Here is a 230,686-nt window from a genome sequence, read left to right on the forward strand (position 1 = left end):
CGACCTGGAAAAAGAGACGGTAGATTTCGTCGATAACTACGACGGCACCGAAAGAATTCCAGATGTTATGCCGACTAAGATCCCGAACCTGTTAGTTAACGGTTCGTCCGGCATCGCGGTGGGTATGGCGACTAACATTCCGCCGCACAACCTGACCGAAGTGATCAACGGCTGTCTGGCCTACGTTGACAACGAAGACATCAGCATTGAAGGGCTGATGGAACACATTCCTGGTCCGGACTTCCCGACCGCTGCGATCATCAACGGTCGTCGTGGCATTGAAGAAGCCTACCGCACCGGTCGCGGCAAAGTGTACATTCGCGCCCGCGCGGAAGTGGAAGCTGACGCGAAAACCGGTCGTGAAACGATTATCGTGCACGAAATTCCGTATCAGGTGAACAAAGCGCGCCTGATTGAGAAAATCGCCGAGCTGGTAAAAGACAAACGCGTTGAAGGCATTAGCGCGCTGCGCGACGAGTCTGATAAAGACGGGATGCGCATCGTGATTGAAGTGAAACGCGACGCGGTGGGTGAAGTGGTTCTCAACAACCTCTACTCCCAGACCCAGCTGCAGGTCTCCTTCGGTATTAACATGGTTGCTTTGCACCATGGTCAGCCGAAGATCATGAACCTGAAAGAAATCATTGCCGCATTTGTGCGCCACCGTCGTGAAGTGGTGACGCGTCGTACTATTTTCGAACTGCGTAAAGCTCGTGACCGCGCGCATATCCTCGAAGCGCTGGCGATTGCCCTGGCTAACATTGACCCGATTATTGAACTGATTCGCCGTGCGCCGACTCCGGCTGAAGCGAAAGCTGGCTTAATCGCGCGTTCATGGGATCTGGGCAACGTTTCCGCGATGCTGGAACGTGCCGGTGATGACGCCGCGCGTCCGGAATGGCTGGAACCAGAATTTGGCGTGCGTGATGGTCAGTATTATCTGACCGAACAGCAGGCCCAGGCGATTCTGGATCTGCGTTTGCAGAAACTGACCGGTCTTGAGCACGAAAAACTGCTCGACGAGTACAAAGAGCTGCTGGAACAGATCGCTGAACTGCTGCACATTCTGGGCAGCGCCGATCGCCTGATGGAAGTCATCCGCGAAGAGCTGGAGCTGGTTCGTGAACAGTTTGGCGATGCGCGCCGTACTGAAATCACTGCCAATAGCGCCGATATCAACATCGAAGACCTGATCAACCAGGAAGATGTTGTGGTGACTCTGTCCCATCAGGGCTACGTGAAGTATCAGCCGTTAACCGATTACGAAGCTCAGCGTCGTGGCGGTAAAGGTAAATCTGCGGCACGTATTAAAGAAGAAGACTTTATCGACCGCCTGCTGGTGGCCAACACCCATGATACGATCCTGTGCTTCTCCAGCCGTGGTCGTCTGTACTGGATGAAGGTTTATCAGCTGCCGGAAGCGAGCCGTGGCGCGCGTGGCCGTCCGATCGTCAACCTGCTGCCGCTGGAAGCCAACGAACGTATCACCGCTATTCTGCCGGTGCGCGAGTACGAAGAGGGCGTGAACGTCTTTATGGCCACCGCCAGCGGTACCGTGAAGAAAACGGCGCTGACCGAGTTCAGCCGTCCGCGTTCGGCCGGTATTATTGCGGTTAACCTCAACGAAGGCGATGAGCTGATTGGCGTCGATCTGACTTCAGGTCAGGATGAAGTCATGTTGTTCTCTGCTGCCGGTAAAGTTGTGCGCTTTAAAGAAGATGCTGTTCGTGCGATGGGTCGTACCGCGACCGGCGTGCGCGGTATCAAGCTCGCAGGTGAGGACAAAGTCGTTTCTCTGATTATTCCGCGTGGCGAAGGGGCTATCCTGACCGTGACGCAGAATGGCTATGGTAAACGTACTGCGGCTGAAGAGTATCCGACCAAATCTCGTGCGACGCAGGGCGTTATCTCGATCAAAGTGACCGAGCGTAACGGTTCCGTGGTGGGAGCGGTGCAGGTAACTGATACCGACCAGATCATGATGATCACCGATGCGGGCACGCTGGTGCGCACCCGCGTATCGGAAGTCAGCGTGGTAGGGCGTAACACCCAGGGCGTTATCCTCATCCGCACCGCGGAAGATGAAAACGTGGTGGGTCTGCAACGTGTTGCTGAGCCGGTTGATGATGAAGAACTGGATGCCATCGACGGCAGCGTAGCGGAAGGCGATGAGGATATCGCGCCAGAAGCGGACACTGACACTGACGATGATATCGCCGAAGATGAAGAGTAATTCTCTGCGGTAATTGTTCTGAAAGGGTCGGGATTATCCCCGGCCCTTTTTGTTTCCCCGTTGCGGGACTGTTATTTTATCGTTACCTTAACCCCATTCTGTTGAGTCCCTGACGGCCGAGCATCGCCACATTGAAATATCTAGCTTCTTTCCATACGACGTTAAAGGTTTCACGCTACCTGTTCAGAGCGCTGGCGGTACTGCTGTGGATGCTGATCGCTTTTGTCTCGGTGTTTTACATTGTTAATGCCCTGCATGACCGGGAATCGGAAATTCGTCAGGAATTTAATCTGAATGCCGATCAGGCGCAGCGTTATATTCAGCGCACGGCAGACGTTATCAAAGAGCTGAAATACGTCGCGGGTAATCGTCCAATGGACGGCAGTGAAGGCGGTGATGCGCCAGTGCAGAGTGGCAATATTGCGATCCCTAATTTTGAACCGCTATATCCTGATTCCGATTGCTCGCTGATGAGCACCACCTGGCGTAACTCTCTGCAGTCGCTGTCGTGGTTTATGCGCTACTGGCGTGACAACTTCTCTGCGGCCTATGATCTCAACCGTATCTTTTTGATTGGCAGCGATAACCTCTGTATGGCCAACTTCGGCCTGCGGGATGTGCCGCTGGAGCGAGATCAGGCGCTAAAAGTTTTACATCAACGTATCGAGCAATATCGTGATGCCCCGCAAAACGAACGTGGCAACAACCTGTTTTGGATAAGCCAGGGCGTGCGCCCGGGTGTCGGGTATTTTTACGCGCTGACGCCGATATATATGGCTAACCGGCTACAGGCTATGCTCGGCGTGGAACAAAATATCCGTATGGAAAGTTTCTTTACTCCGGGTAGTCTGCCGATGAACGTCACTATTCTTGACGATAACGGCCAGTCGCTCATTTCGCTCGCCGGGTCAGACAGCAATATTAAACCTGACGCGAAGTGGATGCAGGAGCGGTTGTGGTTTGGCTATACCTCGGGCTTTCGCGAACTGGCGATGAAAAAAAGTCTGCCACCGTCATCTTTGAGCATCGTCTATTCTGTGTCGGTGGAACAGGTGTTAGAACGCATTCGGATGCTGATCCTTAACGCCATTGTGCTCAATATCCTGACCGGGGTTATCCTCTTTGCGCTGGCCCGGATGTATGAGCGGCGGATTTTTATTCCGGCGGAAAATGACGCCCAACGTCTGGAAGAGCATGAGCAGTTCAACCGAAAAATTGTGGCTTCCGCGCCGGTAGGGATCTGTATTTTACGTACCCTCGACGGCACTAATATCTTGAGTAACGAGCTGGCGCATAACTATCTCAACATGTTGACGCATGAGGACCGGCAGCGGTTAACGCAGATCATCTGCGGTCAACAGGTGAACTTTGTTGACGTGCTGACCAGTAATAATACCAATCTGCAAATCAGCTTCGTTCACTCGCGCTATCGTAATGAAAACGTGGCGATTTGCGTGCTGGTGGACGTTTCGGCGCGCGTCAAAATGGAGGAGTCGCTGCAGGAGATGGCCCAGGCCGCAGAACAGGCCAGCCAGTCGAAATCGATGTTCCTTGCCACCGTCAGTCACGAACTGCGTACGCCGTTGTACGGGATTATCGGCAATCTCGATTTGCTGCAGACGAAAGAGCTGCCGAAGGGCGTTGATCGCCTGGTGACGGCGATGAATAACTCCTCCAGCCTGCTGCTGAAAATTATCAGCGATATCCTGGATTTCTCGAAAATTGAGTCCGAGCAGCTCAAAATTGAACCACGGGAGTTTTCGCCCCGTGAAGTAATGAACCACATTTCCGCTAACTACCTGCCGTTGGTGGTGCGTAAACAGCTTGGGCTGTACTGCTTTATTGAACCCGACGTGCCGCAGTTGATGTCCGGCGATCCGATGCGCTTGCAGCAGGTTATTTCAAACCTGCTGAGTAACGCGATTAAGTTTACTGATACCGGCTGCATTATCCTGCATGTCGAGCGGGCGGGCGACTACCTACAAATTAGCGTGCGCGACACCGGAGAAGGGATCCCGGCAAAAGAAGTCGTGCGTCTGTTCGACCCGTTCTTCCAGGTCGGTACCGGCGTGCAGCGTAACTTCCAGGGAACCGGTCTCGGTCTGGCGATTTGTGAAAAGCTTATCAGCATGATGGATGGCGATATCGCCGTCGAAACGGAACCGGGCATGGGTAGCCGGTTCACAATTCGAATTCCACTGTATGGCGTACAAAATACGCCGCCGCTGATTGTTGATAGCCTGTCTGACAAATGCTGTTGGCTGGCGATTGATAACACCTCTTTGGCGCTGTTTGTCGAGTCGTTGCTGAAATGCCGCGGTATTCCTGCCCGTCGTTTTGAAGGGCAAGCGCCGGGAGCGGATGATATTTTGCTGACCGATAGCGAGACCAATGCGGCATGGCCAGGAAGCGCCGTGATTATCTTCTGCCGTCGGCATATCGGTATTCCGCTAGAGCGAGCGCCGGGTGAGTGGTTGCATAGCGTCACGACGCCGCATGAACTGCTGCCGCTGCTCGGACGCATCTTCCATATCGCCGTCGATAGCGCGGAAAACGGCCCCGTGCTATCCGCGCCAGAAACGCAAACTGCCGACAATGATGACATGATGATTTTGGTGGTGGATGATCATCCAATCAACCGGCGTCTTTTGGCCGATCAACTGGGATCTCTGGGCTATCAGTGCGTCACCGCAAACGATGGGGTCGATGCGCTTAACGTACTGAGTAAACAGCATATTGATATTGTGCTCAGTGACGTCAACATGCCGAATATGGATGGTTATCGACTGACTCAGCGCATTCGTCAACTGGGATTGACGTTGCCGGTAATTGGCGTGACCGCTAATGCGCTGGCTGAAGAGAAGCAGCGCTGTCTGGAGTCCGGTATGGATAGCTGTTTATCCAAGCCGGTAACCCTCGATATTATCAAACAAACATTGACGGTCTATGCTACACGGGTGCGCAAGGGAAGGGCGTAAGGGATTTTCCCGGATAGCGCGGCGCTATCCGGGAAGAGAGAGGTTAGTCTTTGTCTGTAGAACTCAGAGAAACGGAAGAGAGGTAGTTCAGCAGGGCGATATCGTTTTCCACGCCGAGTTTCATCATCGCCGATTTTTTCTGGCTACTGATGGTTTTGATACTGCGGTTCAGCTTTTTGGCGATCTCGGTAACCAGGAAGCCTTCGGCGAACAGGCGCAATACTTCACTCTCTTTTGGCGACAGGCGTTTGTCACCGTAACCACCGGCGCTGATTTTTTCCAGCAGACGCGAAACGCTTTCCGGGGTGAATTTCTTGCCTTTCTGCAGTGCGGCCAGCGCTTTCGGCAGATCGGTCGGTGCGCCCTGTTTCAGTACGATCCCTTCGATATCCAGATCCAGTACCGCGCTCAGGATCGCCGGGTTGTTATTCATCGTGAGAACAATGATCGACAGATCCGGGAAATGGCGCTTGATGTATTTGATAAGCGTAATCCCATCACCGTACTTGTCGCCGGGCATGGATAGGTCGCTAATCAGGACGTGAGCGTCCAGCTTAGGAAGATTGTTGATTAATGCCGTGGAGTCTTCAAACTCGCCAACAACGTTCACCCACTCGATTTGCTCAAGTGACTTACGAATACCGAACAGTACGATCGGATGGTCATCGGCAATAATTACGTTCATATTGTTCATGTATTAGGCTACCTTGCTACAGCAAGCTCTTGACGTAGACGTCAATGTCGCTGATATATTTTTCTATGCCTTGAGTATCTTTTTCACGAATCAGATGCTCAAGCGTTTCACATAATTGCTTGCCGGGTACCAGATTAAGCATAGCAAACGCCCCTTTGAGGCGGTGAGCGGTTTGCGCCAGCGCGGCTAAATCGCTCGTTGCCAGTTCATTATACAGCCTCTTAACATCATCTGGTACCGTGTCGGCAAACAACGCGTAATAGCCGCTGGCATGCAGTTCGGCGTTACTCACGCTTTCAGGGGGAGAGGGCTGCCCCTCTTCATCAGCCAGTTGCTGCTCTATCAGCTGTAGAATAGCTTCCTGCATCGCCGTGCTGATATTAAAATTGACGCGGAGCTGACCTGGACTAATCTTATGAATCCCGACTTCATCATCGCTTAAAAGCAAGCCTGAAGCAGTAAGATTAGACGGATTATCCGTTAAAAAGAGATCATATTGTTGACTTGTTAGTCTATCATCCGGCGAGATGCAGGTCGCGCCCCAGCTTTCGAGCTGGCGCGTAACGATACGGCGCACCTCATTAGAGGTAACATCAAGCAATACCACAACATCATCCAGTAGATGTTCCCCTGAATCACTCTCTTCTTCACTGGCCGCCATTTTAAGATGCAGGGAATAGCGGGTACCCAGCGACTCGCGGGCCTTGATATTCAACTGACCACCGAGCTTGCGGGTCAGGCGATCGCAGAGCCAGAAGGTAAGGGCGTTAGCTTTACCATAGAGGTCTGATTGCGTCTCGTTGAGGAACGGGAAGTGCATATTATCGATTTCGTCACCGGAAACCCCATTACCGGTATCAAGAATACGGAAGGTCAGGCGATCGTCTGCCGACTCATCTTTACTCACTTCCAGAGTGATTTTGCCAATCTGTGTAGTGGTAACCGAGTACTGAATTAACAGTAAAAGCGTGCGGCGCAACGCATCACGATCGCCGTAACGTTGCTCATTTGCCGGTAGCGCATTGTTAATCAGTAGCTGCAGCCCTTTGCGTTTGATGATCGGTAAGACTTCAGGTACCACTTCATCAATGAGTTCCTGAATGGAGAACAGGCCCTGGGCGCTTTTCCAGCTATCGCTCTCAAGGAGGTTTGCCAGTTGAATCTCATCCACCAGATGTACCAGTTCATCTGCATGCTGGGCCAGCTTATGGCTTTCAGCAATACCGAGCTCCGCCGCTTCTTCTGCCAGCGTTTGCGCAGGTTGTTTTAGCGCAGCGCCGATATGCTGCATAAAGGCAGCGCGGCCTTGCTGGTTTTTCTCGTACAGACGTTGAGCCTGTTTGAGTTTCCTGGTGACCAGAACTTCACGATCCTGATCGCGAATGATGAATATTTGCGTACGCGGTGAGACCTGACTGCGGAACTGGCGGATTTCATACAATTCATTATTCACCGTGGCCTGAATGACGCCCTGGTGTTGGTCGGCCATGTTGATAATGTTCTGCAGGTTCAAATGCGGCAGCAGATGATCGGCGATAGGATTGCTGATTATCGTACGATTAGCCTCCTGGTCATGAACCAATAGCCCTAACGGTAGCAGCGAGACTATCTCTTCGTGGATTGCGCGCTGGGTGCGTAATTCGCTATTGGCAGCCGAAGAGACCGCTGTACCGACCTCGTTTTTACGTCCGCTATAGTGACGAAAAGTCGTGAAACCGAACAGCGTCAGCGCCAGCAGGCCGATATTCAACAGCAGCGGCAGCAAAATATTCTGTAAGGATTCCAGAATCAGCTCGCTGAAGGGCACCATCCAAACCAGCCGCATACCGGTGGTGTTAATGGTGGTGGTAATTTCAATCCGTGGGCCATTAAAGTTGATGCTGACGATATCGGTGGCTTCTTTGTCCGGATTGTTGCTGATGCTTTGCGACGGATCGGGTTCAAGACGGAAGCTCTCCAGCGACATGCTGGGAGGAATGAGATCGTTAATGGGGAGATCGAAAGCCACAACGGTCGCCAGGTGGCCCGGCTGGTTAAAAGTGGTGCGTAAAGTAAAGTAGTAGCCGTTCTGCCATGCGAGATGACGCAATGACGAAAATGTTTCGCGTTCATCTAATGTATTTGCCTGGAGCAACATTTCGGCCCGTCGGGACTCCACGACGCTGCTGATGGTTGACTCTTTAAAGCTGGAGGAGAGATCTTTTAACGGCAGCGTTGAAACTAAAATAAGGCTGTTATCGAGTCCGTTAAGGTAATACATCGACCAGGGAATGGTCTCCGCGCCCCACAGAATATCGAGATAACTGGAGATTTTTTGCGTCATTTCCAGCGTTGAGCTGTCATGAGAGCCAAAAATCAGCGCTTCTGTTTTACGCCTGGGTTTCTCCAGGTAGTAAACATCCTGCTTCAAACGCGTTTCTTGTAAACCGCTCTCTCCCGTTGCGCCGGGCGAAGTTGCCGCGATGTTGTCATATATTTGCCAGGTGGCGTAGCGCCAGGTATCAATACGCTTATGCAAGTCATAGCTGACATCGACGACCTGATAACTTTTGTCTTTCAGCCATGCGTTGACGGCGCTTTGAATCATGACCCCCATCGTCGCCAGCAGGACGATGACCATTAAAATGAAGAAACGGGTAATGTTGCCGGGGATCAGGGAAAATTTTTTCGGGGTCATCGTGTGAGAGTATGACTCATCAGTGTTTGTAAACGGAATGTTGCGCCCGGGTAACTGGGAGCAGGACGGATGCTATAGCCAGTATAAAGGCTAATGCCGTAAATCCATACAACTGAATATCATACATTGTTTTATTTGCCTTGAGATTCATCTTAGATCCGCGGCGGCAGACAAACATGAACAGTGCGATTGTTTTTGTACAATTACTTACCGATTTTTCAAATTAAATAGCACTAATTAACAAGAAATTGTGCGAATAACCTTAATTCTGCGCGTAAGTTGTTTGATTAATAACCGTTATTTTTTGTTGTGCCAGGATGGGAATAATTAAAGATGTGTAAAGAAGGGTAAAAAAAACCGGATGCGAGGCATCCGGTAGAAATAGGGGTAAACAGACATTCAGAACTGAATGACGGTAATAAATAAAGTTAATGATGATAGCGGGATTAATTTTAGTCTCAGTTGAGATTTTTGTTTTACCATTCAGTGCTATAGAAATGGGTGATGCCTCTAATTAGTTGAATCTGATGTATAATGCGGGCTTTTGAGGTTCTTTCATGGCCAGCGTTAACATTCATTGTCCTCGTTGTCAGTCTGCACAGGTCTACCGCCATGGTCAGAACCCTAAAGGCCATGACAGATTTCGCTGCCGTGACTGCCACCGCGTTTTTCAGCTCACTTACACTTATGAGGCCCGTAAGCCGGGCATTAAAGAGCTGATCACTGAAATGGCCTTCAATGGCGCCGGGGTTCGCGATACCGCCAGAACACTGAAAATTGGCATTAACACCGTCATCCGGACTTTAAAAAACTCACGCCAAAGCGAATAACGTCTTCGCCCGTTGCTCATGCTGATGTGGCGCTTATCTGCGAACTTGATGAGCAATGGAGTTTCGTTGGCAGTAAAGCCCGGCAACACTGGCTCTGGTACGCGTATAACACCAAAACAGGGGGTGTACTGGCCTACACTTTTGGTCCCCGTACCGATGAAACCTGCCGGGAACTACTGACACTGCTTACGCCATTCAACATCGGCATGATCACCAGCGACGACTGGGGCAGCTATGGCCGGGAGGTGCCGAAGGATAAGCATCTGACCGGAAAAATATTCACCCAACGGATTGAGCGCAATAACCTGACGCTGCGCACCCGCATTAAGCGCTTGGCTCGTAAAACAATCTGCTTCTCGCGTTCAGTAGAGATCCACGAAAAAGTCATCGGGACGTTTATTGAAAAACACATGTTCTACTAATTGGAAGCATCACCTAGAAATGTAACTTCGTAACGTGCTGATATTGATTGATAATTTTAATTTTTTGATTATTAGTGCTTATTTACATGGTATGTATGGAGATAAAAAAAGTTCCCTTCAATTTACAAATTGAAACATCTTGTGCGCATTTGGAAACATTTTAGAAGTTTTAGTATCATATTCTTGTTGGATTATTCTGTATTTTGCAGCACAATGAAATAGCCGACTGATTAGAAGGGTAATCAGTAAGCAGTGGCAATAATAAAAGGCATATAACAAACAGAGGGTTAATAACATGAAAGTTAAAGTACTGTCCCTCCTGGTACCGGCTCTGCTGGTAGCGGGCGCAGCAAATGCGGCTGAAGTCTATAACAAAGATGGCAACAAATTAGACCTGTACGGTAAAATCGACGGTCTGCACTATTTCTCTGACGACAAATCTTCCGATGGCGACCAGACCTACATGCGTCTGGGCATCAAAGGCGAAACTCAGATCAACGACCAGCTGACCGGTTACGGCCAGTGGGAATACAACGTTCAGGCGAACAACACTGAAAGCTCCAGCGATCAGGCATGGACTCGTCTGGCATTTGCAGGTCTGAAATTCGGCGACGCGGGTTCTTTCGACTATGGTCGTAACTACGGCGTTGTCTACGACGTGACTTCCTGGACTGACGTTCTGCCGGAATTCGGCGGCGACACCTACGGTTCTGACAACTTCCTGCAGTCTCGTGCTAACGGCGTTGCAACCTACCGTAACTCTGACTTCTTCGGTCTGGTTGACGGCCTGAACTTTGCTCTGCAGTACCAGGGTAAAAACGGCAGCGTGAGCGGTGAAGGTACTTCTCCGACCAACAACGGCCGTGGTGCTCTGAAACAGAACGGCGACGGTTACGGTGCTTCTGTAACTTATGATATCTGGGAAGGCATCAGCGCAGGTTTCGCGTACTCCAACTCCAAACGTAATGGCGATCAGAACAGCCAGTTGGCTAAAGGTCGTGGCGATAATGCTGAAACCTATACCGGTGGCCTGAAATATGATGCTAACAACATCTACCTGGCGACTCAGTATACCCAGACTTACAATGCCACCCGTTTCAGCGGTAGCGGTGCATCTGATTCCATCAGCGGTTTTGCTAACAAAGCGCAGAACTTTGAAGTGGTTGCACAGTACCAGTTCGACTTCGGTCTGCGTCCGTCCGTTGCTTACCTGCAGTCTAAAGGTAAGGACATCGAAGGTTTCGGCGATCAGGATCTGCTGAAATATGTTGATGTAGGCGCGACCTACTACTTCAACAAAAACATGTCCACCTACGTTGATTACAAAATCAACCTGCTGGATGACAACGAATTCACCCGTCGTGCCGGTGTTTCTACCGACGACATCGTTGCTCTGGGCCTGGTTTACCAGTTCTAAGCACGCTGAAGTTTTGAAAAAGGCGCCGATGGCGCCTTTTTTTATGCCCCGTTTACTCTTGCTGGTGTACTCTTTGGGCCTTAGCAAGAGGAAGCCAATTTTTATGGATATCACTTTTTTCCGCACCGCCCTGTTCGGGATTTGCGTACTACTCTCGGGCTGTGACTCAGCCACCACTCCAGAGTCACCAAAATCTGCTGCGACCGTGCTGGATGGTAAAACCATGGGCACGTTCTGGCGAGTCAGCGTGATCAATGTTGATGAAGCAAAGGCCCAGGAGCTGCGCCAGAAGGTGCAGGCTCAGCTGGATGCCGACGATCGTCTGCTCTCAACATGGAAAAACGATTCGGCGCTGATGCGTTTTAACCATTCACCGAGCACTACCCCCTGGCCGGTCAGCGAGGCGATGGCGGATATCGTCACCCTATCGCTGCGCATTGGAGCTAAAACCCATGGCGCGATGGATATTACCGTCGGGCCATTGGTCAATTTATGGGGCTTTGGCCCGGATAAACAGCCGGTAAAAACGCCGGATGCGCAGCAAATTGCCGCGGCAAAAGCGCGCAGTGGGTTACAGCACCTGACGGTCATTAACCAGGCCGACAAGCAGTTTTTGCAAAAAGATATTCCGGATCTGTTTGTTGATCTCTCCACCGTAGGTGAAGGATACGCAGCCGATCACTTAGCGCGCCTGATGGAACAAGAAGGGATCTCGCGTTACCTGGTTTCCGTAGGTGGCGCGCTGGTGAGTCGTGGAATGAATGCCGAAGGGCAGCCGTGGCGGGTGGCGATCCAGAAGCCGACCGACCGCGAAAACGCCGTTCAGGCGATCGTTGATATTAACGGTCATGGTATCAGCACCTCCGGCAGCTATCGCAACTACTATGAGCTGGACGGTAAGCGCATCTCGCACGTTATCGATCCACAAACCGGGCGACCCATCGATCATAAGCTAGTTTCGGTGACGGTTATCGCCCCAACGGCGCTGGAAGCCGACGGCTGGGATACCGGACTGATGGTGTTAGGGCCGAAGAGGGCGCAGGACGTGGTGCGTGAACAGGGACTGGCAGTGTATATGATTGTCAAAGAAGGTGAAGGGTTTAAAACCTGGATGTCGCCGCAGTTCCGCGCGTTCCTCGTCGGCGAGAAAAATTAAACCGCAAGATTTCGGGTTTTTGCTAACGGACTTCGGCCCAGACTGAAGATACACTTACTGCAGGAGTCCGTTATGAAACCGATGATGATCAATACCGATGAGCGTCGCTGGCAGGCTGTATGCGAGCGCGACGTTCGTGCCGATGGCCAGTTCGTTTTTGCCGTGCTGACCACCGGCATTTGCTGTCGTCCGTCCTGCCGTTCACGGCGGGCGCTGCGGGAGAATGTGCGTTTTTATGCCAACGTTGAAGCCGCGCTGGCCGCAGGGTTTCGCCCGTGTAAACGCTGCCAGCCGGATAAAACCGATCCACAGCAGCAGAAAGTGGAAAAAGTGGCCGCCGCCTGTCGTCTGCTGGAGCAAGAAACGCCGATAACCCTCGACGCGCTGTCCCGTGAACTTGCGGTTAGCCCCTTTCATTTTCACCGTCTCTTTAAATCCGTTACCGGAATGACGCCCAAAGCCTGGCAACAGGCCTGGCGCGCGCGCCGTTTACGCGAGGCGTTGGGTCAGGGGAGGACGGTGACGGATGCTGCTTTGGCCGCCGGTTTTCCGGATACCAGTAGCTACTATCAGCAGGCTGATGCCGCGCTGGGAATGACCGCCAGCCAGTTTCGCCGCGGCGGCGATGATACCGATATTACCTGGGTATGTGACGATGGCCCGCTGGGACGCTGTCTGGTGGCTGAAAGTGAACGGGGTATATGCGCCGTGCTGCCGGGTGATGACGATGCGTCGCTACATGAGGAATTAGGCAAAATATTTCCCAATGCACGTCTGCAGCCTGGCGATGACGTTTTTCATCAGCGAGTCGCTCAAGTATTTGCGCATCTTAACGACCATCGCCAGCTAATCTCTTTGCCGCTAGATCTTCGCGGCACCGCTTTCCAGCTTCAGGTCTGGCAGGCTCTGCGCCAGATCCCGGGGGGAGAAACCCGTAGCTATCGCCAGGTTGCGCAAAGTATTGACCGTCCCCGCGCGGTCAGGGCGGTGGCAAGCGCCTGTGCCGCCAACAAGCTGGCAATGGTTATCCCGTGCCATCGGGTGGTTCGCGAGGGCGGGGCTCTCTCCGGCTATCGTTGGGGAATCGCGCGTAAAGCATTACTGCTAGCGCGCGAAGCGCAAACTGAGGAGAACTGATGCTCGATCTTTTTGCCGATACGCCGCCCTGGCAAGAGCCGCTGGCACCGGGGGCGGTAATTTTACGCCGCTATGCTCGCGAACGCGCCCCGGCCTTGTTGCTGGCTATTACTGATATTGCCAGCCGTTCGCCTTTTCGTCAGATGGTGACGCCCGGCGGCTATACGATGTCGGTGGCGATGACCAACTGCGGTGAACTGGGCTGGACTACCAATCAGCACGGCTATCTTTACTCTCCCGAGGATCCGCTGACGGGCAAACGCTGGCCGCCGATGCCGCGGATTTTCCGCGAGCTGGCCGCAGAGGCCGCTTCTGCGTGCGGTTATGAGAGATTTGCGCCTGATGCTTGTCTTATTAACCGCTATCAACCGGGGGCGAAGCTGTCGCTGCATCAGGATAAAGACGAGCACGATCTGCGCGCTCCTATTGTCTCTGTCTCACTGGGGCTCCCGGCAGTGTTTCAGTTTGGCGGCAAACAGCGTAGCGATCCGCTCCGGCGGGTGCTGCTGGAGCACGGCGATGTGGTGGTCTGGGGCGGTGAATCACGGCTGTTTTACCATGGTATTCAGCCGCTGAAAGAGGGGACTCATCCCGACACCGGTAGCTGCCGCTATAATCTCACTTTTCGTCTGGCAGGCAATAAAGAATAAAAATAAGAATTATTCTTGCTGTCATCGGCGAGCAGTTTAAACTGCTGGCTGTTTTTGCTTGCCCGGGTTGTCTTATGGAACTTCTTCTTCTTGTCTGGCGTCAATATCGCTGGCCGTTTATCTCCGTTATTGCTTTAAGTCTGCTCAGTGCGGCGCTGGGGATCGGGCTCATCGCCTTTATAAACCTGCGCCTGATGACCATTGCCGATACCTCGCTGACGGTGTTGCCGGAATTTTTGGGCCTACTGTTGCTGCTGATGGCGGTCACGCTTGGCTCACAACTGGCGTTGACCACGCTTGGGCACCACTTCGTCTATCGTCTGCGCGGCGAATTTATTAAGCGTATTCTTGATACCCAAATCGAAAAGATTGAGAAAATCGGCAGCGCGTCGCTGCTGGCCGGTTTAACCAGCGATATTCGCAATATCACTATTGCTTTTGTGCGCCTGCCAGAACTGGTGCAGGGGATTATTCTGACCTTCGGTTCCGCCGCTTACCTGGCCTGGCTGTCGGGAAAAATGATGCTGATCACTGCGCTGTGGATGGCGTTAACCATCTGGGGCGGCTTTATGCTGGTGTCGCGGGTCTATAAACATATGGCCTCGCTGCGTGAAACCGAAGACAAGCTGTATCACGATTACCAGACGGTTCTCGAGGGGCGTAAAGAGCTGACCCTTAATCGTGAACGCGCTGAATATGTGTTTAACCAACTGTATCTTCCGGATGCTCGTGAATATCGCCACCATATTGTTCGCGCTGACACCTTCCACCTGAGCGCGGTGAACTGGTCGAATATTATGATGCTGGGCGCAATTGGCCTGGTCTTCTGGATGGCTAATAGCCTCGGTTGGGCCGATACCGCCGTGGCGGCAACCTACTCTCTGACGCTGTTATTTCTGCGCACGCCGCTGCTTTCCGCGGTTGGCGCGCTGCCAACGCTGCTCAGCGCTCAGGTGGCGTTCAATAAGCTGCATAAGTTTTCCCTTGCGCCGTATCGCGCTGAATTCCCGCAGCCCCAGGCGCATCCCCACTGGCAGACTCTGGAATTGCGCGATGTCGCGTTTCATTATCCTGATAACAGCTTTGCCGTGGGGCCGATTAATATGACCCTCAAGCGCGGTGAGCTAGTGTTCCTGATTGGCGGTAACGGCAGTGGCAAATCGACGTTAGCCATGTTGCTGACCGGTTTATATCAGCCAGTTTCCGGGCAGATCCTGCTCGACGGTCAGCCGATGGCGGCAGATAAACCGGAAGATTACCGTAAGCTGTTTTCGGCGGTATTTACCGATGTCTGGCTGTTCGACAGGCTGCTGGGTCCGGAAGGGAAAGCGGCGGATTCAGCGTTGGTAGACAAGTGGCTGGATTATCTGAAAATGAGTCACAAGCTTGAGCTGGATAACGGTAAAATTCTCGACCTGAAGCTATCAAAAGGGCAGAAAAAGCGCGTAGCGCTGCTGCTGGCGCTGGCGGAAGAGCGAGATATCATCATGCTGGATGAGTGGGCGGCGGATCAGGACCCGCATTTCCGTCGTGAATTCTACCAGGTGTTGCTGCCGCTCATGCAGCAAATGGGAAAAACCGTTTTTGCCATCAGCCACGATGACCACTATTTCCAGCACGCCGACAGGTTGCTGGAAATGCGCAACGGCCAGCTATCGGAGCTGACGGGAGAAGAGCGCGTGCTGGCAACCCGCGATGCGGTCGCTCGTACCGCCTGATTGAGATCTATCCCGGAGGCGCTCGCCGACCTCCGGGAATCCCACCAACTGCTGTTTTTTCCATCGACTGAATTCACAGCGGTTATTATTTCCGCCTCCTCGCGCTATGCTTAAGGCTTCCGGCCTGCTGGTCGGCCAAATATCGTTACAAGGATTGACTGACCGATGTCCGTTTTGCATAAAAAAAGCGCCAGATTGCGCGACGAAGAGCGCGCCCGCCTCATTTGGCTGCTGAGCACCGATAAAGCCGTCACTTCCTCATTGCTGGGGAAATTAACCCTGGCTGAACGCTACGATGAAGGCACGTTGGCCGACGATCTGGCCGAAGTGGAAGTGCTGGTTTCTCACCTTCCGCCGCCGGACCTTGCCGATGCGCTCGAAGCGTTGCCTTACGACGCACGTAATGCGCTCTGGCGACTGGTGGCCGATGATAAACGTGGCGAGGTGCTGCTCGAAGCATCGGAAAGCGTCTGGGGCGATCTCATCGAAGAGATGAGCGACCATGACCTGCTGTTTGCGCTGCAAAATCTCGATATTGATGAACAGGTCTACCTGCTGCAACACTTACCGCGTGATCTGACCGGACGCCTGCTGGCGACGCTGCCTGCGGATAAGCGTGCACGTATTCGCCAGATGATGCGCTACGCCGATAATACCGTCGGCGCGATCATGGAATTCGAGGTCATCACCGTTCGCCCGGAAGCGACGCTTGCGGCGGTACAACGCTACCTGCGGCGGCTAGGCAAAATGCCGGAAAACACCGATAAGCTGTTTGTGACCACCCGCAATAAGCTGCTGCTGGGCGAACTGGAATTACAAACTATCCTGCTTAACAATGCGCAGAAGCGGGTAGGGGAAGTGATGGAAGGCGATCCGGTCACCTTTCAGCCGCATGAAGATGCAGAAAAAGTGGCGCGAACGTTTGAACGTGATGACTTACTTAGCGCCGCCGTTATTGATGCTGACGGCAAGTTAATGGGGCGTTTGACCATCGATGAGATCGTCGATGTGGTCTACGAAGAGACCGACAACGATTTACGCCGAATGGGTGGCTTGAGTAACGATGATGACGTGTTTGCCCCGGTGAGCAAAGCGGTGAAAACCCGCTGGGCCTGGCTGGCGGTGAATTTGTGCACCGCGTTTATCGCCTCCCGCGTTATTGATGGTTTTGAACATACTATTTCGCAATTGGTCGCGCTGGCCTCGCTGATGCCGATTGTCGCCGGGATCGGCGGCAACACCGGTAATCAGACAATCACCATGATCGTCCGTGCGATGGCGTTGCAGCACATTCAGCCGGGAAGTTTCACCTTTCTGATTCTGCGTGAAATGGGCGTTGCGCTGATCAACGGGATCGTCTGGGGTGGGATCATGGGCGCCATAACCTGGTGGCTGTACGACGATCCGCAGCTTGGTGGCGTGATGACGCTGGCAATGATGCTGAACCTGCTGATGGCGGCGATGATGGGCGTGATTATCCCGATGGTGATGGTCAAGCTGGGGCGCGATCCGGCGGTCGGCTCCAGCGTGATGATTACCGCTATCACCGACACCGGTGGATTCTTTATTTTTCTTGGGTTGGCGACGATTTTTCTGATGTAGCCTGCGGTTTATTGCGCAGGCGGCGGGGGATCAAGGCCATTGAGACCAGACCCGCCAGGACGCCAATCGCCAGATTGCTGGTGCCGACGGTCGCGCCGACGGTCACCAGCATCACCAGCGTTTCCGGCCACGGATTATGCGCCAGCTCAGTCGGGCGAATACTGTGCCAGCTAAAGGTTTTCACCGCCACAATCACCATCACCCCGGCGAGAACGGCCATCGGAATTTTTGCCATCACTTCGCTTAATGCGGTCACTAACAGTAATAGCACCAGGGCAGCAGCAATCGTGGAGACGCGGCTGCGGGCTTTGCCCATTTCGACGTTAACAATGGTCTGGCCGATCATCGCGCATCCGGCAATGCCGCCATAAAACCCGGCAAGAATATTGGCAATCCCCAGACCAGCGCTCTCACGCGATTTACTGGAAGGGGTATGGGTCAGGTCATCGACTAATTTAGCCGTCAGCAGCGACTCCATCAGGCCGACAAAGGCGATACTGAGCGCGCAGGGCCAGATAATTTGCAGCGTTGTTAAGTCCAGCGGCACTATCAGGCTGGTCAATCCGGGTAACCCGCCGCCCATCGGGCCCTCATCGCCAACGGTAGGCAGCAACTGGCCGCTGAAAACGGTAAACAGAGTCAGCAGAACGATAGCAATCAGCGGCGAGGGGATGGCCTTGATGTAGCGCGGTGCCCACAACACAATCAACAGCGTTAAAACAAACAAGCCGATAATCAGCGGCTGCTTGCTCCAGAAATGCGGTACCTGGGCGAAAAAAATCAGGATCCCTAGCGCATTGACGAAACCGGTCATCACCGCCTGCGGAATAAAGCGCATCAGGCGCGCCATACCGCATACACCAAACAGAATTTGAATCATCCCCGCAAGAATCACCGCAGGCAGAATATAGCCAACGCCATGTTGGTGCACCATTGGCCCGATGACCAGCGCGACTGAACCGGCAGCGGCAGTGACCATGGCCGGTCTACCGCCCAGTATCGACATCGCCAGACACAGCACCACAGAAGCGACCAGGCTAACCTTTGGGTCAACGCCAGCAATAACGGAAAAGGAGATAACCTCGGGGATCAGGGCTAGTGCGGTCAGCACGCCTGCCAGGGTTTCGCGCGTCAGTAGCGCGGGCGAACGCAGTATCTGGCTTAATGTGCCAGCGTTGCCGATGGTAGCGGAATCAGAAACAGGGGGCATAAAAAAAGTTCGCAGATTATAAAAAAACGGATGTGGTATCAGCCGATACTTTCGTGCGGTCTGTCACAAAACCGGGGATGATAGCGCGGAAACAGACTTCACACCAGTACAAAATGTGATTTGTGATACACATTTATTAAACATTTTTATAACAGATCTCAAAACTAAACTTAAAATTTAAACAATATTTAAATTTTTTTTCTTCAGTGTTACCTTTGAAGCCGAGAATCGTTTCACCTGCGCTATATAACAAAAGCGAGTAAAAGTAAGGCTCAAATTCGATGAAGAAAAAGATGGCCGTACCCAGCTCACAGGCGGTTGGTTCCAATAACACTCGGACCAACACCCGCCATGAGCAAGAGACGGATGTATTGTTGATCGGCGGCGGCATCATGAGCGCCACGTTGGGAACCTGGCTCCAGGAACTGGAACCAGATTGGTCTATTACCATGGTCGAGCAGATGTCCAGCGTCGCGGAAGAAAGCTCGAACGGCTGGAACAACGCGGGTACCGGACATGCCGCGCTGATGGAGCTGAACTATACGCCGCAAACTACTAACGGAATTAATATCGATAAAGCGGTTGATATCAACGAATCCTTCCAGATTTCTCGTCAGTTTTGGGCCCACCAGGTGACGCGCGGCATTCTCAATAAGCCGAAATCCTTTATTAATAGCGTGCCGCACATGAGCTTTGTGTGGGGAGAGGATAACGTCAACTTCCTGCGCGCTCGCTACGCGGCTTTGCAGCAAAGCGAACTGTTCCGCGGCATTCGCTACTCTGAAGATCATCAACAAATTAAACAGTGGGCTCCGCTGGTGATGGAAGGGCGCGATCCGCAGCAGAAAGTGGCCGCCACCCGCACGGAAATGGGCACCGACGTCAACTACGGTGAAATTACCCGTCAGCTGATTGCCGGGCTGAAAACTCATGAAAATTTCTCTCTTCAACTGGGAACGGTGGTGCGCCGCTTTAAGCGCAATGCCGACAAGAGCTGGACCGTGACGCTGGCGGATGCCAACAATCGTCATCAGAAACGCGTCATCAAAGCCAAATTTATCTTTATCGGTGCTGGTGGTGCAGCCCTGACCCTGTTGCAGGAAACCGGTATTGCGCAGGCCAAAGAGTATGCGGGCTTCCCGGTCGGCGGGCAGTTCCTGGTGTGCGAGAACCCGGAAGTGGTCGAGCATCACCTGGCGAAAGTCTATGGTCAGGCAGAGGTGGGCGCGCCACCAATGTCGGTTCCGCATATTGACACCCGTATTATCGACGGTAAACGCGTGGTGTTGTTTGGGCCGTTTGCCACCTTCTCAACGCGTTTCCTGAAAAACGGCTCGCTGTGGGATCTGCTGGCCTCTACTAATACCTCGAACATCATGCCGATGCTCAACGTGGGCCTGGATAACTTCGATCTGGTGAAATACCTGATTAGCCAGGTGCTGCAAAAAGACAAAGATCGCCATGCGGCGCTGTGCGAGTACTATCCTGAGGCGCGTAAAGAAGACTGGCGCTTATGGCAGGCAGGTCAGCGCGTGCAGATTATCAAACGCGATAAGAAGATAGGCGGCGTTCTGCGTCTCGGAACCGAAGTGGTCAGCGATGATGAAGGGACCGTGGCCGCGCTGCTGGGCGCATCGCCAGGGGCTTCTACCGCCGCGCCGATTATGCTGCAGCTGATGGAAAAAGTGTTTAAGGACAAGGTCAATTCAGCAGCCTGGCAGGCGAAGCTGAAAGAGATAGTGCCGAGCTACGGTACGCGTCTGGATGGTAATGCGGCAGAAATCGAAAAGGCGCTGGCGTGGACCAGTGAAGTGCTGGAGCTACACTATGAGCCGATTACCGTGGCTGATGATGTTCCGCAGGCGGAGCTGAAACCGCTGCCGGAAGGTAAACCTATTGCTGATATTGCGCTTTAACCCATTGTCCGGCGGCTCAGGCCGCCGGATTCTATCCTCAGGCATTAACGTTCAACGGCATTGCCGATGGTCTCGTCCGCTCTCCAGATACGATATTTCACTTCAATGTTAGCCGGGGTATACACCACGATAGGCAGTTTGCTGTTGTAGCGCAGCATTCCTGCATCACCCAGCCCTGCGGTCACAAATTGCTGCTCTTTTTTACCGTCAGGGCAGGCCATCATTGTTGAGACCGGCGAGGTCACTTTATCAAATACGTAGTAGTCGTAGCCCCAGCCTTCAAGGGTTTTGCTTTCTAGTTGACCGCCCAGGCGGTGACGATTGCAGTCGACTTCCAGCGTTTGGCCAATCATCAGCTCAACTTTCAACACCGATTCATCCTGCTGTTGCGGGAGCTGAATCACCTGACGCTTCATCCCTTTTTCAGCCTGCGGGTAGGGGGCGATTTTTTCTAGCGGCTGTTCTGCGGCCAGGGCGCTGGTGGAAATGCAGGCAACGGCCAGCAGGGAAACGGCGAACGTAGTGATTTTTTTCACGTGAGTAATCCTTTGTTATCAATCCTCAACAGGATAAGAGTAGCATCACTGTGCTGAATGGTAAGTGTTATTTACCAAAATTTTCATAATTACTAGTTATAAATTCTGCTTTTGGTTTCATGGGCGTACCACACTATTTTTAGCACTCTGGACTCCATGCGTTGAAGCTATTATTGATGAGTGGGATTTTTACGTTGATTGCAGTCAAAAAATGAATTAATTAACCTATGAAATTATTTCATTCGATATTTTCCTCGGCAATAAACTAAAATGATTCATAAAGGGAATTAATAAAAACGGAATTGTTATTTATGTGACTAATTGATATGAGTGATGGTAGATGAAAGTGAATAAAGTTTTACTGGTTGTCGTGCTGGGTGTCTCTTCGGTTTTGATGGGGTGTACCTCCGAGTCTCAGAGGTTGGCAAACTGCGAAGCCAAAGGTATTTCCAAAGACAGCTGCTATTTAGCGGAACAAAACCGTCAGGCTACTATGAATGCGGCCTATGAAAAGCAGGCGTTAGAAAACGCCGCCGCTGCGGTGCAGCATGGCCAAAGCGCGAAGGCGAAAACGAAGCATTTTGCCGGTATGGAGATCAAAGGCACCAGTACCGACTTGAGCATTGATGGTAAACCGGCGGCAGTTATCGAGAAGAATAAAGACGCAACCGTTTATCAGCAGGGGCTTTATAACTTTATCGTTTACGCTAATGGTAAGATTGCTGTGACTCAGGATGGCGTGTTTAAGGGCTATGCCAAGTAATCAGTTAAGCCATGGCGTCAAACAGGGGGAAATTTCCCCCTGTTTGTTGAGGGGCGTTCGCTACTCCTCGCGGTTTTTTCCCTCTTCCAAAAAATCCTCATCGATCTCATCGATATTCCCGGCGTGATCGCGCCCGGAGAGAAGGTTCCAGCAAGCGATAAACAGCGCGGCAATCAGCGGGCCGATAACAAAGCCATTGATACCATAGATTTCCATCCCACCAAGGGTAGATATCAGGATCAGATAGTCCGGCATTTTGGTATCTTTGCCCACCAGCAGAGGGCGGAGGATGTTATCCACCAGACCTATCACTATCACGAAGAAGCCAACGATAAAGGCACCTTGCCATATCTGTCCGGTGGCAAAAAGATAGACAGCCGCCGGGACCCAGATAATCGCGGAGCCCACCGCCGGGATAAGCGACAGAAATGCCATCAGCGCGCCCCACAAGATGCTGCCATCAATACCGACAATCCAGAATGCCAGTCCGCCAAGCGCGCCCTGGGCAATCGCCACCGCGACGGTTCCTTTTACCGTTGCCCGCGCGACGGCGGCAAATTTGGCGAACAGGTGCTGTTTAACGTGATTTGACAGTGGCAAAGACTCAAGAATTTGCCTCACCAACTGGGGACCATCTTTCAGCAGGAAAAACAGTAAATAGAGCATGATGCCGAAGCTGACGGTAAAACCGAAGGTACCTTTGCCAATCAGGAATGCGCTCCCGGCAAGATACTGACCCCCTTTTAGGGCAACGTCAGAAAGCTGCTGCTGAATTTGGTCGGCGCTATCCAGGTTATGCTCAGAGAGGAAGCTGCGGGCCCATTCCGGCAGGTGGGCAAATAGGCTGGCGACTACCGTCGGAAACTGAGTGTCGTTGTGCTGTAGCTTGGTGTAAACCACATTCAATTCAAAGGCCAGCGACGAGAGAATAATCGCCAGAGGGGTGAAGACGATCAGACAAATAATGACGACGGTAAGCAGTGACGCAAGCCCGTTGCGCTCATTCAGGCGGCTACGCAGTTTGTTCTTAACGGGGTTGAAGATGACCGCCAGAATCGCCGCCCATAAAATAGCTGAATAATAAGGGGAAAGAACGTCGAAAAACGCGAGGGTGACGATCAGCAGAATCAGGATGAAAAATCCTTTTGTAAGTCCATTAACTCTCATGTAAATCCTTCAGGGAAATGACGTGTACCCGTCATACTTCAAGTTGCTTATGTGTTGGCTACGCTCGCTCACCCCAGTCACATAGTTATCTATGCTCCTGGGGACTCACTCCCTTGCCGCCTTTAAGCAACTCGAATTATTTAGGGTGTATACCATAAAATAATAGAAGTTTTTCCTCGATTTACAATCGGAGTGGTGGCGGTTTCTTGATAAAAACAGATGGGATCATTGAGCATTAAAAAACCCGCAAACTCAAAGAGAATGCGGGTTCTTAAGGGGTTACCGGTCGTTGAAACAACTTACCGATGAATGATTTGGTCGGCACGGAGAGATTCGAACTCTCGACCCTCGCCACCCCATGACGATGCGCTACCAGGCTGCGCTACGTGCCGATTTGTGGGGAACAATATTACCCGTTCCCCAACTGAATGCAAGCCGGGAAATGACTGATTGATTCATAAATAATCAATCAGTTAGCGATGAAGCGTTTTTCATCGGTCAGCACCTGCAGCAGTAAGCTGAGCTGCGGTTTTTGAGCCTTAACCTTCTCACCTTCGCTGTTCCAGGTATTGTAAGTCCCGTTGTGATTGAGCACGACGGTGACTCTTGGCGTAGTAATTGCCAGCGTATCACTGTTGGCTGCGGTTACCCAGGCGCGACGACGGGCGGCGCTAAACAGGTCTTCACCCTGGGAATACTCGTTTGCCGGAGTGGAAACGTGCAGCAGACGTTGCATCAACGTCGTCATTACGTCTTTGTTATCCGTCAGCGTAGTAATTTCCTGTGCCGGTGTGCCGGGCCAGTGAATCACTAATGGAACCTGCAGTTGTTCTCGAGACCAGCCAAACTGCTCATGCTGAGGATTCAGCGGCATACCATGACCTGCCGTCACGATAACCACCGTGTTGTCCAGTTTGCCTGATTCGCGCAGCGCGTTCAGTACCCGGCCAATTTGCGTGTCGACATCGCCAGCAGCGCGGCTGTAGCGGCGAACAAAGTTTTGCTGTTGACCGTTATCGAAGGTGGTGCCGTTGAGCGAAACCCATGAGAACCAGCGGTTTTCATCCAGGGCGTAGCGATCCAGCCAGTTAATCCACTGGCTTGCTGTTTGCTCATCGCTTTGTGTTTTCGCGACCGGCAGCGAGAAGTCTGAGAGCAGCGCCTGACGATAAAGCGGGCTGCTAAAACCGTCTGATGAGAACAGCCCCAACTGATAGCCCTGCTGATTCAGCGAGGTAATCAGCGCCGCAGGGATACGGGCCGACAATACGCCATCCATATAGCCTGGAGAAATTCCGTAGAACAGGCCAAAGAAGCCGCTGTCGGCGGTGTTACCAGAGCTCATATGCTGGGTGAAGTTGACGCTCTCTTTCGCGAAACCGGCCAGCACTGGCATGTTTTTCTCAAAGCGGGAGTAGTTAAGGTTATCAACGGTGATAAGCAACACGTTATAACCGGCGCCGAGATCGCGATAATGCAGATCGCTCAGCGGATACTGTACCGAGACCGCTTCCGGTGCGCCTTGCTCTACCAGACGGCGCTGATAGTCCTGTGCGTCAAGTAAACCGTGTTTTTCCAGGAAGCGGCGGGCCGTCATCGGATAGGAAAGCGGCAGATTCGCCCGCTGCATGGTTATCGGGCGATAGAAATTCGCATCCGCCCAGATATAGACCAGATGGCTGCTAATAAAAGAGATAAAGAAGAACCAGGCAACCGGACGGGCGTAGTGGCGGCGGCGCGTCAGGCTGCGTAGCTTCTGCCAGCTCCAGGTTGCAAAGAGCATTTCCAGCAGGAAGATAACGGGCACGCTGATAAACATCAGCTGCCAGTCACGGGCCATCTCGTTCTGATCGGGGTTAATCACCAGTTCCCAGACAAAGGGGTTGAGATGCAGGTGGAAGCGGGTGAAAACTTCGCTATCGATCAGCAGCAGCGTCATGCCTGCGGTCGCCAGAATGACCGAGATAAAACGCATTAAACGCTGTGAGATGACGATAAAAGTCAGCGGGAAAAGGATCAGCACATAGCTGGTAAAAACCAGAAAGCTGAAGTGACCGACGAGGCTGACGTACGAGAAAATACGTCCAGCAAGGGTCGTTGGCCAGTCGGCGACAAAAAGATAGCGACTGCCGAGCGCCATTGCCAACAACATGTTGAACAGGGCGAACCAATGTCCCCAACTGACCATCTGGGAGACTTTTTCTCGGTAGGGCTGACGTAGAGTCACCATATACTGTTGTTCGTTATCCTTAGTGCGCCGGATCGTCGTTGATAGATGACTGCAACGCCTGGGCAAAAGAACGGGCGATGGCCTGACGCTGCGCCGGCGCGACGCTACTATTGATCAGGTTGGTCACCATATTGCCCAGCACCATCAGTGAAAGGTCAACGGGGGCTTTGTGTGTTTCCAGAACGCTCGTCAGCTCGCTGAGCAGCTGTTCGACTTGTTCATCGCTATAGCGGGATATTTGCGGCATAAACTCAAAATCTGTCTGTTCGTGAAAGGGCAACATATTACCGTAGCGGCAGCTTTTTTTCCGCATTTTTTCGCCACGGCGCAAAAGCGTGCGGCCTTGCTCGTAAAGAGCGACGTGCTGGTTGCGTCGTCGTCCCTGCAGTGGTTGAATACTTCCCAGTCTAAAAGGAGAGTTTAACATGAGTCTGGATATCGACCAGATTGCCCTGCATCAGTTAATCAAACGTGATGAACAAAATCTGGAACTGGTGCTGCGCGAGTCATTGCTGGAACCGACTGCGACGGTTGTGGAGATGATGGCCGAACTGCATCGTGTCTACAGCGCAAAAAATAAAGCCTACGGTTTGTTCACCGAAGAGAGCGAGTTGGCTCAGTCCCTGCGTCAGCAGCGCCAGGGTGAAGAGGAGTTTCTGCCATTTAGTCGAGCGGCGACCGGTCGCCTGCGTGACGAATTAGCGAAATATCCTTTTGCTGAAGGCGGTATTGTCCTGTTTTGTCAGTATCGTTATCTGGCGGTCGAATATCTGCTGGTAGCCGTGCTGAACAACTTAAGCAGCATGCGAGTTAATGAAGAGCTGGATATCAGTTCCACCCACTATCTGGATATCAATCACGCCGATATCGTTGCGCGTATTGATTTAACCGAATGGGAAACTAATCCGGAGTCCACCCGTTATCTGACCTTCTTAAAAGGCCGGGTAGGGCGTAAAGTTGCCGACTTCTTTATGGATTTCCTCGGCGCCAGCGAAGGGTTGAACGCAAAAGCGCAGAACCGTGGCCTGCTGCAGGCGCTGGATGATTTCGCCGCCGATGCGCAGCTGGATAAATCTGAGCGCCAGAACGTGCGTCAGCAGGTTTACAGCTACTGCAACGAACAGCTGCAAGCCGGTGAGGAAATCGAGCTGGAATCTCTGTCCAAAGAGCTGGCGGGCGTCAGCGAGAAGACCTTCCAGGAGTTTACCGCCGAACAAGGCTATGAACTGGAAGAGAGCTTCCCGGCAGACCGCAGCACTTTACGTCAGTTAACTAAGTTTGCTGGTAGCGGTGGCGGGTTATCCATCAACTTTGATGCCATGTTGCTGGGTGAGCGTGTGTTCTGGGATCCGGCAACGGATACCTTAACCATTAAAGGTACCCCGCCGAACTTACGCGATCAGCTGCAGCGCCGAACCTCCGGCGGAAAGTAAATGACAAAAATCCCGGCGATGAGTCGGGATTTTTACTTCTGGACTCTGGCCTGAAAGCGGTGAACTAGAAGGTGTAAAGGGGTTCTACCCCATCAATGGCTAATTGCTGGCGTAGTACATCATCTAACGGCGTATCCACAATCAGTGTGCTAGCGAGGCTCAATTCGCCGATGGTAAAGGCCGAAGCGGAGTTGAGTTTTTCTTGTGATGCCATCACCACCGTTTCGGCTGCTCGTGCCGCGAGCGCGCGCTTAATCCCCGCTTCTTCATAATCACCCGTGGTTAATCCGGCTCGATGATGTACGCCTGTGACGCCCATAAAAAACAGGTCGGCATTGATGCGGGAAATACTTTCCAGCGCGTTTGCGCCCACGCTGACCACCGAATGTTTGAATAGCCGACCGCCAATCAAAATCACTTCTATCAGCGGTTTTTCCACCAGTTCGACGGCGATCCCCGGGCTATGAGTCACCACTGTACACGCCAGGTCATTCGGCAGCAGGCGCGCCATCTCTCCGGTCGTGGTTCCGCCGTCGATAATCACCACCTGACCGGGTTGAATAAGTTCCACTGCGCGTTGAGCGATTGCCTGCTTTGAAGGAATTTGCACGTTTTTTCTTGTTTCAATCGGCGCGATTGCCGCGGAAACCGGCAGCGCACCGCCGTGTACCCGCTGCAATTTACCTTCCGCAGCCAGTTCTCGCAGATCCCGGCGAATGGAGTCCTCTGAAACGCTAAAACGCTGACTGAGATCGCCTGACATCACTTGTTTTTCCTCGGCGAGGATATGCAAAATCTGCTGTTTTCTCTGGCTGGCAAGCATCGAAAATACCTTCATGAGTGATCTTGTTTGTGCACGATTATGCATGTTATGGTGCTCGCTGTCACCTAAAAGGGGAAAAACATGCACGCTGATGCGCCGCGCGTTCGCCATATCCGCGAAACGCTGTTATCGGACAACTGGTATACGCTGAAAACCTACACGTTTGAGTTATTGCGTCGGGATGGGCGCTGGCAGGAGCAGAGTCGGGAAGCCTACGATCGCGGTAATGGCGCGGTGATTTTGCTCTACAACCGGGAAAAGCAAACGGTGGTGCTGGTTCGTCAGTTTCGCTTTCCGGTGTGGATTAACGGTCATGACGGTTTTTTGATCGAGGCTGCCGCCGGGCTACTGGATAATGTCTCGCCAGAGGAGCGGATCATCGCCGAGGCTGAAGAGGAGACCGGTTTTCGCGTCACGCGTATTGAACCGGTATTTACGGCCTATATGAGCCCCGGGTCGGTGACGGAAAAGCTCTACTTTTTCATTGCGGAATACTCCTCGGACGACAGGCGTAGCAATGGTGGGGGACTGGCTGCTGAAGGGGAGGATATTGAGGTACTGGAATGGCCGCTTGAGCAGGCCCTGGAGGCTATCCGCAACGGAGAGATCGTCGATGCGAAAACGATTATGCTGTTGCAGCACCTGGCGCTGAATGCGTCAACACTGTTAGCCCCATAACAAAACGCCCCGGACCTTGCGGGCCGGGGCGTTTGCCATACAACGTTCAGTCGGCGATTAAGCGCGAACGAAGTCGATGTGAGACAGTTTTGGCTTGAACGGGTGACGCTGAACAGCCTGAGCTTTAACTTTCTCTTCTTTGCCATCAACAACGATGGTCAGGACTTCGCTGTAGAACTCAGCATTGGTCTGCATGTTCCACACTTTGTCTTGTTCCAGTTCAATTGCAACTGGCGCAGCTTCGCCGCCATAGATGATGGCCGGGAATTTGTTAGCTGCACGCAGGCGGCGGCTCGCACCCTTACCCTGCTCTTTACGTACTTCTGCGTTGATAGTAAACATTGACGTCTCTCTATATATAAATCCTGCAACAGGCGACCCAGCAGCAGGCAGATTATCTGCTTTTGCGAATACAAAAGCGGGCGGCATTATAGCCGCCAAACGTTTATACGGCAATGAAAACCTCAGCCATTGGGGCGATTAGCGCAGCTCGTTGGCCCGGCGAAAGCGCCCTTGATAATCGAATACTTTTTCCCGTACCTGCCAGTATTGCCCCTTCATACGCGCCACAACAAAATCCGGATGGCGCAGAAGTGCTTGCTGAGTGAGGATATCAGCAGGCGTTATCCAGCGCAGCGGCACGCCAGGCGTGCGGGTGTGTGGGCGGATAAATAGCTGTTCAAAGGCCATGCGCTGGGCGGGTGTATGCAGACGGAAGCGCTCACTTACGTCCGCGCCATCCTCGTCATGATAGGTGATTTTCAACCACGCGCCTTTGTCATCCGCTCCGTGCTGAAGGTCCATACCGCTACAGCGCAATACCAGCGCATCCTTCAGCTTCAGCGCCGCTTTGAGCATGTCATCCGGGTCGACCAGGATAGTGTCGCATTCGCGGCAGCGGCGGGCGGCGATATCGTTTTCTGCATTACACTGCGGACAGTTTTTAAAACGGAAGCGAAAGTCGCACTGCTCGCGATGGCCTTCGTCATCCTCAAACCAGCCCTGGCAGCGGCGGCCAAAGTGCTCAATCAGCGTGCCATCGGCGGTGGTTTTTCCCCAGAAGGTATTAGCGAAACCACAGGCCGGGCAGAAAACTTGCACCGGCACGTTATCGCTTTTCCCTTTAGGCGCGCCCACTTCCGGTGCGTACAGGTCATGCGGGTTACCAGCGTAGTCGAGAATCAGACAGTCGGTTTTGCCCGGCGACAGGCGCAGGCCGCGACCGACGATTTGTTGGTAAAGACTCACCGACTCGGTAGGACGCAGAATGGCGATCAGATCGACATGCGGCGCATCAAAGCCGGTGGTCAGGACCGCGACGTTGACCAGATAGCGATACTGCTGGGCCTTAAACGCTTCAATAATTCGGTCACGCTCCGGTCCCGGCGTTTCGCCGGTGATCAATGCTGCTTCACCGCTCGGGAGCAAGCCAGTCACTTCGCTTGCATGTTCGACGGTGGCGGCGAAAATCATCACCCCTTTGCGCATTTGGGCAAATTCAACGATCTGGCTGACGATATGCGGCGTGACGCGCTGCTGTTTTTTCAGCTCAACGTTCAGGTCGGCCTCGCTAAACAGGCCGTTACTTTGTGCCTGGAGACGGCTGAAGTCATACTGCACCACCGGCATATCCAGCCGCTCTGGTGGCGTCAGGTAGCCGTTCTTAATCATATAGCGCAGCGGCAGCTCGTAGATGCAGTCGCGAAACAGCGCTTTTTCATCGCCACGTACCATGCCGTGATAATGAAATTGGTAAATCCAGCCTTTACCAAGGCGAAAAGGGGTGGCGGTAAGCCCAAGCAGACGCAGATGCGGATTGACCTGCTGAAGGTGGCTGATGATCTGCTGATACTGGCTGTCATCGTCGTCGCTGATGCGGTGGCACTCATCGACGATCAGCAGCGAAAACTCGCCCTGGAACTGGTCAAGGTTGCGGGCCACCGATTGCACGCTGCCAAACACCACTTTGCCATGACTCTCTTTACGCTTCAGGCCCGCGGCGAAGATATCCGCCTCCAGGCCGAGTGCGCGATACTTTGCGTGGTTCTGCGCCACCAGCTCTTTGACGTGAGCGAGCACCAGCACGCGACCGCGCGCCAGCCGCGCCAGTTCGGCGATGACCAGGCTTTTACCTGCGCCGGTCGGTAAGACGATGGCGGCTGGTTCATGGTGGCGGCGAAACCAGGCGAGCGTGGCGTCGACCGCCTCTTTTTGGTAGGGGCGTAATGTAAAAGTCATGAATTTATGGCGGTTAATTAACTCGCGAATAGTATGCCACGAATCTTTTCCCTTGAGTGGTGTTAAGAGCTCGTTATACTAACCCGTGATATTCTTCTTTTTCGGGCGCGTTGCCCGCTCCAGCACTCTTTACAGGCTAAAAAAATCTCATGCGACTTGATAAGTTTATCGCTCAGCAACTTGGCGTTAGTCGGGCTATTGCCGGGCGTGAAATCCGCGGCAGCCGCGTTACCGTGGACGGCGAAATTGTAAAAGACTCTTCTTTCAAGCTTCTACCGGAGCATGATGTCGAGTATGACGGCAATACGCTGACTCAACAAAATGGCCCGCGCTACTTTATGCTCAACAAGCCGCAGGGGTACGTTTGTTCTACCGACGATCCGGATCATCCGACGGTACTCTATTTCCTCGATGAGCCGGTGGCCCACAAGCTGCACGCTGCAGGACGTCTGGATATCGACACCACCGGCCTGGTGCTGATGACCGATGATGGTCAGTGGTCCCACCGCATTACTTCCCCGCGCCATCATTGTGAAAAAACCTATCTGGTGGAGCTGGAAAACCCGGTTGATGAAACCACCGCCGAGCACTTTGCTAAAGGCGTTCAACTGCACAATGAGAAAGAGCTGACCAAACCAGCGGTGCTGGAAGTGGTAACGCCGACCGAAGTCCGCCTGACCATTAGCGAAGGGCGTTACCATCAGGTTAAGCGGATGTTTGCCGCTGTCGGTAACCACGTAGTGGAGTTACACCGCGAACGTATTGGCGACATTGCCCTTGATGAATCGCTGGCCCCTGGTGAATATCGTCCGCTGACGGAAGCTGAAATAGCCAGCGTCGGCGGCCAACATGCGCGGAGTAAAACGTGACGGCAAAGAAGAATTCGTCATTAGGAATTGTGTTTATTCTTGGCCTGCTGGCCATGTTGATGCCGCTGTCGATTGATATGTATCTCCCGGCGCTGCCGGTGATTTCGGCGCAATTTAATGTGCCTGATGGCAGCGCGCAGATGACGCTCAGCACCTATATTTTGGGTTTTGCTGTGGGTCAGCTTTTATATGGCCCGATGGCTGACAGTATCGGGCGTAAACCGGTTATTCTCGGCGGAACGCTGGTTTTCGCGGCGGCGGCGGTGGCCTGCGCGCTGTCGCAGACTATCGATATGTTGATTACGATGCGCTTCTTCCACGGCCTGGCGGCTGCGGCGGCAAGCGTGGTGATTAACGCCCTGATGCGCGATATCTATCCAAAAGAAGAGTTCTCGCGGATGATGTCGTTCGTCATGCTGGTGACCACCGTCGCGCCGCTGGTGGCGCCGATGGTTGGCGGGGCGGTGCTGGTATGGTTCAGCTGGCATGCAATTTTCTGGATCCTGGCGGTGGCGGCGCTGTTAGCGTCGGTGATGATCGCTTTCTTCATTAGCGAAACCCTGCCGCCAGAGCGGCGACAGAAGTTTCATATCCGCACTACGCTTGGCAATTTTGCTACCCTGTTCCGCCACAAACGAGTGCTGAGCTATATGCTGGCGAGCGGTTTTAGCTTTGCCGGGATGTTCTCGTTTTTGAGCGCGGGTCCGTTTGTCTATATCAATATCAACCACGTTTCACCGCAGCACTTTGGCTACTATTTTGCGCTGAACGTTGTCTTCATTTTCGTCATGACCATGATCAACAGCCGGTTTGTACGGCGGGTTGGGGCGGTAAATATGTTCCGCGCCGGGCTGTGGATCCAGTTCGCGATGGCCGTGTGGATGGTGGTCTGCGCGCTGTTTGATGTTGGTTTTTGGGCGTTAGTGTTTGGTGTTGCCGCGTTTATCGGCTGCGTTTCCATGGTTTCTTCAAACGCGATGGCGGTTATTCTTGATGAATTTCCGCATATGGCAGGGACGGCCTCTTCGCTGGCGGGAACCTTCCGCTTCGGGATTGGGGCGATTGTCGGTGCACTCCTCTCAATGGCGACCTTTACCACCGCCTGGCCGATGCTGATTTCTATCGCCGTCTGTGCCAGCAGCTCCATTCTCTTTTATCTCTATGCCAGCCGACGGCGAAAAGCCGCACGTTGAGCTACATCAAGGGGGCGATTTCGCCCCTTTTTTGATGCATATCAACCGAAACCCGCTTCTTGGTTTGGTGATTTGTTTGTTTTATGTAAAATCAGATCGCTTAAAAAGTCGCATTGTTGCGATAAAAAAGTTGTTTTAGATCACAAAAACGGGTACATATAGCCCGAAGATGTTCAATCTGCACGATTTTAAACTTTTAAGTTACAACCCAATAACACAGATATTATACCGGTGTAAGCGTTTTCCGTGCGGAATCAGGACTATTTGTCAATAATGTGTTAGCATTGATGTGAAATTATTGTGAAGTATTTTGCTTCCGGGGAAAACACGTGAATACACTGCAACTCTCTATCGTACACCGTCTGCCGCAGAACTATCGCTGGCTGGCCGGTTTTGCAGGTTCAAGAGTTGAACCGATTCCGCAAAACGGCGCGCAGAGCGAAAACAGCCTTGTTGCTTTAAAATTGCTGAGTCCGGATGGCCAAAATGCATGGTCGGTCATGCATAAGCTTAGCCAGGCGCTCAGCGACATCGAAGTAGATAGCTCTATCGTTGAATGCGAAGGGGAACCATGCCTGTTTGTTAATCGCCAGGACGAGTTTGCTGCAACCTGTCGCCTGAAAAATTTCGGCGTGGCGATTGCTGAACCTTTCTCTGGTAATAATCCATTCTGACCGTCAGCTTAGCGCCAGCAGCTGGCGGGTATATTCCTGCTGCGGAGCGGTAAAAACGCGCTCGCACTCCCCCTGCTCGATAACCTCTCCCTGCCGCAGCACCATGACTTGATGACACAGTGCCCGCACTACGCGTAAGTCGTGGCTGATAAAAATATAGGCCAACTGATGCTTTTGCTGTAACGCCTTCAGCAAGGCCAGAATTTGCGCCTGTACGGTCTTATCCAGCGACGAGGTCGGCTCATCCAGCACGATGAGCTGAGGCTTAACCACTAATGCCCTGGCGATAGCGATGCGCTGACGCTGACCACCGGAAAAGGCGGCTGGATAGCGATGACGAGATTGCGGGTCCAGTCCTACCTCCTGCATCGCCTGTATCACCGCCTGCTCCCTCTCGGCAGGGGTGAGCGTCGGTTGATGCACGCGCAACCCTTCTTCAATGATTTGCAGGACATTGAGCCGTGGATTCAGAGATGAGTTAGGGTCCTGAAAAACAACCTGCATACGACGGCGTAGCGGCAGCATCTGACGACGATTGCGCCCCTGAAGTGCCTCACCATCAAAATTAATCGTTCCCTCAGAGTGAATCAGGCGCAGAAGTGCCAGCCCAGTGGTGCTTTTGCCAGAGCCAGATTCGCCGACCAGACCAAGGGTTTCTCCGGCGCGTAAATGAAAGCTAAGGGCGTTAACCACCCGATTATGATCGACGACCCGGCGCAGGAGCCCCTTGCGTATAGGAAAAGCAATGCTCAAATTTTCCGCCCGCAGCAGCTCCGGCGCGTTTGGATCCAGCGGCACCGGATCGCCCGATGGCTCGCTATCCAGCAGGCGGCGAGTATAAGGATGCTCAGGCGCAGAGAATAGCGCCTGACAGCTATTTTGCTCGACGCAGCGGCCGTTTTGCATCACCGCCACGCGATCGGCGAGCTGGCGTACGATGCTCAGGTTATGGGTGATAAATAGCAGCCCCATGTTGAGCTCTTGCTTAAGTTCGCGCAGCAGCGCGAGGATTTGCGCCTGGACCGACACATCCAGCGCGGTAGTGGGTTCATCGGCAATAAGCAACTCCGGGCGCGTCAGCAGCGCCATGGCTATCATCACCCGCTGGCGCTCGCCGCCGGAAAGCTGATGCGGATAATCGCCTAGTCGCCGCGGCGCATTGCGGATCCCCACGCGATCAAGACAGTCGAGGATCTCCCCGCGCGCCGCCTCTTTACGCATACCACGGTGCAAAGAGAGCACTTCGTACAGCTGCTTTTCGAGGTTATGTAACGGGTTTAGCGAAACCATCGGCTCCTGAAAGATCATCGCGATGCGGTTACCGCGCACGCCGCGCAAGGTGTGTTCATCAGCGTGCAGCAGCGATTGACCGTGAAAACGGATATCGCCGCTAGGATAGCTGACCGGCGGTGAGGGCAGCAGGCGTAGCACCGACAGCGCCGAAACGCTTTTGCCGGAACCGGATTCGCCCACCAGCGCCAGGGTTTCGCCCGCCGCGATTTGCAGCGACAGCTCGCTGACGACGGTGGTGGTTTCACCCTGCTGGCGGAAGGCGATGGAGAGGTTATCGATATCTAACAGAGGTTGCGTCATGCTACACCGCCTTGCTTGGGTCGAAGGCGTCGCGAACCGCTTCACCGATAAAAATCAACAACGTCAGCAGCACTGCCACCGACAGAAAAGCGGCGATGCCGAGCCACGGAGCCTGAAGGTTGTTTTTCCCCTGTAACAGCAGCTCGCCCAAAGACGGGGAGCCCAGCGGCAGACCGAAGCCGAGAAAGTCCAGCGAGGTCAGGGTGGTTATCGAACTACACAAAATAAACGGCAGGAAGGTGAGGGTGGCAACCATGGCATTAGGGAGCATATGGCGCAGAATAATCGCCCGATCGCTAACGCCGAGCGCCTGCGCGGCGCGAATATAGTCATAGTTGCGGGTGCGCAGGAATTCAGCGCGGACGACGCCCACCAGCGTCATCCAGCCGAACAGTACGGTAATCGCCAGCAGCCACCAGAAATTGGCCTGGACCACGCTTGAGAGCAGGATAATCAGAAATAGAGTTGGCATCCCTGACCACACCTCGATAAACCGTTGCCCCCAGAGATCAATTTTTCCGCCGTAATATCCCTGGATTGCGCCAGCCATTACCCCCAGCACGCTGGAGAAGAAGGTCAGCAACAGACCGAAGAGAATAGAAATTCGTGTCCCATAGAGGATTCGCGCCAGCACATCACCGCCGTCGGCATCGGTGCCCAGCCAGTTCAGCTTTGACGGCGGAGACGGAAAGGGACTGTCGCTGGCGAAGTTAATGGTCGTCGCACCAAAACGTACCGGCGCCCACAGGGCCCAGCCGTTATCGTCCAGCTGCTTTTGCAGCCACGGATCCTGATAGTTGGCGGCGGTAGCAAAGCTGCCGCCGAAGGTGGTCTCGCTGTAGTTTTTTAATAGCGGAACGTAGAGGCTGCCGCGGTACTGCACCAGCAGAGGTTTATCGTTGGCGATAAGCTCGGCGCACAGGCTACAGGTGAAAAGCACCAAAAAGATCCACAGAGACCAGTAGCCGCGACGGTTGTGGCGAAAGCGCGCCCAGCGGGCTTGATTGACGGGACTAAAAAATGACATTAGCGGCCCTCAAAATCGATACGCGGATCGACCAGCGTATAGCTGATATCGCTGATGATATTCAGCAGCAGGCCAATCAGGGTAAAAATATACAGCGTGCCGAACATCACCGGATAATCGCGGGAAACGGTGGCTTCATAGCCCAACAGCCCCAGCCCATTTAGCGAGAACATCACCTCAATGAGCAGCGAGCCGGTAAAGAACATGCTGATAAAGGTGGCCGGAAAGCCAGCAATCACCAGCAGCATGGCGTTGCGAAAAATATGACCCCAGAGGATCTGCTTTTCACTCACGCCTTTGGCACGGGCAGTGACCACGTACTGCTTGCGGATCTCATCAAGAAAGCTGTTTTTGGTCAGCATGGTGAGTGCCGCGAAACCGCCGATCACCGTCGCCAGCACGGGTAGCGTAATGTGCCAGAGATAGTCGAGGATTTTTTGATACCACGGCAGGCTATCGAAGTTGGCGGAAACCAGCCCGCGTAGCGGGAAGAGATCGAAATAACTCCCCCCGGCAAAGATAACGATCAGTAAAATCGCGAACAAGAATGCGGGGATCGCATAGCCGATAATAATCAGCGTGCTGCTCCAGACGTCAAAATGGCTGCCGTTGCTGACCGCTTTGCGGATCCCCAATGGAATCGACACCAGATAAATAATCAACGTGCTCCATAAACCAAGGGTGATGGAGACCGGCAGGCTGTCTTTAATCAGCTGTAGTACCGACGAGCTGCGGAACAGGCTATCGCCAAAATCAAAGCGCAGATAATCGCCGAGCATTTTAAAATAGCGCTCGTGCAGCGGTTTATCAAAGCCGTAGCGGTGGGTTATTTCGGCTATGACCTCCGGGTCGAGCCCGCGCCCGCCGCGATAGTGTCCGTCGCTAATGTTACTGACGCCGGTACGCGCATGGCTGGCGCTCATTCCGCTTTCTCCGGCCCCAGGCAAACTGCCGCGATCGCCAAACTCAATGGCTGCAATCGCCTGATCGACCGGGCCGCCGGGCGCAATTTGCACAATAAAAAAGTTAATGGTGATGATCGCCCATAGCGTTGGGATGATCAGCAGTAGTCGGCGGAGCAGATATGCACCCATCTTAATTCCTTAACGTCTGTCCGCGGGGAGCCTGGCGGCTTTGCTTGCGTCGTACCACCAGTTTTCAAAACCAGAAGAGTAGACCGCGCGGGTCTGCGGGAAAGAGAATTTATCCCAGTATGCGGTTCGGTCCTGCGCCATATACCACATCGGCAGCATGTAATAGTTCCACGTCAGCACGCGGTCGAGAGCCCGGCCCAGCGGCAGCAGCTTCTCCTTATTGCCCTGCCAGCGAATGATTTGGGCAATCAGCTGGTCGACGGCCGGGCTTTGTACACCGGAAGCGTTGTAGCTGGAGTCAATATATTCAGAGTCCCAGGAGATTTGCAGGTCAGTACCGGGCCAGGGCGTGGCGCGCCAGACGTTGGGCATCATGTCGTAATCGCGGCTGCGCTTGCGGTTGCTGTACTGGGAGTTGTCGACCTGGCGAATATCCATCGCAATCCCGAGCCGCTGAAGATTGTGCTGAAAGGGCAGAACCCAGCGATCGCTGCTCCCGGAAGGAAGTAGCAGCTCAAAGCGTAACGGTTTACCGCTTTTCGCGTTAACCCGCCGCTGGTTTTTCACCACCCATCCCGCCTGGTTAAGGATGGCATCTGCTTTGAGCAGGTTTACGCGTTCGAAACCGTCGCCGCTGGAGACCGGGGGCAGGTAGATCTGCGTGAAAACTTCGGCTGGGATCTCTTTTTTCAGCGGCGTCAGCAGAGCAAGCTCTTCGGCATCTGGATAATCACGCGCCGCGTATTCGGTATTCTGAAAGAAGCTATTGGCGCGGCTGTAAGAGTTATAAAACAGCGCCTTATTCATCCATTCAAAATCAAACGCGAGAGTTATGGCTTCGCGTACCCGCCGGTCGGTAAATACCGGGCGCTGGATGTTAAAAGCCAGCCACTGGGTATTCTGTGCTGAGGTGTTGGTATATTCATCTTTGACGATGTAGCCATGGGTAAAATTGCGCCCCACATAGCGGGTGGCCCAGTTCTTGGCGATATTCTCTTCGCGTCGGTCAACGGCTCCGGCTTTGAAGGCTTCAAAGGCGACGTTGTCATCCAGATAGTAATCGTAGCGCAAGGTGTCGAAATTCCAGCGCCCACGATTAACCGGTAAATCAGCGGCCCAGTAGTCTTTTACTCGCGAGTAGGTGATGTACTGACCCATACGCCAGGCGGTCACGCGGTACGGACCGCTAGCTAACGGCGGTGAAGAGAGCGGGTCGCTGAGCTTATGGTTACGCCAGAATTTTTCCGGCATCACTGGCAGGGAGAACAGGCTGAGCATATTCTCTTTACCCGGTTTTGCCAGCTCAATGCGAACGGTTAGCGGGGCGATCGCTTTAACGGTGGTGCCTTTATAATAGAGGCGAAATTGCGGCACTCCTTCGGTCATAAACTTTTGAAAAGTAAACGCGACATCGCTGGCGGTTATTGGGCTGCCGTCATGGTAGCGGGCGTGTGGATTGAGGGTTATCTCCATCCACGAAAATGCTTCGTCATAGCGAGCGCTTTCGGCAATCAGCGGATAGTAGCTACCGGGTTCGTCATCAGAGGTGGTAAACAAGGAGTCATACAGCGTTTCGGTACGTATGCCCGGGTTGCCGCGCAGCGCGTAGCGATTGAAGTTATCAAAGGTGCCAATGGCCGCAAGGGTAATCGCACCGCCTTTCGGCGCGGCGGGGTTGGCATAATCGTAGTGGTCAAAGCCAGCGACGTATTTAGGCTCGCCGATAATGGCGAACGTATTGCTCTCTTTAATCGCTTGCGCCTGGCTCTGCAGGCTAAATAAGGTCAGCAGTATCAGGCTGATGCGTACAAACATAACCAGGATATCGTCCTCCAATGACAGGCCTGAAGTGGCCTGACCTCTGATAGCGAATGATAAAGGAGACTCAGCGGGTTGTGAAATATTTCGCGGGTTCATTGTGGGCGGCGACCAGCGCTTCCAGGGTCAGCGGTCGGCTTAACCAGTAACCCTGCAGATAGTTCACTCCGTGCTGGCATAGCCATTCGGCCTGTTCCTGCGTTTCCACACCTTCGGCGACCGTGGTGAGCTTCAGACGGCGGCTCAGCGAGATCACGGCATCCAGAACCGGTGATGTCACGGTTTCGGTGCCGATAGCTTGCACGAAGCCGCGGTCAATCTTCAGATAGTCGAAGTTATAGCGCTCCAGATAGATAAGCGCACTATGTCCGGTGCCAAAATCATCGATCGCAATTTCAAAGCCTTGCTCATGTAGCCAGTCGAAATTCTCCAACGATCGGTTTTTATCGATCATCGCGCGCTCGGTAATCTCCAGCACCACGCTAAAATGGCCAGAAGGCATAGTTGTCGCGAAATGTTGAATATCCTGCTGAAAACTGTCGGCATGCAGGTGGGCGGGTGAAATATTTATCCCAAGCTTGCTACCGGCGGGCAGAAGGCTTTGCAGGGTCACGGCATCATGAGCTATCAGTTTTAACAGATGGCGGGTGAGAGGGATAATCATCTGCTGGGCTTCAGCCAGGGTGATAAACACGTCGGGAGGGATCTCCCCGGCGGTCGGGTGCCGCCAGCGCATCAGTACCTCAATACCGCTAATTTGCAGCGTGTCGGATTTCACTACCGGTTGGTAAACCACGTAAAACTGATCGTTTTTGATCGCCAACAGCAGTTCTTTGCGCGGGTCAGATTTGATAGTCAGGACGTAATAGCTCAAAAACCCTGCCAGCAGGCCGCATACCACGCCAAGCAGCAGGGCGAATTGGGTATTTTCTGCCAGCCAACTGTTGGCGTAGAGATAAACTTTGAGCGGCAAACCGTCAATCTGCACCTGGCGGATTGGTGGTGAGAGTAGTGTTTGCGGGTCGATAAGTTTATTGCTGAAGGTGGAGATGGCAGTGTGGTTAATGGCCAGGGCAAGGCCGCTGAAATCGTTCTGCCGGGCAGAGTAGAGAATATAGGGTGTCAGGTTGGCATTAATCGAGACAAAAACACCGTCTTCTCCACCGTGCGGACTGCGGACCCACATCGCCAGCGCGGCGCTTTGTGGCATCATGGGCGTCCCGGGCAGAATGGCCATATCGACCGCTTTAGAGATATCGAGCTGGGGGATGAGCTGGGTTAAAGGCGTATTCATTGCCCCGGTGGCGGAGGAACAAAACGCGAAACCATTTTTAACCAGCAGGAGCGCACGCACGTTTGGGCTGAATGCAGCATGGGCGGTTAATCCAGAATCGACATTTTCGCAGGGCTGATCGACTAGCGGTTGCAGGCCATCAATGGTCTGATTTAAATCGCGGAAGTAGATCTTAAGGTACGCATGAACATTATCAATGATGACATCGAAACGCTCTGCCCGATTGTGATAAATCACCATAAACTGAATGCTACCGGCCAGCAGGGCGACGGCGATTCCGATACATAGGCTGGTTAGCCAGATTTTACGCCGAGGAGAGAAGTGACGGGTAGGCATAGGCTATATCAGTCCGTGTTATTGATTTGCGCCAGGGGGGTCATAGAAAGTCGCTTTTTCCATCCCCACTTAAAGACATAGCTTATATTGCCAGGTTTATTCGCTGACGAGCAAAAAAAAACACTGCCTCGGCAGTGTTTTCCTTTTTCTGGCATTGGCCAAGGGATAACCAATATCAGAAGAGTTTACGAGCGGCTCAGAACTCGTCGCGCTTCGTTATAGCGCTTTTTCCAGTACGGCTCATCCATGCTTGAAATCGTCACACCGCTGCTGGTGGATGCATGAACAAACTGGTTGTTGCCGATATAGATGCCAACATGTCGACCCGTAGAACCAGCACGGAAAAGAACTAAATCACCAGTACGCAGTTGAGAACGCGTAATGGATTTACCTGAATCCTGCTGCTCAGAAGTTGAGCGCGGCAGTTCCAGACCAAACTGTTCACGGAAAGTACGTTGCACAAAGGCAGAACAATCGATGCCTTTACGAGTGCTGCCGCCGAGGCGGTAACGCACGCCCTTCCAGCTGGCATATTGATCCATCAAACGGGACTTAACGTCCAGATTGCGAACCATTGTTTCAAATTCATCCTGAGAGGCTTGCAGTGATGATAAATCGCCACTACCCACAGCAAGCGTCTCAGAATGCATATTTCTGGCGGTACTATTTGAACTACACGCGGAAAGCAGAACCGCAACTGCAATCGCGGGGGCGACCCGCAAGATATATCTCAAAATCGGCTGAGATTTGACCATGCTGTGTGTTATCCCTTGTTGTCCTTAACGACAATGTCGTTATAAAAAATGCCAAACGTGTTAGAGCCTAATTACCTGGTCGCAATGAGACAATTCCGTAAGCATAAAATTGTGGCCTAACGCACAAATTTATTCATTCTCTGAATTGATGTCGCTGGAAAGGCAAAACGAGATCGAGATTACCCGATCAAACAAGGGATGGCGAGCGGTTTTGCGCAATTTCTTATAAGTATTTTTGCGACAAAAAGTGAATCATCGGGAAAGGGTAAAATAGCGTCAATTGTGGGTAAAAAATATGCAATTCACTCATTTCTATAATGATTAATGTGACGGGAAGATGATGGGGGGATGAGAAAAAATGAGCTGAGAGAAAAGGGACCCAGAACGATCCCTTATGAATGATATTAATCATTTGTAAAACTGAGTTTAATTTTTTGTTTTTCCGCCGGGAAGATAACGTTCAAATAAAGATATCACTTTATCGCTCAGTGGAGTCATCAACACCCAGGGCGCGCCAATCAATACGGCAGTTAATGAGCCGACGGCAATATCGGTAAACCAGTGAGCGCCAATCATTACGCGCGGGAACGCGAAGACCACAAATATGACCAGCGCAATAGCCAACGCACGATGACCAAAATAGCGCCACATAAATGCGGCAAAAATCAGCAGCATCATGCCGTGATCGCCCGGGAAGCTATCCTTAGAGGCATCTTTAGTGGGAAATGAGATCACATCACTCACTTTAGTAATGTCGGTGAAAGAGAGCGAGGGGCTGGCGCGTTTGACCGGCATCAGATGCTGAGCCAACTGATTGATGACGACGGCGGCGAGCAGCATTACCAGGCCGATGATAATCACCCGGCGGCGTCCGGCGCTCTGTTCTTTAAACCAGAAGCTCAGCATCAGGCTGCCCATTGCCAGCAGCGAGCAGGCGTCGAATGCGCGGTTGTTGATAATTGCCAGCAGCCAGGTGTAAGCAGGGCTCACTCCAACTAGGTGGTTAAAGAAATAGAAGATAGCGGAATCCAGCGGATTCCAGAAACCATGGTTAACAGGAAAGTACCACGAGCAAAATAGCGCTATACCCGCCGCGTTCAGCAGCAGGATAAGGGGAATTCGATTTTTAATCATAACTATCGCGTGTTGTGTAAAACGACGGCAACCATAGCCGCCTTAACTTAAACGAAGCTTCAACAAGGAGGCCTGTAGCGCGTTCCAGTCGGTATCGGAATCAGCGATCAGCTCAATGCGGCTATCCGGCGGCGCAACGTTCTGCGTCTCAATATGCAGGTCAAGCTGCTGGCGATTGATACGCACCAGTCCTTCGGCAATACGCATCACGCCTTTAACGCGCCCGACCGGCGCCAGTCGCGCCCATTCGAGCAGGCCAACGGTGTCAAAAATGGTCTCGGCGTCAAAAATCCAGCCACAGGACTGATAGCCCTGACCGCTATTAAGACTGCGGCGCCAGCGTTGGTGGGTAGGGAGATTAAGCGCCGCCAGACCTGGTTTTTTCCCGTGGCTATGCGCGTGTTCAGCGCTTTCAGGTAGCGGCGTGACGTTGCGGCGCGGCAAATCAAGCCATACCGGGTCAATATTGCCCTGGGTGGCGCTGACGTGCTGACGCTCTCCGGCATAAGTTTGCCACCATGTTGCAAAGGCCAGTTGGCTTTCGCTGGTCGCGCGGTCCGCTTTATTGGTGATGACAATATCGGCGGCGGCTAACTGGTCGCGAAAGTTTTCGTTGGTCACCACCTTTTCGTCGAGCAACTGACGCGGGTCCAGCACGCATAGCGTCGCGCGCAGGTCGATCCACGGCTCGTATACCGCGGCGGTCAGAATATCGAGGATCTGTTTGGGATGGCCAAGACCGGTTGGCTCTATTAACAAGCGGTCTGGTTTCCCCTGGCGCAGCAGCGTATTGAGCCCAACCTGCATTGGCAGGCCGTTGACGCAGCACATGCAGCCGCCGGGGATTTCTTTAAGCAGGGCTCCACTCTCGGCCAGCAGTGCGCCGTCGATGCCCACTTCGCCAAACTCGTTGACCAGCACGGCCCATTTTTCATCCGCGGGCTTACGGGCCAGCAGATGCAAAATTGAGGTCGTTTTGCCACTGCCGAGAAACCCCGTGATCAAGTTTGTTTTGGTCACCTTTTCTCCAGGATAAATGTAATGTTGTAACAGTTAAGACTATCCTGACGAAAAAAAAGTGAAAAGAGAAGCCTTACCGCGGGCAGAAAGGTTCTCTGTCCGCTTAAAGGCAGAAATTGTTAAGAATTCAGTGCGGCGCTAATCGCCTGGCGAGTGCCAGCGGTCACGAGCTGATGCCACGCGGCGGTGATGTTGGCGACGAACTGCGGGTTTTGCGAAAGGTCGCAGCCAAAAATTTCTTCCAGGGAGAGTAGGGCGCTAACGCGCTGTTGTTCATTGCTGGCGGATACAATTTTTCCAATTTTATCCGCCAGCGGGTCGCGGATATCAATCTTATTTCCAGCGTCGTCAATGCCGCTGACATAGCGCATCCAGCCCGCCACGCCCAGCGCCAGCAGTGGCCACTGGCTGCCGCGAGTAAGGTGGATACGGATACCGTCAAGCATACGCTGCGGCAGCTTCTGGCTACCGTCCATAGCAATTTGCCAGGTGCGATGCTTCAGCGAGGGGTTGCTGAAACGCTCGATCAGGCTGTCAGCATAGGCCGTCAGGTCGACACCAGTGATTGAGAGTGTTGGTGCCTGTTCATCAAGCATCAAACGGTAAGCGGCGCTGCGGAAAACCGGGTCCTGCATACAGTCGCTGACATGTTCGTGGCCCGCCAGATAGCCCAGCCAGGCGAGAAACGAATGGCTGCCGTTGAGCATCCGCAGCTTCATCTGTTCCCACGGCAGTACATCATCCGTCATCTGTACGCCAGCCGCTTCCCAGTCCGGGCGGCCGGCAACAAAGTTATCTTCGACAACCCATTGAATAAACGGCTCGCAGCTGATCGCGCAGGGGTCTTCCACTCCCAGCACGGCGCTAATCTCCGCCAGCGACTCATCGGTGGCGGCCGGCACAATGCGGTCCACCATCGTGCCGGGAAAGCTGACGTGTTCAGCAATCCACTGCGCCAGCTCCGAATCGCGTTTTTCAGCCATTCCCAGCACGGCGTTTTTCACCACATGCCCATTGTTGGGAATATTATCGCAGGAGAGAACGGTAAACGGCGCCAGTCCACGTTGGCGGCGGCGCGCCAGCGTTTCGACCAGAATACCGGGCACCGATTGCGGCTGCGCAGGGTTTTCCAGGTCATGAATAATGCGTGGCTGCGTCATGTCCAGCAGGCCGCTGGCAGGGTCAATGCAGTAGCCTTTCTCGGTAATGGTTAGAGAAACAATGGCGACCTGCGGTTCGCAAAATTTCTCAATAATGGCAGCCAGCGAATCAAGTTTGGCGTTCAGACATTCATGCACTGCGCCGACAACGATCGGCTGATTACCCTCGGCCCCTTTCTCCAGCACGGTAAACAGATGATCTTGTTGGCGAAGCTCGCTCATAAGCCGCTCGCCGCTGAACAGGCTAATCTCGCAAATCCCCCAGTCCCCACCGCTGGCGTTGAGCACCCTGTCGGTGAGTAGGGCCTGGTGCGCGCGATGAAACGCGCCGAAACCGAAATGCACAATACGCGAACGCAGTTGGTTGCGATCGTACTGAGGGAGCTGCACGCTTTCCGGCAGCGTAGCTGTAGCAATGGTAGTCATTATTCATACACCTGATTAACTGACGATTAACATTCATCAGTGTAAAGTTATATGACAACAAATTAAATTGGTGAGCCGAATTTATCCACTTTGTGTGAACTTGATCAATCAGCCCAGCGGCATATCTCATCAGGCTTGAGACAAATGGGCAGAGGACAGTGGTAAGTAATCTGTTATTGGTATAATAACTTTTACGGGCAGGACGACGCTTGCAATCTGGCGTTGTCCTTTGATTTGATGACAAGCCTGCTTTAGCTATTTTACTGGCATTTTTTGCCGGGTGGCGGCGAGTCGCCTTATCCGGCCTACAAATTGGGCAACATCATCATGTTACGCATTCCCTGTAGGCCCGCGCAAGCGAAGCGCCGCCGGGCAATTCCGGAAGAATGCACTTTGTCAGCAATTAAAAAGAAAGGACAGCATGGCGCTGTCCTCTGTGTTTCGTTTTGGCAGAAAAAGCAGGACTTAGTCCGCGCGGCCCATATAGCGGCTCTCTTCGATATGGATACGAATGCGCTCGCCTGCGCTCAGGTATTCAGGAACCTGAACCACCAGGCCGGTGCTCAGGGTCGCCGGTTTGTTACGGGCGCTTGCGGATGCACCTTTGATGCCTGGCGCCGTTTCGACGATTTCCAGGTCAACGGTCTGCGGTAGTTCAAGGGCCAGCAGCTGACCGTCCCAGGTCAGAACCTGCATGTCCGGCATCCCGCCTTCAGGAATAAACAGCAGTTCTTCTTCAATCTGCTCTTTAGTAAAGATATACGGGGTGTAGTCTTCTTTATCCATAAAGACGTATTCGTTGCCATCAATATAGGAGAAGTCAACGAAACGACGGGTCAGGGTCACGGTATCGACGATATCATCGCCTTTAAAGCGCTCTTCCACTTTCATGCCGGTACGTACGTCAGAGAAACGCATTTTGTACAGCGTTGCGGCACCACGGGCGCTGGGTGACTGAATATCAATGTTTTTAACAATCAGCAGTTTGCCGTTGTAATTCAGCACCATACCTTTTTTAATTTCATTCGCTCTTGGCATTGCGGTAATCCTGTCACATAAAGGGTCAAAAATATCGCGTAAAACTACTCGCGCCGGGCCTTTCAGGCAAGTGGAATTCGTGTGTTTTGCTATCTTCAGGTAAAACGTTTAGTCTGGGCCGCCAAAAGCGTTATCAGAAGAGTCGATTATGGAATGCCGCCCCGACTGCGGAGCTTGCTGTATCGCTCCTTCTATCTCCAGCCCCATCCCGGGAATGCCGCACGGTAAACCGGCAAACACCCGCTGTATACAGCTCTCGGAAAACAACCTGTGCAACATTTTTGGTTCACCGCTAAGGCCTAAAGTGTGCGGCAGCCTGAAGCCTGAAGTGGAGATGTGCGCGACGAATCGCGATGACGCGATGACCTGGCTTCTTCATCTTGAACAGAGCACGTCTTGAAGCCACGAACTGCTTTTCGGGATCTCAATATAATAAATCAGCAAAATTATTATCCGGATCCATCTCCCGCGCGAGGGCGATCAGTTTCTTCTTATTACCAAGCGCGTAGCCGGATTTCTGTTTAACCAGCAGGCCTTCCTGGCAGAATTGTGCGATCACATATAATAAATGACGATACGACACGCCCATATATTCCGCCGCCGGGGTATGTTTTTCGTGATAAATATCACAATGCTGAGTTAATAAAATAAATGCTGCCAGACGATTCACCAGTGGAAAAGATTGATTTTGGGTGAGCGACACGATGTTGCGATAGTTTTTTTGGCTTAACGCGATACAGAGATTACGCAGGAAAATGACGTCGTTCAGCAACAAAGGGCGGAATGAAGCAATGGGCAGCGCCAGGCACCAGCACTCTTCGATGGCCTGAACGCCACGCGGATCGTGATGTTTATCAATGAGTTCTATCTCACCGATAAAGCAGGGTGCACCAAAGAAGTCGATCAGCGAGACCCGACCATTAGCTGATGTGGTGTAAAGCTTAGCCCGGCCGCGTGCGAGGTAAAAAAGGTGCGCGGGTTGAGCCCCCTCTTTGACAATATAATCCCCTGCCACAACGTGGAACAATCGTGTATCCCGCACAACATCGACGGAAAATTTTCCCAGGTACCCCGAGTCGCTTATCAATTGCTGCTTGAGATTTTCATTTTGGATTTCTTTCACGGTCGCTTCCCGGTATGAGATTTCTCATATTCAGTATCAGTTTTCGCCTGGTATGCTGCAAACGTTAATCCGATACCTGTTTAATCCTGCTGTAATAACATAAAAATGGCGTAAAAGCGAAAAGAGGAAATAAAAATGGAAAAAAGAAAAATTATACTCGACTGCGATCCAGGTCACGATGATGCTATTGCGATAATGATGGCGGCCAGACATCCGGCAATTGATTTATTAGGGATAGCGATTGTTGCGGGTAACCAAACGCTGGATAAAACGTTAGTCAATGGATTAAATGTTTGCCAGCATCTAGATATCAATGTGCCGATTTATGCCGGGATGCCACAGCCAATTATGCGCCAGCAAATTGTCGCTGATAATATTCATGGTGAAACCGGACTCGATGGGCCGGTATTTTCACCGTTAACTCGTCAGGCAGAAGAAACGCATGCGGTTAAATATATTATTGACACGCTCATGGCCAGTGAGGGTGACATCACGCTGGTCCCCGTTGGCCCACTGACCAATATTGCCGTCGCCATGCGAATGCAGCCGGAAATTCTGCCGAAAATTCGCGAGATTGTATTAATGGGCGGTGCTTATGGTACCGGAAACTTTACGCCATCGGCAGAGTTTAATATTTATGCCGACCCTGAAGCCGCTCGCGTGGTATTCAGCTCGGGTGTCCCTCTGGTCATGATGGGCCTGGATTTGACTAATCAGACGGTCTGCACCGCTGACGTTATTGCACGCATGGAAAAAGCCGGCGGTCCGGCGGGACAGTTGTTTAGCGATATCATGAATTTCACCCTCAAAACGCAGTTTGAAAACTACGGCTTAGCGGGTGGCCCGGTGCATGATGCCACCTGCATCGGCTATCTGATTAATCATCAGGGCATCAAAACACAGGACATGTACGTTGAGGTGGATGTTAACAGCGGCCCCTGCTATGGCCGTACGGTCTGCGACGAACTGGGCGTGCTCGGTAAAGCGCCGAATACCAAAGTCGGCATCACCATTGATACCGATTGGTTTTGGGGTTTAGTCGAAGAGTGCGTGCGGATGTACCGCTAATCACTTTGCGTCAGGTAGATGGGATATTCCTCACGACATGATACAACCGTCGGGCAGTAAGCGGTCGCCCGCAATAATATCAGACATACCAGAACCTGGCGTAATGCCGGGTTTGCTGGCATCAAGAGATAATCATTATGGATATAATGAGAAGTGTTTTGGGTATGGTGGTATTACTGGCAATCGCTTTTCTGCTGTCAGTAAATAAAAAAAGAATTAGTCTGCGCACGGTTGGCGCGGCGCTGGTACTGCAAATTGCCATTGGTGGCGTTATGCTCTATTTTCCGCCAGGAAAATGGTTGGCGGAGCAGGCGGCTTTCGGCGTACATAAAGTGATGACCTACAGCGATGCCGGTAGCGCATTTATTTTCGGTTCGCTGGTCGGACCGAAAATGGAACTCTTATTCGATGGTTCTGGTTTTATTTTCGCTTTTCGGGTATTACCTGCCATTATTTTTATCACCGCATTGGTCAGCCTGCTTTATTATATTGGCGTAATGGGAATACTGATCCGAATTCTTGGCGGAATTTTCCAGAAAGCGCTGAATATTAGCAAAATTGAGTCATTTGTTGCCGTGACCACCATTTTCCTTGGGCAAAATGAGATCCCGGCGATCGTTAAGCCCTTTATTAACAAGCTAAATCGTAATGAGCTATTTACCGCGATTTGCAGCGGGATGGCTTCTATCGCCGGGTCGACGATGATTGGCTATGCCGGGCTAGGCGTGCCGATTGATTATCTGCTGGCGGCATCGTTGATGGCAATTCCCGGCGGTATTCTGTTTGCCCGTCTTCTTAGCCCGGCGACTGAAGCATCGCAGGTGACTTTCGAAAACCTCTCCTTCACCGAAATGCCGCCGAAAAGTTTTATTGAAGCCGCGGCTAGCGGCGCGATGGCTGGGGTGAAAATTGCCGTGGGCGTGGCGACGGTAGTGATGGCGTTTGTGGCGATTATCGCTCTGATCAACGGCGTGATTAGCGGTATCGGTGGCTGGTTCGGTTTTGGTCACGCGACCCTGGAGGGGATTTTCGGTTATGCCCTGGCACCGCTGGCATGGTTAATGGGCGTTGACTGGAGTGATGCGACGCTGGCGGGCAGCCTGATTGGCCAGAAGCTGGCGATTAACGAGTTCGTGGCCTACCTCAACTTCTCGCCGTTCCTGCAAACACCGGGATCGCTGGATGTGAAAACTATCGCCATTATTTCGTTTGCGCTATGCGGTTTCGCCAACTTTGGTTCCATTGGCGTGGTGGTTGGCGCATTCTCGGCAATTGCACCCCAGCGTGCGTCTGAAATTGCCCAACTGGGGATGAGGGCGCTGGCTGCGGCAACGCTGTCAAACTTAATGAGCGCAACAATTGCCGGGTTTTTTATTGGCCTGGCGTAATACTCTGGTGTGCCGCTGATGCGGCACACCGCTGCTTTACACGTCTTTAATACGCCACAGGCAGGCCTGGGTAGCTACGCCCATGACTAGCGCAATCCAGAATACGGCGTGATAGCTCCAGACTTCTGCAACAATACCCGCCAGCGAACCGGCAATAATCCAGCCGACGCGAATGGTATTGGTATAGAGGGTCGTGGCCGCCCCGGCCTGGCCTGGCATCAGGTCCTGAAAATAGAGCATACCGATACCGGCCAGAATGCCGATAAAAATAGCATTCAGTCCCTGCAGGGCCAGCAGCAGCACGGGGGTGTGTACGGTTAGCATGCCGACATAAAACAGCACTCCGGCAACCGCAGAGATCTGCATCAGGAAACGCTTGCCGAAACGTTTGGCGTAGTAGCCTGCAATCAGCATGGTCGGGATTTCCAGCCCGGCGGCGGTCCCCATCATTAATCCAGCCAGTTTCTCGGGTAAATGCAGCTCATTAATAATGAACAGCGGCATATTAATGATGTACAGGCTGTTGATTCCCCACATTAGCGTACAGATGATAAACAGCAGCAGCGCATCGCGACGGTTGGTTCGCGGTGCTTGAAGATGGCCTGTAGCCGCTTTTGGCTCTTTACGCATGCTGGGAAGGAAAAACCAGACCATCGCGCCGCAGACCACGAAGGCAATCGCCGCGCTGAGATACATCACCGTAAAGCCAAATCCCATCGCTAACGCATAAGCCAACGGTGGCCCGATAACCCACGCCAGCGAAACCTGTGCGCGCAGAATCGAGCTAAACATGACCGCCTCGCGGCCCGTTTTGTCCGCATGTTCGCGGGCGAGGGCGAACATTTGCGGGTTCGCAGTGGAACCAAAGCTGCTTAGAAACACGCCAACAAACAGCAAAATAAAGTAGTTACGGTTCCAGGCGAATAGCACGCAGGCCAGCACGCCCATCAGACAGCAAAAGACGATCAGCTGTTTGCGGTCGCCTTTGCGATCCGAACGTCCGGCAAGAAACTGGCTCACCAGAATGCCGATCACCGCGCTACCGGTAAAAAAGAAGCCGACCATCGCCGGTCGCACATGCACTTCGTTAGTTAAAAACAGGCTCAGGGTAGGCGTTTGTAGCGCCCCGGCAATGCCCGTCAGGAAGGCGACGATCAGAAAGGCGGAGGAGGTTAAATCAAACCCGCGTCGTGGGAAGGCGGCGCTACTGTTTTGCATGTCGGTGTTCTGTGGTTTCAGGAGTCGCGGAGTTTACTCTGCCAGTCATAAAATGAACAGTAGCATGGCACGAATAAATCAAAATGACGTTTCAAATTTTCAACTTCAGCAAAAAGCTGAACCAGAAAGGTATTCGTCACCTGCGCTTCAGCAAAAATGTGCAGTATCTCTAACTTCTGTTATCAGGTTGCTAAGTTTTCTTGCGCGATGACTAATAAAGGTACAGACTCCTTGAAACGTTTCAGCGTCATCGGGAGATTCTCCAGCAGGTAGATGACGCATTTTTTCTCAAAGTAGCTGAAACGATTCAATTCAGCAGGAGAGGAGAACCATGTTCCAGTTATCTGTGCAGGATATTCATCCCGGTCAGCAGGCCGGTAATAAAGAAGAGGCAATTCGTCAGGTTGCTTCCGCGCTGGTCAGTGCGGGCAACGTGGCGGATGGCTACATTAACGGGATGCTGGCTCGCGAGCAGCAAACCTCCACTTTCCTGGGTAATGGCATTGCCATTCCGCACGGCACTACCGACACCCGCGACCAGGTGCTGAAAACCGGCGTTCAGGTTTATCAGTTCCCGCAGGGCGTGACCTGGGGCGAAGGGCAGACCGCTTACGTCGCCATCGGTATCGCCGCCAGCTCGGATGAACATCTGGGACTGCTGCGTCAGCTGACCCATGTACTGAGCGATGATTCCGTTGCTGAACAGCTTAAATCCGCGACCACTGCTGAAGAACTGCGTGCTCTGCTGATGGGTGAAAAGCAGAGTGAAGTGCTGAAACTGGACAACGACACGCTGAGCCTGGACGTTGTCGCCAGCGATCTGCTGACTCTGCAGGCGCTGAACGCCGCGCGATTGAAAGAAGCTGGTGCCGTTGATGCTTCCTTTGTCAGCAAAACGATTAATGAACAACCGCTGAACCTCGGTCAGGGCATCTGGCTGAACGACAGCACTGAAGGTAATCTGCGCAGCGCCGTTGCGGTCAGTCGTGCAGCAACTGCTTTTATCCGCGATGAGCAGCCGGTTTCCCTGCTGATTACCGTAGCGATGGCTGATGACCAGCCGACAGCGGTACTTAATCGCCTGACCAATTTACTGCTCGACAAAAAAGCTGACCGTTTGCTGAAAGCTGATGGCGCTACGCTGCTGGCGTTGCTGACCAGCGATGATGCCATCGCTGAAGACGTGCTGAGCGCTGAATATGTGATCCGCAATGAGCACGGGCTGCACGCGCGTCCAGGCACTATGCTGGTTAATACCATTAAACAATTCTCCAGCGACATTACCGTCACCAACCTTGATGGTTCGGGTAAACCGGCCAATGGCCGCAGCCTGATGAAAGTCGTGGCGCTGGGTGTGAAGAAAGGTCACCGTCTGCGCTTTACCGCGCAAGGTGAGGATGCGCAACAGGCGCTGGACGCGATTGGCGAAGCTATCGCCGCAGGCCTTGGGGAGGGCGCATAAATGAGCAGACGTGTCGCAACGATTACTTTAAACCCGGCCTATGACCTGGTGGGGTTTACCCCGGAAATTGAACGCGGTGAGGTTAACCTCGTGCGTACCACCGGCTTACATGCTGCCGGGAAAGGGATCAACGTAGCAAAAGTGCTGAAAGATCTTGGCATCGACGTCACCGTGGGTGGTTTCCTCGGTAAAGACAACCAGGATGGATTTCAGCAGCTGTTCAGTGAACTGGGCATCGCGAACCGTTTTCAGGTTGTGCAGGGTCGTACGCGTATCAACGTCAAGCTGACGGAAAAAGACAGTGAAGTGACCGATTTCAACTTCTCTGGCTTTGAAGTGACGCCTGGCGACTGGGAACGTTTTGTTAATGATTCCCTGAGCTGGTTAGGTCAGTTCGATATGGTTTGCGTGAGCGGTAGCTTGCCGTCCGGCGTGAGCCCGGAAGCGTTCACCGACTGGATGACCCGTCTGCGCAGTCAGTGCCCGTGCATCATTTTTGACAGCAGCCGCGAAGCACTGGTTGCTGGCCTGAAAGCGGCTCCATGGTTGGTGAAACCTAACCGTCGCGAGCTGGAAATCTGGGCGGGTCGTAAGCTGCCTGAAATGAAAGATGTGATTGAAGCCGCCCACGCGCTGCGTGAACAGGGGATTGCCCACGTGGTTATCTCCCTTGGCGAAGAAGGCGCTCTGTGGGTTAACGCATCCGGAGAGTGGATTGCTAAGCCGCCTTCAGTAGAAGTGATTAGCACCGTTGGTGCGGGGGACTCTATGGTTGGCGGCCTGATTTACGGTCTGCTAATGCGCGAGTCCAGCGAGCATACGCTGCGTCTGGCGACGGCGGTTGCCGCGCTGGCGGTGAGTCAAAGCAATGTCGGTATTACCGATCGTACCCAGTTGGCCGCAATGATGGCGCGCGTCGACTTACAACCCTTTAATTAACAGCAGGAGAGGCATAATGAAAACGCTGCTGATTATTGATGCCGGGCTTGGACAGGCTCGCGCCTATATGGCGAAGACCCTGTTGAGTACTGCGGCGCAAAAAGCGCAACTCGAACTGATTGATAACCCGAACGACGCTGAACTGGCGATCGTGCTGGGCGCGACGCTGCCTGCTGATAGCGCGCTGAACGGCAAGAAGGTTTATCTCGGCGACATTAACCGCGCCGTGGCTCACCCGGAACTGTTCCTCAGTGAAGCCAAAAGCCACGCGACGCCTTACACCGCTCCGGCGGCGGTTGCTTTACCGGCTGCGACCAACGGCCCGAAACGCATTGTGGCGGTAACCGCTTGTCCGACGGGCGTAGCGCATACGTTTATGGCGGCGGAAGCGATTGAAACTGAAGCCAAAAAACGCGGCTGGTGGGTGAAAGTTGAAACTCGTGGCTCCGTGGGCGCGGGCAACGCGATCACCCCGGAAGAGGTGGAACAAGCGGATCTGGTGGTGGTTGCTGCTGATATCGAAGTCGATCTGGCGAAATTTGCTGGTAAGCCGATGTATCGCACCACCACCGGCCTGGCGCTGAAGAAAACCGCTCAGGAGCTGGATAAAGCTGTCGTTGAGGCGAAACCGTACCAGCCTTCAGGTAAATCCCAGGCGGCAACGGAGGGGAAAAAAGAGTCTGCGGGGGCATACCGTCACCTGCTGACCGGCGTTTCATACATGCTGCCAATGGTTGTTGCGGGCGGCCTGTGTATTGCGCTCTCCTTTGCCTTTGGTATTAAAGCTTTTGAAGTCCCGGATACTCTGGCTGCGGCGCTGATGCAAATCGGCGGTGGCTCAGCCTTTGCGCTGATGGTTCCGGTGCTGGCGGGCTTCATTGCCTTCTCTATTGCTGACCGTCCGGGCCTGACCCCAGGTCTTATCGGCGGTATGCTGGCAGTGAGCACCGGGTCTGGGTTTATCGGCGGTATTATCGCTGGTTTCCTTGCGGGTTATGTGGCGAAAGCGATTAGTACGAAGCTGAAATTGCCGCAAAGTATGGAAGCGCTGAAACCGATTCTGATCATTCCGCTGGTTTCCAGCCTGATCGTCGGTCTGGCGATGATTTACCTGATTGGTAAACCTGTTGCCGGGATCCTCGAAGGTCTGACCCACTGGCTGCAAACCATGGGTACGGCGAATGCGGTTCTGCTCGGCGCGATCCTCGGCGGTATGATGTGTACCGATATGGGCGGTCCGGTGAATAAAGCAGCCTATGCGTTTGGTGTTGGCCTGCTGAGTACCCAAACCTATGCGCCGATGGCGGCGATTATGGCGGCGGGTATGGTTCCACCGCTGGCGCTGGGTCTGGCAACGCTGATTGCGCGCAAAAAGTTCGACAAAGCGCAGCAAGAAGGTGGCAAAGCCGCGCTGGTCCTCGGTCTGTGCTTTATCACTGAAGGGGCGATTCCATTCGCTGCTCGTGACCCGATGCGCGTCCTGCCTTGCTGTATCGTTGGTGGTGCGGTGACCGGCGCGATGTCCATGTGGGTTGGCGCCAAATTGATGGCACCGCACGGCGGTCTGTTTGTTCTGCTGATTCCTGGTGCGATTACGCCGGTTCTCGGCTACCTGATGGCGATTGTGGTCGGTACGCTGGTTGCAGGTCTCTCCTACGCGGTGCTGAAACGTCCTGAAGTTCAGGTGGAAGAAAAAGCAGCCTGATAGACCTTGTAATACCTTCATTAAGGGCAGAGTTTTCTTTGCCCTTTTTTATTGTTTCTGACGCTAGTGGTTTTCCCTGCCTGAATTGTTATTATTCTTTTTCCTTGTCTAGTTTGGGCCAGCCATACTATGTTTCCATTTACGCTTCGTGAAATGACTCACGCTGATATTCCCGCAGTTCAGTCGTTCCTTGTTCAGCACCTCAATCTGTTCTTCAACGCTGGTAGATCAATACCTTCTGCCGATGAGGATATTTTTAATCTCGAACAGCAGTATATTTCGCAGGAAAGGAATTTGCTGCTTTGTGCATGGGATGAAAAACAGGAGTTAATCGCTACACTGGCAGTATGTCAATATGATGACAGGCTCGCTGAGTTGCGCGGGCGTTATAATTTGTCTGAAACCGCAGAAATTTGCCGCTGTTATGTGGATAAGCGCTATCGCAGACAGGGCATTGGTAGTCAGTTGATCGCTTTTGCTGAGGAATTCTGTCGGCAGCAACAATATAAAACCTTATATCTTCACACGCATCATTTTTTGCCTGGAGGCTATCATTTCTGGTTGCGTAATCATTTTAGCGTTGTGATGGATATGCAGGATAAATGGCAGTTGGTTCATATGGAGAGATCACATTAATAAATGAACCCAACGCTAATTGGACGCATTGTTGATAGCGATCAATATATTTAATTTGAGGTAAGCAAACCGATTATATAGTTTGATCAGTGTCAATTAATTCTCATTTAGCTTTTTATGATTATTTTCAAGCATAACTTTCTGGTAAGTGATTTTGTTGTAACTGGTTATATTTTATTGCTATTTTTCTATTGGTATGACGTTTTAATCGTTTTGTCATACGGTTGACCTTGTTTACAATTGCCGCTAGAGTCGCTTTCGACAGCATTTCATTACATTTTTGTATTTGAATAGGAATATGGTGCGAATTGTTAAATTCAATGCCATAACTGCCCCCGCAACTGTAGGCGGATGCAGAATATCCTTGTGCGGTTAATTAACCGCTGGTCACTGTAAAGTTTGTCTTTATGGGAAGGCTGATATTCTGGTTACCGTGAGTCAGGAGACCTGCTGTCAACAATGTTGTATACCATTGAGTGGACGGGATGGTCCATGGGATGAATTATTTGACGCAGGCAGTAGTGTATTTATGAATAAAATTTTGGCTAAGTAAGGCTTATTTGCATTTTTTGCATATCTTTATTCTTAAATTTCACGATTCAATGTCATCTATCTTCATGTCTCCTCCCGATATATGGAACGAAATGAGCCATGACCAGACCTTCAGATCTGGCATCAACGGGACGATGATAATGCACGCTAATTTTACTTCTTTCACTTCTAAAAAAACGCTTCTGATTATTGCAGGCGCAACTCTACTACTCAACTCCAGTGTCGCCAGTGCGGCAAAAACTGAATATCCCTTAACGATTAAAAACTGCGGCCGCGACATCACCTTCAATCAGGCCCCTAAACGTGTGGCGACGGTGGGTCAGAACAGCACTGAAATTCTCTATTCGCTCGGGCTTGCCGATCGCGTTGTGGGTACTTCGTTGTGGTTTGGCCCTGTACCTGATGCGTATAAAGCGGCAAACGAGAAAGTAGACGTCATTGCGCAAAATATTCCCAGCTTCGAAGGGATTATTGCTAAAAAACCGGAGCTGGTTGCCAGCCAGTTTGAGTGGCAAATCGGTCCTGCGGGTACGGTTGCCTCTTACGAGCAGTTTAGTGAACTGAACGTTCCGGTCTACACCGCGCCTGCCGACTGCGCGAAAGATAACGAAGATGGCGGTGATGGCGTCCGTAAAGGTATGTTTGATATTGCCATGGTGTATCAGGAAGTCGCTGATCTGGCAAAAATCTTCGACGTTCAGGATAAAGGCGATGCGCTGATTGCCAGTCTTAAAGCGCGTGAAGCAGCAGCGATAAATAAAATTTCCGGCATGGATAAAAATGTCTCAGCAGTATTCTGGTTCTCCAGCGCCGACCTGCAGCTTGATCCATACGTGGCAGGGAAGTTTGGTCCAGCCGCATGGATTGCTCAGAAGCTAGGCGTGAAAAACGTTATTGATTCAGCCGAAGAGTGGCCAACGGTAGGTTGGGAGACCATTGCCAAAGCCAATCCTTCGGTCATTGTACTCGGTGAGATGAGTCGTCGCCGCTTCCCGGCCGATGACTGGCAGGTCAAGATGGATTACCTCAAGTCCGACCCAGTCGCCAAACTACTTCCTGCGGTGAAGGAAAATCATCTGCCTGTCATTGACGTACAAACAATGAACGCCGGCATCAGAACTATTGATGGGCTAGAAAAACTGGCTGATGCCTTGGTTGAATATGGCTTAGCGCATCCGCAGGCCTCTCATTAATCTACGTTTTGCGCTATGTCCTTGCCCGGCATAGCGCATCTCCGTTACTCAGGAACGCAGATATAATCATGAGTGATTCTCGCAGGATGCGTCGCGCTGTTGGTCAGCTTGCGGTAAGAGTTGGTGGACATGCCATTTGGGTTAGTGTGCTGATGTGCTGCGTACTGCTGGCGGGGATCTCCATTGGCGAAACGCTTATCCCCTGGCAGCATGTACTCAGTACGCTGGCAAATCGTCTGCTTGATACTAACTATCCAGTCGATGCGCTGGATGCCGGGATCATCTGGAACTATCGCCTGACGCGAGCCCTGGTTTCTGCCTGCTGCGGCGCGTGCCTCGCGGTGTCCGGGGTAGTGCTACAGTCGATACTGCGTAATGCGCTTGCTGAGCCCTATCTGCTGGGCATTTCCGCCGGGGCTTCTACCGGTGCAGTACTGGTTGCGCTCACCGGTCTGGGGGCCGGGATCATCAGTATGTCATTTGGCGCTTTCATTGGTGCGCTGGCGGCATTTCTGTTCGTCGCTCTGCTGGCGATGGCTGCAGGCGGCAGGCAAGGTGGTGGCATCACAACCCAAATCATTCTTGCTGGGATCGCCAGTTCGCAGCTATTCAACGCTATTACTTCACTGATCATCACCCGCTCAGCAAACGCCGAACAGGCGCGCGGTATTATGTTCTGGCTGTTGGGTAACCTGAGCGGCGTGCGCTGGCCCGATGTTGTATTAGCCATTCCTACTGCCCTGGTCGGTGTCGCGCTGTGCTTCTGTTATGCCCGCCATCTCGATGCTTTTTCCTTTGGCGCTGAGTCTGCGGCATCGTTAGGAATTCCTGTCAAACGCACCCGTGCGGTACTTATTGCCGCTGTCACCGGTATGACGGCGATTATGGTCTCCATCGTCGGTGCCATTGGCTTTGTTGGTCTGGTTATCCCCCACGCTGCCCGTATGTTGGTTGGTAACCAACACCATCGCCTGTTGCCAGTTAGCGCACTGATTGGGGCGATTTTTCTCATCATTGCCGATGTTATCTCCCGCACATTACTGCCCGGACAGGTATTACCTATAGGAGTGATCACGGCTCTGGTCGGCGCGCCCGCGTTTTCAATCATCCTGATCAGAGGAAATAAGGCCAAATGACCGTCAATCCTGTACTGCCTCCTTTAGCCTCGGCTGAAGTCGTTATCGAGGCGTGTAACCTGCGCTGGAAGGTAAAAGGCAAAGCGATCGTTGATGATGTCTCGCTCAGGGTGGCTCCCGGCGAGTTTGTCGGAATTATTGGCCCCAACGGGTCGGGTAAAACATCACTCATTTCGTTGTTAGCAGGTTTGTTGAAACCCACGTCTGGACGCATCACGCTACAGCACAAAGCACTCCACCATTACTCACGTCGCCATCTTGCACAGCAGGTGGCGCTGGTCGAACAACAGGCTGAGACAGGTGAACGTATTACCGCTTTGCAGGCCGTTTCGCTGGGACGGACCCCCTGGCTTAGCCTGCTCTCGCCCTGGTCCGCTAAAGATGACGATATCGTGCAAACGATGCTGAGGAAGGTCGATCTCCGCGAATTACAGCACCGTTGCTGGCATACCTTTTCTGGGGGAGAGAAACAGCGCCTGCATATCGCCCGGGCGCTGGCACAGCAGCCTCAGTTGTTGCTAATGGATGAACCTACCAACCACCTCGACATTCAACATCAGATTGGCCTGCTTAGCCTGGTTAAACGTGAAAAGCTCACGGTAATTGCCGCCCTGCACGATCTGAATCATGCCGCGATGTTTTGCGATCGCATCATCGTGATGAAGTCTGGACGCATGGTGACGCAGGGCGCTCCGGGCACCATTTTTACCCGGGAACACCTCAGCACCTGGTTTGGCATTGACGCCATTGTTGAACGCGAACCAGGCGGTACAAGCTGCTTTATTCGTTATCAGAGACCTGATGAATTCTAAGGAAGAACCGATGAAATACCTCAAACAGAGTCTTAAAGTTTTATGTTTACTGGCCTTCACTTCTTCAGTCTTCGCGCAAACTCATGAAGTGTTAATGAAAAATCGTGGGACGGCAGGGCCAATGATCTATGAGCCGGATTACCTGGAGATCCAACCTGGTGATACGGTGAAGTTTATCCGTAAGCATAAAAGCCATAACGCGGCCTCCATCCCGGAACTGTCTCCGGCGGATTATCCGGGGTTTATGGGCAAAATCGATGAAGAGATCGAAGTGAAATATGACAATGCCGGATTTTACGGCGTCAAATGCACGCCACACTACGCGCAGGGCATGGTGATGTTGATTAAGGTTGGTGATGTCACTCTGCCGGACAGCTATCGCGCGTTTAAAGCACCGGGAATTGCCGATAAACGCTTCCAGGATATCTACTCACGTATCGACAAGCAGTAGCTCGCGACACTCAGGGAGAATTGTGCTGTGGCGGATAACAAACATACCGGTGATGAAATTCAGGAGCAGCGCCGCGACTGCTTGTGCAGGCTGACAAAATTCGTTGGCGCTGCAGGCGTTGCCGCTGCCGTCTGGCCGCTGGTATCCGCTCTGGGCCCGGATGAAAAGACGGCCGGAGAAAATGAACCGATCGATGTCTCCCTTGCTGGTGTGGCTGTCGGTCAAACCGTTAGGCGTGTCTGGCAAGGCAAGCTCATTCTTATTCACCATCGGACTGCAGATGAGATAGCTGCTGCCCGGGATGTCGAAAGCCATAAACTCATTGACCCACAGGCAGACAACGAAAGGGTTAATGCCGATTATCCCCAATGGCTTGTTGTTCAGGGATATTGCCCTCATGCCGGGTGCGTGCCAAATGCCAGAGCTAGCGGACAGGGCTGGGTTTGTCCGTGCCACGGGTCTGAATTCGATGCCTCCGGACGCGTTACCCGCGGACCGGCGACCGCGAATCTGGCCGTTCCCGACTTTACTTTTCATCCCGATGGTCTGACCGTGCGCATCGGCGCTAAGGAAGTCTGAGATGACGACTGCGCGTGCTTATTCGCTCCGTTGGCACATCCCTTTTCCCCGATCGGTTGCTGGACTCTGGGTATTTGCTATCGGCGCTATTCTGCTGGTCATGCTCGGCGTACAGATCCTTACCGGTATCGTACTGGCGATGTTTTACGTGCCGACGGCTGAGCTGGCATTTGATTCCATCATGCATATTATGCGCACGGTAAGCCACGGAGAACTGCTGCGTAATCTGCACGCCACTGGCGCATCGCTTTTTTTCTTCGCCTGCTATCTACATATTTTTCGCGGCATGTACTACAACGTATATCGCAAGCCGTGGGTTGCAATGTGGATGATTAGCGTAACGCTATACGTCTTGCTTATGATTACCGCACTTCTTGGCTATAGCCTCATCTGGGGGCAAAAAAGCTACTGGGCGGCAACCGTCATTACTCGTTTTGCACAGGCCATCCCGCTGGTGGGCGATACGTTGTATGCGTTTCTGGTCGGCGGCTATACGCCAGGTACCCCGATGCTTGGCCGTTTTTTTGTTCTGCACTTTATGCTTCCCTTCGCAATTGTTGTCGCGACGATCTTCCACGTTCGTAGCGTCCAGTCTGCTTTTGCGCAGGCGATGAAGAAGACCTTTAGTGAGAAAGAGTCCAGAAAGCTTTTGTTTGATTATAAAATCACCGATCTTGACGCCATCAAAATCACTCTGTTTTTGATGCTCTTCGCCTGGTTTTTATTCTTCGCGCCGCACTACATGAGCAGCGCAGATAACTTTATCCCAGCAGATCCAACGGTTACGCCAGCGATTGTGGCACCTGAATGGTACTTTCTTCCTTTCTTCTCGATGCTTCGATGTTTTCCGAATGAATTCGCCGGGTTAGTCGCGATGTGCGGCTCGGTATTGATTTTCTATTTCTTGCCCTGGCTTGATTCCTCTCGGGCCCGTTTTCGCCACTACAGCAAGCTGGTTAAGTGCGGCTTTTGGCTGTGGGTTATCAATGCCTGCTTTTTAGGCTGGCTGGGAACAAAAGCGCTGGTGGGACCTGACCTTATTGACGGTTTCCGCAATCAAGAGGGCTGGATCCGCGCGGCGTCGCAGCTTTCAACGCTGATTTGGTTTGCCTGGTTTTTAATCGTGCTGCCCTGCCGCCGTTTTCTGGAAAAACAGGACTGAAGATGACGCGATTATTGAAATTCAGCGTTTTGTGTCTGTCACTTTTAGAGCTGGGTTCTACTTGGGCGAAAGAGCCCACGCCTGTGCGGCAGGACTGGAGCTTTAGCGGCATCACGGGCCAGTATGATAAAGATCAGCTTCGGCGCGGCATGCAGGTTTATGAAGAGAAGTGTCGCGCCTGTCACGGTATGAAATACCTCACTTTTCGCACCCTGACCAGACCCGGCGGCCCGGAACTCACGCTCGAAGAAGCAAAAAGTATCGCCAGCGGCTATCAGTTCCCTGACATACAGGATGACGGCCAGGTTGGCGAGCGGGACGGTACGCTAAATGACAGTTTTATATCGCCATATCTTAACGTTCAGGAAGCGCGATACCTTAACAATGGTACTGAACCCGTTGACCTGAGCTATATCGTCCGGGCCCGATCATATGATCGCGGATTCCCACAATTCCTGTTTGATGCCTTTTTACCCTACACGGATCAGGGGGCGGATTATGTCTTCGCACTATTAACCGGTTACCGGCCTGACGATCCTGAAATGAAGGCTAATCGCTACTTTCCTGGTGGCGTGATTAATATGCCAAAGCCGCTTACGGATGGCGAAATTCATTGGCAAACGGCGTCGCAGATAGCCGAAACAGAAGAGCAGTATGCTCAGGATGTCACCGCCTTTCTCGCATGGGCTGCGGACCCGGATCTCTGGGCGCGAAAAAAGCAGGGAATTTACGTCATGGGCTACCTCTCCGTGATGCTGGGATTGCTATGGGTTTTACGGCTAATGAAGAGACGTTCGCCGAAATAAGCGAGAGGGTGTGGGTAATATGCTTGAAGCCAGAAAGCTCCGCTGCGAGCGAGATGAACGAATCTTGTTTAGCGATTTATCATTCCAGGTGAAAGCGGGGGAGTGGATACAAATTACCGGGGGCAACGGCGTAGGGAAAACGACTTTGCTACGGTTGCTCAGTGGACTGGCTCGCCCTGACGTCGGGGGAGTGTACTGGCAGGCGCAGCCGTTGCATCGTGTGCGCGACAGCTATCAACAAAACCTGCTGTGGATTGGCCATCAGCCAGGGATTAAAACCCGGCTTTCGGCGCTAGAGAACCTGCGTTTTTTCCATCATGACGGTAACGCAGCTCAATGTATGAACGCGCTGGCTCAGGCGGGTCTTGCCGGATACGAAGATATTCCCGTTAATCAACTCTCCGCCGGGCAGCAGCGCCGGGTTGCCCTGGCGCGACTCTGGCTGACGCGCGCTACGCTCTGGATCCTCGACGAACCTTTTACCGCCATTGATGTGAACGGCGTGGAGCGCCTGACGCAACGAATGGCGCAGCACACCGAGCAGGGCGGCATTGTCATTCTCACCACCCATCAGCCCATAAACGTGGCGACCGATAAGATTCGCCGCATTGCGCTGAGCGGCGAGGAGGCTGGGTGATGATGTGGCGGATTTTTCGTCTTGAGCTACGGGTGGCGTTTCGCCATCGTGCGGAAATCGCCAATCCGCTGTGGTTTTTCCTGATTGTTATTACGTTGTTCCCACTGAGTGTTGGCTCTGAGTCGCAGCTTTTGGCACGCATTGCCCCCGGGATTATCTGGGTCGCCGCGCTGCTTTCCTCGCTGCTGGCGCTGGAGCGCCTGTTTCGCGACGACTTACAGGACGGGAGCCTCGAACAACTGATGCTGCTGCCGCTGCCGTTATCAGCGGTGGTGCTGGCGAAGGTAATGGCCCACTGGGTGGTGACCGGCCTGCCGCTGCTTATTCTCTCACCACTGGTGGCGCTGCTGTTAGGAATGGACGTTTACGGCTGGCAAATCATGGCACTGACTCTGCTGCTGGGAACGCCGACGCTGAGCTTTCTCGGCGCGCCGGGCGTTGGGTTGACCATCGGGCTAAAGCGCGGAGGCGTGCTACTGAGCGTGCTGGTGCTGCCGCTGACCATTCCGTTACTGATTTTTGCGACCGCCGCGATGGAGGCGGCTGCTATGCATCTGCCTGTTAAGGATTACATGGCGATTCTGGGCGCGTTGCTGGCGGGCAGCGCAACGTTGAGCCCCTTTGCGACGGCGGCTGCGCTACGTATCAGCTTGCAGGCCGGATAAGGCGTTTGCACCGCCATCCGGCAAAGGTTTTATCAACACACTCATTATTATCTGCTCTGGTGACTCAATTATGTGGAAAACACTCTATCAGCTAGCGAACCCCCCGCAGCTTTATCTGCTCTGCGGCAGGCTGGTCCCGTGGCTGGGCATTGCCAGTGCGCTGTTGCTGACTGTGGGCTGGGTCTGGGGATTCGGCTTTGCGCCTGCGGATTACCAGCAGGGAGACAGCTACCGCATTATCTATCTGCACGTACCGGCAGCGATGTGGTCGATGGGGATTTATGCCCTGATGGCAATTGCGGCGTTTATAGGCCTGGTCTGGCAGATGAAAATGGCCAACCTGGCACTGGTGGCGATGGCACCGGTTGGCGCGGTTTTTACCTTTATTGCGCTGGCGACCGGTTCCGCGTGGGGGAAACCGATGTGGGGTACCTGGTGGGTGTGGGACGCCAGGCTGACTTCCGAACTGGTGCTGCTGTTTCTTTACGTCGGCGTGATTGCCCTGTGGCACGGCTTTAACGATCGGTGTCTGGCCGGGCGTGCGGTGGGCATTCTGGTGCTGATAGGTGTGGTTAACCTGCCGATTATTCACTACTCGGTGGAGTGGTGGAACACTCTGCATCAGGGATCAACCAACATGCAGCAAAGCATTGACCCGGCGATGCGTACGCCGCTGCGCCTGGCGATTATTGGCTACCTGCTGCTGTTTATTTCGCTGGCGCTGATGCGCATGCGCAACCTGATTTTGCTAATGGAAAAACGTCGCCCGTGGGTGGGTGAGCTGATTGTAAAAAGAGGTCGCCGATGAGCAATGCATTTGCAACCTGGGGTGATTTCTTCGCCATGGGCGGTTATGCCTTTTACATCTGGCTGGCGGTAGTGATGACGGTTATCCCGCTGGCGGTGCTGGTTCTGCACACGGCGAGACAACATCGTTCGATTTTACGTAGCGTGGCGCAACAGCAAGCCCGCGAAGCCCGCATGCGCGCGGCGCGGGAGGCAGTATGAATATTCGGCTTAACAACCGTCTGTGGGTGGCCCTCGCGATACTGGCGGGGTTAACGCTGACCATCACGCTGGTGCTCTACGCGCTGCGCTCTAACATCGACCTGTTTTATACGCCAGGTGAAATCCTTTATGGCAAGCGTGAAACACAGCAACGGCCGGTGGTGGGCCAGCGCCTGCGCGTTGGTGGAATGGTGATGCCCGGCAGCGTCAGACGCGACCCAAATTCACTGAAGGTTAATTTCAGCATCTACGACGCTGAAGGCTCGGTGGACGTCAGTTATGAAGGCATTCTGCCGGATCTGTTCCGTGAAGGGCAGGGCGTGGTGGTGCAGGGGGAACTGGGCGAGAAAAATCATCTGCTGGCGAAAGAAGTACTCGCTAAGCATGATGAAAACTACACCCCGCCGGAAGTGAAAAAAGCGATTCAGGAGCACCATCGTCGCCCGGAGAGCAAGTCATCATGATGCCTGAAATCGGTAACGGACTGCTGTGCATGGCGCTCGGCATCGCACTATTGCTCTCCATCTACCCGCTGTGGGGCGTTGTGCGTGGCGATAGGCGAATGATGGCATCTTCCCGGCTCTTCTCCTGGCTGTTGTTTTTCCTCGTAATGGGCGCTTTTATGGTGCTGATCAACGCCTTCGTGGTGAACGACTTTACGCTGAATTACGTTACCAGCAATTCTCACACCCAGTTACCGGTGTGGTATCGCGTGGCGGCAACCTGGGGCGCGCATGAAGGGTCGTTACTGCTGTGGATGCTGTTGATGAGCGGCTGGACGTTCGCCGTGGCGCTGTTCAGTCAGCGCATGCCGCTCGATATCGTCGCCCGCGTGCTGGCGATAATGGGGATGATAAGCGTCGGCTTCCTGCTGTTTATCCTGTTTACCTCCAACCCGTTTACCCGCACGCTGCCGGAGTTCCCGATTGAAGGACGCGACCTGAATCCGCTGTTGCAAGATCCGGGGCTAATTTTCCATCCGCCGCTGCTGTATATGGGCTATGTCGGCTTCTCGGTGGCTTTTGCCTTTGCGATTGCCGCCCTGCTGAGCGGGCGGCTGGACAGCACCTTTGTGCGTTTTTCCCGTCCCTGGACGCTGGCGGCATGGGCCTTTCTGACGCTGGGCATTGTGTTGGGCTCGGTTTGGGCCTATTACGAGCTGGGCTGGGGCGGCTGGTGGTTCTGGGATCCCGTGGAAAACGCCTCGTTGATGCCATGGCTGGTTGGTACCGCGCTGGTGCATTCGTTGGCTGTAACGGAGCAGCGTGCCAGTTTTAAAGCGTGGACGCTATTGCTCGCCATCTGTGCATTTTCTCTGTGCCTGCTGGGCACCTTCCTCGTGCGTTCCGGCGTTCTGGTTTCGGTTCACGCTTTTGCTTCTGACCCGTCGCGCGGGATGTTTATTCTTGCGTTTATGGTGTTAGTTATCGGTGGCTCGCTGCTGCTGTTCGCTATCCGTGGGCACAGGGTGCGATCGCGAGTGAATAACGCTCTCTGGTCGCGGGAGTCGCTGCTACTCGGTAACAACGTCCTGTTGGTTACCGCCATGCTGGTGGTGCTGCTCGGTACGCTGCTGCCGCTGGTGCATAAACAGTTGGGGATGGGCAGCATTTCCATTGGTGAGCCGTTCTTTAATACCATGTTCAGCTGGCTGATGGCACCGTTTGCGCTACTGCTGGGCATCGGCCCGTTGGTACGCTGGGGACGCGATCGTCCACGTAAGCTGCAGCGTCTACTGATTATCGCCCTGGGGAGCACCCTGGCGCTGTCTCTGCTCCTGCCGTGGCTATTTGAAAGCAAGATTGTCGCCATGACGGTGGTCGGGCTGGCGATGGCCTGCTGGGTCTTTGTACTGGCGATGGCGGAAGTCGCTTTGCGTATTTCACGCGGCGCAAAGATGACCCTCAGCTACTGGGGGATGGTCGCCGGTCATGTCGGTGTGGCAGTGACGGTTGTCGGTATTGCTTTCAGCCAGAACTACAGCGTGGAGCGCGATGTGCGAATGAAGGCTGGCGATAGTATCGAAATTCATAATTATCGCTTCATCTTCCGTGAAGTCAAAGAGGTGACCGGGCCGAACTATCGCGGCGGCGTGGCCATGATTGGCGTCACGCGAAATGGCAAAGCGGAAGCGGTACTGCATGCAGAAAAACGTTTTTATAACAGTACCCGCTCAGTGATGACCGAAGCGGCGGTTGACGGTGGATTCACTCGTGATCTGTATGCTGCCCTTGGCGAAGAGCTGGACAACGGCGCGTGGGCTGTGCGGCTGTATTACAAACCGTTTATTCGCTGGATTTGGGCGGGTGGTTTATTAATGGCGCTGGGCGGGCTGCTGTGTCTGTGCGATCCACGCTATCGCCAGCCCGTGCCGGAGGCCGCATGAAGCGCTGTTTACTGTTGATCCCGTTGATGATCTTTGTGGTCATCGCCGCGCTGATGCTGTGGCAGCTGGCGCGCAATGCTGAAGGGGATGACCCGATCATCCTGGAGTCGGCGTTGATCGGTAAACCGGTGCCGACCTTTCGTCTTGAGTCGCTGGAGAATCCCGGGCAGTACTATCAGGCAGATGCGCTAATCCAAGGCAAACCGCTGCTGCTCAATGTCTGGGCGACCTGGTGCCCGACCTGCCGCGCCGAGCATCAGTATCTGAATCAGCTCGCGGTGCAGGGGATCCGCGTGGTGGGGATGAACTACAAAGACGAGCGGCAGAAAGCGATGACCTGGCTGAAAGTATTGGGAAATCCTTACGCGTTGAGCCTGTTTGATGGCGATGGGAGGATGGGACTGGATCTGGGGGTTTCCGGCGCACCGGAAACCTTCCTGATCGATGGAAAAGGATTTATTCGTTATCGCCATGCGGGCGATCTCAACGAGCGGGTGTGGGAGTGTGAATTCAGGTCACTTTGGGAGCAATACAGCAGGGAGGCTGCGCAATGAGGGTGTTACTGGGCGTGCTGATGCTGATCGTTTCCGGGTCGGCGCTGGCCGCCATCGACGTCATGCCGTTTAAGGATGAAGCTCAGGAGCAGCGGTTTCGCCAGCTTACTGAGCAGCTGCGCTGCCCAAAATGCCAGAACAACAGTATCGCTGATTCCAGCTCGATGATTGCCACTGACCTGCGGCAGAAGGTTTATGAGCTGTTGCAGGAGGGGAAAAGTAAGCAGGAGATCATCGATTATATGGTGGCGCGCTACGGCAACTTCGTCACCTACGATCCGCCATTAACCCCGCTGACTATTCTGCTGTGGGTGCTACCGATTGCCGCTGTCGCCACTGGTTGCTGGATTATTTTTGCCCGTTCGCACCGCCGTGTGCGGCTGAAGCAGGGAGCATTTCCTGACGACATTCACACGGAGGGTAAACAGGGTGGATTTGCCATTTATATTCCGGGGATCGCTATTGCGCTGGTCGTCGCGACCCTCAGCTATTACCAGACCGGTAGCTACAAGCAAGTAAAAATCTGGCAGCAGGCGACGGCGCAGCTGCCAACTCTATTGAAACGAGTCCTGTATCCGAAAGAAAAACCGCTCAATCAAGAGGAGATGGCGCGCCTGGCGCTGGGTTTACGTACGCGTTTGCATAGCGATCCTGGTAGTGTAGAAGGCTGGGTTATGCTTGGTCGACTCGGCATGGCATCAGGAAATGTCGATATGGCGACTCAGTCATATGCCAACGCCTGGCGGCTGGATCCAAATAATAGCGATGCGGCGCAGGGCTATAAGCAAGCGATTACTCGCTCATCAGGAACGAATGACAACCTTTGGAGTGCAGAATAATTAAGCCCAGGTCCTTTCTCATCAGAAAATCCCCTCATAGCGTGAACGGTTAGCGTTCCTGTATACAGCCGGGACCTTGCGTCAATCTCGTCATATGTGCTCTCCTTCGCATTTTTAAACTGTTTAAAAACCATACTGGCCGAAATCTGTGATTGGGTTCATGTTCATATGAAAATCCTATTTACATCCCCTTTACTTTGAAAGTTCATTGCTTATTATAAACACATGTTCATAACCAAACATGTGTTTTGTTGGGTTGTTCTGAATAGAGGAAGTCCTATTTCTTTGTATTAAATAATTCTATTTTTACAGCATCCTGTGCTGGAGGTATTTATATGCCTGAAAATGATTATGTCGTGATTATTGGTTCGGCAAATATGGATGTTGCTGGTTATTCTAATATGTCGCTGAACTATGCTGATTCAAATCCTGGAAAAATAAAGTATACGCCCGGTGGGGTAGGTAGGAACATAGCGCAAAATATTGCCTTATTGAATAAATCTTCATGGTTATTATCTGTCGTTGGCGATGATTTTTATGGCCATTCTTTGCTGGCTCAGACTGCACAATCAGGGGTACATGTCGATAAATGTCAGGTCATCAAAGGCGAGGGTACATCCAGCTATTTATCGTTGCTTGATAATACCGGTGAAATGCTGGTGGCGATAAATGATATGAGCATTACTGAGCATATTACGGCGGAATTTCTAAGCCAACATCAGGCCTTTATCTGTGAAGCCACGGTGATTGTTGTTGATTGTAATATCAGCGAAGCCGCGCTGGCCTGGTTGATGGAAAATACTGGTTCAACGCCCATTTTCGTTGACCCGGTTTCCGCCTGGAAATGCGTGAAAATTCGCCAACATCTGGGGCGGATCCATACCCTGAAACCGAACCGCATCGAGGCGGAAACCCTCAGCGGAATCTCGCTGTCCGGCACCGATGATGTGGCTCGCGTTGCCGACTGGTTTCACCAGCATGGCCTGAAGCGCCTGGTATTGAGCATGGGTGGAGATGGGGTTTACTACAGCGAAAAGGATGGCGAACACGGCTGGTCGGCACCGCTAAAAACCCAGGTTGTGAATGTAACTGGTGCGGGTGATGCCATGATGGCCGGTCTTGCATCCTGTTGGCTGGACGGTTGTTCATTTTCTCAAGCGGTGCAGTTCGCTCAAGGGTGCTCTTCCCTCGCGCTCTCATCGGAATTTACCAATAATCCTGAATTATCTTACGCAAACGTAAAAAAGTTAGTGGAGAAAGATTATGTCTGAATTAAATATTTCCTCTGAATTATTACAGGTCTCTGCGGAAGTACAGCAAGCATTGAAAAATAACCAGCCAATCGTGGCGCTTGAATCAACTATTATTTCTCACGGTATGCCATTCCCTGAAAATGCGCAAACGGCGCTGGAAGTGGAAGAAACTATTCGTCGGCAGGGGGCCGTTCCGGCAACCATTGCGATTATCCATGGGGTAATGAAGGTCGGTTTAAGTCGAGAGGAAATAGAACTGCTTGGCCGTGAAGGGCATAACGTCACTAAAGTTAGCCGTCGGGACTTACCGTTTGTGGTTGCTGCGGGATTAAATGGCGCGACCACCGTAGCGTCCACCATGATCATCGCGGCGATGGCCGGAATTAAAGTCTTTGCCACCGGTGGTATTGGCGGTGTGCATCGTGGAGCGGAGCAAACATTTGATATTTCCGCCGATCTTCAGGAACTGGCGAATACTAATGTCACCGTGGTTTGTGCCGGTGCGAAATCTATTCTCGACCTGGGCCTGACGACCGAATATTTAGAAACTTTCGGTGTTCCGCTTATTGGTTATCAAACCTCGGCGCTCCCGGCATTCTTCTGCCGTACCAGCCCGTTTGACGTCAGCATTCGGCTTAACAGCGCCAAAGAAATCGCCAAAGCGATGGCGGTGAAATGGCAGTCGAGCCTGAAGGGCGGCATGGTGGTAGCGAATCCTATCCCGGAACAGTTTGCGATGCCGGAAGCGAAAATCAACGCCGCCATTGATCAGGCGGTGAGAGAAGCTGAAGAACAGGGCGTGGTGGGCAAAGAGAGTACGCCGTTCCTGTTGGCCCGCGTCGCGGAACTGACCGGTGGAGACAGCCTGAAATCCAATATTCAGCTGGTCTTTAACAACGCCATCCTGGCCTGCGAGATTGCCAAAGAGTATCAGCAGATCGCGTAACGATAACTGCGGGCTGTTTGCGGTTGCCCGCCCCGATATCAAATGTACCGAAAACCTGGCCTGAGGCCGGGTTTTCCACCAGGTAAGGATATCATTATGGACATCATGCGAAGTCTTTTGGGGATGGTGGTGTTACTGGCCATTGCCTTTGTGCTGTCAGTGAATAAAAAACGCATCAGTATCAGAACCGTAGGCGCAGCGCTGTTGCTGCAAATTGTGATTGGCGGGGTAATGCTCTATTTTCCTCCGGGCAAATGGCTGGTCGAACAGGCGGCGCTTGGGGTGCATAAAGTTATGTCCTATAGCGATGCCGGGAGCGCGTTTATTTTTGGCTCGCTGGTTGGCCCGAAGATGGATGTGCTGTTTGACGGTGCAGGGTTTGTGTTTGCCTTTCGTGTTCTGCCCGCCATTATTTTCGTTACCGCGCTGATAAGCCTCCTTTACTATCTCGGCGTGATGGGACTGCTGATCCGCATTTTGGGGGGTATCTTCCAGAAAGCGCTGAATATCAGCAAAATTGAATCGTTTGTTGCTGTGACCACCATTTTCCTCGGGCAAAACGAAATTCCGGCGATCGTCAAACCGTTTATCGACAAGTTAAACCGCAACGAGCTGTTCACCGCAATTTGTAGCGGGATGGCCTCAATCGCCGGGTCGATGATGATTGGTTATGCCGGTATGGGCGTACCGATCGACTACCTGTTGGCTGCGTCGCTGATGGCGATTCCCGGCGGGATCTTGTTTGCTCGTATGCTCAGTCCGGCAACCGAAGCGTCGCAGGTGACTTTTGATAACCTCTCTTTCACCGAAACGCCGCCGAAAAGCATTATCGAAGCGGCGGCATCCGGGGCGATGACCGGGCTGAAAATTGCCGCTGGGGTAGCAACGGTAGTCATGGCGTTTGTGGCGATTATCGCCTTGTTGAACGGCATTATCGGTGGGATTGGCGGTTGGTTTGGTTTTGGTCACGCCACTCTGGAGGGGATCTTCGGTTATATCCTTGCGCCTCTGGCGTGGATTATGGGCGTTGACTGGAGCGATGCGACCCTGGCAGGCAGTCTGATTGGGCAGAAACTGGCGATCAACGAATTTGTTGCCTATCTCAACTTCTCACCCTACCTGCAAACCGGCGGCACGCTGGATGTGAAAACCATCGCCATTATCTCGTTTGCGCTGTGCGGTTTTGCGAACTTTGGTTCAATTGGCGTGGTTGTCGGGGCGTTCTCCGCCATTTCCCCGCAGCGCGCGCCAGAAATTGCTCAGCTCGGAATGCGCGCCCTGGCGGCGGCAACGCTCTCTAACCTGATGAGCGCGACCATCGCCGGGTTCTTTATTGGACTCGCGTAGCGTTAACCGTGCATCGCCTCTGCGGTGCACGGTGTTATACGCCTGAAAGTAAATTGAGTGCGTTATCAACGGATAAAGAAGGGTTGTTGATACTGTCGCTGGCGCGGGTGAGGGCGGTGCAAGCCATGGCAAAAGCGGCGCTCTCTTTAAAATCGCTACCATCAAGATAGCTGTACAGCAGCCCGGCCATTAACCCATCATCGGCCCCAAAACTGTCGACCATCGTATGGCTCGGTAGACCCATCTGGAAGCGTTCACCTCCGATCTCACTACAGAAAATAGAGTCGTCTTCCGCGCAGAGCACCACGCGCTGGGTACCCTGTTCGTGCAGCCATGACAGCGCACGATCGCGATCCGCATCGCTGGCGATCGTCTGTCCCCAGAGGATCTGTAATTCGCGTAACGTTGGCTTCAGAGTGTGGATCTTCGCCAACCACGGGCGAATACGGTGCGCTTTAAACTCCGACACCGTATCAACAAATACCGGGATAGCGTTGGCCAGAGTAAATACCCACTCCAGCGCCTGTTCCGTTAAATTACAGTCCACCAGAACCACGCCTGAATGGGTCAGCAGATCCCGGTACTGATTGAGTAACTGTGGGGTAAGCGACTGTAAAATATGGGTATCGTTTATCGCCAGAACCGTCTCTTCCTGCGGATTGGCGATGGATAAATAGGTGGCGGTATTATGACCGTGAAGGCGGATGCAACTCTGCACGTTAACCCCGGCCTGGCGGGTTTGTTCCAGCAACGTTTCACCGTAAAAATCGCTGCCAACGGCGGAAATTAAATGCACATCGCGGCCCAGCAGCGCCAGATTATGTGCGATATTGCGCGCTACGCCGCCAGCGGAACACTGGATATTACCCGGGTTTGAAACCGGCTGCGGATAATGAATATCGGCAATCCCGCGAATATCCATATTGACCGCACCCAGAGAGACGCAATACTCCTGCTCGGTCAGGATGTAGCCTTTTCCCTTAATAGCCCCTTTGCGGGTGAGATCCATGATGTGTGCAGCTACGCGGGAACGACTAATCTGCAGAATGTCGGCAATCTCGTGCTGCTGAATGAGCGGGTTACGCCGCAACATTTTAAGGATCTGCTTTTCCCTATCGTTCATATCAGACCACGGCCTCTTCTGTTTGCTGGGCCCGCAGCCAGGCGATTTCTTCTGCCCAGATATCCGGGTTAACGGTTTCCAGAATTAGCGGGATGCCATCAAAACGGGGGTCCTGCATTATCCAGCGGAAAGCATCGTGGCCGATATTACCTTCGCCCAGGCTGTGGTGACGGTCAACGCGGCTGCCGAAGGTGCTTTTCGCATCGTTCAGGTGCATACCGCGCAGATACTGAAAACCGACAATGCGTTCGAAATCAGCGAAGGTTTTCTTACACTCTTCGGCGCTACGCAGGTCGTAACCAGCGGCAAAAGCGTGGCAGGTATCAATGCACACGCCCACGCGGGATTTATCTTCCACGCCGTCGATGATGGCGGCCAGATGCTCAAACTTAAAGCCCAGATTGCTGCCCTGACCGGCGGTATTTTCAATCACGGCCGTCACGCCTTCGGTTTTTGCCAACGCGATATTGATGGATTCAGCGATGCGCGCCAGGCACTGGTCTTCGGGGATCTGCTGTAAATGACTACCCGGATGGAAATTGAGCAACGTCAAGCCCAACTGCTGACAGCGGGAGAGTTCATCAATAAAGGCATCGCGGGATTTTTCCAGCGCGTCCTCAACCGGGTGGCCGAGGTTTATCAGATAGCTGTCGTGGGGCAGAATTTGTCCGGGGCCGAAATGATACTTTTCGCAGGCGGCTTTAAATTCAGCAATGGTCTCGTCGCTCAGCGGAGCGGCGCGCCACTGGCGCTGGTTTTTGGTAAAGAGGGCGAAGGCGGTCGCGCCGATTTCGGCTGCGCGAATGGCGGCATTGGCCACTCCGCCGGAGGCGCTGACGTGCGCTCCAATATATTTCATAAAAAAACTCCAGTTAAGCCGCTGGTTGGAGGGTAATGATAGCGGCTTAGCCGGAGAGTTACATCATCCTTAATAAAGCTTCGGCATTGAGTGGGAGTCAGGCCAGCAGGCTGTGAATGGCCAGGTTAATCGCTCCGCCGCCGACAATCAGCCAGACGAAGAGCATTAGCGCCATCAGCAGCGGTTTGGCACCGGCTTTTTTCAGCGCGCTGACGTGAGTGGTCAGGCCCAGGGCAGCCATCGCCATTGCCAGCAGCACGGTATCCAGAGTCACCAGCATATCGACAACCGCTTTCGGCAGCAGGTGGAAAGAGTTAAACACCGCCACCACAATAAACAGGATCGCAAACCACGGAATGGTGATTTTGCTTTTTTCACCGCTTCCCGCCGGGGTTAACTGCTTAACGCGAGCGGCCAGGAACAGCAGGAACGGAGCCAACATCATGACGCGCAGCATTTTGGCGATGACCGCTGCGTTTTCCGCATCCGGGCTGACGGCATGACCGGCTGCCACAACCTGGGCAACTTCATGCATGGTGGAACCCATATAGATGCCGTAGGCTTCCGGGGTAAACCAGTGCGCCAGGAAAGGGTAGATTGCCGGGTAGAGGAAGATAGCTATGGTCCCGAAAATCACCACTGTCGCGACGGCTACCGTGACTTTACTGGCTTCCGCTTTCACCACCGGTTCGGTGGCCAGTACCGCTGCTGCGCCGCAGATACTGCTGCCGGCACCAATCAGCCAACTGGTATGCTTATCCAGGCCGAAAACCTTTTGCCCTAAAAAACAGGCGATAAAAAAGGTGCTGGAAAGTGTCAGAACGTCAATGACGATACCGCTCACGCCAACATCGGCAATCTGGGCGAACGTCAGGCGAAAGCCGTATAAAATAATGCCCAGACGCAGCAGATGCTGTTTGGCAAAGATTACGCCGCCGTCACAGGACTGCCATATTTTGGGGTAAATCGTATTACCGATCACCATGCCGAACAGAATAGCCAGCGTGAGTGCGCTGAAGCCTGCACCTGCGATGGCCGGAAAACTACCGGCCCACAGTGCAGCGCCAGTTAATACGGCAGTTAGCGCCAGTCCAGGTGCAAAGTGCCACAATGGGCGATGTTTAGTCGGTAAAGTGAGTGCTGTCATAACCTTCTCCTTTGTCTGGGAAAAGCATACGACTCGCTGGTTTAAATATAAAATTGATTATATATTTATAATTAATCGAAATAAGTGGTATACGAGCTGTTTCGCGGTTTTGGGCACTGTTCTACAACCATCGAGCTGTCGGAGAGCCACGCTGTATATAAATGAAGGCAGGAAAGGCTATGCATATCACGCTACGACAGCTGGAAGTTTTTGCTGAAGTTTTAAAGAGCGGCTCTACAACACAGGCATCGCAAATGCTGGCGCTTTCGCAATCGGCGGTCAGCGCGGCGTTGACCGATCTGGAAGGCCAGTTGGGCGTGCAGTTGTTTGATCGCGTCGGCAAGCGACTGGTAGTTAATGAACATGGCAGGCTGCTTTATCCGCGAGCGCTGGCGCTGCTGGAGCGCGCGCTGGAGATAGAACAGCTGTTTCGCGGCGACAACGGTGCGATTCGCGTCTACGCCAGCAGCACCATCGGCAACTATATTCTACCGGAAATCATTGCGCGCTATCGACGCGATCTCCCGGATTTACCGCTGGAACTAAGCGTGGGGAATAGCCAGGACGTCATTAATGCGGTGGCTGATCTGCGAGTGGATATCGGGCTGATTGAAGGCCCTTGTCACGCAGCAGATATCATTGCCGAGCCGTGGCTGGAAGATGAACTGGTGGTCTTCGCACCGCCAGATTCGCCGCTCCTTGAGGGGGAGGTGACGCTGCAACGGCTGGCGGAAGCGCCGTGGATCTTGCGCGAACACGGATCCGGAACCCGAGAAATTGTCGACTACTTATTATTGTCGCATTTGCCGGCGTTTCATCTGGGGATGGAGTTGGGCAACTCTGAAGCCATTAAGCATGCGGTGCGTCATGGTTTAGGGATTAGCTGCCTGTCACGAAGAGTGGTGGCGGAACAGCTTGAGGTGGGATCGCTGGTGGAACTGTCTATCCCATTACCGCGCCTGACCCGAACGTTGTGGCGTATTCATCACCGGCAGAAGCATATTTCTAAGGCATTACAACGTTTTCTGCATTATTGCGAAGTGTAGAACCAGGGCTGGCATTTCCGGGATTTCATGCTTTACTAATAATCCATGCTCGATCATGAAGCTCTCTTATAACTTTGCAATTGTATCGGATGGATCACAGACACTCTGCTACAATCTCGCCTCGTTTTTTGGATGGATAGCATTTTCACATGGTTTCGGATACTAAAACCACAGAAGCGCCCGGTTTACGCCGTGAACTGAAGGCGCGCCACTTGACCATGATCGCTATTGGCGGTTCCATCGGTACAGGTCTTTTTGTTGCCTCTGGCGCAACCATATCTCAGGCGGGCCCAGGCGGCGCGCTGCTTTCTTATATTCTTATTGGTCTGATGGTCTACTTCCTGATGACCAGCCTCGGCGAGCTGGCGGCGTTTATGCCGGTATCCGGCTCTTTTGCCACCTATGGGCAAAATTATGTCGAGGAAGGCTTCGGCTTCGCGCTGGGCTGGAACTACTGGTACAACTGGGCGGTAACCATCGCCGTTGACCTCGTCGCCTCACAGTTGGTGATGACCTACTGGTTCCCTGATGCGCCCGGCTGGATCTGGAGCGCGCTGTTCCTCGGCATTATGTTCCTGCTGAACTGGATCTCGGTAAAAGGTTTTGGCGAAGCGGAATACTGGTTCTCCCTGATTAAAGTCGGCACCGTCATTATCTTTATTATCGTCGGCGTGATGATGATCCTCGGTATCTTTAAAGGGGCACAGCCCGCAGGCTGGAGCAACTGGGGTATTGATGATGCGCCATTCGCCGGTGGTTTCTCGGCGATGATTGGCGTGGCGATGATTGTCGGCTTCTCGTTCCAGGGAACCGAGCTTATCGGTATTGCGGCGGGCGAGTCCGAAAACCCGGAGAAGAATATTCCACGCGCCGTGCGTCAGGTATTCTGGCGTATCTTGCTGTTCTATGTGTTTGCGATTCTGATTATCAGCCTGATCATTCCGTATACCGATCCGAGCCTGCTGCGTAACGACGTGAAAGATATTTCCGTGAGTCCGTTTACGCTGGTGTTCCAGCATGCGGGTCTGCTGTCGGCGGCGGCGATTATGAACGCGGTTATTTTGACGGCGGTGCTGTCAGCGGGTAACTCCGGGATGTATGCTTCTACGCGTATGCTCTACACCCTGGCCTGTGATGGTAAAGCGCCGCGCATTTTCTCTAAGCTGTCAAAAGGCGGCGTGCCGCGTAATGCGTTATACGCCACGACCGTGATTGCGGCACTGTGTTTCCTTAGTTCGATGTTCGGTAACCAGACCGTTTACCTGTGGTTGCTGAACACCTCCGGGATGACCGGTTTTATTGCCTGGCTGGGGATTGCCATTAGCCACTACCGTTTCCGTCGCGGCTACGTGATGCAAGGGCACGATCTGAATAATCTACCGTATCGTTCAGGTTTCTTCCCGCTGGGACCGATCTTCGCCTTTGTTCTGTGCCTGATTATTACGTTGGGTCAGAACTATGAAGCGTTCCTGAAAGACACCATCGACTGGGGCGGCGTCGCGGCAACCTATATTGGTATTCCCCTGTTCCTGGTTATCTGGTTTGGTTACAAGCTGGCGAAGGGGACGCGTTTTGTCCGCTACAGCGAAATGAAGTTCCCGGAGCGTTTTAAGGGCTAAGGCGAGCGACCATAATAGTTAAAACCCTCTAATCTGGAGGGTTTTTTTTATGTCCGCAGCACTTACAAATTGATACATTTCTCCATAATTGTATTGATAATTGGAATCATTATCCTTATCATTTACACCAAATTCAGGATGAAGCCAATCCCCATATCTTGCAGACGGTCAGACTGACAAGGGGCGACCAGCCACATCTACTGTAAAAAAACAGCGCGCATATCGCCGATAGAGCGATAGGCCGACAGTACCTGTGAGCAGCACCCTTTTGTTTGTTTTGTAGTACACCTCATGGAGATATGGAATGTTCAGGTTAAACCCTTTTGTCCGGGCCGGATTATGCGCGTCCGTCGTATCACTGGCGTTTCCGGCGCTTGCCGCCGTTAACGAAGAAACGCTGGTCGTCACCGCTGCGGCAACTGAACAGAGCGTAAAAGATGCTCCCGCCAGTATTAGCGTTATCACCCAACAGGATTTGCAGCGTAAACCGGTTCAGAATCTGAAGGATGTTCTGCGGGACGTGCCCGGCGTGCAACTCACTAACGAAGGGGATAACCGCAAAGGCGTAAGTATCCGCGGTCTTAATAGCAGCTATACGCTGATCCTCATTGATGGCAAACGCGTTAACTCGCGCAACGCCGTGTTCCGCCACAACGATTTCGACCTCAACTGGATCCCGGTTGATGCGATTGAACGCATCGAAGTTGTGCGCGGGCCGATGTCCTCACTCTACGGTTCTGATGCCCTTGGCGGCGTGGTGAACATTATCACCAAAAAAGTCGGCCAACAGTGGACCGGTACCCTGAGCGCTGACACCACCATTCAGGAACATCGCGATCGCGGTGATACTTATAACGGTCAGTTCTTCACCAGCGGCCCGCTGATTGACGGCGTGCTGGGTATGAAAGCTTACGGCAGCCTGGCGAAACGCGCCAAAGACGATCAGCAGGCTTCCAGCAATGCTGCAGGCGAAACGCCGCGCATTGAAGGCTTCACCAGCCGCGACGGTAACGTCGAATTTGCCTGGACCCCAACGGACAATCAGGATATTACCGCGGGCTACGGTTTCGATCGCCAGGATCGTGACTCTGACTCTCTTGACCGTAACCGCCTTGAGCGTCAGAACTACTCCCTAAGCCACAATGGCCGCTGGGATGTTGGCAACAGCGAGCTGAAATTCTACGGTGAGAAAGTCGATAATAAAAACCCAGGCCAGGCCGGGACGATCACTTCTGAAAGCAACTCCGTAGATGGTAAATACGTCCTGCCGCTAGGAATGATTAACCAGCTACTGACCTTCGGTGGTGAATGGCGTCATGACAAGCTCAAAGATCCGGTTAACCTGAGCAGCGGCGGTAAATCTACCTCCGCCAGCCAGTACGCACTGTTCCTTGAAGATGAATGGCGAATCATCGAGCCGCTGGCGTTAACCACCGGTATTCGTTTGGACGATCACCAGACTTATGGCGATCACTGGAGCCCGCGTGCTTACCTGGTCTATACCGCCACCGACACCGTGACCGTGAAGGGCGGCTGGGCGACGGCATTCAAAGCGCCATCCTTGCTGCAGTTGAATCCAGACTGGACCACCAACTCCTGCCGTGGTTCATGCAATATTATCGGTAACCCGGATCTGAAACCGGAAACCAGCGAAAGCTTCGAGCTCGGTCTTTATTACCGTGGCGAAGAGGGCTTGCTGGAAGGTGTGGAAGGGAGCGTCACGACTTTCCAGAACAACGTTGATGATATGATTGATATCCTGCGTACCTCCAGCGCTAGCGAAGCGCCGGGCTACCCGAACTTTGTCGGCTGGAAAACGGTCAACGGCAAGCGAGTGCCGGTCTTCCGCTACTTCAACGTCAATAAGGCGCGTATCAAAGGGGTTGAAACCGAAGTGAAAGTGCCGTTCGGTGACGAATGGAAGCTGACGGTGAACTACACCTATAACGATGGTCGCGACCTGAGTAACGGCGGCGATAAACCGCTGCAAACGCTGCCGTTCCATACTGCCAACGGCACCCTCGACTGGAAACCGCTGGACGACTGGTCCTTCTACGTGACCGCCAACTATACCGGCGAGCAGCGTGCGGTCAGCTCTACGGGCAAAACACCGGGTGGCTACACTATGTTTGATATCGGCGCGGCGTGGAACGTGACTAAAAACGTCAAACTGCGTTCCGGCGTGCTTAACGTCGGCGATAAAGATCTGAACAGAGACGATTACAGTTACACCGAAGAAGGCCGCCGTTACTTTATGGCCGTCGATTACCGTTTCTGATTAGGCCAATGAAAGAGGGCTGGCAGGTTTCCCTGCCAGCCCTCGCTAAAGGCGCTTGTGGCGAAGCCGGACAGCCTCATGCCTGAAAAGCGGTGGGAAATCCCATCGCTCCAGGTTGCTACTTACCGGGGCGAATAATGGCACGAATACTGCCGCAAGTATTTCTAATATACCCTAAATAATTCGAGTTGCAGGAAGGCGGCGACGCAGGGAGTCCCCAGGAGCTTACTTAAGTAAGTGACTGGGGTGAGCGAGGAAAGCCAACGCACATGCAACTTGAAGAATGACGGGTATACACACGATTAGCAGACACCAGATCAGGGCGTTATGCGGAACCTTCATGGTTTGTTCTCCTTGCCTTACGGCGAGTAAGAGACTAACCTGATGTTGTCTAAGCATGCAGATAGCCTCGTGGTGTACTGACCCCAAAAAGTTGGACAGATTAACCGAGGCATCAGAGAAAGAGTCCATTTAATACATGGGCTCTTTTTTGTTCCCTATAAAGCTAAATAATCAATTTCGCAGCCGTATTATCCATTCCACAGCATTCCTACTGCACGTGCATTCTTGTCTAGCCAATAACTCGTTCACCATCTTCTCTCATGCAGTATGTCTATTGAACTAACCGCATGCGCACCATTTAATTATTGCTCATAAAGTTGCGAACATAAGGTCCTTTCGCATTACTGAGGAAGTCTGAGGAACAATGTCCGCGGCTGAGTTTGTGATGGTTTGAAACCATGGTGAATGTAGAAATTTTTAGCTTTTTCTGTGAGCGCATGAACCATGATTGCACGTACACCAATATTCTCGGCAACCCGATAGCAACGAAGCACTGCATCATGAAGTAAATCAGCGCCAAGCCCTTTTCCGCGCAATGAGAGATCGACAGCAAGGCGGGCAAGTATAATGACAGGGATGGGATCTGGCATGTTACGCCGAAGATTCCCTGTCGCTTCAGTATGATTGACGCTCCCGGTGGCCAGAGAGTAATAGCCGGCTATTTGCTTCGTATCTTTCTTACATACCACCAACGTTCTGGCCGCACCGAGAGCCTGGTTTTTAAGGCCTTTCTGCTTTAACCAGTCATCGAGCACAGTTTCACCGCTAACGAACTCAGCCACCTGATGAAAAGCGGACAGAGGTTCTGGTGCTGTTACATGTCCCACTGAGGTTTCCTTGCCAGCAGTTTTTCGATAATGGGATCATCTGCGACCGGTGCATCAAGCATGTCGATGAACTCCGCATATTGCTCATCGTTAAAGTTAAATACCCGGCGATCGAGGATCACATTCTCGGCAGCCTGACAGGCCATTTCAAGAATGAAATCTGTACGTGACTTGTGGAGAATTTCCGCAGCCGCATCTATGAGCGCCCGCTGCGATTCCTTAGCTCTAAGGTTAAGTTGAACATCTGATTTCATAAGACACCCCTGTATAGCGTTTGCTTTACAAGAATAGCACAACGACCGTGTATAGCAAATGCTATACAGTAAGTTATCTTTTTTTAATAGTTTTGAATACTGATGTCTGCTGTGTGCCAGGAGCGGACGAAGAAGAAGCATCATTATCACTCCATCTCTCTATCGTCGTACAGTTGCCGTGCAACGCCGATTTTATCTTTGTTACTATCAACCCAGACAACAAGCCCCATCACGGGAGTAAGAAGTGTTGCCGATAGTTTCGTAAGTTCGTATTCCACGCGGGGCGGGATCGTTGGGTACATGGTTCTGGTCACCAATCCGTTCCGTTCAAGCCCACGAAGCGTCAGTGTTAGCATGCGCTGCGAAATACCCTCAACATCTCTTCTTAGCTGGTTAAAGCGCCGCGGTCCGTTACGTAGCATGATGATAATGTAAAGACTCCATTTATCAGCTATCAGATCAAGAATCTCGCGAGTCGTCTGACAGTTGCTTTCGCTGGGGTCAGGAATCCCGGTAAAATCAATGTTATTTAGTACCATTTATGTGCCTTCTTGCGGAGAAAAGTAACCTTCATTAGCATGGTGGTGTCTGTTTAATACTGACGCTAACTAAGTTCCCTAGTTACTTATTTATACCATTGAGGTTACCATGACAGTAAGAAAAACGATTGCTATTTTTGGTGCGGGAACAGGGCTTGGCTCTTCTCTCGCACATAAATTTGGTAGAGAAGGTTATCAGGTGGCTCTTGTCGCTCGTAGAGTGAACGCTCTCGAAGAACTGGTTTTCAGTCTTGCCTCATCAGGTATCACTGCTGAAGCATTTTCTTATGATTTAACAGACCTCAGTGGTATTCCCAATCTCGTCAGGAGCATTGAGGATAAGCTCGGGAAAATTGATGTCGCAGTCTACGCGCCTGTATCTCCAGGGCCGAATCTTGCGCTTGCCTCTGCTATTGATTCTTCAAAGCTGCAATCCGCCGCTGGTTTGTTTTTGTACTCTCCTGTTGAATTATCACATACCTTATTGCCACGCATGTTAGAACGCAGAGACGGGGCTATCGTTCTGGTCGGAGGCCTTTCTGCTGTTATCCCAATGCCTGGACTTAGCCCTCTCGGGCAAATCATGGCAGCTACACGTAACTATGCTCTCACGTTAAATGCTGAGGTTCTGCAACAGGGGGTGTACGTGGGGTCAGTGAGTATCGGTGCGTTAATTGATCGGTCTGCGGGTAAAAATGCTCTGGAGGCCAGTGGAATAGAGCTCAATGTACCAATTATTGACCCGGATGATATTGCCGAAGAAATATGGACGGTAGTGTCCCGGCGCGATCGTGCCGAGGTGATTCTCCCACCGCTGACAACAATCTAATCAGTAGACTTTTCTGACGTGGTTAAGGGAACCTCGTCAGAGGTCTTTGTTCGCCTCAATATGGTTTGAATCAATGAAAACCAAAGGGTTAATAGCTGGAATATGAGACCGACTTCCGCTTCTCGCTCATAGCAGACATGAGCGTCATCGTGTCCTATGGCGCTTCGGCATCTGGATCTGCATCTAGATGGCGCTTTAAAATCACTAGCCAGAAACATAAGAATCCAGAGCATGCAAATGGCTCTTATTTAAACGTTTCCCAGACAACACCCTCGATAAAATCATTGGTTTAAATTCGTAGTGGGTAGGTCTGTAGGCGATACTCAAGCGGGCTGAGGCCGTTGAATTTAAGGCTAATGCGGCGGGTGTTGTAGTAACGAATGTAATCCTCGAGGGCAACCTTCAGTTCGTCAACATCATTGAATTTACGGGTGTAAAAGCATTCCGATTTTAACGTTCCGAAAAAGCATTCTGCACAGGCATTGTCCAGACAGTTTCCTTTTCGGGACATACTTTGCAAAACCCCAAACTCGCGCAACTGATACTGATACCATCTGTGTCGGTATTGCCAGCCCTGATCAGAATGAAGAACAGGATTGCTGTCAGCATCCATTCGGGCAAATGCCTTAATCAGCATGTCATCAATCATCGGCATGGTTGGTCGTTCGGAAATACTGTAGGAAATCACTTCGTTATTGAAGAGATCTATGATGGGAGAAAAATAGAGTTTCCGGCCGTTTACAGCGAATTCGGTGACGTCTGTTACCCATTTTTCATTAGGTCCGTTAGCCTTAAAGTTTCGTTGAAGGAGATTGTCGACGGTTTCACCACGTTGTCCGCGCCATGAACTGTAACGTTTAACTCTGATCGCAGCCTTAAGAGTCATAACATTCATAAGACGTTGAATAACTTTATGATTGACTACACAGGCTTCTCGTTTTAAAGCCATAGTTATCCTGCGATAGCCATAACGCCCGTAGTTATCATCATAAATCTCCCTGATTCTGCATTTTAACTCAGCATATTTTTCAGGGGATTTAAGTGCTTTAAGGTGATAGTAAAAGGTACTGCGGGGAATGTCCGCAATTTGAAGAAGTTCATCAAATGGGTAGTGCTGCCTCAGTTCATCAATAACTTTGACTTTATCCCTCACCGAACCAAGGCTTTCAGCTTTTTTAGATATAAAACTCTCAATTCCAGATACTTGACTTTCTTTTCCAGTTCCTTGATACGCTGGACTTTTGAACGTTCAATTGCAGCCTCAACCGCTTCAGGGGTTTCTATCATATGAAGTTCCCTTCTTTTCCCAACGCGAAGAGATCGGAGGCCGTCATATCCATTCTTATCGAAAACTTTCAACCACTTAGCTATAACACCAGGGCCAGCGATCTTATATTTGATTGCTACCTGATTATAGGACATCTTCCCTTCCAGCACGTCCTTTATGGCGGCTACCCGGATTTCAGGATCTACTAACACGCCTTTATATTTGGGTCTTAGCCCCTCTTCGCCATAGGCATCATAGGCAGCCACCCACATCCTCACCTGTGTTCTGGGGATGTTAAAACGTGCAGATGTTAAACGGTAACCTTCATCAGTAGTGGAATAGTGCATAACCACTGCCAGGCGCACTTCGAAAGGATATTTACGTTTTGACATAGGACTCTCCAGTAAGAGAGTCCAACAAAATGGGTGCAGTTCATAGGTGATTACATTACCTTCGGGGCTTTCTTCTTTCTGCCTCAGCACAACGATAAAACTCAATATTGCCCTGAGGCGAAAGCCTCAAGCGCCGTCAAAAATCATACGCCTCGACGCCATAAAATACACTATCTCTCTGTATATATTAGTTTTTATGACTGTTTGATGGCGAGGGATTTTGCATATGAATGCGCCGCGAACGTTCTTCACGGCGCATTGAAACGATTATTTAAAGAGATGCTGCGCGTGGAAGTGCAGGTGGTCCTCAATAAATGAGGCAATAAAATAGTAGCTGTGATCGTAACCGGGCTGAATACGCAGGGTTAACGGCCAGCTTTTCTGGCGCGCGGTTTCTGCCAGCACCGCCGGCTGCAACTGCTCAGCGAGGAATGAATCGCTATCGCCCTGGTCAATCAGTGTTGGGATAGCATTCTCTTCCTGGCTGGTTCGCATTAAGGCGCAGCTATCCCATGCCTGCCACGTTGCTTCATCGGTTCCCAGATAAGCGGTAAACGCTTTTTTACCCCATGGAACCTGAGTCGGGTTAACGATTGGCGCGAAAGCCGACACGCTGGTGAAACGACCCGGATTTTTCAACGCCATAACCAGCGCGCCGTGACCACCCATCGAATGCCCGCTGATAGCGCAGCGCTCGCTGACTTTGAACTCGCTGGCGATAAGTTGTGGCAGCTCGTCGCGAAGATAATCGTACATGCGAAAATGTGCGGACCACGGCGCCTGGGTGGCATTGAGATAAAAGCCTGCGCCTTTTCCCAGATCGTAGGCGCTATCGTCAGCAACGCTTTCGCCACGCGGGCTGGTATCCGGCATCACCAGCGCAATGCCCAGTTCGGCGGCGACCCGCTGTGCGCCCGCTTTGGTGGTAAAGTTTTCATCGTTACAGGTCAGCCCGGAAAGCCAGTAGAGAACCGGCGGCGGCGTATCTGTGCGAGATGGGGGGAGAAAGATGCTGAACGTCATGGCGCAGTTCAGCGTCGTGGAGTCGTGTCGCCAGCGTTGCTGCCGACCTTCATAACAGCGGTGCTCTTCGAGCAGTTCCATGCAGGGCTCCTTATGGGTTATGCGCGTAATTTTCCATAATACAGATATTTCATTCGCCCGTGAGTAACTTTCACTTTCTCCTTTTCGGAACGTATTGCATCATTAATGCAACTTTTAACCAACATACTGAAGTTGCCATCGCGTCAGGAATTGCGCTATGTGCCTGGTATTGTGTTGGTTGCGGCAATGGGAGTCAGGCGTTGCGTGACGCATCGGAATACGCCGGTCTGGCGGCGTGGAACGAGAGGTGACGCCAATTTCAACAATTATCGATGCGGCTACTGGATTCTGTGCGTCACCTCACGCACAATGAATACAAACTTTGCCCTCAGAAGAGCAAAGAGCGCCACACCTGCAGGAGAACAAAAATGTCATCACTGAGTAAAGAAGCCGTACTCGTTCATGAAGCGCTGGTCGCTCGTGGGTTGGAGACGCCGCTGCGTCCGCCAGTGCAAGAAATTGATAATGAAACTCGTAAACGTCTGATCGCCGGACACATGACCGAGATTATGCAGCTGTTAAACCTTGATCTAAGTGATGACAGCCTGATGGAGACGCCGCATCGCATCGCAAAAATGTACGTTGATGAGATCTTCTCCGGCCTGGATTACGCCCGCTTTCCCAAAATCACCGTCATCGAAAATAAGATGCAGGTTGATGAAATGGTGACCGTGCGTGATATCACCCTGACCAGTACCTGTGAACACCATTTTGTGACGATTGACGGTAAAGCGACGGTGGCCTATATTCCGAAAGATTCGGTGATTGGCCTGTCGAAAATCAACCGTATTGTGCAGTTTTTCTCCCAGCGCCCGCAGGTGCAGGAGCGACTGACGCAGCAGATCCTCACCGCGCTGCAAACGCTGCTGGGCACCAGCAACGTCGCGGTCTCGATCGATGCGGTTCACTACTGTGTAAAAGCGCGTGGTATCCGCGACGCGACCAGCGCCACCACCACCACTTCGTTGGGCGGCCTGTTTAAATCCAGCCAGAATACCCGCCAGGAGTTCCTGCGCGCCGTACGCCACCACAACTAAAACGGAGCAGGGTACATGGAGAGAAATGTCACGCTGGACTTTGTCCGCGGCGTCGCCATCCTCGGTATCCTGCTACTGAATATCAGCGCCTTCGGTTTGCCGAAGGCCGCTTACCTCAACCCGGCATGGTCCGGGAGCATTTCTGCTAGCGACGCCTGGACCTGGGCAATTCTCGATCTGTTTGCGCAGGTCAAATTCCTGACGCTGTTTGCGCTGCTATTTGGCGCAGGGCTTCAGCTTCTCCTGCCGCGCGGCAAGCGCTGGATCCAATCGCGCCTGACGCTGCTGGCGCTGCTCGGCTTCATCCATGGTCTGTTTTTCTGGGACGGCGATATTCTGCTGGCCTACGCTCTGGTGGGACTGGTGAGCTGGCGGATGGTGCGCGACGCCCATGATGTTAAATCCCTCTTTAATACCGGCGTGGTGCTGTACGTCATCGGCATTGCGGTGCTTCTGCTGCTGGGACTGATTTCCGGCAATACGCCCAATCGTTCGTGGATGCCCGATGCCGCGAATTTGCAGTATGAGCAGTTCTGGAAGCTGAAGGGCGGTTTTGAGGCGGTGAGCAACCGTGCGGATATGCTGTCGGACAACCTGCTGGCGCTGGGTGCGCAGTACGGCTGGCAGCTGGCGGGCATGATGCTGATGGGGGCGGCGCTGATGCGCAGTGGCTGGCTCAAAGGGCAGTTCAGCCTTCGTCACTACCGTCGTACTGGCGCGTTGTTGATTGTTGCCGGAATGGCGGTCAATTTGCCCTCTATTCTTGCCCAGTGGCATCTTGGCTGGGATTACCGCTGGTGTGCATTCTTGTTACAGGCGCCTCGCGAGCTGAGCGCGCCGCTGCAAACCATTGGCTACGCGGCGCTGGCCTGGGGCTTTTGGCCGCAGCTGTGTAAACTGCGGCTGGTGGGGGCAATAGCCTGCGTTGGGCGCATGGCGCTCACCAATTACCTTTTGCAAACGCTGATTTGCACTACGCTGTTTTACCGCTTTGGCCTGTTTATGAAGTTTGACCGCTTACAGCTGTTAGCCTTCGTGCCGCCGGTATGGGCGGTTAATCTTATCTTTTCGTGGTTTTGGCTGCGTCATTTCCGTCAGGGCCCCGTTGAGTGGCTATGGCGTCAATTAACCCTGCGTGCGTCAGGGACATCATTAAAAGATACATCAAGATAACGATCTAGATCACAATCATTAACAAAATGGATGTAACCGTTTCCATCCTTGTGACATCACTCACGTAGCGTGCAGCGCGTCGCTGCCAGAATAGCCACCTTGCTGAACACAGGAGGTGAGTGTGACGTACTGCAATTCTCTAAAGGTCGGTGAGTATGATCACCATTCGTGATGTCGCCCGTCAGGCGGGTGTTTCCGTCGCGACGGTTTCGCGCGTGCTCAATAACAGCGCGCTAGTGAGCCCGGATACGCGAGAAGCGGTAATGAAAGCGGTCACGCAGTTGGGTTATCGGCCCAATGCCAACGCTCAGGCGCTGGCGACGCAGGTCAGCGATACCATCGGCGTGGTGGTAATGGACGTATCGGATGCCTTTTTTGGCGCACTGGTCAAAGCCGTGGATACCGTCGCCCAGCAGCATCAGAAATATGTGTTGATCGGCAATAGCTACCATGAAGCGGAAAAAGAGCGCAACGCTATTGAGGTGCTGATTCGCCAGCGCTGCTCGGCGCTGATTGTCCACTCCAAAGCGCTGAGCGACGCGGAGCTAGGTGACTTTATGGAACATATGCCGGGAATGGTGCTGATTAACCGCATTGTGCCGGGATATGCCCATCGCTGCGTCGGGCTGGATAACGTTAGCGGCGCGTTGATGGCAACCCGAATGCTGCTCAATCATGGTCACCAGCGCATTGGCTACCTCTCTTCCAATCACGGTATTGAAGATGATGATATGCGTCGGGAAGGGTGGCTCAGGGCGTTACATGAACAGGGCATTACCGCTCCCGATAGCTGGGTCGGTTCGGGGTCGCCGGATATGCAGGGCGGAGAGGCCGCAATGGTTGAACTACTGGGGCGTAATCTTGGTTTGACCGCCGTCTTTGCCTACAACGACAGCATGGCGGCTGGTGCATTGACTACCCTGAAAGACAATGGCATTGCTGTGCCGCAGCATCTCTCGCTGATCGGTTTTGATGATATCCCGATTTCCCGTTACACCGACCCGCAGCTGACGACGGTGCGCTACCCCATTATGTCGATGGCGAAACTGGCGACCGAGCTGGCGCTCCAGGGAGCGGCTGGAAAGCTTGATCGTGAGGCTAGCCACTGCTTTATGCCGACGTTGGTGCGTCGACATTCGGTGGCGCAGAGGCAAATTGTGGGTTCGATCACTAACTAATTATCTGCCTGATGTAACCGCTTTCAATCTGTGAGTGATTTCACAGTTTGTTAACATTAAGCTGACTATGATTGCTGCGTTTACGAGTCTGAACATACTATGTCACGGTGATTAATCACTTTTACAGTAGTCATCGGCAGTTAAACGATAGATAAAGCCGTTTTTCAGGAGCGTTACCCTACACGGAAGACCGAATTACAGTAGTGAATGTCGCTGTGCGGTAACATCAATGTAACACTCCCGCCAGCCATTTTCACACCAAAGACCCTGCATAATAAAACCGGAGATTCCATGAATAAGAAGGTGTTAACCCTGTCTGCTGTAATGGCTAGCATGTTATTTGGCGCCGCGGCACACGCAGCAGATACCCGTATCGGCGTGACGATTTATAAATATGACGACAACTTTATGTCGGTGGTGCGTAAGGCAATCGAAAAAGACGGCAAATCAGCGCCAGACGTCCAGCTACTGATGAATGACTCGCAAAACGACCAGTCCAAACAGAACGATCAGATTGATGTCCTGCTGGCAAAAGGCGTGAAAGCGCTGGCAATTAACCTGGTTGACCCGGCAGCGGCGGGCACGGTTATTGATAAAGCCCGTGGCCAGAACGTGCCGGTGGTATTCTTTAACAAAGAACCTTCCCGTAAGGCTCTGGATAGCTACGATAAAGCGTATTACGTCGGTACCGACTCAAAAGAGTCCGGCGTGATTCAGGGCGACCTGATTGCTAAACACTGGAAAGCAAATTCGAATTGGGATCTGAATAAAGACGGTCAGATTCAGTTTGTACTGCTGAAAGGCGAGCCGGGCCACCCGGATGCTGAAGCGCGTACCACCTACGTGATTAAAGAGCTGAACGACAAGGGCTTTAAAACTCAGCAACTGGCGTTAGATACCGCAATGTGGGACACCGCTCAGGCCAAAGATAAGATGGATGCCTGGCTGTCTGGCCCGAATGCTAACAAAATTGAAGTCGTTATCGCCAACAACGATGCGATGGCGATGGGCGCGGTAGAAGCTCTGAAAGCCCACAATAAGAGCAGCATTCCGGTATTCGGCGTCGATGCGCTGCCTGAAGCGCTGGCGCTGGTTAAATCTGGCGCGATGGCCGGTACCGTGCTGAACGATGCTAACAACCAGGCGAAAGCGACCTTCGATCTGGCGAAAAACCTGGCGGACGGTAAAGAACCGGCTGCTGGTACTAACTGGAAAATTGAGAATAAGATTGTCCGCGTACCGTACGTCGGTGTTGATAAAGATAATCTGAGCGAATTCACCAGCAAATAGTAGATTAATAAATTGCGGGCGTACGTGCTGTACGCCCGATTATTCCTGATACAGAACTCGTCCCTTCGCGTCGTTAATTCGTCGGCTGGGGTATGCACGCACGCAGCCAGGTATAACTATGGTCAGCAATAATAGCGAACGGTCAGGCGAATATTTGTTGGAAATGAGCGACATCAACAAATCGTTTCCTGGAGTCAAGGCTCTCGATAATGTGAACCTCAAGGTTCGTCCCCACTCTATTCATGCATTAATGGGGGAGAACGGCGCGGGCAAATCCACATTATTAAAATGCCTTTTTGGGATCTATCAAAAAGATTCCGGTAGTATTCTTTTTCAGGGAAAAGAGATCGATTTCCATTCGGCGAAAGAAGCCCTGGAAAATGGGATTTCAATGGTTCACCAGGAATTAAACCTGGTATTGCAACGTTCGGTGATGGATAACATGTGGTTGGGACGCTATCCCACCAAAGGTATGTTTGTCGATCAGGACAAAATGTATCGCGATACCAAGGCTATCTTCGATGAACTGGATATTGATATCGACCCGCGTGCGCGCGTGGGGACATTATCAGTATCACAAATGCAGATGATTGAAATTGCGAAGGCGTTTTCCTATAACGCTAAAATCGTGATTATGGATGAGCCGACATCGTCGCTGACCGAAAAAGAGGTCAATCATCTGTTTAAAATTATCCGTAAGCTGAAAGATCGCGGCTGCGGTATTGTTTATATTTCCCACAAGATGGAAGAAATTTTTCAGCTGTGCGATGAAATTACCATTCTGCGCGATGGTCAGTGGATCGCCACCCAGCCGCTGGAAGGGCTGGATATGGATAAGATCATCGCCATGATGGTTGGTCGCTCCCTGAACCAGCGATTCCCGAGCCGTGAGAATACGCCGGGTGAGGTGATTCTCGAGGTGCGCAATTTGACCTCGCTACGCCAGCCGTCAATCCGTGATATCTCTTTCGACCTACATAAAGGCGAAATTCTGGGTATCGCCGGGCTGGTCGGCGCTAAGCGTACCGATATCGTTGAGACTTTATTTGGTATTCGCGAGAAAGCCAGCGGCACCATTAAACTGCATGGCAAGAAAATTAATAACCATAGCGCCAATGAAGCGATTAACCATGGTTTTGCGTTGGTTACCGAAGAACGGCGTTCAACGGGAATTTACGCCTATTTGGATATCGGTTTTAACTCGCTGATCTCCAATATTAAAAAATATAAAAATAAGGTCGGACTATTGGATAACTCACGCATGAAAAGCGATACCCAGTGGGTTATTGACTCGATGCGCGTGAAAACCCCAGGGCAGCATACGCAAATTGGTTCGTTGTCCGGTGGTAACCAACAAAAGGTGATTATCGGTCGCTGGCTATTAACTCAGCCGGAAATTCTGATGCTCGATGAGCCGACGCGCGGAATTGATGTCGGGGCGAAGTTTGAGATTTATCAGCTGATCGCTGAGCTGGCCAAAAAAGAAAAAGGGATCATTATTATTTCCTCCGAGATGCCGGAGCTGCTGGGTATTACTGACCGTATTCTGGTAATGAGCAATGGTCTTGTTGCCGGAATTGTTGAGACTAAAACCACTACGCAAAACGAAATTCTCCGTCTTGCGTCGTTGCATCTTTAAGATCAGGGGCTTCCCATGAGTGCGTTAAATAAAAAGAGTTTTCTCACCTATCTGAAAGATGGCGGGATTTATGTGGTTCTTTTGGTGTTACTGGCCATTATTATTTTCCAGGATCCGACTTTCTTAAGTTTGCTGAACTTAAGTAATATTCTGACCCAGTCTTCGGTGCGTATTATTATTGCCCTCGGCGTTGCCGGGCTTATTGTGACCCAGGGGACAGACCTTTCCGCAGGGCGTCAGGTCGGCCTGGCGGCGGTTATCGCCGCCACGATGCTGCAGGCGGTGGACAATGCTAATAAAGTGTTCCCGGAAATGGCCACCATGCCGATTCCGCTGGTTATCCTGCTGGTCTGCGCGATTGGCGCAGTGATTGGCCTTATCAACGGCATTATTATTGCGTATCTGAACGTAACGCCGTTTATCACGACCCTCGGCACGATGATCATCGTTTACGGTATCAACTCGCTGTATTACGACTTCGTTGGCGCGTCGCCGATTTCTGGTTTCGATAGCCACTTCTCACAGTTTGCCCAAGGGTTTGTCGCGTTAGGGACCTTCCGCCTGTCGTATATCACCTTCTATGCGCTGATTGCCGTTTTCTTCGTGTGGATCCTGTGGAACAAAACCCGCTTTGGTAAAAACATCTTTGCTATCGGCGGCAATCCAGAAGCGGCGAAGGTTTCCGGCGTTAACGTCGCCCTGAACCTGCTGATGATTTATGCGCTGTCCGGTGTGTTCTACGCATTCGGCGGATTACTGGAGGCAGGACGCATCGGCTCGGCAACCAACAACCTCGGCTTTATGTACGAACTGGACGCGATTGCGGCCTGCGTGGTGGGCGGTGTTTCGTTCAGCGGCGGTGTCGGCACCGTATTCGGCGTGGTGACCGGGGTCATCATCTTCACCGTCATCAACTACGGTCTGACCTACATCGGCGTCAACCCGTACTGGCAGTACATTATTAAAGGGGCGATTATTATCTTCGCCGTGGCGCTGGATTCACTGAAGTACGCGCGGAAGAAATAAGCGTTGTTGGGTTAAGGCAGACGTCAGTCAAGACGTCTGCCTTTTGCATTATGCGCCGGAATGTAGTGACGGGTACGGCAGGTCGTTGCTTGGATCAAGGCACCCAATCGCGTAATCAGAAAAGTATTCAGGGCTAGTGAGACGTCAGTCCTCACGCTCATTTTGGGGAAAAACGACTTGGCAATTACGTAACTTATATCACTCATTAATGAGCTTTCATTGATTTAATGATAGTTATATCACTCATCAATTTCGACATCACTTCTCTTTTTTCTGCAATTCCAGTAGCTGCTGCGGCGTGACAGCCGGATAAGACTGCGCATCTTCCGGGACTTCTTGCTGGGCGGGGATAGGGATCAGCGGGCCTAAAAAGCGCGGTTCGCGTTTAAAAATATAGAGGTCCGCCAGCGCGCCGAAGCGAGCGCCGAACTCGCGCAGTCGCACGCTCCACATATCTTTCGGTGATGGCACCGCATAGCACTGCGCCTGAATCCCCATATGCAGGGCGATAAACAGCGCCCGCTCGCAGTGGAAACGCTGGGTAATAATAATAAAGTCGTTAGTGTCGAAGACCTTACGGGTGCGCACAATCGAATCGAGCGTGCGGAAACCGGCGTAATCCAGCACGATATCCGCCGGATCGACGCCTGCTTTAATCAAATCGCGGCGCATGGTCATCGGCTCATTATAGCTCTGCAACGCGTTATCGCCGCTCAGCAGCAGATAGTTCACCTTGCCGCTGTTATAGGCGTTCAGCGCGCCCTGAATCCGGTAACGATAATATTGATTGATGACGCCGGTGCGGTAGTACTTGGCGGTGCCCAGCACCACGCCGACCTGGCGATAGGGCAGGTCCTGTAGCTCATCGTAGATATAGGGAGAGGTTTTCCAGCTCATCCAGCGGTCGAGGCCCAGCACAGTTAACAGCAGCAAGCCGAACAGGACTAACAGGCTGTATAACACACGCTTTAACATGGACTTGGCTCAATAGTGAACGAGGGAGCCTTCAGGCTACTTTACCCGCCGGGCAAGCGCAAGAAACCGTCGTTTAATTGCGGGGATTTTCAACAATGCGGGCCGTTTGGCCCGCAGTCTGTGATTAGCCTAACAGTACGCGATCGATATTATGGCAACCCAGCGCTTTCAGCGTCGCTACGGTCGCATCCCATTGAATCAGTGTCGCATCGGCCTTCTCGGCGAGAATAGCGCGCTGGATATCCGGGTAATCGTAGCCGTTGAGGCTCAGCAGATTGAGCGCGCCCTGTAGCGGCGGCAAAGTCGGGTTAAAGGCGGCGTTTTCGGCATAGCTGCCGGTAAAAATAGTCCCGTCTTTCAACTCCAGCGCCACGCCGGACGGGGCCTTGCTGTAAGGCATATGGCAGCGGTTAGCCGCCTGAATCGCCGCCTGAGTCAGCGCGTCGCCGCTGAGCGGGAAGCCGTGATCTTGCTCATCCATCAGCAGGGTTTTGATTTCCAGATCTTTCGGTCCGAAAGCGTCTGGCAGATAGTGCTGGAGCGAATGCGCCTCGCGACCCGGCAAATGAATACGCAGCGCCAGCCCGCTGTTCAGTTCGTTCATAAACTGACGGCAGTGTCCGCAAGGGGTGTAGTTGACGGTAATCGCCTGCAGAGACTTTTCGCCGCGCAGCCAGGCATGGCTAATGGCGCTCTGCTCTGCGTGCACGGTCTGCTGCATGGTGGCACCGAGAAACTCCATATTGCCGCCGAAATACCAGGTTCCGCTGATGCCGCGAGCCACCGCGCCAACGTTAAAGTGAGAAAGGTCAGCGCGGGCACAGGCCGCCGCTAGCGGCAGCAGAGCAAAGGCCAGCGCGTCTTCATCCAGACCCGTTGCGCTTTGCAGCGCTGCAACTTGCCCGGCATTGAGCATCGCCGGAAAATGCGGGTCGGCCAGCATCGGGGCGATAGCCGCTTGCAGATCCGCCGCCAGTTGGGGAAGAACAGCTTGAAAACGTGGGTGCATAGCGTTGCCTCATAACAATGTAATGGAAATCTAGTGTACGGGTGGTTGTAACCTGTATATGTGATAAACATCTCATTGTCTGTGCAACTCATTAATGTTGCATTGAATAATGTGATTTAAATCACATTTAACCGACTATCGCCAAAATTACCGGAAACAAAAACGGTGCAATCAGCGAGGTGATAATCCCGCAAAGTACCAGCGCCAGCGAGCTGAACGCCCCTTCCTGATAGTCGAGCTCTGCACAGCGAGCGGTCCCTAATGCGTGGGATGCGGTACCCATCGACAGACCGCGAGAGGCTTTGGTGCGGATACGCATCAGGTTCAGTAGGGTATGACCGAACACCGCCCCGAGAATACCGACGAAAATAACGCACACGGCGCTGATCGCCGGAATACCGCCAATGCTGCTGCTCACCGCCATGGCAATCGGCGTGGTGACCGATTTAGGCAAAATAGAAGCGGCAATCTGTGGAGTCGCACCCATCAGCAATGCAACGGTGGTGCCGGTGACCATCGCCACCACGCTACCAATAAAGCAGATGGTAATGATGGACTTCCAGCGGGCGCGGATCTGGTGCAGTTGTTCATACAAAGGAAAGGCTAGAGCAACTACCGCCGGCTGCAGCAGGTCGTTAAGAATTTTACTGCCGAGGAAATAGCGCTCGTATGAGATACCGGTAATCAGCAGAAAAGGAATCAGCACTACCATCGCTACCAGCAGCGGGTTGAGCAGTGGAAATTTAAACCGCGCCGCCAGCTTGCGGGCGAGGAAAAAGACGGCCAGGGTTAGCGGCAGCGACCACCAGATTTCATGGATCATTTGTCACGTCCTTTTTGTCCGACCACTTTGCGCTCCCCGTGAACCAGGTGCGAGCTCCAACTGACCACCAAAAATACCACCAGCGTGCTTATCGCACAGGAGACCACGACCGGGCCGAACTGCGCGCGTAGTAAATCCCAATATTGCATAACGCCTACGCCGATGGGCACAAACAGCAACGCCATATAGCGGATCAGAACATTGCAGCCGGGGTTAACCCACTGCGCGGGCATGATTTGCAACGCCAGCAAAAAGAACAAAATCAACATGCCAATAATGCTGCCAGGGATCGTTATCGGCAGCAGGGAGGAGATAAAAATACCGGCATATAAACAAGCATATATCAGCACGAAAGCGCGCAGATACTGCCAGACAATAATCAGTGATTGACTCATGGTAATAACCCTTGATGAACCACATTCATCATACAATTAAACCCAAAAATGTGCTACCGATCACATCATGAATTCTACGCATACCTGAGATAGAGATCTGGAACACTTGACCATACTGATTTCAGGGCGACGGCTGCAGGGATAGATAATGAAGAAAGCGGTTAAGTGCAAGTGACGGCGCTTCACTTTTTCGCCAGAACACGCCAACGCTACCTTTTTGTTCAATGCGCGGCAAATTAAGAATCACCAGCTGGCGCTGCGCGGCGTAGCGCTGGGCCAGGCGCAATGAAAGAATCGATACCATATCGCTGCTTTGTAGCAGGTTGGTGGTGACGTTCATCGATGCCGATTCGATGGTGTTTTCCGGCAGCATTACGCCATTATCCACCAGCGCATTATCAATACTCAGGCGAATCGGGGTGCCGGTCGGCCAGACAATCCAGCGCCAGTGGGCGAGGTCGGCCCAACTTAACCGCGTTTTTTCCGCCAGCGGGTGGTCGGGACGGGCGACGAAGCACACCGGCTCGGTGTAGAGCACCCGGTAGCTCAGAGGCAGCTCGAGCGCTCGCCCGCCGACCCGGCCCACCACCACATCAACCACTCCAGCGAGCAGATCGTTGAGCAGCGGCGTCATCACTTTCTCTTCGATATTCAGGTGCAGAGTTGGCATCTCTTTAAGCAGCTCAAGAATAGCCTGCGAGACGCAGTCGGTCGCCACTGGCGAACAGCCGATCATCAGACTGCCTACCTGGCCGCCCTGCTTGAAACGCTCGATTTCATACTGCGATCGCGACATATCGTTAATCAGCCGCTGGGCATGCTGTATCAGCAGTTTTCCGCCTTCTGAGGGACGCAGGCCTTTGCTGTGGCGTTCGAACAAGGGCATACCGACTTCGTCTTCAAATTGGCTGAGCCATTTGGAAAGCGCAGGTTGCGTAATATTCATCATTTTCGCCACTTGCGTGAGATTGCCTTGCTCTCCCAGCGCCACCAGCATCTGCAGATGATGCAGCTTCAGTTTCTGCGTCCAGTTTGCCATTAGCGATAACCTCCAGGTTATGTCTATGCCCGAAATACCATTGTACATATCATTGCATGAGCTACAAAATCGCAACATAAGAAAAACAAATACAACATCTACCCCTACCTGCAATGAGGCATAACCATGACTCAACGACGTGAATTGCAAAAGCTGCTCGATACCGCACCAGTCGGTGCCCGTCAGTGGCGCGTGATTATCTGCTGCTTTCTGGTCGTCATGCTCGACGGCTTCGATACCGCCGCCATTGGTTTTATCGCACCGGATATCCGTAGCCACTGGCAATTAACCGCGGGTGATCTTGCGCCGTTATTTGGTGCCGGATTGCTGGGCTTAACCGCCGGGGCGCTGCTCTGCGGTCCGCTCTCCGACCGCTTTGGTCGCAAACGGGTGATTGAATTTTGCGTCGCGCTGTTTGGCTTGTTTAGCCTGCTTTCGGCGTTTGCGCCTGACCTGCAAATGTTGGTTATTCTGCGCTTTCTGACCGGCCTCGGTCTCGGCGGTGCGATGCCCAATACCATTACCATGACGTCGGAATATCTGCCGGCTCGGCGACGCGGCGCGCTGGTGACCCTGATGTTTTGCGGATTTACCCTCGGTTCGGCCATGGGGGGCGTAGTGAGCGCCCAGTTGGTTCCACTGATTGGCTGGCCCGGCATTTTGGTTCTCGGCGGCGTTTTACCATTGATGCTGGCGGTGGCGCTGGTGCCGCTGCTTCCTGAATCCCCACGCTGGCAGATCCGTCGCCAGTTACCGCAGGCAACTATTGCTAAAACCGTCGGTGCAATTACTGGCGAGCGCTATGACGACACCCATTTCTGGCTCGATGAACCCGCAGCAGGCGCGAAGGGCAGCATCAGTCAACTGTTTACGGGCCGCCAGTTGCCCATCACGTTGATGTTATGGGTGGTGTTCTTTATGAGCCTGCTGATTATCTATCTGCTCTCGAGCTGGATGCCGACGCTGCTGAACCATCGCGGTATTGATTTACAGCATGCGTCGTGGGTCACCGCCGCTTTCCAGATTGGCGGCACCTTTGGCGCGCTACTGCTCGGTGCGCTGATGGATCGCTTTAACCCTTATCGGGTGCTGGCGCTGAGCTACGGCATGGGCGCGGTCTGTATCGTGATGATAGGTCTGAGCGAGAACGGTCTGTGGCTGATGGCGCTGGCGATTTTCGGTACTGGCATCGGTATCAGCGGTTCGCAGGTCGGGCTGAATGCGCTGACCGCAACGCTCTATCCCACCCAAAGCCGCGCCACCGGCGTGAGCTGGTCAAATGCCGTGGGCCGCTGCGGCGCCATCGTTGGCTCGCTCTCCGGCGGTGTGATGATGGCGATGAATTTCTCTTTCGACACCCTGTTTTTTGTTATCGCTGTACCGGCCGTTGTTAGCGCCGTGATGCTTATTCTGCTGACGCTCGCCGTCCGCAACCCGACATCTGTACCTGCCGAGCTGCCTTCTGCAGGCATCGTGAATAAATAAGGAGAAGAATAATGTCTCAATCCACTACGCAAACACACAATGGTCGTCAGCAGTTTTACCAGCATATTTCCAGTCAAAATCTGACGCCGCTTTGGGAATCGCTGCACCATCTGGTCCCGAAAACGCCGAATGCCACCTGCGCGCCGGCTTACTGGAATTACCAGGAAATCCGTCCGCTGCTGATGGAAAGCGGCAAGCTGATTGGCGCGAAAGAAGCAATACGCCGCGTGCTGGTGCTGGAGAATCCGGCGCTGCGCGGACAGTCGTCGATAACATCGTCTCTGTACGCTGGTTTACAGCTGATTATGCCCGGCGAAGTCGCGCCGAGCCATCGCCATAACCAGTCGGCGTTACGTTTTATCGTTGAAGGAGAAGGGGCGTTTACCGCCGTTGATGGCGAGCGCACGCCGATGCACGCAGGCGATTTTATCCTGACTCCGCAATGGCGTTGGCATGACCACGGCAACCCCGGTAATGAGCCGGTTGTCTGGCTGGATGGGCTTGACTTGCCGCTGGTGAACTATCTGGGCTGCGCTTTTGCTGAGGATTATCCTGAAGATCAGCAGCCGGTAACCCGTAAAGAAGGGGACTACCTGCCCCGCTACGCCGCCAATATGCTGCCGCTGCGCCATCAGGTCGGTAACTCTTCCCCCATCTTCAATTATCGCTATGACCGCAGCCGCGAGGCGCTGCACGACCTGACGCGCTTAGGCGAGGCCGACGAGTGGGATGGCTACAAAATGCGCTACGTCAACCCGGTGACCGGGGGGTATCCGATGCCGTCAATGGGCGCATTCCTGCAACTGTTGCCGAAAGGATTTACCTCGCGCGCGGCGAAGACCACCGACAGCACTATCTATCACGTAGTGGAAGGTAGCGGTCAGGTCACTATCGGCGAGCAGACTTTCTCTTTCCAGGCAAAAGATATCTTCGTGGTGCCGACCTGGCACGCCGTCTCATTTATTTCCGCCGAAGATACCGTGTTATTCAGCTTTTCGGATCGTCCCGTGCAGGAAGCTCTCGGCCTGTTCCGCGAAGCGCGTTATTAAAAATAAGGAAACGAATCATGACTCAATACGTTTTTGCACCCCAGGCCCCGATTAGCGTGCCGGTTGTTGGCAGCGATGAGCAGTTCCCGGTGCGCCGCGTTTACTGCGTGGGGCGTAACTATGCCGCACACGCCCGCGAAATGGGTTTTGACCCGGATCGCGAACCGCCGTTCTTTTTCTGCAAACCCGCAGATGCGGTGGTGCCGGTTGCCGCAGGGGAAACGCTGAACCTGCCGTACCCGTCGCAAACCGATAACTACCACTACGAAATTGAGCTGGTGGTGGCGATTGGTAAGAAGGGCAGCGATATTCCGCTGGAGCAGGCCCATGAGTATATCTGGGGCTACGCCACCGGCCTGGATATGACCCGCCGCGACCGCCAAATGGAGATGCGCCAGATGGGCCGTCCGTGGGAAATCGGCAAAGCCTTCGATCTCTCCGCGCCGATTGCGCCGCTGCATAAAGCCGATACCGCAGATGTGAATCAGTCCGGGATCTGGTTACAGGTTAACGGCGAAGATCACCAGCGCAGCGATATCCGCCATCTGATCTGGTCGGTCAATGAAACCATCAGCTACCTGTCTGGTTTCTTCGAACTTCAGCCCGGCGACTTGATTTTCACCGGTACACCGGAAGGCGTGGGCGCGGTGGTGAAAGGTGATGTGATCACCGGCAACGTAGAGGGTCTGACGCCAATCGCGGTTCGCGTGGTGTGAGGTGAATGATGAAGCTGTACAGTTTTTTTAATAGCTCGGCGTCATATCGCGTGCGGATTGCGCTGGCGCTGAAGGGCATTGACTACCAGAGCGTGGGCGTCAACATCCGCATTGGCCAGCAGAATGCGCTGGAGTACCGGCGGTTGAACCCGGTTGGCCTGGTGCCGACGCTTACCACCGACGAGGGCGAGTCTCTCGGGCAGTCGCTGGCGATTGCGGACTGGCTTGACCGTCACTATCCGCAGCCGTTGCTTCTGCCGCAGGAAGATAGCGCGCGGATGCGGGTGCTGGAGATTGTTTACGCCATCGCCTGCGACATTCATCCAATAAATAACATGCGCGTTTTGCGCTACCTTGGCGACGAGCTGAAGGTGAGTGAAGAAGATAAAAAACGCTGGTATGCGCACTGGATCCAGCAGGGATTTAGCGCCGTGGAGCAACTGTTGCGCCACGCTAAATCCAGTAGTTTCTGCGTGGGTGATGCGCCAACTCTGGCGGACTGCTGCCTGGTGCCGCAGTGGGCTAACGCTTTGCGGATGGGTTGTGACCTGAGCCACTATCCGCGCTGCCAGGCGGTCTATGACGCCTGCACCCGGCTCCCGGCGTTTATCGCCGCCGCGCCGGAAAACCAACAAGATAAGATCCCGGCTTAGGAGGCAACATGGCAAAAGTGATGCGAGCAATTATTGTCGGCGGCGGCATCGGCGGGGCGGCAACGGCGCTCTCTCTGGCGCGCCAGGGCATCAAGGTGATGCTATTAGAAAAGGCCCATGAAATTGGCGAAATCGGCGCGGGGATCCAGCTTGGCCCAAACGCGTTCTCGGCGTTGGACAGCCTGGGTGTTGGCGAAATCGCCCGTCAACGTGCGGTATTTACCGATCACATCACCATGATGGACGCAGTAAACGGTGAAGAGGTGGTGTGCATTGAGACCGGGCAGGCCTTCCGCGACCACTTTGGCGGCCCCTATGCGGTGATCCATCGGGTGGACATCCACGCCACCGTCTGGGAAGCGGTGCTGACCCATCCTGGCGTGGAATATCGCACCTCAACGCAGGTGGTGGATATTCGTCAAACCGCCAATGACGTGACGGTTTTCGATGATAAAGGCAACAGCTGGACGGCCGATGTGCTGATCGGCTGCGACGGCGGAAAGTCGGTGGTGCGCCAGAGCCTGCTCGGCGATGCGCCAAGAGTGACCGGCCACGTGGTGTATCGCGCGGTGGTTGACGCTGCCGATATGCCGGAAGATTTACGTATTAACGCCCCGGTGCTGTGGGCCGGGCCGCACTGCCACCTTGTGCATTACCCGTTACGCGGCGGCAAGCAGTACAACCTGGTGGTGACCTTCCACAGCCGCGAAAAAGAAGAGTGGGGCGTGCGCGACGGCAGCAAGGAAGAGGTGCTTTCTTATTTCAAAGGTATCCATCCGCGCCCCCGGCAGATGCTGGATAAGCCAACCTCCTGGCGACGCTGGTCCACTGCCGACCGTGAGCCGGTAGAGAAATGGGGCAACGATCGCATTACGCTGGTTGGTGATGCTGCCCATCCGGTGGCGCAGTATATGGCCCAGGGCGCCTGCATGGCGCTGGAAGATGCGGTGACGCTGGGCAAAGCGCTGGCGCAGTGCGACGGCGATGCGGCCCGCGCGTTTGCGCTGTATGAGTCGGTACGCATCCCACGCACCGCGCGTATTGTCTGGTCAACCCGTGAGATGGGGCGGGTTTATCATGCTGCCGGGGTCGAGCGCCAGGTACGCAACCTGCTATGGAAAGGCAAAACCCAGAGTGAGTTTTATCGCGGTATCGAGTGGTTATACGGCTGGAAAGAGGATAACTGCCTGGAAGCACGTTAACCTGCAGAGCATTTCCCGGGTCGCAGACAGCTGTGACATTGTAGCCCGGCTAAGCGCAGCGCAAGCCGGGAAGCAGCAGCGCCTGCGGGAAAACGTACTGGCCCCCTTTCAACCCGCCCCGGGAGGCGCTACCATAGCGCCTCTTTTTTTCCGGGCAATGATAAACAATATGCGTGTATTACTGGCGCCGATGGAAGGTGTGCTCGATTCGCTGGTACGCGAGTTGCTGACCGAAGTGAATGATTACGATCTCTGCATCACCGAATTTTTGCGCGTGGTGGATCAGCTCCTGCCGGTAAAATCGTTCTATAAGTTGTGTCCGGAATTGCACAACAATAGCCTGACGCCGTCCGGTACTCGCGTGCGCATTCAGTTGCTCGGGCAATATCCGCAATGGCTGGCGGAAAACGCCGCCCGCGCGGTCGAGCTTGGCTCCTGGGGCGTTGACCTCAACTGTGGCTGTCCGTCAAAGCTGGTCAACGGCAGCGGCGGCGGGGCGACGTTGCTCAAAGACCCTGAACTTATCTATCGCGGCGCGAAGGCGATGCGCGAGGCTGTGCCGGATCATCTACCGGTAACGGTCAAAGTACGTCTGGGCTGGGATAGCGGCGAGCGGCAATTTGAAATCGCCGATGCGGTTCAGCAGGCGGGGGCCAGCGAGCTGGTGGTTCACGGGCGCACCAAAGAGGACGGTTATAAAGCGGAGCGCATCAACTGGCAGGCGATCGGCGAAATTCGTCAGCGCCTGACCATCCCGGTGGTCGCCAACGGCGAAATCTGGGACTGGCAAAGCGCCCAGGGTTGTCTGGCGGTAACCGGCTGCGACTCGGTGATGATTGGCCGCGGCGCGCTGAACGTGCCGAACTTAAGCCGGGTGATCAAATATAACGAACCGCGCATGCCCTGGCCTGAGGTGGTCGGGCTACTGAAAAAATACGCTCACCTGGAAAAACAGGGCGACACCGGTCTTTATCACGTTGCGCGTATCAAACAGTGGTTGGGTTATTTACGTAAAGAATACCTTGAAGCCTCTGAGCTTTTTAGCGCGGTACGCGCCCTGCAGGATTCAAAGAGCATCGCGCGCACAATTAACGACTGGCGTAGTTAAACTATCTGACCTGCATCACATTTTTCTGTTTGTCCCATTGAGATTACCCTGCGGACAGTGAAATACTCAGCCCTGATTGTTACTGCTCCGGCAGGCAAAACCTGATTTCCTGGCATCCGTCGGGGTCAGGTTTTTTTGTTTTTGGGGTTCATATGCAAATCGCCAAAGTACTTAATAATAATGTAGTGGTGGTTGTAGATGAGCAGCAGCGCGAACAGGTGGTCATGGGCCGAGGACTTGCCTTTCAAAAACGCGTTGGTGACTCTCTTGATGAAAGTAAAATTGAAAAGGTCTTCGCGCTGCAGAGCGATGAACTGGTTGGCCGTTTAGGCGAATTACTCAGTCAGATACCGTTAGAAGTGATGACCACCTGCGATCGGATTATCGATCTGGCGCGCGGTCGTCTCGGTAAGTTACAGGACAGTTTGTACATTACCCTGACCGATCACTGCCACTTTGCGATTGAGCGGCAAAAGAACGGCATGGCGATTCGTAACGTCCTGCTGTGGGAAATTAAGCGGCTGTATCCGAAGGAGTTTGAGTTAGGACAGGAAGCGCGGGCGATTATTGCCAAACGGCTCGGGGTTGAGCTTGCCGAAGATGAAGCCGGGTTTATCGCCCTGCATCTGGTCACGGCGCAGCTTAACAGCGAAATGCCGGAGGTGATGCACGTTACCCGCGTCATGCAGGAGATCCTGCAACTGGTGAAGTATCAGCTGACGCTCAACTACGACGAAGAGTCGTTGAGCTATCAGCGCTTTGTCACCCATCTTAAGTTTTTCGCCCAGCGGATGCTGACGCGAACGGTGGTGGAAGATGACGATGTGACGCTGCACAGCGCGGTAAAGGATAACTACCCGAAAGCGTGGAAATGTGCAGAAACCGTTGCCCGGCATCTGCAAAAGAGCTATCAGCGGTCGCTGACGACGGAAGAAATTATGTTTCTCGCCATTCATATTGAAAGGGTGAGAAAAGAGGGTCGCTAAGCGCTTATCGGGCCTGGCTCTTAGCTCCTTCATTAAAACTGGATTGTTACTGCATTACGCAGGCAAAACCTGAGCGCAACGCCAAAACCGGCGTTGTTCTCGGGTTTTTTTATTTTTTAATACTCAGTTAACGATGCCTGCGGGCAGCGGAAGTAAGGAAAAACAGCATGGAATATAAAGCACTCGCGCAGGATATTCTCAGCCGGGTAGGCGGCAAAGAGAATATTGTGAGTCTGGTTCACTGCGCTACACGACTGCGTTTTAAGCTCAAAGATAGCAAAAAGGCGGATGCTGAAGGGCTGAAGGCGAATCCTGGCGTTATTATGGTCGTAGAAAGCGGCGGCCAGTTTCAGGTGGTCATTGGTAACCATGTGCATGATGTCTGGCAAGCGGTGCGTAGCGAAGCGGGCCTGACGGACGAGAGTCAGCCGGTCGCGGAAAAGGGCGAGAAAACGTCTTTGCTTGGCCAGCTTATCGATATCGTTTCCGGTATTTTCACCCCGTTTATCGGCGTACTGGCGGCCACCGGTTTGCTTAAAGGTTTTCTGGCGCTGGCGGTAGTTTGCGGCTGGCTCAATACTGGCGATGCGACCTATAAAATCTGGTTTGCCGCCAGCGATGCGCTGTTCTTCTTCTTCCCGCTTTTCCTCGGCTATACCGCCGGGGTGAAATTCGGTGGTAATCCGTTTATCACTATGGCGATTGGCGGCGCGCTAACGCATCCGCTGATGATTCAGGCCTTTGAGGCCGCTCAGGCGCCGGGCGCACCGGTCGAGCATTTTATAGGCATCCCGGTGACGTTTATTAATTACAGCTCGTCGGTGATCCCGATTATTCTCGCCTCCTGGGTGAGCTGCTGGCTGGAGCGCAGAAGCAATGCGCTGTTGCCATCGGCCATGAAAAACTTCTTCACGCCGGCGATTTGCCTGGGCGTGGTTGTTCCCCTGACCTTCCTGGCGATCGGCCCGGTAGCCACCTGGCTAAGCCAACTGCTGGCGCAGGGTTACCAGATAATCTACGCCGTCGCTCCGTGGCTGGCGGGTGCCGCGCTGGGCGCGCTGTGGCAGGTGTGCGTGATTTTTGGCCTGCACTGGGGGCTGGTACCGCTGATGATTAACAATCTGGCTGTACTGGGCCACGATACCATGGGGCCGATGGTGCTGCCTGCGGTGATGGGGCAGGTCGGCGCAGTGTTGGGTATCTTCTTGCGTACTCGCGATACCCGCCAGAAAGTGCTGGCCGGTTCTGCTTTTTCCGCCGGGATTTTTGGTATCACCGAACCAGCAATTTATGGTCTGACGCTGCCGCTGCGCCGTCCGTTTATCTTTGGCTGCGTGGCCGGGGCGATTGGTGGCGCGATTACCGCATTCTTTAATACCAGCATCTACTCTTTCGGCTTCCCTAATATCTTTTTACCTGCGCTGATGATCCCGCCAGGCGGCGTCGACGCCAGCGTCTGGGGCGGTGTGGTCGGTATGGTGGTGGCGCTGGTTATCGCCTGCGTACTGACCTTTATCGCCGGGTTGCCGCGCAGCACCGCTGAGCAGACTGCTGTTGCCGTCGCACCTGCCTCAGAAAACGATATTTTGGCACCGATGACCGGTAGCGTACTGGCGCTGGATCAGGTACCTGACAGCACCTTCGCCAGCGGTTTGCTCGGCCAGGGCGTCGCGATTATTCCGTCCGTGGGCAAGGTTATCGCCCCGTTCTCAGGTGAAGTTGCCTCAATTTTTCAAACCAAACATGCCATCGGCCTGCTAAGCGATAGCGGTATCGAACTGCTTATCCACGTCGGCATCGATACCGTGAAGCTCGATGGCGCACCGTTTACTGCTCATGTTAAAGAGGGCGACAAAGTGAAAGCGGGCGATCTGCTGCTGGAGTTTGACCGCCAGGCGATTCTGGATGCCGGTTATGACCTGGCAACGCCCATTATTATCAGCAACAGCGACGATTATCGTGCTCTGGATATCGTATCCGCCAGCGCGGTGGATGCCGGTCAGCCGCTGTTGTCCGTAAGCCATTAATCACAGGAGAGAGATCAATGAAGACATTCCCACAGGCGTTTTTATGGGGCGGTGCGACCGCGGCAAATCAGGTCGAAGGCGCTTATCTGGAGGACGGAAAAGGACTGTCGACTTCTGATATCCAGCCAAACGGCGGCATTTTTAGCGAGGTTGTGGAACGCGTACCGGGCGATAGCAGCATTAAAGATGTCGCCATCGATTTCTACCATCGTTACCCGGAAGATATCAGCCTGTTTGCTGAAATGGGCTTTAACTGCCTGCGTGTGTCGATTGCCTGGACGCGTATTTTCCCTAACGGTGATGATGCGCAGCCAAACGAAGCGGGACTGGCCTATTACGATAAGCTGTTTGATGAAATGGCGAAGCACAACATCACGCCGCTGGTGACCCTGTCGCACTACGAGATGCCGTGGGCGCTGGTGAAAAACTACGGCGGTTGGGGCAACCGCAAGGTCATTGGTTTCTTCGATCGTTATGCTCGCACTGTGTTTGCGCGCTATCAGGCTAAGGTCAAACTGTGGCTGACCTTCAACGAAATCAATATGTCCCTGCACGCGCCGATGACTGGCGTCGGCTTGCCCGCTGACAGCAGCAAAGCCGAAGTTTATCAGGCGATTCACCATCAGCTGGTGGCGAGCGCGCTGGCGACGAAGGCCTGCCATGAGATCGTCCCGGAAGGCAAAATCGGCAACATGCTGCTCGGCGGCCTGATGTACCCGCTCAGCTGCAAACCGGACGATATTTTTGAAACCCTGCAGCAGAACCGCAGCTGGCAGTTCTTCGGCGATGTACAGTGCCGCGGCACTTATCCGGGCTATATGCTGCGCTATTTCCGCGATAACGGCATTAATATTGAGATCACCGATGCCGATCGCGAAGCTCTGAAAGAGACGGTTGATTTCATCTCCTTTAGCTACTATATGACCGGCTGCGTCACCGCCGATGAAGAGCTGAACAAAAAAGCGCGCGGCAATATTCTCAGCATGGTGCCGAACCCGCACCTGGCAAGCTCGGAATGGGGCTGGCAGATTGACCCGCTGGGCCTGCGTACGCTGCTGAACGTGCTGTGGGATCGCTATCAGAAACCGCTGTTTATCGTTGAAAACGGCCTTGGCGCGAAGGATAAAGTCGAAGCTGATGGCAGCATCAACGATGACTATCGCATCAGCTACCTCAACGATCACCTGGTGCAGGCGCGCGAGGCGATTGAAGATGGCGTTGAGTTAATGGGCTACACCAGTTGGGGGCCAATCGACCTGGTGAGTGCGTCGAAGGCGGAGATGTCCAAGCGCTACGGCTTTATCTACGTCGATCGCGATGACCAGGGCAACGGCACCCTGGCGCGCAGCCGCAAGAAAAGCTTCAACTGGTATAAAGAAGTGATTGCCACTAACGGCGGCAGCTTAAAAGAGTAATAGCCTGGGGGTGCGTAGGTCAGGTAAGGCGTTAGCCGCCACCTGACAAAAATGCGTGCACGATAGCTTACATTATCTTCATGGCCCGGATAACCTCCGGGCCATTTTGCTTATTATCCCGGTTTGCGCGCGCGCAACAGAAAAATCATCGGTCGCTCTTTTTCTTCATCCAGCGCGGGCTGGGCGGCAATTTGCTCCGCCGTTGGCCCCCATTCATCCAGATGCTCAATAACAAAACCGGCGGCGACCAGCAGGTTTATCCAACTGGAAAGCTTGCGGTGCTGCTTTTTGACGCCATCGGCAAACCAGTTGCTGATACGCTCGCCTTCCTGCTGATAGTGGCTCACCGGCCAGCTCTTCTGTCCGTTCTCATCTTCCTGCCAGCCCTGATGCGGCGGGGCGGTGTAAATAGGATGTTCGGCGGAAAACAGCAGCGTACCGCCGGGGGTCAATGCCTGGTAAACGGTGGTGAACAGCGGCGCGACGTCGGGCAGATAGTGTAGCGCCAGCGAGCTATAAACCAGCTCGCAGCTATTGGCGGGCAGGGTGAGGGTCTGTAGATCTTCGCAGCGATAGCGAATCCCTTCACCATCGGTCGTCTCGCGGGCGCGATCGAGCATCCGGCTGGAGATATCCAGTCCTTCTACCTGTGTTGCACCCTGCTCACGGGCCCAGCGGCAAAACCAGCCGTAGCCGCAGCCGAGGTCAACAACGCGTAATCCCGATAATGGCGGAAGCATTTGCTGAATGGTTGGCCACTCAGGTGCGCCTTCCAGCCCTTTTACCGAGCGATCGAGGGTGGCGTATCCGGCAAAAAAAGCGGGATCGTCATAGATGTTCTGACTCATTTTCACTCCATGAATATACCCGTCATACTTCAAGTTGTATGTGCGTTGTCTTTGTTACTCGGCTCATCCATGAGCCTCGCCCTTACGGGCCGCCGGGATACGGCGTTCAAATCTGTTCCAGACAGATTTGTCGCTCACCCCAGTTGCGTACTGAAGTACGCTCCCGGGAATTCACTGCGTCGCCGCCTTCATACAACTCGAATTATTTAGGGTATAGTTTATTTTTAGCCTGCTAATAGTTTCGGCACACGCTTTACTAAACGGTACTTATGCAATTAGCTTATTATATCCAACCTTATTTAGTCATCAGACCGATTTCATGAACCTGAACTTGAGCAAACGCGTCCTGGCCAGCCTGCCATTGGCTATCGCGCTGGCTGGCTGTGCGCCATCGCACGATATTAGCAACCCGGTGCAGCAGCAAACCCCGGTATCCCACGTCTCAATGGAACTGCCCGCAGCCGTAAAAAACGGCTGGCCGCAGAGCAACTGGTGGCAGGATTACCACGACCCGCAGCTCAATAGCCTGATTCAGCGCGCGTTAGCCAACGCACCGGATATGCAGATTGCTGAACAGCGAATCAGGCTGGCGGAAGCGCAGGCGCGGATGTCGCAGTCTAACCTGGGGCCGAGTCTGGATTTTTCCGCCGATGTTGAACGGCAAAAAATGTCCTCCGAAGGCCTGATGGGGCCGTTTGCTACCGATACTGATGGCAACACCGGGCCGTGGTATACCAACGGAACCTTTGGCCTGACGGCGGGTTGGGATCTGGATCTATGGGGTAAAAATCGCGCCCTGCTGAAGGCGCGTATTGGTGAAGTTAAAGCGCAGGTTGCTGAAGAGGCGCAGACTCGCGAACTGCTGGCCAGCAGCGTCGCCCGCCTTTACTGGCAGTGGCAGACTGAAGCCGCCATCAAAAATGTACTGATTCAGGTGAAGAGTGAGCAGAATAATATCGTGACCGTGGATACGGCGCTGTATCAGCGTGGGATCACCAACTCGGCCGAAGGGGCGGAGAGCGATATTAACGTCAGCAAAACCGATCAGCAGCTCGCCGATGTTGCGGGCAACATGAAAGAGATTGAGGCCCGGCTGATGGCGCTGACCAACAACCAGAGTCAGGCGCTAAACCTGCATCCGACCGAACTGCCTGCTGTTAGCGCGCAGATGCCAACGGAGCTAGGCTACGAGCTGCTGGCGCGGCGTCCGGATTTACAGGTTGCGCACTGGTATATCGAAGCTTCTCTGAGCGAAATCGATGCCGCCAAAGCGGCGTTTTATCCGGATATCAACCTGATGGCTTTCCTGCAACAGGATGCGCTGCACCTCAGCGATCTGTTCCGCCACTCCGCACAGCAGATGGGCGTGACCGCCGGTCTGACGCTGCCTATTTTTGATAGCGGTCGCCTGAACGCGAATCTGGATATCGCCAGCGCGCAGAATAGCCTGTCGGTGGCGAAGTACAATAAAGCGGTAGTTGATGCGGTTAATCAGGTAGCGAAAACGGCCAGCCAGGTTGAGACGCTGATGGCAAAAAATCAGCAGCAACAGCAGGTAGAGAAAGATACTCAGCGGATAGTCGCTCTGGCGCAAGCGCGGATGAATGCCGGGATACTCTCCGGTTCACGCGTCAGCCTGGCGAAGCTGCCCGCATTGCAGGAGCGAGTCACCGCACTACGACTGCACGGTCAATGGCTTGATGCCAGTATCCAACTGACTTCCGCGCTGGGTGGCGGGTACCATCAGGCGGCGAAGTAACTCTGTTTCCCCGGTGGCGTTGGTGGTTATCGGGGAGACGTATCTCTGCGGTCCAGGAGTCAACAAAGGCTCTGGGGCTAATCTGAGAATCTCGAAAGACGTAACCACGACGGAGTCACCAGGTAGGGATCATTTTGCATTCTTATCGGCACAGATTATCTATTTTTTCTTGTAGAACCAGTAACTGATGCAGGTGGAATCCCCAATATTTTTAAAGGTATGCAAGGTATTTTTCTTAATATAGATGGTATCGCCAGCGTTAATAACAAACTCTTGATCTAACATTTCAATGCATAGACTCCCCTGAGTAATGATCGCTATTTCATCATAATCATGACCCCAGGAAGTGCGTTCATAGGTAATCCCTTTTTCCACGGTGATACAGATGGCTTCGATGTCATTTTCCCCAGGACTGAGCATTTCGTATTTTACTTTTCCTTTCTCAGCAAAAAAGACGTCTCTTTCATCTGCCCGAACCACAGGGCTCACAGGGGTATCATGCACGGTTAGCACATCGGTGATGTTTACGTTTAAGGCAAAACATACCTTTTGCAACTGATAGATTGTCGGGCTGATCACGTTTCTCTCTAAGTTACTCAAATAACCGCTAGATAAGCCGCTCTCAGCTGATAACTGTTGTAATGTCTTACTTTGTTGTTTTCTGATTTCTTTTATTCTTTGTCCGACATTACAATTCGAAAAATCTTCATTCATTGGCTCGTTACACCTTGCTGTAATTCACTGATCTGATAGAGGTTATCTCGAAAACTAACCGCGCCCAGGGAGTATAATACAAGCGATACGGTGTTGAATAAATCACATTTTGAATCAACACGTTTGTCAGTAAACCTGCCCTCAAATCTGGTGTAGGTTTTACGGGCCCCAGCGGAGATGATGATGGGATTCATAGAGTGTCACTCATGGGCGATCTCATCGCTTACGCTCACTTCTAACAATGTACAAAACACTCCTGTGATCTTCGAATGGATTGATTGAATGGGCTAATTTGTTATTGTTTTCAATATCTTAATTTTATATTTCAACCCGATGGAACTCTGATCTCTCTTCCTTCCTTAGTACTGATTCGTACTCTTAAAAATCAGATCGAATTCACAATTGTGAATTTAAAATCATAATTATGGAAAAACAACGTGATGAGGGAGGATGTTCATGATAGCTTGTTTTCATGATTATGAAAAAATAATTATATTTTTTAATAATGGTGATGTTCATGGGGTTTAAGGATTTTCAAATCTGATCGAGGAGGATGTGTGAATAAACTATTTTTAAGCCAGGTCTATATTTTCGTTGCCTCTAGCCTGGGCTATCTAATCGGCGGCGGTTTTATGAGCGGCCAGGAAACCATTCAGTTTTTTGTCCCATTCGGCCATCACGCTGTTGGCGTCGGGATTGTGTTCAGTCTGGTGATTATTTTTGTCAATATAGGATTCATTTACGCAGGTAAATATGGCGGTTGTAGTAAAGGAACTGAGGTATTTACATTCTTCTGTGGGCCGATTATTGGTAAAGTGATCGAATGGTTTTCGCTGCTATTCTGTTTTACCATGTTTATTGCAGAGATCGCCGCCGGTGGCTCAATATTATTTGAGCAATATGGTTTACCTCTAATCATCGGTGCAATTATTACTGCGGTTATCACCGCCGGGACTGTTACTATCGGTTTAAATTCTATCCTTAAATCTCTGGGTATAATTATGCCGTTCTTAACTGCCTTTGTGGTTATTGTGAGTATCGCAACACTGGTTATGAACGGGAGCAACATTGATGTAAATGCGGTTCGTATCGAGGCGAATGAATTTGAACTATTAAAGGTCGCACCAAACTGGTTCCTTTCTGGTATATCTTTAGTTGGTTTAATGGTGCTGTTTCTGGCCGCATTCTCTGCAGATTTAGCCACGAAGTTTGATTTTAAACCATTGGTGATTGGTCAAAGTATTGGGTTGATTATCTATGCACTGCTTGATGTGGTTGCTTCTTACGCCATCACCTCTAATATTGAACAAGTAGCAAATAAACAAATTATCAATTTCTTCCTTGCGAAAGAAATTTGGGCCCCGCTTGGTATTGCATTTGGCGCATTAATATTTTTTGCTATCTATACCATTTCAACGCCATTGCTTCATATTATTGCGATTAAATTCTCTGAGGAAGGCACGAAGAAACATAAAGCTATCGTTTGGGGTGTTTCTCTCATTGCACTACTTGGTGCCATTGCAATGCCATTTGATGTCATTATCAATGCAGTTTATATCATGAGTGGATATGTTGGTTCGCTGATTGTTGTCCTGATGGTCGTAAAATTTATCCGTATCTATTTAGCAAAAAACCGTAATAATGAGGCTGTATGATGGTTCATAGTATTTTCAATGATGTGTTGGGGCCGATTATGTGCGGCCCTTCCAGCTCACATTCAGCGGGTTGTGCAAGGATAGGTTTAGAATCTCGTTTATTGTTTGGACGAGAGATAAATAAAGCAAATATTATTTTTGATGAAAGCGGTTCTTATCCTGAAACTTATATTGGGCAAGGTTCAAACTTCGGATTTACCGGCGGATTGCTTGGTTTTAAAACAGACAATGCGCAAGTCAAAGATGCGGTAGAAATTGCTAAAAGTATGGGCAAGAACATATGGTTCTCTAAGCAAAAACTCTCATCACGACATCCGAATGAGGCATTGATTAATGTCTATAATGAAAATGATGAAATCGAACTTTCCGTTTTAACATTTTCAACCGGCGGCGGGATGTTTGAGATTGTAGAGTTAAATGGTTTTCCTGTTTTTATCGATGGTACTCAGGAACAGATTTTTATTTGTTGTTCCCTGGCTAATGCCACCCATTTGGTTGACGTACTTAATAAATTAGATGTTTCAATAAAGAAATCGATGAAAAATGACAGCGTGTTGTATGCGGTGTCGGGTTTCGATAGGGAAACAAAAGAAAAAATACTGGCGTTTGATAAGCAACCTGATGTGCTATGGGTGAAATATGCCCCTGCAATTATGCCGGTTGAAATGAAAAAAAAGCCGACGGTACTTTTTTCTAATGCTGAAGGGGCATTATCCTATGCGAAAGCAACAGGGAAATCGATGTGGGAGATTGCCCTGGACTATGAGGTTTCGATTGGTAAAACAACCGAAGAAGAGATATGGCAGCTGGCGGAACATACCTATGATGTGATGAAACAGTCAACGATTGCGCCAGATCCGGCCTCAACGCCTGTGTATGGTTTTTTACCCTACAAAGCTCAGGAAATGAAACAGGCTATTAAAAGCACGAATTCAATACCATCAGGGGTATTAAATGATACTGCTTTGGCTGCGATTTCAGTCATGGAAAATAGCTGTGCGCATAATATCGTCGTGGCCGCGCCAACGGCAGGGTCCAGTGGCGTCATTCCTGCTAGTATCATCATTATTGGTGAAAGCCTGAATTTACCAAGAGAAGATATCATCAAAGGGTTACTGGTCAGTGGCTTAATTGGATCGTTTATTTCAAACAACGCTTCTTTTGGTGCCGAAGTTGCTGCTTGCCAGGCTGAGAATGGGTCAGCAAGCGCAATGGCGGCTGGCGGTATTGTTCAACTATTAGGCGGTAACATCGAACAAGCTTTTCAGGCTGCATCGATGGCGATGCAAAATATGCTCGGCCTTATTTGCGATCCGGTAGGAGGCTTGACTGAAATTCCTTGCATAAGTCGTAACGTCAGCTCGGTCAGTAATGCAGCACTATCTGCGAATATGGTGATGTGGGGATTTAACCCAATAATTCCACTGGATGAAACTATTCATTCAATGTATGACATCGGACAGAAAATGCCAGCAACACTGCGTTGCACCTGTCAGGGGGGACTATGCATCACCAAAACGGGGCAACGCATTACGCAAGATTTATTGATAAAACGTGAAAAGTTATAACACTGACTTTCTACATTAATAGACTGACCCAAAATCAACTCCTGAAAGTGTATCAGGGGTTGATTTTGAGACTTTAGGTTGGTCTTCACTCTTTCCTTTTCGCCTCGCGGCGCTTGAGCCACCAGTGCGCCGCAACCACCAGAACGACCACCAGAACCAGCCAGATAAAGTGTTTCAGATGCGCATCCAGATGATGCAACCACGGGCCAATCGCTTCACCGCCGAGATATCCGAGGGTGGTAAAAATTAACGCCCAGATAATCGCGCCGAGAATATTCAGCGGCAGAAACAGCTTTGGCGGCAGACGGCTGGCGCCAATCAGTAGCGGCCCGATGACCCGAAAGCCGTACATAAAACGGGTGCCAATCACAAACAGATAAGGGCGTCGTTGGATCATGCGCTGTGCTTTCTGAATCCGCTTTTTCTGGCTCGAAAATCGCCGCAGAATGCGCCCGCCAAAGCGTCTGCCAAGTAAGTAAAGCAGTTGGTCGCCGATCATTCCTCCGAGGGCGACCGAAATAACCACCAGCCAGAACTTCAATAATCCCTGATGTGCCGCCACGCCGCCGAGCAGAGTGATGGTTTCGCCTTCCGCCATGCTGCCAATGACCAGCGCCGCGTAGCCGTACTGGGAAATCAGGTTATTGATATCCATATAAAGATAAACTCCTTAACACGTCAGTCCCTTAGAGCCTATCTCATTAGGGCTATTTTGCTTGCCATTTTGAACCTGGGCAGTGCTCAGAATCCTCACGTACTACGTGTACGCTCCGGTTCTTCCGCGCTGGCCGTGTTCAAACTGTCTGTGCCAATAACGCCTACTGGGATAGGCTCTTAATCATACACCCTGATGATAAAAGTGCGGGGAAGAGCATTTTTATCGTTGTACACAAAATAATCTACAAGGTGAATTATACTTGGATCAGTGCTGTACCACGCCGTGACAAGGGGGACGCTATGAACCATGTCTGGGGACTCTTCTCTCATCCTAATCAAGAGATGAGCGTTATCAAAAGCGAAAACGAGACCATTTCGCATCACTATACGCACCACGTGCTGGTCATGGCGGCGGTTCCGGTTATCTGCGCCTTTATCGGCACGACGCAGCTGGGCTGGAACTTCGGCGATGGCACAGTGGTAAAACTGTCACTGATGACCGGGCTGGCGCTGGCGGTGCTGTTTTATGCCGTTATGCTCGCCGGGGTGGCGGTGATGGGGCGGGTTATCTGGTGGATGGCAAGAAGCTATCCGCAGCGACCTTCGCTGAAACGCTGTATGGTGTTTGCCGGTTATGTCGCCACGCCGATCTTCCTGAGCGGGATTGTGGCGCTCTATCCGCTGGTATGGCTGTGCGCGCTCGTGGGGACCGTCGCGCTGCTGTATACCGGTTATCTGCTGTACCTCGGCATTCCAACCTTCTTGAGTATCAATAAAGAAGAGGGGCTGAGCTTCGCCAGCTCCACTCTGGCGATTGGGGTGCTGGTGCTGGAAGTGCTGCTCGCCATCACCGTGATTCTCTGGGGTTACGGATATCGACTCTTCTGATTAACTCATTGTCGACATAAATAGGTTTTTATGTCGGCAATGCAGCATTTGTTCACGATTCTTATTAGCCAGCCAGCGTTCTGCCGGGGTATGATGATTTTTGCCAGCGGCGTTACCACCCCAGCGTCGCGGCGTACGTTCATAACGTGCAAAAATACTTTTCAGAATGCTCACGATGACCAAATTTCGAGTTTCTTTGCTCAGCCTGACTTTGCTGCTGGCTGTGCCTTTTGCGCCCCAGGCGATAGCTAAAACCCCTGCGGCGGTTACCGCTTCACAGCCGGATATCGCTTCCGGTAGCGCAATGATCGTCGATCTTGCCAGTAAAAAAATCATTTATGCCAGCCAGCCGGATCTGGTTCGCCCGATGGCGTCAATCACCAAGGTGATGACCGCGATGGTGGTGCTGGATGCCCATCTGCCGCTCGATGAGATGCTGAGCGTCGATATCAGCCATACGCCTGAAATGAAGGGTATTTATTCACGCGTGCGCCTGAACAGCGAAATCAGCCGCCGCAATATGCTGCTGCTGGCGCTGATGTCGTCAGAAAACCGCGCTGCCGCCAGCCTGGCGCACCATTATCCGGGTGGCTACGATGCGTTTATTCGTGCGATGAATGCCAAAGCGCAGGCGCTGGGGATGACCCGTACCCGTTACGTTGAGCCAACTGGCCTGTCGATTCATAACGTCTCCACCGCACGCGATCTGAGCAAGCTGCTGATCGCCAGCGAACAGTATCCGCTGATTGGTCAACTGAGCACCACCAAAGAGGATATGGCGACCTTCGCTCATCCTGCCTACACGCTGCCGTTCCGTAATACCAACCATCTGGTGTACCGCGATAACTGGAATATTCAGCTGACCAAAACCGGTTTTACCAACGCGGCGGGCCACTGCCTGATTATGCGTACGGTGATCAAAGGGCGTCCGGTGGCGCTGGTGGTCATGGATGCGTTCGGAAAATATACCCACTTTGCCGATGCCAGTCGTTTGCGGACGTGGATTGAAACCGGGAAGGTGATGCCGGTTCCGGCTTCCGCGCTCAGCTATAAGAAGCAGCGTGAAGCGCAAATGGCCGACGCGATGCTGAAAGGCGGCGCGCAGACTGCGCAGAACGATTAACCTGCGGCGTGCAGATCGCTGGAAACTTGTAGCCCGGCTAAGCGCAGCGCGAGCCGGGGGATTTTCCCGGAGGCGGCGCTAGCGCGCCTGTCCGGGCTACCTCTTACCCGCGACACCGAGGAGTTACTCCGGCAGCGTCCAGTCGCCATCGCCGAGAGGGCGCTGCATAATCAACGTATCCCGCCAGTCGCCCATCTTGTAGCCGACGCTGCGCAGCTGACCCGCTACGCTAAAACCGAACTTCTTATGAATAGCGATAGACCCGGCGTTGCTGTGTCCGTCGCCAATAATCGCCAGCATTTGTCGCCACGAACCCTGTTCACACTTCTCAATCAGGCGAGAGAGCAGGGCGCTACCGATGCCGCGTCCGCCCATGCCAGCTTCGACGTAAATCGACTCTTCAAGCGTGTAGCGATAGGCCGGGCGGGGGCGATAAAAGGTGGCGTAGCAGTAGCCGACAATGGTTCCGCGCCACAGAGCAACCAGCCAGGGCAGCCCGTTATCACGCACGTTTTTGATGCGTTTGCGCATCTCATCGACGGTTGGGGGGATCTCTTCAAAGGATGCGCGTCCGTTCAGTACGTGCCAGACGTACAGAGCGGCGATGGCGTGGGCATCATCGGGCAGCGCTTCGCGGATCTCTAAGTCAGCGTCATGTAACTTATCCACTGCGGACATGTTGGGTTCCTTTAGCGGGGTTGCCGGAGAGGGGATTTCTCCGGCGTGCAGCGTAATACAGAAGCCCCGCGGCTGAACAGTCCCTCTTGCGGATTATTGCGGTTCGGTCGTGCTCGCGGCGTTATCCGGCGTTTCGCCCCAGTATTTTTGCTTACTGGTTTTACCGATCCCCGGATTCATACTGTTGGTGGGATCGTTTTCGCGATAGAAGCGTTTTAAGCTTTCCGGCGCTTCATAAAGATGACCGACGTTATGCTCGGCCGGATACTGAGCGCCGCGCTCTTTGAGCAGAACCAGCATTTTCTCTTTCAGCTCGTGGGCATCGACGCCTTTTTTCACGATGTAATCCTGATGGAAAACGTGGCACATAAAGTGACCGTAATAAAGCTTATAAACCAGCTGACCGTCGATCTCGGCGGGAAGATGCTCGAACCATTCAGTATCGTTACGCCGCAAGGCGATATCCAGCGCCAGAATATCTTCCACTTCATCGGCATGAACCGCCTGATAGCGGATTGCCGCGCCCGCTGCGGCGAAGCGGTGCAGGAAAGCCTTGCTGCCTTCTTCCGCGGTACAGGCAAAGAAATCGCCCTCGGCGTTTTTGAAATATTCGCCAAGCCAGGTCTGAGCCTCTTCGATACCATCGCCTGCCATCTTCAGCAGCAGATGGTGTTCGTATTTATCGCGCCAGGTTTTCATCCGCTCCGGCAGGTGTGCCGGGAAAACGTGTCCCAGCTTTTGCATAAAGCGGTCGGTGAAGTGCGGCTTAAACAGCGAAACTTTCTCCAGCATCGCATCGGTACGGCCCTTCATGGTGAAGAAGAACGGCATTTTATCGGTGCCGAGCTTGTCGATCATCAGGAAGGTATCTTTGCCGTACTGCTCGGCGATATCGTAAATATCGCGGTGCATATACTCGCCCGCTACCGGCAGGTTATTAAACTCCGCCAGAATATGGCGGCGAATTTCGGTCAGCACGTCCGGCTGATTAGTGCCGATATAAAACACCTGCTGGCGTTTCTCTGCCGGGAAGGTGTCCAGGCGTACGGCGAATACCGCCAGCTTTCCGGCGCAGCCTGAAGATTCAAACAGGCGATCCGGGTCGGCGTTGTAGCGCGCCGGGGTATCGGCATTCACGTCGCGTACGCGGGTGACGTAATCATGATCGTGAGCATGACGGCCGTCGTGGCGCACGTTCTCATCTTTAACCCGTTCGTCATCAAGGCAACTGAGGATCTGCTCCGGCGTGGTGCCCAGATCGATACCCAGATGGTTGACCAGGCTGAGCTTGCCGTTTTCATCGATCTGGGCAAACAGCGACATCTCGGTATAGGCCGGGCCGCGCTGCACCAGCGATCCGCCGGAGTTGTTACAGATCCCGCCAACCACCGACGCGCCGATGCATGACGAGCCAATCACTGAATGCGGCTCGCGACCAAACGGCTTCAGCGCTTTTTCCAGCGAATACAGGGTCGTGCCGGGGTAAGCCAGCACCTGCTCGCCTTTATCCAGCAGATGCAGTTTATCCAGACGCAGAGTGCTGATAATAACGATTTCGCGGTCATAATCATTGCCGCTGGGGGTTGAGCCTTCGGTCAGCCCGGTATTGGCGGCCTGCATCAAAATGATTTTGTCGGCGGTGACGCAAGCGCTCAGCACGCGCCACAGTTCGAGCAGCGTGCCGGGGAAGACCACCGCCAGCGCCTCGCCCTGGCCGGAGCGGAACCCCTTGCGATAGCGCTGCGTTTTAGCCGGGTCGGTCAGCAGATGCGAAGAACCAACCAGGCGGGTGAGTTCTGCCAGAAAGGCGTTGTTATTTGTTGTTGCAGATGACATGTTCCACTCCTTGTGGTGGTACAAAATTATCAAAAATAAGAATAGCCCTTTGTATGACAATTTGATGCATCAATGTTTCGAAAAATCAGAGAATAACGCGCGCTTTCTCCAGGCGTCTCGTTTATGTTTATGGCAAACTTCGGTTTTTGCTATCTTTTCGCCGATATATCCGACTGGAACAATGAGGGATAAAAATGAAATGGCTCTGTACTGTAGGCGTCGCTGTGAGTCTGGCGCTGCAACCCGCGCTGGCGGATGAATTGTTCGGCAATCATCCCTTAACGCCGCAGGCGCGGGATGCGTTTGTGACGGATCTGCTGACTAAAATGACGGTGGATGAAAAAATCGGTCAGCTGCGCTTGATTAGCGTCGGACCGGATAACCCGAAAGAAGCTATCCGTGACATGATTAAAGAGAGTCAGGTGGGGGCGATATTTAACACCGTCACCCGCCATGATATTCGCACCATGCAGGATCAGGTGATGGAACTCAGCCGCCTGAAAATCCCGCTGTTCTTCGCCTATGACGTGCTGCACGGTCAGCGCACCGTCTTCCCGATTAGCCTTGGCCTGGCCTCCTCTTTTAACCTCGATGCAGTCAACACCGTCGGGCGAGTTTCCGCTTATGAAGCCGCTGACGATGGCCTGAATATGACCTGGGCGCCGATGGTCGATGTCTCCCGCGACCCGCGCTGGGGCCGTGCTTCAGAAGGCTTCGGGGAAGATACCTACCTGACCACCGTGATGGGCCGGGCGATGGTTGAGTCGATGCAGGGGAAAAGCCCGGCGGACAGGTATTCAGTGATGACCAGCGTCAAGCACTTTGCCGCCTACGGCGCGGTTGAGGGCGGCAAAGAGTACAACACTGTCGATATGAGCCCGCAGCGCCTGTTTAATGACTATATGCCGCCGTACAAAGCGGGGCTGGATGCGGGAAGCGGGGCGGTAATGGTGGCGCTGAACTCGCTCAATGGCACCCCGGCGACCTCCGATGCCTGGCTGTTGAAGGACGTGCTGCGCGACCAGTGGGGCTTTAAGGGCATCACCGTGTCTGACCATGGGGCCATCAAGGAGCTTATCAAACACGGCGTGGCGTCCGACCCGGAAGACGCGGTGCGCGTGGCGCTGAAGTCCGGCATCAACATGAGCATGAGCGACGAATACTACAGCAAGTACCTGCCAGAGCTGGTGAAATCAGGCAAGGTAACAATGGCGGAGCTGGATGACGCCACCCGCCACGTGTTGAACGTTAAATATGATATGGGCCTGTTTAACGACCCGTACAGCCATCTGGGGCCGAAAGAGTCTGATCCAGAGGACACCAATGCTGAAAGCCGTCTGCATCGCAAAGAAGCCCGTGAAGTGGCGCGCGAAAGCCTGGTGCTGCTGAAAAACCGTCTCGACACGCTGCCGCTGAAAAAATCGGGCACTATCGCGGTGATTGGCACTCTGGCCGACAGCAAACGCGACATGATGGGCAGCTGGTCTGCGGCGGGCGTTGCCGACCAGTCGGTAACCGTGCTGACCGGCATCCAGAACGCGCTGGGCGATAAAGGCAAGGTTATCTATGCCAAAGGCGCTAACGTCACCAACGATAAAGGCATCGTCGACTTCCTCAATCTGTATGAGAAAGCGGTGCAGGTCGACTCGCGTTCGCCTCAGGAGATGATTGATGAAGCGGTAGCAGTGGCGAAGCAGTCCGACGTAGTGGTTGCCGTGGTGGGTGAAGCGCAGGGCATGGCCCATGAAGCCTCCAGCCGCACCGACATCACGCTGCCGCAGAGCCAACGTGACCTGATTAGCGCGCTGAAAGCCACTGGCAAACCGCTGGTACTGGTGCTGATGAATGGTCGTCCGCTGGCGCTGGTGAAAGAGGATCAGCAGGCTGATGCCCTGCTGGAAACCTGGTTTGCCGGTACCGAAGGCGGAAATGCGATCGCCGATGTGCTGTTCGGCGACTATAACCCGTCGGGCAAGCTGCCGATGTCCTTTCCGCGCTCGGTCGGACAGATCCCAACCTACTACAGCCATCTCAACACCGGTCGTCCTTATAATGCCGATAAGCCGAACAAGTACACCTCGCGCTATTTTGACGAGGCTAACGGCCCGCTCTATCCGTTTGGCTACGGCCTGAGCTATACCACATTTAGCGTTTCCGACGTGAAAATGTCAGCACCGACCATGCAACGTGACGGCAGCGTGACCGCCAGCGTGCAGGTGACCAACACCGGCAAGCGCGAAGGGGCTACGGTAATTCAGCTTTATCTGCAGGATGTCACTGCTTCCATGAGTCGTCCGGTGAAAATGCTGCGCGGCTTTAAGAAGGTGACGCTCAAGCCGGGTGAGACGCAAACCGTCAGCTTCCCGATTGAGCTTGATGCGCTGAAGTTCTGGAATCAGCAGATGAAGTACGATGCCGAACCGGGCAAATTCAACGTCTTTATTGGTGTCGATTCCGCCCGCGTTAAGCAGAGCGAATTTGAGCTGCTGTAACTGCGATTTGTAGCCCGGGTAAGGCGCTAGCCGCAACCCGGGAACATGCTTTCCGTTATCCTAAAGGCCGATTAATCGGCCTTTTCTTTTTTCCTCGACGCCCCAAATGAACTAAGCTTTTCTCTTAAGCTCCTGTAAATGGAGCGCAAATTAATGAGGGATGCGGGATGATAAAGGCAAGCAAATGGTCAGGTGCGCTGGCGCTGACGGCCCTGATAAGCCTGCCGTTGCAGGCGGCAGAGCCGGTGAAGGTTGGCTCGAAAATCGACACCGAAGGGGCGCTGCTCGGCAATATTATTTTGCAGGTGCTGGAAAACCACGGGGTAAAGACCGTCAACAAAGTCCAGCTCGGCACCACGCCGGTGGTGCGCGGGGCAATCACTGCCGGTGAGCTGGATATCTATCCGGAATATACCGGCAACGGCGCATTCTTCTTCAAACAAGAGAACGACCCAGCGTGGAAAAATGCGCAACAGGGCTATGAGAAAGTCAAAAAGCTGGATGCGGAAAAGAACAAACTCATCTGGTTGACCCCGGCTCCGGCCAACAACACCTGGACTATCGCCGTGCGCCAGGACCTGGCGGAGAAAAATCACCTCACCTCATTAAGCGACCTTGCCAGCTACCTGCAAAAGGGCGGCGAGTTTAAGCTGGCCGCCTCGGCAGAATTTATCGAACGCCCGGACGCGCTGCCGGCGTTTGAAAAAGCCTACGACTTTAACCTCAAGCAAAACCAACTGCTGTCGCTGGCGGGTGGCGATACGGCGGTCACCATCAAGGCGGCGGCACAGCAAACTTCCGGTGTAAATGCGGCGATGGCCTACGGTACCGATGGCCCGGTTGCCGCGCTGGGGCTGCAAACTCTGAGCGACCCGAAGGGCGTGCAGCCGATTTATGCTCCAGCTCCCGTCGTGCGTGAAGCGGTGTTAAAGGAATATCCGCAGATAGCCGAATGGTTACAGCCGGTATTCGCCAGCCTTGATGAAAAAACGCTACAGCAGCTGAATGCAAGTATTGCGGTGGAGGGCCTGGATGCGAAGAAAGTCGCTGCCGACTATCTGCAACAAAAAGGGCTGCTGAAGTAGAACTCGCGTGACGATTCGTTGTTATAACCGCGTTGCGTTGCTGCTGTCGTTTTTACTGCTGCTGCTGGTGATGGCGCTGCCGTTTATCAATTATGCCCCTAACCGGCTATTATCCGGCGAGGGGCGCTGGCTATGGCAGGTCTGGCCGTCACTGGCGGGTGTGCAAGTGGCGGCGGCGCTGTTGATTTCTTTCCTGTGCTGGCGCCCTGGACGTCTCCCTCTACTGTTTATCTTTCTGCTGGCGGATCTGCTGCTGCCGCTTTTGCTATGGGGCGCAGGTCAGGCGGCGGTTGAACTGGCGCGTAGCGGTTCACCGTTAGCCCGAACTTCACCCGGAAGCGGTCTGTGGCTGGCGCTGGCGCTCTGTCTGCTGATCGCTAGTGACGCCGTTCGCCGCCTGACGCCGCGCACGCTTTGGCGCTGGCTGCTGAATGCGCAAATCTGGCTGCTGCCCGGACTGCTGCTGTGGCTGGGCGCACTGGACGGCCTGTCGCTACTTAAAGAGTACTTCAACCGCCAGGATGTTTTTGACGATGCGCTGTATCAGCATCTCACGCTGCTGTTTGGCACCCTGCTGCCAGGGCTGCTGATTGGGTTGCCCATTGGCATTTGGGTCTGGCGGCATCCCCGCTGGCAATCCCCGGTTTTTGCCGTTCTCAACGTGATTCAAACCGTTCCCTCGGTGGCGCTGTTCGGCCTGCTGATCGCGCCGCTTGCCGGATTAGCCAGCCAGTTCCCGTGGATGGCGCAGCTTGGTGTTTCAGGCACCGGCATGACGCCTGCTTTGATTGCGCTGGTGCTGTATGCGCTCTTGCCGCTGGTGCGCGGAGTAGTGACCGGATTGCAACAGGTGCCGCGCGAAGCGCTGGAAAGCGCCGTGGCGATGGGGATGAACAGCGGTCAGCGTTTCCGCCTGGTGCAGTTGCCGCTGGCGTTGCCCGTATTATTGCGCAGCCTGCGGGTGGTGAGTGTGCAAACCGTCGGCATGGCGGTGGTGGCGGCGTTAATTGGCGCGGGCGGCTTTGGCGCGCTGGTCTTCCAGGGATTGCTGAGCAGCGCGCTGGACCTGGTACTGTTGGGGGTGATCCCGACCATCGCGCTGGCGGTGGTGGTGGATGCGCTATTCGCGCTGTGGGGCGCATTACTGAAAGGAGAGGCCCGTGATTGAGTTCGACGGCGTCAACAAAGCCTTTGCCGGACAGCCTGCGGTTAAAAACCTTAATCTGCATCTGCGTGAAGGGGCATTTTCGGTGCTGATTGGCACCTCCGGCTCGGGTAAATCGACCACGCTCAAGATGATCAATCGGCTGGTGGAGCATGATAGCGGCACGATCCGTTTCGCCGGGCAGGATATTCGCCAGCAGCCGGTTCTGGCGCTGCGCCGCAGGATGGGCTACGCCATCCAGTCTATTGGTTTGTTTCCTCACTGGACGGTGGCGCAGAACATCGCCACCGTTCCGCAGTTGCAAAAGTGGTCTCGGCAGAAAACACAGGCGCGGGTTGATGAGCTGATGGCGCTGCTGGGGCTGGAGCCTGGTCTGCGCGAGCGCTATCCACACCAGCTTTCCGGCGGTCAGCAGCAGCGCGTCGGCGTGGCGCGCGCCCTGGCGGCCAATCCGGAAGTTTTACTGATGGATGAACCTTTTGGTGCGCTCGACCCGGTGACGCGCGAAGCGCTACAGCAGGAGATGATCCGCATTCACCGCCTGCTGGGGCGAACGATTGTGCTGGTGACCCACGATATCGACGAAGCCCTGCGGTTGGCGGATCATCTGGTGCTGATGGACGGCGGCGAAGTAGTGCAGCAGGGCGAACCGTTGCAGATGCTGCTCGAGCCGAAAAATGCCTTTGTGCAGACCTTCTTTGGCCGCAGCGAACTGGGCGTGCGCCTGTTGTCGCTGCGCGGCGTCGGTGATTATCTGCGCCGGGATGAGCGCCTGGCGGGCGATGCGCTAAATGTTGCGATGACCCTGCGCGAGGCGCTGTCGCAGTTTGTTGCCCATCGCCGCGAAGTGCTGCCGGTGGTTGATGAGCAGGGGCAGGCTTGCGGGACGCTGCATTTTGCCGACCTGCTGCGCGAGGAGGCTCGGCGTGAAAGTTCTGCGTGATCCGCTGCTGTGGCTAACGGGAATGTTTATCGCGCTGTTGCTGGTGCTGCCCTACAGCGCGCCGCTGTTCAGCACGCTGTTTCCCGAGCTGCCGCGTCCGGTCTATCAGCAGGAGAGTTTTGTTTCACTGACCCTGGCGCACTTTTGGCTGGTGGCGCTCTCCAGCCTGGCAGCGACGGTTATTGGCGTCGGGGCCGGGATTGCGGTGACGCGTCCGGCGGGCCAGGAGTTTCGCCCGCTGGTGGAGACGATTGCTGCGATGGGGCAAACATTTCCGCCGGTGGCGGTGCTGGCGATTGCGGTGCCGGTGATGGGATTTGGCTGGCAGCCCGCGCTGATTGCGCTGGCGCTATACGGCATATTGCCGGTTTTGCAGGGGACGCTGGCCGGGCTTGGGGCGGTGCCATCTGGGGTAGTAACGATCGCCCAGGGGATGGGGATGAGCGGCTGGCAGAGGTTGATAAAAGTGGAGCTGCCGCTGGCGGCGCCGGTGATGTTGGCCGGTATCCGCACGTCGACCATCGTCAATATTGGTACGGCAACCATCGCCTCAACGGTGGGAGCGAACACGCTCGGCACGCCGATTGTTATCGGTCTGAGCGGGTTTAATACCGCTTATGTCATTCAGGGGGCGCTGCTGGTGGCGCTGGCGGCGATTATCGTCGACCGCTGTTTTGAACGGCTGAACCGACGAATCAGCCGACACCGCCGCGAACAATAAACGAGTAACCGGCCAGCATCACGCCGCCGATCCCACTGATCGCCATAAATAAGAATAGGGTAATAACCGCAATTTTCGCTGGCTTCATAATAGGCTCCTGATGTTAACGCGGAGATTATACGGTGAAGCGCAGGTGTTAATGAAACATTAATTGCTTTTTAGCTACGACAATAACCCGGCTCGCGCTGCGCTTAGCCAGGCTACAATTTCGTGCGGCCTGGATTGGGTAGCCCGGACAAGGCGCGTCGAGCGCCGCCTCCGGGATTTCCGCTGCTCTCAATCCTCTGCGATTATCCCTCCCGGTGGCGCTGCTGTATGACCGGGCTACGGGTCCGTGCTCAATCGGAAGCGCGCTACTGCATGCGGTCTGGGTTTAGTAGCCCGGACAAGGCGCGTCAAGCGCCGCCTCCGGGAAAATATGCGCCTATGATGCTGCAGAGTTATTGAGCCAGATAACCTGGCCCTGCTGCTCCCAAAGACGCATTTGCTCTTGCTGAGCGCTGGCGGGAACATTACCACACCAGACCATCAACGTGCTGTCGGGGAAAAGCTCCGGGCGAATCTGGGTCAACGAATGAGCGAGGATATCAACCTGCCAGCCCTGCTCGCAGGCTATCCAGCCTTCCAGCCAAAGCCGGGTAAGATCGTTAATATTCCAGCCAATCACCAGCGCATGGCTACCCGGCTGTTTGGCAGCAGATGACAGGCTTCGGGCGACATGATTGATAAGAATGCCGTCAAGAATACCTCGTAGCGCCAGCAGCGTTGGTTGCGGGCTCAACAGGCGCTGGCGTAGGGGATTAATCAGGTGCTTGATCAGGATGTGTGCAGATTCGCTGCGGCTGCGCTCTTTAAGCCACAGGCGCAAACGGTGATAGCTACCATTTTGTAGAAACCCTAGCAGGATCTCCTGCTGCTCGCGCCAACCATCGGCGATCTCCTGCTCGTTATCCATCAACAGCGTTTTGACTTTCCCCACCTGCACGCCAGAATCAATCCAGCGCTTAATCTCACGAATGCGGTCTATCTCGAACTCATTAAATAATCGGTGCCCGCCGTCGGTACGCTGGGGTTTGAGTAATCCGTAGCGCCGTTGCCAGGCGCGTAAAGTCACGGGATTGATGTCACAAAGCTGCGCGACCTCACCAATTGTATAAAGCGCCATTCTCTCCTCCCGCCGTGTTCTCCTCTATTAACTGTAGAAGCAGTTTGCTGAAGGGGAAAATATTGCTCTTTTTTTATACAGGCTCTGCCGAGCGTAACGGCAAGAAGTGTGATCTCGCCCGTGAATTATCATTTTCTTGTATTGCTTCAAAGAAAGTTATAAGCAGGCAGTGTATGTTACGCGCTTTCAAGTGAAGTGTGGTCTGCGGGTATGTACGAGTTTGATCTGGTGTTGCTGCTGCTTCAGCAGATGTGCGTGTTTCTGGTCATTGCCTGGTTGATGAGCAAAACGCGACTGTTCATCCCCTTAATGCAGGTCACCGTCCGCCTGCCGCACAAACTGTTGTGCTACGTTACCTTCTCCATTTTCTGCATTCTGGGCACCTATTTCGGCCTGCATATCGAAGACTCGATCGCCAATACGCGCGCCATCGGTGCGGTGATGGGCGGCCTGCTCGGAGGCCCGGTTGTCGGCGGGCTGGTCGGGCTGACCGGTGGGCTGCATCGCTACTCGATGGGCGGCATGACGGCATTAAGCTGTATGGTGTCCACCATTGTTGAAGGGCTACTTGGCGGCCTGGTACACAGCATTCTGGTGAAACGCGGGCGGCCGGATAAAGTCTTCAGCCCGCTGACCGCTGGTGCTATCACCTTCGTTGCCGAAATGGTGCAGATGCTGATTATCCTGCTGATCGCCCGTCCGTTTCAGGATGCCCTGCATCTGGTGCAGAGCATTGCCGCGCCGATGATGGTCACCAATACCGTCGGCGCGGCGCTGTTTATGCGCATTTTGCTGGATAAGCGGGCGATGTTTGAGAAATACACCTCGGCGTTCTCGGCTACGGCGCTGAAGGTTGCCGCCTCAACGGAAGGGATACTGCGCCAGGGGTTTAACGAAGAGAACAGCATGAAGGTGGCGCAGGTGCTTATTCAGGAGCTGGATATCGGCGCGGTGGCCATCACCGATCGCGACAAGCTGCTGGCGTTTACCGGGATCGGCGACGATCACCATCTGCCCGGCAAACCGATCTCTTCCCTGTATACCCAGAAGGCGATTGATACCGGCGAAGTGGTCTATGCCGATGGCAATGAAGTGCCTTATCGCTGCTCGATTCATCCCAACTGTAAGCTGGGATCCACACTGGTTATTCCACTGCGCGGTGAGAATCAGCGGATCATCGGCACCATTAAGCTGTATGAAGCGAAAAACCGGCTGTTTAGCTCTATCAACCGCACGCTGGGGGAGGGGATTGCGCAGCTGCTGTCAGCGCAGATTCTGGCCGGTCAGTATGAGCGGCAAAAGGCGCTGCTGACCCAATCGGAGATTAAGCTGCTGCACGCTCAGGTGAACCCGCACTTCCTGTTTAACGCGCTGAATACGCTAAAGGCGGTGATTCGCCGCGACAGCGACCAGGCCGGACAACTGGTGCAATATCTGTCGACCTTTTTTCGCAAAAACCTGAAACGGCCAGCGGAAATCGTCACCCTGGCGGATGAAATCGAACATGTGAACGCCTATTTGCAGATTGAGAAAGCCCGCTTTCAGGCCAATTTACAGATTCAAATGCTGGTGCCCGAGGCGCTGGCGCAGCATCATCTTCCGGCTTTTACCCTGCAACCGATAGTCGAAAATGCGATTAAACACGGCACTTCGCAGCACCTTGGCGTCGGCGAAATCACCATTCGCGCGAGCCAATATGAGCGCTGGCTGCAGCTGGATATTGAAGATAACGCCGGGCTTTACCAGGATAAACCCAGCGCCAGCGGGCTGGGAATGAACCTGGTTGACCGACGACTGCGGGCGCGCTTCGGTTCCGATTGCGGAATAACCGTCACCTGCGAACCGGAGTGTTTTACCCGCGTTACGCTGCGACTGCCTCTGGAGGGGAACGCATGTTAAAAGTTTTAATTGTCGACGACGAGCCGCTGGCGCGTGAAAATCTGCGTATCTTGCTGGAGACCCAGCCTGATATTGAGATCGTCGGCGAGTGCGGGAATGCCGTAGAGGCAATTGGCGCGGTACATAAACTGCGCCCGGACGTGCTGTTTTTGGATATTCAGATGCCGCGGATCAGCGGCCTCGAAATGGTCGGCATGCTCGACCCGGAACATCGGCCTTATATCGTCTTCCTTACTGCTTTTGATGAGTACGCGGTGAAAGCGTTCGAAGAGCATGCGTTTGATTATTTGCTCAAGCCGATTGAGTCCACGAGGCTTGAGAAAACGCTGGCCCGCCTGCGCCATGAGCGCAGCCTGCAGGATATGACCGTCCTCGACGATACCCAGCAGGCGCTAAAATATATCCCCTGCACCGGCCACAGCCGGATCTGGTTATTACAAATGGAAGACGTGGCGTTTGTCAGCAGCCGAATGAGCGGTATTTACGTCACCGATAGCGAAGGTAAAGAGGGATTTACCGAGTTGACTCTGCGCACGCTGGAGAACCGAACGCCGCTGCTGCGCTGTCATCGTCAGTATCTGGTCAATATGGCCCACCTTAAGGAGATCCGCCTGGAGGAGAACGGGCAGGCGGAACTGCTGATGCGCGCCGGGCAAACGGTGCCGGTCAGCCGCCGCTATCTGAAAAGCCTGAAAGAGGCGATTGGGCTGTAATACACTAATTAAAAAGGATTTTTATGGGTGACTCACAAAGCAATTCGGACACGGCATTATCCGGCGAAACGGATAAAGGGGTACTAAAAGGTGTGGCGATGTTCTGCTATAGCCTGTTGGGTGCCGTATGCGCAGCTGGAATGCTATTTCTTTGGTGTTTGATAAATAAAGAGCTTTGGGTGCTGGTCATCTTGATGCTTCATAGCATCTGGATATTCCCAATAAGCATCATATGTGGCGTATCAATCCCCTGGTCTCCCTTGCGCACCAACGGTGGATGGGTTTTTTTGACGGCGCTGGCTGCGGCATTGTTCGCTTATATTATCGTTTTCTGGCTAGGGTTATAATTTGCCGGAACGTGATAGACTTTGCCTTCGCCATCTGAGAAAACCGAAGGTATTATGGTAAGCAACGATATTCTACGTAGCCTGCGCTACATCCTGAAAACCAACAATAACGGCCTGGTGCGCATTTTTACTCTGGCAGATGCGCCGGTGAGTGCAGAGCAACTGGTACCGTGGCTGAAAAAAGAAGACGAAGAAGGGTTTGCGCGCTGCCCGGACATCGTGCTGGCGAACTTCCTCAACGGCCTGATTTACGACAAACGCGGTAAAGATGAATCAGCGCCGCCGCTGGCGGTTGAGCGTCGGGTGAATAACAACATCGTGCTGAAAAAATTGCGTATCGCCTTCTCCCTGAAGACCGATGATATTCTCGCTATTCTCACCCAGCAGAAATTCCGCGTTTCAATGCCGGAGATCACCGCCATGATGCGCGCGCCGGACCATAAAAACTACCGCGAATGCGGTGACCAGTTCCTGCGCTACTTCCTGCGCGGCCTCACCGAACGCGCGCACGCGAAATCCTGATATGCTTCCCCGGCTTGCGGCGTAAACGCCTTAGCCGGGCTACCGGCCCGCAGACAACTGTAAACCTGTAGCCCGGCTCAGCGCAGCGCAAGCCGGGAATTGACGTTATTTCACCTCTTTAAATCCCTGCGACGTCAGCATTTTTTCCGACTCGCTAAGCGAAATAAACTTTTGCTCGCAATCGGTAAAACTAGCACCCGGCAGTTTGCACAGGTCGCTGATTTTGACCTGATTAAAGTCGATGGAGAGATGCTCCTGTGCGTAGCTCTCCTTATAGTCCACCTTGTGCGTGACGCCTTTAATGCTGCCGTAAGCCGCGCCGATGGGGTCGATAATCTTGCGCGCCTGCTCTTCGTTAGTCACTCCGAGTGATTTATAAGGAATGGTGTTGTCCGCATCCTGACGCGTCACGATGTCCCCTTTGTAGTGATAGGTGAACGTCAGCTCAACGCCGTTCATGGTGTTGCTAAAGGCTTTAACCTCGTCTTTTTTGTTATCGCAGCCGACCAGCGCCGCCAGCAACACGGTTGCGCTCAGGATAGTGACGATCTTACGGTTGAATTGCATAACGATTCCCTTTGTTTAATATTGTGCCATTTGCAGCTGTAGATAGAGTAAAGATAACGTATTCAATGTGTTGTCTGGTGTGGCTGATTTATTCTCATGCAGCTGGCGCAGCAAACGAGCCAGCTGGTTAAAGCCTTGCTCCGTCAGTTCATCGGCCAGCGTACTCGCTTCGCGAAAAAGGTTCTGTTGTTGGTAGCGTAGACCATTATGCAGGACCTGGATTAACACCTCCTGGCAACGCTGTAAAAGCAATCCCGTCTGAGATACCGCCGGGGATAAATCGGCGGCGGGCAACGGCCCTGCGGGGTGTGGTTCGGCATCCAGCGCCCATGCCCGCGAGCGGGTCATCATCACCAGCGGTTCCAGGGTGAGCTGTCCATGACTAAACGTGACCATCCCGGAAACCATCACCACCGGATCGTCTTCTTGCCCCAGCAGCACCGCCATTCGCTCTACGGCATAAGGCGCGCTGGCGGAAGCGGGGAGCGACAGATGCAGAAGATTATCTTGCCCCTCGCCGCTGATAACCTGCGCATCCAGCGTTTGCCGCGCCGCATCCCAGCCCACGGCAAGGCACGCCTCAATCGGCAAAATAAATAAATTATCCACCTGGTTGAGCGGACGTACGCAGGCCGGGGCGCGCTGGTGCAGATATTCGCGCAGCGCCGCCACGCCCGGCTGGCGCAGTGGCGCATTGAGCATAAGCCAGGCATCCGGGCTGAGAGGAACGTTGCTGCTCAGGCGGTGGCGCGTGCCCAGCAGCAGTTCGCCGTTGGCGTTACGGCGCGCCGATTGGGAAATGATTTGCCCGCCCGCCAGCGCCCCGGCCTGAAAAGTAAACAGGCGACGCAGCCATGCCGGGCTTTGCACCCGTTCAGCCAGCGGCCAACTGCGCGATAAATGCAGGATGCTGCCGGTGTCAGGATCGCTAAACCAGATGCGTAAACCATACTGGCGATTATCCTGCCAGCTGCGCATGCCTAAAGAGATAAGCCGCACGTGGTCGAGCTGAGCCTCACCGGCAACGCCCAGACCGACGATGGTGCGCCACGGCAGAGGCGGAACGGCAAGTTGCGCCATGTGCCCGGCGCTCTCAAGGCGGGCGTTAAGACCGGCGAGCTGAGCGAGTAGCTGCGCGGGGTGATAATAGCTGGCACGCTGCTGGAACGCATCGACGCTCTGGCGAACCTCGTCAAGCGCTCCGACGACCCAGCGCCAGTTGGCCGCTTGCGCCGCACGCTGTGCGCGGGTAAACGCGGCGTCAAGATTGATCGGCGGCTGGCTGATACCGCCTTGCCACAGAAGGTGGCTTAGCTGCTGGAGGCTATGCCGACAGGCTTCGCCCTCCGGGGTATCAAACGGACCCCCGCTGGCGGCCACCTTGTGGCTGCGGGTTTGCCAGACCAGATGAGTAAAGCCGGGCTGCTGGGCTTCGGCGTCGGTAAACGCCTGTACCGCCAGCGCCACATGTTCGCATAGCGACCCTTCCACACAATCGCAGCGGGCAAAGCGGATGCTGCTGCGGGAGTAAAAACGCACATCGCTCATCGGCAGCTTTGCCGAAGGCATTTCGCCAGGTAAACAGAACAGTTCCACAGCTAACCCTTTATCCGCTAACTGCTGCGCCCGCTTACGGACGGCGTCGGGTAGGGTCGCCAGCTCTTCCTGCCACAATCCAGGATGCCAGCGCTCGGTATTTTCCGCCGCCTCTTCGGGTACGTCGTCGCTGACATTGGCGCGCTGATAGCTCAGCACCAGCATCACGCGATGGCGGCACATGCCGCTGGCACCGCAGGTACAACTGGACTCTTTCAGCGCCTGGTCCTTTGCCAGCCGGGTGCGGACTCCATCGTTAAACAGAGCGGTGAGCGTACCAGCATCATCCTGCTCCAGCTCGGGGATATTACCGCTATCCAGCTCTTTGATACTGCGTTTAACGAACCCGGCATTGCTCAGCGCCATCAGCGCCTGCTGCGTAAGCTCGAGTAATTCAGGGCGTAAAGGGATCATGATTGCAAATTCTCCGCCAGCCAGGCAGCCAGTTCACCGGGGGTCATCGCGGCGATTTGCGCCCCAACATTCACCAGAGACTGAGCCATCTCGTGGTCATAACAGGGCGATGCCGTATTGTCTAGGGCTGCCAGCCCGAGGACTTTGATACCGCTTTGCACGCTTTGCTTCACCTGGCGAATCAACAGGGATGTCGCACCGCCTTCAAAAAAATCGCTCACCAGCACGATGACGCTTTTTTGCGGCTGTTCAATGAGCTGCCGGGCATACTCCACCGCCTGGGCGATATTGGTGCCGCCGCCAAGCTGAACTTTCATCAGCAGCTCCACCGGGTCGGCGACGTCGGCGGTGAGATCGACCACGCTGGTATCAAATGCCACCAGGTGAGTGCGGATACCCGGCAGTTGCCATAAACAGGCCGCCATAACGGCGGAATGGATAACGGAATCCACCATCGAACCGCTCTGATCGACCAGCAAAACCAGCTGCCATTTCTCGCTATGGCGCTTAATGCGGCTGATAAACTTCGGTGATTCAATGTACAACTTGCCGCGCTGCGGGTCCCAGTGCTTCAGGTTAGCGCGCAGAGTGTTTTTGAAGTCGAAATTGCGCGCCAGCGGGATGCGCGAGGGACGCTGACGGTCGCGCGCGCCGGAAAAGGCCTGGCGAACCTCTTTTGCCAGCCGGGCCATGATTTGCTCGACCACCTGGCGCACCAGCTTGCGGGCGGCGTTCAGTACATCCGGGTTCATCAAATGTTTGGTATGCAACACCGCACGCAGCAGGCTTTCGGAAGGCTCGATGCGTTCCAGCACCTCCAGATTAGTTACCACTTCATCAATGCCATAGCGCAGCACCGCATCACTCTCGAGTCGTTCGATGACCGGCTGCGGAAAAAGCGTATGGATGGCGTTGATCCACTCAGGTGTTGTCAGGTTCGAGTCCTGCAGCCCGCCCTGGCGTTCGCCGCGCTGTAGGCGTTCAGGATCGCGGCCATATAGCCACTCCAGCGCCTGGTCCATTTGGCAGGCGCGTTCATCAAGCCCGCCAAGGCTGTTCTCGGCGGCTTCGCCTAAAATCAGCCGCCAGCGCTGGAGTTCACGGGTGGTCAGAAGATCGGATAGTGTATGCATTAGCGAATTCCCCAGTGCTGTAGCGCTGCCAGCGCCTGCTGTTCTAACTGCTGATGGCGAGTAAAGCGTTCCGGCGAACAGGGGATCGGTGCCTGAAGCACATGCGTCGGCAGCATGGTCATGTGATAGTGATCGAGTACCTGACGCGCCAGCGCGCCGCGTTCGCGCGGTGGCAGCCATGCCATCGCTGCGCGTAAATCCGGCAGGGCGAGAATAAATTCATCATCCGCCAACTGGGCAAGCAACCCGCTAAACCCGGCGATAAACGCGGGCTGGCTGGCCAACTGATGGCGGGCCAGCGCCAGCATACCGTGCACAGCTTCCCCCAGCCGCTGCGACGGCAACTGCGCCAATAACGTCAGGGCCGCTTCAGCAGTCGCTGCGGGATGCTCAAGGCGAAGCAGTGCGCCGAGCGCCGCGCCGCGGTCGAGCGGGGCGGCATCGAACGCTCTCATACGCCGTTCAAATAAGGCCAGGGCGGCACTGAGCGACACCCCGGGTAAAACGCTGCCGTTTTGCATATCGCGCAGAATATGGCACAGCGTCTGCCAGCTATGCAGATGGGCATGAAACTGCGCCTCTTCGGCAACGCCGCTGGACTCGCAGAGCCATAGCGTCCTGTCAAGCGCCGCGCAGAGCGTGGTTTGCAGCACCACGGCATCCTGCATACCGCTGATATCGTCCAGACGCCACAGGGCGTAAAGCACCTCCAGCGCCGGGCCCATTTCGGCGAACTGGCTCTCCCCGGCAATAAGCTGCGCCAGCTGATCCAGCATCTGCTGGCTGAAGGTGGACAGCCCCGCCAGCGCCGCCTGGCTCAGGCAGGCGGCCAGGCCACGGATGCCGCTGGAGTCCAGCATATCCACTTCAAGCCGCTGGCGAGCGGCCTCCGCCAGGGAGGCACCGTAGCGGGCGGCTTCAATCAGCGCGGCATGCTGTTCCAGCGGACGAAACAGCGACCAGCACTCTTCGCCGTCGCCGGAAAGCGTCATTGCGCTGCCCTGTCGACGTTGGATCCCCGGAATATCAAGAATGGCCAGCCGGTGCAGTACCTGACTTTTCGCAAGCTCGCCGGGTTCAAAGCGGTTGAGGGTCAGGCTACCGGACAGGGTAATACCGACCCGGGCCAGCTCGCGCTCCACATCCAGCGGCAGCGGCGGCTGCGGTGTTCCCGACGCCAGCTTGCCGAAGCCAGAACCTGCCAGCGCATCGACCATGGTCAGCAGGATCGGGTCGGTATCCGGATGAATCACGCCGCGATAGCTCCACGGCAGCCGGGCGTTCAGCGCCTCTTTAATGAGCGACCCCGCCAGGGCATCAAGCCAGTCGCAACGCAGCGGCAGGGCGTGACCGCGAAGCTGCGCCAGCGCCATGGCGCGCAGGTGGGCGGCGGCGAGATCCGCCGTGGAGGCGGGCAGGCGACGCTGGCGTAAACGGGTGAGAAGGGTTTTTAGCAGCTGTTCACCGGCCTGCTGCTGACCGACCTGCCAGCACCATTTCTGCCACACCGGCGCGGGCATTCCGGAAAGATAGCCAGCCAGTACGTCCAGCCGTTTTTCGCTGTAGGGTGTCAGATAGCAGCCGGTGATGGCATCGGGCGTCGGCGAAGGCGGGCATTCAGGCTCCTGCGTTTGCGCCGGGCAATTTCGCCATTGCGTGGCAAGCGTCGGGGCATGCCAGCCGCCGCACACCACCACTACCGGGCCGTCATTTTGCCCCATCGCCCACGCCAGCCAGCGGGCCATAAAGGCTTCGCGCTGGTGATTGTTTCCACCACCGCTTTCGTCGCCGCGTAGACGAATAAAGTAAGTCTCCAGCGCCTGCTTCAGGTCAGCGCGCTGGGTTTCGTCTTCAAACAGGTGATCCCACAGGGTATCGGTATTCTCCATCCCGCTGGCCTGAAGCAGGCGCTGCTGGTCATCGGCGCGGCGAGCGTCAGGGACTTCTTCATCGTCCTCACTCTGCGCCCACACCGGCAGGTCGATAAATCGGACGTGCGCCCCGGTTGCGCGTGCGGCCAGCAGCGCCTGCCATTCCGGAGAAAATTCAGCGAACGGCGTCCAGGCACCGCGCCCAGCCGTGCCGCCGTCCTGATGCTGGCAGTAGCTGTAGATGGCGATGGGCAACTGATGAGGTAAAAACAGCTCATCCAGCCGATGATTAAAATCCGCTGGGCCTTCAATCAATACGTAGCGCGGACGCGTTTGTTCAATCTGTTCCTTCACCAGCCTGGCGCAGGCCGGGCTGTGATGACGAACGCCGATAATTAACGGCTGCTCAGGCATGCGTGTTCCCTCACGGCAGGCGGTGACGGGCCTGATAATAGGCCTGCCAGTGGGCTTCTTTATGCGTGCCGACGCGTTGTTCAAAATAGCGACGCAGGCGGGCGCGGTCATCTTCATTATCTTTAATGATGGTCCCGGCGATGCAGTCCACCAGATCGGCAGGCTCCCCGGCGCGGCTGGCTAAAAACCACGCCCGCACCCCGACGGCGTGGGCGACGTTAACCGCTTCGGCGGTGGACATAATGGCGTTGAGAGTATCCATTGATGTTTTTTTGCCGCCGTCGGCGCGCAGATCGCGGAAGGTATGCACCAGTAGCTCCAGCACGGCGTCGGGCACTTTATGCGGGATGCCGCTATGCTCCAGCAGCCGGGCCGAGGCGCTGGCCACCAGCTCCAGCTCCTGTTGAAAATCCATAATCGGAAAGACGGTTTCGAAGTCGAAGCGGCGTTTCAGCGCCGCGCTCATTTCGTTAACTCCGCGATCGCGGGTGTTGGCGGTGGCGATAATATTAAATCCGGCGCGGGCGTACAGCTGGCTGTCATCGCCGGTCAGTTCAGGTATCGCCATTACGCGATCGGAAAGCATCCCCAGCAGGCAGTCCTGAACTTCCAGCGGGGTGCGGGTGATCTCTTCAAAGCGAACGATTTTACCGTCGCGCATTCCCTGATACAGCGGGGCGGGCACCAGCGCCTGTGTCGACGGCCCCTGGTTTATCAGTAATGCATAGTTCCACGCGTATTTGATTTGATCTTCCGTAATGGCCGCGCCGCCCTGGATAGTGAGCCCGGCGTCGCCGCAAACAGCGGTGGCCAGCAGCTCGGAGAGCAGTGATTTCGCCGTTCCCGGCTCGCCCACCAGCATCAGGCCGCGCCCGGTCGCCAGCGTCACCAGCATCCGTTCGATGGCGGCGGGACTGATAACCACCTTGCGGCTAATATTGCGAGCGCTATCGCCAAGGATGAAAGCCCGCGCCGCCGGCAGGCTCAACTGCCAGCCGGGCGGGCAAGGGCGACGGTCATCCTGTTTAAGCCGTGAAAGTTCGTCGGCATACAGCACGGCAGCTGGTGGGCGCTGAAGGTGTGTTTCCTGTTGTGACATATTTCTTCCTTAAAATGACAGCGATGACGAGGTACGATTTTACTCTATGCGCACCCGGAGGTATCAGGGGCGTTTGCACGAGTCAGGGTGAATAACTTATATGATTGCAGGCAATGTATAACGCGCACTGCGTCCTCCCGCATCACTTGCCGTTAAGAAACCAAGTTCTGTAAGCTGTGCTAAATGGCGGGTAGCGGTTGCCCGACTGACTCCGGCGACCGCTTTGTATTGGTGATTATTAATCCCCTGACTGAAATCGCCGTCCAGCATGCGATTAAGTACTTTCACCTGGTCCGCATTAAGCTGCGCCGGGTCAGCACGTCGCCAATATTTTGTTTTAAATACGGTTCGTGCAATCAAGGCGAGCGTCCTTTCAAGAGATATCTGGAGCATTTCAATAAACCAGCGTAACCATGCGGTTATGTCCATATTTCCACATTGCGTCTTTTCAATTATTGAGTAGTAGTCTTTACGATGTTCACGAATGGTCTGCGACATAGCATAAAGCCGCACGGTGTTATGCTCGGCCTGGGCGAGAGCCAGGTCCATGATAAGTCGACCTATTCGGCCATTACCATCTTCAAAAGGATGTATTGTCAAAAACCACAGATGCGCGATACCCGCGCGTAATATGGGATCCTGGATCGCATCATGGCGACTGTTATTAAACCATTGAATGAAAGCTGCCATTTCCGTGTCGATGGCAGTAGCGTCCGGCCCTTCAAAATGAATAACGGGTCTATCGATACGACCCGATACCACCTGAACCGGCCCCGTTCGAAACTGACCGCCGACGATGGTATAAATCAATCCCGTATCAACGGGAAATAGTGACGCATGCCAGTGTAATAACCGCTCAGGGGTAAGGGGGGTATCCAGATTGTTAATGGCGTCCAGCGCTGATTCCACCAGCCCTTCAGTTTTCTTATCTATAGGGTACGTTATCTTTTCATCGATACCTAAGTGAGTCGCCAGCGATGAGCGAACCGAGCGTACATCAAGCCGCTCGCCCTCAATGTCGCTAGAATAAAGGATGTTTGCCAGAAGAGTATCAAGCGTTGTGCTGGCGTTAGCGAGTATCTGGCTGCTGCCATATAGCTTACCTTGCAGAAAGTTTATATGACGCAGTAGTGGTGAAAGCTGCTCCTGATCGCAACTGAAGGCGGGCCAGTTATCTTGCTGCCAAATCCACATTGCAATCTCCTGAGTCGATTATCTGCCTTATTCTACTCATTTTGTGAGTAGAATAGCACGGCAATTAATGCCCGGCATCGTTGCTGGCGTAAAAAATAGACTGCAATTTTGCGCTGAAACACGTCACGATGCTTTCGACGGTTGCTCCGGATAAATCACGGTCATCAATAAATTCATCTTTTATATAGAGCAGTGCATCATCCATTATTCCGATGGGCACACCCTCAGCATCTTGCGGAAAAGTGGTGGGTAATCTGTAGCGCTCCAGGCGAAAAACGGTACCAGTATAAATCTCGCCGCACTGATGAACTTCCAGACGAAAGTGGAAAGGTTCGGACTTTTCCCGTACATCATAGTCATAGGTGGCGACCAGTTGACGCTGTATTATCATGGAATTCGTTCCATCAAATTAATTCATCTGGCTTAATATCAGGGTGTATTTTGTACAGAGGATTCATTACGTCAAGCAGCATGCTGGCCATGATTTTTCCGGCAGCTTGCTGATAGCAGCGTAATTCCTCTTTACCGCAATGGGTTTGCACCAGGGCCACTGAGCTATCTATTTCCTTACCGAATCTCAACATCAGTTGGCTGATGGTTGTAGCGATCTCTTTGTTTTCAATCATGATTATTTCTGTTCCAGAATAAGGCTCTGGTTATAGGGTAAATATTCGACTCATGCGGTGAGTCGAATCGTGTGGCCAATCGACTCACCGCATTTTTGTTCTAGCGGAAAATAATATCCACCGTGCTTAGCGCCTCGCTAAGATCCTGAGAATCAAGCTGCGAGAAGGCGGCGGGGCGTTCGTCGCGATAGAGCGTAATGGTGCCGAACTGCTGGCTTGCTTTGGCGTCGATGTTGTAGTGAACAAACCCCGGCGAAACCTCCAGTATCAGCCGATGCTGCGGGAGGTCGTAGTAGAAACAATTTTCGTTAGCCTGCCACCAGCCACGGCCGCGGATCCCTAACAGCTGCCCGCAGGTGGTTGATTTGCCCTGCCAGCGCGTCAGTTTGCTGCTGGCCGCTTCTGCTGGCGTCAGCAGCACCGTACGGCGCGCCAGTTGGCGGAAGGGCTGCAACAGCAGGTAGTCGTTGAGGATTTGTTCGAACGCCGCGCACGTTTTATCACCCATTTCCAGCGGATGAGCGATGCCGAACACGGCATCCTCCGGCAGGGCGATAGTTTCATCCAGGCTATCGCAGAATTCGCCCTCCGCTGCGACGCGAAAGGCGTTGAGCAGACGTCGTGGTTCATTCGGTGCGTAAACTCCCCACACTAAGCGCCGGGTCAGATGGCTGGTCAGCGGATGGTCGACAAACAGCGCCTGAAACTCAGCTCGATTCCAGCTCCGCGCCAGCCGCAGCGCGTTTTCCAGGTGCGGAAGCAGGCGTTTTGCTACCTGAGTGGCGTCTTTTTTCAAACCTTTCAGCCGGGCCAGTGCTTCCGCTGCTTTCACCTGATCGTCATCGGCGCGCAGGCGCGGAATGGTTTTCTGCCGCGCCCCCTGCTGGTCGTATATCACCGGCAGCAGGTTTTCATCAAAGCGCACGCTGAAGCTGCGGGTGCCAAAATCAAAGGTCAGCGCCTGTGCATCATCCAGGCCCAGCGTCGGCGTCAGTCGGTCTTGTAGCTGCTCTTCGCTCAGACCGCGCGCGTCGGCAACCTCTTCAAGATACTGCTCCGCGCTGTCGCGCAGCGGGCGGGATTTAGCGCGTTGGGAAATATGGTGCAGTTGCAGCAGCGCCATATCGCTGCCGATGCGGGTGAGGATATTGAGCCCGCTGGCGGCACGGGCGGATTTCCCCTCCTGCGGCCAGGCAAGGATCAGTTGAGTTAAATCACGCACCGTACTCTCATCGCCGAACAGCCCCAGTATCTGAAACGCCCAGTTCTCTTTGGCGGGAGCCCCGGCGTTTTGCCAGGCGTTAAACAGATCCCAGGCAAAAGCGGCTAACGACTGGGGCTGGCAGGTGGCTTTGACGATATCCAGCCCGCAGTAATGATGGCCGCCCTGGGCGAAACGCAGCATCTCTCCGAGGATCTCCAGCGCATCGTCCGTCAGAGGCTGGTCGTTACTGATAAGCCGCGGCCTGCGCCAGAGCGCGGGCTGCCAAAAATCCGACGCTTTCGATGTGCGAGCCGGGTAGTTGTCCAGCGGATCCTGAGTTAACAATAGTTCCAGTGCCGCCCACAGCTGCGGTTCGTTCCAGCGTAGGGCGACCGTTTGCAGTAGCGCTTCGTGACCTTGCTGGTACAGCAGGCGCAGGGCGTTAATCGCCGCTTCGCGGTTATCGCCAGCTTTGTCGAACGCCTGCGGGATTAGCGCGGTGGCGGCGTGTTCCGGCCATTGCAGTAGCCACTGGCGAGCGAGATTGCTCTGTGCCTGGAAACGCCGCCAGAGGCGGGCGACCGGTAGCGCCAGTTCCGTCGCACCGATATGAATCAGCAGCGGAAAGATCTCTTTTGGCCGATGCTGAAGCGCCAGCTGTAGTCCGGGCAGGGCATCCGTCCCGAGGATGCTCAGCAGATATTCAGCCCCGACAAATTTGAAATTCTCTTCATTGATGCGCTGCCAGAGCGTGACAGCCTGCTCGCGCGGCAACTGCATCAGTAGATAAAGATTCCAGTGTTCGTTGGGGTTATAGCCTCCTTCAAGATAGTCTCGCCAGGCCTGCAGCAGCACCTCGCTTTCGCCGCTGTGCAGCGCCTTGACGGCCGCTTTATACCATCTCTTCTCATTTCCGTATGCGCTATATCCAGACCACAAATGCCCTGACTGCCCGTTAAGCGTATATTGATGGAACAGATAATCCATATCCTCAAAGCCCAGCTCCCGTAATACAACCTCTCCTTTGCGGGTAAGGCGTTCAGACAGCGGCAGGTCGTTAAAGAAGCAGGCCGGTTTGCTGGTGGCCAGTGCCTCTCTTTCCCCCGGTTGCCAGTATTCCTGCGGAGCAACCTGGAGTACGGGAAGCTCAAAGCGTGGGCTTGCAGCTTTTTTCTTTTTGCCGCGCCACGGCGGTGAGAGCAGGATTTCCGGCAGGCTGGCGTTATCGGTAGTGAGGAGAGGGGCTGAGGTCTGCTCCTCTGAGCGGAGCTGTAACAGTGCAGCGGCTTGTGGCGTCAGCCATGGCAGTATTTGCTCAACCATTGATGGTTGCGCTGTGAGTAATACCTGCAACAGGGATTGCCAAATCGCCTCCAACTTGGGCTGACGGCTCTCACGTTCTTGTAGATCTGGTTCGTCTCCCCATTTATTTAACCAGCCTAAGTGTCCTGCCACGTTTTTTTGCGCCAACAGTTCCGCCAGCGCAGCCAGCGTTGCCTGTGGAAAGAGTTTGGCGCATTTGTTCACGCGCGCCATGCTGCGTTGATTTTTATCCGCTACGTGTAGCAATAAGGTCACGGCTTGCGGATGGTCGATCTGCGCCAGCAGTCCGGCGCAATCGTCACCATGAGCATAAGGAGCCAGGCGTGATACTGCCGTCAACCCCTGTTCGCGCAGCAGCGCGGCACAGGCAGCGTAACCATAATGGTTTTCGTACCAGGCATCGCTAGTTTCGTGGTTATTAAACACGTCCATTTTGCGCAGCTTTACCAGCGTTCCGGGAACGACGGTTATCACCGTTTTCAGCCACTCTGTCGATGAAGACGGCTGTGTCGCCATCTTAGTGGCTATATCTGCTCTTTCAGGCAGTAGTATCGCCATTAACGGGCGGCGATCTGGCGGAATATCAGGAAGCGCGGCAATAAGTTTGTTGGTACAGTGCTGCCACAGCTCCTCTTCTGCCAACGAAAAATGCTTGCGCAGACGGATATCGAATTCATGATAGGTACAGGATCGCCACACATATTGCCTGGCGAAGGGAGAAAAAGTGACGGTGTTTGTCGATCGCCAGACATTGGAAGTATCGTATTGAATACCTATCTTCTGCCGTTCAATGACCACCTCAGTGGCGTACTCCAACCCTTCCTGTTGAACGATCGCATCCAAATATTCAGCATGGTGACTGTCACTGAGCTCTACTAGTACCGCTATTACACGGGCAGGCATAGCTGGTTTAGGCGCGTTAATGTAGCTAATCGCCTGCTCTATAGCCTGCTGCCACTGCTCGTCACATTCGCCATAATGAAATGTTGTCGGTTGCGTGTTCCCGAAGCGTTGCTGCAAATCATTCGCCAGCGCCTGAATGCGCCCCTCTTCAACCCGCGGCACTGGTTCGCCCGGCCAGCGGCGATGGCTTAACGGCTCTTTGCCCTTTTTAAAGGTCAATTCCAGCTGCGCGTCATCCGCCAGCCATGGTGGTGTTACTGCGTTGTGCATAAACATTCCTTGTTCTATTCAAATAGCGCGTCAATGTCGTTAATCAGTTCGCTGGCGCTGACGCTATCCAGGACGGAGAACGTCGCGTCCTGCGGACCGTTGCTGCCCCAGCCGTACTGGTGCGCATGTTCGGCGCATAGCCAGATTTTACTTAACAGCTGCTCGGCGCTAAGCCCATCCGGCGACATGCCCACGGCGAAGCCTTCGTCGATTTCCATCACCAGCGTCCACTGTCCCAGCGGTTTCAGCATCCAGCCGATCCAGCCCGCATCCTGTGGATCGCCGCGCAGCCAGCCTTTATTCGCCAGCCCCATCACCCGGCCGCTCGGGCACTTGCGCCCGGCCCAGCGGGTCAGCTCGGTGGCAGCCAGTTCGGCAGGGGTCAGGGTATAGCAGTTGCGATCGAGCTGACGGAACGGTGGCAGCAGTTCGTAATCGGCGAACAGTTGACCGAAGGCGGCGGCGTCTCCCGCAGGCATTTCCAGCACGTGCGGAATACCGATGCAGATCTCTCCGTCCGGCAGGGTAAAGAGATCGTCATCGGCGGTGCTGTAACTGTTGTCTTCGGCAACGCGGAAGCAGGCCAGCAGTTTGTTGTCCGCACTATAGACGCCCCATACCAGGCGACGGGTAAGGTGGCGTACCAGCGGATGACTCACCAGAAACTGGTGGAAATTCTCCGGCGTCCAGCGTCGGCGCTGGCACATGGCGGATTCCATCCGCGCGATTTGCTGGGCGGCAATTGTGCGGGCGTCTTTTTTCAGCGCTTTGTAGCGATTAACCGACTCTGTTGCCAGCGCGTCATCATCACTCTTATTGGGTTTTGGCAGGTCTTTCAGACGACTGCCGCTTTCATCGCGCACGAACGGCTTGAGCGCCTCATCAAAGCTAACGATAAAGCGCCGCGGGCCAAAATCGAGGGTTAACGTTCCATCATCGTTCAATCCGAGATCCGGAGCGAGGCGGTCTTCCAGCTCGGCAACGGTCAGTTCGCGACTCTCGGCGATATCGCCGATTTTTTCCCGTGCGCGCTCCTGTAAGGCTTTGAACTTCAGCTTCTGGGCGATGCCGTTAAGCTGCATCAGGGCGATATCCGTGCCGATCGCGGCGAGAATATCTAACCCAACGGTGGCGCGTTTATGCTGGGATTCACCCGGCCAGATGCGGATCAGCGGCGTTAGCGCTCGTGCGGTGTCGTCGTTGCCGAGAATTCCCAGCGCGCTAAAGGCCCAGCCCTCTTTGGATGGCGCTCCGGCGGTTTGCCAGGCGCTGAACAGGTCCCAGGCGAAGGCGGCGAGTGACTCGGCAGTGCAGAGATCTTTCACCTGCTGTAAGCCGGGGTAAATGCCTTCTTCTGCCGGGAAGCGCAGCATTTCGCCAAGCGATTTTAATGCTGCGTCCGGCAGAGCCTGACCATTTTCCCGCAGTTGCGGGCGCGTCCAGAATGCGGGCTGGTAAAACGCAGGCAGGGCCGGAATTTTGGTCGGATGGTTATCCAGCGGATCGAGTGAGAGCAGGGCGTTAATGGCGTCCATCACCTCCGGCTGGTTATAGCGCTGTGCGATCTGTTCAAGCAGCGGCTGATGGCCGTTATCTATCAGCAGATGTAGCGCCAGACGTGCACTGTCCTGCGCTTCGCCTGCTTTACCAAAGGCTGCGGGCAGCAGGCCGGTAATGGCATGTTCCGGATAGGCCAGCAGCCACTCGCGGGCAGCATCGCGCACCGTTTTAAGTTTGTTAAAGGCGCGGGCGACCATCGGAGCCAGTTCGCTGGCGGCAAACCAGATAGCGACGGGTAAGTTCTCCTGCGGGTAGCGAGAAAGTGCGTTAATAAAGCCCGGCAGTCCGGCAAGGCGCAGGTACGTCATCACATATTCCGTGCCCGTGTGCGGCTCTTTGCTCAGGGCGTTCCAGGCCTGGATTGCCTGCGCGGCGGGCAGCGCGGTGAGCATATAGAGCGCCCATTCGTACGAGGAAGAACCGTGGATGGCCTTAACCTCCGCAATCAGCGCGGGATAATCCTGCCGTTGCCAGGCGCTCAGTACGGCGTCGGGGGCGTCGTCATAACTATTGCCATTCCAGCGCTGAAAACCGCCTAATTGCGTCAGGTAGTTTTTGTCGTCCTTTCCTTTGCCTTGTTCCACCCGGTGGGCATACCAACTACGCTGTTCGAGAAGTTGCTTGCCCGCCTCTTCCGTCAGCATGCAGATCGGGTCTAAGGCCAGCGGTGATAAATCCAGTTGGGGAATAGGGGACTTTTTCTTTTTCGTCGCCCATGGTGGGGATACCAGCACCGGCGGCAGCATATCGTCACTGGCGCAGTCGGTCTGCTGATTTAATTGCTGCTGGCAGGTTTCCAGCAGCGCCGCGGCCTGCGAGGAGATCCATTGCGCGACCTGTGCGACCAGTTCCGGTCGGGCGCTCAACTGGGTCATCAGCATAATGCGCCAGCGTTTCTCTTCTTTTTGTGTCAGCAGTTCAGCCAATGCCGCCAGCGCCGCATGTGGGAAACGGGTGCAGGCTTGTGTCATCCGTTCGTGGCAGCGTTTTCCTTGTTCGCTCACGCGGATCAGCTGCGTCAGGGCCTGCGGATGATTAAGATAACTTACCAGCTCGCCGCACAGATCATCGTGAACGTAGGGCGCAAAGCGGGAGATTCCGGCGACTCCCTGTTCGCGCATCACCGTCGCGTTCCAGACGCTGCCGTGGTAATAGTCGTTAAACAGGTTTTCCGCCAGGTAAGGATCCAGCGCTTTGACGACCTGCGGGTCACTGGCAACCAGCTTCAGCCATTCTGCCGTTTTGACATTTTTATGCGCCAGCGCCCGGCGGGCGATGTCGTGGGCGATATCCGGGCGCTCTGGCAGCAATAACGCGACCAGCGGCTGCTGGCCGATAGGCATATCCGGCAACGCGGCAACGAGTTTATCCACGCAGCGCTGCCACAGCGGCTCATCGGCAAGGGACAGATGGGCACGCAGGCGAACGTCGAACATATCCGCTCCACGAGCCGAGATTGGTTCTGCGAGAAAGGTGACCTGAACGGTTTGATAATTATATTCAAATTCAATGTGCTGTAGGGCGATAAACATCTCAACGGCATATTCCAGTCCGTAGACGTGAACAATTTCGTCCATCAGTTCGGGATTGTCACCACTGCGCCAGCCACGGCGAGTTGCCACGGCGACCTGCACCGCCAGCGCGGCCGGTGATAGCTGGCCATCGGTGAGAGCTTCATTGATGACTTGCTGCCAGTACGCGGAGCAGTCGGCATAGTCGAAGGTAACGGTTTTCCCCGATTGCTTATGGATCTCTTTGCCGAGGTTCATTAACACACTGTCCTCAGGCGCAGCAATCGGTTCGCTGGGGAAACGGCGTGAAGGGAGCGCTTGCGCAAGTAGTTCATCCGACAACGGCAATTCGGCATCGTCCGCCAGCCACGGGCGGGTAACGTCAATAGGCGTGGGAACGCGCTCCGGCTGTGGGGTTGCTGCCGGGGCGGCTGGCTCAGAAAGCGGGCTGGCAACGGTGGGCTGCACAGCGGCGGTATCTTCAACGTAGCCTTTTTTGGTTTTTTCGTTAATCAGCTTCAGCTCGGCTTTGCTGGCGGCGACGCCATCGGCGAAGGTTTTAATCTGACTCTGACCGTTGGTGCCGACCTTGCCCCAGCTCAGATGCAGCTCGTTATCCTGCTGCTCTACTGCCCAAAATTTATGTGATTTTTCGTCGTGATAAATGAACGTTTTCATGACCAATTCCTTTTAATCGAATAGCGATTCGATATCGTTGATGAGTTCGCTGGTGGCAATAGCGTCGAGGGTGGAGAAAGCAAACGCTGGTTTTCCGAAGTAAATATCATCTTCAGCGACGATTTTGACCATATCGAGCGGGATGAGTTCGTCGTACCCGGTTTCACCATATAGCAGCGAAAAAGGTTCCGTGACCAGCACTATGTCACCGCAGGCTGAGGGTTTATACATTCCGCAGATACTGCCGCTTTCTTCGATTCGTTGCCAGCCTTTACGCTCAAGCCCTACGATGCGGCCGGCCTGGCATTGTCGCCCGTTCCACCGATTCAGCTCCATGGCGTCGCATTCGCTTTCCGTCAGGCTGTAGTGGTTGCGATCGAGCTGGCGGAACGGCGGCAGTAGTTCGTAATCGGCAAACAGCTGGCCGAAGGCGGCAATGTCCTGCGGAGAAATTTCCTGCACGTGCGGAATGCCGATTTTCCCTTCCGGCAGGCGGAACGGATTATCTTGCGCATCGCTGTAGCTGTTGTCTTCGGCTACGCGAAAGCAGGCGAGCAGGGTGTTTTGTTCGCTGTAGACCCCCCATACCAGGCGGCGGGTGATGTGTCGCACCAGCGGATGCTCGACGAGGAACAGGCGGAACTGCTCCTGCGTCCAGCGGCGGCGCAGGCACATGGCGGATTCGAGGCGCATGATTTGCTGGGCGGCGACGGTGCGTGCGTCCTTTTTCAGCGATTTATAGCGGCTGACCGCTGCGGTCGCCAGCGTTTCGTCATCGCTTTTGTTGGGTTTTGGCAGGTCTTTTAGACGATTGCCGTTTTCATCGCGCACAAAGGGTTTCAGCGCTTCGTCGAAGTTAACGGTAAAGCGACGTGGGCCGAAGTCGAGGGTCAGGGAGCCGTTATCGTCCAGGCCCAGGTCCGGGGCGAGGCGGTCTTCCAGCTCGGCAATTGTCAGCCCGCGGCTTTCGGCAATTTGCTGGATTTTGTTCTGTGCATTCTCCTGGAGGGCCTTAAATTTTATCTTCTGCGCGATACCGTTGAGCTGCATCAGGGCGATATCGCTACCGATTTCCGCCAGAATATCCAGCCCAAGCGCTGCGCGTTGATGCTGCGATTCACCTGGCCAGGCGCGGATGAGCGGCGTCAGCGCTCGTGCGGTATCGTCATTACCGAAAAAGGCTAATGTCGTGAAGCCCCAGTTAGCTTTTGAAGGGCCTCCTGCTTCAATCCAGGCGTTAAAAAGATCCCAGGCAAAGTTAGCCAGAGATGTTGGAGTGCAGATGCTTTTTACGGTATTCAGCCCGGCGTAAACTTTCACTTCGCGTGGGAAATTCAGCATATCGCCGAGGTAACGCATGGCGTCATCCGACAACGGCAGACCCGTGCTTTTGAGCTGTGGCCTGCGACACAGTGTAAATTGATAAAATTCAGGCAAAGGCTGAATCTTCGCCGGGAAATCGTGAAAATCCCCCACGTCGAGAAAGGCTCCCAGGGCGGCGATAATCTCCGGTTGTTGATAGCGCTGCGCTATTTGGGTTATCAGAGAACGGTGATTACTATCGGCCAGTAATCGCAAGGCTTGTTGAGCGTCGTCCCTGTCTTTGCAAGCTTTCCCTAGCGCTGCGGGCAATAATCCGGCAATGGTATGTTCGGGATACTCAAGTAACCAGCTGCGGGCGTCTTCGCGCAGCGTTTTTTTGCGGCTGAAGTTTTGTGCCATCGGCAGTGCCAAATCGGTTGTGCCGCAATAGGGGGTAAACGGCCACAGCGACTGGCGATCGTGTTTAAGATAACGGACAAATATTGGCAGGGCATCGATACCAAAAATGGGCAAGATCCCCTCTTCGCCTTTGTGAGGTTCATCAGCTAAGGCATCCAGTAGGACCAATGCTTGCTCGCGCGGCATCCAGGCCAGCAGATGCAGTTTCCATTGCGAATACCGCTTACCCGTATACTGATGGAATTCATTTATCAAGGTGGCGTAGTCATTGCATTGCAGGGCATTGATGGCGTTTTGCGGAATGGGCATTTTTTGCGATGTGCCAGGGTCTAACTGTTGCCAGTTTTCAAATCCCAGGCGCCACAGAAAGTTTTGTTCCGGGGTGAATGGCTCTGTCACTTTTTCCCAACGATAGCTTTCAAATGGCGGTAGGTCCGCGTAATTGAATTGGGATTGGTAATCACTGTAATCGTAGCCAGTGAGTTCTTCCGCTATTGCCGGCGTCAGGCGAAGCGTAGAAGCGACGGGGAGTACCGATAGCTTGAATACTGGTGATGCGCTTTTTTGATTTTGCTTCAGCCACGGCGGGGATACCAGTATTTCTGGTAGGGTCTCCGGGCTGGCATATTCTGCTGATGAATCGCTCAGCGGTTGGGTCGTGGTTAACGTTTCAGCGGCGTGTGCGTCAATCCATGGCAAGACTTGCTCTACCCGGGTGGGGTCAGCGCTGATGAGTACCGTTAGCGCTCTGCGCCAGATCGGATCTTCATCGCTCGCCAGCAGCGACGCATATGCGGCAATAGCCGCATGAGGATACTTTTGGCAGGTCTTACTTAAATGCCCCAGACGCTTAATTTTGTTGCCGGCACAAAGAATTAATATTCTAAGCGCATCCGGATGGTTCGTTTTAGCTAACCATTTAGTAAGATAGTCGGCAGCATCAAGCTCTGGCAATTGGGTCCTTGCGTCTTTTTTGTCTAAATCGTTGGCGAGTTGACTTATCCCGATCACGCCCTGGTTGGTTATCAATGAGGCCACATAGGGGAGAAAGTGAGAGTAAAGCGGAGACAATGAATATTTTTCTAGCGTATCATTGCTAATGAATTTCCATATATCATTTCCCAGCGGTGACGCATTAAAGGGGCCGAAACGGCTACGATGACAGAAGGCAAACCCATTAATCTCCACCGTTAATGGTACAGGAGCGTCATCCGCGAGCCAGGGCTGAGCATTGTGCGGGCTGGCGATCTTTTGGGCGGGGCGCTCTTCCGCCGATGTGTTTTCAGCGTAACCTTTTCTTGTTTTCTCACCGATTAACTTTTGTTCTGCCTTCGTCGCGGCCACCGTATCGGAAAAGGTTTTAATCTGACTCTGTCCGCTGGTGCCGACTTTGCCCCAGCTCAGGTGCAGCTCGTTATCCTGTTGCTCGACTGCCCAGAATTTGTGTGATTTTTCGTCCTGATAAATAAAATATTTCATTTTCTTCCCTGTGTTTTTATCCAGTTTGGATTTGATGCTAGCAGTTATTGCTAAGAACACAGAGGGGGAGGACGACAGGAATGCGATTTTCAGAATTTATAAAATAAAAAGCGCTGCCGGAGCAGCGCTTTATGCGGGGTTATTTGACCTGCTGGCCCGGCTGAGCGCCGCTGTCCGGGCTTAACAGGAAGATATCCTTCCCGCCGGGACCTGCGGCCATCACCATGCCTTCCGAGATGCCGAAGCGCATTTTGCGCGGTGCCAGGTTGGCTACCATTACCGTCAGGCGACCAATCAGTGCCTGCGGATCTGGATAGGCGGAGCGGATGCCGGAGAAGACGTTGCGTTTCTCGCCGCCGAGATCCAGCGTCAGGCGCAGCAGCTTGTCGGAACCGTCAACGAACTCGGCGTTTTCGATAAGCGCGATACGCATATCTACTTTGGCGAAATCATCAAAGGTGATGGTTTCCTGAATCGGGTCATCCGCCAGAGGACCGGTGACCGGTGCTGACAGCGCTTTCACCTCTTCTTTCGACGCTTCAACCAGTGCTTCAACTTGCTTCATCTCAATGCGGTTATACAGCGCTTTGAAATTATTGACTTTGTGAGCGAGCAGCGGCTGCTGAACGGAATCCCAGCTCAGTTCACTGTTAAGGAAGGCTTCTGCACGCGCAGAAAGCTCCGGCAGAACCGGCTTGAGCCAGGTCATCAGCACGCGGAACATGTTCAGACCCATGGTGCAGATAGCCTGCAGGTCAGCGTCGCGGCCTTCCTGTTTTGCCACAACCCATGGAGCCTGCTCATCAACGTAGCGGTTCGCGACGTCGGCCAGCGCCATGATTTCGCGGATGGCTTTGCCGAATTCTCGGCTGTCCCATGCTTCGCCAATGCTTGCAGCTGCATCGGTGAAGGTTTTGTACAGCTCCGGGTCAGCCAGCTCAGCGGACAGCACACCGTCGAAGCGCTTGGCGATAAAGCCCGCATTACGGGACGCCAGGTTCACTACTTTGTTAACGATGTCGGCATTCACGCGCTGCACGAAATCTTCCAGGTTCAGGTCGATATCATCGATGCGTGAAGAGAGCTTGGCGGTGTAGTAGTAGCGCAGGCTGTCGGCGTCAAAATGCTTCAGCCAGGTGCTGGCCTTAATAAAGGTACCGCGCGACTTGGACATCTTCGCACCGTTGACCGTCACGTAGCCGTGAACGAACAGGTTGGTCGGTTTGCGGAAGTTGCTGCCTTCCAGCATCGCAGGCCAGAACAGGCTGTGGAAGTAGACGATATCTTTGCCGATAAAGTGATACAGCTCGGCGGTAGAATCTTTCTTCCAGTATTCGTCAAAGCTTACGGTGTCGCCGCGCTTGTCGCACAGGTTCTTGAAAGAGCCCATGTAGCCAATTGGCGCATCCAGCCAGACGTAAAAATATTTGCCCGGCGCGTTGGGGATTTCGAAGCCGAAGTACGGCGCATCGCGGGAAATATCCCACTGCTGCAGGCCGGATTCAAACCACTCCTGCATTTTGTTCGCCACCTGCTCCTGCAGCGCGCCGCTACGGGTCCACGCTTGCAGCATTTCGCTAAATGACGGCAGATCAAAGAAGAAGTGTTCAGACTCGCGCATCACTGGCGTCGCGCCGGAAACCACCGATTTCGGCTCGATAAGCTCGGTCGGGCTGTAGGTCGCGCCGCACACTTCGCAGTTATCGCCGTACTGATCCGGTGATTTACACTTCGGACAAGTGCCTTTTACGAAACGGTCCGGCAGGAACATGCCTTTTTCCGGATCGTAAAGCTGAGAAATAGTGCGGTTTTTGATAAAACCGTTCTCTTTCAGGCGGCCATAGATGAGCTCCGACAGCTCACGGTTTTCGTCACTGTGCGTGGAGTGATAGTTATCGTAGCTGATGCCGAAGCCAGCAAAATCGGTCTGATGCTCCTGACTCATTTCGCCAATCATCTGTTCCGGAGTGATCCCGAGCTGCTGCGCTTTCAGCATGATCGGGGTGCCGTGGGCGTCGTCGGCGCAGATGAAGTTGACTTCGTGGCCGCGCATTCGCTGGTAACGGACCCAGACATCAGCCTGGATGTGCTCCAGCATGTGGCCGAGGTGGATTGAGCCGTTTGCGTACGGCAGCGCGCACGTTACCAGAATTTTCTTCGCGACTTGAGTCATAGTGGGCATTACATCTTCTATTGTAAAAAGGGCTTTCGATGTTACCGCAAAGGCAATAATTTGGTAAGCCCAAAGCTTATTGTGGGGGAATTATTCCCTTTAAGGTAAACTTAACGGACAAGATTCAACTCACAATAACAAAGGAGTCGGGATGAGTTCGCAATCCCAGGCCAAATCCCCCGAGCGCCTACGTGCGATGGTTGCCGGGACCCTGGCTAATTTCCAGCACCCAACCCTGAAACATAACCTCACCACGCTGAAGGCGCTGCATCATGTCGCCTGGCTGGACGAGACCGTGCACATCGAAATTCAGATGCCGTTCGTGTGGCATAGCGCGTTTGAGGTGTTAAAAGAGCAGTGCAGCGCCGAGCTGTTACGCATTACCGGCGCTAAAGCCATTGACTGGAAGCTGACGCACAGCATCGCCACGCTTCAGCGGGTAAAAAATCAGCCCGGCATTAACGGCGTAAAAAACATTATCGCCATCAGCTCCGGCAAAGGTGGGGTGGGGAAATCGTCTACGGCGGTTAACCTGGCGCTGGCGCTGGCGGCGGAAGGGGCGAAAGTGGGTATTCTCGATGCCGATATTTACGGCCCGTCGATTCCGACCATGCTCGGCGCGGAAGACCAGCGTCCGACGTCACCGGATGGCACTCACATGGCGCCGATTATGAAATTCGGTCTGGCAACCAACTCCATCGGCTATCTGGTGACTGACGATAACGCCATGGTATGGCGCGGCCCGATGGCCAGCAAAGCGCTGATGCAGATGCTGCAAGAAACGCTGTGGCCGGATCTCGATTATCTGGTGCTGGATATGCCGCCAGGTACCGGCGATATTCAGCTGACGCTGGCGCAGAACATTCCGGTAACCGGCGCGGTAGTGGTCACTACGCCGCAGGATATTGCGCTGATCGACGCCAAAAAAGGCATCGTGATGTTTGAAAAAGTGGAAGTGCCGGTACTGGGTATTGTGGAAAACATGAGTATGCATATTTGCAGCAATTGTGGGCACCACGAACCTATCTTCGGTACCGGTGGCGCGCAAAAGCTGGCGGATAAATACCACACCCAGCTGCTGGGCCAGCTGCCGCTGCATATCACGCTGCGTGAAGACCTCGACAAAGGCACCCCGACGGTGGTCGCGCGTCCGGAAAGCGAGTTTACCGAGACTTACCGCCAGCTAGCGGACCGCGTGGCGGCGCAGCTGTACTGGCAGGGCGAAGTGATCCCTGGCGAGATTGCCTTCCGGGCGGTGTAATCACCTTTCCAGGCTAAGCCGTGCGGCGTTTTACGTCGCGCGGTTTTTTTATGTCAGCAGATAACTGCGCTTTTCTACCTTATAAGTTAATCACCAAATGAATAGTGCCAGTGTTAACTATTACTTATTTTTATTCACATTTCGCGATATTGAGATTAATCAATAAAACATATTTTTAACATTGTTTTCTGTCGGCGATTGTGAGAGCTTCATTAACATTGAAGTGAAATATTTTTATCGCCAGGATGGGTTATTTTTTACGGAAACTTATTTTCCTCATCTTATTTTTTTTTGGCGGGCAGTTGTCATCATTAGTCATACGTAGATAAAAACGAGGTAAGGAATAAAAATATCCGTAATAAATTTCGGAGTGAACGATGAATAATATTGCTCTAATCGTTAAGTTACGAGAACTGCTGGTAATTTTTATGCATACGCGCTCTCTGCCGGAGAAAGCAGCCGACGCGTTGCGTTATTGCCAGGAAAACATCCCGCTAACTGAGGTTCCGATTGGCGCTTATGGTGAATATAATGAAATTTTTGAACAAATCACTTTTTTATCAGGTGATCAAAGCCGCACTGCGCCGGATGATTTACTGCGAAGCGGCGGCGATCTGATATTAAGTATTCTGATGTTATATGAGCAAATTGCTTCATATATTGCCGTCGAGGAATTTATGCAAAAGCAAAACCGTTTTAACGAATAGAAAAGAAAAACGCCAGCGGCAGGTAGCGCGCTGGCGTTCGGCTTTTAACGATGGTAGAAAATCTCGCCATCGTAGATTTTGAGGATTTTCCCCTCAGTATCGGTAATCAGAACGTAGCTCCCACCCATATAGGTCCAGTGAGTACCGGCGTCCGGTGCGGGCAGATTGCGCTGCTGCCACTGCTTAATGTTGTATTCTGGCGTGAGGTACAGGGGCGGTACGGTATCGCCGATGTGGAATTGTTTGAAGTCTGCGGTAACACCATCCAGCTCATATTTCTGTAGAGCGCCGCCAGCAGCCCACGCTCCGCTGGAACAGGCCAACAGTACGCCCAGAAGCATCATTTTTGTTTTACGCATAATTTCCTCATTATTATCCTGGACACAAAATCGCAGCCTCGTATCATTCCTGATACATCAAGGAAATGGCAAGTATTGGTTTGGTTAAAAGTGTAAGAAAACAGTGATGCTGTGACGTTTTTCGGCGGATCGCGTCGGTTTTGAGAATAATCCGGATTCGGGAGTTCCTATGTTCAGGCTGGAAGATCTGGCGTTGTTTGTTCGCGCCGCGGCATTAAGCAGCTTCAGCGAGGCGGCGCGTGAGGCCGGGCAGCAGCCCGCGCAGGTGAGTGCGGCGATAAAACGCCTGGAAACGACGCTGAATATTCGTCTTTTTGCCCGTTCTACGCGCAGTTTGCGTCTGACCCCTGAAGGGGAGACCTGGTTGCCCTATGCCACGCAGATGCTGGATACGCTGCATGCCGGGCTGCAAAAAATCCAGGCTCCCGATGACGAAGTTCGCGGTACGTTACAAATTGCCGTGCCGTCCGATCTGGGGCGTAACTTGCTCCTGCGCGTGTTTCGCGCTTTTCGCCTGCGCCATCCCGCGCTGAGTTTACGGATCCTGTTTTCCGATCATCGGACCGATGTGTTTAAAGACCCGGTGGACGTCGCATTTCGCTATGGCTATAACGACGACGCCTCGTTTATTTCCCTGCCGGTTGCGCCCGAGAACCGGCGCGTGCTGGTGGCCTCGCCCGGTTGGATAGCCGAGCACGGTGAACCGCAGACGCTGGATGATTTAACGCGGCATAATGCGCTGACCTACGTGCTGCGCGGCAGGCCGTTCGATCGCTGGCCGCTTAGTTTTGGGGGAGAAGTTCACCATGTGCAGGTTTCCGGCACGATTGTGAGTGATGACGCTGAAGTTATTCGCCGCCTGGCGGTTGCCGGGGAGGGGATTGCGTATAAATCCACGCTGGACGTGAGCGATGACATTCGCGAAGGGCGGCTACAGGTGCTGTTGCCGCAGTATCAGGGTGATGTCGTGCCGCTAAATATGATTTGCCCGCACCGCAAACAGATTTCTCCTGCGGTGCGGCTACTGTATGACGCTGTTAAAACAGAGTGCGAGAAAGTATAGGCTCTAACGCTGGTGTCATTCCCGGCGGCGCTGCGCCTGTCCGGGCTACGGATCCGCGTGGTTTGCGGGTTTGGTAGCCCGGACAGGCGCGTTAAGCGCCGCCTCCGGGAAAATTAGCGGCATGGATCTTAATGCTTCACCAGCGTCGCAAAGTAGTACACCAGCGGAATGGCGAGGATCCACAGGCCAATCGGGATTTCTCGCCACTTGCCAGCAATCGTCTTAATCACCACATAAAACAGCAGCCCACCGGCAATTCCGGTACCGAAGCTGTTGGCGATCAGCGTAATCATCACCATCATCAGTACCGGCAATCCGTCGGTGAAATTGCCTAAATCTACTTTGCGCAGGCCGCTGAACATATTCAGGCCGATCAGAATTAGCGCTGGCGCGGTGGCTTCTTTCGGGATCATCAACGCCACCGGCGTAAACAGCAGCATCAGCAGGAACATTACCGCCGCCGACAGCGCAGTTAACCCGGTTTTGCCGCCAGCTTCCGCCGCCGCCGAAGATTCAATTAGCGCGGTCGCCGCCGGAATACCCAGCCACGGGCCAATAGCCGCCGCAATCGAGTCGACCATAAACGGGCGATTGATATGCAGCATGTTACCCTCTTCATCCAGCAGGCCCGCTTCGCCGCCCACCGCCAGCGTGGTACCCATCGTGGAAAAGAACTCTGAGGCGAAAAAGACGAACAGGAACGGCAGGAAGGCGATATTCAACGCCCCCAGCATATCGATTTGCCCCAGCACCGGCGTCAGCGAATGCGGCATATCGATAAAACTGCCCGGCAGTTTGGTGACGCCCATGGGTATACCGATCAGGGTAGCGACCAGAATGGCCCATAAAATAGAACCGGGGATCTTTCGCGCCTGTAGGGCAATCGCCAGAAACAGCCCGCAGAGTGCGACCAGCGCGCCCGGTGAAAGGAAATCCCCGAGCATCAGGGCATTGGTTTTGGCATTTGCCAGCACCAGCCCGGCGTTACGAAAACCCAGCACTGCGACGAACAGACCGATTGAGGCGGTTAATCCAAGCTTAATAGACTGCGGCACCGAACGGGTGACTACTTCGCGCAGGCCGAATTTGGTCAGCAGGAAAAACAGGATCCCCGACCAGCAGGCGATGCCGAGGCCGACCTGCCAGCCAATACCCTCGCTGCCCGCAAGCGTCACGCCGACTAACACCGAACCGCCGATGCCCGGCCCAACGATAAAAGGCAGGTTGGCGTAAAACGCCATTAACAGCGTACCGCCGACAAAGACCAAAATCGTGCCAGTTGTCGCCGCGCCTTTATCCATCCCGCCCACCGCCAGCAGGCCGGGGATAACCACCAGCAGATAGGCGGCGGCGAGAAAGCCGGTAATGCCTGCGAGGCATTCGGTTCGCAACGTGCTGCCGCGCGAATACAAGGCAAAACGGCGCTCCAGCCAGCTTCCTTGCGCGGATGAATGAAGGGTGTTGTCGGCCATGCTAAGGCTCCCTGATGTTTATTGTTGTGATATACCCGTCATACTTCAAGTTGCCTGTGTGTTGGCTGCGCTCGCTCACCCCAGTCACTTACTTTAGTAAGCTCCTGGGGATTCTCTCACTTGCCGCCTTCATGCAACTCGAATTATTTAGGGTATGTACTCCGGGGTTTCCCGGCAGTCTATCAGCGGGTCGACAATCTGGCGGGTACTGCCGTCGGTCAAACCCAAATCGGTCAAATGCGGCCCGGCATTACAGGCGAGGCAGGTGCCTTCAATCGCTTTGAATACGCGGTACGGTGGCTCCCAGTCGGCGATTTCTGCGCTCAGGTCTCGCAGCTGGCGGAACTGTTGCGCCAGCTCTGGGGCTGGTAAATCGGAAAGCATCCCGGCAATCGGCATCGCCACGTGAGCGAGGATTTTACCCTGCTGCGCCAGCGCCATGCCGCCACCTGATGCGATCAACTGATTTGCCGCCAGCGCCATATCGTTGGCATCGCGGCCCAGCACCACCAGATTGTGTGAGTCGTGCGAATAGCTGGTGGCGATCGCACCGCGCAGCTCACCCCAGCCTTCCAGCAGCGCGATTTGCGGCTTCGCTTCGTGGCGTCCGTGGCGATGCTTAACCCAAATCAGGCTAAACCCGTGCGGGATTTGCACTTTGCCGTCGCGGACTTGCACCTCCACTTCGCCCCACTGGGTAAAACGCGCGCCGCGAATATGCCGCAGGCGGGCGACGCCGTGGTGGATATCGCCAACGCGGAGGACAAAGTCGTCAGGATTTAGCGGTGTCAGCTGAAGCGTATTGCGCGGTGGCGTCACGTCTGCCGCCGCTGAAACAGGTTGGAGCAGAGTCCCTTTGTGGGCAATCAGCTTCCCGGCGACGTAGACTTCCTGCGCTTTGAGCTTTTCTAATGAATCGAAAACGACAAGATCGGCGCGACGTCCGGCGGCAATCAGCCCCAGATCGTTACGCTGTAGACGGATCGCCGCGTTTAAGGTGGCGAAGCGTAATACGTCGGTCGCCGCCAGACCATGCTCAATCAGCAGGTTGAGCAGGGCGATGATGCCGCCTTTTTCCAGCAGCATATCCGGCGGGACATCATCGGTGCAGACGGTGATCTGCGAGGAGAGATGCGGTAGCGTTTTCAGTGCCTTGACGATATCTGGCAGCAGGTAAGGGTGCGAGCCGCGAATTTCTACGGTCAGCCCGGCGCGCAGTTTTTCCAGTGCATCTTCCGCAGAAGTCAGCTCGTGATCGGATGTCACCCCGGCGGCGAGATAGGCCTGGAGGTCCGCGCCGCTTAAACCACGCGCGTGGCCTTCAATCAGCTTGCCGCTGTTCAGACCGGCCAGGACAATCTCCTGCATCCGCTCGCTGCCGTGCAATACGCCGTGCATGTCCATGACTTCGGCGACGCCGTGTACTTCCGGCCACGCCAGCATGGTTTCCATTTCCGCACCGGCAAAATCCGCGCCGGACATCTCCAGCCCCGGCGTGGACGGCACGCTGGAGGGCGCGGCGACCATCACCTGTAGCGGCAGATCGCGGCTGGCGGCGACGGCATAGCGCACACCTTCAACGCCCAGTACGTTGGCCAGCTCGTGCGGATCCCAGAACACCGCCGTGGTGCCTTGAGTAAGGACTATTTCGGCATAACGCTCGGGCGGCAGGTGGGAGCTTTCGAGGTGGACGTGTGTATCCATCAGCCCTGGTGACAAAAAATATCCCGCCAGAGAGCGACGTTCGTGGGCATCGGATCGGCTACCGCGCGGGTGCACGCTGGCGATCATTTCGTCAACGATGCCGACATCGGCCTCGCGGATCTCGCCGCTCGCCATGTCGACGATCTGTGCGTCGGTCAGTAATAGATCGAACGGGGATTCGCCGCGTGCGGCCTGGACAGCGCGGCGGCGGGTTTCAGCACTGCTGGACATAACAACTCCGGCACAAGGATAATGCGGATACTCTAGGGGCAGAGCAAACGTTTGCCCAGATGAATAAATTTATCGCCCGATAACCTCGGGTTATTCTGTGTAATGACCGTTGACGAAGAACTTTATGACTGAACCCTGGCAGCGCCTTCCAGCCCTTTCGCTTAAGCAGATCCAGTATTTTGTGACCCTGGCCCAGCTACGTCATTTCACCGATACCGCTAACCGGCTGGCTATTAGCCAGCCGGCGCTCAGCAGCGCGCTGCGGCAAATTGAGGCTGTACTGGGCGGCAAGCTGGTTAACCGCACGGCGTCGTCAGTGACCCTGACCGAGCTGGGGGCCGCTATTTTGCCCCATGCCCAGCGGGTGCTGAGCGTGGCGCAGCTGGCGTTTCACGATATGCAGCAGATTGTCGAGGCCGGCGGCGATGGTACGGTGCGCATTGGCCTGGTGCCATCGGTGAGCTCGCTGCTGTTTCCGCTGCTGCCGCAGACGCTGGCTCAGGCTTTTCCGCGCCTGAGGGTGGAGTTTCACGATCAGACCAATGATGCCCTGTTTTGCGAACTGCAGTCGGGGAAAATAGATTTTGCCATTGGCGCAATTGATCGTTCTTTGCCGCCGGAACTGCTGGTTTATCCTCTGCGCGAAGATCCGTTCGTTGCGGTGCTGCATTGTGACGATCCGCTGGCCGGGCAGCCGCATCTGCCATGGAAGCTACTGGCCGGGCGCGATATTGCGGTGTTCTCAAAGGGCAATATTCAGCGTCTGGTCAGTGCGCTGGCAGAGAGCCATCGTCTGACGCTCAATACGCGCTATCAGGTTGATTATATTGAAACGCTCTATGGTCTGGTGCGCTCCCGGCTGGCGGTGGCGATTCTGCCTGCGCTTTATACCACCCATCTTCAGGATCCTGTTTTGAAGATTGCCCAGCTTCAGCAACCAGCCTTAACGCGGACCGTGGCGCTGATGCGCGGGCCACAGCCTTTGCCGCCGCTGATTGAAGCGTGTTTTGCTTTACTATTGAGTTCGCTGCGGGAAGTGAAAACGTAATGACCAGTGCATGCGGCGTAGGTCTGGTAGCCCGGACAGGCGCAACGCGCCGCCTCCGGGAAGACCGCTAAGGCCGTTGCTTAATCAGCACGTCGATAATGTACTCCACGGTTACGATATCCGGCGATACGCAAATTGGACAATAGGCAGGTTAAGACCCCGCGACCGACTGCCGCGGGGTGACTTATTTACGGCGTCACAATATTGAACCAGAACTCAAACTTATCCATATAACCCAGCATTTCGTCCAGCTTGGCGCCGTCGCCGGTCACTTTCACTTCACCCTTATCCTGTGCCTGCTTGAGCGTTTCCTCTTTCAGAATGATTTTGTTCAGCGTAGCGCGATCCAGCGTAATGGTGGCATCGGCGTCTTTCGCCTCGGCATCGGCCGTGTGGTTTAACACGCCGTTTTCCAGCTCCAGCTTATATTTACCGCCATCGTTGCCGAGGTCGATATTGAACACCGATTTAGCCGTACCGGCTTTCTCGCCGTTGATATGTACCGCCAGATAGTCGAAGAACATCTCAGGCGTCATTGCCCGCACGGTATCCGGGCTGGCGGTATTCGGCGTCGGGCCTTTCACCACGCCGTTTCGCAGCTCCTGCGCGCCGGTCAGGTAGAAGTTACGCCACGGCCCTGATTCTGCCTGATAGCCCAGTTGTTCCAGAGCATCGGCCTCCAGATTACGAGCATCAATATTGCCTGGGTCGGCGAAGACGATTTTGCTCACTACCTGAGCCACCCAACGGTAGTTGCCCTGGTCATAGTCCTCTTTCGCTTTTTTCATAATGGCGTCGGCACCGCCCATATAATCAACGAATTTCTTCGCCGCTTCTTCTGGCGGCAGTTCGTCCAGGGTTGCCGGGTTGCCGTCGAACCAGCCGAGATACAGCACGTAGGTTGCCTTCACATCATGGCTGACGGAACCGTAGTAACCGCGGTTGGCCCAGGTGTTTGCCAGGCTGTCCGGCAGCTTGAATTTGGCGGCGATTTCATCGCGAGTCAGGCCTTCGTTAGCCATGCGCAGGGTCTGGTCATTGATGTAACGATACAGGTCGCGTTGGCTTTTCAGCAGGTTAACGACGTTCTCATTGCCCCAGGTCGGCCAATGGTGTTGCGCCATGATGATTTCGGCTTTGTCGCCCCAACGCACGATGGCGGCGTTGATATATTTCGACCATGGCAGCGGCTCGCGAATTTTCGCGCCACGCAGAGAGTAAGTGTTATGCAGGGTATGGGTGACATCTTCTGCGGATTCGATCAGCTTCTTCTCTTCGATATACCATAGCATTTCTGATGGTGCTTCCGATCCCGGAGCCAGCATAAAGTCATAGGTCAGGCCGTCGATAGTCTCTTTCTGACCATCTTTCTCAATGATGTTGGTTGGGGCAATCAGCGTAACGGTACCGGCAGAGGTCGTCGTACCCAGCCCTGCACCAACCTGACCGGTGGCTTCCGGCTTCAGCAGGTTACCGTACATATAGCTGGCGCGGCGGCTCATCACGTTACCAGCCATGATGTTTTCCGCAACGGCTGCCTCCATAAAGCCAGCAGGCGCATAGACTTTGACTTTGCCGGATTTCACATCGGCTTCATCGACTACGCCGCGCACGCCGCCGTAATGGTCAACGTGGCTGTGGGTGTAGATCACCGCCACCACCGGCTTATTGCCGCGATTTTTGTAATACAGATCCATACCGACTTTGGCGGTTTCCGCCGACACCAGCGGATCCACAACGGTAATGCCTTCTTTACCTTCGATGATGGTCATATTGGAGAGATCGAGGTTGCGAATCTGGTACACACCTTCGGTCACTTCAAACAGGCCGCTGATATTAATCAGCTGAGACTGACGCCAGAGGCTGGGGTTGACGGTATCCGGCGCTTTTTCACCCTCTTTAATAAAGTCATACTGCTGCGGGTTCCAGATGACGTTGCCCTGTTCGCCTTTAATTATCTCGGTGGGCAGTGCGGCGATAAAACCTTTATGCGCGTTGGTAAAGTCGGTGTTATCGGAGAAGGGAAGTTGTTTGTACAGCGCGTCGTTCGCTTGTTTGGTTGCCGCTGTCGCTTCTTTAGGGGAGGTCTCCGCCCAGCTTGTCAGGGGGAGGGTAGAGAATATTCCAGCCAGGGCCAATCCTTTCATTATCGGGGTTAATTTCATTGGGATCCTCGAGGTTTTTACGCTGATTTACTCACTAATTTCGATATGACATTGGGTTACATCCTGTAATGACTCCTCAAACTATAATCGCGTATCTGAAAAAGTGTTTATTTTGTTAATAAAATGTTTTTTTGTTGTTGGTTGTAATCAAAGGTCATCCCCAGGCCAGCTTGCGTTGTCTGGTGACTTCCCGTAACCTGCCTGCTGAGAACGTTTTATCTCTCAATGACTCGGGGTGCCCTTCCTTGTGAAGGCTGAGAAAAACCCGTACCACCTGATCTGGATAATGCCAGCGTAGGGAAGTCAGAGACCGCAGGGTCGTCGCTTCTTCATCGCCTGGCGGGAGCAAACGATGTCTGACCTGCAAAACCCCGCGCATACTGCCCATCTGCGGCATCTTTTTCGCCGCCATTCCCCCCTTGTTCACTGCATGACTAACGACGTGGTGCAGACCTTTACCGCCAACGTGCTGCTGTCGATTGGCGCATCACCAGCGATGGTTATCGACCCCGATGAAGCCAGTCAGTTTGCCACTATTGCTGATGCGCTGCTGATTAACGTCGGCACGCTGACCGTTGAGCGCGCGACGGCGATGCGTGCGGCGGCGCATAGCGCAAAGCAGGCGGGCAAACCGTGGGTGCTGGACCCGGTGGCGGTCGGCGCGTTGACTCTGCGCACTGAATTTTGTCGGGAACTTCTGGCGCTACAGCCTGCCGCTATTCGCGGTAATGCCTCGGAAATTATGGCTCTTGCCGGGATGAGCGGCGGCGGGCGCGGCGTCGATACCACTGATACCGCCGCCACCGCGCTGCCTGCGGCACAAGCCTTGGCTCGCCAACTAAACACTGTGGTCGCGGTCACCGGAGAAGTGGACTACATCACCGATGGTCAGCGTACGCGCATGGTGACCGGCGGCGATCCGCTGATGACCCGGGTGGTTGGCACCGGCTGCGCGCTGTCGGCGGTGGTCGCCGCCAGCACGGCGATGCCCGGCGACCGTCTGGAAAACGTCGCCGCCGCCTGCGGTCTGATGAAACTGGCGGGTGGAAAAGCAGCGCAGCAGGGCGGCCCTGGCAGCTTTACTCCGGCGTTTCTCGATGCGCTGTACGCGGAGGGTGGCCTGTGAAACGAATTAATGCCTTAACGATCGCCGGAACCGACCCGAGCGGCGGTGCGGGGATCCAGGCTGATCTCAAAACCTTCTCAGCGCTGGGCGCTTACGGTTGCTCGGTCATCACCGCATTGGTGGCGCAAAACACCCGAGGCGTGCAGTCGGTGTACCGTATTGAACCTGATTTTGTCGCCGCGCAGCTCGATTCGGTGTTCAGCGATGTGCGAATCGATACCACTAAAATTGGCATGCTGGCGGAAACGGATATCGTCGAAGCGGTGGCGGAGCGGCTGGCGCGTTACCAGATTAAAAACGTGGTGCTGGATACCGTGATGCTGGCGAAAAGCGGCGATCCGCTGCTCTCGGTCAGCGCAGTGCAAACGCTGCGTCAGCGCCTGCTGCCGCAGGTGTCGCTGATCACCCCAAACCTGCCGGAAGCGGCGGCGCTGCTGGATGCGCCGCATGCCAAAACGGAAAAAGAGATGCTGGAGCAGGGCAGAGCGCTGTTGGGAATGGGCTGCGGCGCGGTATTAATGAAAGGCGGTCATCTTGATGATGCCGAGAGCCCGGACTGGTTGTTTACCCACGAGGGTGAACAGCGCTTTACCGCGCCAAGAGTGCAGACCAAAAATACGCACGGCACCGGTTGCACGCTATCGGCGGCGCTGGCGGCGCTGCGTCCTCGTTACGATGATTGGGGGCAGACCGTAGCGGAGGCTAAGGGCTGGCTCTCTGCGGCGCTGGCGCAGGCGGATTCGCTGGAGGTCGGGCACGGGATTGGCCCGGTGCATCATTTTCACGGCTGGTGGTAGTCTTCATGCCTGGCGAAAAGTATACTGCTTCATGACTTTCGCCAGGAAAAAACACGATGGAACAAGCGCATACCCGTTTGATTGCACAACTGAACGAGCGTATTGCAGCGCCGGATAACACGCCGCTGTACCTGAAGTTTGCTGAAACAGTTAAAAATGCTGTACGCAGCGGCGCGCTGGAGCACGGTAATATTCTCCCCGGCGAGCGCGACCTGAGCCAGTTGACGGGGGTATCGCGCATTACCGTTCGTAAAGCGATGCGGACGCTGGAAGACGAAGGGGTGGTGACCCGCGCTCGCGGCTACGGTACGCAAATCAATAATATCTTTGAGTATTCATTGAAAGAGGCGCGCGGTTTTTCGCAGCAGGTGGTGCTCAGAGGGAAAAAACCTGACACGCTGTGGGTCAACAAACGGATAGTGAGCTGCCCGGATGAGGTGGCGACGCAACTGGCGATTGCCCCGCAAAGCGATGTCTTTTTGCTCAAGCGAATTCGCTATGTGGATGATGAGGCCGTGTCAATAGAGGAGTCCTGGGTTCCTGCCCAACTGATTCATGATGTTGATGCTATCGGCGTGTCGCTGTATGACTATTTTCGCAGTCAGCATATCTTCCCGCAGCGTACGCACTCGCGCGTCAGCGCACGTATGCCGGATGCCGAATTTCAGTCGCACATTCATATGGATGAAAAAATACCGGTGCTGGTTATCAATCAGGTTGCGCTCGATCAACAACAGCGGCCGATTGAATACAGCATCAGCCACTGTCGTAGCGATCTATACGTCTTTGTGTGCGAGGAGTAACACTTCGCGCGTTGGGCTACAATCACCGCCGCGATGTCCTACCACCCATGACGCAACCGCATTACCAAGCAGTACCGACTCGCCCAGCGTCCATCCCGAAGCGAGCCCCGCCAGCGTGCCTCCGGCGTGGCTGTCACCTGCACCGATTGTATCGACTACCGCCACAGGGAACGGTGCTGCCAGTCCCTGTTCTTCCGCGCTGAAGTACCACGCTCCCTCTTTATCATGGCGAACGATCAATGGTGTTGTGAATTTCTTTAGCCAGGCCTGACCAAATGCTTCGGTTGCCACGGGTAATCCAAAGCGTTCTGCGGCGATCTCTGCCTCCTGGCGATTCAGCGAAATAATAGGCTTACAGGCCATGATCCGCTGCATCAGCGCCTCAGGAATATCAGCGATGCGCGGGCCGAAATCGATATACGGTGTAATATCGCGCAGGGATTCCAGCCAGTGCACCAGCACCTCCCCACAGGGCGATGCCAGTTGATAACCGGAAAGTGACACCAGGCTTTGCGGTGGAACGGGGAGTTGTGCCAGCCAGGCGGGATTCCACTGGTTTTCAACACCGCTAAACGACATAAACGTGCGTTCGCCATCCGGCTCAACCAGCGCAAGACACCAGCCGTTGTCACCCGTGACGCCGTCTATGCGGCTGGATAGCCCTTCCCGGGCCATGTTATTACGGATGATATCAGCCCATACGCCTTGCCCAACGGGGAGAGCGTTATCGGCCTCCATTCCCAGTCGTTTCAGGGCAACCGCAATATTCAGCGCACAGCCGCCGATATTGACGCTCTGCTGTTGCAGTTCAATATCACAGCCTCGCCAGGGGAGGGCATAAGCGTCAGCAATCACATCAATGACCGCCGCGCCGACGATGGTGATGGGACGCTGGTTGCCTAATGTGGGTAATCGTTGCATCAGATTCATGATGCCTCCCGTTGTTCTCGGTAGTGCGCAAGCGCCGTGGCGTAGCGGGTAAAGTCGAGTTGGTTCACTTCATCAAGCTGTTGCTTCAGGGTGGCGTCGATAGCAGAAATCCCCCCCAGCGCGCCGCAAATTGCAGTTGCCATTGCGCCGATGGTGTCGGTATCGCCACCGAGATTCGCGCACAGAATGGCGCAGCGATTAGGGTCGCCTCCAGCCAGCTCAACCATCGCAATTGCGCAGGAAACGGATTCAAGGGTGCTGGTACCTGCGCCAACGCGCTGATAAAGCCCCTCACAGGCTGATTCAATGCCATCTGCCTGACGTACCACGCACAAAGCCAGCTCCAGCCGGGCAGCCAGCGAGGCACTAAACGTGGTGATCCGTTTTTCCTGCGCCTGGCGTGCGACAGCGGGCAGGGAGTCGACAATCGCCTGCCAGCCATCTCCTTCGATAGCCCGAGAGATTGCCCACGCCACCACGACAGCACCGGCGATTGCGAGGTCGGATTTATGCGTGGGGCTGGAGGCGAGCGCCACCTCATCAATAAAGCGGTCTAGCTGTGTTGGTGCGAGCAGGCAGCCCAGCGGTGAGACGCGCATCGCTGCCCCATTCGTGACGCCGTTGTTCTCCAGTTCACTGATGGGTACTGCGTCGCGAATGGCATTGAGCGCAATTTTAGAGGTCGGACCCAGCACGTTTTTATTGAACGCATCGAACCTTTCAGCCCAGGCGAGGATGTTGCGCCCGATAACTTCTGGTGAGATTTTGCCATGGCATTCAATGATGGCATCCGCGAGGCAGAGCGCCATCGATGTATCATCCGTAAATTCGGCGCGATTAAAGTAACAGGCCGCATTGTTTTCAGCCGGTCCCGGCAGGAAACGGTCGATCCACCCAAAGTGAGCTTTAACGCGTGAGCGTGGCCAGAGTTCAGACGGCATGCCCATAGCATCGCCTAATGCCTGCCCGTAGAGCGCGCCGAGAATACGTTCCGTTTTCATTTAACTTCCCCTTGTTTCAGTGCAGCATCGCGACCGTCGTTTTGCACCTTAATAGCGGTGATCTCAGTATCCGATTCGCGAAAGAAAATCATAAACAACACGGCGATAACGGCGATCATGACGGCACCGAAGCCCCACATTCCTGCCCAGTTGAAGGTCAACCCATTCACCGGCTCTTGATAAGCAAACATTTTCTCCATCATTACGCCGCCCAGACGATAGCCGAGCAAGCTGCCGAACCCCTGGCAGCAGAGCGTGATTAGCCCTTGCGCCGCCGTACGCATGTGTACCGGTGCTTTTTTATCGACGTAGATATAGGCAGTAACGTAATAGAAATCGTAGCTTACGCCGTGCAGCAAAATTCCAAGGAACAGCAGGGCATAGGTGAAGTATTGATCTGCGCCGCCGTAAACGAAAAATCCGTAACGAATCGCCGCGGTGATAAGACCAAGTAATAATACCTTTTTAATGCCAAAGCGTTTGGTGAAGAACGGTAGCGCCAGCATAAAGAAGATTTCAGAGAACTGGCCGAGCGTCATCCATCCTGTCGCATTTTGCATTCCGACTTCCGTGAGATAGCCGTTGGCGAAGATGTAGTAGAAAGCCAGTGGCATAGCGAACAGGAATGAGCAGAAGAAAAACACGAGGAAGTTTTTATCACGTAACAGGATAAGCGCGTCCAGCCCCAGCATCACTTTTAAATCCAGCTTGCCGGTACTCTTCGGCGGCGTATCGGGCAGCATAAAGGCAAAAATACCCAGCAGTACCGAGCTGCCGGCAGTGATCAATAAAGGGATATTGGTCGGAGAAATATCGCTATAGCCCATCATTTGAGGCAGAAAGCCGCAGACCAGGCCTGAGACAATCCAGCCAATGGTACCCATCACGCGAATGCGGGGAAAGTCGCGTTCGACATCCGGCACGTTGGCAAAAGCGATGCTGTTGGTCAGTGCAATGGTCGGCATATACGTGAGGGAGTAGGCCAGCAACAACGGGAAGAAGCCGCTGAAGGTGGTTTGCTGCGCGGCGAAATACATTAATACCGCGCCGACAAACATCAGTACGGCCAGTACTTTCTGCGCAGAGAAGAAGCGGTCAGTCAATGAGCCTACCAGAATCGGCGAGAGGATCGCCGCAATGGCGGTACAGGCATAGGACCAGCCGATTTCACCAGCAGTAAATCCGCTTTTACTCAGCCATAACCATAAAGGGACAAACCACGCGCCCCAGATAAACCACTCAATGAACATCATGAATGACAGCTTTACTGTAGTTTTCATCTTTAAATCCTTCATGACAGGTAAGGTACGCAATGATAATACCACTCAGTAATACCTTTTAAATACCTTTGAGGTGAAACTTTGACCGATATAACACTTTACCGTTCATGGATGATGTCAGCGGATGACATTTAAAAATCCCTCTGAAATGGAAAAATCCCGCTTTTGATACCAGACTTATTGCTGCCCAAAAAAATCCGGGCGGGAAATTCACGCCGACATGATGTTGGCACTTACGGGAGATCGCTATGACTGATATTACGCAGTTACTTGGCAAAGATGCCGACACGCTTTTACAGCACCGTTGTATGACTATTCCAGCCAACCAGCTCTATTTGCCGGGTTCGGACTATGTCGATCGGGTGATGGTTGATAACAACCGTCCGCCAGCGGTGCTGCGTAATATGCAAACCCTGTATAACACCGGACGCCTGGCGGGAACCGGCTATCTGTCTATCCTGCCGGTTGACCAGGGCGTAGAGCATTCTGCTGGCGCTTCTTTTGCCGCCAACCCGCTGTACTTTGATCCGAAAAATATCGTCGAACTGGCTATTGAAGCCGGTTGTAACTGCGTGGCCTCCACCTATGGCGTGCTGGCCTCGGTGTCGCGCCGCTACGCGCACCGCATCCCCTTCCTGGTCAAACTGAACCATAACGAAACGCTGAGCTACCCGACTGAATACGACCAGACGCTGTACGCCAGCGTTGAGCAGGCGTTCAATATGGGAGCCGTGGCGGTAGGGGCGACGATCTATTTCGGTTCTGAACAATCTCGTCGCCAGCTTGAGGAGATTTCTGTGGCCTTTGAGCGCGCGCATGAGCTGGGCCTGGTGACCGTACTGTGGGCCTATCTGCGTAATCCGGCGTTCAAGAAAGATGGTGTCGATTATCACGTTTCCGCCGACTTAACTGGCCAGGCCAACCATCTGGCAGCCACTATCGGCGCGGATATTGTGAAGCAGAAGATGGCGGAGAATAACGGCGGCTATAAAGCGGTGAATTTCGGCTATACCGATGATCGGGTTTACAGCAAATTAACCACCGAGAACCCGATTGATTTGGTGCGTTATCAGCTGGCGAACTGCTATATGGGCCGCGCCGGATTGATTAACTCCGGCGGTGCGGCGGGTGGTGAAACCGATCTGAGCGACGCCGTACGCACGGCGGTTATCAACAAACGTGCGGGTGGCATGGGGTTGATCCTGGGCCGTAAGGCGTTTAAAAAATCGATGGCCGACGGCGTGAAGCTGATTAACGCCGTGCAGGACGTTTATCTGGATAGCAAAGTCACCATCGCCTGATAAGCACCTGCGGCACCTGAAGCTGCGTTGCCCGCTGTTTCCCGGAGGCCGCGCTTGACGCGCCTTGTCCGGGCTACCGGTCCGCAGAAGGCTGTGAACCCGTAGCCCGGGTAAGGCGTTTACGCCGCAACCCGGGATCCTGCTTATTCGCGAATCAGCCGTGCCGTGTGCTGGAGCGTTTTATACGCTTCGTAACGACGCTGATGATCGGCGCTAAATTGCTCTTCGCAGCGGTAAGTTTTATCCACTCGGGTAAACTGCTTCATCGCTTCCGGTAGCGAAGGGGCAATTTTACCCGCCACGGCACCGAGAATCGCCGAACCTAACAGCACCGGTTCGCTGGACTCGGTACTGACCACGTTAATACCGCAAGCATCTGCCAGCAGCTGGCGAACTAAAGGATGTTGACCTGCGCCGCCGCTGATGACGATATTTTCGCTATCAATCCCGCAATTTTTCTGCGCATCGATAATCTGCCGCAGACCGTAGCCGATACCGCACAATCCCGCGACGTACAGCGCAATCAGGTTTTCCAGATCCCGCTCCATCCCCAGCCCGGCGATAATCGCTTTCGCGTTCGGGTCCGCCAGCGGCGCACGGTTACCTAAAAACTCCGGCACTACGTGCAGACCGGCAGCGAGCTTGACTGCTTCGGAAGGATTATTCACCTGCGCCAGCACTCTATCGGCAAGATACACCGGTAGCGGAACACCGGCTTCTTTTGCCAGTGCTTTAGCCTCTGTGGCAGCGGGATGAAAACTCAATAACTGGTCGATAGCCGCACCCGCTGCGCTCTGGCCACCTTCGCTAAGCCAGAATCCTGGCACCATCGCCGAGTAATAAGGTCCCCAGACGCCGGGCACAAAGACGGCATCCTGGGTGGTGGTCATAGTGCAGGAAGACGTGCCGAACACGTATGCCATATTGTTGACCGCGCCGTTAAGCACGCCAACGGTACCAATCCCGCCCGCGTGGGCGTCAATCATGCCGACCGCCACTGGGGTGCCGACGGGCAGGCCCATCTCATCTGCTGCTGCTGCGCAAAGACCGCCCTCGCAGGGCGTTCCCGGATCGACGATATGCTGGCCGATACGAACAAAATCTTCATCCGCCAGTTCTTCAAGGCCAATCTGGCGGAAGTAACCGGCATCCCAGCGTTTTTCATGCGCCAGGTAAGTCCATTTACAGGTAACCGTGCAAACCGAGCGGGCTAAATCGCCGGTTGAGCGCCAGGTGAGATAATCAGCGAGGTCGAAGAAGTGGCGCGCCTGTTGATAGATTTGTGGACGATTCTCCTTCAGCCACAGGATCTTCGGCGTTTCCATCTCCGGTGAGATTTTACCGCCGACGTACTGCAACACCGCGTGGCCCGTGGCGTTGATCTTTTCCGCCTGCCCGGTGGCTCGGTGATCCATCCAGACGATGATGTTGCGGTCCGGGTCTTCCGAAGGGCCCACCGCCAGCGGCGCATCGTTTTCGCCAATCACCACCAGCGAACAGGTGGCGTCGAAGCCGATACCGGCTATTGACGACGGCTCAACACCGGCGTTGGCTACCGCCGTTTTAATGCAGTAACACACCGCCTGCCAGATCTCGCGGCTCGACTGTTCAACCACGCTTCCGGCGCTGCGGAACAGGGTGATTTCTCGGGTGGCATGGGCCAGCAGCTCGCCCTGCAGATTGAATACGCCCGCGCGAACGCTGCCCGAACCGACATCCACGCCAATAATGTTTTGAGTATTGTTTTGCATAAAATCCTCTTCAGCAGTCTGGTTGACGGTTAGAGATCCACGCTGTTAGGCAGGATCACAATGTCGCGCACGGTGACGTTTTTCGAGCGCGTCACCATAAACAGCACTGACTCGGCGACTTCAATGGGTTGCATCAGGCTGCCGTTGGCCAGCGCTTCATCCATTTTGGCTTTTGGCCAGTCGTCCAGCAGAGCGGTAACCACCGGGCCCGGCAGCACGGCACCGACGCGTACGCCGTGCTGGGAAACCTGACGGCGGGTGGTATGGACAAATGCCTGCACGGCAAATTTCGATGCGGTATAGATAGGTTCCCAGATAACCGGCACCACGCCCGCGATGGAACTGGTGAAAATAATATCGCCAGATTTTTGCGCGATCAGATGCGGCAGGACGCTACGCACGCAGCGGAAAGCGGCGTTGATGTTGAGATGCAGCACGCGATCCCACACGTCCGGGTCTCCCTCGGCGACCGGCCCGCCGATGTAGGCTCCGGCGTTGGCGTGGAAAATATCGAGACCACCGGCGAGGTTAACGATACCCGTCAGAATATTATCGACCTGGTCGGCTTGCATCAGATCAACCTGTAGAGCAAAGGCGTTTTCGCCCAGCTCGGCGACGATTTTGTTGAGCTTTTCGCCTTCGCGGTCGATAAGCACCACTTTTGCGCCAGCCCCCAGCAGGGTTTTAGCGCATTCGAGGCCGATACCGGATGCCGCGCCGGTGACGGCGGCGACTTTGCCGGCAAGAGAAGTATTCATAGAGGATACAGAGTGGTTCATTTTATAATCCTTTATCGAGTCTGGTTGGCGACTTCAAGCGCGAGGGCATCGCGTTGAGGTCATGTACTAAATTTTTTAAGGTATTGAATATAAGCATTATTTCTTCATTATCGCTGGAGTATTAATGTTGAATGCGTTAATACTCTCTTGGAGTGAAGTTGGTGCTCAATCGATGAAGCTCATGTTGCGCTAGCTTCATCGATTGAGCAAGTGGGGAAATTAACAGCGAAATGAATTTGTGACGCAAGTTGGGAAAATGAAGAAAATCACGATTTACGACCTGGCGGAGCTATCCGGCGTGTCGGCAAGCGCAGTGAGCGCCATCCTTAACGGCAACTGGAAGAAGCGGCGTATTAGCGCGAAGCTTGCCGAAAAGGTGACGCGGATTGCCGAGGAGCAGGGCTATGCGGTTAATCGCCAGGCCAGCATGTTGCGCAGTAAAAAATCACACGTGATCGGCATGATTGTCCCCAAATACGATAACCGCTATTTCGGATCGGTTGCCGAGCGCTTTGAGGAGATGGCCCGCGAGCGCGGCCTGCTGCCGATTATTACCTGCACACGTCGTAGCCCGGAACTGGAAATCGAAGCGGTAAAAGCGATGCTCTCCTGGCAGGTGGATTGGGTGGTAGCGACCGGGGCGACCAACCCGGACAAAATTACCGCGTTATGCCAGCAGGCGGGGGTGCCGACGGTTAATCTCGACTTACCCGGTTCTCTTGCGCCATCAGTGATTTCGGATAACTACGGCGGTGCCAAAGCGCTGACCCACAAGATCCTCGACAACAGCGCCAGGCGTTGGGGGGAGCTGGCTCCATTGACCTTTATCGGCGGGCGCAGTAGCGACCATAACACCACCGAGCGTTTACGCGGTTTTCATGACGCCCATCAGGAGCTGGGGCTGAGCATGCCTGAAGCAAATATTCTGGCTCCGGGCTATTCAAAAGGAAAAGTTGAGGCCTGCCTGCAAGAGCGGTTCGGTTCGACTGATATTCATTTGCAGGGGCTTTTCGTTAACTCAACCATTTCTCTGGAAGGCGTGGTGCGATGGTTGTCGCAGGCGGGACTTACCGGTAGCGGTCAGCCGCCAATGGGCTGCTTCGACTGGGACCCGTTTGTTTATCTGCTGGGACACGATATTGATATGGTGCAGCAGAACGTCCCGGCGATGCTGGAGGCGGTATTTAGTATCATCGACTCCGGCGATGCCAGCCAGCAGCGGATTGAGATCCCGCCGCTGTTGATGAGCAGCCGCTGATTCGGCTGTTGACGTTAACGCGTCAGCAGCCAGCGGGCGGTGTGTTCATCGGTCACCAGGCCGTTGACCCAACCGCCTTTAAGCGCCGCCAGAATGGCCGGGCGCTTGTACTCTCCGCACGCCACCGCGATCCGTGGGCACTGGTTCTGGCGAATGTCGTAGCTGGTGATCATTCTGTTGATTTCGCTGTCGACCACGCCGCCTTCAGCATCGATAAAGCGTCCCATGATCTCGCCGATCCCGCCACACGCCGTTAGCTCATCCATCTGCGCCTGACTAATAAAGCCGTCTTTAAAAATCGGGCTTTGTGTGCCCAATGGACCAATCCCGACGAAGATAACGTCTGCCTGCCGGGCAACGGCGGAAACGTTGCGAAACAGTCGGCTGGTGCACCACATATCGTACTCCTCCTGGGTCTGCGCATAGCGCGGCGCGGGCCATTGATAGTACTTCGCTTTGATTTTGCTGGTCAGCAAAAGAGGTACATCATCGTAATAGTTACACTGTCCATCGGCGTCCATGGCGCTGATCAGCGCCACGCAGCGGGTATTCAGGCTATCGAAATCGATACGCTGGAGGGTTTTTTTCAAGGTCAGGCCGGAACCGAGGCCGATGATTTTCTCTTTATCATCCTGTAAATAGCGAGCCATCAGCTGGTAGCAGCCAAACGACACGCTATCCAGCGTACTTTCTTCGCTAAAGGCGGGCACGATATTGCATTCGATAAGTTGGTACTTTTCCTGCAATAATTGCGCATAATCGAGGCAGTTCGCTACCGGATGGTGCAAACTAATCGATACAATCCCTTCTTCTTTCGCCGCCGCAATCAACCGCTGCACCACTGGCCTTGAAGTACCAAGCTGACTGGCGATTTCGCTCTGGTTTTGTCCGGCGATGTAGTACATCCATGCGGCGCGGACCTTCTGATCCAGCCGGATATCATCTTCTTTACTCATGGTTTCCTGCCCTAAATTTCTTGCCACAGCGATAAATTCGCCTGGCGAATAACCGCATTCTGGCTGCGGTCGGGCTAACTGGCAAGCTTTTGCTCTTTTCTGGTCATTTGTAACTTAATTGGGTAATTGTTCTTTTGTGATCCATCGCTCTTATTTGGGTCAAATGATCAATTACAGTGAGCCCATCAACTCAAGGAGAGCAGAACATGAACAATCAATTCACATGGCTTCACATTGGTCTGGGTTCTTTTCATCGCGCACATCAGGCGTGGTACTTGCATCGTCTGATTGCTTCTGGAGATAAGCGTTGGCACATCGCGGCGGGGAATATTCGCAACGATGCCGAGCAGGTGGTCCAGGCGCTGGCGGCGCAGGGTGGGCGTTACGTGCTGGAAACAGTCAGCCCGGAAGGGGAGAGTGAATATGAAGAGATCACCTCAATTCAGAAACTACTGCCGTGGCAGGCAGGGTTGCAGCCGCTGATTAACGAAGGGGCAAATCCGCAAACTAAAGTTATCGCCTTTACCGTAACGGAAGGAGGTTACTACCTGAACACCAGCCATAAACTGGAAACCAACAACCCCGATTTGATCGCTGACCTTAAGGGCGATTGCAAAACCATTTACGGCACTATCGCGCGGATTCTGGAAAAACGTATGGCCGATAACGCCGGGCCGTTAACTCTGCTGAACTGCGACAACGTGCGTCACAACGGCGAGCGGTTCCACGATGGGATGGTTGAATTCCTGGCGCTGACCGGCAAACAGGCGGTGATTGACTGGATGGCAGCCAACACCACCTGCCCGAACACCATGGTGGACCGCATTACCCCGCGTCCGGCGGCTGAACTACCGGCACGCATCAAAGCGCAAACCGGCATTGATGACAAAGCGCCGGTGATGGGCGAAACCTTTATCCAGTGGGTAGTGGAAAATAACTTCCGCGACGAACGCCCGAACCTGGAAGCGGTCGGCGTGGAAATGGTGGAGTCGGTTATCCCTTATGAAGAGGCGAAAATCCGCATTCTTAACTCTTCCCATAGCTGCATTGCGTGGGCGGGGACGTTAATCGGCCAGCAGTATATTCATGAAAGTACGCTAACGGATTTCATCTACGCCATTGCTGACCGCTACGTCACGGAAGATGTGATCCCATGCCTCGGCGATAACGGCATTGATTTACCGACCTATCGCGATGTGGTCCTGAAGCGCTTTACCAACCCGTACATCCAGGATACCAACCAGCGCGTCGCTGCCGATGGCTTCTCGAAAATTCCGGCGATGATCGCGCCGACTCTGCAAGAGTGCTATCGCCGCGGCGCTCGCCCGGAAGCAACCGCCATGCTGCCCGCACTGTTCTTCGTCTTTATGGAGCAGTGGCATAAAGGAACCCTGCCATATGAATACCAGGACGGGATCCTCGACGCTCAGGCGGTACATGAAATGTTTGAAGCCAGCGACCCGGTAGCCGTCTATGCTCGCGATAAAGCGCTGTTTGGCGAACTGGCCGACAACGCTGATTTCCTGGCGCTAATGCGCGAGAAGATCGCCGCCGTTTATGCACTGATTAAATAAGAGGTGGCTATGTATCTGGGTATCGATCTCGGCACGTCGGAAGTCAAAGCGCTGGTCATTGATGAGAACAATGAGATTATCGCCAGCCATAGCGCGCCGCTGAGTATTCAGCGGCCCCATCCGCACTGGTCTGAACAATCGCCGCAATCCTGGTGGGAGGCGACGGAATATCTGATGGCCACGTTGCGGGAAAAATGCGCCCAGCACTGGCCGGCAATCAAAGCCATTGGCCTTTCCGGGCAGATGCACGGCGCGGTGCTGCTGGACGCGGCGGGGGAGGTGATTCGCCCGGCGATTCTGTGGAATGACACCCGCTGCGCCGAGGAGTGCGCAGAGCTGGAAGAGATGGCGCCGGAGCTGCATCAGGTGGCAGGGAATTTGGCAATGCCGGGCTTCACCGCACCGAAGCTGCTGTGGGTTCGCCGTCATGAACCGCAAAACTTTAAACGTACCGCGACGGTGCTGCTGCCAAAGGATTATCTGCGCTACCAGATGACCGGCAAGAAAGTCTCCGATATGTCGGACGCCGCCGGGACGCTGTGGCTGGACGTGGCGAAACGCGACTGGTCTGATTCGCTGCTGGATAAATGCGGATTGTCGCGCGGCCATATGCCGACGCTGGTTGAGGGCTGCGAGGTTTCCGCCACGCTTGACCCGCAGGTAGCGGAGCGCTGGGGGCTGAACGCCTCGGTGGTAGTCGCCGGTGGCGGCGGAGATAACGCGGTCAGCGCCATTGGTGTTGGCGCGGTCTCGCCGGGCGATGCGTTTATTTCGCTCGGCACTTCCGGGGTGCTGTTTGTGGTGACTGATGCCTATCGTCCGGCCCCGCAGTCGGCGGTACATGCTTTCTGTCACGTGCTGCCGAATCTGTGGCATCAGATGAGCGTGATGCTCAGCGCCGCCAGCTGTTTGCAGTGGTTTTGTCGCCTGACCGGCACCACGGAAGTGGCGCTGCTGGAGGAGATTGCTGAATTAAGTGACGAAGAGAAAGCCAATGCGCCGTTCTTCTTGCCTTATCTCTCCGGGGAGCGCACGCCGCACAACGACCCTGAAGCACGCGGCATGTTCTGGGGAATGACCCATTCCAGCCTGCGCGCCCAGCTTGGTTACGCGGTGCTTGAAGGGGTGAGTTTTGGCATTAACGATGGCCTGCGGGTGCTGAAAGAGAGCGGTACGCAGATCGATCAATGCTCGCTGGTTGGCGGCGGTGCCCGCAGCCCATTCTGGGCACAGCTACTGGCCGATATCCTCGATATGCCGGTGGTGACCCACAAAGGTGGGGAGACCGGTGGCGCACTGGGCGCGGCGCGGCTGGCCTGTCTGGCTGCGGGTAAACCGCTCGCGGCGGTGTGTGAAAAACCGGAAATCTGGCAGACCTGGCAGGCGGACCCGGTTCGCCATCAAACCCTGATGCAACGCTACGCGCAGTTTAACGCTCTGTATTTAAACGACCTGAACTATCGTCGGCACTAATTTTAATAACATACCCTAAAAATAGCCCTCCGGTGAAATCGCCGGAGCGGCCTCCTGTACCCTGAATACGAGGTCATTATGTCCGTAAATAATAAACAGTGGCTCGGTTTACCCCTGAATCTGATATGGGGATATGTCGCCATTGCCGTGTTTATGACCGGTGACGGTTTCGAACTGGCATTCCTGTCGCACTACATTAAAGAGCTTGGTTTCACCCCGGCGCAGGCCTCATTTGCCTTTACCCTGTACGGACTAGCCGCCGCGCTGTCGGCGTGGATTTCCGGCGTCGTAGCGGAAATTATCACCCCGCTAAAAACCATGATGATTGGCTTCGTGCTGTGGTGCGTATTCCACGTACTGTTCCTGGTTTTCGGCCTTGGACACGCCAACTATGCGCTGATCTTAATTTTTTACGGTATCCGCGGCTTCGCGTATCCGCTGTTCCTCTACTCGTTCATCGTCGCCATTATCCATAACGTCAAAAGCGATAGCGCCAGTTCGGCCATCGGTTGGTTCTGGGCGGTTTACTCTGTTGGTATCGGCGTTTTCGGCAGCTATATTCCGAGTTTTACCATCCCGCATATCGGCGAGCTGGGGACATTGTGGCTGGCACTGGCTTTCTGCGTGACCGGTGGGATCATTGCGCTGATCTCTTTGCGTAATATTCAAACTCCGCACCATATGCGAAATTTGACCACTCGTGAGAAGTTTTCCGAGCTGGGACGCGCGGCGACGCTGCTCTATACCAACCGCAATATTATGTTGTCCAGCATGGTGCGTATCATCAATACGCTGTCATTGTTTGGCTTTGCGGTAATCATGCCGATGATGTTTGTCGATGAACTGGGTTTCACCACTTCTGAATGGTTGCAGGTGTGGGCGGTCTTCTTCTTCACCACCATTTTCTCCAACGTACTGTGGGGGATTTTGGGCGAAAAACTGGGCTGGATTAAAGTGGTGCGCTGGTTTGGCTGCGTCGGTATGGCGCTCTCCAGCCTGGCGTTTTATTACATCCCGCAGCACTTCGGGCATAACTTCGCCATGGCGATGATTCCGGCCGTTGCTCTGGGGATCTTTGTCGCCGCTTTCGTTCCGCTGGCTGCCGTATTCCCGGCGCTGGAGCCGAAGCACAAAGGTGCGGCGATTTCGGTATATAACCTGTCTGCGGGGATGTCGAACTTTCTCGCTCCGGCGATCGCGGTAATACTGCTGCCGTTCTTCAGCACCATCGGGGTGGTCATCGCCTATACCGTGCTGTACGTGGTGGCCTTTTTCCTTTGCGCGTTTATTCGCGTCGAGCAGCCGGGATTTTCCCACAAGGAAGCGCCCGCCAGCGAGCAGGTTGAGTTCTCTTAACGTTGTGGGGCTGGCATGGTATTCATGCCAGCCTTATTGAGGTGGATGATGAGTATTAAAGCAGTCATTTTTGACATGGATGGTGTGATTATTGATTCCGAAATCCTGTGGCGACAGGCGCAAATAGAAGCGCTGGCGCAATGGGGGGCAACGGTAAGTATCGATGAGTGTGAAACGCTGACCAAAGGTAAACGCCTTGACGACATTGCGCGCACCTGGTGCCAGCATTGTCGACTTGATGTTGCGCCAAAGCGGCTTGAAGAGGTGATACTGCAGCGTATCACTGGCCTGATTGCCGCTGAAGGTGAGCCGATGAACGGCGTGCGCGAGGCGTTAAGCTATTTCCGCCATGTCGGGTATACAATTGCGTTGGCAACCTCATCATCCCATCAGGTTATTTCCGCAGTACTGAACAAACTCTCCCTTTGGCACTATTTTGACGTGGTTTCCAGCGCGGATGATGAGGAATGCGGCAAACCTCATCCGGCGGTTTACTTGTCAACGCTGCGCAAGCTCAACCTCAACGCCGGTCAGTGCCTGGTGATTGAAGACAGCTTTAACGGTTTTAGCGCCGCTCAGGCAGCAAATATCCCAACTATCGTTATCGCTGAAGATTGCCAGCATGGTCGTTTTCAGGCCGCCGCGGGTCGCTATCGGGCGTTACCTGAACTGCTGGAAGCTCTTTCTGTAGAGCCAGAGGTGGCGGTATAAGTCAGTAATTTGTGAGCGCAGAAAGTTTCAGGATGTACCCGGTCGGTTAATCTCTTTTCTGCGCTCACGCTCCTCTTTTTATCATGCCGATCGCCCTCACATTTCGCCCTTCTTTTGTGAAAACAATCACGCCTCGTCGTGCCAATGCCCAAATTTAATCTCTTGCTTAGCGGTGATTGTCCGAGGCACTGCTGCGTAATTGTGCTTAGATTATATATTGAAACGTTTTTTCAATAATGTGAAACCACTTTGCCGATTTGCGTCTATAGATCGGGTTTGGCTGCAATAAGGACCGAGAATGAAAATTGAATCTGTAAATGTCACTGTTTTCCAGTATCCCACTCGTCGGGTTTCCGACAGCGCCGGGCACTCCCATCCAGGAGCCGAAAGCATGGCAAAAATGGCGATGCTGACCATTACTGCCGATGATGGCACCCAGGGTTTTTCGTTTGCGCCGCCGGAAGTGGTGCGCCCGTTTGTGGTGAACACTTTTTTCCGCAAGGTGATGGTGGGGCAGGACCCGTTCAACCGTGAACGCATTTGGCAGGATCTTAATCACTGGCAGCGCGGTAGCGCTCATCAGTTGACCGAACGCGCACTGTCGTTTGTCGAGCAGGCGCTGTGGGATCTGATTGGTCGCAAACTCAATATGCCGGTTTACAAACTACTCGGCGGCTATCGCGACACGGTTCCGGCCTACGGCAGCACCATGTGCGGCGACGATCTGCCGGGTGGTTTGTCGACCCCGGATGAGTATGCGTCATTTGCTGAAACGCTGGTGGCCCGTGGCTACAAGGCCATCAAGCTGCACACCTGGATGCCGCCGATCTCTTTTGCGCCAAATCCGAAAATGGACATCAAAGCCTGCGCGGCGGTGCGTGAAGCGGTAGGGCCGGATATCGATCTGATGATTGATGGCTATCACTGGTACAGCCGTGCCGAAGCGCTGTGGATTGGCAAAGAGCTGGAAAAACTGAACTTCGCTTGGTTTGAAGAGCCGATGGAAGAGGATTCGATGTCTTCTTACGCATGGCTGGCGGAAAACCTGTCGATTCCCATCGTCGGACCGGAGAGCTTCGGCGGCAAACACCATATGCGCGCCGAATGGGTGAAAGCCGGAGCCTGTGACATCCTGCGCGCCGGATCCAACGGCGTTGGCGGCATTACGCCAACGATGAAGGTGGCGGCGCTGGCTGAGTCATTCGGTATGGATTGTGAAGTCCACGGTAACGGCGCGGCGAGCCTGGCAGTGGTCGGCGCGATCCGTAACTGTCGCTGGTACGAGCGCGGCCTGCTGCACCCGTTCCTCGATTACGATGAGCCAGCCGCGTATCTCAACAGCATTGTCGACCCGATGGATGACCAGGGATTAGTGCATTTGTCACAACGACCAGGTCTCGGTGAAGACATTAATTTTGCGTATATCGAAGCCAATACCGTTAGCCACGACTGATTAATAAAAATTCCAAAGGCTTAAGGCTTATTGGGTTTAGGCGAACGGATAAAAAATATAAACCAGGCCCGTCATTAGTCTCGCTGAGGATGATGACGGGCGTGTACCCTACAGGCGATAGATATGAAAAAAACCTCTTTACTGGGAGCGTGTTTACTCGCGCTGGCCATGTCGATGGGGAGCGGGGCGGCAATAGCGAAAACGCCGCCCGACCAGCTGATCATCGGCATGAATATGAACAACCTTCTGACGCTTGACCCGGCAGCGATGACCGGTAACGAAGTGGTCGGGATTGTGGTCAATCTCTATGACTCGCTGGTGGAGCTTGATCCTAAACAGCTAACCAACGTCAGGCCCGCGCTGGCGAAATCCTGGGATATTAGCCCCGACGGTAAAACCCTGACTTTCCATTTGCGCGATGACGTGAAATTTCACTCTGGCAACCCGCTGACCGCCGCCGATGTGGTGTGGTCAATGCGGCGTATTTTGCATCTCAACCTCGCCCAGGCCTCGGTGTGGAAATCCTACGGCTTCAGTAAGAAAAATATTGATAACCAGGTGAGTGCCCCGGACGACGTGACGGTACAAATCGTGTTACCGAAAGATAACGACCCGCAGCTGGTTATTTACTCGCTGGCGGCGCTGGGCAACCTCGGCGTGCTCGACAGTAAAACGGTGCAGAGCCACGAGCAGGATAAGGACTGGGGCAACCGCTGGCTGACCACCCATGAAGCCGGTTCCGGGCCGTTTACCCTCGAAACCTGGCAGGCGAAAGATGTCCTGCGCATGAAGCGCAATCCTGACTACTGGCGCGGTGAGGCGAAAATGAGCCGCGTGGTGCTGCGCCACTTCCAGGAGTCGCAAACTCTGCGTCTGATGGTGGCGAAAGGCGATCTCGATATTGCTAACAACATGGCGGTCTCCGATATCAACGCCCTGCGCAGCGACCCGCAGCTGACCGTCGACGCGGTGCAGCGTGGGACTATGTACTACGTCGCCATGAGCATGAATGAAGATCATTTTGCCAATCCGAAAGTGCGTGAAGCGGTACGCTATTTGATTGATTACCAGGGCATCAATAAAGCGCTGATGCCGGGCTACGGCGTGCTGCATCAGCGACCGATCAAAGCCGGCATGCCATCCACGCTGCCTGACCCGGGCTACACGCTCGACGTGGCGCGGGCGAAAAAGCTGCTGGCGGAAGCGGGCTATCCCAACGGATTTGATACCACGCTGCGGGTGCTCTCCGATCAGCCGTTCCTCAATATCGCCATTGCCGTTCAGTCGACGCTGATGCAGGCGGGGATTAACGCCAAAATCATCACCGGCACCGGCAACCAGATTTACGGCGCGATGCGCGAACGTAAATTTGACCTGCTGGTCGGGCGCGGGGGGAGCGGAATGGAACCTCACCCGCACTCCAGCCTGCGTGCGCTGGTCTATAACCCGGATAATAGCGCTGAAGCTCGCCTGACCAACTTCCAGGGCTGGCGTACCGGTTTTTACGACCCGCAGCTGAACGCCATGATTGACCACGCTCTGCTGGAGCGTAACCCGCAGCAACAGGTAGCGAGCTATCAGGCGATTCAGCAACGCTATGACCAGCTGATCCCGGCGTTAATTCCGCTGTCGCAAATGGTCGATTCCGTCGTGGTACGCAACGAGGTGCAGGATTATCAGCCGCACCCCTCCGCCACCACTTTTCTGCGTGAAGTCTATAAAACCCGCGAAGGAGAGAAAGGATGAGTACGGCAATCCTTGCGCCCGGCTCCCGCACCCGGCGCTTATCAAAACGACTGCTGCAGGTGGCGATTACGCTGTTCGGCCTGCTACTGCTGACCTTCACCATTGGGCGCGTGATGCCCATCGACCCGGTACTGGCGATTGTTGGGCCGGATGCCGACCAGAGCACTTATCAGCAGGTTTATCAGCAACTGGGGTTTGACCAGTCGTTGGTCACCCAGTTTGGCATCTATTTTGTCAACTTGTTGCATGGCGATTTGGGCAATGCATTGCTGACCGGGAAACCGGTGGTAGACGACATTATTCGCGTCTTCCCGGCCACCATGGAGCTGGCGACGATGGCGATTATCGTCGGCGCAGGCCTTGGCATTCCGCTGGGCGTGCTGGCGGCGGCGCGGCGCAACAGCCTCTCCGATTATGTGGTGCGTATTATCAGCCTCGCCGGCTATTCAACGCCGATTTTCTGGGTTGGGATGATGGGGCTGCTGGTGTTTTACGCCTGGCTTGGTTGGGTTGGCGGTGCTGGACGGGTAGACCTTGGTCTGGACGGTATTGTGCCACGTCGCACCGGCCTGATGACCGTCGATGCGCTGCTGGCAGGTAACAGCCAGGTGTTCTGGAATGCCATTAACCACCTGATTTTACCCGCCTCGCTGCTCGGCTTTCACTCGCTGGCTTACATCAGCCGTATGACCCGTAGCTTTATGCTGGCCCAACTGTCGCAAGAGTTCATCATCACGGCGCGCGTCAAAGGTCTGACCGAGCGTCAGGTTATCTGGAACCATGCGTTTCGTAACATCCTCGTACAGCTGCTGACGGTAGTGGCGCTGGCCTACGGCGCGCTGTTGGAAGGTGCGGTACTGATTGAAACCGTCTTCTCCTGGCCGGGTTTTGGCTCTTACCTCACCGGCAGTCTGCTGCTGGGTGATATGAATGCGGTGATGGGTTGCGTGCTACTCGTCGGGGTTATCTTCGTGATGCTCAACCTGCTCTCCGACATGCTGTATCAATTCTTTGACCCGAGGACAAAATCATGACCGTTTCTCTGGATACGTCGCTTTCGGGCGGGGCGGGCGAAGGCCGCCAGCGGCTGCAACGTGCGGCGACACGGGCTGCCGGGTTTATCGGCAAAATGGCGCGCAACCCGCTAACGGCTATCGGCGGTGGGATTATCTTCCTGTTGATCGTCGTGGCGGTGTTTGCGCCGCTGATCGCGCCTTATAACCCGCTGGTACAGGACCTGAACAGCGCATTGGTGGCACCGAACGCCCAGCACTGGTTCGGTACCGATGAGTTTGGCCGCGATATTTTTAGTCGTCTGGTGTACGGCTCGCGTATCACGCTGTACATCGTGCTGCTGGTGTCGGTCACCGTCGGCCCGCTTGGGCTGCTGCTCGGCGTCAGCGCCGGATATTTTGGTGGCAAGGTGGATATGGTGCTGATGCGCGTCACCGATATCTTCATTTCCTTCCCAAGCCTGGTGCTGGCGCTGGCGTTCGTCGCTGCTTTAGGCCCGGGGCTGGAGCACGTAGTTATCGCCATTACGCTGACCGCCTGGCCGCCGATTGCTCGTCTGGCGCGTGCTGAAACGCTGTCACTGCGTCAGGCTGATTTTATCTCCGCCGTGCGTTTACAAGGCGCGTCTCCGATTCGCGTACTGTGGCGACATATTGTCCCGCTGTGCCTGCCTTCGGTCATCATTCGTATCACCATGAATATGGCGGGGATCATTCTGACCGCCGCCGGTCTGGGCTTCCTCGGCCTTGGCGCACAGCCGCCGGAGCCGGAGTGGGGAGCGATGATCTCCAGCGGACGCACTTATATGATGGAGTGCTGGTGGGTAGTAACGATTCCGGGGCTGGCGATTTTGATCAACAGCTTAGCGTTCAACTTCTTAGGAGATGGCTTACGTGACATCCTCGATCCTCGCAGCGAATAATGCTCCACTGCTCGACGTGCGCGACCTGTGCGTCGACTTTGTTAACGGTAGCGCGGTGACCCATGCCGTGCGCGGCGTCTCCTTCCAGTTGGGGCAGGAAAAACTGGCGATTGTTGGCGAGTCCGGCTCGGGTAAATCCACCGTCGGGCGTGCGCTGTTGCAACTGCATCCGAAAAAGGCCCGCGTCACCGCCAGCCGGATGCAGTTTGGTGACCTTGATTTACTGCATCTCAGCGAGGCGCAAATGCGCGGCGTACGCGGCAAACGCATCTCAATGATTATGCAGGACCCGAAATACTCGCTGAACCCGGTGGTTTGCGTCGGTAATCAGATAGCGGAGGCCTGGCTCACGCACCATCCGGGGCGTAAAGATGAGGCTAAAGAGAAGGCGCTGGAGATGCTGGAAGTGGTGCGCATTCGCCAGCCGGAGCGCGTGTATCAGCTCTATCCGCATGAGATTTCCGGTGGTCAGGGGCAGCGCATCATGATTGCGATGATGCTGATCACCGACCCGGAGCTGGTGATTGCCGATGAACCGACCTCGGCGCTGGACGTGTCGGTGCGCCTGCAGGTGTTGGGTCTGCTGGATGACCTGGTGAAATCGCGCGGTCTGGGGCTGATTTTTATTAGCCACGATATCAACCTGGTGCGCAGCTTCTGTGACCGCGTGCTGGTGATGTACGCCGGGCGGGTGGTGGAATCCATTGCTGCTAAAGACCTCGATAACGCCCGTCATCCCTATACTCAGGGACTGATTAACTCGCTGCCGGATATGCAGCATCGTCGCCCGGTTTTACCGGTATTGCAGCGCCAGACCAGCTGGTTGACGGACTAAGGAGTGCATGATGATTGAAGTCAAAAACCTCAACCTGGCGTTTGGCGAAGGAGAGAAGCGCAACCAGGTGCTGTATGACGTGAATTTTCACGTTAAGCCAGGCGAAATCTACGGTCTGGTGGGGGAATCTGGTTCCGGCAAAACTACAGTGCTGAAGTGCCTCGCCGGGCTATTTACCCACTGGAAGGGCGAGCTGGCGATAGACGGACAACAGTTGGCCCACGAGATCAGTCGCGAACGCTGCCGTCAGGTGCAGATGGTGTTTCAGGACCCCTACGGCTCTCTGCACCCGCGGCATACCATCGGCGACATTCTGGAAGAACCGCTGCAGATCCATAATATTAACGATCGCGACCGGCGGATCAATGCGCTACTGGACAAGGTCGGCTTGAACCGTGCCTTTCGCGAACGTTATCCGCACCAGCTCTCCGGGGGGCAGCGCCAGCGTGTGGCGATTGCCAGAGCGCTAATTCTCGAACCTCAGGTGCTGCTGCTGGATGAGCCAACCTCAGCGTTGGATGTGTCAGTGCAGGCGGAGATCCTCAATCTTCTGGCGGAATTGCAGCAAGAAGCTAAGCTGACTTACCTGATGGTGACCCACGATCTGGGCGTTATCGCCCACTTATGTCAGAAGGTTGCGGTGATGCAGTACGGTAAGATCCTCGAAACACTGACCGTGGATGCGCTGGTGAACGGCGAGGCGCAAACGGCCTATACGCAGATGTTGGTCAATGCCAGTCAGCAATATACGCGTGAAATGGCACGAGAAGTGGCAGCGTACTAAATAGCTGCGCGGAATAGTAGATCACTGAAAGGGAACTCAGCCCGGATTGTGCGATCTGATCAATCGCCAAACCAACCAAAATCACCAACCGGACTGAGCGATGCCGATCATAGTACCAATACCCCGTGGCGAACGACGCCTGATGCAGAAAGCTATTCATAAAACGCGTGATAAAAATCATGCCCGCAGACTCACGGCCATGCTGATGCTTCATCGGGGTGAACGGGTCAGCGATGTTGCCAGAACTCTCTGTTGTGCCCGTTCATCCGTTGGTCGCTGGATTAACTGGTTTACGCACTCAGGTATTGAAGGCCTGAAATCCTTACCCGCAGGGCGCTCCCGACGCTGGCCTTTTGAACATATCTGCACCCTGTTACGTGAGCTGATAAAGCATTCTCCCGGCGATTTTGGTTATCAACGTTCACGCTGGAGCACCGAATTACTGGCAATAAAAATCAATGAGATAACCGGTTGCCAGTTACATGCAGGAACCGTTCGCCGCTGGTTGCCATCTGCGGGGCTTGTATGGCGCAGGGCCGCGCCAACTCTGCGTATCCGTGACCCACATAAAGATGAAAAGATGGCGGTAATCCACAAAGCGCTGGATGAATGCAGCGCAGAGCATCCGGTATTTTATGAAGATGAAGTGGATATCCACCTTAATCCTAAAATCGGTGCGGACTGGCAGTTGCGCGGACAGCAGAAACGGGTAGTGACGCCGGGGCAGAACGAAAAATACTATCTGGCCGGCGCACTGCACAGTGGCACGGGTAAAGTCAGCTACGTGGGCGGCAACAGCAAAAGTTCAGCGCTGTTTATCGCTCTGCTGAAGCACCTGAAAGCCACTTACCGGCGGGCGAAAACAATCACGCTGATCGTTGATAACTACATTATCCATAAAAGCCGCGAAACACAGCGCTGGTTGAAAGCAAATCCCAAGTTCAGGGTAATTTACCAGCCGGTTTACTCGCCGTGGGTGAATCATGTGGAACGGCTATGGCAGGCACTTCATGACACGATAACCCGTAATCATCAGTGCCGCTCAATGTGGCAGTTACTGAAAAAGGTCCGCCATTTTATGGAAACCGCCAGCCCATTCCCCGGAGGAAAACATGGTCAGGCAAAAGTGTAGCGGTATTAGGCGCAGCTATTTAGTCTATACGGCGCATTCTCTTTCGAGATATGCGCCATTTTTTATATAAAACAGTGAGGGGAAATGTATTTATAGCTATAAATGTTGTCTTTTAGTGTAAAGATGGTGCTTAGATCTAAAACAGAAATATATACTGCATATAACCAATTTATATAAAATTATAATTCGCATGTATGATTTAAGGCGAAATAAATCACTATTTATTGTTTTATTTTCCAGATATTCAATAATGTAAACTCAGTTAAACCTTGCATATAGCAAGGAAAAACTGTGTATTGCACCTCCAGATCCTCTCCGTAATAGAGTAAACTCGCTGGCGAATAATTCTAAGATGTGGTCTACGTAAGGCGAGTTATCTAAATTACAGCCTGGTTTTCATGCCGCTCTCATCCAAATGGTTACAATACTCAGGGAACAGGATGGAAAAAACATATATCATCAACGGAAAAATTAATTTTATTCCTCAGCGTAGCGTTTTGTCACTTATTGCTGATGATACGAAGAATGTATCATTAAATATTCCCGTTAGCCGTTGCCTGATGCTCCTTATTCAGCAGGATGGCGCAACGGTTGCTCGTGAAACCTTTTTTCAGGAAGTATGGATAAAGCATGGCTCACAGGTGACCAGCAATGGTTTTTATCAAAATATTTCTTTATTACGTCGGGCCTTTAAGGAACTGGGTGTTGACGAAGAAATTATTGTAACGGTGCCCAGAGTCGGCGTCAGGCTGGAGGCAACATTATCCGTAATTGAATCCCAACCAGCTGAGTCAGAAGCCGCGCCGATTACAGAACCCATCGTAAAGCCCGTGGCAGAGGAGGTCGCTGCTGCGAAGTTTGCAGAAAAAAAGCGGTTACGGCTACGGCGTCCCGCCTTATGGGGCATCGCAGCATTACTGAGCTGTCTGGTCGTTGGGGTTGTTACCTGGCAAGCTGAATTCGAATCTTATTTGCAAAACTATTTGCCCATTAATGTAAAATATTCGCAACAATGTCACTTCTTTGCCAATAGCGATGTGGTTGAGCACAAGCGACATGAACAATTCATCAACCGAAGGGAATTTGAATGTGAAAAATACCCTTGGGTCTATTTGACACTCTATCCCGGCCAGGCCCGCGTCTCGGTGATAAGCTGCCGTCAGCAATTTAGTCAATGGCGTGATAATCAATGCCTCACCAATTATTATATTAAGGAGGTACTGAATGCGCAGAAGTGAAATTAAATGGTTAATAGCAATCATATTTATCTGTGTACTAACGGCATTAGCAATAAAATCCTGGCAATATTGGCAACGAAATCATTTTCAGTGCAGCGGTGAGTTGAGTTTATTTAGCTCGGGTTTTCAGGGAGATATTTCTGTACGCTACATATTTGATGATGAGCGCGGTCTGGCGATCGTCCGTGGGGAAATTACGCCGCCGCAGGGTAAGCCGTTCACTATCAATCAGAACATCTGGTTTAGCTTTACCCGCGATGGTCAGCACTACTTCCTGCGTTCCGAAACGGTCTCTGCCAGTATCGGTAAGCTTGAGGAAGAAGAGCAGATCAAATCCATTCTGCCGACCTTCTTCATCCAGCCGCAGGTGCCGTTTTACCTGAATATCCAGCGCTTGAACGAACGTACCCGGCTGCTGTATACCAGCCGGGCACCCTCTTTGCTTTGCGAGACTTGAATTAACGTAACAGCACGCAGTCTGGCGGCAGTCGGCAGCGTAGCGCTGCCGGCAAAATTTCCATGCGGAAGGTTTTGCCGCTCAGCGGCTCGCCATCAAGGTTAAACGTCATCTCGTGGGGGGCGGTTATCTCAAACCATGAGGAGACGCCATCGATGATATTCGGCGAGGTTTCCGGGTTTGCCAGGGTACTGAACAGCGCCGGGATCAGCTCTTCGCCGGTAAAAATGCGCAGATGCAGCAGGCCGTCGTTGATTAACGCCTCCGGGCAAAGTTGCTGGCCGCCACCGGCCTGGCGTCCGTTACCGATACCTATCACCAGCGCATCGCCCTGCCAGTGAAAATTCTCACCGCGGATTTCACAGCGGTCTGGCTTAAGGGTATCCATGCGCATCAGGCCGTGGATCAGATAGGAGACGCCACCGAGGGCGGCTTTCAGTTTCTCCGGCGTTTCAGTGGTAATACGGGTGCCGAAACCACCGGTAGCCATATTAATAAATCCGCTCTGGTCGTTGACTCGCGCAATATCGATAGCCACATCGCGCCCGACAATCGCCAGTTTCAGGGCGCTGGCCAGATCCTGAGGAATGCCGACGCTGGTGGCAAAGTCGTTCGCCGTACCCAACGGTAAAATCCCCAACGCCATCTTGCCATCGCGCTCGACCAATGCCGTGGCGACCTCGTTGATGGTGCCATCACCGCCGCCAGCAATGACCGTCTCTACGCCCAGCCCGAGGGCTTCATCGACAAAGCGCACGGCATCACCTTTTTCCCAGGTGACACGGACGTGAATGTCGATACCTTCGTCGCGCAACAGTTTAACCGCTTCGCGCAGCTGCGGTTCATTGGCGCCTTTGCCATTCAGGATCAGTAAGCTGGCTGGAAATGTTGACATCATCAAGGGGACCTTTATTGCACAGTAATGCATAAAGTGTACCGCATGCAGGAAGCGAAGGCCGGGGAGATAGATAAAAAATAAGCCCGCGTAAGGGAGATTACGCAGGCTAAGGAGGTGGTTCCTGGTACAGCTAGCATTTATGGGTTATGTTTTTCAGCGAAATGGATGATATCTGCTTTGAACGAAACGGTATGTGATCCGTTTCTAATATCTTTACATCGCGAAAAATTAACCCAATTTATACCTTAAATAATTCGAGTTGCAGGACAAGGCACTTGTGCCTTGAACAGCGCTTGCGCTGGCCCCGGAGGGGCGAGGCCACAGGCCGAGTAACGCGGCCAACGCACATGCAACTTGAAGTATGACGGGTATAACTAGTTACTATGCGGGTTTCTGGTTGTCTGATCCGTAAAGTTGCGCATCAGCAGTGCATACTGCAGGACCATATCTTCCGGAACAGGCAACCATACTGTGTGACCATCGCCCGGCGCGACCGGCATGATTTCGCCTTTGCCGTTTTCCATATGTTCGAGCGTAAAGTTGACGTTGCCCTGCGGGGTCATCAGCTCAAGGCTGTCGCCGACGGAGAATTTATTCTTCACCGCCACAGCGGCAAGCTGGCCGTTGCGCTCGCCGGTAAATTCACCGACAAACTGTTGGCGCTCGGAGATGGAGTAGCCATATTCGTAATTCTGGTAATCTTCATGAGTATGGCGACGCAGGAAGCCTTCGGTGTAGCCACGGTGAGCGAGGTTTTCCAGGGTTTCCAGCAGATTGGTATCGAACGGTTTGCCCGCCGCCGCATCGTCAATGGCTTTGCGGTAAACCTGGGCGGTACGTGCACAGTAGTAATGTGATTTGGTGCGTCCTTCGATTTTCAGCGAGTGGACGCCCATTTGGGTCAGACGCTCAACGTGGGCAACCGCGCGCAGATCTTTTGAGTTCATGATGTAGGTGCCGTGCTCGTCTTCAAAGGCGGTCATGTACTCGCCCGGACGTTTAGCTTCTTCAATCATAAAGACCTGGTTGGTCGGCGCGCCAATACCCAGCGTCGGTTCGACGTTCTGCACCGGGATCGGCTCATGCTTATGCACGATATTGCCGACGTCGTCCTCTTTGCCTTCCTGGACGTTATATTCCCAGCGGCAGGCATTGGTGCAGGTGCCCTGGTTCGGGTCGCGCTTGTTGATATAGCCGGAGAGCAGGCAGCGGCCGGAGTAGGCCATACACAGCGCACCGTGAACGAAAATTTCGATTTCCATTTCCGGCACCTGGCTGCGAATTTCGGCGATTTCATCCAGCGACAGTTCGCGGGAGAGGATCACGCGGGTGAGCCCCATTTGCTGCCAGAATTTGACCGTCGCCCAGTTAACGGCGTTAGCCTGTACTGACAGGTGAATAGCCATCTCGGGGAAGTTTTCCCGCACTAGCATGATTAAACCCGGGTCGGACATAATCAGCGCATCCGGACCCATTTCCACTACCGGCTTCAGATCGCGAATAAACGTTTTCAGCTTGGCGTTATGCGGCGCAATGTTGACGACCACATAGAATTTTTTGCCCAGCGCATGGGCTTCGTTGATGCCGAGCTGCAGGTTTTCGTGATTGAATTCGTTATTGCGCACGCGCAGGGAGTAACGCGGTTGGCCCGCATAAACTGCATCTGCGCCGTAAGCGAAAGCGTAACGCATATTTTTCAGCGTTCCCGCCGGGGAAAGGAGTTCCGGTTTAAACATGATTTTCTCGTTCTGATGACAGGTCAGATTCGCCGCACCCGGTGCGACGAGTTGGGGAGTTCCCCCACATTAAGGGCGGGCATTGTAGCGCTGTGGGGGGGGGGAGTAAACCGTCCGGCTTAATCAACGCGCAGATAGTGTCCGTCAGCGCTGACGTTCATGCCAAAACCGCAGTTCATGGGAGTATCGGTGCTAGCGTCGATGGCTTCGGAAGAAAACGCCAGCGAGATATCGCAGTGAATGTAGTCTCCTTCCCGAAGCGCCACGACGCCTTTGCCATTTTCAAGCAATACCGATTCAGAAAATTCGCCAATATTGGGGCCAACGTAGATCCCCATCATGCCGAAATAATAACCCTGAAAATCAACTTGAAAGCGCGATGGCTGGGGCAACGTTTTTATGGTCAGTACGTTCCAGGAGGCGCGCCCGGAATAGTTCCAATATTCACCCGCAGCGGAAGCTGGAGGCGGCAGAGCCGCCAGCTTATCTTTAATAAGCCCCAGATTGTAAATCGACTTGCTATCGTCCGGTCTTATCATCAGCCAGGCGCGGGCTTTACGCCATTGACCTTCGCGCATCCAGGTCAACGCCACGTTGTTGTAGGCCGTGGCGATGGCGCTGTCGTCAAGGGTGCAGCTTTCGCTCCACGCGGCCTGCTGCTCAAAAGCTTTACGCGCTTTGGCATAGTTTTTCGCTTTGTAGAACTGCTCGCCCTGATTGGCCCAGTCCGGGATTTTTGCACAATCAGCCTCGATCTGCTGCTCGGTGATTTCTGCTCTGGCGGCGGCGCAGAGCAGAAGCAGAGCGTAAAAAGGTAAATATTTCTTTGTATTATCACTCATGGCATTCCTTGCGCAGTTGAGTATTAGAGAATATCTGGATGGAATATATCATGACGTCGGATGATTTCTTATTCTTGAGGGTATTCTCAGATTATGGCGTGGGGGAAGGTGGATATTTCCCGGAGGCGATGCTGCGCATCTGTCCGGGCTACCGGCCCGCAGGCGGCGGTGAACCGGTTGCCTGGTCAGCGCAGCGCCACCGGGAAGACGCTACGCCGATGCATCAGGTCCGGCACATTTCCCCGGCTACCGGCCCGCAGACGGCGGTGAACCGGTTGCCGGGGAAATGTCGGGCAGTTGGCTCACTACGCCAGGCGGCAGGCGTCGGCTTCCCAACGATAGCCTACGCCGTAAACGGCGCGGATAAACGACTGCTCGGCGTCCAGCGACTCCAGCTTGCGACGTAGGTTCTTGATATGGCTATCGATGGTTCGGTCGGTCACCACGCGGTAATCATCGTACAGATGATTCAACAACTGCTCGCGCGAGAAGACTTTGCCCGGCTCCTGGGAAAGGGTTTTCAGCAGGCGGAACTCTGCGGGTGTAAGGTCCAGCAGTTTATCGCGCCAGGAGGCCTGGAAGCGGCCTTCGTCAACGATCAGCGGGCTTTGCGCATCCAGCGCCTGCAGATCGCGCTGCGGCTTGCAGCGGCGAAGAATGGTCTTCACGCGAGCGACAACTTCACGCGGGCTGTAGGGTTTACAAATATAGTCGTCGGCACCGATTTCCAGCCCGAGCAGACGGTCGATCTCTTCGATTTTCGCCGTCACCATCACTACCGGAACTTCGGAGAAGCGGCGGATTTCGCGGCATAAGGTGAGTCCGTCGGTGCCGGGCAGCATCAGATCTAACAGGATCAGATGCGGCGGCGTCTGGCGAACGTACGGTAGAACCTGATCGCCGTGATTAATCAGCGTCGGCGAATAGCCCGCCGCCTGGAGATAATCGATCAGCAACTGGCCTAGCTTGGGCTCATCTTCCACGATCAGAATGCGTGGTGTGTTTTCATCAACAGGTAATTCAGTCATACGTCTCTCGATAAATTACGTTCCAGAGGTAACTCTACTTTAATGCTAACCCCGCCCAAAGGCGAATGACCGGCACGCAAAGTGCCACCGTGGGCAGCCACAATGTTAAGGCAAATCGCCAGCCCTAAACCAGAGCCGCCGCTGGCACGATTGCGCGACCCTTCGGTACGGTAAAAGCGCTCAACCAGCCTTTCCAACTGCTCATCGGTTACACCCGGAGCGCTATCGGCAAAGTCGAGAACCAGCATGCGGCCATTTTGGCTGGCGCTAATCTGCAGCCCCCCGCCGCTATCGGTATAGCGCAGGCTATTTTCCAGCAGGTTATTAAAGAGCTGCATCAGGCGATCCCGGTCGCCGAAAATCGTCGCGCTTTCCGGTAGCGAAACACCGATCGACAGTCCGCGGCTGGCGAAACGTTCGCGGAACGCGCCAGCGGCGACTTCCAGCAGGTTGATGATATCCACCGAGGTTTTCTGGTAGGAGAGCGCACCTTCATCGGACATCGATAGCTGATGTAAATCGTCAACCAGTTTGGTGAGAGTGGCGACCTCGGCCTGTAAAGAGGTGATGGAGTCCGGGGTGAATTTCCTGATGCCGTCCTGAATCGCTTCCAGCTCGCCGCGCAGCACTGCCAGCGGCGTGCGCAGTTCGTGAGAAATATCAGCCATCAGGTCCCGGCGCATTTGCTGATTGCGCTCCAGGGTGCTGGCTAACTGGTTAAAATCCTGCGCCAGGCGGCCCAGTTCATCGCTGCTGCTGGCCGTAACACGGGTCGAGAAATCTCCGGCAGCCAGACGATGGGTGCCCTCGACCAGCCGCTTGACCGGCGCAAGCAGGCCGCGCGCCAGCGGGAAGGTAGCCAGCGCGGCGAGGAGCGTCGCGAGGGCGACAATCAGCCAACTGGTGCGTTTCTGCTGGCGGTCAAAATTGATATCTGTATTGCGCGTCAGACGTTCAACCGGCGACGCAATCACCGCGCCGACTTCCACGCCGTTAACCATAATATTGCGCCGGGTGCCATCTTTCGGTAAGCGTTCGCGCGGCCCTACCAGCACGCGGCCTTTTTGATCGACCACCCAGAACATGGTACGCCAGCCGTGCGGCGGAATGTCCGGGCCGGGACCTCGATCGCCGCGTGGGCCATCGAGCGGTCGGTCTGGCGCGGCATCCGGCGGCATCTCCCCGGGGCCGGGACCCGGTCCAGGCTCATCCATTGGCTCAGGTCTCATACCGCGCCCCTGCGGCGAGTGGTCGTCGTTGTCGCGCTCAAACGTTTTCAGCAACTGGAAAATAAACCGGTCATTATTGCGCAGGAACTTCCAGCTACCGTGCTGGGCATACTGTTCGCTCAGGGCGTCCCCGAGCATGGTCAGCCGCTGCTCGTTTCCGCGCTTGATATAGTCGATAAACCCGCGTTCAAAACTGATGCGCACCGCCCAGTGCATGCTGATTAACAGTACGATGCAGGTGGCGAGGATCGCGATAAATAGCTTGCCGGTAATGCCGGGACGCCAGAACTTCAAGATTCACTCCTTTTGCGACGACCAATCACGGTGTTGGTGGTGTCGTCGTCCGGTACGCGGGAAAAAATCAGCGCGGGTAGCGCGATAATCACCGCCATGCTTAAGTAGGTATAGAGAAAGACCTGATGAGTGGTTGTCGCATCGGCGCTGATATGCTGCTGACCATAGAGACCCAGCAGCATGCCGGCGATGGTGACGCCGATACTCATCGACAGCTGCATGACCATTGACAGCATGCTGTTGCCGCTGCTGGCGAGGTCATCGGGCAGGTCTTTCAGAGTCAGCGTGTTCATTGACGAAAAGCGGCTGGAGTTGATCATCCCTTGCAGGAATAGCACCACCGGCAGCAGCCAGTACCAGCCCGCGAGAGCGACCGCCATAAACAGCAGGCTGACCAGCGCCAGGCCGATTGTTGAGGCCACCAGCACCCGACGATAGCCGAAGCGGTTGACCACCTGGACCACGATACGCTTCATGCCCATGCTGCCGAGCACCATCGGGATCATCATCAGCCCGGCGTGGAATGGCGTAAAGCCGAGGCCAATCTGCAAAAATACCGGCGTCATAAACGGCAGCATGCCGCTGCCGATGCGCCCGGCGAAGCTGCCGCCGAGGCCGAGAGAGAAGGTGCGGTTGCTGAACAGTTTCAGGCTAAACAGCGCGTTGCGATTACCGCGCGCGTGCCACAGATAGAACAAAATGGATGCAACGCCGGCCGCTACCAGCGCCGCCAGCCACTGCACAGAGATACCGAGCCCTTTTTTACCGTCGAGCGCCAGAGTTAGCGTGGCCATTCCCGCCGCCAGCAGAATAAAGCCGAAGATATCAAAGCGCCGGGTTTGCAGGGTGTAGTTGGGCATCAGGCACAGGGTGGCGATGGCGCCGATAATCCCGACCGGAATATTAATCAGGAAGATCCAGTGCCACGAGGCGTACTCCACCAGCATTCCGCCGAGCGCTGGGCCGAGCAGCGGGCCGACCTGGCCGGGGAGGGTGACGAAGGTCATCGCCGCCATATATTGACTGCGCGGGACGATTTTCATCACCGTCAGGCGACCGACGGGAACCATCATCGCGCCGCCGACGCCCTGCAATACGCGGGCAAGTATTAACTGGTCGAGAGTAGCAGCCTGAGCGCAGAACAGCGAACCTGCGGTAAACAGGATGATAGCGCTGAAGAAAATATTACGTACGCCCACCCGGTCCGCCAGCCAGCCGCTGGCGGGCAGCATCACCGCTACCGTCAATACATAAGAGACGATAACCATATGCATATGCAACGGACTCTCCCCGAGGCTTTTCGCCATTGAGGGGAGGGCGGTGTTGACGATAGTGGTATCCAGCGCCTGCATAAAGAAGCCGAAGGCCACTATCCATAACTGCCAGCGCACGCTGGCGGGGAGATCGGTCATGTTATTCGCTTACCGGTTGATGGAGTTTTCGCGAAAAACGCAACCGCAGACGGTCGAAGAACAGATAGACCACTGGCGTGGTATACAGGGTCAACAACTGACTCATCACCAGACCGCCGACGATGGTAATCCCCAGCGGCTGGCGCAGCTCGGAGCCATCACCACTGGAGATAACCAGCGGCAGCGCGCCGAACAGCGCTGCCAGGGTGGTCATCATTATCGGGCGAAAACGCAACAGGCAAGCCTGGAAGATGGCTTCTTCCGGCGGCAGGTTGCCGTTACGCTGCGCCTCAAGGGCAAAATCGACCATCATGATGGCGTTTTTCTTCACGATGCCAATTAATAGCATAATCCCGATTAGCGCGATTAGGCTGAACGGGGCATCGAAAAGCTCCAGCGCCAGCAGCGCGCCGACGCCAGCGGAAGGAATGGTCGAAAGGATAGTCAGCGGATGAACGTAGCTCTCGTAGAGGATCCCCAGCACGATATAGACCGTGGCGATTGCCGCCAGAATCAGAATCACCTGCGAGTTCATGGTCTCCTGGAATACCTGCGCGGTCCCGGCGAACGAGCCGCGCACGCTTGACGGCACGCCAAGCTGGGTCATTGCCCGGTTAATCGCATCGCTGGCTTCCGACAGCGACTTGCCGGTCGGCAGGTTAAAGGAGATGGTCGACGCCGCCGACAGCCCTTGATGGTTCACCGACAGCGGGGCGTTGGCCGGTTGCCATTTGGCGAAATAAGAGAGCGGAATGGGTTTATCTTCGCTGTTGATCACAAACATCTTATCCAGCGCGCTGACGTCCTGGGTGTAAACCGGATCGACTTCCATCACCACCTTATATTGGTTCAGAGGCTGGTAAATGGTTGAGATCTGCCGTTGACCGAAGGCGTTGTTGAGCAAGTTATTGGCGTCCTGCACGCTGATCCCCAGACGCGACATGGTATCGCGATCGTAGATCAGATCCATCTCCGCACCGTTATCCTGCTGATCCGAGTTAACGTCCGCCAGTTCCGGCAGCGCCGCCAGCGCTTTGCGGATTTTTGGCTCCCACTCGCGCAGCGCCGCAAGATCGTCCGACAGCAGGGTGTACTGGTAGCTGGCATTAGCCTGACGTCCGCCTACGCGAATATCCTGTACCGCCATCAGGAACAGGTTGGCCCCCGGCTCTTTCGCCAGTTTTTTACGCAGCCGGTCGATAATCTGCTGCGCCGTTTCGTGTCGTTCATCGCGCGATTTCAGGGTGATAAACATCATCCCGCTGTTGACCCGTGAGCCGCCGGTAAAGCCAGTGACGTTATCCACCGCCGGATCTTCACGAATGATCTTCATAAAGTCCTGCAGCTTGCCGCGCATTGCCTGGAACGAAATGCTCTGGTCGGCCTGAATGCCGCCCATCAGTACCCCGGTATCCTGCTCCGGGAAGAAGGTTTTCGGAATCGAGATATAGAGCCAGATACTGAGCGCGATGGTGCCGAGCAGCACCAGGCCGGTTAAGCGGCTGTGCTTCAGTACCCATTTCAGCGACTTGCCGTATCCGCCCTGAATAGCCACCAGCAGACGACCAAAACCGCGCTTGCGCGTCGGCTCGTTGGGCTTGCCGCTTTTCAGCAGCCAGCCGCACATCATCGGCGTCAGGGTCAGCGACACCGCTAGCGAAATGCCGATCGCCACCGACAGGGTAACGGCAAATTCGCGCAGTAACCTCCCCGGTAGCCCGCCCATCAGCAGTAGCGGCAGGAAGACGGCGACCAGCGACACGCTCATCGACAGCACGGTGAAACCGACCTCCCGACTCCCTTGAAGTGCTGCCTGTAGCGGCTTCATACCCGCTTCGAGATGGCGGGAGATGTTCTCCAGCACCACGATGGCGTCATCGACCACAAATCCTGTGGCGATGGTTAGCGCCATCAGTGACAGGTTATTCAGGCTGAAGCCGCACAGGTACATCGCCGCAAAGGTGCCAATCAACGAGACCGGAACCGCCACCGCCGGGATCAGCGTTGCTCGTCCCGAGCGCAGGAACAGGAACACCACGAGGATCACCAGGCCAACCGAAATCACCAGCGTTTGCTCGACTTCTTCCAGCGAGGCGCGGATGGTTGGCGACCGGTCCTGGGCGATTTGCAGGTCGATAGATGCCGGGATCGTGCGCTGCAGATCCGGCAGGCGGGCGCGAATGCTGTCCACCGTTTCAATGATATTGGCTTCCGGCAGCTTGCGGATCATCAGCAAAATTGCCGGTTTAGCGTTGGTCATCCCGGCGTTGCGCACATCCTGTACCGAGTCGGTGACGTTGGCGACATCACCTAACCGCACCGCCGCGCCGTTATTGTAGTGCACGATTAATGGTTGATATTCGGCGGCGGTTTTTAGCTCGTCGTTGGTTTCTACCTGCCAGCGGTGGGAGGCGTCTTCCAGCGCTCCCTGCGGTTTACGCACGTTGGCGTCGCTGATGGCGGTGCGTACCGCGTCCAGCGACACGCCCTGGTTAAACAGCGCCTGCGGGTTGAGATCAACGCGCACGGCGGGCAGGGAGCTGCCGCCGACGTCAACGTCGCCGACGCCGTCAATCTGCGCAATGGTCTGCGCCAGCTGGGTAGAGGCGAAATCGTACAGCTCACCCTGGGAATAGGTATCCGAGGTGAGGGTGAGGATCATGATCGGCGCGTCGGACGGGTTGGCCTTGCGATAGGTCGGGCGGCTCGGCATGCCGCTCGGCAGCAGGCTTTGCGCGGCGTTAATTGCCGCCTGTACGTCGCGCGCGGCGCCGTTGATATCGCGATCGAAGTTGAACTCCATAATGATTCGCGTACTGCCAAGCGAACTGGAGGAGGTCATCTCGTTCACCCCGGCAATCCGCCCCAAAGAGCGCTCCAGCGGCGTCGCCACCGAAGAGGCCATAGTTTCCGGCGAGGCGCCGGGCAGCGAGGCGCTGATCATAATGACCGGAAAATCCACCTGCGGCAGCGGCGCGACCGGCAGCAGGCGGAAACCGAGGACGCCGCACAGGGTGATGGCGAGCGAAATCAGAATCGTCGCCACCGGGCGATAAATGAAGAGGGCGAAAAACTTCACTTACGCCTCCTCCTCACGCCGTGGGAACCGGCTCTTCATATACAGCGACAGGCGGTCGAACAGCAGATAGATGACCGGAGTAGTGAACAGGGTCAGCACCTGGCTGAGCATCAGGCCGCCAACCATACCGATCCCCAGCGGACGACGCAGTTCCGCGCCAACGCCGGTGCTCAACATCAGCGGCAGCGCGCCGAACAGGGCCGCCAGCGTGGTCATCAGGATCGGACGAAAACGCAACAGACAGGCCTGATAAATCGCCTCGCGCGGCGGCATGCCCTGTTCGCGTTCGGCGGCCAGCGCGAAGTCGATCATCATGATGGCGTTTTTCTTAACGATACCGATAAGCAGAATGATGCCGATAATGGCGATAACATCCAGCTCGCTACCGGCCAACCACAGTGCCAGCAGCGCGCCGACGCCCGCCGTTGGCAGGGTAGACAGGATGGTGATTGGATGAATAAAGCTCTCATACAGCACGCCGAGCACGATATACATCGCCACCACGGCGGCAACCACCAGCCAGACGGTGCTGCCGAGCGCCGACTGGAAGGCCAGAGAACTGCCCTGGAACTGGGTACGAATATCGCTCGGGAACTCCAGCGCCTGCTCGGCGCCAAGAATCGCCTCGACCGCATCGCCCAGCGAATAGTTGCCTGGGACGTTAAACGAGATCGTGGTGACCGGGAACTGATCGAGATGGTTAATCGACAGCGGGGCAAAGCGCTGCTCCACTTTGGCGATCGCCGTAAGCGGCACGATCCCGCCGTCGCTGCTGGTCAGGCGGATATTGTCCAACGCCGCCAGCCCCGGCGTCGCCTGGGTATCATGCTCCAGCACCACGCGGTACTGGTTCGCCTGAGTATAAATGGTGGAAATCAGGCGCTGACCGAAGGCGTTGTACAGCGCGTTATCGATATCGGACATGCTGATGCCGAGACGGCTGGCGCTATCGCGGTCAACGTTGATATACGCCGCCAGGCCTTTATCCTGCCAGTCGCTGCTGACGTCGGAGAGCTGCGGCAATGCCTGCAGGCGGGTCAACAGCTGTGGTACCCAGTTGCTCAGCGCATCAAGCGAGTTGGCCTGAAGCGTGAACTGGTACTGGGTGCGGCTGACGGTAGTGTCAATCGTCAGGTCCTGGGTTGGCTGAAGATAAAGTTCGATACCGGGAATGCCGTCCACCGCGTTTTGCAGGCGGGCGATGACCGTTTGTACGCGATCGTCACGCTCGTCCAACGGCTTGAGGTTGATTTGCAGGCGGGCGCTGTTCAGCGCCGGGTTGGTGCCGTCAACCCCAACGTATGACGTCAGGCTTTCCACCGCCGGATCTTTAAGAATGACCGCGGAAACCTGCTGCTGGCGCTCGGCCATGCTGGCAAACGATACCGACTGCGGGGCCTGTAGCGTGCCCTGGATGATACCGTTGTCCTGCGTTGGGAAGAAGCCTTTCGGAATAAACACCCATAGCATAATCGACAGCGCCAGCGTGCTAAGGGCCACGCTCAGCGTCAGCCACGGATGGTTCAGCACCCGGCTCAGCCAGCGGCCATAGACGGCGATCACCCGCTCAAAGAAGCGTTCGCTGGCGCGGGAGAAGCGGTTTTGCTTGCGCAGCGACTCGTGGCTTAACATGCGTGCGCACATCATCGGCGTCAGGGTCAGCGACACCACTGCCGAGATAAGGATCGCCACCGCCAGGGTGACGGCGAACTCGCGGAACAGGCGGCCCACGATATCACCCATAAACAGCAGCGGGATCAGCACCGCGATCAGCGAGAAGGTCAGGGAGATAATGGTAAAGCCGATCTCACCCGCGCCTTTCAGGGCAGCGGTCAGCGGTTTTTCGCCTTTCTCGATATAGCGCGAGATGTTTTCGATAACCACGATGGCGTCATCGACCACAAACCCGGTGGCGATGGTCAGGGCCATCAGCGTCAGGTTGTTAATCGAGAAGTCGAGGAACACCATTACCGCGAAGGTGCCGACCAGCGACAGCGGCACGGCGATGCCGGGAATAATGGTCGCCGGGACGTTGCGCAGAAACACGTAAATAATCATCACCACCAGGGCGATCGCCAGCATCAGCTCAAACTGAGTGTCGCTGACCGAAGCACGAATATTGGTGGTGCGGTCAGAAAGTACCTGCACTTTGACCGATTTAGGCAGGCTTTCGGTCAGCTGTGGCAGCATCTCGCGGATGCTGTCAGCAGTGGAAATGATGTTGGCCCCCGGCTGGCGCTGAACGTTCATCACGATCGCCCGCTGGTTATTGGCCCATGCCCCGAGCCAGCTGTTTTCCGCCCCCTGTTCAACTGTTGCGACATCGCCGAGGCGAATCGCCGCACCGTTCTGCCAGGCGATAATCAGGCGGCGGTAATCTTCCGCCGATTGCATCTGATCGTTAGCTGAAAGCGTAACCGCACGGGACGGACCGTCGAGGCTACCTTTTGCCGAGTTAACGTTGGCGCTGGTAATCGCGGTGCGGACCGTTTCGCTGGTCAACCCGAGGGCGGCAATGGCCTGGGCGTTCAGCTTCACGCGCACCGCCGGGCGTTGACCGCCCGCCAGAGTCACCAGCCCGACGCCGGAAACCTGGGAGATTTTCTGCGCCACGCGGGTTTCTACCATATCTTCGACCTGAGTCATAGGAATGGCGGAAGAGGTGACCGCGAGGGTCATAATCGGCGGGTCAGCAGGGTTCACTTTGCTGTAGACCGGCGGGTTAGGCAGATCTGACGGCAGCAGGTTAGTCGCGGCGTTGATGGCCGCCTGAACTTCCTGTTCGGCAACGTCCAGCGGCAGCGTGAGCTGGAACTGGAGCGTGACCACCGATGCGCCGCCTGAACTCTGGGACGACATCTGCTTAAGCCCGGACATCTGGCCAAACTGGCGCTCCAGCGGCGCGGTGATCGACGAGGTCACGACATCCGGGCTGGCGCCAGGGTAGAGCGTCACCACCTGAATGGTTGGGTAATCCACTTCCGGCAGCGCTGAAACGGGCAGGAAACGATAGCCGATAATCCCGGCCAGCATAATGGCCGCCATTAACAGCGTCGTCGCTACCGGGCGCATGATAAACAGACGGGAAGGGCCACCCGTACTGCTCGGCGGTAACACTTGCATCAGGAGCGCGCTCCTTTTTTACCGTATTCACGGCTGGTGGCTTTTGCCGGTTCGGCTGCGGTGGTGGCGTCGTGAGCCTCAACCACTTCGACCTTCGCGCCTTCCGTCAGGCGGTCGATGCCGTCGGTCACCACGCGATCTCCGGCGGAAAGCCCGGCGTTAATCACCACTTTCAGGCTGTCCTGAATCCCGGGCGTCACCGTATGCTTGCTGACTTTGTTTTCATCGTTCAGCACCCAGACGAAATGACCCTCGTTGCCCATTTGCAGTGCTGCGGTCGGAATAACCACCGCGTTTTGCTCGGTATCCACCAGCATCCGGGCGTTGACGAACTGATTCGGGAACAGGGCGTCGTCCTGATTATTAAAGCGTGCTTTAAGCTTGATGGTGCCGGTGGTGGCATCAATCTGGTTGTCGAGACTCAGCAGAGAACCTTCGCTGATCTTCTGTTTGTTGGTACGGTCCCAGGCTTCGACGACCAGGTTTTTGCCCGCCTTTTGCGCCTGAACCACCGTGGCGATTTGGTTTTCCGGCAGCGTAAAGACCAGGTCGATAGGGTGAGTTTGCGTTAGCACCACAATCCCGGTGGTGTCGCCGCTAGAGATCTGGTTGCCGATATCAACCTGCTTTAAGCCGACCCGACCATCAATCGGCGCGGTGATGCGGCTCCAGTTCAGCTGTAATTGGGCGCTGGCGACGGCGGCTTCATCGGCTTTAATCGTGCCCTGAGATTCGCTGACCAGCGATTGTTGAGTATCCAGCTCCTGGCGTGAAACCAGGTTGGTTTTGACCAATTGCTGGTAGCGCGCCAAATCGCGACGAGCGTTGGCCAGGGTGGCCTGATCTTTTGCCAGCTGGCCCTGAGCCTGGGCGAGGGCGACTTTAAACTGGCTGGGGTCGATTTCGGCGAGCAGGTCGCCCGCCTTTACCTGTTGGCCTTCCGTGAAGTGGATAGCCAAAAGCTGACCGTCAACGCGGCTGCGCACGGTGACGGTGTTCGCCGCCGTTACCGTACCAAGGCCGGAGAGATAGCGAGGGACCGATTCACTGGTGGCCGTTGCCGCCTGCACCGGCGCAAGGGCTGCGCCAAAACGACCGTGGCGTGGCCCACCTGGCCCTGGACCCTGCTGGCCCGGGCCTGCTGCCGTTACAGAGGTGCTGTTTGCCGCTTCGCGACCCTGCCAAAACCAGTACGCTGCACCCGCGACGATCGCGACTACCAGCACGGCTACCCAACGGCTTTTCTTGCTACCTTTCATTAATTTGCTATCTCATCCTGAAACGTTTCACGGAATGATACTAGTTTAGTCAGTGAACGCTGCTTAAAAATGGAGGAATTATGAAAAGACTGTTGAGATATGTCTGGATAAAACGCTTTTTGCTGAGAGGCTTACGGTGAATATTTACGCGTAATTTACGCTTATCGATTTTTACCCACCGATCTTGCGAACGCCGATATTTATTTATCGGTATCCGTTGCTTCTTGATACCAACAGCGGATTGCGTCGAATCTGAACTGATATACAGCGTGAATAAGCAGCCGCTGGAGGCGATTCAACCTGATTGGCGGTCGTATCTGTTTGATAATCAAATTCACTCATTATTTTGCCTTTATCAAAGCGACCAATACCAGAGGGTTCTTTATGCATTTTACCCAAGCCATCGCTCGTCTACCGGCCGCTACCTGCGGCGCGGGCCAAACTACCGCGCAGCTAGGCGCACCGGATGTTGCCAGCACCACTCGCCAGTTTCTCGCTTATGTCGAAACTTTGCTTAAGCTCGGTCTCAAAGTGACCGTGCTGCCTGCGGCGGCAGATTATCCGGATGCGCACTTTGTTGAAGATACCGCCGTGGTGATGCCGGAACTGGCGGTGATTACCCATCCGGGCGCACCGAGCCGCCAGGGCGAAGTTGACACCATCGCGCCGGTGCTGGCGGGTTTTCGTCCGCTGGTGCAGATGAGCGAGCGTGGGCATATGGACGGCGGCGATGTGCTGCTGGTGGACAAGCAGTTTTTTATCGGCCTGACGGCGCGTACCGATGAGCAGGGCATTCGCGAGTTTGCCGCCGCCGTTGAGCCACACGGCTATCAGGTGACGGCGATTGAAGTGAGCGCCGGTCTGCATCTGAAATCAATTGTTAACTACGTTGGCCGCAATACGCTGCTGCTGACGGAAGGCTACGTTAACCACCCGGCGTTTAACGGTTTTAACAGCATTGTTATCCCTGAAGAAGAGTCCTACGCTGGTAATACGCTGTGGATTAACGATACCTTAATTACGCCGCAGGGTTACCCCCATACCCTGGGCGAAATCAGCAAGCTGGGAATGCCCATTGTGCAGCTCGACACCAGCGAATTTAAGAAAATGGATGGCGGGCTGACCTGCCTCTCACTGCGTTTTTAATTACCGCGCCGACACCGGGGAAACCGAAATGAAAACACGCATCGCCGCATTACTGGCCTGTATGGCGCTCAGCGCGCCGCTGGCCGCCCAGCAGTTTGACACCATCAGTTTTGGCGTCGATGGCGGCTATCCGCCTTTCGATGTCTTGGCACCCAGCGGTGAAATTACCGGTTTTGATATTGATATCGCCAATGCGCTCTGTACGCAGCTAAAAGCGAAATGCGTTTTCGTTAAGCAGCCGTTCGAGAGCATGATCGCTGCGCTGAATGCGCATAAATTCGATGCCATTATCGCCTCGCTCAATATTACCGATGAGCGCAAAAAGGAAGTGGATTTCACCGATCGCTACTATCGCAGCGCGGCGCAGCTGGTTGCGCGTAAAGGTAGCCCGCTGCTGCCGGAAGTTGCCAGCCTGAAAGGCAAGACCGTCGGCGTACAGACAGGCTCCACTCATGAAGCTTTTGCTAAGGCCAACTGGGCCAATCATGGTGTGAAAATCGTTGGTTATGCAAACCAGGATAACGTCTATCTCGACCTGCTTTCCGGGCGTATCGACGCCGCTTTGCAGGACAATATCCAGGCGGCGACCGGCTTTATTGATACCCCGCGCGGGCAAAAATTTGCTTTTGCCGGCCCGGTTATTCAGGACGGCGGCATCTCTTCCGATGTTGGGATTGCAGTGAATAAAGATAATCCGGCGCTGCGTGACGCGCTAAACGGCGCTATCAAGGTCATCCGCGCTGATGGTACCTACGATGCTATCCAGAAAAAGTACTTTAGCTTTGATATTTATGGCAAATAAGTCGTGAAGGCGAGGGCGCAGGCAATGGCTTGCGCCGCTTTACGACATCCGCGGAAGGCTGAATATGGTCGCAGACTATTTACCCCTGTTGTTACGCGGCGCGGCGCTTTCGCTGTGCGTGATGCTCTCTTCATTACTGGTGGCTCTGCTGCTGGGGCTGATTAACTCGCTGGTGAAACTCTTTGGCCCGCCGTGGCTGCGCCTGTTTTCCACCGGTTACACCACGCTGGTGCGCGGTATTCCGGAACTGGTCATTATGCTGCTGCTGTTCTTCGGCGGCGAGATGCTGGTCAATCTACTTCTGAGTTTAGTGGGGCTGGGGCCAGTGCGCTTCAACACGGCTTTGTTGAATAAATCGAACTTTTGCTGAGTTGAAGGATCAGATCACGCATCCTCCCGACAACACAGACCATTCCGTGGCAAAGCAAAAGTTCAGAATCACCAACTGGTCCACCTACAACAAAGCTCTCATCAACCGTGGCTCCCTCACTTTCTGGCTGGATGATGAGGCGATTCAGGCCTGGTATGAGTCGGCAACGCCTTCATCACGAGGAAGGCCCCAGCGCTATTCTGATCTCGCCATCACCACCGTTCTGGTGATTAAACGCGTATTCCGGCTGACCCTGCGGGCTGCGCAGGGTTTTATTGATTCCATTTTTGCCCTGATGAACGTTCCGTTGCGCTGCCCGGATTACACCAGTGTCAGTAAGCGGGCAAAGTCGGTTAATGTCAGTTTCAAAACGTCTACCCGGGGTGAAATCGCACACCTGGTGATTGATTCCACCGGGCTGAAGGTCTTTGGTGAAGGCGAATGGAAAGTCAGAAAGCACGGCAAAGAGCGCCGTCGTATCTGGCGAAAGTTGCATCTTGCTGTTGACAGCAACACACATGAAGTTGTCTGTGCAGACCTGTCGCTGAATAACGTCACGGACTCAGAAGCCTTCCCGGGCCTTATCCGGCAGACTCACAGAAAAATCAGGGCAGCCGCGGCAGACGGGGCTTACGATACCCGGCTCTGTCACGATGAACTGCGCCGCAAAAAAATCAGCGCGCTTATTCCTCCCCGAAAAGGAGCAGGTTACTGGCCCGGTGAGTACGCAGACCGCAACCGTGCCGTTGCTAATCAGCGGCTGAGCGGAAGCAATGCACGGTGGAAATGGACAACGGAATATAACCGTCGCTCGATAGCGGAAACGGCAATGTACAGAATGAAGCAGTTGTTGGGAGATTCACTGACGCTGCGTGACTACGATGGTCAGGTAGCGGAAGCTATGGCCATGGTGCGTGCGTTGAACAGGATGACAAAGGCTGGGATGCCAGAAAGCGTGCGTATTGCCTGAAAATCCAGCCAGCTACAGGGTCGTTCGCACGAAATCTTATTTATTCAACAAAGCCCTATTCACATCAAAGAACCAACGAGCCACACTGGTTATGTTGACAATTCCGCCTGAAGAAATGACCAGGTTAATTATTCACTCGTTGTGGAAGGGGACCTTACAGGATGACGACAAAATCGCTAACGCTTGCTTTGGATGAACAACAGTCAATTCCTTTGAGTACGGTCTCGGGGACGCTGGGCCACGTCGGCATGGATATCCGTCCGCTGGCGTCTGCAGGGCTATGCAGCTTTGACCCCGGTTTTACTAATACCGCAGGCTGTACGTCGGCCATCTCCTGGATTGATACCGAAAAAAGTATTCTGCTGCACCGCGGTTACCCGGTCGATCAACTGGCTCGCCAGTGTGACTTCCTTGAAGTGGCTTATATTCTGCTGCAAGGTGACGCGCCTGATGAAGCCAGCTATCAGATCTTTAAAAACAATATTACCCGTCACAGCCTGGTGCACGAGCAGATTGCCCGTATGTGCAGTAGCTTTCGTCGCGACTCTCATCCGATGGCCTTAATGTGCGCGCTGGTAGGAACTCTGGCGGCGTTCTATCACGATGTGCTGGACGTCGAAAATCCGGAGCACCGCGCGCTGGCCGCTACTCGCTTGCTGTCGAAAATGCCGACGCTTGCGGCGATGAGCTACAAGTTTTCTATTGAGCAACCGGCGCAGTATCCACGGAACGATCTCTCTTATGCGGGTAATTTCCTGCATATGCTGTTTGCCATCCCGGCGGAACAGTATCAATTAAACCCAGTGATCGAGCAGGCGATGAACCAAATCCTGGTGCTGCACGCCGATCACGGCCAGTGCGCATCGACCACAACCGTTCGGGCTGCGGGCTCTTCCGGCGCGAATCTTTTTGCCTGTATTGCCGCTGGGCTCGCTTCTCTGTGGGGGCCGACCCACGGTGGAGCCAACGAAGCCAGTATGCGGATGCTGGAAGAGATTCAGACTGTTGATCAGATCCCTGCGTTTCTGAGTAAAGCGAAACGCGATCCGCAGGCGTTTCGTCGTCTCGGCTTCGGTAACTCCCGCTACCGTAACCTTGACCCAAGAGCCGCTATTTTGCGCGAGACCTGTCATCGGGTACTGAAGGAATTGGGGATGTCTGATATGCCGCTGCAGGTGGCGATGGCGCTTGAAGAGGTGGCGCTGACCGACCCGTACTTTATCGAAAATGGTCTGTCGCCAAGCGTGGATTTCTATACTGCGGTGATCCTCAAAGCGATGGGGCTACCTGCGTCGATGTTTGTGGTGATTACCGCTGTAGGCAGAACGCTCGGCTGGGTGGCGCACTGGAATGAAATGCACGAAGCGCCGCTGAATATTTATCGCCCGCGGCAGATTTATACCGGGGAAGGGATGCGAGATTACGTTTCGCGCCGTGAAGGGAATTAACAGCGCGCAATTTTGAGAGAGTGCTCGTATTGTTGCCGGGTGGCTGATGACGCCTTGCCCGGCCTACGAAACCCAGGTCGGTAGCCCGGATAAGGCGCGTGCGCCGCAATCCGGGATCGCAAAGGATCGCTAGCGAAATACCACCTGCGCCCAGCGGGCTAATCCGGCCGTTACCGAGCCAAAATCATCGCCACCAGCAACGGGAATACCCGGCAGGTGAGCCGCCAGCGCTTTTTTTATCAGCGGAGAGCGAGCGCTACCGCCGGTCAGGTAAATCACATCAGGTTTGTCATTGCTGTTATCCAGCGCCAACTGCACCTGCTCCATAATGCGGGCCAACGGCTGATCCAGCGCGGCTTCGAGTCCCTGCTGGCTGATAGCTGTTGCCAGTTCGTCGCTGATAAACGGCAGTCCGGTCATCACGCTCGGCTGTGCGGAAAGGGCGATTTTGCTCTCCTCCGCACTACGCACCAGGCGGTAGCTCAGACGCTGACGCCAGACCTTCAGTAATAGGGCGACTTTCTCGCTGTCGCGAGCGCTGCGCAGTAAATCGTTCAGCAGGCGGCCGTTGGCGGTGCTGTAAAAATCGGTCTGCGCTGGAACGTCGTTAATCGCTACCGCATTCCACCACGGTAGAATCGGCAGCGCGATACCTTTCTCGGTGTCGCCGCCCATGCCCAGCAGCGGCATCAGGCACTTAAAGGCCAGGGCGATATCCAGGTCGTTACCACCAACGCGACAGCCGCTATGGCCAAGCAGGCTCTGCTGGCGATCGGCTTTTTCTCGCCACTGCGGGCCCATTAGCAGCAGCGAACAGTCGGTAGTACCGCCGCCGATATCGACGACCAGAACGCGTTTTTCTTCAGTCAGGGTTGCTTCGAAATCCAGACCGGCGGCGACCGGTTCAAACTGAAATACCACGTCACGGAAGCCCGCGCGCTTTGCCGCTCGCTCCAGAATACCCTGCGCCTGGGCGTTGGCTTCATCGCCGCCGAGGCCCTGAAAGTTAATTGGCCGCCCGATAACCGCCTGGTCGATAGTTTCCGGCAGCTGCGTTTGCGCCTGTAATTTGATATGCAGCATCATGGCGCAAACTAAATCTTCAAACAGCGCAACCTGCTGCGGCTTGAGCCCGCTGGCGCCGAGGAACGATTTCGGCGACTTCACAAAGTACACTTCTTCCGGATCTTCGACGTACTGATGCAGCGAGGCAAGACCAAACTGCACGCTGTTGCTGAGTACGTCGATATCTTCCTCGCGGTTGAAGCTAATGGCGCGACGCAGCAGCGCCTGGTTTTCATCACCGTTGGTAGGAACATCATGATGGCGGTAGAGCCACTCGCTGACCGCCTCGCGGGTAGGTGCGCAAAGCATTGAAGGCAGCAGCGAACTGCCGTTTTCCAGCGTCAGCAACTGCGGAGTATTCTCACGCATGACCGCTACCGAACAGTTAGCGGTACCGTAGTCAAAACCAATAAACATAGCCTGCAAAATCCCCATGCCGGTGAAGAAGGGGGGCGACTTTAGCGGATTGACGGCACTGCGACAACTGGAATTTAAAAGCAAGGCACGTCCGGCGCAGAGCCGCTATGATTGAAGCGCTGAAAAAGGAGAAATGATGACGTTGTTACCCTGGCATCCCCCCTACGACTGGCAATGGATGTTTAGTTTTCTTGGTGCGCGTGCGGTGCAGGGGATTGAGACCTTTGCCGACGGGAGCTATAGCCGCAGCTTTGCGCTAAAGGGCCACTCAGGGCTGATCACGGTGACGCCGGACGATGCCGCGCAGGGCATGCGGGTGACGCTTTCCGCCGGGCTGCAGCCGGTTGCGGACGAGTGCCTGGTGAGAATTGCGCGCTTGTTTGATTTATCCTGCGACCCGCAGCAGGTCGCCCTGACCTTGGGAAACCTCGCTCAGCCGAGGCCGGGGCTTCGGCTGCCGGGCTCCCTCGACGCGTTTGAGCAGGCGGTGCGCGCGGTGCTGGGGCAGTTGGTCAGCGTAGCGATGGCGGCAAAGTTGACCGGGAAAGTGGTGGCGGCCTTCGGAGAGCCGCTGATCGACGCCCCGGGTTTTTACCTGTTTCCTGGTGCGCAACGGCTGGCGCAGGCCGATCCGCTGGCGATTAAGGCTTTGGGCATGCCGCTGCGGCGCGCCCAGGCGCTGGTTCATCTGGCGCAAGCGGCCATCAGCGGCGAGCTCCCCCTCGTTGCGCCGGATAATATAGAAGCGGGTATGAAGCAGTTGCAGACCCTGCCGGGCATTGGCCGCTGGACGGCGAGCTATTTCGCGCTGCGCGGCTGGCAGGCACAGGACATCTTCCTGCCGGATGACTACCTGATTAAACAGCGCTTTCCCGAAATGACACCTGCTCGTATTGCGCGCTATGCCAGCCGCTGGCAGCCGTGGCGATCGTACGCGTTACTACATATATGGTACACGGAAGGCTGGTCGCCGGATGAGGAATAGACGCGCAGGGCGCTTAGCACTAGTATCGACGCGCTGAAATCCCTATAATTGCGGCGTTTGGCGGTCAACCGCCACCCTTCCTACATTCCCAGGTTAATCAGGTCGCAAAAATTTATGACTGATACGTCTCATCAGTGCGTCATTATAGGCATCGCCGGCGCATCGGCTTCGGGCAAAAGCCTTATCGCCAGTACGCTTTATCGTGAATTACGTGAACAGGTCGGCGATGAACATATCGGCGTTATTCCGGAAGACAGCTATTACAAGGATCAAAGTCATCTGTCGATGGAAGAGCGTGTAAAAACCAACTACGACCATCCGAGTTCCATGGATCATAGCCTGTTGTTTCAGCATTTACAGATGCTGAGAAGCGGCCAGCCGATTGAGCTACCGGTGTACAGCTACGTTGAACATACTCGTATGCCGGAAACCATTCATATTGAACCGAAGAAAGTCATCATCCTTGAAGGGATCCTGCTGCTGACCGACGCCCGCCTGCGTAACGAGCTCAGCTTCTCTATTTTCGTCGATACCCCGCTGGATATCTGCCTGATGCGCCGCATTAAGCGCGATGTCAACGAGCGCGGGCGTTCAATGGACTCGGTGATGGCGCAGTACCAGAAAACGGTGCGTCCGATGTTCCTGCAGTTTATCGACCCTTCCAAACAGTATGCCGATATTATTGTGCCTCGCGGCGGTAAGAACCGTATCGCCATCGATATTCTGAAGGCCAAAATCAGTCAGTTCTTTGAATAACACGAACGAATTGTGTAACGTGCAAAGAAGAAGCCAATTTGCCCTTATCCCCGGAAGGCGTAAGGGCGCAATGCCTTAAAGGAGAACGTTGATGCGTTTGTGCGACCGAGATATAGAAGCCTGGTTGGATGAGGGACGGCTGGGCATTAACCCGCGCCCGCCCATTGAGCGCATTAATGGCGCGACGGTCGATGTACGTCTGGGGAATAAATTCCGTACTTTTCGCGGGCATACTGCGGGCTTTATTGACCTGAGCGGGCCTAAAGCGGAAGTGAGCGCGGCGCTGGATCGCGTGATGAGCGAAGAGATTGTTCTGCCGGATGGCGAGGCGTTTTTCCTGCATCCGGGTGAGCTGGCGCTGGCGGTGACGTTTGAATCCGTCACCCTGCCGCCGGATCTGGTCGGCTGGCTTGACGGGCGTTCTTCGCTGGCGCGTCTGGGTTTGATGGTGCACGTTACCGCGCACCGCATCGATCCAGGCTGGTCCGGCTGTATCGTGTTGGAGTTCTATAATTCAGGTAAGCTGCCGCTGGCGCTGCGTCCGGGGATGCTTATCGGCGCGTTAAGTTTTGAACCCTTATCCGGCCCGGCGGTGCGGCCTTATAACCGTCGCGAAGATGCAAAATATCGCGACCAGCAGGGCGCGGTAGCGAGTCGAATCGACAAGGACTGATAATTTTAGCGGTTTGCTGAGGATGCCATGAGACGAATTCTGACCACGCTGATGATCTTACTGGCGGTAGTTGTCGCCGGTCTTACCGCGCTGGTATTGCTGGTCAATCCCAACGACTTTCGCGCCTATATGGTCAAAGAGGTGGCGGAGCGCAGCGGCTATCAGCTTGAACTCGATGGCCCGCTGCGCTGGCACGTTTGGCCGCAGCTCAGTATTCTCTCAGGCCGTATGACTTTGACCGCGCCTGGCGCAGATGAACCGGTCATTCGCGCTGATAATATGCGCCTTGACGTCGCGCTGATGCCGCTGATTTCCCATCAGTTGCAGGTCAAGCAGGTGATGCTAAAAGGTGCGGTTATCCAGCTAACCTCTAAAACTGAAGCCGTGCGTAGCCAGAATGCGCCGGTGGTTCCGCACGACAACACGCTGCCTCAGGTGCCTGAGGACCGCGGCTGGTCATATGACGTTCGGCAGCTTCAGGTTGTTGATAGCGTACTCTTCTTCCAGCATGAAGATGGCGAACAGGTTACGGTACGCGATATTCGTCTGCAGATGGAACAGGATGAAAATCATCACGCCACGCTTGATTTTTCAGGCCGGGTAAACCGCGATCAGCGGGATCTGGCGCTCTCTTTATCTGCGCAGGTGCAAGGCGGCGATTACCCACACTCCCTGAAGGCGGATATTTCGCAGTTAAGCTGGCAGCTTCGCGGGGCGGAACTCCCTGCGGAAGGGATTAGCGGGCAGGGCAGCATGCAGGCTAGCTGGCTTGAAGATGCCAAAAAGCTCAGTTTCAATAATCTGAATTTAACCGCTAACGGTAGCAACATTGCCGGGAACGCCAGCGTGGTGCTGGGCGAGCAGCCGGATTGGGAACTGAATCTTCAGGCAAGTACGTTGAACCTTGACAGCCTGCTTTCCCATGCCTCGCCGTCTACTGAAAATGGCATCAACCAGCAAGGTCAGAGCCAGACCAGACAGCTACGCCCGGTTATTGCGGATAATGATATTCAGCAGGACTACAACGCTCTGCGCGGCTTTAATGCCCGAATGACCCTGACGGCTGACCAGCTACAGTGGCGGGGGATGCATTTTACTCAGGTTAAAAGCGATATCAGCAACCAGCAGGGGCTGCTGACCATCAATCAGATGCAGGGGAGTCTGGATGGCGGGCGACTGTCGTTACCGGGTTCACTGGACGCTCGCGGCGACACGCCACAAGCCTCGTTCCAGCCGAAACTGGAAAACGTTGAGATAAGCTCGATTCTGAAAGCCTTCAACTACTCGTTAAACCTTACCAGTAAACTGTCGCTGAACGGCGATTTCTCGGGTGAAAAGATTGATGCCGACGATTTCCGCCGTAGCTGGCAGGGGCAGGCGCAAATTCAGATGACGGATACGCGCACTGAGGGGCTGAACTTCCAGCAACTGGTCCAGCAGGCCGTTGAGCGTAGCACTAACGTTCAGGCACAGGAAAACTACGATAATGCCACCCGGCTGGATTCGGTGAGCACCGCGCTGGCGCTGGATAATGGCCTGGTGACCTTAAGTCGCATGCAGGGGCAATCTGAGCTAATGGCGTTAACCGGGCAGGGCGAGCTCAACCTGCTGAAAGAAGACTGCGATATGCGCTTCAACGTTCGGGTTTTAGGCGGCTGGAAGGGCGAGAGTAAGCTTATCGACAGGCTCAAGCAGACGGCGATTCCATTACGTATTTATGGTAACTGGCAGACGCTGAGCTACAGCCTGCAGGTTGACCAGATATTGCGTAAACAGCTGCAGGACGAAGCGAAAAAACGGCTTAACGAATGGGCTGAGCGCAATAAAAATACCCAGGACGGGAAGGACGTGAAGAAGCTGCTTGATAAGCTGTGAGTCCGGTCAGCAAGAAACCTGTAGCCCGGACAGATGCGTAGCATCGCCTCCGGGAAAGTGCTGCTGGCTGATACCGGGCTATCGATCGTTTTTTTGTAGCTACCGCTTGACGTTCAAGATACAAGGTCGGGTCAGGCGATAGCCGCCACCCGACATAAACATTAGCGCACTTTCTACAACTGATTTACTACCCTTTAGCCTGTTCACATATGAAGGCATTACACTTCATAATCCAGTTCATTTTCTTCCGGCGCTGGCGGCACTATCTGTACTTTTTGCACCCGATGACTTTCAACCTGCAACGTGCGCAGAACATACCCGCCGATTTCTACTTCTTCACCTTCCTGCGGAATATGCTGCAGATACTCCATCAGCAGACCGGCAACCGTGTGGTATTCACGTTTCTCATCCAGTGGAAGAGGGACGTACTGAACTAAATCTTCCAGCGGCATATGGCCGTTGACCGTCCAGCTATCATCGCCGTTTTTATGAATATCGTGACGGGCATCGATCTCCTCCACCTCATTCGGCAGGTTACCGGCAATGGTTTCCATCACATCGCTAAGGGTCACAATGCCTTCAACGGAACCAAATTCATCAACGACGAACGCAAAGTGGGTTCTGGCGTTACGGAACTGCTCCAGTGCGGGGAGCAGCGGCAGCGTTTCCGGGAATACCAGCGGCTGGCGAATCAGGGCCTGCAGATTGAGCGGTTCGTTGTGCAACGATTGTTGCAGAAGATCAATAACATGCACAACGCCAAGCATATCTTCATCGTCATCGTCGCCGGTGACCACTAGGCGGGTATGCTGATTTTTATCGAGTAAAGCGCGGATCTCTTCTTCCGGGGCGCTGAGGTCAATATGTTCAATATCATGACGTGAGGTCATTATGCTACTGACGGTGCGCTGATTGAGATTCAGCACCCGTTCAATCATCCGCCGTTCCTGAGGGTTAAATAGCGGGTTCTCCTCTCGATCGGCAACCAGTGCGGCGGTATCGCTATCTAACTCGCCATTGTTTTTGCGACCACTCAACAGGCTCATTACCGCCTCAGTGGTTCTCTGGCGCAGCGTCAGGTTGGCAGAGAGAAAGCGACGGCGGTTAAAAATTGCCAGCTGATTAAATGATTCAATCATTACTGAGAAGCCGATAGCCGCATACAGATAACCCTTAGGAATCGGGAAGCCAAAGCCTTCGGCTATCAGGCTAAAGCCGATCATCAGCAGGAAGCTTAAGCAAAGGATAACTATCGTCGGATGGCTGTTAACAAAGCGGGTCAGGGCTTTACTGGCCATCAGCATCAGGCTAATAGCGATGATCACCGCCGCCATCATTACCGCCAGATGGTCAACCATCCCGACGGCGGTAATTACCGAGTCGAGGGAGAAAATGGCATCAAGAACGACGATTTGCGCCACAACGCCCCAGAATTTTGCCCCTTTGCGCTGGGTAGGGTTATCGCTATCCTTTCCTTCCAGTCGTTCGTTTAGCTCAACTGTCGCTTTGAAAAGCAGGAAAAGTCCGCCAAACAGCATGATCAAATCGCGAGCGCTAAAGCTCAAATCGTGCCAGATAATCAGGGGCTTAGTGAGGGTGACCAGCCAGGAGATAGAGGCCAGCAGCAGCAGGCGCATCACCATCGCCAGCAGCAAACCGGTTACCCGCGCGCGATCTCGCTGCGCAGGAGGGAGTTTTTCCGCAAGAATTGCGATAAAGACCAGATTATCAATACCGAGTACCAGCTCAATAACGACAAGAGTTATGAGACCGGCCCAGATAGAGGGGTCGGCAATCCATTCCATATTTAGCTAAAACCTTTACAACCTAAGAGTGCCATGTATCGATCATGGATAACCCATAGATAAATTGCAATATTTTCTGTATCAGCTTCGCTGGAGGTGGCGTCAGGCTCTGTCACACCAACAAGCAAAGTATTCTCTGTTGCAAGCGATAGGGTAACCGCTCAACATTCAGGGATTACCGTATGCGAATTGACGTATTTATCAGTGCATAAGAATTTTCTGAAATAGGTTCGTTTTATTTATAACCACATACACAAGATGAGTAATAAATCGCGCAATGGGGATTGGTTTCCAGATACGGGTGGTTGATGAAGCTGATGTAGCCCCCTGAAACACCGGACAGTAGCTGTATCTCCAGATAAGAGATAGGCTTGAATATATGTCTAACACTAACGCCAATTTTGAGATGACCGGGATCCTGTTAGGGCAAGAAGCCCGTAAACGTAAAACTCCTCAGGAGAAGATCGCCATTATCCAGCAGACGATGGAGCCGGGCATGAATGTCTCCCATGTTGCCCGCCTGCATGGTATCCAGCCCAGCCTGCTGTTTAAGTGGAAGAAGCAATATCAGGAAGGCAGCCTCACCGCCGTTGCGGCCGGAGAGGAAGTCGTTCCTGCTTCTGAGCTTACTGCTGCTCTGAAGCAGGTCCGGGAACTTCAGCGCCTTCTGGGCAAGAAGACGATGGAAGTTGAGATCCTGAAAGAAGCCGTGGAGTACGGCCAGTCGCGAAAATGGATAGCGCACGCGCCCTTGTTGCCAAAGGACGGGGAATAGCCCTGGTCAGCCGCACCATGGGCGTGTCGCGTGCGCAGCTGTCACTGCGGATTAACCGTTCTGCCGACTGGCAGGACAGGCGCTGTAACCGGCGTAATGACGAAGCAGACGAAGAAATACTGTCGGCTATCCTCGACATCATCAGCGATATGCCGAGTTATGGTTATCGACGCGTGTGGGGCATCCTGCGCAAGCAACGTCGCACAGAGGGACAGCCACCTGTGAACGCCAAACGGCTTTACAGGATAATGAGCGAGCATAACCTGTTGTTGTTGCATGACAAACCAGAGCGACCGAAGCGTGAACATAAGGGCAAGATAGCGGTGGCAGAAAGCGATATGCGCTGGTGTTCAGATGGCTTCGAGTTCGGCTGCGACAACGGCGAAAAACTGCGGGTAACGTTCGCGCTGGACTGCTGCGACCGTGAGGCCATAGACTGGGCAGCAAGCACGGGAGGCTATGACAGTTCGACCGTGCAGGATGTGATGCTGAGGTCTGTGGAAAAGCGCTTCGACGACAGGTTGCCCGACACAGCGGTGCAGTGGCTGACGGACAACGGTTCAGCGTATACCGCGTATGAAACGCGGAGGTTCGCGAGAGAGCTGAATCTGGAGCCCTGCACAACAGCGGTGAGCAGCCCGCAGAGTAATGGCATGGCCGAACGGTTCGTGAAAACGATGAAAGAAGACTATATCGCGTTTATGCCAAAACCGGATGTGAGAACAGCACTGCAAAACCTTGCAGCAGCGTTCACGCATTACAATGAAAACCACCCGCACAGCGCGCTGGGATATCACTCCCCGAGGGAATACCGGCGGCAGCGGACATCGTTAACTTAAGATACAAAAGCTGTTCGGAGATGGCGGGTCAAGATCAGGTGGTTGATGAAGCAGGGCTGGAAATTAATCAATAGATTTGATGTATGCAATATGGTTTTGCCAGACTCCAGATTTTTACACTACTTAATGTCGTGGGTTGTCGTATATCTGTTTTTACGCGACGATGATGTCAGCTTTATGTAGTAGAAAATAAGAGAAAATTAGAAATGTCAGTCTGCGGAGGCGATGGAGATATTGCCAGATGAGTTCACATGAGCACAGTTAAGAAAGATTGATAGTGCTAATATGACTGATATTTAACCATTTTTATGTGCGTTATAATTTTATAACGAATATAGACGAATATTTTGGCTGGTTTTCTATTTTTTTGTGGTCACTTGTTCTGTGTCAACTTATGTTGAAAGATAACAGCGTATCAAAAGGGGAATGATGCAGTGGCTGTGAGTATCATTGCTATCTCTTATGAATTAGAATAGATAAATGGATATGATAACTTATTGTAAATATTGGTGATTTTTGTTTGGTGATAGTGAATAAGAATTTTCTTAAGTTCGTCTATGGGTCCGCATGCTTTACGTGTATTCTTAAATTAAACGTGTAATTTCAGAATTTGACGGACAGTAGGGTAGACGGCAAACGTGTATCATCATGGATAAATGCCAGTGATACATACAATCTGACAGGAATCGAGAGATTTATAACCATACAGGTGGACAGAGAATGGTGAGTTTGAAAGCAGTGATACCGGTAGCAGGACTAGGGATGCATATGTTACCTGCGACCAAGGCCATCCCAAAAGAGATGCTGCCGATCGTCGATAAGCCAATGGTGCAGTATATTGTTGATGAAATCGTAGCTGCTGGTATCAAGGAGATTGTACTGGTCACCCACTCCTCGAAGAACGCCGTGGAAAACCATTTTGACACCTCATATGAGCTTGAAGCTTTGCTTGAGCAGCGCGTAAAACGCCAGCTGCTGGCGGAGGTTCAGGCTATCTGCCCTCCAGGCGTAACCATTATGAACGTGCGTCAGGGCCAACAGCTTGGATTAGGCCACTCAATTCTTTGTGCACGTCCGGTCATTGGCGACAATCCGTTTGTGGTTGTGCTGCCGGATATCATCCTCGATGACGCCAGCGCTGACCCGCTGCGCTACAACCTTGCGGCGATGGTGGCGCGCTTCAACGAAACTGGTCGTAGCCAGGTCCTGGCCAAACGCATGGAAGGTGACCTCTCTGAATACTCCGTGATCCAGACCAAAGATGCGCTGGAATCTGCCGGTCAGGTTGCGCGTATCGTTGAGTTCATCGAAAAACCTGATGAACCTCAGACGCTGGATTCCGATCTGATGGCGGTTGGTCGCTATGTGCTTTCTGCGGATGTATGGTCTGAGCTGGAACATACCGAGCCAGGCGCGTGGGGCCGTATCCAATTAACCGATGCTATCGCAGAGCTGGCGAAAAAACAGTCGGTTGATGCCATGTTAATGACTGGCGAAAGCTATGACTGCGGTAAAAAAATGGGTTATATGCAGGCCTTTGTAAACTACGGGCTGCGTAACCATAAAGAAGGGACGAAATTCCGCGAGAGTATTAAAAAACTGTTAGCGTAATTATTGTGCTGGATTTTACGGGCATATGAAAAAGTGAACGGTTGCGGCAAGGTATTGGTAAGCAAGATGCAGCCGTACCTGTTCACCTGACCGAACGACGAGACTCGTTTTTAATGATTTTTTATTTAAATTCAAAGGATTGATGCCTGTTTTGTTATATTGTATCGATTAAAACTGCCATCAACGTTCAGAGACTTCTGGTAGTCAGAAAAGACCCATCATGATGAGATGGTCGGAGTAGCTAAATTTCAGCTTTGCTAATAATTACTTACCAGGAATTTTCTTAAGTAAATAAGCACTGAGCAGGTTACGATACAAAAATAAAACTTGACTGAGATCATGTTTGCGCATTAAACAACGGTACTGCATGCATAAAAATGTGAAGTTGCTGGATGTGTATGCCCACATAGATGTCGCGGAAAAGACGTTACGGACTGGAGAGATCGTCAAAGGATGAAAGGTAAATGAACTGGCAGGTAGTCACTTTTTTTGGCGATAGTACCGTGCTGTTACCCAGTGCGGCCGTGTTGTTTATCGTTCTTTTTCTGCGAAAAGATTCAAAGCAGGTGGCCTGGCACTGGGCGCTGCTGTTTGGTATCACCGGCGCGATTGTTTGCGCATCAAAACTGGCATTTATGGGTTGGGGTATCGGCATTCGCGAGCTGGACTTTACCGGTTTTAGCGGGCACACCGCATTATCTACCGCCTTCTGGCCAATCTTCTTATGGCTGTTGTGCGTGCGTGCTACACCAGCGTTTCGTTTTTCTTCGGTCGTTCTGGGTTATGCATTAGCCGGATTTGTGGGCTATTCACGATTGATGATTCATGCCCATTCAACCTCAGAGGTTATCGCAGGTTTTATGCTGGGGGCTGCGGGAAGCGCATTGTTCCTGCTTATACAGTTGCGCACAAGTGGTACTCATACGGCCCAGTTGTCCTGGGGAGGGTTAGCAAGCGTGGTTATCATCCCGGCACTGTTGCTGAATACCGGGGCCAGGGCACCCACTCAGTCTTTATTGGGTGAGATTGCGGTGAAGCTTGGATCACTGGAAAAACCTTTTACCCGAGCCGACCTTCATAAGCGATTTTATTGAGACTGTAGTAGTAGAACGGTGTTACCTGAGACTGGAGATATATCCTGTCTATTAGCGTCTGTAAGAGGCAGGCTCTGGCAGGTGTGCAGATAAAGGTGAATTCACATTCATGAAATAAATTTGTGATAGTGCAATCTGCGCAATATTTGACAAAATGATAATCTGCCAGGATGTTTCCTAAATAATTTTTTTGGCTAAATATTGAATTTATTAATGATAACAACATGCTGGCATAATTCTTTTTACTATTAAATTTTGTAGTTGACTGGACATAATTATCCAGAAGGTGACTTAGTATAGTTTTTGTGGTGAAACATCAATAAAATCATACTGTTGATGTTTTTTGCCTGTTATGAGTGGAGCACGCTTATACGTATTTGCCGATAAACAATAATGTTATCGGGTGAGTCTGTGCAGGACGTAGTCTGAACAACGAATAATTCGAGATTAGACTCCCAATTGAGACCATAATCTCGTAAACTTATGCCCGCGAAATTGATTGCTTTGATGGATTAATCACCGATTCGCTGAAACCGGCGGTTAAAATACAAATGGAAGAAGTACAGTGCATTGGTAGCTGTTAAGCCAAGGGCGGTAGCGTACTTGCTGCCTGTCGTTTTCTGTAAATCACATCTCATTCCATGCGACCGAAATTCCTAAAATGTCCTTAGTACAGGTGATTATCTTCACAACCTGTATATACTAGCGTGTTCGTCACCCAATCAGCGTGTAGCCTGCATGAGGTTACAGAGAGAAAACTACTGGTGTAATGCGCTATGGAATGGCCTTCGATAACAATTTCGCATACATTGTGTACTGCAGGTAGAGTGTAAATTGGAAGCAAGCTTTGACATGGGATTCAGGTCACATGCGTTGTTTGTTGCAAACAGAACTAAACCTGTAGGTCGAGCATACCAAAGGTTGGCGTCAGAGGGCGCTGAATCTCTCAGTGTTCCCCTTGTTGCGCCAGCATGCGGAAACGGGGTTTAAATGGATCTTGTACAATGATAAAAATTGCGCGAATCGCACTTACATTAGGGCTGCTTACTTCTGCCAGCTCACTTGCCTATGCCTCCGGGTTAGTAATGAATGACAACGAGCTGCGTAACGACCTTGCGTGGCTTTCCGATCGTGGTGTTATTCATCTCAGCCTGTCAACCTGGCCACTGAGCCAGGAAGAGATCAACCGGGCGCTCAAGAAAGCAAAACCCTCTTACTCTTCCGAACAGGTTGTTCTGGCCCGAATCAACCAACGTCTTGATTCTTTAAAAGCTGATTTTCGTGTGAGCGGTTATACCTCAACGGATAAGCCCGGCACCCCACAGGGATTTGGTCAGAATCAGCCTGCTGACAGCTCTTTATCATTGGCTTTTAATAACAGCGGTGAGTGGTGGGATGTTCACCTGCAGGGGAATGTCGAAGCTGACGAACGCATTAGCAATGGTTCGCGTTTTAATGCCAACGGCGCTTATGGTGCGGTTAAGTTCTGGAACCAGTGGCTCTCTTTTGGGCAGATGCCGCAGTGGTGGGGACCAGGGTATGAAGGCAGCCTGATCCGCGGTGACGCCGCGCGCCCAATGACCGGCGTTTTAATGCAGCGTGCTGAGCAGGCTGCACCGGAAACCTGGTGGCTGCGCTGGATTGGTCCGTGGCAGTATCAGATCTCCGCCAGCCAGATGAATCAATATACCGCCGTACCGCATACCAAGATCATTGGTGGTCGTCTGACATTTTCTCCCTTCCAGTCACTTGAGCTGGGTGCTTCGCGCATTATGCAGTGGGGAGGGGAGGGGAGACCGGAATCGTTCAGTAATTTTTGGGATGGTCTGACGGGTAAAGATAATACCGAAGCAAACGATCCCAATGAGCCTGGCAACCAGCTAGCTGGTTTTGACTTTAAGTTAAAACTGGAACCCACACTGGGCCTGCCGATCAGTTTATACGGTCAAATGATTGGTGAAGATGAATCTGGCTTTTTACCTTCAGCGAATATGTTCCTTGGCGGAGTCGAAGGACATCACGGTTGGGGTAAAGATGCTGTTAACTGGTATGTAGAGGCCTATGATACCCGATCGAATATGAGCCGAACCAACTATAGCTATACACATCATATCTATAAAGATGGGTACTACCAGCAAGGTTACTCACTCGGTGATGCTATGGGAGGCGATGGCCAGCTCTTTGCAGGCAAAGTCGAACTAGTGACAGAAGATAATCAGCGCTGGAGTGCTCGTTTAGCATACGCGAAGGTAAACCCTGAAAATCAGTCAATAAATAAAGCGTTCCCTCACTCAGATACCCTGAAAGGTTTGCAGTTGGGCTGGAGTGGTGATGTGTATAAATCGGTACGACTGAACACTTCACTCTGGTATACCGACGCTGATAATAGCGATAGTGATGATGTTGGTGTAAGTGCTGGGATAGAAATCCCATTTAATTTATAGCCTTAACACAGTTTCTGGAAATAGGCTGTTGTGTAGGAATTAGAAACTTTTGGTTTACTGATGATGTGACATTATGAAGAAAAAAATTGTTAGATTTTCGGCATTGGCATTAGCAATAGGATTTTTATCTGGTTGTACAATTATGCCGGGACAGGGGTTAAATAGTCTTCGCAAGAATGTGGTTGAGCTTCCAGATAGCGATTATGATCTTGATAAATTGGTAAATGTTTATCCGATGACGCCAGGATTAATTGATCAACTCCGACCTGCGTCTATGATGGCACGTTCAAATCCACAACTTGATAATTTGCTAAAAAACTATGAGTACCACATAGGGGTTGGCGATGTGCTTATGGTAACTGTATGGGATCACCCAGAGTTAACTACCCCTGCTGGTCAATATCGTAGCGCAAGTGATACGGGCAACTGGGTAAACTCTGATGGGACTATTTTCTATCCGTATATTGGTAAAGTACAAGTTGTGGGTAAAACGCTAAGCCAAGTTCGGCAGGAAATCGCAAACCGCCTAACTACCTATATTGAAAGTCCTCAAGTTGATGTAAGCATTGCAGCATTTAGGTCGCAGAAAGCCTATGTTACAGGTGAAGTTTCCAAATCAGGGCAGCAACCTATTACAAATATACCATTGACTGTTATGGATGCAATTAATGCAGCAGGAGGCTTATCATCTGATGCTGATTGGCGTAATGTAGTCTTGACCCATAATGGTAAAGATAAAAAAGTATCATTGTATGCGTTGATGCAAAAAGGTGATTTGACCCAAAATCACCTCTTATATCCTGGTGACATACTCTTTGTTCCTCGCAATGATGATCTAAAAGTCTTCGTGATGGGCGAAGTCGGTAAGCAAAGTACTATGAAGATGGACCGTAGTGGTATGACGCTTGCCGAAGCGTTAGGTAATGCTGAAGGAATGTCGCAATCTTTAAGTGATGCTACTGGCGTCTTTGTTGTTCGGCAGTTGAAAGGGGATAAGCAAGGCAAAATTGCCAGTATTTACCAACTTAATGCACAAGATGCTTCGGCGATGGTTTTAGGAACTGAGTTCCAATTGCAGCCATATGATATTGTATACGTTACTGCTGCCCCATTAGTCCGTTGGAATCGAGTTATATCTCAGCTCGTACCAACAATAACGGGAGTACATGATATGACTGAAACCACCCGCTATATTAAATCATGGCCATAAAAATGTTTGACTCAATTCTAGTAATATGCACAGGCAACATTTGTCGTTCCCCTATCGGGGAGCGGCTTTTACGTGAAAAATTCCCAGATAAAAAGATAGATTCTGCTGGGGTAGGAGCGTTGGTTAATCATCCTGCTGATGATATGGCCGTAAAGGTAGCGAATAAAAATAGCCTATCTCTGGATGGTCATAAAGGGGCACAATTTACATCACAGTTAGCACGTCAATATGAATTGCTATTAGTAATGGAGCATAGTCATATTGAGCAAGTGAGTCGGATTGCGCCAGAAGCAAGAGGCAAAACAATGCTATTTGGCCATTGGATGGGGGCAAAGGATATTCCTGACCCCTATCGTAAGAGTGAGGAAGCATTTGACTCAGTATTTCAAATGATTGAGCAGGCTAGTTTGCGCTGGGTTGACAAGCTAGGTGGATAATTTTCAGGAAATATTGCATGACTTCAGTAACAACAAATAAACCGGCAACTACCGATTCCGATGATATTGATTTAGGTCGTCTTATCGGTGAGCTAATCGATTATCGTAAGTTAATTGTATCAGTTACCGCTGCGTTTACAATGCTTGCGATACTTTATGCATTATTGGCTACGCCAATCTATCAGTCAGATGTTTTGATTCAAGTAGAGCAGAAGCAAGGGAATGCTATCTTAAGTAGTTTAAGCCAAATGTTGCCGAATAGTCAGCCTCAATCGGCACCTGAAATTGCTTTGTTACAATCGCGAATGATACTAGGGAAAACAGTAGACGACTTGAATTTACAAGCTCAAGTGAAACAGAATTATTTTCCTATTGTCGGACAAGGTCTCGCTAGATTATTAGGGGAAAAACCAGGGAATATCAATATTCGACGTCTCTATTTGCCCATGAATAAGGATAATGATAAATCTCCAGAAATTACTTTAACGGTCAAGGATAAAAATCAATACTTGGTTGAGGGTGATAATTTTAGTGTAATGGGTAGAGTTGGGCAGTTACTTGATGATCATGGAATTGCACTTTTAGTCGATTCACTTGATGCTCAACCTGGTGATAAGTTCACGATAACTCAGTTAACACGCTTGAGAGCTATTGCCGATCTTCAAGATGTATTCAGTGTAGCCGATCAAGGTAAAGATACAGGGATGCTGAATTTAACTATAACTGGTGATAATCAAGAGCTAATTTCTACTGTTTTAGAAAGTATAAGCGAAAACTACCTTGCTCAGAACATTGCAAGACAAGCAGCGCAAGATGCTAAAAGCCTAGATTTCTTAAATAAAAAATTACCACAAGTACGTAATGATTTGGATGTTTCAGAAGATAAGTTAAATGCATATCGTAGACAAAAAGACTCCGTTGATTTGAATATGGAGGCGAAATCGGTACTTGATCAAATTGTTAATGTTGATAATCAATTAAATGAACTGACTTTCCGTGAAGCTGAAATATCACAGTTATATACGAAAGAACACCCTACATATAAAGCCTTAATGGAGAAACGCCAAACCCTTAGAGATGAAAAGTCAAAACTCAACAAGCGTGTAAGTGCCATGCCTTCTACACAACAAGAAGTTTTGCGCTTAAGTCGGGATGTTGAATCGGGGCGTGCGGTATACTTACAATTGCTCAATCGCCAGCAGGAGTTGAATATTGCTAAATCTAGTGCAATAGGGAATGTTCGTATTATTGATAATGCAGTAACTGATCCTAAACCAGTTAAACCAAAAAAAATATTAGTAATAGGCGCCGGGTTAATACTAGGGTTGTTTATCTCTGTTGGTTTGGTGCTATTGCGAGTTTTTCTCCGTAGAGGGATTGAATCACCAGAACAGCTAGAGGAAATTGGTGTTAATGTTTATGCCAGTGTACCGGTCTCGGAGTGGTTAGCAAATAATACTAGAAAATCAGCGAAATTGCGTAAAAACGAATCTGATATGTTATTAGCTGTTGAAAATCCGACTGATTTGGCAATAGAAGCCATCCGTAGTTTACGTACAAGTCTTCATTTTGCAATGATGGAAGCTAAAAATAATGTATTAATGATTTCAGGTGCTAGCCCAAGTGCAGGTAAAACGTTTATCAGTAGTAATTTAGCGGCTATAATGGCCTCTACGGGAAAAAAAGTACTATTTATAGATGCTGATTTGCGAAAAGGTTATGTTCATAAAATGTTTGGCCGTAAGCAGACAAAAGGTTTGTCTGAGATTTTATCTGGACAGGCAATTGTAGAATCTGTAATAGAGAAAGTATCTGGTGGGGGATTTGATTATATTGGGCGAGGTCAAGTTCCACCAAATCCAGCTGAATTGTTGATGCATCCTCGATTTGAAAACTTGCTTCAATGGGCTGAGGGAGTATATGAATTAATTATTGTTGATACGCCGCCAATTTTGGCTGTAACGGATGCAGCAATTATTGGGCGTTATGCTGGGACATCTTTACTTGTGGCTCGATTTGAGGTGAATACCATTAAAGAAATTGAAGTGAGTGTTAAACGATTTGAGCAAAGTGGCGTGGTTATTAAGGGTAGTATCTTGAATGGGGTGGTAAAAAAAGCTAGTAGCTACTATGGCTATGGTTATAACCATTATGGTTATTCATATTCAGATAAAAAAGATTAAAGTCATGTAATAAGCTCTGTATATTGCAGGGCTTATTCTTTTTTTAGTAATCTTGCTTTTATTTACCCATATCTACGAGGGGATCATGACGCATTTTAATAGAAATATTATTTGCAGCGTAGCTTTAGTATTCGCCGATTTAAGTAGTTTTATATTATCTATGTATTTAGCTTTGGGTGTGCTTTCTTTTACTCTTACTGAATTTAATCAGCGTGTACCGGACGATCAAATAGAGCATTGGATTGTACTGCATTGGATGTTGGGTTTATTTTGTATCGCTTGGTATGGTGTACGATTGCGGCATTACTTCTACCGTAAAACGTTTTGGTTTGAATTAAAAGAAATACTACGGACCTTGGTTATTTTTGCCGTAATAGAGTTAGCTGTAATGGCATTTACTAAATGGTATTTTTCACGATATGTATGGCTTTTGACATGGATATTTGCCGTAATTCTTGTACCTGTTTCAAGGATTATAATAAAACATTGTTTAAATGCATTCAATATATGGGTTCGAGATACTTGGATTATAGGTAATGGTAAAAATGCATATGAAGCGTATAAGGCAATCAATAGCGAGAGTAATCTTGGACTTAAGGTCGTAGGTTTTGTTTCAATTGATCGTGAGACTGATTTAGCACATGGAATAGATGGCATTCCGGTAGTGAGGACAAGTCAACAATGGTTGGACACAATCAATAAGCGCACACAGTTCATCGTAGCAGTTGAGTCAAACCAAGGAGATATACGCAATAATTGGCTGAGAGAATTTATGATTAGGGGATATCGTTATGTGTCAGTTATCCCAACTTTACGTGGTATGCCATTAGATAGCACAGATATGTCATTTATTTTTAGCCATGAGGTGATGATCTTTCGTGTTCAGCAAAACATGGCCAAATTGTCTTCACGTATTTTAAAAAGGTTATTTGATGTTTTTGGCTCAATGGGGATAATTCTAATTCTCTCTCCCTTATTGATATACATTAGTCTAAAAGTAAAGAAAGATAAAGGGCCAGCAATTTACGGACACATGCGTGTTGGAAAAGGCGGTAAAATTTTTAAGTGCTTAAAATTTCGATCTATGGTAATTAACTCACAGGAGGTTTTAGAGCATTTATTGAAAACAGATCCTCATGCCCAATCTGAGTGGGAGGAAACATTTAAGCTAAAAAATGATCCAAGAGTAACTAAAATCGGACGTTTTTTACGAAAAACCAGCTTAGATGAGCTTCCGCAATTATTCAATGTGCTAAGAGGCGAAATGAGTTTAGTAGGGCCACGGCCTATTATTACCGCAGAATTAGAACGATATAATGATGAGGTCGATTATTATTTATTAAGTAAACCAGGTATGACTGGTCTTTGGCAGGTAAGTGGGCGTAGCGATGTTGATTATGATACTCGTGTATATCTAGATGCATGGTATGTTAAAAATTGGTCTATGTGGAATGATATTGCAATTTTATTCAAAACAGTTAGTGTTGTACTGAAGAAAGATGGGGCATACTAAAATGGAAAGAATGAGAATATACACTGTTACGCATAAAAACTTTCAACCAACAGCTGAAAGTATTTATCAGCCTATTATTGTTGGCAATGGTGAGGTTAATCTTTCTTCAGCAGTAAGGGATAATATTGGTGATAATATCACAGAAAAAAATAAATCTTTCTGTGAAATGACGGCATTATACTGGATTTGGAAAAATACATCATTTTCTGAAAATGATATTATAGGTTTGACGCATTATAGAAGATATTTTAAGAAAGGTGTCAAAAATATTATAGCAACAGAAGGAGATATAAAAAAAATATTGAACAGCTATGATATAATAATACCTAAAAAAAGGAACTATTATATTGTTTCAGTTCAGGAACATTATAAAAAAGCCCATTATAGTAAAGACTTGATGTTGGTTAGAGAAATAATTTCAAATAAACAGAGTGAATATTTGGTTCATTTTGATAATATTATGAATGGGAAAACATTATCTCTATATAATATGTTTGTAACATCGTGGGGTATTTTTGAGTCTTACTGTAATTGGGTATTCCCTATATTATTTGAATTAGATACGCGAATTGACAAGGAAAAGTATGACTCATATCAGATGCGTGTCATTGGGTTTTTAGCCGAGCGTCTGTTTAACGTATGGCTGGAGGGGGAAAAGAATAAATTAAAAATTTATGAAATGCCTGTATACAATACCGATGGTGAGAATTTAATAGTAAAAGGTATTAACTTGATTAAAAGGCAGTATTGCTCATGAGTAAGATACTTTTGATTACCGATAATGCATATACCTACACCGGAAGAGAGAAGATATGTGATTTTATGGTGTCATCATTTAGTGGGAAAAATAACGTTGTTGATGTGTTCAGCTGTAAAGGTTCAGGAGAACCATTTTACGCATATAGTGGTGTCAATTGTATAAAATCATTTGAAAATTCTAAGTGGCCATTGTTAGATATTGTTAATTCTATCAATGAATCGTCTTATGATTATATTTTTGTTGTAAGTATGGGTAAATTGAGTGTTTTCTTCGCATTGTTGTCATTTAGAATTAAAAAAGTAAATTTAAAAAAAATATCATGTGAACATATATCGTTAGACTCTCTTAAATGGTATGTTCGTGTGCTAAAAAGAATTATGCTGAAAAAATATGATAAAGTAATAGTGTTAACTGAAAGAGATAAAAATGTTTTGGTAGAATGGGGAATTAAAGCTGATGTAATAGAGAACCCAATTGACTACAAAAACTTTTTTAGGAAGAAACGATGTTATAAGGCTGTCGCTATAGGAAGGTTGAATAAACAAAAAAATTTCTGTGAGTTAATAAAAATATGGGGGCTATTTATAAAAGAGAATCCTCAATGGACACTAAATATACTTGGAGATGGTGAGGAAATGGAGTCTTTATCGAGTGAAATAAAAAAAAGAGAATTAGAAGGTTGTATATTTTTGCGAGGGAGAGTCAGTAATGTTCATGATTATTATATGGATTCTGATATCTGCCTTATGACTTCTGTATATGAAGGACTACCAATGGCTTTATTAGAGGCTAAATCCTATTCATTACCAGCGGTTGCATATGATTGCCCCACTGGTCCAAAAGAAATTATAGAAGATGGTATTGATGGATTTGTTGTTCAACTTCATAATCAGAGTGAATTTGTTTATAAAATGAATACACTGGCCAATGATGATGAACTGTTCTATAGTTTCTCTTCTGCGACATTGAAGACGGCTCTTAGATTTGATAGTGCTAATATTAACAAAAAATGGTGTGCCCTGATTTTAAACTAGAATATATAGTCTTTTGATTAGGGCATTGAAGAGGTATGACCATGCTTCCATATTGGTATCTTTCATTTTTTTTTATTGTAATGATTTTTTTTGATGTATATTTGAGAAATGACGAAGTCGCGCATGTTAAATATAATAAACAGATATTATTATACCTCTATATTCTATCCGTTATTGTACTGATTTTTTTTGGTGGTATAAGAGGTGCTGGTACTGGTGTTGATGATTCGATGTACAGAATAACATTCAGTGAAATAGAACAGAAATCAGTAATGCTTTCTATAGGGGATATAATTAATCAGTATAAATATGAGCCTATTACAACGATTGTTATGATGGCTGTTTCTATTTTTACGAAGAATGCTGATATTTTTATTTTTGCTTATCTTCTGATATCGGTATTTATCAATTCATATACATACAAAAAATACTCCCCGTTATTTTTAATATCTTTGGCTGTTTATTCATCTCATCTGTATTTGAATAAGGATCTAAACCAGATTAGGTTCGGTCTTAGTAGTGCTCTTTTTGTATTATCTATGTGCTATTTGCATGAGAATAAATATACTAAATCTATTATTTTTATCGTAATGGCTGCACTGTCTCACCAAACTGCTTTAGCGGGTGTTGTGATGTATTTAGTCCGCCCCTTTGTCAAATGGAAATATATGCCTTTCCTAATTGTGCTTATATGTATTCCATTGGGTTTTTTGGGAG

Annotated in this window: 189 protein-coding genes, 1 tRNA gene, 3 pseudogenes and 2 riboswitches (2 of these 195 cut by a window edge); of the genes and pseudogenes, 117 read left to right on the forward strand and 76 right to left on the reverse strand. The window is 53.4% G+C overall.

Annotation, left to right across the window (positions count from 1 at the left end; all coding sequences use genetic code 11):
• Positions 1 to 2,233, forward strand: the 3' portion of a protein-coding gene (gene gyrA, locus HV213_RS09620; RefSeq protein WP_181485522.1) for a DNA topoisomerase (ATP-hydrolyzing) subunit A. It extends 407 nt beyond the left edge of the window; the window shows 2,233 of its 2,640 coding nt (coding positions 408-2,640); its start codon lies off the left edge, out of view; its stop codon occupies positions 2,231 to 2,233.
• A 131-nt stretch (positions 2,234 to 2,364) separates the two neighbouring features.
• Positions 2,365 to 5,211, forward strand: a complete 2,847-nt coding sequence (gene rcsC / locus HV213_RS09625; RefSeq protein ID WP_181485523.1) for a two-component system sensor histidine kinase RcsC — start codon at positions 2,365 to 2,367, stop codon at positions 5,209 to 5,211.
• A 43-nt stretch (positions 5,212 to 5,254) separates the two neighbouring features.
• Here rcsC and rcsB read toward each other — a convergent pair whose 3' ends face one another.
• Positions 5,255 to 5,905 carry a response regulator transcription factor RcsB gene (gene rcsB, locus HV213_RS09630; protein WP_110272326.1) on the reverse strand — a complete coding sequence of 217 codons (651 nt, stop codon included), beginning with the start codon at positions 5,903 to 5,905 and terminating at the stop codon, positions 5,255 to 5,257.
• Between the two features lie 16 nt (positions 5,906 to 5,921).
• Positions 5,922 to 8,582, reverse strand: a complete 2,661-nt coding sequence (gene rcsD, locus HV213_RS09635; protein WP_181485524.1) for a phosphotransferase RcsD — start codon at positions 8,580 to 8,582, stop codon at positions 5,922 to 5,924.
• A gap of 557 nt (positions 8,583 to 9,139) precedes the next feature.
• On the opposite strand from rcsD, the gene HV213_RS09640 reads away from it, so the two are divergent.
• The 7 genes from HV213_RS09640 (at position 9,140) to mgtE (ending at position 17,514) form a co-directional block, all read left to right on the forward strand.
• A protein-coding gene (locus tag HV213_RS09640) for an IS1-like element IS1N family transposase (RefSeq protein WP_181483804.1) occupies positions 9,140 to 9,834 on the forward strand; the annotation gives its coding sequence in 2 pieces (ribosomal slippage) (positions 9,140 to 9,386 and positions 9,386 to 9,834; 696 coding nt in all).
• Positions 9,835 to 10,129: 295 nt separating this feature from the next.
• Complete coding sequence (locus HV213_RS09645; protein ID WP_181485525.1) at positions 10,130 to 11,251, forward strand: porin OmpC; 1,122 nt, start codon at positions 10,130 to 10,132, stop codon at positions 11,249 to 11,251.
• Between the two features lie 103 nt (positions 11,252 to 11,354).
• Positions 11,355 to 12,407, forward strand: a complete 1,053-nt coding sequence (gene apbE / locus HV213_RS09650; protein ID WP_181485526.1) for an FAD:protein FMN transferase ApbE — start codon at positions 11,355 to 11,357, stop codon at positions 12,405 to 12,407.
• 72 nt (positions 12,408 to 12,479) lie between these two features.
• A complete protein-coding gene (ada, locus tag HV213_RS09655; RefSeq protein WP_181485527.1) occupies positions 12,480 to 13,544 on the forward strand; it encodes a bifunctional DNA-binding transcriptional regulator/O6-methylguanine-DNA methyltransferase Ada in 1,065 nt (354 codons plus the stop codon).
• The gene (alkB, locus tag HV213_RS09660) at positions 13,544 to 14,194 is read left to right on the forward strand and encodes a DNA oxidative demethylase AlkB (RefSeq protein WP_181485528.1); all 651 of its coding nucleotides are present in this window, start codon (positions 13,544 to 13,546) and stop codon (positions 14,192 to 14,194) included. The genes ada and alkB overlap by 1 nt, the downstream gene beginning before the upstream one ends.
• A gap of 74 nt (positions 14,195 to 14,268) precedes the next feature.
• Positions 14,269 to 15,912 carry a multidrug ABC transporter permease/ATP-binding protein gene (locus HV213_RS09665; protein WP_181485529.1) on the forward strand — a complete coding sequence of 548 codons (1,644 nt, stop codon included), beginning with the start codon at positions 14,269 to 14,271 and terminating at the stop codon, positions 15,910 to 15,912.
• Positions 15,913 to 16,077: 165 nt separating this feature from the next.
• Entirely contained in the window at positions 16,078 to 17,514 is a 1,437-nt protein-coding gene (gene mgtE, locus HV213_RS09670; protein WP_110272333.1) for a magnesium transporter, read from the forward strand.
• Here mgtE and HV213_RS09675 read toward each other — a convergent pair.
• On the reverse strand, positions 17,477 to 18,724 hold the full coding sequence (locus tag HV213_RS09675; protein ID WP_228288600.1) for a SulP family inorganic anion transporter: 1,248 nt from the start codon (positions 18,722 to 18,724) through the stop codon (positions 17,477 to 17,479). The two genes, mgtE and HV213_RS09675, sit on opposite strands and share 38 nt — an antisense overlap.
• 281 nt (positions 18,725 to 19,005) lie before the next feature.
• On the opposite strand from HV213_RS09675, the gene mqo reads away from it, so the two are divergent.
• On the forward strand, positions 19,006 to 20,640 hold the full coding sequence (mqo, locus tag HV213_RS09680; RefSeq protein ID WP_181485530.1) for a malate dehydrogenase (quinone): 1,635 nt from the start codon (positions 19,006 to 19,008) through the stop codon (positions 20,638 to 20,640).
• A gap of 44 nt (positions 20,641 to 20,684) precedes the next feature.
• Here mqo and eco read toward each other — a convergent pair whose 3' ends face one another.
• Positions 20,685 to 21,176, reverse strand: a complete 492-nt coding sequence (gene eco / locus HV213_RS09685) for a serine protease inhibitor ecotin (RefSeq protein WP_110272336.1) — start codon at positions 21,174 to 21,176, stop codon at positions 20,685 to 20,687.
• A gap of 340 nt (positions 21,177 to 21,516) precedes the next feature.
• On the opposite strand from eco, the gene HV213_RS09690 reads away from it, so the two are divergent.
• Positions 21,517 to 21,939 carry a hypothetical protein gene (locus tag HV213_RS09690; protein WP_181485531.1) on the forward strand — a complete coding sequence of 141 codons (423 nt, stop codon included), beginning with the start codon at positions 21,517 to 21,519 and terminating at the stop codon, positions 21,937 to 21,939.
• Positions 21,940 to 21,999: 60 nt separating this feature from the next.
• Here the strand turns inward: HV213_RS09690 and HV213_RS09695 are convergent, their stop codons facing one another.
• From HV213_RS09695 to HV213_RS09710, 4 genes are all read right to left on the reverse strand, one after another.
• Positions 22,000 to 23,106, reverse strand: coding sequence for an AI-2E family transporter (locus tag HV213_RS09695; protein WP_181485532.1), 1,107 nt, complete (start codon positions 23,104 to 23,106; stop codon positions 22,000 to 22,002).
• A gap of 315 nt (positions 23,107 to 23,421) precedes the next feature.
• A tRNA-Pro gene (locus HV213_RS09700) sits at positions 23,422 to 23,498 on the reverse strand.
• A 77-nt stretch (positions 23,499 to 23,575) separates the two neighbouring features.
• On the reverse strand, positions 23,576 to 25,336 hold the full coding sequence (gene yejM / locus HV213_RS09705) for an LPS biosynthesis-modulating metalloenzyme YejM (protein ID WP_181485533.1): 1,761 nt from the start codon (positions 25,334 to 25,336) through the stop codon (positions 23,576 to 23,578).
• A 19-nt stretch (positions 25,337 to 25,355) separates the two neighbouring features.
• Positions 25,356 to 25,583 carry a YejL family protein gene (locus tag HV213_RS09710; RefSeq protein WP_112213214.1) on the reverse strand — a complete coding sequence of 76 codons (228 nt, stop codon included), beginning with the start codon at positions 25,581 to 25,583 and terminating at the stop codon, positions 25,356 to 25,358.
• A 178-nt stretch (positions 25,584 to 25,761) separates the two neighbouring features.
• Between HV213_RS09710 and yejK the strand changes: the two genes are divergently transcribed.
• Positions 25,762 to 26,769 (forward strand): nucleoid-associated protein YejK, encoded by a 1,008-nt coding sequence (yejK, locus tag HV213_RS09715; protein ID WP_181485534.1) that lies wholly within the window; start codon positions 25,762 to 25,764, stop codon positions 26,767 to 26,769.
• A gap of 64 nt (positions 26,770 to 26,833) precedes the next feature.
• Here the strand turns inward: yejK and HV213_RS09720 are convergent, their stop codons facing one another.
• Complete coding sequence (locus HV213_RS09720) at positions 26,834 to 27,592, reverse strand: DeoR/GlpR family DNA-binding transcription regulator (protein WP_181486373.1); 759 nt, start codon at positions 27,590 to 27,592, stop codon at positions 26,834 to 26,836.
• A gap of 81 nt (positions 27,593 to 27,673) precedes the next feature.
• On the opposite strand from HV213_RS09720, the gene HV213_RS09725 reads away from it, so the two are divergent.
• A complete protein-coding gene (locus HV213_RS09725) occupies positions 27,674 to 28,270 on the forward strand; it encodes an NUDIX domain-containing protein (protein WP_181485535.1) in 597 nt (198 codons plus the stop codon).
• A 57-nt stretch (positions 28,271 to 28,327) separates the two neighbouring features.
• Here the strand turns inward: HV213_RS09725 and rplY are convergent, their stop codons facing one another.
• The gene (gene rplY / locus HV213_RS09730; RefSeq protein ID WP_181485536.1) at positions 28,328 to 28,612 is read right to left on the reverse strand and encodes a 50S ribosomal protein L25; all 285 of its coding nucleotides are present in this window, start codon (positions 28,610 to 28,612) and stop codon (positions 28,328 to 28,330) included.
• 138 nt (positions 28,613 to 28,750) lie between these two features.
• Positions 28,751 to 30,508, reverse strand: coding sequence for a DEAD/DEAH box helicase (locus HV213_RS09735; RefSeq protein ID WP_181485537.1), 1,758 nt, complete (start codon positions 30,506 to 30,508; stop codon positions 28,751 to 28,753).
• Positions 30,509 to 30,657: 149 nt separating this feature from the next.
• On the opposite strand from HV213_RS09735, the gene rsuA reads away from it, so the two are divergent.
• The 3 genes from rsuA (at position 30,658) to HV213_RS09750 (ending at position 33,244) form a co-directional block, all read left to right on the forward strand.
• The gene (gene rsuA / locus HV213_RS09740; protein ID WP_181485538.1) at positions 30,658 to 31,377 is read left to right on the forward strand and encodes a 16S rRNA pseudouridine(516) synthase RsuA; all 720 of its coding nucleotides are present in this window, start codon (positions 30,658 to 30,660) and stop codon (positions 31,375 to 31,377) included.
• Entirely contained in the window at positions 31,374 to 32,570 is a 1,197-nt protein-coding gene (locus HV213_RS09745) for a Bcr/CflA family multidrug efflux MFS transporter (RefSeq protein WP_181485539.1), read from the forward strand. The genes rsuA and HV213_RS09745 overlap by 4 nt, the downstream gene beginning before the upstream one ends.
• Positions 32,571 to 32,899: 329 nt before the next feature.
• On the forward strand, positions 32,900 to 33,244 hold the full coding sequence (locus tag HV213_RS09750; RefSeq protein WP_181485540.1) for a YejG family protein: 345 nt from the start codon (positions 32,900 to 32,902) through the stop codon (positions 33,242 to 33,244).
• Positions 33,245 to 33,247: 3 nt separating this feature from the next.
• Here the strand turns inward: HV213_RS09750 and yejF are convergent, their stop codons facing one another.
• The 10 genes from yejF to yeiP all read right to left on the reverse strand — a co-directional run bounded on the left by yejF (position 33,248) and on the right by yeiP (position 45,939).
• Positions 33,248 to 34,837 (reverse strand): microcin C ABC transporter ATP-binding protein YejF, encoded by a 1,590-nt coding sequence (gene yejF / locus HV213_RS09755; RefSeq protein ID WP_181485541.1) that lies wholly within the window; start codon positions 34,835 to 34,837, stop codon positions 33,248 to 33,250.
• Between the two features lies 1 nt (position 34,838).
• Positions 34,839 to 35,864, reverse strand: a complete 1,026-nt coding sequence (locus tag HV213_RS09760) for a microcin C ABC transporter permease (protein WP_181485542.1) — start codon at positions 35,862 to 35,864, stop codon at positions 34,839 to 34,841.
• Entirely contained in the window at positions 35,864 to 36,958 is a 1,095-nt protein-coding gene (locus tag HV213_RS09765) for a microcin C ABC transporter permease YejB (protein ID WP_112213053.1), read from the reverse strand. Before HV213_RS09765 ends, HV213_RS09760 begins: the two co-directional genes overlap by 1 nt.
• Before the next feature lie 9 nt (positions 36,959 to 36,967).
• A complete protein-coding gene (locus HV213_RS09770) occupies positions 36,968 to 38,773 on the reverse strand; it encodes an extracellular solute-binding protein (protein ID WP_181485543.1) in 1,806 nt (601 codons plus the stop codon).
• 70 nt (positions 38,774 to 38,843) lie between these two features.
• Complete coding sequence (locus tag HV213_RS09775; protein WP_181485544.1) at positions 38,844 to 40,406, reverse strand: cyclic di-GMP phosphodiesterase; 1,563 nt, start codon at positions 40,404 to 40,406, stop codon at positions 38,844 to 38,846.
• 185 nt (positions 40,407 to 40,591) lie between these two features.
• Positions 40,592 to 41,161, reverse strand: coding sequence for a bifunctional murein DD-endopeptidase/murein LD-carboxypeptidase (gene mepS, locus HV213_RS09780; protein WP_110272352.1), 570 nt, complete (start codon positions 41,159 to 41,161; stop codon positions 40,592 to 40,594).
• A gap of 426 nt (positions 41,162 to 41,587) precedes the next feature.
• Positions 41,588 to 42,301: a phosphatase PAP2 family protein gene (locus HV213_RS09785; protein ID WP_181486374.1), complete on the reverse strand. Its 714-nt coding sequence runs from the start codon at positions 42,299 to 42,301 to the stop codon at positions 41,588 to 41,590.
• A 36-nt stretch (positions 42,302 to 42,337) separates the two neighbouring features.
• Positions 42,338 to 43,315 carry a CobW family GTP-binding protein gene (locus HV213_RS09790; RefSeq protein ID WP_181485545.1) on the reverse strand — a complete coding sequence of 326 codons (978 nt, stop codon included), beginning with the start codon at positions 43,313 to 43,315 and terminating at the stop codon, positions 42,338 to 42,340.
• Positions 43,316 to 43,434: 119 nt separating this feature from the next.
• Complete coding sequence (locus HV213_RS09795) at positions 43,435 to 44,901, reverse strand: mannitol dehydrogenase family protein (RefSeq protein ID WP_181485546.1); 1,467 nt, start codon at positions 44,899 to 44,901, stop codon at positions 43,435 to 43,437.
• Between the two features lie 465 nt (positions 44,902 to 45,366).
• Positions 45,367 to 45,939: an elongation factor P-like protein YeiP gene (gene yeiP / locus HV213_RS09800; protein WP_181485547.1), complete on the reverse strand. Its 573-nt coding sequence runs from the start codon at positions 45,937 to 45,939 to the stop codon at positions 45,367 to 45,369.
• Between the two features lie 148 nt (positions 45,940 to 46,087).
• Here yeiP and HV213_RS09805 point away from each other — a divergent pair, with 148 nt between their 5' ends.
• The gene (locus tag HV213_RS09805; protein ID WP_181485548.1) at positions 46,088 to 46,339 is read left to right on the forward strand and encodes a YkgJ family cysteine cluster protein; all 252 of its coding nucleotides are present in this window, start codon (positions 46,088 to 46,090) and stop codon (positions 46,337 to 46,339) included.
• A gap of 24 nt (positions 46,340 to 46,363) precedes the next feature.
• Here HV213_RS09805 and HV213_RS09810 read toward each other — a convergent pair whose 3' ends face one another.
• The gene (locus tag HV213_RS09810) at positions 46,364 to 47,062 is read right to left on the reverse strand and encodes a transcriptional regulator YeiL (protein ID WP_181485549.1); all 699 of its coding nucleotides are present in this window, start codon (positions 47,060 to 47,062) and stop codon (positions 46,364 to 46,366) included.
• A 135-nt stretch (positions 47,063 to 47,197) separates the two neighbouring features.
• Here HV213_RS09810 and rihB point away from each other — a divergent pair, with 135 nt between their 5' ends.
• Both rihB and HV213_RS09820 read left to right on the forward strand, forming a co-directional pair.
• Positions 47,198 to 48,130 (forward strand): ribosylpyrimidine nucleosidase, encoded by a 933-nt coding sequence (gene rihB / locus HV213_RS09815; RefSeq protein WP_181485550.1) that lies wholly within the window; start codon positions 47,198 to 47,200, stop codon positions 48,128 to 48,130.
• Between the two features lie 137 nt (positions 48,131 to 48,267).
• Complete coding sequence (locus HV213_RS09820) at positions 48,268 to 49,518, forward strand: NupC/NupG family nucleoside CNT transporter (protein ID WP_181485551.1); 1,251 nt, start codon at positions 48,268 to 48,270, stop codon at positions 49,516 to 49,518.
• Between the two features lie 36 nt (positions 49,519 to 49,554).
• On the opposite strand, the gene setB is transcribed toward HV213_RS09820, so the two are convergent.
• Positions 49,555 to 50,736, reverse strand: coding sequence for a sugar efflux transporter SetB (gene setB / locus HV213_RS09825; RefSeq protein ID WP_181485552.1), 1,182 nt, complete (start codon positions 50,734 to 50,736; stop codon positions 49,555 to 49,557).
• 331 nt (positions 50,737 to 51,067) lie between these two features.
• Between setB and fruB the strand changes: the two genes are divergently transcribed.
• The 22 genes and pseudogenes from fruB (at position 51,068) to HV213_RS09935 (ending at position 71,804) form a co-directional block, all read left to right on the forward strand.
• Positions 51,068 to 52,198: a fused PTS fructose transporter subunit IIA/HPr protein gene (fruB, locus tag HV213_RS09830; protein WP_142512989.1), complete on the forward strand. Its 1,131-nt coding sequence runs from the start codon at positions 51,068 to 51,070 to the stop codon at positions 52,196 to 52,198.
• Positions 52,199 to 53,137: a 1-phosphofructokinase gene (gene fruK, locus HV213_RS09835; protein ID WP_110272362.1), complete on the forward strand. Its 939-nt coding sequence runs from the start codon at positions 52,199 to 52,201 to the stop codon at positions 53,135 to 53,137. It begins immediately after the preceding gene.
• Positions 53,138 to 53,153: 16 nt separating this feature from the next.
• On the forward strand, positions 53,154 to 54,842 hold the full coding sequence (fruA, locus tag HV213_RS09840; protein ID WP_181485553.1) for a PTS fructose transporter subunit IIBC: 1,689 nt from the start codon (positions 53,154 to 53,156) through the stop codon (positions 54,840 to 54,842).
• Positions 54,843 to 54,995: 153 nt separating this feature from the next.
• A complete protein-coding gene (locus tag HV213_RS09845) occupies positions 54,996 to 55,478 on the forward strand; it encodes a GNAT family N-acetyltransferase (RefSeq protein WP_110272438.1) in 483 nt (160 codons plus the stop codon).
• 245 nt (positions 55,479 to 55,723) lie between these two features.
• Positions 55,724 to 55,947: riboswitch (cobalamin riboswitch) on the forward strand.
• 223 nt (positions 55,948 to 56,170) lie between these two features.
• Complete coding sequence (locus HV213_RS09850; RefSeq protein ID WP_110272439.1) at positions 56,171 to 57,223, forward strand: ABC transporter substrate-binding protein; 1,053 nt, start codon at positions 56,171 to 56,173, stop codon at positions 57,221 to 57,223.
• Between the two features lie 68 nt (positions 57,224 to 57,291).
• Positions 57,292 to 58,359 (forward strand): FecCD family ABC transporter permease, encoded by a 1,068-nt coding sequence (locus HV213_RS09855; protein WP_181485554.1) that lies wholly within the window; start codon positions 57,292 to 57,294, stop codon positions 58,357 to 58,359.
• A complete protein-coding gene (locus tag HV213_RS09860; RefSeq protein WP_181485555.1) occupies positions 58,356 to 59,171 on the forward strand; it encodes an ABC transporter ATP-binding protein in 816 nt (271 codons plus the stop codon). The genes HV213_RS09855 and HV213_RS09860 overlap by 4 nt, the downstream gene beginning before the upstream one ends.
• Before the next feature lie 10 nt (positions 59,172 to 59,181).
• The gene (locus tag HV213_RS09865) at positions 59,182 to 59,622 is read left to right on the forward strand and encodes a pseudoazurin (RefSeq protein ID WP_112213069.1); all 441 of its coding nucleotides are present in this window, start codon (positions 59,182 to 59,184) and stop codon (positions 59,620 to 59,622) included.
• 27 nt (positions 59,623 to 59,649) lie between these two features.
• The gene (gene petA, locus HV213_RS09870; RefSeq protein WP_181485556.1) at positions 59,650 to 60,201 is read left to right on the forward strand and encodes a ubiquinol-cytochrome c reductase iron-sulfur subunit; all 552 of its coding nucleotides are present in this window, start codon (positions 59,650 to 59,652) and stop codon (positions 60,199 to 60,201) included.
• A gap of 1 nt (position 60,202) precedes the next feature.
• Positions 60,203 to 61,363, forward strand: coding sequence for a cytochrome b (locus HV213_RS09875; RefSeq protein WP_181485557.1), 1,161 nt, complete (start codon positions 60,203 to 60,205; stop codon positions 61,361 to 61,363).
• A 2-nt stretch (positions 61,364 to 61,365) separates the two neighbouring features.
• The gene (locus HV213_RS09880) at positions 61,366 to 62,169 is read left to right on the forward strand and encodes a cytochrome c1 (RefSeq protein WP_181485558.1); all 804 of its coding nucleotides are present in this window, start codon (positions 61,366 to 61,368) and stop codon (positions 62,167 to 62,169) included.
• A gap of 19 nt (positions 62,170 to 62,188) precedes the next feature.
• Entirely contained in the window at positions 62,189 to 62,806 is a 618-nt protein-coding gene (gene ccmA / locus HV213_RS09885; protein WP_181485559.1) for a cytochrome c biogenesis heme-transporting ATPase CcmA, read from the forward strand.
• Positions 62,803 to 63,471, forward strand: coding sequence for a heme exporter protein CcmB (gene ccmB / locus HV213_RS09890; protein WP_181485560.1), 669 nt, complete (start codon positions 62,803 to 62,805; stop codon positions 63,469 to 63,471). The genes ccmA and ccmB overlap by 4 nt, the downstream gene beginning before the upstream one ends.
• Positions 63,472 to 63,541: 70 nt before the next feature.
• Positions 63,542 to 64,279: a heme ABC transporter permease gene (locus HV213_RS09895; RefSeq protein WP_181485561.1), complete on the forward strand. Its 738-nt coding sequence runs from the start codon at positions 63,542 to 63,544 to the stop codon at positions 64,277 to 64,279.
• Positions 64,276 to 64,479, forward strand: coding sequence for a heme exporter protein CcmD (ccmD, locus tag HV213_RS09900; protein WP_139536631.1), 204 nt, complete (start codon positions 64,276 to 64,278; stop codon positions 64,477 to 64,479). Before HV213_RS09895 ends, ccmD begins: the two co-directional genes overlap by 4 nt.
• Positions 64,476 to 64,943: a cytochrome c maturation protein CcmE gene (gene ccmE, locus HV213_RS09905; RefSeq protein WP_181485562.1), complete on the forward strand. Its 468-nt coding sequence runs from the start codon at positions 64,476 to 64,478 to the stop codon at positions 64,941 to 64,943. Before ccmD ends, ccmE begins: the two co-directional genes overlap by 4 nt.
• The gene (locus HV213_RS09910; protein WP_181485563.1) at positions 64,940 to 66,865 is read left to right on the forward strand and encodes a heme lyase CcmF/NrfE family subunit; all 1,926 of its coding nucleotides are present in this window, start codon (positions 64,940 to 64,942) and stop codon (positions 66,863 to 66,865) included. The genes ccmE and HV213_RS09910 overlap by 4 nt, the downstream gene beginning before the upstream one ends.
• Positions 66,862 to 67,419, forward strand: a complete 558-nt coding sequence (dsbE, locus tag HV213_RS09915) for a thiol:disulfide interchange protein DsbE (RefSeq protein WP_181485564.1) — start codon at positions 66,862 to 66,864, stop codon at positions 67,417 to 67,419. Before HV213_RS09910 ends, dsbE begins: the two co-directional genes overlap by 4 nt.
• Positions 67,416 to 68,255: pseudogene (locus HV213_RS09920) on the forward strand (cytochrome c-type biogenesis protein CcmH); the annotation flags it as partial. The gene dsbE and the pseudogene HV213_RS09920, both read left to right, overlap by 4 nt.
• A gap of 338 nt (positions 68,256 to 68,593) precedes the next feature.
• A complete protein-coding gene (locus HV213_RS09925) occupies positions 68,594 to 69,529 on the forward strand; it encodes a pseudouridine kinase (RefSeq protein ID WP_181485566.1) in 936 nt (311 codons plus the stop codon).
• Complete coding sequence (locus HV213_RS09930; RefSeq protein WP_181485567.1) at positions 69,522 to 70,457, forward strand: pseudouridine-5'-phosphate glycosidase; 936 nt, start codon at positions 69,522 to 69,524, stop codon at positions 70,455 to 70,457. The genes HV213_RS09925 and HV213_RS09930 overlap by 8 nt, the downstream gene beginning before the upstream one ends.
• 96 nt (positions 70,458 to 70,553) lie before the next feature.
• Entirely contained in the window at positions 70,554 to 71,804 is a 1,251-nt protein-coding gene (locus tag HV213_RS09935) for a NupC/NupG family nucleoside CNT transporter (RefSeq protein WP_181485568.1), read from the forward strand.
• 34 nt (positions 71,805 to 71,838) lie between these two features.
• On the opposite strand, the gene HV213_RS09940 is transcribed toward HV213_RS09935, so the two are convergent.
• The 3 genes from HV213_RS09940 to HV213_RS09950 all read right to left on the reverse strand — a co-directional run bounded on the left by HV213_RS09940 (position 71,839) and on the right by HV213_RS09950 (position 74,933).
• Positions 71,839 to 72,927, reverse strand: coding sequence for a sugar kinase (locus HV213_RS09940; RefSeq protein WP_181485569.1), 1,089 nt, complete (start codon positions 72,925 to 72,927; stop codon positions 71,839 to 71,841).
• A 1-nt stretch (position 72,928) separates the two neighbouring features.
• Positions 72,929 to 73,786, reverse strand: a complete 858-nt coding sequence (gene nfo / locus HV213_RS09945; RefSeq protein WP_181485570.1) for a deoxyribonuclease IV — start codon at positions 73,784 to 73,786, stop codon at positions 72,929 to 72,931.
• Between the two features lie 97 nt (positions 73,787 to 73,883).
• Positions 73,884 to 74,933, reverse strand: coding sequence for a YeiH family protein (locus HV213_RS09950; protein WP_142512973.1), 1,050 nt, complete (start codon positions 74,931 to 74,933; stop codon positions 73,884 to 73,886).
• Positions 74,934 to 75,112: 179 nt separating this feature from the next.
• On the opposite strand from HV213_RS09950, the gene yieE reads away from it, so the two are divergent.
• The 3 genes from yieE to cirA all read left to right on the forward strand — a co-directional run bounded on the left by yieE (position 75,113) and on the right by cirA (position 79,876).
• A complete protein-coding gene (gene yieE, locus HV213_RS09955; RefSeq protein WP_181485571.1) occupies positions 75,113 to 75,979 on the forward strand; it encodes a DNA-binding transcriptional regulator YeiE in 867 nt (288 codons plus the stop codon).
• 149 nt (positions 75,980 to 76,128) lie between these two features.
• Positions 76,129 to 77,598, forward strand: a complete 1,470-nt coding sequence (locus HV213_RS09960; protein ID WP_181485572.1) for an amino acid permease — start codon at positions 76,129 to 76,131, stop codon at positions 77,596 to 77,598.
• A gap of 304 nt (positions 77,599 to 77,902) precedes the next feature.
• Positions 77,903 to 79,876 (forward strand): catecholate siderophore receptor CirA, encoded by a 1,974-nt coding sequence (gene cirA / locus HV213_RS09965; protein WP_181485573.1) that lies wholly within the window; start codon positions 77,903 to 77,905, stop codon positions 79,874 to 79,876.
• Positions 79,877 to 80,559: 683 nt separating this feature from the next.
• On the opposite strand, the gene HV213_RS09970 is transcribed toward cirA, so the two are convergent.
• The 3 genes from HV213_RS09970 to HV213_RS09980 all read right to left on the reverse strand — a co-directional run bounded on the left by HV213_RS09970 (position 80,560) and on the right by HV213_RS09980 (position 81,838).
• A complete protein-coding gene (locus tag HV213_RS09970; RefSeq protein ID WP_181485574.1) occupies positions 80,560 to 81,045 on the reverse strand; it encodes a GNAT family N-acetyltransferase in 486 nt (161 codons plus the stop codon).
• Positions 81,033 to 81,299 (reverse strand): type II toxin-antitoxin system TacA family antitoxin, encoded by a 267-nt coding sequence (locus HV213_RS09975; RefSeq protein WP_032611697.1) that lies wholly within the window; start codon positions 81,297 to 81,299, stop codon positions 81,033 to 81,035. Before HV213_RS09975 ends, HV213_RS09970 begins: the two co-directional genes overlap by 13 nt.
• A gap of 146 nt (positions 81,300 to 81,445) precedes the next feature.
• Positions 81,446 to 81,838, reverse strand: coding sequence for a winged helix-turn-helix transcriptional regulator (locus HV213_RS09980; RefSeq protein WP_181485575.1), 393 nt, complete (start codon positions 81,836 to 81,838; stop codon positions 81,446 to 81,448).
• Positions 81,839 to 81,947: 109 nt separating this feature from the next.
• Between HV213_RS09980 and HV213_RS09985 the strand changes: the two genes are divergently transcribed.
• Complete coding sequence (locus HV213_RS09985) at positions 81,948 to 82,667, forward strand: SDR family NAD(P)-dependent oxidoreductase (RefSeq protein ID WP_181485576.1); 720 nt, start codon at positions 81,948 to 81,950, stop codon at positions 82,665 to 82,667.
• Between the two features lie 289 nt (positions 82,668 to 82,956).
• Here the strand turns inward: HV213_RS09985 and HV213_RS09990 are convergent.
• Both HV213_RS09990 and fghA read right to left on the reverse strand, forming a co-directional pair.
• A protein-coding gene (locus HV213_RS09990; RefSeq protein WP_181485577.1) for an IS3 family transposase occupies positions 82,957 to 84,326 on the reverse strand; the annotation gives its coding sequence in 2 pieces (ribosomal slippage) (positions 82,957 to 83,846 and positions 83,846 to 84,326; 1,371 coding nt in all).
• A gap of 267 nt (positions 84,327 to 84,593) precedes the next feature.
• Positions 84,594 to 85,430 (reverse strand): S-formylglutathione hydrolase, encoded by an 837-nt coding sequence (gene fghA, locus HV213_RS09995; RefSeq protein WP_181485578.1) that lies wholly within the window; start codon positions 85,428 to 85,430, stop codon positions 84,594 to 84,596.
• Between the two features lie 368 nt (positions 85,431 to 85,798).
• Between fghA and folE the strand changes: the two genes are divergently transcribed.
• The 6 genes from folE (at position 85,799) to mglC (ending at position 92,773) form a co-directional block, all read left to right on the forward strand.
• On the forward strand, positions 85,799 to 86,467 hold the full coding sequence (gene folE, locus HV213_RS10000; RefSeq protein WP_110272395.1) for a GTP cyclohydrolase I FolE: 669 nt from the start codon (positions 85,799 to 85,801) through the stop codon (positions 86,465 to 86,467).
• 15 nt (positions 86,468 to 86,482) lie between these two features.
• A complete protein-coding gene (gene yeiB / locus HV213_RS10005) occupies positions 86,483 to 87,640 on the forward strand; it encodes a DUF418 domain-containing protein YeiB (RefSeq protein ID WP_181485579.1) in 1,158 nt (385 codons plus the stop codon).
• Between the two features lie 155 nt (positions 87,641 to 87,795).
• Positions 87,796 to 88,818, forward strand: a complete 1,023-nt coding sequence (galS, locus tag HV213_RS10010; protein ID WP_112213092.1) for an HTH-type transcriptional regulator GalS — start codon at positions 87,796 to 87,798, stop codon at positions 88,816 to 88,818.
• A gap of 291 nt (positions 88,819 to 89,109) precedes the next feature.
• A complete protein-coding gene (gene mglB / locus HV213_RS10015; protein ID WP_181485580.1) occupies positions 89,110 to 90,108 on the forward strand; it encodes a galactose/glucose ABC transporter substrate-binding protein MglB in 999 nt (332 codons plus the stop codon).
• A gap of 118 nt (positions 90,109 to 90,226) precedes the next feature.
• Positions 90,227 to 91,747, forward strand: coding sequence for a galactose/methyl galactoside ABC transporter ATP-binding protein MglA (gene mglA / locus HV213_RS10020; RefSeq protein ID WP_110272399.1), 1,521 nt, complete (start codon positions 90,227 to 90,229; stop codon positions 91,745 to 91,747).
• A 15-nt stretch (positions 91,748 to 91,762) separates the two neighbouring features.
• Positions 91,763 to 92,773: a galactose/methyl galactoside ABC transporter permease MglC gene (gene mglC / locus HV213_RS10025; RefSeq protein ID WP_110272400.1), complete on the forward strand. Its 1,011-nt coding sequence runs from the start codon at positions 91,763 to 91,765 to the stop codon at positions 92,771 to 92,773.
• 258 nt (positions 92,774 to 93,031) lie between these two features.
• Here mglC and sanA read toward each other — a convergent pair whose 3' ends face one another.
• The 5 genes from sanA to HV213_RS10050 all read right to left on the reverse strand — a co-directional run bounded on the left by sanA (position 93,032) and on the right by HV213_RS10050 (position 97,014).
• Entirely contained in the window at positions 93,032 to 93,748 is a 717-nt protein-coding gene (sanA, locus tag HV213_RS10030; protein ID WP_181485581.1) for an outer membrane permeability protein SanA, read from the reverse strand.
• 124 nt (positions 93,749 to 93,872) lie between these two features.
• Positions 93,873 to 94,757, reverse strand: a complete 885-nt coding sequence (gene cdd / locus HV213_RS10035; RefSeq protein WP_181485582.1) for a cytidine deaminase — start codon at positions 94,755 to 94,757, stop codon at positions 93,873 to 93,875.
• Positions 94,758 to 94,884: 127 nt separating this feature from the next.
• Positions 94,885 to 95,580: a CidB/LrgB family autolysis modulator gene (locus tag HV213_RS10040; RefSeq protein ID WP_110272403.1), complete on the reverse strand. Its 696-nt coding sequence runs from the start codon at positions 95,578 to 95,580 to the stop codon at positions 94,885 to 94,887.
• A complete protein-coding gene (locus HV213_RS10045; protein WP_112213099.1) occupies positions 95,577 to 95,975 on the reverse strand; it encodes a CidA/LrgA family protein in 399 nt (132 codons plus the stop codon). The genes HV213_RS10040 and HV213_RS10045 overlap by 4 nt, the downstream gene beginning before the upstream one ends.
• 121 nt (positions 95,976 to 96,096) lie before the next feature.
• Complete coding sequence (locus tag HV213_RS10050; RefSeq protein WP_181485583.1) at positions 96,097 to 97,014, reverse strand: LysR family transcriptional regulator; 918 nt, start codon at positions 97,012 to 97,014, stop codon at positions 96,097 to 96,099.
• A gap of 126 nt (positions 97,015 to 97,140) precedes the next feature.
• On the opposite strand from HV213_RS10050, the gene mhbT reads away from it, so the two are divergent.
• The 9 genes and pseudogenes from mhbT to HV213_RS10095 all read left to right on the forward strand — a co-directional run bounded on the left by mhbT (position 97,141) and on the right by HV213_RS10095 (position 107,655).
• Positions 97,141 to 98,499 (forward strand): 3-hydroxybenzoate transporter MhbT, encoded by a 1,359-nt coding sequence (gene mhbT / locus HV213_RS10055; protein ID WP_181485584.1) that lies wholly within the window; start codon positions 97,141 to 97,143, stop codon positions 98,497 to 98,499.
• Positions 98,500 to 98,510: 11 nt separating this feature from the next.
• Entirely contained in the window at positions 98,511 to 99,548 is a 1,038-nt protein-coding gene (gene gtdA, locus HV213_RS10060; protein ID WP_181485585.1) for a gentisate 1,2-dioxygenase, read from the forward strand.
• 17 nt (positions 99,549 to 99,565) lie between these two features.
• Entirely contained in the window at positions 99,566 to 100,264 is a 699-nt protein-coding gene (locus HV213_RS10065) for a fumarylacetoacetate hydrolase family protein (protein ID WP_181485586.1), read from the forward strand.
• Positions 100,265 to 100,272: 8 nt separating this feature from the next.
• Positions 100,273 to 100,917 (forward strand): maleylacetoacetate isomerase, encoded by a 645-nt coding sequence (gene maiA, locus HV213_RS10070; RefSeq protein ID WP_181486375.1) that lies wholly within the window; start codon positions 100,273 to 100,275, stop codon positions 100,915 to 100,917.
• A gap of 8 nt (positions 100,918 to 100,925) precedes the next feature.
• The gene (locus HV213_RS10075) at positions 100,926 to 102,119 is read left to right on the forward strand and encodes a 3-hydroxybenzoate 6-monooxygenase (protein ID WP_181485587.1); all 1,194 of its coding nucleotides are present in this window, start codon (positions 100,926 to 100,928) and stop codon (positions 102,117 to 102,119) included.
• A 169-nt stretch (positions 102,120 to 102,288) separates the two neighbouring features.
• Complete coding sequence (dusC, locus tag HV213_RS10080) at positions 102,289 to 103,227, forward strand: tRNA dihydrouridine(16) synthase DusC (protein ID WP_181485588.1); 939 nt, start codon at positions 102,289 to 102,291, stop codon at positions 103,225 to 103,227.
• 152 nt (positions 103,228 to 103,379) lie between these two features.
• Complete coding sequence (bglG, locus tag HV213_RS10085; protein ID WP_181485589.1) at positions 103,380 to 104,213, forward strand: transcriptional antiterminator BglG; 834 nt, start codon at positions 103,380 to 103,382, stop codon at positions 104,211 to 104,213.
• A gap of 53 nt (positions 104,214 to 104,266) precedes the next feature.
• Positions 104,267 to 106,240, forward strand: a pseudogene (bglF, locus tag HV213_RS10090) (PTS beta-glucoside transporter subunit IIABC).
• Between the two features lie 17 nt (positions 106,241 to 106,257).
• Positions 106,258 to 107,655, forward strand: coding sequence for a glycoside hydrolase family 1 protein (locus HV213_RS10095; protein WP_181485591.1), 1,398 nt, complete (start codon positions 106,258 to 106,260; stop codon positions 107,653 to 107,655).
• A gap of 113 nt (positions 107,656 to 107,768) precedes the next feature.
• Here the strand turns inward: HV213_RS10095 and HV213_RS10100 are convergent, their stop codons facing one another.
• Positions 107,769 to 108,503 (reverse strand): class I SAM-dependent methyltransferase, encoded by a 735-nt coding sequence (locus tag HV213_RS10100; RefSeq protein ID WP_181485592.1) that lies wholly within the window; start codon positions 108,501 to 108,503, stop codon positions 107,769 to 107,771.
• Between the two features lie 319 nt (positions 108,504 to 108,822).
• Between HV213_RS10100 and mdtQ the strand changes: the two genes are divergently transcribed.
• The gene (gene mdtQ / locus HV213_RS10105; protein WP_181485593.1) at positions 108,823 to 110,262 is read left to right on the forward strand and encodes a multidrug resistance outer membrane protein MdtQ; all 1,440 of its coding nucleotides are present in this window, start codon (positions 108,823 to 108,825) and stop codon (positions 110,260 to 110,262) included.
• A gap of 159 nt (positions 110,263 to 110,421) precedes the next feature.
• On the opposite strand, the gene HV213_RS10110 is transcribed toward mdtQ, so the two are convergent.
• Positions 110,422 to 110,976, reverse strand: a complete 555-nt coding sequence (locus HV213_RS10110) for a helix-turn-helix domain-containing protein (RefSeq protein ID WP_181485594.1) — start codon at positions 110,974 to 110,976, stop codon at positions 110,422 to 110,424.
• 557 nt (positions 110,977 to 111,533) lie between these two features.
• Here HV213_RS10110 and HV213_RS10115 point away from each other — a divergent pair.
• Positions 111,534 to 112,631, forward strand: coding sequence for a YkvI family membrane protein (locus tag HV213_RS10115; RefSeq protein WP_181485595.1), 1,098 nt, complete (start codon positions 111,534 to 111,536; stop codon positions 112,629 to 112,631).
• Positions 112,628 to 114,199: an L-serine ammonia-lyase, iron-sulfur-dependent, subunit alpha gene (gene sdaAA / locus HV213_RS10120; RefSeq protein ID WP_181485596.1), complete on the forward strand. Its 1,572-nt coding sequence runs from the start codon at positions 112,628 to 112,630 to the stop codon at positions 114,197 to 114,199. The genes HV213_RS10115 and sdaAA overlap by 4 nt, the downstream gene beginning before the upstream one ends.
• A gap of 85 nt (positions 114,200 to 114,284) precedes the next feature.
• Here sdaAA and HV213_RS10125 read toward each other — a convergent pair whose 3' ends face one another.
• Positions 114,285 to 114,854: a DedA family protein gene (locus HV213_RS10125; RefSeq protein WP_181485597.1), complete on the reverse strand. Its 570-nt coding sequence runs from the start codon at positions 114,852 to 114,854 to the stop codon at positions 114,285 to 114,287.
• Between the two features lie 302 nt (positions 114,855 to 115,156).
• On the opposite strand from HV213_RS10125, the gene HV213_RS10130 reads away from it, so the two are divergent.
• Positions 115,157 to 115,744 carry a Yip1 family protein gene (locus HV213_RS10130; RefSeq protein WP_110272418.1) on the forward strand — a complete coding sequence of 196 codons (588 nt, stop codon included), beginning with the start codon at positions 115,157 to 115,159 and terminating at the stop codon, positions 115,742 to 115,744.
• A 175-nt stretch (positions 115,745 to 115,919) separates the two neighbouring features.
• The gene (pbpG, locus tag HV213_RS10135) at positions 115,920 to 116,867 is read left to right on the forward strand and encodes a D-alanyl-D-alanine endopeptidase (RefSeq protein WP_181485598.1); all 948 of its coding nucleotides are present in this window, start codon (positions 115,920 to 115,922) and stop codon (positions 116,865 to 116,867) included.
• A gap of 123 nt (positions 116,868 to 116,990) precedes the next feature.
• Here the strand turns inward: pbpG and HV213_RS10140 are convergent, their stop codons facing one another.
• Entirely contained in the window at positions 116,991 to 117,545 is a 555-nt protein-coding gene (locus HV213_RS10140) for a GNAT family N-acetyltransferase (RefSeq protein WP_181485599.1), read from the reverse strand.
• 93 nt (positions 117,546 to 117,638) lie between these two features.
• Positions 117,639 to 119,381, reverse strand: a complete 1,743-nt coding sequence (gene dld, locus HV213_RS10145; protein ID WP_181485600.1) for a D-lactate dehydrogenase — start codon at positions 119,379 to 119,381, stop codon at positions 117,639 to 117,641.
• A 194-nt stretch (positions 119,382 to 119,575) separates the two neighbouring features.
• On the opposite strand from dld, the gene bglX reads away from it, so the two are divergent.
• The 5 genes from bglX to HV213_RS10170 all read left to right on the forward strand — a co-directional run bounded on the left by bglX (position 119,576) and on the right by HV213_RS10170 (position 125,787).
• Positions 119,576 to 121,873 (forward strand): beta-glucosidase BglX, encoded by a 2,298-nt coding sequence (bglX, locus tag HV213_RS10150; RefSeq protein ID WP_181485601.1) that lies wholly within the window; start codon positions 119,576 to 119,578, stop codon positions 121,871 to 121,873.
• A gap of 167 nt (positions 121,874 to 122,040) precedes the next feature.
• Complete coding sequence (osmF, locus tag HV213_RS10155; RefSeq protein ID WP_181485602.1) at positions 122,041 to 122,958, forward strand: glycine betaine ABC transporter substrate-binding protein OsmF; 918 nt, start codon at positions 122,041 to 122,043, stop codon at positions 122,956 to 122,958.
• Between the two features lie 7 nt (positions 122,959 to 122,965).
• A complete protein-coding gene (locus HV213_RS10160; protein WP_181485603.1) occupies positions 122,966 to 124,126 on the forward strand; it encodes an ABC transporter permease in 1,161 nt (386 codons plus the stop codon).
• Entirely contained in the window at positions 124,119 to 125,066 is a 948-nt protein-coding gene (locus HV213_RS10165) for an ABC transporter ATP-binding protein (RefSeq protein WP_181485604.1), read from the forward strand. Before HV213_RS10160 ends, HV213_RS10165 begins: the two co-directional genes overlap by 8 nt.
• Complete coding sequence (locus HV213_RS10170; protein WP_181485605.1) at positions 125,050 to 125,787, forward strand: ABC transporter permease; 738 nt, start codon at positions 125,050 to 125,052, stop codon at positions 125,785 to 125,787. Before HV213_RS10165 ends, HV213_RS10170 begins: the two co-directional genes overlap by 17 nt.
• Here HV213_RS10170 and HV213_RS10175 read toward each other — a convergent pair.
• Together HV213_RS10175 and HV213_RS10180 are read right to left on the reverse strand one after the other, a co-directional pair.
• Complete coding sequence (locus tag HV213_RS10175; protein ID WP_004103838.1) at positions 125,762 to 125,875, reverse strand: protein YohO; 114 nt, start codon at positions 125,873 to 125,875, stop codon at positions 125,762 to 125,764. The two genes, HV213_RS10170 and HV213_RS10175, sit on opposite strands and share 26 nt — an antisense overlap.
• A gap of 336 nt (positions 125,876 to 126,211) precedes the next feature.
• Complete coding sequence (locus HV213_RS10180) at positions 126,212 to 126,952, reverse strand: MerR family transcriptional regulator (RefSeq protein ID WP_181485606.1); 741 nt, start codon at positions 126,950 to 126,952, stop codon at positions 126,212 to 126,214.
• Between the two features lie 210 nt (positions 126,953 to 127,162).
• On the opposite strand from HV213_RS10180, the gene HV213_RS10185 reads away from it, so the two are divergent.
• Genes HV213_RS10185 through HV213_RS10200 form a run of 4 tightly spaced genes read left to right on the forward strand, consistent with a single transcriptional unit; the run spans position 127,163 to position 130,433 of the window.
• Positions 127,163 to 128,851, forward strand: coding sequence for a sensor histidine kinase (locus HV213_RS10185; RefSeq protein ID WP_181485607.1), 1,689 nt, complete (start codon positions 127,163 to 127,165; stop codon positions 128,849 to 128,851).
• A complete protein-coding gene (gene btsR / locus HV213_RS10190) occupies positions 128,845 to 129,564 on the forward strand; it encodes a two-component system response regulator BtsR (protein WP_112213122.1) in 720 nt (239 codons plus the stop codon). Before HV213_RS10185 ends, btsR begins: the two co-directional genes overlap by 7 nt.
• A gap of 23 nt (positions 129,565 to 129,587) precedes the next feature.
• Positions 129,588 to 129,911, forward strand: coding sequence for a hypothetical protein (locus HV213_RS10195; RefSeq protein WP_181485608.1), 324 nt, complete (start codon positions 129,588 to 129,590; stop codon positions 129,909 to 129,911).
• A gap of 54 nt (positions 129,912 to 129,965) precedes the next feature.
• Positions 129,966 to 130,433 carry a YehS family protein gene (locus HV213_RS10200; RefSeq protein ID WP_181485609.1) on the forward strand — a complete coding sequence of 156 codons (468 nt, stop codon included), beginning with the start codon at positions 129,966 to 129,968 and terminating at the stop codon, positions 130,431 to 130,433.
• Positions 130,434 to 130,538: 105 nt separating this feature from the next.
• Here the strand turns inward: HV213_RS10200 and HV213_RS10205 are convergent, their stop codons facing one another.
• The 12 genes from HV213_RS10205 to metG form a co-directional block, all read right to left on the reverse strand.
• Positions 130,539 to 131,000: a YehR family lipoprotein gene (locus tag HV213_RS10205; protein WP_181485610.1), complete on the reverse strand. Its 462-nt coding sequence runs from the start codon at positions 130,998 to 131,000 to the stop codon at positions 130,539 to 130,541.
• Positions 131,001 to 131,015: 15 nt separating this feature from the next.
• Positions 131,016 to 133,010, reverse strand: coding sequence for an SWIM zinc finger family protein (locus HV213_RS10210; RefSeq protein ID WP_181485611.1), 1,995 nt, complete (start codon positions 133,008 to 133,010; stop codon positions 131,016 to 131,018).
• Positions 133,007 to 134,143, reverse strand: a complete 1,137-nt coding sequence (locus HV213_RS10215; RefSeq protein ID WP_181485612.1) for a vWA domain-containing protein — start codon at positions 134,141 to 134,143, stop codon at positions 133,007 to 133,009. Before HV213_RS10215 ends, HV213_RS10210 begins: the two co-directional genes overlap by 4 nt.
• Positions 134,143 to 136,428 carry a DUF5682 family protein gene (locus tag HV213_RS10220; RefSeq protein WP_181485613.1) on the reverse strand — a complete coding sequence of 762 codons (2,286 nt, stop codon included), beginning with the start codon at positions 136,426 to 136,428 and terminating at the stop codon, positions 134,143 to 134,145. Before HV213_RS10220 ends, HV213_RS10215 begins: the two co-directional genes overlap by 1 nt.
• Positions 136,429 to 136,438: 10 nt before the next feature.
• Entirely contained in the window at positions 136,439 to 137,527 is a 1,089-nt protein-coding gene (locus HV213_RS10225) for an ATP-binding protein (protein WP_181485614.1), read from the reverse strand.
• Between the two features lie 96 nt (positions 137,528 to 137,623).
• Positions 137,624 to 138,721, reverse strand: a complete 1,098-nt coding sequence (locus tag HV213_RS10230; RefSeq protein WP_181485615.1) for a Fic family protein — start codon at positions 138,719 to 138,721, stop codon at positions 137,624 to 137,626.
• 64 nt (positions 138,722 to 138,785) lie between these two features.
• The gene (locus HV213_RS10235; RefSeq protein ID WP_181485616.1) at positions 138,786 to 139,112 is read right to left on the reverse strand and encodes a hypothetical protein; all 327 of its coding nucleotides are present in this window, start codon (positions 139,110 to 139,112) and stop codon (positions 138,786 to 138,788) included.
• 13 nt (positions 139,113 to 139,125) lie between these two features.
• A complete protein-coding gene (locus HV213_RS10240; protein ID WP_181485617.1) occupies positions 139,126 to 139,347 on the reverse strand; it encodes a hypothetical protein in 222 nt (73 codons plus the stop codon).
• A gap of 100 nt (positions 139,348 to 139,447) precedes the next feature.
• Positions 139,448 to 143,047 carry a DUF4132 domain-containing protein gene (locus HV213_RS10245; RefSeq protein WP_181485618.1) on the reverse strand — a complete coding sequence of 1,200 codons (3,600 nt, stop codon included), beginning with the start codon at positions 143,045 to 143,047 and terminating at the stop codon, positions 139,448 to 139,450.
• Positions 143,048 to 143,061: 14 nt separating this feature from the next.
• Positions 143,062 to 146,796, reverse strand: a complete 3,735-nt coding sequence (locus tag HV213_RS10250) for a DUF4132 domain-containing protein (protein WP_181485619.1) — start codon at positions 146,794 to 146,796, stop codon at positions 143,062 to 143,064.
• 12 nt (positions 146,797 to 146,808) lie between these two features.
• Positions 146,809 to 149,997 (reverse strand): DUF4132 domain-containing protein, encoded by a 3,189-nt coding sequence (locus HV213_RS10255; protein ID WP_181485620.1) that lies wholly within the window; start codon positions 149,995 to 149,997, stop codon positions 146,809 to 146,811.
• Positions 149,998 to 150,136: 139 nt separating this feature from the next.
• On the reverse strand, positions 150,137 to 152,170 hold the full coding sequence (gene metG / locus HV213_RS10260) for a methionine--tRNA ligase (RefSeq protein ID WP_181486376.1): 2,034 nt from the start codon (positions 152,168 to 152,170) through the stop codon (positions 150,137 to 150,139).
• Between the two features lie 151 nt (positions 152,171 to 152,321).
• On the opposite strand from metG, the gene apbC reads away from it, so the two are divergent.
• Entirely contained in the window at positions 152,322 to 153,431 is a 1,110-nt protein-coding gene (gene apbC / locus HV213_RS10265) for an iron-sulfur cluster carrier protein ApbC (RefSeq protein WP_110277441.1), read from the forward strand.
• 377 nt (positions 153,432 to 153,808) lie between these two features.
• Positions 153,809 to 154,138 (forward strand): hypothetical protein, encoded by a 330-nt coding sequence (locus HV213_RS10270; protein ID WP_142513110.1) that lies wholly within the window; start codon positions 153,809 to 153,811, stop codon positions 154,136 to 154,138.
• 44 nt (positions 154,139 to 154,182) lie between these two features.
• Here HV213_RS10270 and HV213_RS10275 read toward each other — a convergent pair whose 3' ends face one another.
• Positions 154,183 to 154,497 carry an RcnB family protein gene (locus HV213_RS10275; RefSeq protein WP_181485621.1) on the reverse strand — a complete coding sequence of 105 codons (315 nt, stop codon included), beginning with the start codon at positions 154,495 to 154,497 and terminating at the stop codon, positions 154,183 to 154,185.
• A gap of 169 nt (positions 154,498 to 154,666) precedes the next feature.
• Between HV213_RS10275 and HV213_RS10280 the strand changes: the two genes are divergently transcribed.
• Positions 154,667 to 155,560, forward strand: coding sequence for a LysR family transcriptional regulator (locus tag HV213_RS10280; protein ID WP_181485622.1), 894 nt, complete (start codon positions 154,667 to 154,669; stop codon positions 155,558 to 155,560).
• Positions 155,561 to 155,688: 128 nt separating this feature from the next.
• Here HV213_RS10280 and HV213_RS10285 read toward each other — a convergent pair whose 3' ends face one another.
• Complete coding sequence (locus HV213_RS10285; protein ID WP_181485623.1) at positions 155,689 to 157,032, reverse strand: NCS2 family permease; 1,344 nt, start codon at positions 157,030 to 157,032, stop codon at positions 155,689 to 155,691.
• 147 nt (positions 157,033 to 157,179) lie between these two features.
• Complete coding sequence (locus HV213_RS10290) at positions 157,180 to 158,967, reverse strand: adenine deaminase (protein ID WP_181485624.1); 1,788 nt, start codon at positions 158,965 to 158,967, stop codon at positions 157,180 to 157,182.
• 124 nt (positions 158,968 to 159,091) lie between these two features.
• On the opposite strand from HV213_RS10290, the gene HV213_RS10295 reads away from it, so the two are divergent.
• Positions 159,092 to 160,015 (forward strand): LysR family transcriptional regulator, encoded by a 924-nt coding sequence (locus HV213_RS10295; protein WP_181485625.1) that lies wholly within the window; start codon positions 159,092 to 159,094, stop codon positions 160,013 to 160,015.
• Positions 160,016 to 160,203: 188 nt separating this feature from the next.
• On the opposite strand, the gene HV213_RS10300 is transcribed toward HV213_RS10295, so the two are convergent.
• The gene (locus tag HV213_RS10300) at positions 160,204 to 162,180 is read right to left on the reverse strand and encodes an alkyl/aryl-sulfatase (protein WP_181485626.1); all 1,977 of its coding nucleotides are present in this window, start codon (positions 162,178 to 162,180) and stop codon (positions 160,204 to 160,206) included.
• Positions 162,181 to 162,401: 221 nt separating this feature from the next.
• Positions 162,402 to 162,498: riboswitch (TPP riboswitch) on the forward strand.
• A 34-nt stretch (positions 162,499 to 162,532) separates the two neighbouring features.
• On the opposite strand from HV213_RS10300, the gene thiM reads away from it, so the two are divergent.
• From thiM to HV213_RS10315, 3 genes are read left to right on the forward strand one after another with little or no spacing between them, the layout of a single operon-like run.
• A complete protein-coding gene (thiM, locus tag HV213_RS10305; protein ID WP_181485627.1) occupies positions 162,533 to 163,306 on the forward strand; it encodes a hydroxyethylthiazole kinase in 774 nt (257 codons plus the stop codon).
• Positions 163,303 to 164,103 carry a bifunctional hydroxymethylpyrimidine kinase/phosphomethylpyrimidine kinase gene (gene thiD, locus HV213_RS10310; protein ID WP_181485628.1) on the forward strand — a complete coding sequence of 267 codons (801 nt, stop codon included), beginning with the start codon at positions 163,303 to 163,305 and terminating at the stop codon, positions 164,101 to 164,103. The genes thiM and thiD overlap by 4 nt, the downstream gene beginning before the upstream one ends.
• 56 nt (positions 164,104 to 164,159) lie before the next feature.
• Positions 164,160 to 164,906 (forward strand): GntR family transcriptional regulator, encoded by a 747-nt coding sequence (locus HV213_RS10315; RefSeq protein ID WP_181485629.1) that lies wholly within the window; start codon positions 164,160 to 164,162, stop codon positions 164,904 to 164,906.
• Here HV213_RS10315 and HV213_RS10320 read toward each other — a convergent pair.
• From HV213_RS10320 to HV213_RS10330, 3 genes are read right to left on the reverse strand one after another with little or no spacing between them, the layout of a single operon-like run.
• Positions 164,880 to 165,836 carry a PfkB family carbohydrate kinase gene (locus HV213_RS10320; protein WP_181485630.1) on the reverse strand — a complete coding sequence of 319 codons (957 nt, stop codon included), beginning with the start codon at positions 165,834 to 165,836 and terminating at the stop codon, positions 164,880 to 164,882. The genes HV213_RS10315 and HV213_RS10320 overlap by 27 nt on opposite strands.
• Entirely contained in the window at positions 165,833 to 166,837 is a 1,005-nt protein-coding gene (locus tag HV213_RS10325; protein WP_181485631.1) for an ADP-ribosylglycohydrolase family protein, read from the reverse strand. The genes HV213_RS10320 and HV213_RS10325 overlap by 4 nt, the downstream gene beginning before the upstream one ends.
• Positions 166,834 to 168,117 (reverse strand): nucleoside permease, encoded by a 1,284-nt coding sequence (locus HV213_RS10330; RefSeq protein ID WP_181485632.1) that lies wholly within the window; start codon positions 168,115 to 168,117, stop codon positions 166,834 to 166,836. The genes HV213_RS10325 and HV213_RS10330 overlap by 4 nt, the downstream gene beginning before the upstream one ends.
• Before the next feature lie 248 nt (positions 168,118 to 168,365).
• Here HV213_RS10330 and fbaB point away from each other — a divergent pair, with 248 nt between their 5' ends.
• The gene (fbaB, locus tag HV213_RS10335; protein WP_181485633.1) at positions 168,366 to 169,418 is read left to right on the forward strand and encodes a class I fructose-bisphosphate aldolase; all 1,053 of its coding nucleotides are present in this window, start codon (positions 168,366 to 168,368) and stop codon (positions 169,416 to 169,418) included.
• A gap of 143 nt (positions 169,419 to 169,561) precedes the next feature.
• On the opposite strand, the gene HV213_RS10340 is transcribed toward fbaB, so the two are convergent.
• Together HV213_RS10340 and HV213_RS10345 are read right to left on the reverse strand one after the other, a co-directional pair.
• The gene (locus HV213_RS10340) at positions 169,562 to 171,169 is read right to left on the reverse strand and encodes an FGGY-family carbohydrate kinase (RefSeq protein ID WP_181485634.1); all 1,608 of its coding nucleotides are present in this window, start codon (positions 171,167 to 171,169) and stop codon (positions 169,562 to 169,564) included.
• Positions 171,170 to 171,198: 29 nt separating this feature from the next.
• A complete protein-coding gene (locus HV213_RS10345) occupies positions 171,199 to 171,948 on the reverse strand; it encodes an SDR family oxidoreductase (RefSeq protein WP_181485635.1) in 750 nt (249 codons plus the stop codon).
• Between the two features lie 256 nt (positions 171,949 to 172,204).
• Between HV213_RS10345 and HV213_RS10350 the strand changes: the two genes are divergently transcribed.
• A complete protein-coding gene (locus tag HV213_RS10350) occupies positions 172,205 to 173,206 on the forward strand; it encodes a LacI family DNA-binding transcriptional regulator (protein ID WP_181485636.1) in 1,002 nt (333 codons plus the stop codon).
• Positions 173,207 to 173,220: 14 nt separating this feature from the next.
• Here the strand turns inward: HV213_RS10350 and HV213_RS10355 are convergent, their stop codons facing one another.
• A complete protein-coding gene (locus HV213_RS10355; protein WP_181485637.1) occupies positions 173,221 to 174,162 on the reverse strand; it encodes a sugar-binding transcriptional regulator in 942 nt (313 codons plus the stop codon).
• 206 nt (positions 174,163 to 174,368) lie between these two features.
• Here HV213_RS10355 and dalD point away from each other — a divergent pair, with 206 nt between their 5' ends.
• The 13 genes from dalD to HV213_RS10420 all read left to right on the forward strand — a co-directional run bounded on the left by dalD (position 174,369) and on the right by HV213_RS10420 (position 188,857).
• A complete protein-coding gene (gene dalD / locus HV213_RS10360) occupies positions 174,369 to 175,736 on the forward strand; it encodes a D-arabinitol 4-dehydrogenase (RefSeq protein WP_181485638.1) in 1,368 nt (455 codons plus the stop codon).
• A 9-nt stretch (positions 175,737 to 175,745) separates the two neighbouring features.
• Positions 175,746 to 177,209 carry a xylulokinase gene (gene xylB, locus HV213_RS10365; RefSeq protein WP_181485639.1) on the forward strand — a complete coding sequence of 488 codons (1,464 nt, stop codon included), beginning with the start codon at positions 175,746 to 175,748 and terminating at the stop codon, positions 177,207 to 177,209.
• 78 nt (positions 177,210 to 177,287) lie between these two features.
• On the forward strand, positions 177,288 to 178,565 hold the full coding sequence (locus HV213_RS10370; RefSeq protein WP_181485640.1) for an RbtT/DalT/CsbX family MFS transporter: 1,278 nt from the start codon (positions 177,288 to 177,290) through the stop codon (positions 178,563 to 178,565).
• Between the two features lie 48 nt (positions 178,566 to 178,613).
• Positions 178,614 to 179,276 (forward strand): HAD family hydrolase, encoded by a 663-nt coding sequence (locus tag HV213_RS10375; protein WP_181486377.1) that lies wholly within the window; start codon positions 178,614 to 178,616, stop codon positions 179,274 to 179,276.
• A gap of 298 nt (positions 179,277 to 179,574) precedes the next feature.
• Complete coding sequence (locus HV213_RS10380; RefSeq protein ID WP_181485641.1) at positions 179,575 to 180,729, forward strand: mandelate racemase family protein; 1,155 nt, start codon at positions 179,575 to 179,577, stop codon at positions 180,727 to 180,729.
• A gap of 123 nt (positions 180,730 to 180,852) precedes the next feature.
• Positions 180,853 to 182,475 carry an ABC transporter substrate-binding protein gene (locus tag HV213_RS10385; RefSeq protein WP_181485642.1) on the forward strand — a complete coding sequence of 541 codons (1,623 nt, stop codon included), beginning with the start codon at positions 180,853 to 180,855 and terminating at the stop codon, positions 182,473 to 182,475.
• The gene (locus HV213_RS10390) at positions 182,472 to 183,509 is read left to right on the forward strand and encodes an ABC transporter permease (protein WP_112213149.1); all 1,038 of its coding nucleotides are present in this window, start codon (positions 182,472 to 182,474) and stop codon (positions 183,507 to 183,509) included. Before HV213_RS10385 ends, HV213_RS10390 begins: the two co-directional genes overlap by 4 nt.
• Positions 183,506 to 184,411: an ABC transporter permease gene (locus HV213_RS10395; protein ID WP_181485643.1), complete on the forward strand. Its 906-nt coding sequence runs from the start codon at positions 183,506 to 183,508 to the stop codon at positions 184,409 to 184,411. Before HV213_RS10390 ends, HV213_RS10395 begins: the two co-directional genes overlap by 4 nt.
• Positions 184,383 to 185,246, forward strand: a complete 864-nt coding sequence (locus tag HV213_RS10400; protein ID WP_181486378.1) for an ABC transporter ATP-binding protein — start codon at positions 184,383 to 184,385, stop codon at positions 185,244 to 185,246. Before HV213_RS10395 ends, HV213_RS10400 begins: the two co-directional genes overlap by 29 nt.
• A 10-nt stretch (positions 185,247 to 185,256) precedes the next feature.
• Positions 185,257 to 186,030, forward strand: coding sequence for an ABC transporter ATP-binding protein (locus tag HV213_RS10405; RefSeq protein ID WP_181486379.1), 774 nt, complete (start codon positions 185,257 to 185,259; stop codon positions 186,028 to 186,030).
• 100 nt (positions 186,031 to 186,130) lie between these two features.
• Positions 186,131 to 187,162, forward strand: coding sequence for an IS630-like element ISEc33 family transposase (locus HV213_RS10410; protein ID WP_001395480.1), 1,032 nt, complete (start codon positions 186,131 to 186,133; stop codon positions 187,160 to 187,162).
• A 440-nt stretch (positions 187,163 to 187,602) separates the two neighbouring features.
• Entirely contained in the window at positions 187,603 to 188,400 is a 798-nt protein-coding gene (locus tag HV213_RS10415) for a winged helix-turn-helix domain-containing protein (protein WP_181485644.1), read from the forward strand.
• 103 nt (positions 188,401 to 188,503) lie between these two features.
• Positions 188,504 to 188,857, forward strand: a complete 354-nt coding sequence (locus HV213_RS10420; protein WP_228288601.1) for a hypothetical protein — start codon at positions 188,504 to 188,506, stop codon at positions 188,855 to 188,857.
• Position 188,858: 1 nt separating this feature from the next.
• Here the strand turns inward: HV213_RS10420 and yegS are convergent, their stop codons facing one another.
• The 3 genes from yegS to HV213_RS10435 form a co-directional block, all read right to left on the reverse strand.
• Entirely contained in the window at positions 188,859 to 189,755 is an 897-nt protein-coding gene (gene yegS / locus HV213_RS10425) for a lipid kinase YegS (protein ID WP_181485646.1), read from the reverse strand.
• Positions 189,756 to 190,129: 374 nt separating this feature from the next.
• Complete coding sequence (trhP, locus tag HV213_RS10430) at positions 190,130 to 191,491, reverse strand: prephenate-dependent tRNA uridine(34) hydroxylase TrhP (RefSeq protein ID WP_181485647.1); 1,362 nt, start codon at positions 191,489 to 191,491, stop codon at positions 190,130 to 190,132.
• Positions 191,492 to 191,610: 119 nt separating this feature from the next.
• Positions 191,611 to 192,333, reverse strand: coding sequence for a tetratricopeptide repeat protein (locus HV213_RS10435; RefSeq protein ID WP_181485648.1), 723 nt, complete (start codon positions 192,331 to 192,333; stop codon positions 191,611 to 191,613).
• A 50-nt stretch (positions 192,334 to 192,383) separates the two neighbouring features.
• On the opposite strand from HV213_RS10435, the gene HV213_RS10440 reads away from it, so the two are divergent.
• Entirely contained in the window at positions 192,384 to 192,740 is a 357-nt protein-coding gene (locus HV213_RS10440; RefSeq protein ID WP_181485649.1) for a hypothetical protein, read from the forward strand.
• Here HV213_RS10440 and baeR read toward each other — a convergent pair.
• Genes baeR through HV213_RS10470 form a run of 6 tightly spaced genes read right to left on the reverse strand, consistent with a single transcriptional unit; the run spans position 192,639 to position 203,757 of the window.
• Positions 192,639 to 193,361 (reverse strand): envelope stress response regulator BaeR, encoded by a 723-nt coding sequence (baeR, locus tag HV213_RS10445; protein WP_181485650.1) that lies wholly within the window; start codon positions 193,359 to 193,361, stop codon positions 192,639 to 192,641. The genes HV213_RS10440 and baeR overlap by 102 nt on opposite strands.
• The gene (baeS, locus tag HV213_RS10450) at positions 193,358 to 194,884 is read right to left on the reverse strand and encodes an envelope stress sensor histidine kinase BaeS (RefSeq protein ID WP_181485651.1); all 1,527 of its coding nucleotides are present in this window, start codon (positions 194,882 to 194,884) and stop codon (positions 193,358 to 193,360) included. Before baeS ends, baeR begins: the two co-directional genes overlap by 4 nt.
• A complete protein-coding gene (locus HV213_RS10455; protein ID WP_181485652.1) occupies positions 194,881 to 196,296 on the reverse strand; it encodes an MFS transporter in 1,416 nt (471 codons plus the stop codon). The genes baeS and HV213_RS10455 overlap by 4 nt, the downstream gene beginning before the upstream one ends.
• Position 196,297: 1 nt before the next feature.
• On the reverse strand, positions 196,298 to 199,375 hold the full coding sequence (mdtC, locus tag HV213_RS10460) for a multidrug efflux RND transporter permease subunit MdtC (protein ID WP_181485653.1): 3,078 nt from the start codon (positions 199,373 to 199,375) through the stop codon (positions 196,298 to 196,300).
• Positions 199,376 to 202,498: an MdtB/MuxB family multidrug efflux RND transporter permease subunit gene (locus HV213_RS10465; RefSeq protein ID WP_181485654.1), complete on the reverse strand. Its 3,123-nt coding sequence runs from the start codon at positions 202,496 to 202,498 to the stop codon at positions 199,376 to 199,378. It abuts the gene before it with no gap.
• Positions 202,498 to 203,757, reverse strand: a complete 1,260-nt coding sequence (locus HV213_RS10470) for an MdtA/MuxA family multidrug efflux RND transporter periplasmic adaptor subunit (RefSeq protein WP_181485655.1) — start codon at positions 203,755 to 203,757, stop codon at positions 202,498 to 202,500. The genes HV213_RS10465 and HV213_RS10470 overlap by 1 nt, the downstream gene beginning before the upstream one ends.
• A gap of 384 nt (positions 203,758 to 204,141) precedes the next feature.
• Between HV213_RS10470 and HV213_RS10475 the strand changes: the two genes are divergently transcribed.
• The 5 genes and pseudogenes from HV213_RS10475 (at position 204,142) to HV213_RS10495 (ending at position 208,493) form a co-directional block, all read left to right on the forward strand.
• Positions 204,142 to 204,903, forward strand: a complete 762-nt coding sequence (locus tag HV213_RS10475) for a dimethylarginine dimethylaminohydrolase family protein (protein ID WP_181485656.1) — start codon at positions 204,142 to 204,144, stop codon at positions 204,901 to 204,903.
• 28 nt (positions 204,904 to 204,931) lie between these two features.
• Positions 204,932 to 205,705 (forward strand): ABC transporter substrate-binding protein, encoded by a 774-nt coding sequence (locus HV213_RS10480; RefSeq protein ID WP_181485657.1) that lies wholly within the window; start codon positions 204,932 to 204,934, stop codon positions 205,703 to 205,705.
• A gap of 64 nt (positions 205,706 to 205,769) precedes the next feature.
• Positions 205,770 to 206,045, forward strand: a pseudogene (locus tag HV213_RS10485) (ABC transporter permease subunit); the annotation flags it as partial.
• 31 nt (positions 206,046 to 206,076) lie between these two features.
• Positions 206,077 to 207,045 (forward strand): IS5 family transposase, encoded by a 969-nt coding sequence (locus HV213_RS10490; protein WP_000654811.1) that lies wholly within the window; start codon positions 206,077 to 206,079, stop codon positions 207,043 to 207,045.
• 161 nt (positions 207,046 to 207,206) lie between these two features.
• Positions 207,207 to 208,493 (forward strand): citrate synthase, encoded by a 1,287-nt coding sequence (locus HV213_RS10495; RefSeq protein WP_181485658.1) that lies wholly within the window; start codon positions 207,207 to 207,209, stop codon positions 208,491 to 208,493.
• 129 nt (positions 208,494 to 208,622) lie between these two features.
• On the opposite strand, the gene yegD is transcribed toward HV213_RS10495, so the two are convergent.
• Entirely contained in the window at positions 208,623 to 209,975 is a 1,353-nt protein-coding gene (yegD, locus tag HV213_RS10500) for a molecular chaperone (RefSeq protein WP_065809843.1), read from the reverse strand.
• Positions 209,976 to 210,111: 136 nt separating this feature from the next.
• Between yegD and alkA the strand changes: the two genes are divergently transcribed.
• The 4 genes from alkA (at position 210,112) to asmA (ending at position 214,264) form a co-directional block, all read left to right on the forward strand.
• Positions 210,112 to 210,960: a DNA-3-methyladenine glycosylase 2 gene (gene alkA / locus HV213_RS10505; RefSeq protein WP_181486380.1), complete on the forward strand. Its 849-nt coding sequence runs from the start codon at positions 210,112 to 210,114 to the stop codon at positions 210,958 to 210,960.
• Between the two features lie 114 nt (positions 210,961 to 211,074).
• Entirely contained in the window at positions 211,075 to 211,716 is a 642-nt protein-coding gene (gene udk / locus HV213_RS10510; protein ID WP_048264000.1) for a uridine kinase, read from the forward strand.
• Positions 211,717 to 211,807: 91 nt separating this feature from the next.
• Positions 211,808 to 212,389: a dCTP deaminase gene (gene dcd, locus HV213_RS10515; protein ID WP_048263999.1), complete on the forward strand. Its 582-nt coding sequence runs from the start codon at positions 211,808 to 211,810 to the stop codon at positions 212,387 to 212,389.
• A 27-nt stretch (positions 212,390 to 212,416) separates the two neighbouring features.
• Positions 212,417 to 214,264 carry an outer membrane assembly protein AsmA gene (gene asmA / locus HV213_RS10520; protein ID WP_181485659.1) on the forward strand — a complete coding sequence of 616 codons (1,848 nt, stop codon included), beginning with the start codon at positions 212,417 to 212,419 and terminating at the stop codon, positions 214,262 to 214,264.
• A gap of 218 nt (positions 214,265 to 214,482) precedes the next feature.
• Here asmA and HV213_RS10525 read toward each other — a convergent pair whose 3' ends face one another.
• Positions 214,483 to 216,069 (reverse strand): TerC family protein, encoded by a 1,587-nt coding sequence (locus HV213_RS10525; RefSeq protein ID WP_181485660.1) that lies wholly within the window; start codon positions 216,067 to 216,069, stop codon positions 214,483 to 214,485.
• A 406-nt stretch (positions 216,070 to 216,475) separates the two neighbouring features.
• On the opposite strand from HV213_RS10525, the gene HV213_RS10530 reads away from it, so the two are divergent.
• From HV213_RS10530 to HV213_RS10580, 11 genes are all read left to right on the forward strand, one after another.
• Positions 216,476 to 217,683 (forward strand): IS3 family transposase gene (locus HV213_RS10530; RefSeq protein WP_181486381.1). Its coding sequence is split into 2 segments (ribosomal slippage): positions 216,476 to 216,797 and positions 216,797 to 217,683, totalling 1,209 coding nucleotides; the frame shifts between segments, so codons are not numbered across the junction.
• 720 nt (positions 217,684 to 218,403) lie between these two features.
• Positions 218,404 to 219,294, forward strand: a complete 891-nt coding sequence (galF, locus tag HV213_RS10535; protein WP_065809838.1) for a UTP--glucose-1-phosphate uridylyltransferase GalF — start codon at positions 218,404 to 218,406, stop codon at positions 219,292 to 219,294.
• A 464-nt stretch (positions 219,295 to 219,758) separates the two neighbouring features.
• A complete protein-coding gene (locus HV213_RS10540) occupies positions 219,759 to 220,388 on the forward strand; it encodes a phosphatase PAP2 family protein (RefSeq protein ID WP_142982013.1) in 630 nt (209 codons plus the stop codon).
• 1,004 nt (positions 220,389 to 221,392) lie between these two features.
• Positions 221,393 to 222,832, forward strand: coding sequence for a capsule assembly Wzi family protein (locus HV213_RS10545; protein WP_181485661.1), 1,440 nt, complete (start codon positions 221,393 to 221,395; stop codon positions 222,830 to 222,832).
• Positions 222,833 to 222,905: 73 nt separating this feature from the next.
• Positions 222,906 to 224,042 (forward strand): polysaccharide export protein, encoded by a 1,137-nt coding sequence (locus HV213_RS10550; protein WP_181485662.1) that lies wholly within the window; start codon positions 222,906 to 222,908, stop codon positions 224,040 to 224,042.
• Between the two features lie 2 nt (positions 224,043 to 224,044).
• The gene (locus tag HV213_RS10555) at positions 224,045 to 224,479 is read left to right on the forward strand and encodes an arsenate reductase/protein-tyrosine-phosphatase family protein (RefSeq protein ID WP_327021791.1); all 435 of its coding nucleotides are present in this window, start codon (positions 224,045 to 224,047) and stop codon (positions 224,477 to 224,479) included.
• 17 nt (positions 224,480 to 224,496) lie between these two features.
• The gene (locus tag HV213_RS10560; protein WP_181485664.1) at positions 224,497 to 226,662 is read left to right on the forward strand and encodes a polysaccharide biosynthesis tyrosine autokinase; all 2,166 of its coding nucleotides are present in this window, start codon (positions 224,497 to 224,499) and stop codon (positions 226,660 to 226,662) included.
• Positions 226,663 to 226,747: 85 nt separating this feature from the next.
• Positions 226,748 to 228,175, forward strand: a complete 1,428-nt coding sequence (gene wbaP, locus HV213_RS10565) for an undecaprenyl-phosphate galactose phosphotransferase WbaP (RefSeq protein ID WP_181485665.1) — start codon at positions 226,748 to 226,750, stop codon at positions 228,173 to 228,175.
• 1 nt (position 228,176) lies between these two features.
• Entirely contained in the window at positions 228,177 to 228,932 is a 756-nt protein-coding gene (locus tag HV213_RS10570; protein WP_181485666.1) for a DUF4422 domain-containing protein, read from the forward strand.
• Positions 228,929 to 229,969: a glycosyltransferase gene (locus HV213_RS10575; protein WP_181485667.1), complete on the forward strand. Its 1,041-nt coding sequence runs from the start codon at positions 228,929 to 228,931 to the stop codon at positions 229,967 to 229,969. The genes HV213_RS10570 and HV213_RS10575 overlap by 4 nt, the downstream gene beginning before the upstream one ends.
• Positions 229,970 to 230,004: 35 nt before the next feature.
• On the forward strand, positions 230,005 to 230,686 hold the 5' portion of the coding sequence (locus HV213_RS10580) for an EpsG family protein (RefSeq protein WP_181485668.1). Its footprint extends 458 nt past the window's final position; only the first 682 of its 1,140 coding nucleotides appear in the window; its start codon is at positions 230,005 to 230,007; its stop codon lies beyond the right edge, outside the window.

It is taken from the genome of Klebsiella sp. RHBSTW-00484 (assembly GCF_013705725.1).
Taxonomy (GTDB): Bacteria; Pseudomonadota; Gammaproteobacteria; order Enterobacterales; family Enterobacteriaceae; genus Klebsiella.

Coding starts and splice junctions, on each gene's coding strand:
- rcsB (WP_110272326.1), bottom strand. CDS start 5,905: ATGAACAATATGAACGTAATTATTGCCGATGACCATCCGATCGTACTG.
- rcsD (WP_181485524.1), bottom strand. CDS start 8,582: ATGACCCCGAAAAAATTTTCCCTGATCCCCGGCAACATTACCCGTTTC.
- HV213_RS09645 (WP_181485525.1), top strand. CDS start 10,130: ATGAAAGTTAAAGTACTGTCCCTCCTGGTACCGGCTCTGCTGGTAGCG.
- apbE (WP_181485526.1), top strand. CDS start 11,355: ATGGATATCACTTTTTTCCGCACCGCCCTGTTCGGGATTTGCGTACTA.
- ada (WP_181485527.1), top strand. CDS start 12,480: ATGAAACCGATGATGATCAATACCGATGAGCGTCGCTGGCAGGCTGTA.
- alkB (WP_181485528.1), top strand. CDS start 13,544: ATGCTCGATCTTTTTGCCGATACGCCGCCCTGGCAAGAGCCGCTGGCA.
- HV213_RS09665 (WP_181485529.1), top strand. CDS start 14,269: ATGGAACTTCTTCTTCTTGTCTGGCGTCAATATCGCTGGCCGTTTATC.
- mgtE (WP_110272333.1), top strand. CDS start 16,078: ATGTCCGTTTTGCATAAAAAAAGCGCCAGATTGCGCGACGAAGAGCGC.
- HV213_RS09675 (WP_228288600.1), bottom strand. CDS start 18,724: ATGCCCCCTGTTTCTGATTCCGCTACCATCGGCAACGCTGGCACATTA.
- mqo (WP_181485530.1), top strand. CDS start 19,006: ATGAAGAAAAAGATGGCCGTACCCAGCTCACAGGCGGTTGGTTCCAAT.
- HV213_RS09690 (WP_181485531.1), top strand. CDS start 21,517: ATGAAAGTGAATAAAGTTTTACTGGTTGTCGTGCTGGGTGTCTCTTCG.
- HV213_RS09695 (WP_181485532.1), bottom strand. CDS start 23,106: ATGAGAGTTAATGGACTTACAAAAGGATTTTTCATCCTGATTCTGCTG.
- yejM (WP_181485533.1), bottom strand. CDS start 25,336: ATGGTGACTCTACGTCAGCCCTACCGAGAAAAAGTCTCCCAGATGGTC.
- HV213_RS09710 (WP_112213214.1), bottom strand. CDS start 25,583: ATGCCGCAAATATCCCGCTATAGCGATGAACAAGTCGAACAGCTGCTC.
- yejK (WP_181485534.1), top strand. CDS start 25,762: ATGAGTCTGGATATCGACCAGATTGCCCTGCATCAGTTAATCAAACGT.
- HV213_RS09720 (WP_181486373.1), bottom strand. CDS start 27,592: ATGCTTGCCAGCCAGAGAAAACAGCAGATTTTGCATATCCTCGCCGAG.
- HV213_RS09725 (WP_181485535.1), top strand. CDS start 27,674: ATGCACGCTGATGCGCCGCGCGTTCGCCATATCCGCGAAACGCTGTTA.
- rplY (WP_181485536.1), bottom strand. CDS start 28,612: ATGTTTACTATCAACGCAGAAGTACGTAAAGAGCAGGGTAAGGGTGCG.
- HV213_RS09735 (WP_181485537.1), bottom strand. CDS start 30,508: ATGACTTTTACATTACGCCCCTACCAAAAAGAGGCGGTCGACGCCACG.
- rsuA (WP_181485538.1), top strand. CDS start 30,658: ATGCGACTTGATAAGTTTATCGCTCAGCAACTTGGCGTTAGTCGGGCT.
- yejF (WP_181485541.1), bottom strand. CDS start 34,837: ATGACGCAACCTCTGTTAGATATCGATAACCTCTCCATCGCCTTCCGC.
- HV213_RS09760 (WP_181485542.1), bottom strand. CDS start 35,864: ATGTCATTTTTTAGTCCCGTCAATCAAGCCCGCTGGGCGCGCTTTCGC.
- HV213_RS09765 (WP_112213053.1), bottom strand. CDS start 36,958: ATGGGTGCATATCTGCTCCGCCGACTACTGCTGATCATCCCAACGCTA.
- HV213_RS09770 (WP_181485543.1), bottom strand. CDS start 38,773: ATGTTTGTACGCATCAGCCTGATACTGCTGACCTTATTTAGCCTGCAG.
- HV213_RS09775 (WP_181485544.1), bottom strand. CDS start 40,406: ATGCCTACCCGTCACTTCTCTCCTCGGCGTAAAATCTGGCTAACCAGC.
- mepS (WP_110272352.1), bottom strand. CDS start 41,161: ATGGTCAAATCTCAGCCGATTTTGAGATATATCTTGCGGGTCGCCCCC.
- HV213_RS09795 (WP_181485546.1), bottom strand. CDS start 44,901: ATGACTACCATTGCTACAGCTACGCTGCCGGAAAGCGTGCAGCTCCCT.
- yeiP (WP_181485547.1), bottom strand. CDS start 45,939: ATGCCAAGAGCGAATGAAATTAAAAAAGGTATGGTGCTGAATTACAAC.
- HV213_RS09805 (WP_181485548.1), top strand. CDS start 46,088: ATGGAATGCCGCCCCGACTGCGGAGCTTGCTGTATCGCTCCTTCTATC.
- rihB (WP_181485550.1), top strand. CDS start 47,198: ATGGAAAAAAGAAAAATTATACTCGACTGCGATCCAGGTCACGATGAT.
- HV213_RS09820 (WP_181485551.1), top strand. CDS start 48,268: ATGGATATAATGAGAAGTGTTTTGGGTATGGTGGTATTACTGGCAATC.
- setB (WP_181485552.1), bottom strand. CDS start 50,736: ATGCAAAACAGTAGCGCCGCCTTCCCACGACGCGGGTTTGATTTAACC.
- fruB (WP_142512989.1), top strand. CDS start 51,068: ATGTTCCAGTTATCTGTGCAGGATATTCATCCCGGTCAGCAGGCCGGT.
- fruK (WP_110272362.1), top strand. CDS start 52,199: ATGAGCAGACGTGTCGCAACGATTACTTTAAACCCGGCCTATGACCTG.
- fruA (WP_181485553.1), top strand. CDS start 53,154: ATGAAAACGCTGCTGATTATTGATGCCGGGCTTGGACAGGCTCGCGCC.
- HV213_RS09845 (WP_110272438.1), top strand. CDS start 54,996: ATGACTCACGCTGATATTCCCGCAGTTCAGTCGTTCCTTGTTCAGCAC.
- HV213_RS09850 (WP_110272439.1), top strand. CDS start 56,171: ATGCACGCTAATTTTACTTCTTTCACTTCTAAAAAAACGCTTCTGATT.
- HV213_RS09855 (WP_181485554.1), top strand. CDS start 57,292: ATGAGTGATTCTCGCAGGATGCGTCGCGCTGTTGGTCAGCTTGCGGTA.
- HV213_RS09860 (WP_181485555.1), top strand. CDS start 58,356: ATGACCGTCAATCCTGTACTGCCTCCTTTAGCCTCGGCTGAAGTCGTT.
- HV213_RS09865 (WP_112213069.1), top strand. CDS start 59,182: ATGAAATACCTCAAACAGAGTCTTAAAGTTTTATGTTTACTGGCCTTC.
- HV213_RS09875 (WP_181485557.1), top strand. CDS start 60,203: ATGACGACTGCGCGTGCTTATTCGCTCCGTTGGCACATCCCTTTTCCC.
- HV213_RS09880 (WP_181485558.1), top strand. CDS start 61,366: ATGACGCGATTATTGAAATTCAGCGTTTTGTGTCTGTCACTTTTAGAG.
- ccmA (WP_181485559.1), top strand. CDS start 62,189: ATGCTTGAAGCCAGAAAGCTCCGCTGCGAGCGAGATGAACGAATCTTG.
- HV213_RS09895 (WP_181485561.1), top strand. CDS start 63,542: ATGTGGAAAACACTCTATCAGCTAGCGAACCCCCCGCAGCTTTATCTG.
- ccmD (WP_139536631.1), top strand. CDS start 64,276: ATGAGCAATGCATTTGCAACCTGGGGTGATTTCTTCGCCATGGGCGGT.
- ccmE (WP_181485562.1), top strand. CDS start 64,476: ATGAATATTCGGCTTAACAACCGTCTGTGGGTGGCCCTCGCGATACTG.
- HV213_RS09910 (WP_181485563.1), top strand. CDS start 64,940: ATGATGCCTGAAATCGGTAACGGACTGCTGTGCATGGCGCTCGGCATC.
- dsbE (WP_181485564.1), top strand. CDS start 66,862: ATGAAGCGCTGTTTACTGTTGATCCCGTTGATGATCTTTGTGGTCATC.
- HV213_RS09925 (WP_181485566.1), top strand. CDS start 68,594: ATGCCTGAAAATGATTATGTCGTGATTATTGGTTCGGCAAATATGGAT.
- HV213_RS09930 (WP_181485567.1), top strand. CDS start 69,522: ATGTCTGAATTAAATATTTCCTCTGAATTATTACAGGTCTCTGCGGAA.
- HV213_RS09935 (WP_181485568.1), top strand. CDS start 70,554: ATGGACATCATGCGAAGTCTTTTGGGGATGGTGGTGTTACTGGCCATT.
- HV213_RS09940 (WP_181485569.1), bottom strand. CDS start 72,927: ATGAACGATAGGGAAAAGCAGATCCTTAAAATGTTGCGGCGTAACCCG.
- nfo (WP_181485570.1), bottom strand. CDS start 73,786: ATGAAATATATTGGAGCGCACGTCAGCGCCTCCGGCGGAGTGGCCAAT.
- HV213_RS09950 (WP_142512973.1), bottom strand. CDS start 74,933: ATGACAGCACTCACTTTACCGACTAAACATCGCCCATTGTGGCACTTT.
- yieE (WP_181485571.1), top strand. CDS start 75,113: ATGCATATCACGCTACGACAGCTGGAAGTTTTTGCTGAAGTTTTAAAG.
- HV213_RS09960 (WP_181485572.1), top strand. CDS start 76,129: ATGGTTTCGGATACTAAAACCACAGAAGCGCCCGGTTTACGCCGTGAA.
- cirA (WP_181485573.1), top strand. CDS start 77,903: ATGTTCAGGTTAAACCCTTTTGTCCGGGCCGGATTATGCGCGTCCGTC.
- HV213_RS09975 (WP_032611697.1), bottom strand. CDS start 81,299: ATGAAATCAGATGTTCAACTTAACCTTAGAGCTAAGGAATCGCAGCGG.
- HV213_RS09980 (WP_181485575.1), bottom strand. CDS start 81,838: ATGGTACTAAATAACATTGATTTTACCGGGATTCCTGACCCCAGCGAA.
- HV213_RS09985 (WP_181485576.1), top strand. CDS start 81,948: ATGACAGTAAGAAAAACGATTGCTATTTTTGGTGCGGGAACAGGGCTT.
- fghA (WP_181485578.1), bottom strand. CDS start 85,430: ATGGAACTGCTCGAAGAGCACCGCTGTTATGAAGGTCGGCAGCAACGC.
- folE (WP_110272395.1), top strand. CDS start 85,799: ATGTCATCACTGAGTAAAGAAGCCGTACTCGTTCATGAAGCGCTGGTC.
- yeiB (WP_181485579.1), top strand. CDS start 86,483: ATGGAGAGAAATGTCACGCTGGACTTTGTCCGCGGCGTCGCCATCCTC.
- galS (WP_112213092.1), top strand. CDS start 87,796: ATGATCACCATTCGTGATGTCGCCCGTCAGGCGGGTGTTTCCGTCGCG.
- mglB (WP_181485580.1), top strand. CDS start 89,110: ATGAATAAGAAGGTGTTAACCCTGTCTGCTGTAATGGCTAGCATGTTA.
- mglA (WP_110272399.1), top strand. CDS start 90,227: ATGGTCAGCAATAATAGCGAACGGTCAGGCGAATATTTGTTGGAAATG.
- mglC (WP_110272400.1), top strand. CDS start 91,763: ATGAGTGCGTTAAATAAAAAGAGTTTTCTCACCTATCTGAAAGATGGC.
- sanA (WP_181485581.1), bottom strand. CDS start 93,748: ATGTTAAAGCGTGTGTTATACAGCCTGTTAGTCCTGTTCGGCTTGCTG.
- cdd (WP_181485582.1), bottom strand. CDS start 94,757: ATGCACCCACGTTTTCAAGCTGTTCTTCCCCAACTGGCGGCGGATCTG.
- HV213_RS10040 (WP_110272403.1), bottom strand. CDS start 95,580: ATGATCCATGAAATCTGGTGGTCGCTGCCGCTAACCCTGGCCGTCTTT.
- HV213_RS10045 (WP_112213099.1), bottom strand. CDS start 95,975: ATGAGTCAATCACTGATTATTGTCTGGCAGTATCTGCGCGCTTTCGTG.
- HV213_RS10050 (WP_181485583.1), bottom strand. CDS start 97,014: ATGGCAAACTGGACGCAGAAACTGAAGCTGCATCATCTGCAGATGCTG.
- mhbT (WP_181485584.1), top strand. CDS start 97,141: ATGACTCAACGACGTGAATTGCAAAAGCTGCTCGATACCGCACCAGTC.
- gtdA (WP_181485585.1), top strand. CDS start 98,511: ATGTCTCAATCCACTACGCAAACACACAATGGTCGTCAGCAGTTTTAC.
- HV213_RS10065 (WP_181485586.1), top strand. CDS start 99,566: ATGACTCAATACGTTTTTGCACCCCAGGCCCCGATTAGCGTGCCGGTT.
- maiA (WP_181486375.1), top strand. CDS start 100,273: ATGAAGCTGTACAGTTTTTTTAATAGCTCGGCGTCATATCGCGTGCGG.
- HV213_RS10075 (WP_181485587.1), top strand. CDS start 100,926: ATGGCAAAAGTGATGCGAGCAATTATTGTCGGCGGCGGCATCGGCGGG.
- dusC (WP_181485588.1), top strand. CDS start 102,289: ATGCGTGTATTACTGGCGCCGATGGAAGGTGTGCTCGATTCGCTGGTA.
- bglG (WP_181485589.1), top strand. CDS start 103,380: ATGCAAATCGCCAAAGTACTTAATAATAATGTAGTGGTGGTTGTAGAT.
- HV213_RS10095 (WP_181485591.1), top strand. CDS start 106,258: ATGAAGACATTCCCACAGGCGTTTTTATGGGGCGGTGCGACCGCGGCA.
- HV213_RS10100 (WP_181485592.1), bottom strand. CDS start 108,503: ATGAGTCAGAACATCTATGACGATCCCGCTTTTTTTGCCGGATACGCC.
- mdtQ (WP_181485593.1), top strand. CDS start 108,823: ATGAACCTGAACTTGAGCAAACGCGTCCTGGCCAGCCTGCCATTGGCT.
- HV213_RS10110 (WP_181485594.1), bottom strand. CDS start 110,976: ATGAATGAAGATTTTTCGAATTGTAATGTCGGACAAAGAATAAAAGAA.
- sdaAA (WP_181485596.1), top strand. CDS start 112,628: ATGATGGTTCATAGTATTTTCAATGATGTGTTGGGGCCGATTATGTGC.
- HV213_RS10125 (WP_181485597.1), bottom strand. CDS start 114,854: ATGGATATCAATAACCTGATTTCCCAGTACGGCTACGCGGCGCTGGTC.
- HV213_RS10130 (WP_110272418.1), top strand. CDS start 115,157: ATGAACCATGTCTGGGGACTCTTCTCTCATCCTAATCAAGAGATGAGC.
- pbpG (WP_181485598.1), top strand. CDS start 115,920: ATGACCAAATTTCGAGTTTCTTTGCTCAGCCTGACTTTGCTGCTGGCT.
- HV213_RS10140 (WP_181485599.1), bottom strand. CDS start 117,545: ATGTCCGCAGTGGATAAGTTACATGACGCTGACTTAGAGATCCGCGAA.
- dld (WP_181485600.1), bottom strand. CDS start 119,381: ATGTCATCTGCAACAACAAATAACAACGCCTTTCTGGCAGAACTCACC.
- bglX (WP_181485601.1), top strand. CDS start 119,576: ATGAAATGGCTCTGTACTGTAGGCGTCGCTGTGAGTCTGGCGCTGCAA.
- osmF (WP_181485602.1), top strand. CDS start 122,041: ATGATAAAGGCAAGCAAATGGTCAGGTGCGCTGGCGCTGACGGCCCTG.
- HV213_RS10175 (WP_004103838.1), bottom strand. CDS start 125,875: ATGAAGCCAGCGAAAATTGCGGTTATTACCCTATTCTTATTTATGGCG.
- HV213_RS10180 (WP_181485606.1), bottom strand. CDS start 126,952: ATGGCGCTTTATACAATTGGTGAGGTCGCGCAGCTTTGTGACATCAAT.
- HV213_RS10185 (WP_181485607.1), top strand. CDS start 127,163: ATGTACGAGTTTGATCTGGTGTTGCTGCTGCTTCAGCAGATGTGCGTG.
- btsR (WP_112213122.1), top strand. CDS start 128,845: ATGTTAAAAGTTTTAATTGTCGACGACGAGCCGCTGGCGCGTGAAAAT.
- HV213_RS10195 (WP_181485608.1), top strand. CDS start 129,588: ATGGGTGACTCACAAAGCAATTCGGACACGGCATTATCCGGCGAAACG.
- HV213_RS10200 (WP_181485609.1), top strand. CDS start 129,966: ATGGTAAGCAACGATATTCTACGTAGCCTGCGCTACATCCTGAAAACC.
- HV213_RS10205 (WP_181485610.1), bottom strand. CDS start 131,000: ATGCAATTCAACCGTAAGATCGTCACTATCCTGAGCGCAACCGTGTTG.
- HV213_RS10210 (WP_181485611.1), bottom strand. CDS start 133,010: ATGATCCCTTTACGCCCTGAATTACTCGAGCTTACGCAGCAGGCGCTG.
- HV213_RS10215 (WP_181485612.1), bottom strand. CDS start 134,143: ATGCATACACTATCCGATCTTCTGACCACCCGTGAACTCCAGCGCTGG.
- HV213_RS10220 (WP_181485613.1), bottom strand. CDS start 136,428: ATGCCTGAGCAGCCGTTAATTATCGGCGTTCGTCATCACAGCCCGGCC.
- HV213_RS10225 (WP_181485614.1), bottom strand. CDS start 137,527: ATGTCACAACAGGAAACACACCTTCAGCGCCCACCAGCTGCCGTGCTG.
- HV213_RS10230 (WP_181485615.1), bottom strand. CDS start 138,721: ATGTGGATTTGGCAGCAAGATAACTGGCCCGCCTTCAGTTGCGATCAG.
- HV213_RS10235 (WP_181485616.1), bottom strand. CDS start 139,112: ATGATAATACAGCGTCAACTGGTCGCCACCTATGACTATGATGTACGG.
- HV213_RS10240 (WP_181485617.1), bottom strand. CDS start 139,347: ATGATTGAAAACAAAGAGATCGCTACAACCATCAGCCAACTGATGTTG.
- HV213_RS10245 (WP_181485618.1), bottom strand. CDS start 143,047: ATGCACAACGCAGTAACACCACCATGGCTGGCGGATGACGCGCAGCTG.
- HV213_RS10250 (WP_181485619.1), bottom strand. CDS start 146,796: ATGAAAACGTTCATTTATCACGACGAAAAATCACATAAATTTTGGGCA.
- HV213_RS10255 (WP_181485620.1), bottom strand. CDS start 149,997: ATGAAATATTTTATTTATCAGGACGAAAAATCACACAAATTCTGGGCA.
- metG (WP_181486376.1), bottom strand. CDS start 152,170: ATGACTCAAGTCGCGAAGAAAATTCTGGTAACGTGCGCGCTGCCGTAC.
- apbC (WP_110277441.1), top strand. CDS start 152,322: ATGAGTTCGCAATCCCAGGCCAAATCCCCCGAGCGCCTACGTGCGATG.
- HV213_RS10270 (WP_142513110.1), top strand. CDS start 153,809: ATGAATAATATTGCTCTAATCGTTAAGTTACGAGAACTGCTGGTAATT.
- HV213_RS10275 (WP_181485621.1), bottom strand. CDS start 154,497: ATGCGTAAAACAAAAATGATGCTTCTGGGCGTACTGTTGGCCTGTTCC.
- HV213_RS10280 (WP_181485622.1), top strand. CDS start 154,667: ATGTTCAGGCTGGAAGATCTGGCGTTGTTTGTTCGCGCCGCGGCATTA.
- HV213_RS10285 (WP_181485623.1), bottom strand. CDS start 157,032: ATGGCCGACAACACCCTTCATTCATCCGCGCAAGGAAGCTGGCTGGAG.
- HV213_RS10290 (WP_181485624.1), bottom strand. CDS start 158,967: ATGTCCAGCAGTGCTGAAACCCGCCGCCGCGCTGTCCAGGCCGCACGC.
- HV213_RS10295 (WP_181485625.1), top strand. CDS start 159,092: ATGACTGAACCCTGGCAGCGCCTTCCAGCCCTTTCGCTTAAGCAGATC.
- HV213_RS10300 (WP_181485626.1), bottom strand. CDS start 162,180: ATGAAATTAACCCCGATAATGAAAGGATTGGCCCTGGCTGGAATATTC.
- thiM (WP_181485627.1), top strand. CDS start 162,533: ATGTCTGACCTGCAAAACCCCGCGCATACTGCCCATCTGCGGCATCTT.
- HV213_RS10315 (WP_181485629.1), top strand. CDS start 164,160: ATGGAACAAGCGCATACCCGTTTGATTGCACAACTGAACGAGCGTATT.
- HV213_RS10320 (WP_181485630.1), bottom strand. CDS start 165,836: ATGAATCTGATGCAACGATTACCCACATTAGGCAACCAGCGTCCCATC.
- HV213_RS10325 (WP_181485631.1), bottom strand. CDS start 166,837: ATGAAAACGGAACGTATTCTCGGCGCGCTCTACGGGCAGGCATTAGGC.
- HV213_RS10330 (WP_181485632.1), bottom strand. CDS start 168,117: ATGAAAACTACAGTAAAGCTGTCATTCATGATGTTCATTGAGTGGTTT.
- fbaB (WP_181485633.1), top strand. CDS start 168,366: ATGACTGATATTACGCAGTTACTTGGCAAAGATGCCGACACGCTTTTA.
- HV213_RS10340 (WP_181485634.1), bottom strand. CDS start 171,169: ATGCAAAACAATACTCAAAACATTATTGGCGTGGATGTCGGTTCGGGC.
- HV213_RS10345 (WP_181485635.1), bottom strand. CDS start 171,948: ATGAACCACTCTGTATCCTCTATGAATACTTCTCTTGCCGGCAAAGTC.
- HV213_RS10350 (WP_181485636.1), top strand. CDS start 172,205: ATGAAGAAAATCACGATTTACGACCTGGCGGAGCTATCCGGCGTGTCG.
- HV213_RS10355 (WP_181485637.1), bottom strand. CDS start 174,162: ATGAGTAAAGAAGATGATATCCGGCTGGATCAGAAGGTCCGCGCCGCA.
- dalD (WP_181485638.1), top strand. CDS start 174,369: ATGAACAATCAATTCACATGGCTTCACATTGGTCTGGGTTCTTTTCAT.
- xylB (WP_181485639.1), top strand. CDS start 175,746: ATGTATCTGGGTATCGATCTCGGCACGTCGGAAGTCAAAGCGCTGGTC.
- HV213_RS10370 (WP_181485640.1), top strand. CDS start 177,288: ATGTCCGTAAATAATAAACAGTGGCTCGGTTTACCCCTGAATCTGATA.
- HV213_RS10375 (WP_181486377.1), top strand. CDS start 178,614: ATGAGTATTAAAGCAGTCATTTTTGACATGGATGGTGTGATTATTGAT.
- HV213_RS10380 (WP_181485641.1), top strand. CDS start 179,575: ATGAAAATTGAATCTGTAAATGTCACTGTTTTCCAGTATCCCACTCGT.
- HV213_RS10385 (WP_181485642.1), top strand. CDS start 180,853: ATGAAAAAAACCTCTTTACTGGGAGCGTGTTTACTCGCGCTGGCCATG.
- HV213_RS10390 (WP_112213149.1), top strand. CDS start 182,472: ATGAGTACGGCAATCCTTGCGCCCGGCTCCCGCACCCGGCGCTTATCA.
- HV213_RS10395 (WP_181485643.1), top strand. CDS start 183,506: ATGACCGTTTCTCTGGATACGTCGCTTTCGGGCGGGGCGGGCGAAGGC.
- HV213_RS10405 (WP_181486379.1), top strand. CDS start 185,257: ATGATTGAAGTCAAAAACCTCAACCTGGCGTTTGGCGAAGGAGAGAAG.
- HV213_RS10410 (WP_001395480.1), top strand. CDS start 186,131: ATGCCGATCATAGTACCAATACCCCGTGGCGAACGACGCCTGATGCAG.
- HV213_RS10415 (WP_181485644.1), top strand. CDS start 187,603: ATGGAAAAAACATATATCATCAACGGAAAAATTAATTTTATTCCTCAG.
- yegS (WP_181485646.1), bottom strand. CDS start 189,755: ATGATGTCAACATTTCCAGCCAGCTTACTGATCCTGAATGGCAAAGGC.
- trhP (WP_181485647.1), bottom strand. CDS start 191,491: ATGTTTAAACCGGAACTCCTTTCCCCGGCGGGAACGCTGAAAAATATG.
- HV213_RS10435 (WP_181485648.1), bottom strand. CDS start 192,333: ATGAGTGATAATACAAAGAAATATTTACCTTTTTACGCTCTGCTTCTG.
- HV213_RS10440 (WP_181485649.1), top strand. CDS start 192,384: ATGACGTCGGATGATTTCTTATTCTTGAGGGTATTCTCAGATTATGGC.
- baeR (WP_181485650.1), bottom strand. CDS start 193,361: ATGACTGAATTACCTGTTGATGAAAACACACCACGCATTCTGATCGTG.
- HV213_RS10455 (WP_181485652.1), bottom strand. CDS start 196,296: ATGACCGATCTCCCCGCCAGCGTGCGCTGGCAGTTATGGATAGTGGCC.
- HV213_RS10465 (WP_181485654.1), bottom strand. CDS start 202,498: ATGCAAGTGTTACCGCCGAGCAGTACGGGTGGCCCTTCCCGTCTGTTT.
- HV213_RS10470 (WP_181485655.1), bottom strand. CDS start 203,757: ATGAAAGGTAGCAAGAAAAGCCGTTGGGTAGCCGTGCTGGTAGTCGCG.
- HV213_RS10475 (WP_181485656.1), top strand. CDS start 204,142: ATGCATTTTACCCAAGCCATCGCTCGTCTACCGGCCGCTACCTGCGGC.
- HV213_RS10480 (WP_181485657.1), top strand. CDS start 204,932: ATGAAAACACGCATCGCCGCATTACTGGCCTGTATGGCGCTCAGCGCG.
- HV213_RS10495 (WP_181485658.1), top strand. CDS start 207,207: ATGACGACAAAATCGCTAACGCTTGCTTTGGATGAACAACAGTCAATT.
- yegD (WP_065809843.1), bottom strand. CDS start 209,975: ATGTTTATTGGTTTTGACTACGGTACCGCTAACTGTTCGGTAGCGGTC.
- alkA (WP_181486380.1), top strand. CDS start 210,112: ATGACGTTGTTACCCTGGCATCCCCCCTACGACTGGCAATGGATGTTT.
- udk (WP_048264000.1), top strand. CDS start 211,075: ATGACTGATACGTCTCATCAGTGCGTCATTATAGGCATCGCCGGCGCA.
- dcd (WP_048263999.1), top strand. CDS start 211,808: ATGCGTTTGTGCGACCGAGATATAGAAGCCTGGTTGGATGAGGGACGG.
- asmA (WP_181485659.1), top strand. CDS start 212,417: ATGAGACGAATTCTGACCACGCTGATGATCTTACTGGCGGTAGTTGTC.
- HV213_RS10525 (WP_181485660.1), bottom strand. CDS start 216,069: ATGGAATGGATTGCCGACCCCTCTATCTGGGCCGGTCTCATAACTCTT.
- galF (WP_065809838.1), top strand. CDS start 218,404: ATGGTGAGTTTGAAAGCAGTGATACCGGTAGCAGGACTAGGGATGCAT.
- HV213_RS10540 (WP_142982013.1), top strand. CDS start 219,759: ATGAACTGGCAGGTAGTCACTTTTTTTGGCGATAGTACCGTGCTGTTA.
- HV213_RS10545 (WP_181485661.1), top strand. CDS start 221,393: ATGATAAAAATTGCGCGAATCGCACTTACATTAGGGCTGCTTACTTCT.
- HV213_RS10550 (WP_181485662.1), top strand. CDS start 222,906: ATGAAGAAAAAAATTGTTAGATTTTCGGCATTGGCATTAGCAATAGGA.
- HV213_RS10555 (WP_327021791.1), top strand. CDS start 224,045: ATGTTTGACTCAATTCTAGTAATATGCACAGGCAACATTTGTCGTTCC.
- HV213_RS10560 (WP_181485664.1), top strand. CDS start 224,497: ATGACTTCAGTAACAACAAATAAACCGGCAACTACCGATTCCGATGAT.
- wbaP (WP_181485665.1), top strand. CDS start 226,748: ATGACGCATTTTAATAGAAATATTATTTGCAGCGTAGCTTTAGTATTC.
- HV213_RS10570 (WP_181485666.1), top strand. CDS start 228,177: ATGGAAAGAATGAGAATATACACTGTTACGCATAAAAACTTTCAACCA.
- HV213_RS10575 (WP_181485667.1), top strand. CDS start 228,929: ATGAGTAAGATACTTTTGATTACCGATAATGCATATACCTACACCGGA.